The 200,788-nt window shown below is 61.1% G+C and carries 204 protein-coding genes, 5 tRNA genes, 1 rRNA gene and 1 pseudogene (2 of these 211 running past the window's edge); 96 read left to right on the top strand and 115 right to left on the bottom strand.

The window, feature by feature from the left end:
• The 5 genes from RPE78_RS10800 to RPE78_RS10780 form a co-directional block, all read right to left on the bottom strand.
• A 16S ribosomal RNA gene (locus RPE78_RS10800) occupies positions 1 to 21 on the bottom strand; it reaches 1,447 nt to the left of the window's first position.
• A 680-nt stretch (positions 22 to 701) separates the two neighbouring features.
• A complete protein-coding gene (gene pssA / locus RPE78_RS10795) occupies positions 702 to 1,424 on the bottom strand; it encodes a CDP-diacylglycerol--serine O-phosphatidyltransferase (protein ID WP_339106980.1) in 723 nt (240 codons plus the stop codon).
• Positions 1,425 to 1,434: 10 nt separating this feature from the next.
• The gene (locus RPE78_RS10790; protein ID WP_406720542.1) at positions 1,435 to 2,133 is read right to left on the bottom strand and encodes a phosphatidylserine decarboxylase; all 699 of its coding nucleotides are present in this window, start codon (positions 2,131 to 2,133) and stop codon (positions 1,435 to 1,437) included.
• Positions 2,134 to 2,342: 209 nt separating this feature from the next.
• Positions 2,343 to 3,278, bottom strand: coding sequence for a methyltransferase domain-containing protein (locus tag RPE78_RS10785; RefSeq protein WP_406720541.1), 936 nt, complete (start codon positions 3,276 to 3,278; stop codon positions 2,343 to 2,345).
• Positions 3,279 to 3,392: 114 nt separating this feature from the next.
• The gene (locus RPE78_RS10780) at positions 3,393 to 3,623 is read right to left on the bottom strand and encodes a sulfurtransferase TusA family protein (RefSeq protein WP_406720540.1); all 231 of its coding nucleotides are present in this window, start codon (positions 3,621 to 3,623) and stop codon (positions 3,393 to 3,395) included.
• Between the two features lie 133 nt (positions 3,624 to 3,756).
• On the opposite strand from RPE78_RS10780, the gene RPE78_RS10775 reads away from it, so the two are divergent.
• From RPE78_RS10775 to RPE78_RS10760, 4 genes are all read left to right on the top strand, one after another.
• Positions 3,757 to 4,515, top strand: coding sequence for a cytochrome c biogenesis protein CcdA (locus RPE78_RS10775; RefSeq protein ID WP_339106976.1), 759 nt, complete (start codon positions 3,757 to 3,759; stop codon positions 4,513 to 4,515).
• A gap of 230 nt (positions 4,516 to 4,745) precedes the next feature.
• Positions 4,746 to 5,207, top strand: a complete 462-nt coding sequence (rplM, locus tag RPE78_RS10770) for a 50S ribosomal protein L13 (RefSeq protein ID WP_339106975.1) — start codon at positions 4,746 to 4,748, stop codon at positions 5,205 to 5,207.
• 2 nt (positions 5,208 to 5,209) lie between these two features.
• Positions 5,210 to 5,704 (top strand): 30S ribosomal protein S9, encoded by a 495-nt coding sequence (gene rpsI / locus RPE78_RS10765; protein WP_339106974.1) that lies wholly within the window; start codon positions 5,210 to 5,212, stop codon positions 5,702 to 5,704.
• A 567-nt stretch (positions 5,705 to 6,271) separates the two neighbouring features.
• Positions 6,272 to 9,004, top strand: a complete 2,733-nt coding sequence (locus RPE78_RS10760) for an Rne/Rng family ribonuclease (RefSeq protein WP_406720539.1) — start codon at positions 6,272 to 6,274, stop codon at positions 9,002 to 9,004.
• 149 nt (positions 9,005 to 9,153) lie between these two features.
• Here the strand turns inward: RPE78_RS10760 and RPE78_RS10755 are convergent, their stop codons facing one another.
• The 6 genes from RPE78_RS10755 to purC all read right to left on the bottom strand — a co-directional run bounded on the left by RPE78_RS10755 (position 9,154) and on the right by purC (position 14,713).
• Positions 9,154 to 9,540, bottom strand: coding sequence for a hypothetical protein (locus RPE78_RS10755; RefSeq protein ID WP_406720538.1), 387 nt, complete (start codon positions 9,538 to 9,540; stop codon positions 9,154 to 9,156).
• A 131-nt stretch (positions 9,541 to 9,671) separates the two neighbouring features.
• Positions 9,672 to 11,000, bottom strand: coding sequence for a sigma-54 dependent transcriptional regulator (locus RPE78_RS10750; RefSeq protein WP_339106971.1), 1,329 nt, complete (start codon positions 10,998 to 11,000; stop codon positions 9,672 to 9,674).
• A 23-nt stretch (positions 11,001 to 11,023) separates the two neighbouring features.
• Positions 11,024 to 12,691 (bottom strand): ATP-binding protein, encoded by a 1,668-nt coding sequence (locus RPE78_RS10745; protein ID WP_339109493.1) that lies wholly within the window; start codon positions 12,689 to 12,691, stop codon positions 11,024 to 11,026.
• Positions 12,692 to 12,851: 160 nt separating this feature from the next.
• A complete protein-coding gene (purQ, locus tag RPE78_RS10740; RefSeq protein WP_339106970.1) occupies positions 12,852 to 13,520 on the bottom strand; it encodes a phosphoribosylformylglycinamidine synthase subunit PurQ in 669 nt (222 codons plus the stop codon).
• A gap of 73 nt (positions 13,521 to 13,593) precedes the next feature.
• Entirely contained in the window at positions 13,594 to 13,833 is a 240-nt protein-coding gene (gene purS, locus RPE78_RS10735; protein ID WP_339106969.1) for a phosphoribosylformylglycinamidine synthase subunit PurS, read from the bottom strand.
• Between the two features lie 118 nt (positions 13,834 to 13,951).
• The gene (purC, locus tag RPE78_RS10730) at positions 13,952 to 14,713 is read right to left on the bottom strand and encodes a phosphoribosylaminoimidazolesuccinocarboxamide synthase (protein ID WP_339106968.1); all 762 of its coding nucleotides are present in this window, start codon (positions 14,711 to 14,713) and stop codon (positions 13,952 to 13,954) included.
• 269 nt (positions 14,714 to 14,982) lie between these two features.
• Here purC and RPE78_RS10725 point away from each other — a divergent pair, with 269 nt between their 5' ends.
• The 3 genes from RPE78_RS10725 (at position 14,983) to RPE78_RS10715 (ending at position 18,590) form a co-directional block, all read left to right on the top strand.
• Positions 14,983 to 17,112, top strand: a complete 2,130-nt coding sequence (locus tag RPE78_RS10725) for a phosphatidylglycerol lysyltransferase domain-containing protein (RefSeq protein WP_406720537.1) — start codon at positions 14,983 to 14,985, stop codon at positions 17,110 to 17,112.
• 95 nt (positions 17,113 to 17,207) lie between these two features.
• Positions 17,208 to 18,164, top strand: a complete 957-nt coding sequence (bmt, locus tag RPE78_RS10720; RefSeq protein ID WP_406720536.1) for a betaine--homocysteine S-methyltransferase — start codon at positions 17,208 to 17,210, stop codon at positions 18,162 to 18,164.
• Between the two features lie 267 nt (positions 18,165 to 18,431).
• On the top strand, positions 18,432 to 18,590 hold the full coding sequence (locus RPE78_RS10715; protein ID WP_339106965.1) for a hypothetical protein: 159 nt from the start codon (positions 18,432 to 18,434) through the stop codon (positions 18,588 to 18,590).
• Positions 18,591 to 18,609: 19 nt separating this feature from the next.
• On the opposite strand, the gene RPE78_RS10710 is transcribed toward RPE78_RS10715, so the two are convergent.
• The 4 genes from RPE78_RS10710 to tatA all read right to left on the bottom strand — a co-directional run bounded on the left by RPE78_RS10710 (position 18,610) and on the right by tatA (position 21,307).
• Positions 18,610 to 19,407, bottom strand: a complete 798-nt coding sequence (locus RPE78_RS10710) for an ATP-binding protein (RefSeq protein ID WP_339109492.1) — start codon at positions 19,405 to 19,407, stop codon at positions 18,610 to 18,612.
• A 295-nt stretch (positions 19,408 to 19,702) separates the two neighbouring features.
• The gene (gene tatC, locus RPE78_RS10705) at positions 19,703 to 20,566 is read right to left on the bottom strand and encodes a twin-arginine translocase subunit TatC (protein WP_339106964.1); all 864 of its coding nucleotides are present in this window, start codon (positions 20,564 to 20,566) and stop codon (positions 19,703 to 19,705) included.
• Entirely contained in the window at positions 20,563 to 21,051 is a 489-nt protein-coding gene (gene tatB, locus RPE78_RS10700; protein WP_406720535.1) for a Sec-independent protein translocase protein TatB, read from the bottom strand. Before tatB ends, tatC begins: the two co-directional genes overlap by 4 nt.
• Before the next feature lie 28 nt (positions 21,052 to 21,079).
• The gene (tatA, locus tag RPE78_RS10695; RefSeq protein WP_339106962.1) at positions 21,080 to 21,307 is read right to left on the bottom strand and encodes a twin-arginine translocase TatA/TatE family subunit; all 228 of its coding nucleotides are present in this window, start codon (positions 21,305 to 21,307) and stop codon (positions 21,080 to 21,082) included.
• A 239-nt stretch (positions 21,308 to 21,546) separates the two neighbouring features.
• Here tatA and RPE78_RS10690 point away from each other — a divergent pair, with 239 nt between their 5' ends.
• From RPE78_RS10690 to RPE78_RS10665, 6 genes are all read left to right on the top strand, one after another.
• A complete protein-coding gene (locus RPE78_RS10690; protein WP_339106961.1) occupies positions 21,547 to 22,185 on the top strand; it encodes a MarC family protein in 639 nt (212 codons plus the stop codon).
• A 91-nt stretch (positions 22,186 to 22,276) separates the two neighbouring features.
• Positions 22,277 to 22,855 carry a TIGR02281 family clan AA aspartic protease gene (locus tag RPE78_RS10685; RefSeq protein WP_406720534.1) on the top strand — a complete coding sequence of 193 codons (579 nt, stop codon included), beginning with the start codon at positions 22,277 to 22,279 and terminating at the stop codon, positions 22,853 to 22,855.
• Between the two features lie 126 nt (positions 22,856 to 22,981).
• Entirely contained in the window at positions 22,982 to 23,320 is a 339-nt protein-coding gene (locus RPE78_RS10680) for a metalloregulator ArsR/SmtB family transcription factor (RefSeq protein WP_339106959.1), read from the top strand.
• 111 nt (positions 23,321 to 23,431) lie between these two features.
• Positions 23,432 to 24,721, top strand: a complete 1,290-nt coding sequence (gene serS / locus RPE78_RS10675; protein WP_406720533.1) for a serine--tRNA ligase — start codon at positions 23,432 to 23,434, stop codon at positions 24,719 to 24,721.
• Positions 24,722 to 24,843: 122 nt separating this feature from the next.
• Positions 24,844 to 25,038 carry a hypothetical protein gene (locus RPE78_RS10670; protein WP_406720532.1) on the top strand — a complete coding sequence of 65 codons (195 nt, stop codon included), beginning with the start codon at positions 24,844 to 24,846 and terminating at the stop codon, positions 25,036 to 25,038.
• 64 nt (positions 25,039 to 25,102) lie between these two features.
• Complete coding sequence (locus RPE78_RS10665; RefSeq protein WP_406720531.1) at positions 25,103 to 25,837, top strand: hypothetical protein; 735 nt, start codon at positions 25,103 to 25,105, stop codon at positions 25,835 to 25,837.
• 56 nt (positions 25,838 to 25,893) lie between these two features.
• Here RPE78_RS10665 and der read toward each other — a convergent pair whose 3' ends face one another.
• The 5 genes from der to RPE78_RS10640 all read right to left on the bottom strand — a co-directional run bounded on the left by der (position 25,894) and on the right by RPE78_RS10640 (position 32,716).
• The gene (der, locus tag RPE78_RS10660) at positions 25,894 to 27,417 is read right to left on the bottom strand and encodes a ribosome biogenesis GTPase Der (RefSeq protein ID WP_406720530.1); all 1,524 of its coding nucleotides are present in this window, start codon (positions 27,415 to 27,417) and stop codon (positions 25,894 to 25,896) included.
• Between the two features lie 135 nt (positions 27,418 to 27,552).
• Entirely contained in the window at positions 27,553 to 28,863 is a 1,311-nt protein-coding gene (locus RPE78_RS10655) for a PQQ-binding-like beta-propeller repeat protein (protein ID WP_406720529.1), read from the bottom strand.
• A gap of 62 nt (positions 28,864 to 28,925) precedes the next feature.
• Complete coding sequence (locus RPE78_RS10650; RefSeq protein WP_339106953.1) at positions 28,926 to 29,570, bottom strand: tetratricopeptide repeat protein; 645 nt, start codon at positions 29,568 to 29,570, stop codon at positions 28,926 to 28,928.
• 129 nt (positions 29,571 to 29,699) lie between these two features.
• Positions 29,700 to 31,541 (bottom strand): ABCB family ABC transporter ATP-binding protein/permease, encoded by a 1,842-nt coding sequence (locus tag RPE78_RS10645; protein ID WP_406720528.1) that lies wholly within the window; start codon positions 31,539 to 31,541, stop codon positions 29,700 to 29,702.
• A 68-nt stretch (positions 31,542 to 31,609) separates the two neighbouring features.
• Entirely contained in the window at positions 31,610 to 32,716 is a 1,107-nt protein-coding gene (locus tag RPE78_RS10640) for a LysM peptidoglycan-binding domain-containing protein (RefSeq protein WP_406720527.1), read from the bottom strand.
• Positions 32,717 to 32,859: 143 nt separating this feature from the next.
• Here RPE78_RS10640 and RPE78_RS10635 point away from each other — a divergent pair, with 143 nt between their 5' ends.
• Positions 32,860 to 33,420 (top strand): TIGR00730 family Rossman fold protein, encoded by a 561-nt coding sequence (locus tag RPE78_RS10635; protein ID WP_339106950.1) that lies wholly within the window; start codon positions 32,860 to 32,862, stop codon positions 33,418 to 33,420.
• Between the two features lie 16 nt (positions 33,421 to 33,436).
• Here RPE78_RS10635 and rarD read toward each other — a convergent pair whose 3' ends face one another.
• From rarD to RPE78_RS10620, 3 genes are all read right to left on the bottom strand, one after another.
• Positions 33,437 to 34,339: an EamA family transporter RarD gene (gene rarD / locus RPE78_RS10630; protein WP_406720526.1), complete on the bottom strand. Its 903-nt coding sequence runs from the start codon at positions 34,337 to 34,339 to the stop codon at positions 33,437 to 33,439.
• A 243-nt stretch (positions 34,340 to 34,582) separates the two neighbouring features.
• Entirely contained in the window at positions 34,583 to 35,050 is a 468-nt protein-coding gene (locus RPE78_RS10625) for a host attachment family protein (RefSeq protein ID WP_339106948.1), read from the bottom strand.
• 139 nt (positions 35,051 to 35,189) lie between these two features.
• Positions 35,190 to 35,789 carry a superoxide dismutase gene (locus RPE78_RS10620; RefSeq protein WP_339106947.1) on the bottom strand — a complete coding sequence of 200 codons (600 nt, stop codon included), beginning with the start codon at positions 35,787 to 35,789 and terminating at the stop codon, positions 35,190 to 35,192.
• Between the two features lie 262 nt (positions 35,790 to 36,051).
• Between RPE78_RS10620 and RPE78_RS10615 the strand changes: the two genes are divergently transcribed.
• Complete coding sequence (locus tag RPE78_RS10615) at positions 36,052 to 36,609, top strand: NADPH-dependent FMN reductase (RefSeq protein WP_406720525.1); 558 nt, start codon at positions 36,052 to 36,054, stop codon at positions 36,607 to 36,609.
• Positions 36,610 to 36,678: 69 nt separating this feature from the next.
• On the opposite strand, the gene RPE78_RS10610 is transcribed toward RPE78_RS10615, so the two are convergent.
• The 6 genes from RPE78_RS10610 to RPE78_RS10585 form a co-directional block, all read right to left on the bottom strand.
• Entirely contained in the window at positions 36,679 to 37,164 is a 486-nt protein-coding gene (locus RPE78_RS10610; protein WP_339106945.1) for a cytochrome b/b6 domain-containing protein, read from the bottom strand.
• 155 nt (positions 37,165 to 37,319) lie between these two features.
• Positions 37,320 to 37,880, bottom strand: a complete 561-nt coding sequence (locus tag RPE78_RS10605) for a sarcosine oxidase subunit gamma (protein ID WP_406720524.1) — start codon at positions 37,878 to 37,880, stop codon at positions 37,320 to 37,322.
• Complete coding sequence (locus RPE78_RS10600; RefSeq protein WP_406720523.1) at positions 37,873 to 40,824, bottom strand: sarcosine oxidase subunit alpha family protein; 2,952 nt, start codon at positions 40,822 to 40,824, stop codon at positions 37,873 to 37,875. The genes RPE78_RS10605 and RPE78_RS10600 overlap by 8 nt, the downstream gene beginning before the upstream one ends.
• Complete coding sequence (locus tag RPE78_RS10595) at positions 40,821 to 41,147, bottom strand: sarcosine oxidase subunit delta (RefSeq protein WP_339106942.1); 327 nt, start codon at positions 41,145 to 41,147, stop codon at positions 40,821 to 40,823. The genes RPE78_RS10600 and RPE78_RS10595 overlap by 4 nt, the downstream gene beginning before the upstream one ends.
• A 45-nt stretch (positions 41,148 to 41,192) precedes the next feature.
• Entirely contained in the window at positions 41,193 to 41,354 is a 162-nt protein-coding gene (locus tag RPE78_RS10590; RefSeq protein WP_339106941.1) for a DUF1071 domain-containing protein, read from the bottom strand.
• Positions 41,355 to 41,478: 124 nt separating this feature from the next.
• Positions 41,479 to 42,726: a sarcosine oxidase subunit beta family protein gene (locus RPE78_RS10585; protein WP_339109441.1), complete on the bottom strand. Its 1,248-nt coding sequence runs from the start codon at positions 42,724 to 42,726 to the stop codon at positions 41,479 to 41,481.
• Between the two features lie 272 nt (positions 42,727 to 42,998).
• Here RPE78_RS10585 and ccmI point away from each other — a divergent pair, with 272 nt between their 5' ends.
• From ccmI to RPE78_RS10570, 3 genes are read left to right on the top strand one after another with little or no spacing between them, the layout of a single operon-like run.
• Complete coding sequence (ccmI, locus tag RPE78_RS10580) at positions 42,999 to 44,525, top strand: c-type cytochrome biogenesis protein CcmI (protein ID WP_406720522.1); 1,527 nt, start codon at positions 42,999 to 43,001, stop codon at positions 44,523 to 44,525.
• Entirely contained in the window at positions 44,522 to 44,998 is a 477-nt protein-coding gene (gene ruvX, locus RPE78_RS10575) for a Holliday junction resolvase RuvX (RefSeq protein WP_339109439.1), read from the top strand. Before ccmI ends, ruvX begins: the two co-directional genes overlap by 4 nt.
• The gene (locus tag RPE78_RS10570; RefSeq protein ID WP_339109438.1) at positions 44,998 to 45,195 is read left to right on the top strand and encodes a DUF1289 domain-containing protein; all 198 of its coding nucleotides are present in this window, start codon (positions 44,998 to 45,000) and stop codon (positions 45,193 to 45,195) included. The genes ruvX and RPE78_RS10570 overlap by 1 nt, the downstream gene beginning before the upstream one ends.
• Positions 45,196 to 45,216: 21 nt before the next feature.
• On the opposite strand, the gene RPE78_RS10565 is transcribed toward RPE78_RS10570, so the two are convergent.
• Positions 45,217 to 46,308 (bottom strand): ABC transporter ATP-binding protein, encoded by a 1,092-nt coding sequence (locus RPE78_RS10565; protein WP_406720521.1) that lies wholly within the window; start codon positions 46,306 to 46,308, stop codon positions 45,217 to 45,219.
• A gap of 124 nt (positions 46,309 to 46,432) precedes the next feature.
• Positions 46,433 to 47,215 (bottom strand): SDR family oxidoreductase, encoded by a 783-nt coding sequence (locus RPE78_RS10560; RefSeq protein WP_339109436.1) that lies wholly within the window; start codon positions 47,213 to 47,215, stop codon positions 46,433 to 46,435.
• Between the two features lie 148 nt (positions 47,216 to 47,363).
• On the opposite strand from RPE78_RS10560, the gene RPE78_RS10555 reads away from it, so the two are divergent.
• Positions 47,364 to 48,356 (top strand): Hint domain-containing protein, encoded by a 993-nt coding sequence (locus RPE78_RS10555; protein WP_339109435.1) that lies wholly within the window; start codon positions 47,364 to 47,366, stop codon positions 48,354 to 48,356.
• 9 nt (positions 48,357 to 48,365) lie between these two features.
• Here RPE78_RS10555 and RPE78_RS10550 read toward each other — a convergent pair whose 3' ends face one another.
• Entirely contained in the window at positions 48,366 to 48,677 is a 312-nt protein-coding gene (locus tag RPE78_RS10550) for a Rho termination factor (RefSeq protein ID WP_406720520.1), read from the bottom strand.
• Positions 48,678 to 48,730: 53 nt separating this feature from the next.
• A complete protein-coding gene (locus tag RPE78_RS10545) occupies positions 48,731 to 49,333 on the bottom strand; it encodes a hypothetical protein (protein WP_406720519.1) in 603 nt (200 codons plus the stop codon).
• Positions 49,334 to 49,482: 149 nt separating this feature from the next.
• Here RPE78_RS10545 and RPE78_RS10540 point away from each other — a divergent pair, with 149 nt between their 5' ends.
• The 3 genes from RPE78_RS10540 (at position 49,483) to RPE78_RS10530 (ending at position 52,221) form a co-directional block, all read left to right on the top strand.
• The gene (locus RPE78_RS10540; RefSeq protein WP_339109432.1) at positions 49,483 to 51,078 is read left to right on the top strand and encodes a peptide chain release factor 3; all 1,596 of its coding nucleotides are present in this window, start codon (positions 49,483 to 49,485) and stop codon (positions 51,076 to 51,078) included.
• Positions 51,075 to 51,557, top strand: a complete 483-nt coding sequence (locus RPE78_RS10535) for a DUF6869 domain-containing protein (RefSeq protein ID WP_339109431.1) — start codon at positions 51,075 to 51,077, stop codon at positions 51,555 to 51,557. The genes RPE78_RS10540 and RPE78_RS10535 overlap by 4 nt, the downstream gene beginning before the upstream one ends.
• Positions 51,558 to 51,693: 136 nt before the next feature.
• Entirely contained in the window at positions 51,694 to 52,221 is a 528-nt protein-coding gene (locus RPE78_RS10530; protein WP_339109430.1) for a VPLPA-CTERM sorting domain-containing protein, read from the top strand.
• 96 nt (positions 52,222 to 52,317) lie between these two features.
• On the opposite strand, the gene RPE78_RS10525 is transcribed toward RPE78_RS10530, so the two are convergent.
• From RPE78_RS10525 to RPE78_RS10515, 3 genes are all read right to left on the bottom strand, one after another.
• The gene (locus RPE78_RS10525; RefSeq protein WP_406720518.1) at positions 52,318 to 52,740 is read right to left on the bottom strand and encodes an OsmC family protein; all 423 of its coding nucleotides are present in this window, start codon (positions 52,738 to 52,740) and stop codon (positions 52,318 to 52,320) included.
• Between the two features lie 75 nt (positions 52,741 to 52,815).
• Positions 52,816 to 54,093, bottom strand: a complete 1,278-nt coding sequence (locus tag RPE78_RS10520) for a glycerate kinase (protein WP_406720517.1) — start codon at positions 54,091 to 54,093, stop codon at positions 52,816 to 52,818.
• A gap of 51 nt (positions 54,094 to 54,144) precedes the next feature.
• Positions 54,145 to 55,737, bottom strand: coding sequence for a bifunctional metallophosphatase/5'-nucleotidase (locus RPE78_RS10515; RefSeq protein ID WP_406720516.1), 1,593 nt, complete (start codon positions 55,735 to 55,737; stop codon positions 54,145 to 54,147).
• Between the two features lie 148 nt (positions 55,738 to 55,885).
• On the opposite strand from RPE78_RS10515, the gene RPE78_RS10510 reads away from it, so the two are divergent.
• From RPE78_RS10510 to RPE78_RS10485, 6 genes are all read left to right on the top strand, one after another.
• Positions 55,886 to 56,221 carry a DUF952 domain-containing protein gene (locus tag RPE78_RS10510; protein WP_339109426.1) on the top strand — a complete coding sequence of 112 codons (336 nt, stop codon included), beginning with the start codon at positions 55,886 to 55,888 and terminating at the stop codon, positions 56,219 to 56,221.
• Complete coding sequence (locus RPE78_RS10505) at positions 56,221 to 57,279, top strand: quinone-dependent dihydroorotate dehydrogenase (protein WP_339109425.1); 1,059 nt, start codon at positions 56,221 to 56,223, stop codon at positions 57,277 to 57,279. The genes RPE78_RS10510 and RPE78_RS10505 overlap by 1 nt, the downstream gene beginning before the upstream one ends.
• Positions 57,270 to 57,605, top strand: a complete 336-nt coding sequence (gene arsC / locus RPE78_RS10500) for an arsenate reductase (glutaredoxin) (protein ID WP_406720515.1) — start codon at positions 57,270 to 57,272, stop codon at positions 57,603 to 57,605. Before RPE78_RS10505 ends, arsC begins: the two co-directional genes overlap by 10 nt.
• Before the next feature lie 140 nt (positions 57,606 to 57,745).
• Positions 57,746 to 58,783 carry a YeiH family protein gene (locus tag RPE78_RS10495; RefSeq protein ID WP_406720514.1) on the top strand — a complete coding sequence of 346 codons (1,038 nt, stop codon included), beginning with the start codon at positions 57,746 to 57,748 and terminating at the stop codon, positions 58,781 to 58,783.
• A gap of 21 nt (positions 58,784 to 58,804) precedes the next feature.
• The gene (locus RPE78_RS10490) at positions 58,805 to 59,674 is read left to right on the top strand and encodes a LysR substrate-binding domain-containing protein (RefSeq protein ID WP_406720513.1); all 870 of its coding nucleotides are present in this window, start codon (positions 58,805 to 58,807) and stop codon (positions 59,672 to 59,674) included.
• 127 nt (positions 59,675 to 59,801) lie between these two features.
• Positions 59,802 to 61,412: a glucan biosynthesis protein D gene (locus RPE78_RS10485; RefSeq protein ID WP_339109421.1), complete on the top strand. Its 1,611-nt coding sequence runs from the start codon at positions 59,802 to 59,804 to the stop codon at positions 61,410 to 61,412.
• 111 nt (positions 61,413 to 61,523) lie between these two features.
• Here the strand turns inward: RPE78_RS10485 and RPE78_RS10480 are convergent, their stop codons facing one another.
• The 3 genes from RPE78_RS10480 to RPE78_RS10470 form a co-directional block, all read right to left on the bottom strand.
• Positions 61,524 to 61,961: a GyrI-like domain-containing protein gene (locus RPE78_RS10480; RefSeq protein ID WP_339109420.1), complete on the bottom strand. Its 438-nt coding sequence runs from the start codon at positions 61,959 to 61,961 to the stop codon at positions 61,524 to 61,526.
• A gap of 71 nt (positions 61,962 to 62,032) precedes the next feature.
• The gene (locus RPE78_RS10475; protein WP_406720512.1) at positions 62,033 to 62,422 is read right to left on the bottom strand and encodes a VOC family protein; all 390 of its coding nucleotides are present in this window, start codon (positions 62,420 to 62,422) and stop codon (positions 62,033 to 62,035) included.
• Positions 62,419 to 63,396 carry a DUF808 domain-containing protein gene (locus RPE78_RS10470; protein ID WP_406720511.1) on the bottom strand — a complete coding sequence of 326 codons (978 nt, stop codon included), beginning with the start codon at positions 63,394 to 63,396 and terminating at the stop codon, positions 62,419 to 62,421. Before RPE78_RS10470 ends, RPE78_RS10475 begins: the two co-directional genes overlap by 4 nt.
• 228 nt (positions 63,397 to 63,624) lie before the next feature.
• Here RPE78_RS10470 and cobS point away from each other — a divergent pair, with 228 nt between their 5' ends.
• Together cobS and RPE78_RS10460 are read left to right on the top strand one after the other, a co-directional pair.
• On the top strand, positions 63,625 to 64,596 hold the full coding sequence (gene cobS / locus RPE78_RS10465) for a cobaltochelatase subunit CobS (RefSeq protein ID WP_406720510.1): 972 nt from the start codon (positions 63,625 to 63,627) through the stop codon (positions 64,594 to 64,596).
• Between the two features lie 91 nt (positions 64,597 to 64,687).
• Positions 64,688 to 64,975, top strand: coding sequence for a hypothetical protein (locus RPE78_RS10460; protein WP_406720509.1), 288 nt, complete (start codon positions 64,688 to 64,690; stop codon positions 64,973 to 64,975).
• 147 nt (positions 64,976 to 65,122) lie between these two features.
• Here the strand turns inward: RPE78_RS10460 and RPE78_RS10455 are convergent, their stop codons facing one another.
• Complete coding sequence (locus tag RPE78_RS10455) at positions 65,123 to 65,701, bottom strand: NADPH-dependent FMN reductase (protein WP_406720508.1); 579 nt, start codon at positions 65,699 to 65,701, stop codon at positions 65,123 to 65,125.
• Between the two features lie 204 nt (positions 65,702 to 65,905).
• Between RPE78_RS10455 and cobT the strand changes: the two genes are divergently transcribed.
• Both cobT and RPE78_RS10445 read left to right on the top strand, forming a co-directional pair.
• Positions 65,906 to 67,780 carry a cobaltochelatase subunit CobT gene (gene cobT, locus RPE78_RS10450; RefSeq protein ID WP_339109414.1) on the top strand — a complete coding sequence of 625 codons (1,875 nt, stop codon included), beginning with the start codon at positions 65,906 to 65,908 and terminating at the stop codon, positions 67,778 to 67,780.
• Positions 67,780 to 69,579: an aminopeptidase P family protein gene (locus tag RPE78_RS10445; RefSeq protein WP_406720507.1), complete on the top strand. Its 1,800-nt coding sequence runs from the start codon at positions 67,780 to 67,782 to the stop codon at positions 69,577 to 69,579. Before cobT ends, RPE78_RS10445 begins: the two co-directional genes overlap by 1 nt.
• Before the next feature lie 137 nt (positions 69,580 to 69,716).
• Here the strand turns inward: RPE78_RS10445 and RPE78_RS10440 are convergent.
• Positions 69,717 to 69,803: transfer RNA gene (locus tag RPE78_RS10440), tRNA-Leu, on the bottom strand.
• A 176-nt stretch (positions 69,804 to 69,979) separates the two neighbouring features.
• Here RPE78_RS10440 and lipB point away from each other — a divergent pair.
• The 3 genes from lipB (at position 69,980) to RPE78_RS10425 (ending at position 72,850) form a co-directional block, all read left to right on the top strand.
• Positions 69,980 to 70,648, top strand: a complete 669-nt coding sequence (gene lipB / locus RPE78_RS10435) for a lipoyl(octanoyl) transferase LipB (protein WP_339109412.1) — start codon at positions 69,980 to 69,982, stop codon at positions 70,646 to 70,648.
• A 118-nt stretch (positions 70,649 to 70,766) separates the two neighbouring features.
• Positions 70,767 to 71,177, top strand: coding sequence for a cytochrome C (locus RPE78_RS10430; protein ID WP_339109411.1), 411 nt, complete (start codon positions 70,767 to 70,769; stop codon positions 71,175 to 71,177).
• Between the two features lie 122 nt (positions 71,178 to 71,299).
• Positions 71,300 to 72,850: a cbb3-type cytochrome c oxidase subunit I gene (locus tag RPE78_RS10425; RefSeq protein WP_406720506.1), complete on the top strand. Its 1,551-nt coding sequence runs from the start codon at positions 71,300 to 71,302 to the stop codon at positions 72,848 to 72,850.
• Here RPE78_RS10425 and RPE78_RS10420 read toward each other — a convergent pair.
• From RPE78_RS10420 to RPE78_RS10410, 3 genes are all read right to left on the bottom strand, one after another.
• Positions 72,847 to 73,260 carry a hypothetical protein gene (locus RPE78_RS10420; protein WP_406720505.1) on the bottom strand — a complete coding sequence of 138 codons (414 nt, stop codon included), beginning with the start codon at positions 73,258 to 73,260 and terminating at the stop codon, positions 72,847 to 72,849. The two genes, RPE78_RS10425 and RPE78_RS10420, sit on opposite strands and share 4 nt — an antisense overlap.
• Before the next feature lie 117 nt (positions 73,261 to 73,377).
• Entirely contained in the window at positions 73,378 to 73,557 is a 180-nt protein-coding gene (locus RPE78_RS10415; protein WP_339109408.1) for a DUF3008 family protein, read from the bottom strand.
• A 160-nt stretch (positions 73,558 to 73,717) separates the two neighbouring features.
• The gene (locus tag RPE78_RS10410; protein WP_339109407.1) at positions 73,718 to 74,179 is read right to left on the bottom strand and encodes a GatB/YqeY domain-containing protein; all 462 of its coding nucleotides are present in this window, start codon (positions 74,177 to 74,179) and stop codon (positions 73,718 to 73,720) included.
• 167 nt (positions 74,180 to 74,346) lie between these two features.
• Between RPE78_RS10410 and carA the strand changes: the two genes are divergently transcribed.
• Both carA and RPE78_RS10400 read left to right on the top strand, forming a co-directional pair.
• A complete protein-coding gene (gene carA, locus RPE78_RS10405; RefSeq protein WP_339109406.1) occupies positions 74,347 to 75,498 on the top strand; it encodes a glutamine-hydrolyzing carbamoyl-phosphate synthase small subunit in 1,152 nt (383 codons plus the stop codon).
• A 130-nt stretch (positions 75,499 to 75,628) separates the two neighbouring features.
• Positions 75,629 to 77,623, top strand: coding sequence for a glycosyltransferase family 2 protein (locus RPE78_RS10400; RefSeq protein WP_406720504.1), 1,995 nt, complete (start codon positions 75,629 to 75,631; stop codon positions 77,621 to 77,623).
• Here RPE78_RS10400 and RPE78_RS10395 read toward each other — a convergent pair whose 3' ends face one another.
• Positions 77,624 to 78,262: a GntR family transcriptional regulator gene (locus tag RPE78_RS10395; protein WP_339109404.1), complete on the bottom strand. Its 639-nt coding sequence runs from the start codon at positions 78,260 to 78,262 to the stop codon at positions 77,624 to 77,626. It abuts the gene before it with no gap.
• A gap of 123 nt (positions 78,263 to 78,385) precedes the next feature.
• On the opposite strand from RPE78_RS10395, the gene RPE78_RS10390 reads away from it, so the two are divergent.
• The gene (locus RPE78_RS10390) at positions 78,386 to 79,057 is read left to right on the top strand and encodes a pyrimidine 5'-nucleotidase (protein ID WP_406720503.1); all 672 of its coding nucleotides are present in this window, start codon (positions 78,386 to 78,388) and stop codon (positions 79,055 to 79,057) included.
• A gap of 63 nt (positions 79,058 to 79,120) precedes the next feature.
• Positions 79,121 to 80,326 (top strand): UbiH/UbiF family hydroxylase, encoded by a 1,206-nt coding sequence (locus tag RPE78_RS10385; protein ID WP_406720502.1) that lies wholly within the window; start codon positions 79,121 to 79,123, stop codon positions 80,324 to 80,326.
• On the opposite strand, the gene ureG is transcribed toward RPE78_RS10385, so the two are convergent.
• From ureG to RPE78_RS10370, 3 genes are read right to left on the bottom strand one after another with little or no spacing between them, the layout of a single operon-like run.
• Complete coding sequence (ureG, locus tag RPE78_RS10380) at positions 80,327 to 80,950, bottom strand: urease accessory protein UreG (protein WP_406720501.1); 624 nt, start codon at positions 80,948 to 80,950, stop codon at positions 80,327 to 80,329.
• A 31-nt stretch (positions 80,951 to 80,981) separates the two neighbouring features.
• The gene (locus RPE78_RS10375) at positions 80,982 to 81,617 is read right to left on the bottom strand and encodes an urease accessory protein UreF (RefSeq protein WP_406721650.1); all 636 of its coding nucleotides are present in this window, start codon (positions 81,615 to 81,617) and stop codon (positions 80,982 to 80,984) included.
• Positions 81,618 to 81,621: 4 nt separating this feature from the next.
• On the bottom strand, positions 81,622 to 82,185 hold the full coding sequence (locus RPE78_RS10370; protein ID WP_406720500.1) for an urease accessory protein UreE: 564 nt from the start codon (positions 82,183 to 82,185) through the stop codon (positions 81,622 to 81,624).
• Between the two features lie 76 nt (positions 82,186 to 82,261).
• Here RPE78_RS10370 and RPE78_RS10365 point away from each other — a divergent pair, with 76 nt between their 5' ends.
• Complete coding sequence (locus RPE78_RS10365; RefSeq protein WP_339109400.1) at positions 82,262 to 82,612, top strand: hypothetical protein; 351 nt, start codon at positions 82,262 to 82,264, stop codon at positions 82,610 to 82,612.
• A 19-nt stretch (positions 82,613 to 82,631) separates the two neighbouring features.
• Here the strand turns inward: RPE78_RS10365 and ureC are convergent, their stop codons facing one another.
• From ureC to RPE78_RS10320, 9 genes are all read right to left on the bottom strand, one after another.
• Complete coding sequence (gene ureC, locus RPE78_RS10360; protein ID WP_406720499.1) at positions 82,632 to 84,338, bottom strand: urease subunit alpha; 1,707 nt, start codon at positions 84,336 to 84,338, stop codon at positions 82,632 to 82,634.
• Between the two features lie 12 nt (positions 84,339 to 84,350).
• Positions 84,351 to 84,713, bottom strand: coding sequence for a lysozyme inhibitor LprI family protein (locus tag RPE78_RS10355; protein WP_406720498.1), 363 nt, complete (start codon positions 84,711 to 84,713; stop codon positions 84,351 to 84,353).
• Positions 84,710 to 85,021 (bottom strand): antifreeze protein, encoded by a 312-nt coding sequence (locus RPE78_RS10350; protein ID WP_406720497.1) that lies wholly within the window; start codon positions 85,019 to 85,021, stop codon positions 84,710 to 84,712. Before RPE78_RS10350 ends, RPE78_RS10355 begins: the two co-directional genes overlap by 4 nt.
• Positions 85,022 to 85,038: 17 nt before the next feature.
• On the bottom strand, positions 85,039 to 85,344 hold the full coding sequence (locus RPE78_RS10345) for an urease subunit beta (protein WP_406720496.1): 306 nt from the start codon (positions 85,342 to 85,344) through the stop codon (positions 85,039 to 85,041).
• A gap of 4 nt (positions 85,345 to 85,348) precedes the next feature.
• Positions 85,349 to 85,909 carry a HupE/UreJ family protein gene (locus RPE78_RS10340; RefSeq protein ID WP_406720495.1) on the bottom strand — a complete coding sequence of 187 codons (561 nt, stop codon included), beginning with the start codon at positions 85,907 to 85,909 and terminating at the stop codon, positions 85,349 to 85,351.
• A 32-nt stretch (positions 85,910 to 85,941) separates the two neighbouring features.
• A complete protein-coding gene (locus tag RPE78_RS10335; RefSeq protein WP_339109394.1) occupies positions 85,942 to 86,244 on the bottom strand; it encodes an urease subunit gamma in 303 nt (100 codons plus the stop codon).
• Positions 86,245 to 86,258: 14 nt separating this feature from the next.
• On the bottom strand, positions 86,259 to 87,062 hold the full coding sequence (locus RPE78_RS10330) for an urease accessory protein UreD (RefSeq protein WP_406720494.1): 804 nt from the start codon (positions 87,060 to 87,062) through the stop codon (positions 86,259 to 86,261).
• Positions 87,063 to 87,194: 132 nt separating this feature from the next.
• On the bottom strand, positions 87,195 to 87,653 hold the full coding sequence (locus tag RPE78_RS10325) for an Lrp/AsnC family transcriptional regulator (RefSeq protein WP_339109393.1): 459 nt from the start codon (positions 87,651 to 87,653) through the stop codon (positions 87,195 to 87,197).
• A complete protein-coding gene (locus RPE78_RS10320) occupies positions 87,650 to 88,108 on the bottom strand; it encodes an Lrp/AsnC family transcriptional regulator (protein ID WP_339109392.1) in 459 nt (152 codons plus the stop codon). Before RPE78_RS10320 ends, RPE78_RS10325 begins: the two co-directional genes overlap by 4 nt.
• Before the next feature lie 127 nt (positions 88,109 to 88,235).
• Between RPE78_RS10320 and ilvC the strand changes: the two genes are divergently transcribed.
• From ilvC to RPE78_RS10305, 3 genes are all read left to right on the top strand, one after another.
• Positions 88,236 to 89,258 (top strand): ketol-acid reductoisomerase, encoded by a 1,023-nt coding sequence (gene ilvC / locus RPE78_RS10315; protein WP_339109391.1) that lies wholly within the window; start codon positions 88,236 to 88,238, stop codon positions 89,256 to 89,258.
• Between the two features lie 313 nt (positions 89,259 to 89,571).
• On the top strand, positions 89,572 to 92,481 hold the full coding sequence (gene ileS / locus RPE78_RS10310; RefSeq protein WP_406720493.1) for an isoleucine--tRNA ligase: 2,910 nt from the start codon (positions 89,572 to 89,574) through the stop codon (positions 92,479 to 92,481).
• Between the two features lie 194 nt (positions 92,482 to 92,675).
• Complete coding sequence (locus RPE78_RS10305) at positions 92,676 to 93,194, top strand: hypothetical protein (protein WP_406720492.1); 519 nt, start codon at positions 92,676 to 92,678, stop codon at positions 93,192 to 93,194.
• 71 nt (positions 93,195 to 93,265) lie between these two features.
• On the opposite strand, the gene RPE78_RS10300 is transcribed toward RPE78_RS10305, so the two are convergent.
• Complete coding sequence (locus tag RPE78_RS10300) at positions 93,266 to 94,714, bottom strand: TrkH family potassium uptake protein (RefSeq protein ID WP_339109388.1); 1,449 nt, start codon at positions 94,712 to 94,714, stop codon at positions 93,266 to 93,268.
• Positions 94,715 to 94,942: 228 nt separating this feature from the next.
• On the opposite strand from RPE78_RS10300, the gene RPE78_RS10295 reads away from it, so the two are divergent.
• Positions 94,943 to 98,377: a pyruvate carboxylase gene (locus RPE78_RS10295; protein WP_406720491.1), complete on the top strand. Its 3,435-nt coding sequence runs from the start codon at positions 94,943 to 94,945 to the stop codon at positions 98,375 to 98,377.
• 52 nt (positions 98,378 to 98,429) lie between these two features.
• Here the strand turns inward: RPE78_RS10295 and RPE78_RS10290 are convergent, their stop codons facing one another.
• Positions 98,430 to 98,627, bottom strand: coding sequence for a CsbD family protein (locus tag RPE78_RS10290; protein ID WP_339109386.1), 198 nt, complete (start codon positions 98,625 to 98,627; stop codon positions 98,430 to 98,432).
• Positions 98,628 to 99,084: 457 nt separating this feature from the next.
• On the opposite strand from RPE78_RS10290, the gene RPE78_RS10285 reads away from it, so the two are divergent.
• The 18 genes from RPE78_RS10285 to RPE78_RS10200 all read left to right on the top strand — a co-directional run bounded on the left by RPE78_RS10285 (position 99,085) and on the right by RPE78_RS10200 (position 111,049).
• Positions 99,085 to 99,159: transfer RNA gene (locus tag RPE78_RS10285), tRNA-Gly, on the top strand.
• 42 nt (positions 99,160 to 99,201) lie between these two features.
• Positions 99,202 to 99,276 (top strand) — tRNA-Gly (locus RPE78_RS10280).
• A gap of 19 nt (positions 99,277 to 99,295) precedes the next feature.
• A tRNA-Gly gene (locus RPE78_RS10275) sits at positions 99,296 to 99,370 on the top strand.
• 144 nt (positions 99,371 to 99,514) lie between these two features.
• Positions 99,515 to 100,012, top strand: coding sequence for an HPP family protein (locus RPE78_RS10270; protein ID WP_339109384.1), 498 nt, complete (start codon positions 99,515 to 99,517; stop codon positions 100,010 to 100,012).
• A 3-nt stretch (positions 100,013 to 100,015) separates the two neighbouring features.
• Positions 100,016 to 100,546 (top strand): TetR/AcrR family transcriptional regulator, encoded by a 531-nt coding sequence (locus tag RPE78_RS10265; RefSeq protein ID WP_406720490.1) that lies wholly within the window; start codon positions 100,016 to 100,018, stop codon positions 100,544 to 100,546.
• 72 nt (positions 100,547 to 100,618) lie between these two features.
• A complete protein-coding gene (gene hisB / locus RPE78_RS10260) occupies positions 100,619 to 101,206 on the top strand; it encodes an imidazoleglycerol-phosphate dehydratase HisB (protein WP_339109382.1) in 588 nt (195 codons plus the stop codon).
• Entirely contained in the window at positions 101,206 to 101,844 is a 639-nt protein-coding gene (gene hisH, locus RPE78_RS10255) for an imidazole glycerol phosphate synthase subunit HisH (protein WP_406720489.1), read from the top strand. The genes hisB and hisH overlap by 1 nt, the downstream gene beginning before the upstream one ends.
• A 15-nt stretch (positions 101,845 to 101,859) precedes the next feature.
• Positions 101,860 to 102,579, top strand: coding sequence for a 1-(5-phosphoribosyl)-5-[(5-phosphoribosylamino)methylideneamino]imidazole-4-carboxamide isomerase (gene hisA / locus RPE78_RS10250; protein WP_406720488.1), 720 nt, complete (start codon positions 101,860 to 101,862; stop codon positions 102,577 to 102,579).
• Positions 102,580 to 102,673: 94 nt separating this feature from the next.
• Positions 102,674 to 103,435, top strand: coding sequence for an imidazole glycerol phosphate synthase subunit HisF (gene hisF, locus RPE78_RS10245; protein WP_339109379.1), 762 nt, complete (start codon positions 102,674 to 102,676; stop codon positions 103,433 to 103,435).
• Positions 103,432 to 103,746, top strand: a complete 315-nt coding sequence (locus RPE78_RS10240; RefSeq protein ID WP_406720487.1) for a phosphoribosyl-ATP diphosphatase — start codon at positions 103,432 to 103,434, stop codon at positions 103,744 to 103,746. The genes hisF and RPE78_RS10240 overlap by 4 nt, the downstream gene beginning before the upstream one ends.
• 57 nt (positions 103,747 to 103,803) lie before the next feature.
• The gene (locus RPE78_RS10235; protein WP_406720486.1) at positions 103,804 to 104,274 is read left to right on the top strand and encodes a TerB family tellurite resistance protein; all 471 of its coding nucleotides are present in this window, start codon (positions 103,804 to 103,806) and stop codon (positions 104,272 to 104,274) included.
• Positions 104,275 to 104,393: 119 nt separating this feature from the next.
• Positions 104,394 to 105,188 carry an amino acid ABC transporter ATP-binding protein gene (locus tag RPE78_RS10230; RefSeq protein ID WP_339109376.1) on the top strand — a complete coding sequence of 265 codons (795 nt, stop codon included), beginning with the start codon at positions 104,394 to 104,396 and terminating at the stop codon, positions 105,186 to 105,188.
• Between the two features lie 49 nt (positions 105,189 to 105,237).
• Positions 105,238 to 105,957, top strand: a complete 720-nt coding sequence (locus tag RPE78_RS10225; RefSeq protein ID WP_339109375.1) for a transporter substrate-binding domain-containing protein — start codon at positions 105,238 to 105,240, stop codon at positions 105,955 to 105,957.
• Between the two features lie 39 nt (positions 105,958 to 105,996).
• Positions 105,997 to 106,878 carry an ABC transporter permease subunit gene (locus RPE78_RS10220; RefSeq protein ID WP_339109374.1) on the top strand — a complete coding sequence of 294 codons (882 nt, stop codon included), beginning with the start codon at positions 105,997 to 105,999 and terminating at the stop codon, positions 106,876 to 106,878.
• Positions 106,875 to 107,705 (top strand): ABC transporter permease subunit, encoded by an 831-nt coding sequence (locus RPE78_RS10215; RefSeq protein WP_339109373.1) that lies wholly within the window; start codon positions 106,875 to 106,877, stop codon positions 107,703 to 107,705. The genes RPE78_RS10220 and RPE78_RS10215 overlap by 4 nt, the downstream gene beginning before the upstream one ends.
• A 310-nt stretch (positions 107,706 to 108,015) precedes the next feature.
• The gene (gene dctP, locus RPE78_RS10210; RefSeq protein WP_339109372.1) at positions 108,016 to 109,014 is read left to right on the top strand and encodes a TRAP transporter substrate-binding protein DctP; all 999 of its coding nucleotides are present in this window, start codon (positions 108,016 to 108,018) and stop codon (positions 109,012 to 109,014) included.
• Between the two features lie 71 nt (positions 109,015 to 109,085).
• Positions 109,086 to 109,748, top strand: a complete 663-nt coding sequence (locus RPE78_RS10205; protein ID WP_339109371.1) for a TRAP transporter small permease — start codon at positions 109,086 to 109,088, stop codon at positions 109,746 to 109,748.
• A complete protein-coding gene (locus tag RPE78_RS10200; RefSeq protein WP_339109370.1) occupies positions 109,745 to 111,049 on the top strand; it encodes a TRAP transporter large permease in 1,305 nt (434 codons plus the stop codon). The genes RPE78_RS10205 and RPE78_RS10200 overlap by 4 nt, the downstream gene beginning before the upstream one ends.
• Before the next feature lie 71 nt (positions 111,050 to 111,120).
• On the opposite strand, the gene RPE78_RS10195 is transcribed toward RPE78_RS10200, so the two are convergent.
• The 3 genes from RPE78_RS10195 to rlmB form a co-directional block, all read right to left on the bottom strand.
• Positions 111,121 to 111,699 carry a cupin domain-containing protein gene (locus RPE78_RS10195; protein ID WP_339109369.1) on the bottom strand — a complete coding sequence of 193 codons (579 nt, stop codon included), beginning with the start codon at positions 111,697 to 111,699 and terminating at the stop codon, positions 111,121 to 111,123.
• A gap of 151 nt (positions 111,700 to 111,850) precedes the next feature.
• Positions 111,851 to 112,276 (bottom strand): CoA-binding protein, encoded by a 426-nt coding sequence (locus tag RPE78_RS10190; RefSeq protein ID WP_339109368.1) that lies wholly within the window; start codon positions 112,274 to 112,276, stop codon positions 111,851 to 111,853.
• Positions 112,277 to 112,492: 216 nt separating this feature from the next.
• Positions 112,493 to 113,290, bottom strand: a complete 798-nt coding sequence (rlmB, locus tag RPE78_RS10185) for a 23S rRNA (guanosine(2251)-2'-O)-methyltransferase RlmB (RefSeq protein ID WP_339109367.1) — start codon at positions 113,288 to 113,290, stop codon at positions 112,493 to 112,495.
• A gap of 138 nt (positions 113,291 to 113,428) precedes the next feature.
• On the opposite strand from rlmB, the gene RPE78_RS10180 reads away from it, so the two are divergent.
• The 4 genes from RPE78_RS10180 (at position 113,429) to RPE78_RS10165 (ending at position 119,982) form a co-directional block, all read left to right on the top strand.
• Positions 113,429 to 113,512, top strand: a tRNA-Tyr gene (locus RPE78_RS10180).
• A 131-nt stretch (positions 113,513 to 113,643) separates the two neighbouring features.
• Entirely contained in the window at positions 113,644 to 114,636 is a 993-nt protein-coding gene (locus RPE78_RS10175) for a hypothetical protein (protein ID WP_339109366.1), read from the top strand.
• A gap of 190 nt (positions 114,637 to 114,826) precedes the next feature.
• Positions 114,827 to 117,913: a hypothetical protein gene (locus RPE78_RS10170; RefSeq protein ID WP_406720485.1), complete on the top strand. Its 3,087-nt coding sequence runs from the start codon at positions 114,827 to 114,829 to the stop codon at positions 117,911 to 117,913.
• A 167-nt stretch (positions 117,914 to 118,080) separates the two neighbouring features.
• Positions 118,081 to 119,982: a cation:proton antiporter gene (locus tag RPE78_RS10165; protein WP_339109364.1), complete on the top strand. Its 1,902-nt coding sequence runs from the start codon at positions 118,081 to 118,083 to the stop codon at positions 119,980 to 119,982.
• Positions 119,983 to 120,207: 225 nt separating this feature from the next.
• Here RPE78_RS10165 and RPE78_RS10160 read toward each other — a convergent pair whose 3' ends face one another.
• The 5 genes from RPE78_RS10160 to RPE78_RS10140 form a co-directional block, all read right to left on the bottom strand.
• Entirely contained in the window at positions 120,208 to 120,720 is a 513-nt protein-coding gene (locus tag RPE78_RS10160; RefSeq protein WP_339109363.1) for a CarD family transcriptional regulator, read from the bottom strand.
• Between the two features lie 327 nt (positions 120,721 to 121,047).
• Positions 121,048 to 121,389: a ferredoxin FdxA gene (gene fdxA, locus RPE78_RS10155; RefSeq protein WP_339109362.1), complete on the bottom strand. Its 342-nt coding sequence runs from the start codon at positions 121,387 to 121,389 to the stop codon at positions 121,048 to 121,050.
• Between the two features lie 108 nt (positions 121,390 to 121,497).
• Positions 121,498 to 121,809 (bottom strand): RNA-binding S4 domain-containing protein, encoded by a 312-nt coding sequence (locus tag RPE78_RS10150; RefSeq protein WP_339109361.1) that lies wholly within the window; start codon positions 121,807 to 121,809, stop codon positions 121,498 to 121,500.
• A gap of 5 nt (positions 121,810 to 121,814) precedes the next feature.
• On the bottom strand, positions 121,815 to 124,583 hold the full coding sequence (locus tag RPE78_RS10145; protein ID WP_406720484.1) for a helicase-related protein: 2,769 nt from the start codon (positions 124,581 to 124,583) through the stop codon (positions 121,815 to 121,817).
• Between the two features lie 24 nt (positions 124,584 to 124,607).
• Complete coding sequence (locus tag RPE78_RS10140; protein ID WP_406720483.1) at positions 124,608 to 125,135, bottom strand: tetratricopeptide repeat protein; 528 nt, start codon at positions 125,133 to 125,135, stop codon at positions 124,608 to 124,610.
• Positions 125,136 to 125,268: 133 nt separating this feature from the next.
• On the opposite strand from RPE78_RS10140, the gene RPE78_RS10135 reads away from it, so the two are divergent.
• The gene (locus RPE78_RS10135; protein ID WP_406720482.1) at positions 125,269 to 125,565 is read left to right on the top strand and encodes an SCP2 sterol-binding domain-containing protein; all 297 of its coding nucleotides are present in this window, start codon (positions 125,269 to 125,271) and stop codon (positions 125,563 to 125,565) included.
• Positions 125,562 to 126,500 carry an alpha/beta fold hydrolase gene (locus RPE78_RS10130; protein ID WP_406720481.1) on the top strand — a complete coding sequence of 313 codons (939 nt, stop codon included), beginning with the start codon at positions 125,562 to 125,564 and terminating at the stop codon, positions 126,498 to 126,500. Before RPE78_RS10135 ends, RPE78_RS10130 begins: the two co-directional genes overlap by 4 nt.
• Positions 126,501 to 126,503: 3 nt before the next feature.
• On the opposite strand, the gene RPE78_RS10125 is transcribed toward RPE78_RS10130, so the two are convergent.
• From RPE78_RS10125 to RPE78_RS10110, 4 genes are all read right to left on the bottom strand, one after another.
• Positions 126,504 to 127,229 (bottom strand): proteasome-type protease, encoded by a 726-nt coding sequence (locus tag RPE78_RS10125; protein ID WP_339109356.1) that lies wholly within the window; start codon positions 127,227 to 127,229, stop codon positions 126,504 to 126,506.
• A gap of 43 nt (positions 127,230 to 127,272) precedes the next feature.
• The gene (locus RPE78_RS10120; RefSeq protein ID WP_406720480.1) at positions 127,273 to 128,085 is read right to left on the bottom strand and encodes a transglutaminase domain-containing protein; all 813 of its coding nucleotides are present in this window, start codon (positions 128,083 to 128,085) and stop codon (positions 127,273 to 127,275) included.
• On the bottom strand, positions 128,082 to 129,038 hold the full coding sequence (locus RPE78_RS10115; RefSeq protein ID WP_339109354.1) for an alpha-E domain-containing protein: 957 nt from the start codon (positions 129,036 to 129,038) through the stop codon (positions 128,082 to 128,084). The genes RPE78_RS10120 and RPE78_RS10115 overlap by 4 nt, the downstream gene beginning before the upstream one ends.
• A gap of 67 nt (positions 129,039 to 129,105) precedes the next feature.
• Positions 129,106 to 130,518: a circularly permuted type 2 ATP-grasp protein gene (locus tag RPE78_RS10110; RefSeq protein ID WP_339109353.1), complete on the bottom strand. Its 1,413-nt coding sequence runs from the start codon at positions 130,516 to 130,518 to the stop codon at positions 129,106 to 129,108.
• Between the two features lie 409 nt (positions 130,519 to 130,927).
• On the opposite strand from RPE78_RS10110, the gene RPE78_RS10105 reads away from it, so the two are divergent.
• Positions 130,928 to 132,751, top strand: coding sequence for a M3 family oligoendopeptidase (locus RPE78_RS10105; RefSeq protein ID WP_406720479.1), 1,824 nt, complete (start codon positions 130,928 to 130,930; stop codon positions 132,749 to 132,751).
• A gap of 62 nt (positions 132,752 to 132,813) precedes the next feature.
• Here RPE78_RS10105 and pgeF read toward each other — a convergent pair whose 3' ends face one another.
• The 3 genes from pgeF to lgt all read right to left on the bottom strand — a co-directional run bounded on the left by pgeF (position 132,814) and on the right by lgt (position 135,641).
• Complete coding sequence (gene pgeF, locus RPE78_RS10100) at positions 132,814 to 133,587, bottom strand: peptidoglycan editing factor PgeF (RefSeq protein ID WP_339109352.1); 774 nt, start codon at positions 133,585 to 133,587, stop codon at positions 132,814 to 132,816.
• Positions 133,588 to 133,659: 72 nt separating this feature from the next.
• Positions 133,660 to 134,685 (bottom strand): class I SAM-dependent methyltransferase, encoded by a 1,026-nt coding sequence (locus RPE78_RS10095; protein WP_406721649.1) that lies wholly within the window; start codon positions 134,683 to 134,685, stop codon positions 133,660 to 133,662.
• A gap of 50 nt (positions 134,686 to 134,735) precedes the next feature.
• On the bottom strand, positions 134,736 to 135,641 hold the full coding sequence (lgt, locus tag RPE78_RS10090) for a prolipoprotein diacylglyceryl transferase (RefSeq protein ID WP_406720478.1): 906 nt from the start codon (positions 135,639 to 135,641) through the stop codon (positions 134,736 to 134,738).
• A gap of 237 nt (positions 135,642 to 135,878) precedes the next feature.
• On the opposite strand from lgt, the gene RPE78_RS10085 reads away from it, so the two are divergent.
• Positions 135,879 to 136,121 (top strand): accessory factor UbiK family protein, encoded by a 243-nt coding sequence (locus tag RPE78_RS10085; protein WP_339109350.1) that lies wholly within the window; start codon positions 135,879 to 135,881, stop codon positions 136,119 to 136,121.
• 75 nt (positions 136,122 to 136,196) lie between these two features.
• Here the strand turns inward: RPE78_RS10085 and RPE78_RS10080 are convergent, their stop codons facing one another.
• Together RPE78_RS10080 and RPE78_RS10075 are read right to left on the bottom strand one after the other, a co-directional pair.
• Positions 136,197 to 136,640, bottom strand: a complete 444-nt coding sequence (locus RPE78_RS10080; RefSeq protein ID WP_406720477.1) for an NUDIX hydrolase — start codon at positions 136,638 to 136,640, stop codon at positions 136,197 to 136,199.
• Positions 136,637 to 136,945 carry a DUF6476 family protein gene (locus RPE78_RS10075; protein WP_339109348.1) on the bottom strand — a complete coding sequence of 103 codons (309 nt, stop codon included), beginning with the start codon at positions 136,943 to 136,945 and terminating at the stop codon, positions 136,637 to 136,639. Before RPE78_RS10075 ends, RPE78_RS10080 begins: the two co-directional genes overlap by 4 nt.
• Here RPE78_RS10075 and RPE78_RS10070 point away from each other — a divergent pair.
• On the top strand, positions 136,944 to 137,975 hold the full coding sequence (locus RPE78_RS10070; RefSeq protein ID WP_406720476.1) for an RluA family pseudouridine synthase: 1,032 nt from the start codon (positions 136,944 to 136,946) through the stop codon (positions 137,973 to 137,975). The two genes, RPE78_RS10075 and RPE78_RS10070, sit on opposite strands and share 2 nt — an antisense overlap.
• A 201-nt stretch (positions 137,976 to 138,176) precedes the next feature.
• On the top strand, positions 138,177 to 139,073 hold the full coding sequence (rpoH, locus tag RPE78_RS10065; protein WP_339109346.1) for an RNA polymerase sigma factor RpoH: 897 nt from the start codon (positions 138,177 to 138,179) through the stop codon (positions 139,071 to 139,073).
• Positions 139,074 to 139,136: 63 nt separating this feature from the next.
• Here rpoH and RPE78_RS10060 read toward each other — a convergent pair whose 3' ends face one another.
• Positions 139,137 to 139,829 (bottom strand): metal-dependent hydrolase, encoded by a 693-nt coding sequence (locus RPE78_RS10060; protein ID WP_339109345.1) that lies wholly within the window; start codon positions 139,827 to 139,829, stop codon positions 139,137 to 139,139.
• Between the two features lie 146 nt (positions 139,830 to 139,975).
• Here RPE78_RS10060 and gatC point away from each other — a divergent pair, with 146 nt between their 5' ends.
• From gatC to RPE78_RS10040, 4 genes are read left to right on the top strand one after another with little or no spacing between them, the layout of a single operon-like run.
• The gene (gatC, locus tag RPE78_RS10055; RefSeq protein WP_406720475.1) at positions 139,976 to 140,263 is read left to right on the top strand and encodes an Asp-tRNA(Asn)/Glu-tRNA(Gln) amidotransferase subunit GatC; all 288 of its coding nucleotides are present in this window, start codon (positions 139,976 to 139,978) and stop codon (positions 140,261 to 140,263) included.
• Positions 140,260 to 141,738: an Asp-tRNA(Asn)/Glu-tRNA(Gln) amidotransferase subunit GatA gene (gene gatA / locus RPE78_RS10050; protein ID WP_339109343.1), complete on the top strand. Its 1,479-nt coding sequence runs from the start codon at positions 140,260 to 140,262 to the stop codon at positions 141,736 to 141,738. The genes gatC and gatA overlap by 4 nt, the downstream gene beginning before the upstream one ends.
• A 12-nt stretch (positions 141,739 to 141,750) precedes the next feature.
• Positions 141,751 to 142,455, top strand: coding sequence for a hypothetical protein (locus tag RPE78_RS10045; RefSeq protein WP_339109342.1), 705 nt, complete (start codon positions 141,751 to 141,753; stop codon positions 142,453 to 142,455).
• On the top strand, positions 142,455 to 143,144 hold the full coding sequence (locus tag RPE78_RS10040; protein WP_406720474.1) for an N-acetylmuramoyl-L-alanine amidase: 690 nt from the start codon (positions 142,455 to 142,457) through the stop codon (positions 143,142 to 143,144). The genes RPE78_RS10045 and RPE78_RS10040 overlap by 1 nt, the downstream gene beginning before the upstream one ends.
• A gap of 25 nt (positions 143,145 to 143,169) precedes the next feature.
• Here the strand turns inward: RPE78_RS10040 and scpA are convergent, their stop codons facing one another.
• Complete coding sequence (gene scpA, locus RPE78_RS10035) at positions 143,170 to 145,314, bottom strand: methylmalonyl-CoA mutase (protein WP_406720473.1); 2,145 nt, start codon at positions 145,312 to 145,314, stop codon at positions 143,170 to 143,172.
• Entirely contained in the window at positions 145,271 to 146,176 is a 906-nt protein-coding gene (locus tag RPE78_RS10030) for a hypothetical protein (protein WP_339109339.1), read from the bottom strand. Before RPE78_RS10030 ends, scpA begins: the two co-directional genes overlap by 44 nt.
• Positions 146,177 to 146,294: 118 nt before the next feature.
• Here RPE78_RS10030 and RPE78_RS10025 point away from each other — a divergent pair, with 118 nt between their 5' ends.
• Positions 146,295 to 146,873 (top strand): DUF4174 domain-containing protein, encoded by a 579-nt coding sequence (locus tag RPE78_RS10025; RefSeq protein WP_406720472.1) that lies wholly within the window; start codon positions 146,295 to 146,297, stop codon positions 146,871 to 146,873.
• Positions 146,874 to 146,894: 21 nt separating this feature from the next.
• On the opposite strand, the gene RPE78_RS10020 is transcribed toward RPE78_RS10025, so the two are convergent.
• From RPE78_RS10020 to RPE78_RS09990, 7 genes are all read right to left on the bottom strand, one after another.
• Positions 146,895 to 148,898: an acetyl/propionyl/methylcrotonyl-CoA carboxylase subunit alpha gene (locus RPE78_RS10020; RefSeq protein WP_339109337.1), complete on the bottom strand. Its 2,004-nt coding sequence runs from the start codon at positions 148,896 to 148,898 to the stop codon at positions 146,895 to 146,897.
• Positions 148,899 to 149,082: 184 nt separating this feature from the next.
• Positions 149,083 to 149,316, bottom strand: coding sequence for a hypothetical protein (locus RPE78_RS10015; RefSeq protein WP_339109336.1), 234 nt, complete (start codon positions 149,314 to 149,316; stop codon positions 149,083 to 149,085).
• A 379-nt stretch (positions 149,317 to 149,695) separates the two neighbouring features.
• Complete coding sequence (locus RPE78_RS10010) at positions 149,696 to 150,088, bottom strand: hypothetical protein (RefSeq protein WP_339109335.1); 393 nt, start codon at positions 150,086 to 150,088, stop codon at positions 149,696 to 149,698.
• A 219-nt stretch (positions 150,089 to 150,307) separates the two neighbouring features.
• Positions 150,308 to 150,436, bottom strand: coding sequence for a hypothetical protein (locus tag RPE78_RS10005; RefSeq protein WP_339109334.1), 129 nt, complete (start codon positions 150,434 to 150,436; stop codon positions 150,308 to 150,310).
• A gap of 196 nt (positions 150,437 to 150,632) precedes the next feature.
• The gene (locus RPE78_RS10000) at positions 150,633 to 151,055 is read right to left on the bottom strand and encodes a DUF6497 family protein (RefSeq protein ID WP_406720471.1); all 423 of its coding nucleotides are present in this window, start codon (positions 151,053 to 151,055) and stop codon (positions 150,633 to 150,635) included.
• A 6-nt stretch (positions 151,056 to 151,061) separates the two neighbouring features.
• Positions 151,062 to 152,594, bottom strand: coding sequence for an acyl-CoA carboxylase subunit beta (locus RPE78_RS09995; protein ID WP_339109332.1), 1,533 nt, complete (start codon positions 152,592 to 152,594; stop codon positions 151,062 to 151,064).
• Positions 152,595 to 152,844: 250 nt separating this feature from the next.
• Positions 152,845 to 153,441 carry a hypothetical protein gene (locus tag RPE78_RS09990; protein WP_339109331.1) on the bottom strand — a complete coding sequence of 199 codons (597 nt, stop codon included), beginning with the start codon at positions 153,439 to 153,441 and terminating at the stop codon, positions 152,845 to 152,847.
• Between the two features lie 108 nt (positions 153,442 to 153,549).
• Here RPE78_RS09990 and RPE78_RS09985 point away from each other — a divergent pair, with 108 nt between their 5' ends.
• A complete protein-coding gene (locus RPE78_RS09985) occupies positions 153,550 to 154,944 on the top strand; it encodes a short-chain fatty acyl-CoA regulator family protein (RefSeq protein ID WP_339109330.1) in 1,395 nt (464 codons plus the stop codon).
• A gap of 90 nt (positions 154,945 to 155,034) precedes the next feature.
• On the opposite strand, the gene RPE78_RS09980 is transcribed toward RPE78_RS09985, so the two are convergent.
• The 5 genes from RPE78_RS09980 to betI form a co-directional block, all read right to left on the bottom strand.
• Positions 155,035 to 155,286 (bottom strand): YdcH family protein, encoded by a 252-nt coding sequence (locus RPE78_RS09980; RefSeq protein ID WP_406720470.1) that lies wholly within the window; start codon positions 155,284 to 155,286, stop codon positions 155,035 to 155,037.
• Positions 155,287 to 155,367: 81 nt separating this feature from the next.
• Positions 155,368 to 156,036, bottom strand: coding sequence for a thermonuclease family protein (locus RPE78_RS09975; RefSeq protein WP_406720469.1), 669 nt, complete (start codon positions 156,034 to 156,036; stop codon positions 155,368 to 155,370).
• Between the two features lie 50 nt (positions 156,037 to 156,086).
• Positions 156,087 to 157,748 (bottom strand): choline dehydrogenase, encoded by a 1,662-nt coding sequence (gene betA / locus RPE78_RS09970; protein ID WP_406720468.1) that lies wholly within the window; start codon positions 157,746 to 157,748, stop codon positions 156,087 to 156,089.
• An 86-nt stretch (positions 157,749 to 157,834) separates the two neighbouring features.
• Positions 157,835 to 159,280 (bottom strand): betaine-aldehyde dehydrogenase, encoded by a 1,446-nt coding sequence (gene betB, locus RPE78_RS09965; protein ID WP_406720467.1) that lies wholly within the window; start codon positions 159,278 to 159,280, stop codon positions 157,835 to 157,837.
• Positions 159,277 to 159,858 carry a transcriptional regulator BetI gene (betI, locus tag RPE78_RS09960; protein ID WP_339109325.1) on the bottom strand — a complete coding sequence of 194 codons (582 nt, stop codon included), beginning with the start codon at positions 159,856 to 159,858 and terminating at the stop codon, positions 159,277 to 159,279. The genes betB and betI overlap by 4 nt, the downstream gene beginning before the upstream one ends.
• 102 nt (positions 159,859 to 159,960) lie before the next feature.
• On the opposite strand from betI, the gene choX reads away from it, so the two are divergent.
• The 3 genes from choX (at position 159,961) to choV (ending at position 162,893) form a co-directional block, all read left to right on the top strand.
• Positions 159,961 to 160,890, top strand: coding sequence for a choline ABC transporter substrate-binding protein (gene choX / locus RPE78_RS09955; RefSeq protein ID WP_406720466.1), 930 nt, complete (start codon positions 159,961 to 159,963; stop codon positions 160,888 to 160,890).
• A gap of 85 nt (positions 160,891 to 160,975) precedes the next feature.
• On the top strand, positions 160,976 to 161,839 hold the full coding sequence (gene choW, locus RPE78_RS09950) for a choline ABC transporter permease subunit (RefSeq protein ID WP_406720465.1): 864 nt from the start codon (positions 160,976 to 160,978) through the stop codon (positions 161,837 to 161,839).
• 1 nt (position 161,840) lies between these two features.
• Complete coding sequence (gene choV, locus RPE78_RS09945; protein ID WP_406720464.1) at positions 161,841 to 162,893, top strand: choline ABC transporter ATP-binding protein; 1,053 nt, start codon at positions 161,841 to 161,843, stop codon at positions 162,891 to 162,893.
• Positions 162,894 to 162,959: 66 nt separating this feature from the next.
• Here the strand turns inward: choV and RPE78_RS09940 are convergent, their stop codons facing one another.
• Complete coding sequence (locus RPE78_RS09940) at positions 162,960 to 163,910, bottom strand: DMT family transporter (RefSeq protein WP_406720463.1); 951 nt, start codon at positions 163,908 to 163,910, stop codon at positions 162,960 to 162,962.
• Between the two features lie 51 nt (positions 163,911 to 163,961).
• Entirely contained in the window at positions 163,962 to 164,567 is a 606-nt protein-coding gene (locus RPE78_RS09935) for a LysE/ArgO family amino acid transporter (protein ID WP_406720462.1), read from the bottom strand.
• An 84-nt stretch (positions 164,568 to 164,651) separates the two neighbouring features.
• On the opposite strand from RPE78_RS09935, the gene RPE78_RS09930 reads away from it, so the two are divergent.
• Positions 164,652 to 165,527, top strand: coding sequence for a LysR family transcriptional regulator ArgP (locus RPE78_RS09930; RefSeq protein WP_406720461.1), 876 nt, complete (start codon positions 164,652 to 164,654; stop codon positions 165,525 to 165,527).
• Positions 165,528 to 165,569: 42 nt separating this feature from the next.
• Positions 165,570 to 166,691 (top strand): alpha-D-ribose 1-methylphosphonate 5-triphosphate diphosphatase, encoded by a 1,122-nt coding sequence (locus RPE78_RS09925; protein ID WP_406720460.1) that lies wholly within the window; start codon positions 165,570 to 165,572, stop codon positions 166,689 to 166,691.
• 30 nt (positions 166,692 to 166,721) lie between these two features.
• Here RPE78_RS09925 and RPE78_RS09920 read toward each other — a convergent pair whose 3' ends face one another.
• Complete coding sequence (locus RPE78_RS09920; protein ID WP_406720459.1) at positions 166,722 to 167,642, bottom strand: manganese-dependent inorganic pyrophosphatase; 921 nt, start codon at positions 167,640 to 167,642, stop codon at positions 166,722 to 166,724.
• 101 nt (positions 167,643 to 167,743) lie between these two features.
• Complete coding sequence (locus RPE78_RS09915) at positions 167,744 to 168,751, bottom strand: TraB/GumN family protein (RefSeq protein ID WP_406720458.1); 1,008 nt, start codon at positions 168,749 to 168,751, stop codon at positions 167,744 to 167,746.
• A 233-nt stretch (positions 168,752 to 168,984) separates the two neighbouring features.
• Here RPE78_RS09915 and groES point away from each other — a divergent pair, with 233 nt between their 5' ends.
• The 3 genes from groES to RPE78_RS09900 all read left to right on the top strand — a co-directional run bounded on the left by groES (position 168,985) and on the right by RPE78_RS09900 (position 172,513).
• Entirely contained in the window at positions 168,985 to 169,272 is a 288-nt protein-coding gene (gene groES, locus RPE78_RS09910) for a co-chaperone GroES (RefSeq protein ID WP_339109315.1), read from the top strand.
• Positions 169,273 to 169,330: 58 nt separating this feature from the next.
• The gene (gene groL / locus RPE78_RS09905) at positions 169,331 to 170,980 is read left to right on the top strand and encodes a chaperonin GroEL (protein ID WP_339109314.1); all 1,650 of its coding nucleotides are present in this window, start codon (positions 169,331 to 169,333) and stop codon (positions 170,978 to 170,980) included.
• Positions 170,981 to 171,280: 300 nt separating this feature from the next.
• Entirely contained in the window at positions 171,281 to 172,513 is a 1,233-nt protein-coding gene (locus RPE78_RS09900; RefSeq protein ID WP_406720457.1) for an EAL domain-containing protein, read from the top strand.
• A gap of 10 nt (positions 172,514 to 172,523) precedes the next feature.
• Here RPE78_RS09900 and RPE78_RS09895 read toward each other — a convergent pair whose 3' ends face one another.
• From RPE78_RS09895 to RPE78_RS09865, 7 genes are all read right to left on the bottom strand, one after another.
• A complete protein-coding gene (locus tag RPE78_RS09895) occupies positions 172,524 to 172,874 on the bottom strand; it encodes an H-type lectin domain-containing protein (protein ID WP_406720456.1) in 351 nt (116 codons plus the stop codon).
• 96 nt (positions 172,875 to 172,970) lie between these two features.
• Positions 172,971 to 173,369 (bottom strand): F0F1 ATP synthase subunit epsilon, encoded by a 399-nt coding sequence (locus RPE78_RS09890; protein ID WP_339109311.1) that lies wholly within the window; start codon positions 173,367 to 173,369, stop codon positions 172,971 to 172,973.
• Positions 173,370 to 173,380: 11 nt separating this feature from the next.
• Positions 173,381 to 174,799, bottom strand: coding sequence for a F0F1 ATP synthase subunit beta (gene atpD / locus RPE78_RS09885; protein ID WP_339109310.1), 1,419 nt, complete (start codon positions 174,797 to 174,799; stop codon positions 173,381 to 173,383).
• Positions 174,800 to 174,821: 22 nt separating this feature from the next.
• Complete coding sequence (locus tag RPE78_RS09880; protein WP_406720455.1) at positions 174,822 to 175,700, bottom strand: F0F1 ATP synthase subunit gamma; 879 nt, start codon at positions 175,698 to 175,700, stop codon at positions 174,822 to 174,824.
• Between the two features lie 21 nt (positions 175,701 to 175,721).
• Entirely contained in the window at positions 175,722 to 177,251 is a 1,530-nt protein-coding gene (gene atpA, locus RPE78_RS09875) for a F0F1 ATP synthase subunit alpha (protein ID WP_339109308.1), read from the bottom strand.
• On the bottom strand, positions 177,251 to 177,811 hold the full coding sequence (locus RPE78_RS09870) for a F0F1 ATP synthase subunit delta (RefSeq protein ID WP_339109307.1): 561 nt from the start codon (positions 177,809 to 177,811) through the stop codon (positions 177,251 to 177,253). Before RPE78_RS09870 ends, atpA begins: the two co-directional genes overlap by 1 nt.
• Before the next feature lie 311 nt (positions 177,812 to 178,122).
• Positions 178,123 to 178,938 (bottom strand): hypothetical protein, encoded by an 816-nt coding sequence (locus RPE78_RS09865; protein WP_339109306.1) that lies wholly within the window; start codon positions 178,936 to 178,938, stop codon positions 178,123 to 178,125.
• Positions 178,939 to 179,000: 62 nt separating this feature from the next.
• Here RPE78_RS09865 and gloB point away from each other — a divergent pair, with 62 nt between their 5' ends.
• Positions 179,001 to 179,771 (top strand): hydroxyacylglutathione hydrolase, encoded by a 771-nt coding sequence (gene gloB / locus RPE78_RS09860; protein WP_339109305.1) that lies wholly within the window; start codon positions 179,001 to 179,003, stop codon positions 179,769 to 179,771.
• Here gloB and RPE78_RS09855 read toward each other — a convergent pair.
• Positions 179,768 to 181,072 (bottom strand): chloride channel protein, encoded by a 1,305-nt coding sequence (locus RPE78_RS09855; protein WP_406720454.1) that lies wholly within the window; start codon positions 181,070 to 181,072, stop codon positions 179,768 to 179,770. The genes gloB and RPE78_RS09855 overlap by 4 nt on opposite strands.
• Before the next feature lie 38 nt (positions 181,073 to 181,110).
• On the opposite strand from RPE78_RS09855, the gene RPE78_RS09850 reads away from it, so the two are divergent.
• From RPE78_RS09850 to RPE78_RS09840, 3 genes are all read left to right on the top strand, one after another.
• Complete coding sequence (locus RPE78_RS09850; RefSeq protein ID WP_406720453.1) at positions 181,111 to 181,506, top strand: hypothetical protein; 396 nt, start codon at positions 181,111 to 181,113, stop codon at positions 181,504 to 181,506.
• 126 nt (positions 181,507 to 181,632) lie between these two features.
• Positions 181,633 to 183,966, top strand: coding sequence for an ATP-dependent Clp protease ATP-binding subunit ClpA (gene clpA / locus RPE78_RS09845; protein WP_339109302.1), 2,334 nt, complete (start codon positions 181,633 to 181,635; stop codon positions 183,964 to 183,966).
• A 92-nt stretch (positions 183,967 to 184,058) separates the two neighbouring features.
• Positions 184,059 to 184,907 carry a M23 family metallopeptidase gene (locus RPE78_RS09840; RefSeq protein ID WP_406720452.1) on the top strand — a complete coding sequence of 283 codons (849 nt, stop codon included), beginning with the start codon at positions 184,059 to 184,061 and terminating at the stop codon, positions 184,905 to 184,907.
• On the opposite strand, the gene RPE78_RS09835 is transcribed toward RPE78_RS09840, so the two are convergent.
• The 3 genes from RPE78_RS09835 to RPE78_RS09825 form a co-directional block, all read right to left on the bottom strand.
• Complete coding sequence (locus RPE78_RS09835; RefSeq protein ID WP_406720451.1) at positions 184,904 to 186,286, bottom strand: peptidoglycan -binding protein; 1,383 nt, start codon at positions 186,284 to 186,286, stop codon at positions 184,904 to 184,906. The two genes, RPE78_RS09840 and RPE78_RS09835, sit on opposite strands and share 4 nt — an antisense overlap.
• 1 nt (position 186,287) lies before the next feature.
• Complete coding sequence (locus RPE78_RS09830) at positions 186,288 to 187,460, bottom strand: biopolymer transporter ExbB (protein WP_339109299.1); 1,173 nt, start codon at positions 187,458 to 187,460, stop codon at positions 186,288 to 186,290.
• Between the two features lie 62 nt (positions 187,461 to 187,522).
• A complete protein-coding gene (locus RPE78_RS09825) occupies positions 187,523 to 188,068 on the bottom strand; it encodes a gamma-glutamylcyclotransferase (protein ID WP_339109298.1) in 546 nt (181 codons plus the stop codon).
• 63 nt (positions 188,069 to 188,131) lie between these two features.
• On the opposite strand from RPE78_RS09825, the gene RPE78_RS09820 reads away from it, so the two are divergent.
• Positions 188,132 to 189,193 (top strand): DUF2125 domain-containing protein, encoded by a 1,062-nt coding sequence (locus RPE78_RS09820; RefSeq protein WP_339109297.1) that lies wholly within the window; start codon positions 188,132 to 188,134, stop codon positions 189,191 to 189,193.
• 45 nt (positions 189,194 to 189,238) lie between these two features.
• Here RPE78_RS09820 and RPE78_RS09815 read toward each other — a convergent pair whose 3' ends face one another.
• On the bottom strand, positions 189,239 to 190,159 hold the full coding sequence (locus tag RPE78_RS09815) for a prephenate/arogenate dehydrogenase family protein (RefSeq protein ID WP_406720450.1): 921 nt from the start codon (positions 190,157 to 190,159) through the stop codon (positions 189,239 to 189,241).
• Entirely contained in the window at positions 190,156 to 191,259 is a 1,104-nt protein-coding gene (gene hisC, locus RPE78_RS09810) for a histidinol-phosphate transaminase (protein WP_339109295.1), read from the bottom strand. Before hisC ends, RPE78_RS09815 begins: the two co-directional genes overlap by 4 nt.
• Before the next feature lie 235 nt (positions 191,260 to 191,494).
• Here hisC and RPE78_RS09805 point away from each other — a divergent pair, with 235 nt between their 5' ends.
• A complete protein-coding gene (locus tag RPE78_RS09805; protein ID WP_406720449.1) occupies positions 191,495 to 191,896 on the top strand; it encodes a hypothetical protein in 402 nt (133 codons plus the stop codon).
• Between the two features lie 146 nt (positions 191,897 to 192,042).
• On the opposite strand, the gene rpsD is transcribed toward RPE78_RS09805, so the two are convergent.
• Both rpsD and RPE78_RS09795 read right to left on the bottom strand, forming a co-directional pair.
• Positions 192,043 to 192,663 (bottom strand): 30S ribosomal protein S4, encoded by a 621-nt coding sequence (gene rpsD, locus RPE78_RS09800; RefSeq protein ID WP_339109293.1) that lies wholly within the window; start codon positions 192,661 to 192,663, stop codon positions 192,043 to 192,045.
• Between the two features lie 178 nt (positions 192,664 to 192,841).
• A complete protein-coding gene (locus RPE78_RS09795; protein ID WP_406720448.1) occupies positions 192,842 to 193,792 on the bottom strand; it encodes a lipid A-modifier LpxR family protein in 951 nt (316 codons plus the stop codon).
• Positions 193,793 to 194,294: 502 nt separating this feature from the next.
• Between RPE78_RS09795 and ilvD the strand changes: the two genes are divergently transcribed.
• Positions 194,295 to 196,136 (top strand): dihydroxy-acid dehydratase, encoded by a 1,842-nt coding sequence (gene ilvD / locus RPE78_RS09790; RefSeq protein WP_406720447.1) that lies wholly within the window; start codon positions 194,295 to 194,297, stop codon positions 196,134 to 196,136.
• A 101-nt stretch (positions 196,137 to 196,237) separates the two neighbouring features.
• On the opposite strand, the gene RPE78_RS09785 is transcribed toward ilvD, so the two are convergent.
• The 4 genes from RPE78_RS09785 to RPE78_RS09770 form a co-directional block, all read right to left on the bottom strand.
• The gene (locus RPE78_RS09785; protein ID WP_339109290.1) at positions 196,238 to 197,623 is read right to left on the bottom strand and encodes a nucleobase:cation symporter-2 family protein; all 1,386 of its coding nucleotides are present in this window, start codon (positions 197,621 to 197,623) and stop codon (positions 196,238 to 196,240) included.
• A 167-nt stretch (positions 197,624 to 197,790) separates the two neighbouring features.
• Positions 197,791 to 198,195, bottom strand: a complete 405-nt coding sequence (locus tag RPE78_RS09780) for a DUF6691 family protein (protein ID WP_406720446.1) — start codon at positions 198,193 to 198,195, stop codon at positions 197,791 to 197,793.
• Complete coding sequence (locus tag RPE78_RS09775; RefSeq protein ID WP_339109288.1) at positions 198,195 to 198,623, bottom strand: YeeE/YedE thiosulfate transporter family protein; 429 nt, start codon at positions 198,621 to 198,623, stop codon at positions 198,195 to 198,197. The genes RPE78_RS09780 and RPE78_RS09775 overlap by 1 nt, the downstream gene beginning before the upstream one ends.
• A gap of 139 nt (positions 198,624 to 198,762) precedes the next feature.
• The gene (locus RPE78_RS09770) at positions 198,763 to 198,906 is read right to left on the bottom strand and encodes an integrase core domain-containing protein (protein ID WP_406721648.1); all 144 of its coding nucleotides are present in this window, start codon (positions 198,904 to 198,906) and stop codon (positions 198,763 to 198,765) included.
• A gap of 117 nt (positions 198,907 to 199,023) precedes the next feature.
• Between RPE78_RS09770 and RPE78_RS09765 the strand changes: the two genes are divergently transcribed.
• The 3 genes and pseudogenes from RPE78_RS09765 to RPE78_RS09755 all read left to right on the top strand — a co-directional run.
• Complete coding sequence (locus RPE78_RS09765) at positions 199,024 to 199,341, top strand: DUF1153 domain-containing protein (RefSeq protein ID WP_330628101.1); 318 nt, start codon at positions 199,024 to 199,026, stop codon at positions 199,339 to 199,341.
• A complete protein-coding gene (locus RPE78_RS09760) occupies positions 199,338 to 200,159 on the top strand; it encodes an IS3 family transposase (RefSeq protein WP_330628037.1) in 822 nt (273 codons plus the stop codon). Before RPE78_RS09765 ends, RPE78_RS09760 begins: the two co-directional genes overlap by 4 nt.
• Before the next feature lie 18 nt (positions 200,160 to 200,177).
• Positions 200,178 to 200,420 (top strand): annotated as a pseudogene (locus tag RPE78_RS09755) (DDE-type integrase/transposase/recombinase); the annotation flags it as partial.
• A gap of 26 nt (positions 200,421 to 200,446) precedes the next feature.
• Here the strand turns inward: RPE78_RS09755 and RPE78_RS09750 are convergent.
• Positions 200,447 to 200,788 carry the 3' portion of an IS3 family transposase gene (locus RPE78_RS09750; protein WP_330628037.1) on the bottom strand. 480 nt of this gene lie beyond the right edge of the window, so the window shows 342 of its 822 coding nt (coding positions 481-822); the start codon falls outside the window, past its right edge — the gene reads right to left on this strand; it ends in the stop codon at positions 200,447 to 200,449.

The raw sequence follows: 200,788 nt of genomic DNA, 5'->3' as shown, positions 1-200,788 counted from the left end.
CAGGATCAAACTCTCAAGTTGAAAGCGATTTACATCGCTAACCTTGACGCATGAACCTTCGCACATCGTCTATCCAATTGGATAAACGCTTTCTGCTTACCGTTCTCACTTGCGTGAAACCGACAAACAGTGAAGCTGACACTCACATCATCGGGCCGAAACCCTAGTGAGCCGATATGCAAACGATCATTTAGTCGATCATCGACCAAACCGCCCGCATATCTCTTCAGTAAAACCATCAATGTCAAAGAGCCGAAGACAAAAATTACCAGCAGCACCCAATCCTCAGGTGCTAACCGCCAACCTAATCTTCCGAATTTCTATCGCTTCAACCGCTTCAAACCGTCTCTTTCGATCCCGTCCGCCGCGGCTTCCGCGCCCCGCTGCGTCGTCTGCCGCTGCGGTGAAGCGGTATTTACGGAGAACACCCACAACCCGCAACCCCTTTTTTCACAAAAACATGCCAAAAACCAAAAAAATCAGCCAACCAACTGAAATTAAAGCATATATTTCGAACAGTTTTATGCCCGTTTTTTAGTCCGACATCGCCAGCCCTACCATTTTCCGAAGAACAGGCCTGAAATCCGCCGAATCCTGGCCGAGTCAGGCGTGCTCCCTTCCCTTTCTGCCCCTCCAAAACACGACAGGCCCGCCAATATATGGCGGGCCTGTCTTTTGCATGGGGCACGGAGAGGGCGGTTCTAGAACAGACGTCCCTTTTCGCGGAAGATCGGCGGCACCAGAAGCGCGACATAAATACAGCCGCAAATGACCATCAGCAGCCAGAAGCGTGTGAAAATCATCCCCATCATCACAACCATCGCCATGAAGAGGAAGATCGTCAGCCCTTTAGGGATGCGCATCGCCTTCGGGGAAATCGTCTTGATCCGCGAGATCATCAACAAGCCGACGATGCCGACCCAGATTGCCACCATAATCGGTGCCTGACGCGCATCCGCGATACCGGAAAGCGTAATAAAGACCGGCATAAGGCAGAGCCCCGCCCCCGCCGGCGCAGGTACGCCGGTGAAATGGCGCATGGAATCCGGCTCCGAGCGCATGACATTGAACCGTGCAAGGCGCAGACACCCTGCCCCCGCGAAGGCCAGCACGAAGACCCAGCCCAGCGAATTGGTCTCGCCCAGAGCGAATTGATAGACCAGCAGCGCAGGCGCCACGCCAAAGCACAGGAAATCGGACAGGCTGTCGAGCTCGGCCCCGAATTCGGACGTGGCGCGCAGCCGGCGTGCCAGCAGACCATCCATTCCGTCGATTACGGCCGAAAGCACGATCAGGATCACGGCCGTCTCGAACTTGCCCGTCATGGTAAACCGGATCGAGGTCAGCCCGAGGCACATCCCCGAAATCGTCACCAGATTGGGGATGAGCTGCAGGAAGGGCAACCTGTCTTCACGTTCGGCCATCAGTCTCTCCTTAACGCTGGCCGCCCAGACGCGGCTCTTTTGCGGATGCCAGATCAGCTAGCACGGTTTCGCCCGCAATCATCGTCTGACCGATCACAACCTGCGGCGAGACACCTTCGGGCAGGTAGATATCGAGGCGCGACCCGAACCGGATCAGGCCGAAGCGCTCGCCGGTCAGCAACGCCTGCCCTTCCTTGACTTCACACAGGATACGGCGTGCCACGAGACCCGCGATCTGCACCACACCGTAGGACCGACCGTCGGGCATCTGCACCGCAAGGCCGTTGCGCTCGTTCTCCGAACTCGCCTTGTCGAGCGAGGCATTCAGGAACTTGCCCGGGTGATAGGCGATACGGGTAATCTTGCCCTCGTGCGGCAAGCGGTTCACATGGCAGTTGAAGACGCTCATGAAGACGGAAATCCGCGTGAGCGGCAGATCACCAAGCCCCAGCTCGACCGGCGGCACAGCCGGTTCCAGCAGAGAAACGATCCCGTCGGCGGGCGATACCATCAGCCCGTCGCGCACCGGCGTCACACGCTCGGGGTCGCGGAAGAAATAGTAGCACCAGACCGTCAGCCCGACACCGATCCAGCCCAGAGGCTCGCAGATCAGGAAAAGGACCACAGTCACAGCCGCGAAGATCGCAACGAATTTGCGCCCCTCGCGGTGCATCGGCTTGATAAAGGTAGAAAGCATGGAGACGGACATGAGGGCCCTTTCTTGTGTTTTTCCGACAGCTAGGAAAATCCGGGCGAATTTGCAAACCGTATCATGCAACCTATCACACGGGGGCCGGATCGCCCAGTCTCCGATCCGGCGAACGAGCAGGGCGCATGGACGGCCAAGAACAGCTCCACCGCGTCGTTGCACGCCCTACACCGCTTTCGGTCGCGGCGACGGGGCATCCAGAGACACAGTTACAGACATAGGGCGCGCATATCCGTTTCCTGCTGCGGAGATGTATCGGCACGACGCTGCGCCTGCACGATCAGGCCTTCGATAGGTGCCCCCCGATCCATCCGCAACCAGTCCGTGGTGATCGCCGCCTCGAAACCTGCCAGATCCAGCAACTCCGCCAGATGATGGCGCGAATGTGCGTAGCGGCGCGACGGGCGCAGAATATAGGCCTCGGGGCCGTCATGCAGCTCAACCGTAAAGGCAAACCGCCCGCCCGGACGAATCGCGGCCGACACCCAGCCGATAATCTGTTCCAGCGCCCCGATATAGGCAAAGACATCGGCGGCGGTGATCAGGTCCCAGCGGCTCTCTTCGGGCATAAGGGCGGAAAGGTCGCGCTTTTCGAGCGCGTGGTAACAGGCCTTGGCCCCGGCCTCGCGCAGCATTTCGGAGGAAATATCCCAGCCTTCGAGCCAGCCGCTTTTCGCAGCCAGTTCACGCCCCATCAGCCCTGTGCCACATCCCAGATCCAGCACCCGCTCGTACTGGCATTGCAGGTCGCGGGCCAAAAGGGCGGGCGCGCGATAGTCGAGCTTGCTCAGCAGCGACTCCTCGAAGCCGGAGGCATATTGATCGAACAATGCCTCGACAAAGGCTGTCGGCATGGCATCGGAAAGCGAACGCGGATGCAGCAGATCCAGCCTGAGGCTTGCCCCAAGACGGTCTTCCGGATCCAGCTCCAGCACCCTCTCGAAAGCGGCCTCGGCCAGATCAAGGCCCGCATCGGCGCGGATTTCCCCCAGACGGAACCAGCCTGCAGCCCAGCGGGGCGCCCGTTCCAGCGCCTGCTGGTAAAGCTCTGCGGCGGCGGCCGGATCGGACGGCAGGTAGGATTCGGCATAATCTGCGCGGCGATCTGCCAGAAGATCGCCCGACGTCATTACAAGCGGTATCATGTCGGAAAAATCGCTCTATAGACGGAGTCACGGCTCCGCAATCGCGCTTTATGCCAGCCAAGATATAAGTCAATATGGTTCGGCAAACCACAGATCATATCCGCGCGAGAGCGGTTATTTGCGCCGCACCAGATAGGCCAGAACCCCGTCGCGCTCTTCCGCCGAGATCATCTCGTGACCGGTCTGTGCGCAGAAATGCGGCACATCGACCCAAGAGGCACGGTCGGTCGCCTCCAACAGCGCCACCGCCCCCGAAGGCAACCCTTCAAGCACCTTGCGCAAGCGCAGAACCGGCAAGGGGCACAACAAGCCCTTGGCATCTATCCATGTGGTATCGTCTTTCATGGGCGGCACAATGCGCAAGCTTGGCCCCCTTGTCCACTCGGAAGAGAACAGGCGAGGACAAAACATCATCCGCGCCGCATACCGCGCGAAAACGGGAAGTGACCCGCGCCGATTTCTATAGTATGGCCAAACCATGTTAGATGCACAGCTTGTCCTCGATGCCGCCTTCCTCCCTGCCCTGCTGATTGCGGTGCTCGCCGGAATATTGTCTTTCCTCAGCCCCTGCGTATTGCCAATCGTCCCCCCCTATCTGGCCTTCATGGGCGGGGTCTCGGTGTCGGACATGCAGGGTGGCACCTCGAAAGCACGTGGCAAAGTGGTGCTGGCGGCGGTCTTCTTCGTGCTCGGGCTGTCTACTGTGTTCTTGCTGATGGGGATTTCCGCCTCGGCGCTCGGACGCGCGCTTGGCCCCTATCAGGACTGGCTCACAAAAGCGGCTGCGGTGATCATCATGATCTTCGGCGCCCATTTCATCGGTATCTTCCGGATCGGCTTCATGGACCGCGAGGCGCGCTTCAATACCGGCGATACCGGCGGATCGGCTTTGGGGGCCTATGTGCTGGGGCTGGCCTTCGCCTTCGGCTGGACCCCCTGCCTCGGCCCGATCCTCGGAGCCATCCTCAGCGTTGCCGCCTCGGGCAATGATATCGGCCGCGGCGTCGGACTTCTGGCAGCCTATGCCATAGGCCTTGGCATTCCCTTCCTGCTGGTGGCCGCCTTTTTCCCGAGCCTGCAAGGCGTCATGCGCTGGATGAAGCGCCACATGGGCCGGATCGAAAAAATCTCGGGCCTGTTGCTATGGACGGTCGGGCTGATGATGCTGACCGGACAGTTCACCGATTTCAGCTACTGGCTTCTGGACACTTTCCCCGGCCTCGCGGCGATCGGCTGAAAGAACAAGGCGCGCCCCCCCCCGCGCCTTTTTTGATGGCCCGGCCCTTTTCTGCGCCACGGATTCTGCCCAAGACCACCAAAAGCCTTGGAATTTATGGGGTATTTAAATACCTAAATTGCAAGTCATTGTAATGTATGTATTTTATCAAGATAAAGAGGCTTGATTTTGATTTGAAGATCGTAGAAAAGCCCCCAATCTGAATTCACAACCCGTCAAGGGACGATCTTATGAACACCTATACCGCAAAACCGGCGGAGATCGAAAAGAAGTGGATCCTGATCGACGCTGAAGGCGTCGTTCTGGGCCGCCTTGCTTCGATCGTCGCAATGCGTCTGCGTGGCAAGCACAAAGCCACCTTCACGCCGCACATGGACATGGGCGACAATGTCATCATCATCAACGCCGACAAGGTGCAGATGACTGGCAAGAAGCGCGATGACAAAACCTACTACTGGCACACGAACCACCCGGGCGGGATCAAATCGCGCACCGCGCGTCAGATCCTCGAGGGCAACCACCCCGAGCGCGTCGTGATCAAAGCCGTAGAGCGTATGATCTCGCGTAACCGTCTGGGCCGCGCCCAGATGTCGAACCTGCGCGTCTATGCCGGTGCCGAGCACCCGCATGAAGCACAGTCGCCCGAAGTTCTCGACGTCAAGTCGCTGAACAAAAAGAACACCCGGAGCTAATCATGGCTGAAGAACTCAAATCCCTCGACGATCTGAAGTCGGCCGTATCGGGCGTTGAAGCTGCTGGCGAAACCACCGTTTCGATCAACCGCGAGCCCGTCCGTGACGCACAAGGCCGCTCCTACGCGACCGGCAAGCGTAAAGACGCAGTTGCCCGCGTGTGGGTCAAGCCGGGCACCGGCAAGATCACCGTGAACGGCAAAGAGATGAAGGCTTACTTCGCTCGCCCCGTTCTGCAGCTGATCGTGAACCAGCCCTTCGGTGTTGCTGGCGTTGAAGGCGAATTCGACGTTTACGCGACCGTTGTTGGCGGTGGTCTGTCGGGCCAAGCAGGTGCCGTGAAGCACGGTATCTCGAAAGCTCTGCAAGTCTACGAACCGGCACTGCGTCCGGCTCTGAAAGCTGCCGGCTTCCTGACCCGCGACTCGCGTGTTGTTGAACGTAAGAAATTCGGTAAGCGCAAAGCACGCCGTTCGTTCCAGTTCTCGAAGCGCTAATCTTCGCGAATATCCAATTCCGGAAAGGGCCTGCCATCGTGCGGGCCCTTTTCTATTGCGACACTCCCACCGCGAGAAACTGCCCGATTTATCGCCTTTAGCGGCATTGCCGATACTTTCTCACAACCGGGTAAGCCCTTGTTAACCATTCGTTGACGAAAAACAGATTGTGTTTTCCACAAGGCACCGTCTATTGTTGTTTTTATGTTGGTGTTCTGTCACGTCACGTGATCCCACCCACGGATTTCGCTGAATTCCGGCCGGTAAGGTCCGCGCGTCACTCGCGCGACCCCGTCCAGGATCAACCGATTGGCCGCAAGGCCGCACGCCACGCCGGGCAACCCCCTCAGGGAAGAACGGCATCAGTTTGGGCGCGGACCACAAGTCCTACCCCGCCTTTAGGATGAAACGCGATGACGCGACCGGATGGACCAAGGAAGATGTCGGGCAGGCTCTACGCCGCCGCCTTCCCTCTGGCGACGTGCGCTCTCGCCACAGAAACAGACCACAAAGCACAGTCGCCTGGCCTTGCCACGGCGCGCCGTTCTTTGCGGGAAAGCAGGATAAATGGCAAAGAAAATGCTCATCGATGCCACACACGCGGAAGAAACCCGCGTGGTGGTTGTGGACGGGAATAAAGTCGAAGAGTTCGATTTTGAGACGATAAACAAGCGCCAGCTTGCCGGAAATATCTATCTGGCAAAAGTGACGCGGGTCGAGCCTTCGCTACAGGCCGCCTTTGTGGATTACGGTGGAAACCGTCACGGGTTCTTGGCTTTCGCCGAGATCCACCCTGATTATTACCAGATCCCCACGGCAGATCGCGAAGCGCTTCTGGCAGAAGAGCGCGCCCTTGCGCAATCCGACGAGGACGAAGAAGAAAAACCGGCGCGCACGCGTCGTCGTCGCCGTTCGTCGCGCAGCGATGCTGCGGAAACGCAGCCTGCACAGGCCGAGGCGACCGCAGCAGACGAGACCCTGCGTTCGGAAGATATTCCCGGCATGGGCGTGGCCGATCCGTCAGAGGACAACCTCCATATCGAGGATCACGACACCCCCCAATCCGACGACGCCCCCCATGATGCGGCCGACGAGCAGGAAGACGACCACGGCTCGGAAAGCGATCATGACGATGACGACATCGAATCCGTCGCCGAAGAGGATGTGAGCGAAGAGATCCGCCGCCCGCGCAAGCCCCGCGCGCGCCGCTTCAAGATCCAAGAGGTCATCAAGGTCCGCCAGATCATGCTGGTGCAGGTGGTGAAGGAAGAGCGCGGCAACAAGGGGGCGGCACTGACCACCTATCTGTCGCTTGCTGGCCGCTACTGCGTGCTGATGCCCAATACCGCCCGCGGTGGTGGCATCTCGCGCAAGATCACCAATGCCGCCGACCGTAAGAAGCTGAAGGATATCGCCTCGGAACTCTCCGTTCCGCAGGGCGCGGGTCTGATCATCCGCACGGCAGGCTCGCAACGCACCAAGACCGAGATCCGCCGCGATTACGAATATCTTATCCGTATGTGGCAGCAGATCCGCGAACTCACGATGAAGTCGGTCGCCCCCGCCCCGATCTATGAGGAAGGCGATCTGATCAAGCGCTCGATCCGCGACCTTTACTCGAAGGATATCGACGAGGTGCTGGTTGAAGGCGAGCGCGGCTATCGTGCGGCCAAAGACTTCATGCGGATGATCATGCCGTCCCATGCAAAGAACGTGCAGCATTATGCCGAGGCGCTGCCGCTTTTCGCGCGCTATCAGGTCGAGGGCTATCTGGCCTCGATGTTCAACCCCGTGGTGCAGCTGAAATCCGGAGGCTATCTGGTGATCGGCGTGACCGAGGCACTGGTGGCAATCGACGTGAACTCGGGCCGTGCGACCAAAGAGGGCTCCATCGAGGAGACCGCGCTGAAAACCAACCTCGAGGCCGCCGACGAGGTGGCCCGTCAGGTACGCCTGCGCGACCTTGCTGGCCTCATCGTCATCGACTTCATCGATATGGACGAGCGCAAGAACAACACCGCCGTTGAGAAACGGATGAAGGACAAGCTCAAGACCGACCGCGCCCGCATTCAGGTCGGCCGCATCTCGGGCTTCGGTCTGATGGAAATGTCGCGCCAGCGTCTGCGTCCGGGGATGATCGAATCCACTACGCAGCCCTGCCCGCATTGCCACGGCACCGGCCTCATCCGCTCGGATGACAGCATGGCGCTGCAGGTCCTGCGTGCGATCGAGGAAGAAGCCACCCGCAAGCGCGCCCGCGAGGTTCTGGTGCGCGTGCCTGTTGCCGTGGCCAACTTCCTGATCAACCAGAAGCGCGAACATATCGCCCTGATCGAGTCGCGCTACGGGCTTTCTGTCCGTATCGAGGCCGATCCGACGCTGGTCTCGCCCGATTACGTGATCGAGAAATTCAAAACCGCAACCCGTGTGGTGCCCGAAGCGGTGTCCAATGTGGTTCATGCCAGTGCAGAGTTCATGAGCGAGCTTGAAGAGCTGGATGCGGCCTTGGATGCGGAGATCGTCGAGGAAGACGAAGACGAGGCGCCCGAGGCTGCCACGGAAACGTCGACCGATGAAGGCCCGAAGAAGAAGAAGCGCCGCCGTCGTCGCCGTCGGAAATCGGGTGCGGATCAGCTCAATGATGAGGCTGAGACCGAATCTGACGAAGAGGACAGCGCCCCTGCGGCTGAGGCAGAGCCGGACGTCGCCGCAGAAGACGCCGAAGGCGAGGCCACGGCACCGGAAGTTGCAGAAGAGGCCCCCAAGCCCAAACGCAGCCGGTCGCGGTCGCGCCGCAAGCCCAAAGCCGAGGCTGAGGCTGAGGCTGAGGCTGAGGCTGAGACCAACGCCGAAGCGGGTGACAATGCGGCAGACACCACTGCCGAAGCCGAAACTGCGCCCGAGACCACCGCGGAAGCAGAAGATGCGCCCAAGCCCAAGCGCAGCCGGTCCCGCGCGCGTCGTTCGAAAAAGGACGAGACGCTCGCTGTCGAGGCTGAGGTTGAGGCTGTTGCAGCTCCGGCTTCCGGGACTGTTGCAGACACGGCCCCCGCCGCGGAGGCGGTAGCCTCTGTTCCGGAAGCCGATGCAGGTCTGGCAGAAATCGCCTCCCCTGCGGCACCGGTTGCCGAAGCCCCCGCCGCAGAGGCACCGGTTGCAGAGGCAGCGGTTGGCGAGGTCATCACGGCACAGGCACCGGTCGCAGAACGCGCGAAGGAAAGCACAGCCGAACCCGAAGCCGCGCAGGCGGAAGCGGATAACGCGCCCAAACGCCGGGGCTGGTGGAACGTCGGCAACTAAGCCCCCAAAGACTGCCAAAGGGCCTGAAGCATCCCTGCTTCAGGCCCTTTTTCTATGGCAGCCAAGTGCGCCATGCCGGCCAGCAACGGTCCAGAATGCGGGGCTGCGACAGCCCCCTCGGCGGCATTGCAGACCGCCATCGCAAAAACCTATTTGACGGTCCCGAGCCCGCGATCCTCTGCCGCCCCATCAAGCATATGCGTCATCTCTTCCACGCGCTCGAACCGTCCTTCGGGATCGCGCGTTGCAAACAGATAGACCTCCTGCACCACCTGATGCCCGTCGCGCTTGGTGGCGGAGACGATATGGCGGTCGGCATAGTTCAGGCCATCACTCACCTCGTCCAGAACCTCGATTTCCGCCGAGGCGACAAGCTCGCGAAGCTTCTGGACATGGAGACGGAATCCCTCCCGGTCGTCCCAGACCCCATTGGTGCGCTGGCGATAGTTCGGGCTGAAATGACGGTCCAGAACTGCGTCAAGCGGCAGGTCCTGACGGTTCAGAAGATCGTCCAAAGCCGTTTTGATATCTGTCATTTTTCCTCGCACGATAAACCCCTTCAGAGATTTGCGGGCTAACCGCCCCCCCGTCAAGATGGGGAGGCGGAGGCGGAAAAACAATGCGGCAGGGCACGGCACAGATTGGCCGCCCCGCCAAAGGCCTGCGCTCAGAGATAATCCTGACGGGCCAGACCGTATTTGGCCATTTTCTCGTTCAGGGTCCGGCGCGGCAGACAGAGTTCTTCCATCACGCTGGCAATCGAGCCTTTATGGCGGCGCATGGTATTATCGATCAGCATCTTCTCGAAATTCTCGACATATTCCTTGAGCGGCTTGCCCTCGGTGGTGATCGCCGGAATAGTGCTGTCATTGTCATCCGTCATCAACAGCGAGGCAATCGAACCCGAGCCGCGACGCGCCTGCAAAACGGCCCGCTCGGCAACATTGATCAACTGGCGCACATTGCCCGGCCAAGGGGCCTGCAGCAGCTGTGCGGCCTCTTGCGCGGTCAGCTCGGGGGTGTCACAGCCATATTCATCCGCAAACTGCTCGGCCATCCGCGCGAAGATCGTCAGCACATCCTCGCCACGGTTGCGCAGGGGCGGCAGGGTGATTTTCAGGGCCGCCAGCCGGAAATAGAGGTCGGGGCGCAGCACATCTTCCAGCGTCGTTCCCTCACCATGCTGGTTGCAGATCGCCACGATCCGCGTCTCCGCAGGCACGCCCTGCTCGGAGATGAAGGTCAGCAGACGGGCCTGCAAGGATTGCGAGAGCGCCTCGATATCCTCAAGGCAGAGCGTGCCGCCCCGCGCTTTCTCCACCAGCGGCAGACCGCTTTCGACAGGCCCGAACAGCTTGGTCGCCAGATCCTCCTCGGAATAGGCCGCGCAAGAAACGGTCACCATCGCCTTGCCCGCCCGCGAGCCCGTCGCATGCAGAGCATGGGCCACCAGCGTCTTGCCGGTGCCGGTCTCGCCATCGATCAGCACATGGCCATCGGCCTGACTGAGGTCGAGAATATCCTCGCGCAACCGCTCCATCGGTTCGGACGTGCCGATCAACTTGCCCATCATCTGTTCGCCATTGGCCAGATCCTTGCGGATCGCACGGTTTTCCAATGTCTGACGGCGGGCTTGGGTCGCGCGTTTGGCCAGTTCGTTCATCCGGTCGGGATCGAAGGGCTTTTCAAGGAAATCCATCGCCCCCAGACGCATCGCTTCCACCGCCATCGGCACATCGCCATGACCGGTGATCATGATAACCGGCAAGCCACTATCAATGCCCATCAGCCGTTTGAGAAATTCCATCCCGTCCATGCCGGGCATGCGGATGTCGGAAATCACGACACCGGGCCAATCGGCACCGATCTCTTTCAGCGCCGCCTCGGCACAATCGTAAGTTTCCGTGTCAAAGCCCGACAGGGCAAGCCATTGGCTGACGGATTGACGCATGTCTTCTTCATCATCGACAATTGCAATCTTCATCATTCGCGACATTTCGTTCTCCGTGGCGCGTTACGTCAAGCACGCTCTTCATCTGTTTTTGTTTCGTCCGACAGCAAGGGCAGACGCAGTTCGAACACCGCCCCGCCTGCTTCGGCATTTCGGGCCGTCAACCGGCCCCCGAGGTCACTGGCGATCGAGGAAGAAATCGCCAAACCCAATCCGGTTCCCTCTCCGGGCTTTTTTGTTGTCCAGAAGGGTTCGAATAGTTTTTCAAGATCCGCGATGCCCGGCCCGTTATCACGCACCGAAAGCACCGCCTGCGCCCCGTCCGAGAGCAGGATGTCGATCTGCGGCTCGGTCGTGGCTTTGGTGGCATCAAGCGCATTGCGCAAAAGGTTGATAATCACCTGTTCCAGCCGGATGCGATCGGCCATCACCATGACCGGATTACGCGGCAGGCTCCGCACGATCTGCACCGTGCGCGATTTCAACTGCGGCTCCATCATCGACAGCGCCGAAGACACCGCATCGCGCAGGTCCACAGGCTCGAAGGCGGTGCCCCCCTTACGCGCATAGGATTTCAGCTGGCGGGTGATCGCGCCCATCCGGTCGATCAGATCGTCGATCCGCTGGAAGCTCGTCAGGGCCTCGTCGCCGCGCTTGCGTTGCAGCAACAGACGCGCACCAGCCAGATAGGTCTTCATCGCGGCCAGAGGCTGGTTCAATTCATGGCTGACCGAGGCCGACATCTCGCCCAAAGCCGCCAGTTTCGAACTTTGCGCCAGCGTCTGCTCGGCCACGGCCAGCTCTTTCTGCGCCTTCTCGCGCTCGGCAATCTCACGGGTCAGGCGGGTGTTCAATGCGCGCAGCTCTTTTGATTCCTGCCGCAATGCCACCGATTGCATCCGCGCCCTGCGCGACAGCCAGTAGAAGGCCAGCGCAAGAAAAATCGCAAAGCCCATAATCTCCAGTGCCAAGACGGCATTCACCCGCTCGCGCACGGAATCATAGGAGGTGAAGGCGGTCATCTTCCAGCCACGGAAAGGAATGCGGGTTTCGGTCTGCATCACACCGGCACCGCCGAGATAGGCGTCGGGCGGCTCGTTGGCCAGATCGGCCGTCGCCTGAAGGGCGCGCTGGATCGCGGTCGGGGCATCCCGTGCAGCCAGCGCCTCGGCCATTGTCAGCCCGCGCCAGCGCGGCTCGGTGGTCAGGATGATCTTGCCTTCGCTATTGGTCACCGCCACGGCATCGGAAATCCCCGCCCAGGCCCGTTCGAATTTCGCCAGATCGGCCTCGACCACGATCACCCCCAAGGGGGTGCCGCCACTGCTGAGCAGCCGTGAATAGTTGAACTCTGTGCCCGGCCCTTCCATCGCATCGGTGGTGAAGACCGTATCGCGCGACCGCTGGGCCTCCACGAAAAACGGCGCGGAGGCATAGCTGGTGCCGATCAGGTTGCGATTGGTCGCCGCGACCACGCGGCCCGACAGGTCCAGCAAACGGATCGACGCTGCGGACACATCATCGCGGGCCGAAATAAGCGCGGCCGATGTCTCGGAGAAATCACCGCTGGACAGAGATCGCGTCAGGGCCGGATCGCGGGCCAGCAGGAGCGGCACGATCGACATCCGCTGCAATTCCGAAATCAGGTTGCCCGTGTACAGCGCCAGACGCAATTCCGTGCGCACACGGGTGGTTTCGGTAAATCGCTGGGTCAGCCACGCATTGGTAAACCACATCGCGCCAGCGGCAAGGCACAGGATGCCAAAAACCGCCAGACGCACAAGAATGCGCCCGCGTCGGGTCCGATCGCGGGGCACAGTCTTTGTCTCGATGGTTAAGGTATGCGACATGCGCCAAATCTAGGCGAAGGCCTCAGGCGCAACAAGTCTCAAAGCTTCAGGCCGAGACAAGCCCGTCCAGCAAGGAGCGGAAAAGCGCCGCCCCGTCCGTACCGCCATGATTTGCATCCACCGCGCGCTCGGGGTGGGGCATCATGCCCAGAACCCGACGGTTTTCCGACAGGACACCGGCGATATCATCCACCGAACCATTGGGGTTGTCGCCATAGCGGAAGGCCACACGGTCCTCGCCCTGCAGCGCCTTCAACCCTTCGGCATCAATCTGGTAATTGCCATCGTGGTGGGCAATCGGGATCAGGATCTCCTGGCCTTTGGAATAGCCTGCGGTGAACACGCTGTCTTGGGTGGCAACGGTCAGCGGCACCGGCTTCGAGATATATTTCAGCCCGCCATTGCGCATCAGCGCCCCCGGCAGAAGGCGCATCTCGGTCAGCACCTGAAAGCCGTTGCAGACCCCGATCACGTAACCGCCCTTATGCGCGAATTCGACCAGCGCGCGCCCGATGGGCGACTGGGCCGCAATCGCGCCACAGCGCAGGTAATCGCCATAGGAGAAGCCGCCGGGCACGCCCACGACATCCACCCCTGCCGGCAATTCGGTTTCTTTGTGCCAAACACGAACAACCTCGGCTCCGGCTTTCTCGAAACCGACGATCAGATCGCGGTCACAATTCGATCCGGGAAAGGTGATGACGGCTGCCTTCATGGCGACGCTCCTGTCTTACAGCTGCGCTAGAGTTGCAAAGGGGGGACGCGCTGCGCCCTCCCCGACTGTCTTCTCAGACGATTTCGACCGTGTATTTCTCGATCACGGTATTGGCCAGAAGCTTCTCGCACATGGACTGCACTTCGGCTTCTGCGGCAGCCTTGTCGGCGGCCTTCAGGTCAAGCTCGATCACTTTGCCTTGGCGCACGCCTTCCACGCCGGCAAAACCAAGCGCACCAAGCGCGTGGCGAACGGCCTCACCCTGCGGGTCCAGAACCCCATCCTTCAGCATCACGTGAACGCGGGCTTTCATCGGTGTCATCCTCTGCAAGTCTTAGGGCAGCGTGCTGCCTTTGGTCATCGGAGACCGGCATGCCGGTCCCCATTCAGTCTGTGTCGGTCCCACCAATCAGATGCAGACCGCGGTGTGGTCAATTAATCAGCGTGGGCTTGGAGCCATTGCCCTGCTCGGGCAGCACGCCCAGACGACGGGCGACTTCGCTATAGGCATCGGTCAGGCTGCCCAGATCGCGGCGGAACACATCCTTATCAAGATGCGCGCCGGTTTTGACATCCCACAGGCGGCAGCTGTCGGGGCTGATCTCGTCGGCCACGATCAGACGCATGAAATCGCCTTCCCAGATACGACCGATCTCGATCTTGAAGTCGATCAGCTTGATGCCGACCCCAAAGAAGATGCCCGACAGGAAGTCATTCACCCGCAGCGCCAGCGCCACGATATCGTCGAGATCCTGCTGATTGGCCCAGCCGAACGCCACGATATATTCCTCCGGCACCAGCGGGTCGCCAAGCGCGTCGTTCTTGTAGCTATATTCCACGATCGGGCGCGGCAGCGGCGTGCCTTCTTCCAGACCCAGACGCTTGGCAATCGAACCGGCGGCAAAATTGCGCACGATCACTTCCAGCGGCACAACCTCGACCTGACGGATCAGTTGCTCGCGCATATTGAGGCGGCGGATGAAGTGGTTCGGGATGCCGACATTGGTCAGACCGTTCATGAAGAACTCCGACAGGCGGTTGTTCAGAACCCCTTTCCCGTCGATCACGTCCTTCTTCTGAGCGTTAAAGGCCGTCGCATCATCCTTGAAATACTGGACCAGTGTTCCCGGTTCCGGGCCTTCGAACAGGATCTTCGCTTTGCCTTCGTAAATCTTTTTGCGCCGGGGTGCCATGTGCTCTCCACTCGGATAATGACCCGGACGCGCCCCATGCGCGCCAATCGGACATGCGGGCAAACCTATGCCCTTTCTCGCCCCTATAGGCCAAGCCCTCTTTCGCCGCAAGCCTGCAACGCAAACCAAAGGTTCCGCACTTGGCATTTCCGGCGCTTTGTGACGCGCGACGCGCAAAAACAGCACAACCCGTAGCAGTGTGTTATGAACGTTAAGCTCGTGTAAGGGCCTTCGCCCTAGTCTCGCTCTCGCGAAACGGAGGACGAGTGATGCGTCATTACGGAAAAATTGCCGGACAACAGGCATCAGAAGCAAAAGCATGGCTGGACAGGACCGTTCTGGATGCCCGAAGCCATGACATCGCGCTGCCCGCCCCTGATCTCTCCGATCCGTCCTATGCCGAACGCCATCCGGAGGCGATGATCATGGCCGAAACCGCACGTCTTCTAGAGGCGGATGGCCCCGCCGAGGCACTGGCTGATCCGGCAGAGATTCCGGCCAAGACGCAGTCTCTGGCATGGGGCAAAGCGGTGCGGCGGCAACTGGCCGCGATTGTGATGCTGGCGGCTTTTGCATGGGTTCTGCGCGACCGTGTAACCGGGCTCGATTATACGGCGATTCTCTCCTCGCTCACGCAGGTCTCCGCCTTGCAATGGATGGGCGCGATGCTTGCGACATGTCTCTCCTTTGCGGCACTGGCCAATTATGACGCGCTGATCCACAAGATCATGGAGACCGGCCAGCACGACCAGCAGGCCAGACGCGCGGGCTGGGTATCGATCGCGATCTCGCAGACCGTGGGCTTCGGTCTGATTTCCGGCGCACTTGTGCGCTGGCGGATGCTGCCCGGCTTCTCGATGATCGAAGCCTCTAAGATGACGGCCATGGTCGCTGCGACCTTTCTGGCAGGCTGGGCGGTCGTCACGGCGATCGTGGTCATCATCACGCCCGTGCAGCTGCCGGGCCTGCCCGTTTTTGCCCTACAGGGTTTTGCCCTTCTGGGGCTGTTTCTGGGTGGCGGTGTGGCCGCACTTGCGCTGTGGAACCCTGTCGTCAAGATCGGAAAATGGCAGCCGCGCCTGCCCAGCCTGCCGATCATGGGGCGGATTCTGTGGCTGACCGTCCTCGACACCGCTTTTGCCGCGCTTGCGCTCTGGGTTTTGTTGCCCGCTGAAACCGTGCACCCGCTGGTGGCGCTATATCCGGCCTTTCTGCTGGCATTGGGTGCGGGCTTCATTTCCGGCACGCCGGGCGGGGTCGGGCCGTTCGAGGTGACGCTTCTGATGCTGCTGCCCGGAGCCGAGCAGGCCCCGCTTCTGGCCGCGATCGTGGCGTGGCGCGTTGTGTATTACGGTGCGCCCGCGGCCTTGGCCCTCGGCATGCTGGCACTTGGCGCGCCGGTAAGGCACCTGCCGCCGCGCGGGCGCCTGGTGCCTGCCGCCCGTGAATTCACCCCCCGCATCGCCGCTCTGGCAGCGCAAAGCCCCCATGCCGAATTCGGCATTCTCCGTCAGGGCGAACATTTCGTTCTGCTGGGCGAGAACATGCGCTCGGGCTGGATGATCGGCCAGACACAGCAGGCCTTGGTGGGGCTGCGCGATCCGGTCGGGGCGCACTCCCTGCCGGAAATGTTGCGCAGCCTCAGGATCGAGGCCCGCGATCAGGGACGATTGGCCTGCCTTTACAAGATCAATGCGCGCACGGCACTAGAGGCCCGCAGGGCGGGCTGGGCGGTGACGCCTGTCGCGCAGGAATGCTGGCTGCGTCCGGACCGGTTTTCCCTTGATGGTCCCGCCCTATCGGGCCTGAGGCGCAAGTTGCGCAAAGCCCAAAAAGCGGGGGTGGAATGCCTTCACTGCCTTGACGAGATGCCGCTCGCGCAGATGACGGAGGTTGCGGCAGAATGGGCCCTCGCCCGCGGCGGCGAAAGGGGGTTTTCCATGGGGCGCTTTGACACCGGATATGTCAGCGGCCATGAGGTCATTCTGGCCTGGCATGCAGGGCGATTGGTGGGGTTTGCCAGTTTCCATAGCAACATCCACGAATGGGCTCTGGACCTGATGCGCACGACCGATGACGCGCCGGATGGCACCATGCACCAACTGATCGTCACAGCGATAGAGGCGGCACGGGCGGAAAACTGCCCGCGCCTGTCTCTCGCCGCGCTCCCTCCCCGCCCGGATCAGATCGAAGGACCTGCGGCGATGATCTGGCGGCGCGCGGAAAAAGGACGGGGAGCCGTCGGGTTGCGCCAGTTCAAAATGGGGTTTGCCCCCCAGTTGAGCACACTTTATATTGCCGCCCCCTCGCGATCGGCCCTTGCCCTTGCGGCGGCCGATATCGCGCGGATCATCCGCAAGCCACCGCCCCTGCCGCAGACATCTATCCACAGGGAGTGAATTGAACTCGGCGCCCTTGCGTGGCAAGTGGAGCACGCAGCGCGGGTCCCTAATGGCCTCCGGCTGCCCTGCGCATCTGACCGACGAGTGGTACCATGACCAAGCGATTACAGCAGCTCCTTGCAGAGAACGATACTCTGCTCGCGGATGCGGCAACCGGCACGACCCTGTTCAATATGGGGCTGCCCGCCGGCCATCCCGCCGAGCTATGGTCTGTGGAACATCCGGAGCATGTCACGGCCCTTCATCAGGAGGCGCTGGAAAATGGCGCGCAGATCCTGTGCACCAACAGCTATGGCGGCAATCGCTGCCAGCTTGAACGTTTCGGACGTGGCGCACAGGCCCCGCTGCTGGCCACCGCAGCGGCCCGACTGGCGCGCAAGATTGCCGATCAGGCCCCCGACCCTGTGATCGTGGCAGGGTCCGTCGGACCGACGGGCGAGATTTTTGCCCCGATGGGGACGATGACCCGCCAACGCGCCGTCGAGATCTATACGGAGCAGGCGCGCGCCTTGCGCGAAGGTGGGGTCGATCTGCTGTGGTTTGAAACGCTTTCCTCCCTTGAGGAGGTCCATGTTGCTGAAATCGTCGCACGCGACTGCGCGATGGAATGGTGCATCAGCATGAATTTCGACACTGCCGGACGCAGCATGATGGGGGTCAGCCCCACCGAGTTCACCCGCAAGCTGGACAAGCTGGCATATAAACCCGTGGCCGCCGGAGCGAATTGCGGCATGGGGGCATCGGATCTTTTGCGCAGCATTCTGGAAATGGCCGCCAGCGGAACGGATATCCCGCTGATTGCGAAGTCGAATGCCGGCGTCCCCCATTTCCATCATGGAGAGCTGCACTATACCGGCACGCCAGAGTTAATGGCCGAATATGCCTTGATGGCGCGGGATTGCGGCGCACGGATCATCGGCGGTTGCTGCGGCACTCAGGGCGCACATCTGGCAGCCATGCGCGACGCCCTTGCCCGCACGCCGAAATCCTCACGTCCAACGCTGGATCAGATCGCGCAGGCTCTGGGCCGGTTTTCGAACGGCGCATAACGGCGCCGCGATCTGCGGGCCTGAGGCTGACCGCTTCCGGCAGAGGCCCGCAGCATACGGCTCCCCAAGCCCCCCAGAACCCAAACTCACCGTCAGGCCGATTCTGTCACACTTTTGAAACGCCGCCGGACTGCACAAGCACTAGGCGTTTCACGGGCCAAATCACCGCATATTGCAATTTTGTGATATTTTTAGAGCTTATCATGGCGCGACCCATCTTTTCCTTAACCTTTTGCCGTCCCATATTGGAAAGGTAAGGAGAAACCGATGCCGTTACCAACCTTCCTCTTGCTCATCCTGGCCGTGCTTGTCGCAGCCGGAGCAACCTTGTGGTTCGCCATTTCGGCAGGGATCCCCGCCCCCGCCGTCGCATTGGTTTTGCTGGGCTGCGTCGGAGTGGCGCGGCTGATGGAGCGGATCGAGTAATCCGCTCCTACCCCTTTGATCACAAAGCAACGCCCTGACGACCTGCGAGATCGGTCACGAACTGCCATGCTACGCGCCCCGAACGTGACCCGCGTGTGGCCTGCCACTCGATTGCCTCCGCCCAAAGCGCCTCATCCGAAATCGTAAGACCGTAACGGTCGCAATAGGCGCGGATCATCTTGAGATAATCGTCCTGCGAACAGGGATGGAAGCCCAGCCACAGACCGAACCGGTCGGACAGGGACACTTTCTCTTCCACCGCCTCGCCCGGATTGATCGCGGTAGAGCGCTCGTTCTCGATCATATCGCGCGGCATCAGATGGCGGCGGTTCGAGGTTGCGTAAAGAATGACATTTGACGGGCGCCCTTCGATCCCGCCATCCAGAATGGCCTTCAGAGATTTGTAATGCCGGTCATCGTGATCGAAGGACAGATCATCACAAAACAGGATGAAGCGGATTTCGGGAGCCGCGCGCAGATGCGCCAGCAGACGCCCGACAGATGGCAGATCGTCGCGCGACAGCTCCACCAGTTTAAGCGGCAAGCCCTGTTTGACGGCCTGCGCATGGGCCGCCTTCACCAGGGACGACTTGCCCATACCGCGCGAACCCCAAAGCAGGGCGTTATTGGCCGCCGCCCCGCGCGCGAATTGCAACGTGTTCGTCAGCAGGATATCGCGGGACCGGTCGATGCCCTGCAGCAGATCGAAATCCACCCCATTGACCTCGGCCACCGGATCCAGCCGGTCAGGAGACGTGCGCCACGCGAAAGCGGTCGCGGCGGCAAAGTCGGGGGCAGGCATCGGCGCAGGCGACATGCGTTCAAGCGCCTCCGCGATGCGGGTCAGGGCGTCTTGCCCGCCTTGGGGGGGCACGCTTGACAGATAGTCCAGAATGCGCCCCTCCTCGGCATCTTGCAGCGGGCGCTGGCCATCAAGAAACTGGACCAGAATATCCTCGCGCAGCCCCGTCGCCGTGCCCAGATCCTGATTGGTCAGGTTACGGCGCGCCAATTCGTATTTCAGGTCATTGCGGTGCATGGGATCGTCCTTCGAAAATGAACCCCGGACATGGCAAGCATCTCCGGGGCGATAAATCTGTCAGTGTTAAAGTTCAGGAGGATTTGTTCTCGGGGTCCTCGTCGTCCTCGTCATCCTCTTCGACCCATGTCCCCTCCGCCCGCATCCGCGCTTCGCGGTTACGCTCGATCCGGCGCACAAGGAAGATCGACACCTCGTAAAGACCGTAGACGACCGTGAACAGGATCACCTGCGAGATGACATCAGGCGGGGTCGCGATAGCTGCCACGATCAGGATGGCCACAACCGCATATTTGCGCACGCTGCCCAGACCAGCCGCAGAGACCAGCCCCGCCTTGCCCATCAGCGACAGCAACACCGGCAACTGGAAACAGATCCCGAAGGCCATCACGAATTTCACGGTCAGCGACAGGTATTCCTGCACCGAGCCCTGAAAACCGATAGCGGCCATATCATTGGCCGCGGCCCCGTCGGGAGTAAATCCGCCCTGCTGGAAGCCGAGAAAGAAATTGAACGCAAGCGGCAGGATCACGTAATAGGCAAAAGCCGCGCCGGCAAAGAACATGATCGGCGAGGCGATCAGGAACGGCAGAAACGCGTTTTTCTCCGAGCGATAGAGCCCCGGTGCCACGAAACGCCACATCTGGTAGGCGATAATCGGGAAAGACAAGGCAAACCCGCCCATGAACGAGATCGTCACCGCGACGAAGAAGCCTTCCTGCAGCTTGATCAGATAGAGCCCGCAATGCTGGCCGCGGTCCGCCAGAGCATGGCAGATCGGATGGGTCAGGAAGTTGAAGATCGGGTTCCAGACGGCATAGCAGGCTACCATCGCCACAATGAAAGCGGCCAGCGAATACAGGATACGCGTGCGCAATTCGGCAAGGTGTTCGATCAGCGGCGCTGCGCTGTCTTCAATATCGTTCTCGGCGCTCATGGCGTCTCTTTTCTTTCCGCGCCCCGATCCTGCGCCGCAACCGGCGCATCGGTGGCCGGTACCTCGGCAGGGTGGCTCGGCGCTGCGATCTCGGGCTCGTCCGCAAGCTCGGACGGGTCGATTTGCGCCGCCAGATTGGGATCAGGCTCGGCCACGGGGGCCGTGGCCTGCTCTGCCGCTTGCGGGCTGGTGGCCGCTTTGGGCAGGCCGGGCTGCCATTTCTCGAACTTCTCGGTCGCGCGTTCCAGCGCATCCAAGCCCAGAGCCTTCTTGGACGTCAGCCCTTTCAGCTCTTTGGAGGTTTCGGCAAGACCGGCCTGATCTGCCGCATCCTCCATCGCCCGCGAGAACTCGCGGGCCATCGCCTTGGCCTTCCCTGTCAGACGCCCGAGGGTCCGGAACATGACAGGAAGATCCTTCGGCCCGACGACGATCAAGGCGACCACGCCGATAACCAGAAGTTCGCTCCAACCGATATCAAACATTCAGGGCCTCCAGCCGCTGTCTCGCAGCTCAGACCTTGTCTTTCTTGTCCTCGGGGGTCACATCACGCGCCTCGGTGCGTGAGGGGTCGTTGCTGGCATCCTCGATCTCGTTCGAGCTGTCCTTCACCCCTTTTTTGAAGGCCGTAATGCCCTTGCCGACTTCGCCCATCAAAGACGAGATCTTGCCGCGTCCAAACAGGACAAGAACCACAACAGCGATCAGAAGAAGGCCCGGAAGGCCGATATTGTTCAGCATAGTCTACTCCACACGCAGGGCCAGCCACCACAGGTCGGGGACAGGCCAATCGGACACCACGTTTATGGCCTCCGGTTCCTCAATCAAAGCCCCAATCGTTCCCGTTGACGTGAATTTTAAGCAACATGTGGAAATTCGCACGATTTATAAGCAGTGCCCGTGACATATCTTTGCCGCCATGCTACCGGCAAGGCAGTCTTCATGCCATAATTCTGGCATCCATCTTTTCCGGGGGTCTTATGGCTGTCGCCGACTATCTTACCGCTTTTGTCACGCTGTTTGTGGTTATTGACCCTATCGGCCTTGCACCGGTCTTTATGGCCCTTACCAGCGGCGTGCCCACCCAGAAGCGGCGCGGGATCGGTTTTCGCGCCGTGGCCATCGGGGCCGTGCTGCTGACGCTGTTCGGGCTGTTCGGGCAGAATATCCTTGACGGGATCGGCATCTCGATGCCCGCCTTCCGCATTGCGGGTGGGGTACTGCTGTTCCTGACCGCGCTCGACATGCTCTTCGAGCGGCGCACCAAGCGGCGGCAGGATCAGGGTGAGGAACATGCGCAAGACCCCGATCACGACGATCCGTCGGTCTTCCCGCTGGCAACCCCGCTGATTGCCGGACCGGGGGCGATGGCCTCGATGATCCTGCTGACAGGGCAAGGCGATGGCACAGCGCTGCATACGATCGCCATTCTGGGCGTCATGCTGGCGGTGCTGCTGTGCGTGATGGCCTCTTTCGCCATTGCCGCCCCTGTCGAGCGCCTGCTGGGGCGCACCGGCGTGATGGTGGTGACACGGCTGCTGGGGATGCTGCTGGCCGCGCTTGCGATCCAGTTCATGCTGGACGGGCTGCACAAAGCTGGCCTCAGCGGCATTCTCTAAGCGATTACAGGCACAAGCCCCCGAGCAAAAGACCGGCGCCAGACAGAAGAAGGCACTGGCATTTCCGCCCTGTGCCCGCCATATATATCCGATGACCGGAGATGATATTGGCCAGCTTGTCTATCTTGTTCTGCTGCTGACAGTGGTTGGCGGCTATGTCATGTTCGATTTCAGGCGCAATCTCTCGCGCAGGCTGCAGCAGCTTGCGATCTGGGCGCTGATCTTTCTGGGCGTCCTCGCCGCTGTCGGGCTGTGGGCCGACATCCGCAGCACCGTCCTGCCCAGCCAGAAAGTCATCGCCGAAAACCGCATCGAGGTCCCCAAAGCGCCGGACGGGCATTTCTACCTGACCGCGAAGGTCAATGGCAAACCGATCCGCTTTATCGTCGATACCGGCGCCACGACCATCGCCCTCAGCCGCGAGGATGCCCGAAAGGCGGGCATCAACACCAGCGATATGGCCTTTATCGGGCGGGCGAGCACGGCCAATGGCATGATTCGCACCGCCCCCGTCCGGCTTGCCACAATGGATCTGGGCCCGATCCACGACACCAACGTCCCCGCAAGTGTCAACGCCGCCGAGATGGACGGCTCGCTGCTGGGGATGACCTATCTCAGCAAATTCGCCCGTATCGAACTGAGTGCGGACAAACTTATTCTTGAGCGCTGAACTAAGGATTTGCGATCAAACGAATTTGACGTTAATTTGCATCGTATTATCTAATTAAAAAGTTTCTGGTAACGAACGCGGTATGCGATTGCGTTTATAATACCTATGAAAGAAGGATCGCGCCTTATGGTCTCGGTTTTAGATACAGAAAAAGTAGAGAATGGCGCCAAACTGTCCCCCGAGGAAATGACCGGAAGGGCACAAGAGGCAGCGGGGCTGCTGAAAGCCCTGTCCCATGAGGGACGGCTGATGATCCTGTGCCACCTGACCGAGGGCGAACGCTCGGTGAGCGATCTGGAAAACCTGCTGGGCGCGCGTCAGGCTGCGGTAAGCCAGCAACTGGCGCGGCTGCGTCAGGATGGCCTTGTCGAAACCCGTCGCGACGGGAAAACCATCTTTTATTCGATCCGTGACGAACGTGTGAAGCGCCTTCTGACCACGATGTACGAGCTCTTCTGCGCCTGAAGTTGCGCCCTACGCGCCACGTTTGTGCAATTCGCTGTTTTGCCGACCTTTCCCCGAGACTCAAATCGGGATAAAGCCAGAGGCGCAATCACAGCGAGTTAGAGGACCGTCATGCACGACATTCGCGCGATCCGTGAAAATCCCGAAACCTTCGATGCTGCTCTGGCACGCCGCGGGCTGGAGCCGATGTCGGCGCAGATCCTCTCGATCGACGAGGCCCGCCGCAAGGCCATCCAGACCGCCGAGGAAGCCAAGGCCGAACAGAATGCCGCCTCCAAGCAGGTCGGCGCGGCCAAGGCCGCAGGCAATGACGCCGAATTCGAGCGTCTGCGCGCGCTGGTTGCGGACAAGAAAGCCGAAGTGGCGGCCATGCAGACCGAGGCTGGCGCCAAGGATGCGGAGCTGCGCGATCTGCTGATGACCATTCCCAATATCGTGCTCGACGAGGTGCCGCAGGGCGCGGACGAGGACGACAATGTGGAAATCCGCAAATGGGGCGACGTTCCGAGCTATGGCTTTGCGCCGAAAGAACATTACGAGCTGTCCGGCGTGGGCGCGAATATGGATTTCGAAGTGGCGGCCAAGCTGTCCGGCTCGCGCTTTGTGGCGCTGCGTGGCGGTGTGGCCCGTGTCCACCGTGCATTGGCGCAATACATGCTGGATCTGCATGTCGATACGCATGGGCTGGTCGAGAATATCACGCCCGTTCTGGTGCGTGACGAAGCGATGCTGGGCACCGGCCAGCTGCCGAAATTCTCGGAAGACAGCTATCAGACGACCAATGGCTGGTGGCTGATCCCCACCGCCGAGGTGACGCTTACCAATTTCGCCAGCGGCGAAGTCTGGGACGAAGCCACCCTGCCCCGCCGCTATGTCGCCCATACCAACTGCTTCCGTTCGGAGGCAGGCTCTGCGGGTAAGGACACCTCGGGCATGCTGCGCCAGCACCAGTTCGAGAAGGTCGAGATGGTCACCATCTGCCATCCCGAAAAAGCCATCGAAGAGCATGAGCGCATGGTGACCTGCGCCGAAGCCGTGCTGGAAGGTCTGGGCCTGCCCTATCGCCGGATCATCCTATGCACCGGCGATATCGGCTTTGGCGCGCAGAAAACCTATGATCTCGAAGTCTGGCTACCGGGGCAGAACACCTATCGCGAGATCTCTTCCGTCTCCACCTGTGGCCAGTTTCAGGCCCGCCGCATGAACGGGCGCTTCAAGCCCGCCGATGGTGGCAAGCCCGAATTCCTTGCCACGCTGAACGGTTCGGGTCTGGCCGTGGGGCGCTGCCTGATCGCCGTTCTGGAAAACGGCCAGCAGGAAGATGGCTCGGTGGTTCTGCCCGAGGCTCTGCACCCCTATCTGGGCGGCAAGACCAAACTGGTAGAGGGCGCCCTCGTCTGAGGCATTCCGCCAAGGCTGCCTTTTAAGGATGGCCGCTATAGGACGCTCCTATGACCTGTGTCATGGGAGCGTTTTTCATTATATATTAAGGTTACGCCACCCGATGGAACGGAGAACCGATCATGACCCGTCTTCTGCAAGATCCGGAACACCTCGCCCGCGAGATCTGTGACATGGATGACGTCTCGATTGCGGCCTATGTCTCGCAGCTCTGCTACGAGCGCAAGCTGACCAAGATCGTGCATACCCTCAACGAGGCCGAAAGCGCGCCCTCCGGCACAGCCAAGGCGGCGCTGGATCATCTGGGATTTATTTGACCCCGAAGGGAACTTTCGGAACTCTGGCCCGTTCCTGCTGGAAACAACTGCAGGACAGTCCGCAATGTTCCGCCAAACCTTCCGCATGAAAGCCATTCTGCTTTTCGTCGCGACACTGGCTTTCGTTCTCTCGCCGCTCTGGTCTCCCTCGTTCAAAGGGTATGATCCCAGCATGTTCCCCAACCCCGTGGACAAACCTGCCGTGCAACCGGCGGGATGGGCATTCTCGATATGGTCGCTGATCTATCTGTGGCTGGTGATCCACGCGGCGTGGGGGCTGTTCAAACGCGCCGAGGTCTCCGGCTGGGACCAACCGCGCTGGCCGCTTTTTCTGTCGCTGGCCCTTGGCGCAAGCTGGCTTGTGGTTGCCACATCGCAGCCTTGGCTTGCCACGCTGCAAATCTGGATCATGTGGGCAGCCGCTGTCTGGGCAATGGCGCGCGCGCCTCGCACGCTTGAGCCCGCGCTGCTGTCCTGGCCGATCTCGCTTTACGCAGGCTGGCTGACCGCTGCCTCTGCCGTAGGGACGGGCGTGGTGCTGATCGGCTATAATATCGGCTCCGAAACGGTGGTCACCCTTCTGATGCTGTCACTGGTGGCGGCGATCAGCCTGACACTGATTTTATGGCTGCGCCCGCCACGTGGTTATGCCCTTGGCGTGATCTGGGCCTTGATCGGGGTGATCGCGGCAAACTGGGGCCATGACGTTATCATGCTGCCAGCCTGCATCTACGCGCTGGCCCTGCTCGTCCTGACCTTCTGGCAGCCGCGCAGCCCGCGACATGGCTATTCCCATTAACCGCCCTATCGGCGAGAGGTCAAAAAGAAACCCCGGCACACAGGCCGGGGTTTTTGTTAGTCGTCTTTGCTTTTGTCTTTCGTCTTGCGACGTTCGGCAGCGGCGGATTTGAACGCGGCCTGTTTCTTGGCATCCACGTGTTTTTTAAGACGCGAAGGGATGGATTTCTTCTTGTCCTTATAGGGGTTGGCCTTGCCCTGATCGCGGAAATAGATCCGGATCGGCGTGCCCCCCATATCAAAGCTCTCACGCAGCCCGTTCACCAGATAGCGGCCATAGGCTTCGGGGATCTTGTCGGTATGGGTGGCCTTCACCACAAATCCTGGCGGGCGCGTCTTGGCCTGCGTCATATAGCGCAGCTTGATCCGGCGGCCACCGGGGGCGGGCGGCGGGTGCGCCTCGGTCATGGCCGAGAGCCAGTTGTTCAGTTTCGCGGTGGGCACACGGCGGTTCCAGACCTCATGCGCCTTCAGGATCGCGGCATGAAGGCGGTCAAGCCCCTTGCCGGTTTTCGCCGAAACGGTCACCAGCGGCGCGCCTTTGAGCTGCGGCAACAGGCGCTCGAAGGCCTCGCGCAGTTCCAGAAGCTTCGCGGGCTTATCGTCTTCGAGGTCCCATTTATTGGCCGCCACAACAACGGCACGGCCCTCGGTTTCCGCGAAATCGGCAATCCGTAGATCCTGCGTTTCAAACGGGATATTCACATCCAAGAGAACCACCACGACCTCGGCAAAGCGCACGGCGCGCAGACCATCGGCCACGGAAAGCTTTTCCAGCTTTTCGTTCACGCGGGCCTTCTTGCGCATACCGGCAGTGTCCCAGATGCGCATGGGCGTGCCCATATAGTCGGTTTTCACCGAGATCGCATCGCGGGTGATGCCTGCCTCGGGGCCGGTCAGCAGGCGGTCCTCATTGAGGATCTTGTTGATCAGCGTCGACTTCCCCGCATTCGGACGACCGATCACGGCAAGCTGCAGCGGTTTGGCCGCCGAGGGAGGGATATAGGCGGGGATGTCATCTTCCGACAGCTCATCCTCGATCACCACATCGGTCTCGGGGAGTGCGGCCACATTCTTGGCGGCGAAGTCATCGGCCAGCGGGCGCAGCACATGGTAGAGGTCATCCATGCCCTCGCCATGCTCTGCCGAAATCCGCAGCGGCTCGCCCAGACCGAGGCTCCAGGCCTCCAGGGCGCCTGCCTCACCGGCATTGCCTTCGGCCTTATTGGCGGCCAGAATCACATTGGCATTCTTGCGGCGCAGGATATCGGCGAAGATCTCGTCGGCAGGGGTCACACCGACACGGGCATCCACCACGAAGAGACAGATATCGGCCTCTTCCACCGCGCGCTCGGTCAGGCGGCGCATACGGCCCTGAAGGCTGTCATCCTCGGCCAGCTCCAGACCGGCGCTATCGATCACGATAAAGCGCAGATCGCCAAGGCGCGCGTCGCCCTCGCGCAGGTCGCGGGTCACACCGGGCGTGTCATCGACAAGCGCCAGACGCTTGCCGACCAGACGGTTGAACAGGGTCGACTTGCCGACATTAGGGCGACCAACGATCGCGAGGGTAAAGCTCATAAGGCCCTCCTTGGGCGGCGCAGCCCCGTACGGGATGCGCGGATTCGAACGCGTCTCCTACACGGGACGCGGGCGCGGGTCAAACACTGTTAAAAGAAAACCGGGCAAAAGCCCGGCTTCCTTCGATCAAACCCCTCAGCGATAGGCCAGAAGCTTGCCATCGCGCGAAACGACATAAAGCGTGCCGCCTGCCACCACAGGGGCCGAAGCCGCACCGCCGGGCAGATCGACCGCCGCCAGAAGCTTGCCCGAGGCCGGATCGAACACCCGCAGACGGTTGTCGGACGAGGCGACAAACAGCTTGTTGCCGGCCAGAACCGGCCCGTAATGCGCATAGATCGCCTGTTGTTTCTTCGGCTTTTCCTTGACGTAATAGGGCATATCCACGGCATAGATCTCGGCACCGGTGGCGGCATCAAGACGGGTCAGCTTGGCTTCATCCGAAATCAGGAAGACCGAACCGCCCGCCACGACCAGCGGCGAGGTCGCCCCTGTTTTGGCCACCCATTTCTGCTTGCCCGATGCCAGATCGAAGGCGGCAGACCGGCCTGCCGAGGTGCCTGCATAGACGACATCGCCCACGATGACGGGATCGCCCGTCAGATCAACGATGCTCCCGAAGGCACGGCCCAGACGGCGGCCCGGAACGCGGGCCTGCCACATGTCGAAACCGCCTTTAGGCAGCGTGGCCATCAGATCCCCCGAGGGGAAGGGGAAGACAGCCGTATTGCCCCCCACCGCAGGGGCCGAGACCCCCGTCATGGCCGAGGGCGAGGCCCCGCCCTGCATCTGCCATTCCACTTTGCCATCTGCCGGACGGATCGCCCATGCCGAACCGTCACGCGCAACGACATAGACCAGACCATCCGCCACGGTCGGCGCGCCACCGATCGAGACGCCGAAATCCTGACGCCAGCGCACATTGCCGGACGCTGTATCCACCGCCACCAGCTCGCCATAGCCCGTGGTCACAAACAGCGTATTGCCCGAAGCGGCCAGACCACCGCCCGACGCCGAGCCGGGGGTTTCATTGGCCGGCACCAGATTGGCGCGCCACAATGTCTGCCCCGAGGTCGAGGTGGCGGTGACATCGGTATGGCTGTCGAGCGTAAAGATCCGCCCTCCCGACACGACCGGATCCGAGGTAATGCGGTATTTGCGGGCATCCCCCTGCCCGATCCCTGCCTGCCAGACCAGCGTCGTTCCCTGCCCGATGGCCGCATTCGGCGCGTGGTGGGTCGGGCCGCCGGCACGTTGGGGCCAGTCGGCATTGGCGGTCACAGCGGGCAGGCTGAGCGCCGTCGAGGTGACAGGAGCCACCTCGGTTGCGGTATCGGAGAGCACATCGCGCGGATCAAGCCGATCGCCCTGAAGGACAACTTCCTTTTCGCAGGCGGAAACCGCCAGCATCATGCCAAGGGCCGCCATTTTGTGAACAAGCTTCACCGCGCTACTCCTGCCGTCAATGTTACTTCGGAAATACGCGGGCAGCCTGCCCGCGCAAGGGCTCAGCCCTGTTTCATCTCGCCACCAAGGGCCACAATAAGCTGCGTCAGGCGTTGCTGCACCCCCGAGGTCAGATCAGCCTCCTGCAGCATGGATTGCGCCTGGCTGATGGCCTCATCTGTTTTGCCATCTGCCACCAGCACCAGAATCTGCTGTTCCTGTGCCAGTTCGGAATAGGGCGCTCCGGGCTTGGCCAGATCGGCCAGCATGGCATCGCGTTCGGACGCGGGCATCTGCGCCCCTTGCGCAAGGATCAGTTTCAGACGCGCCAGATCGTGCAAGCTGGGCGGCAGGGCCTGATTATCGGCGGCGGCCTGAAAATGGGTCACGGCCTGATCGGTCTTGCCGTCCTCCAATGCGGTGGCCCCTGCCACCAGATCCAGCACACCGGCCCGCGCCCCTTCGGCCGGAACATCTTTCAGCGCCGCCAGCGGATCTTCGGCTTTCATCGCCGCCATCACCCCGTCGCCAAAGCTTTGCGCCGCAGCATCACGCTGCTGGGTCTGGTATTCGTTCCATGCCGCCCCGCCCACAATGGCAAGCACCGCCAGAACGCCCACCCATCCCCAGCGTTTGAACACGCGGTAAAGACGGTCGCGACGCACCTCTTCGGTGACTTCGTCGATGAAACTGTCGGTCTCGCTCACGGGCCGCACTCCTTCGTCTTGCCAGCGGGTCGCAGAAGAATCCCGCCTGTCGGGCGAAGCTTGCCCGACCTGTTCCGGCCTTTCTTATACGCAAGCCTCCCCATCCGGCAAGGGCAGGCGGGCACAGGGCTAGCTTTGAGCCCCGTCTTCACGTTCAATTTCTGCCGATTGGCGCGCCCACATACGGGCATAGCGCCCGCCCTTGGCCAAAAGCGCCTCGTGGCGCCCCCGTTCGACGATCTCGCCCGCCTCCATCACGACAATCTGATCCGCATCGACAATGGTCGAGAGGCGGTGCGCGATGGTGATCACCGTGCGCCCCTGCCCCGCCTCGGCCAGCGAGGCCTGAATATCGCGCTCGGTCTGGGTATCCAGCGCCGAGGTCGCCTCGTCCAGCAGCAGGATTGGCGGGTTTTTCAGAATGGTGCGGGCAATCCCCACGCGCTGCTTCTCGCCGCCCGAAAGCTTCAGCCCGCGCTCGCCCACCTGCGTGTCATAGCCCTCGGGAAGGCTTTCGATGAAGTCGTGGATACGGGCGGCTTTCGCGGCGGCGATCACCTCGTCGCGCGTGGCCTGCGGGCGGGCATAGGCGATATTATAGCCCACACTGTCGTTAAACAGCACCGTATCCTGCGGCACGACACCGATCGCCGCATGCAGCGAGGATTGCGTCACATCGCGCAGATCCTGTCCGTCAATCTCGACCCCGCCCCCCGTCACATCATAAAAACGGAACATCAACCGGCCGATGGTCGATTTCCCCGACCCCGAGGGCCCGACCAAAGCCACCGTCTGGCCCGGCGCCACATCAAGGCTGATGCCCTTCAGGATCGGGCGTTCGGGCATATAGTGGAACCGCACATCGCGGAAGGTCACATGCCCGCCCGTCACCTGCAAGGGCGTCGCATCGGGTTTATCCTGCACCTCGGGGCGCTGCTCCAGCAGGTCATGCATCTCGCCCATATCGGTCAGACCCTGCCGAATATTGCGATAGACCGAGCCAAGGAAATTCAGCGGCGTGGTGATCTGGATCATATAGGCCTGTACCATGACAAAATCGCCCACGCTCAGCGCCCCGCGCATGGTCTCCATTGCCGCCATCACCATCACCGCACACAGTCCGGACGAGATGATCAGCGCCTGCCCTGCATTCAGAAAGGCCAGCGAGCGATCGGTGCGGATCGCGGCCTTCGCATAATCCGCCATAGAGGCATCGTATCGCGACATCTCCCACGCATCGGCATTGAAATATTTGACCGTCTCGTAATTGAGCAGACTGTCGATCGCCTTCTGGTTGGCCTCCTGATCGGCCTTATTCATCCGCTGGCGCACCCGCACCCGCCATTCGGTCACTTTCAGCGTGAAGACCACATAGGCCATGATCGTCACCAGCAGCACCAGCGCATAGCGCCAGTCGAAAGCGACGGCGAAAATCACCAGCACGAAGAGCATCTCGATGACCATCGGCAGAATGTTGAACAGCAGGAATGACAGGAAGACCTCGCTGGCCTTCACCCCCCGTTCGATAATCCGCGTGATCGCGCCGGTCTTGCGCCCGATGTGGTATCGCAGCGACAACATATGCATATGCCGGAAAGTCTTGAGCGCGATATCCTTGGTCGCGCGCATCTGCACCGGCGCGAAAATCGCATTGCGCAATTCGCTCACGCCCGAAGACAGAAACCGTGCCACCCCATAGGCCACGGTCAGCGCGACCGCCCCGAGCGGCAGCAGAAGCGCCGGATCGCGGGCATCACCCGACAGCGTATCGACGGCGAGCTTGTAAAGATAGGGCGTCAGCAGGGTGATGACCTTGGCCGTCACCAGCAGCAGCATCGCCCACACCACCCTGCGCCGGACCCAAGCGGCCTCGGCAGGCCACAGATAGGGCAGGATAAAGCGGATCAGCGTCCAGCCGCGCTTGCGGTCGGCCTTGGCGTCATCGGAGGGCAAAGAGGTATCGGGCGGCATATCTGGCATCTTTCGGCTGGGCTGCCCGCCGCAACCTAATCAAACAGGACGTCTCTGCCAACCCGCGGTTATTGCGGCAGATTGAAGACCTGTCCGGGATAGATCAGATCGGGATTGCGGATCTGGTCGCGATTGGCCTCGAATACGCGGACATAGAGAAACCCGTCGCCATAGGCCGCATGCGCAATGGCCCAAAGCGTATTGCCCGGCTGCACGGTCAGGATCTTGGCCTCTGTCGCAGCGCCATTGCTTTCGGCCACCGCATCGGCAAGGACCTGCGGCGTCTCGCGCAGGAAGGGCGTTTCGGCCCGCGACACCACCTGACCATCCGCCGCCACCGCATCGACCCGCAGCTGGTAGGTGCCCGGCGCGATCTCGGGTAGATCAAGCTGCCACCCCGTCTCGTTGCGGCGCGCAGGCGCGGATAGGGCCACCTGACGGTTGTCCAGATAGACCACCAGCCGAGCGCCATCGGCCAAGCCCCGTCCGGCAATCACCACATCGCCTTTCGCGTCATAGGAAAGGGTGTCTATCGCCAGACGGTCCAGCGCCGGCCCGAGCACACGCGCGCCCTGCGCATCGGTGATGATCGGACGCGGGGCGGCGGCGGGCGGGGTATCGGGCGCGGGGACCGCATCCGCCACCGCTTCCGAGGCGACCGGCACCGCCAGAAGCGGCGCGATCTGCAATGTCTCGGGGCTTTCGACAGCCGCCTGCCCCGCCCACGCCACCCGCAAACGGACAGATTGCGGCACATCCGACGGCGTGACCTCGAACTGTGTGGCGAAACTGCCGGCGGCATCGGCCACCACTTCGGCCATAACGGCGCCATCCACCAGCACCGTCACATGCGCGTCGGGCGCGGCACGACCGGCCAGCGTCACGGCCCCGTCAGGCGTGACATGCAGATTGTCGAAGCGCCCGCGGTCGGGATCGACCTCTGGCGCGGGCGCTTGTGCGACAGAAAGACCGGCCCCGGCCCGCCCGGTGGCCGTTACAGCACTAGGGGCCGTCGCATCAGGGACCGTCGCAGACACGGGCGGCGCGGCATCCGGTGCCGTGTCTGGCGCGGGCGACGGATCGGGCAGATGGCGCATCCACCAAAGCCCCGCCCCCCCGACAAGGGCTGCCATTACGACCCCGAGGATCAGGTGTTTTCGTGATACCGTGCTCATTGCGTGCGAACTCCTTGGGACCCGCACCCCGCGCTCTTCCCTTGCGGGAGCCTAGCGGCGGGCGTATGACCATACAACAAGTTTATGCAAGGCAGGCCCCTGCAAACCCGCTGATATTCCGAGCAAAAAAGAAAGAGATTCCCATGACCCAGCCCCGCCCCTCCGTCTGCGTCTTCTGCGGTTCCCGTCTTGGTGCGCAACCAAGCTACGAACAGGCCGCGACCGAGACGGGCCGGATGCTGGCGCATCGTGGCTGGCGGCTGGTTTATGGCGCAGGCGATGTGGGGCTGATGGGGGCGGTTGCCCGCGCCACACAACAGGCACAGGGAGAGACCTTCGGCGTTATCCCCGAACACCTGTTCTCGCGCGAGGTCGGCAAGCGTGACCTGACCAGCTATATCGTCACCGAAACCATGCATGAGCGCAAAAAGGTGATGTTCATGAATTCGGATGCCATCGTCTTGCTACCGGGCGGGGCCGGTTCGCTTGACGAGATTTTCGAAGTTCTCACATGGCGTCAGATCGGCCTGCACAAAAAACCGATTTTCATCCTGAATACCGATGGATACTGGGAGCCTCTGCGCCGCCTGATCGAGCAGGTGATCATCGAGGGCTTTGCCGATCCCAGCCTTGGCACTTTCCTGACATGGGCCGACACGGTGCCCGCGCTTGAAGCCGCACTGGACGCCGCCTTCACCGCCTGACCCCCTGCCTGCCAAATCACGCGGAGGGCTGGGCCTTCCGCGCAGCGCCCCGAAACCCCGACAGCGAATAAAGCGCCAAGGCCAGCCAGATCACCGGCAGGACCATCATCTGCACCGGTTGCAAGGGGTCGGCCAGCAGCAGCACCGCCACGGTCAGCTGTAGCGTCGGGTTGAGATATTGTATCAACCCCAGCGTCGCCAGACGCAGGCGTTGGGCCGCGTAGGAAAACAGCATCAGCGGCACCGCTGTCAGGCAGGCCGAGAGCACCAGAAACAGCGTCTCTGTCGTATCGCGCCCGAAATGTCCGGCATGGGCAGGGCCGAACCAGCCCAGTTCCAGCCCGATCAGATACACCGCCGATATCGGAGCCAGCACCAGAACCTCGACAGTCACCGTGACCAGCGGTTCGGTTTTCAGCTGTTTCTTGATCAACCCGTACATCCCGAACGTCACTGCCAGAATCAGCGGAATAACCGGCGCATGGCCCTGTGCGATGCCCATATAGATCACCGCCACAGCGACCAGCCCAATGGCCACCACCTGCAGGCTGCCCAGCTTTTCACGCAGGACGACCACCCCCAGCATGACCGAAAGCAGCGGCGAGATATAATAGCCGAAGCTCGCCTCCACCGGATGCCCGTTATGGATCGCCCAGACATAGGTGAACCAGTTCGCCGTTACGCAAAGCGACGCCAGAGTGATGATGCCAAGCGACTTCGGCCGCAGCGCCACACGCAGCGCCGGCAGCTTGCCCTTTAGTGCCAGAATGATCATGAACAGCACCGCCGACCAGAGCGTCCTGTGGGCAAGCACCTCGATCACCGGCACACGGCGCAAGACCGCAAAGAACAGCCCCGACAATCCCCAGATCGTGCAGCAACTGATGATTGCAACAACACCCTTGCCTGCTTCGGTCATATCATTCCCGCCCTGTCAGATCACCTGACCCAAAGCGGCCAGACAGGCGGTGTGCGCCTCGACCGGCAGAAAAGCAAGCCTCTGCCGATGCCAGTGCCCCCTGCCCCAATGCACAATGCCGCCCCCGAAGGTGCGGCATCGGCAGAGACGTCCCCGCAGAGCGACAAAACGTCGGAGATAGCGGCCCGAGGTGCCGAGGCACGCGCCTTATCCGCCACCGCGCCTTGGCACCAAACGCAAAGCCTAGGCGGCCAGATCGGCGCAGAGCCAGCGTTCGATCTGGTCGCGCGGCGCATTGGTATAGGTTTTCGGAATTTCCGCCACCAGCTTATCGGTGACCTCCTTATGCAGCGCAGGCCGAAGCACCCCCAGCACCTTCGGGCTGGCCGCGATCACGAGACGCTTATAGGCGCCCCTATGGGCCAGCTTATAAAGCTGTTCGGCCAGATCCTCGGCGAAACGGTCCTTGGCCAGCTGGTGCCAGTCGGTCTCGTCAAAGGCCGATTTCTGCCCCGGCCCGTTATCGGCCATCCGGCCCGGACGGTCGGTGCCCTGCGCGCGGTCGGGCGGGTTCTCCTGCATGGCGACATGGCGCACTGTCAGATTGGGGTCTTTCGCATCGGTGATATTTTCCAGAAATAGCGCCTTCTCGCCATCCGCGATCACCACCCATGTGCCGGTATCCAGTTTCTTGGTATCGAGCTTGGCCATAGCTGCCTCCTTCTTTCCGTGAACAGTGGAAAGAAAACGCCCGCCCCGCAGGCCCGTTCCGACACGGGCGTTCACAGCCCGGTGGGGTAAACAAAAAAGGCGCCCCTCGGGGCGCCTTTCGTCAGGGATCGTGCTCGGGTCACAGACGCGAGGCGACATTTTCCCAGTTGACCAGCTTGTCGAGGAAGTTCGACAGGTAGGCCGGACGCTTGTTGCGGAAATCGATGTAGTAGGAGTGTTCCCACACGTCGCAGCCCAGCAGAGCGGTCTGACCAAAGCACAGCGGGTTCACGCCGTTTTCGGTTTTGGTCACCTTCAGCGCGCCATCGGTGTCTTTCACCAGCCACGCCCAGCCCGAACCGAACTGGCCCGCGCCTGCTGCGGCGAAATCTTCCTTGAACTTATCGACCGAACCGAAGGACTCGGTGATCGCTTTTTCCAGCTCGGTCGGCATGGTTTTGCCCGCCGGACCCATCATTTCCCAGAACTGGGTGTGGTTCCAGTGCTGCGAGGCATTGTTGAAGATGCCGTTTTGCGCCACTGCCGAAGCATTATAGGTGCCTTTGATGATCTCTTCGACCGATTTGCCTTCCCATTCGGTGCCAGCAATCAGCTTGTTGCCGGTGGTGACATAGGCGTTGTGGTGAAGGTCGTGGTGATATTCCAGCGTTTCCTTCGACATGCCCAGATCGGCAAGTGCGTCATGTGCATAGGGAAGATCGGGAAGTTCGAAAGCCATGGGTAAACCCCTTCTTGACGGATAGTGAATGTCTTCGCGCTCAATAGAAGCCCGCTAACGGCCGAGGTCAAGGGGCTGTTCTGTGCCCGCAACAGAAAATATGGCATTTCCCTCAACTATTTCAGCACCTTGCCCCAAGACCCACAGCCCCTGACAAAGCTGGTGCAGGGCTGCACAGGTTCTGTCCTTATTTGAGGCATTGCGACAGCCGCCCGCCGGATCTACCTTTCCGTCAAACGGGTGGTTGACCCGTGAATTGGAGATGAAAATGTCTAAGAAAATTGCCATTCTTGTGGGATCGCTGCGCAAAGGGTCCTTCAACCGTATGATCGCACAGACGCTTGTAGACGAAGCCCCCGAGGGCTACGAATTCGCCTTTGTCGAACTGGGCGATCTGCCGCTTTACAACCCCGATCTCGACGAGGGCGACGTTCCCAGCCAGTGGACCCGCCTGCGCGCCGATATCAAATCCGCCGATGCCGTGATGTTTGTCACCCCCGAATATAACCGCTCGGTGCCCGCCTCGATCAAGAACGCGCTCGATATCGGGTCGCGCCCCTATGGCCAGAGTGTCTGGGCCGGCAAACCGGCGCTTGTCGTTTCGGGCTCGATGGGCGGCATTGCGGGCTTTGGGGCCAACCACCATCTGCGCCAGTCGCTTGTCTTCCTTGATATGCCGGTAGTGCAGCAACCCGAGGCCTATATCGGGGCCATCCACACCCTGTTCGACGAAAACGGCAAGATGTCCAATGAGGGCACCCGCGAATTCATGGGCAAGATCATGGCAGCCTTCGACGCATGGATCAAAAAGCTGGCCTAAGCGCCGGTTCGAGATCATAGCAGACAGGAAAAGGGCACCCGTTCGGGTGCCCTTTGGCTATCGGGCGATCTAACGCTCCGGTTTCATCATCCGCACAAGCAGGCCGTCTTTCAGCACATATTGGTGGAAAATGCCCATTGCGGCATGAATTCCCGCAAGGATCAGCAAGGCATTGGCCAGCAGCGCATGGATATCCCCCGCCGCATCAAGGCCCAAAAACCACACAGCCATTCCCAGCAAGGGCACGACAAACAACAGAAGATAGAGCAGGCGATGCCCCCAAAGCCCCGCCATCTTGAAAAGCCCCTCGCCCGGCACATCGGGTGCCCCGCGGGTCTTGCGCAAAACAGCGCGCAGCAGGGTCAGTACCAGCACCGCCACCCCGACCCAGACATGGATCTGCGGGTTCAGCGGCAGCGGGCCGGTTGTGCCCTCAAGATGCTGATGGGCCGCCTTCCCCATGCCTTCGCTATAGAAATAGTTGAACACGACCAGAATGGCGACAGACCAGTGCAATAAAATCTGTAATGACGAATATCCCGATTTCTCTGACATAGACGTTCTATCCTTAGGTTGAAGTGCGGGTAAAACCCGATTGAAAATGCTCTATTCCCGTTCGCTTACACCTACCTGACAACATGATAGCCCAAAGACACAAAAACGCGCCGAAAATTTTCCGACGCGCTTTCGTATCTTACAGGCGGGGCAGATTAGAACAGCTCGCCCCCCGGCCGGGCGCTGACCTCCAGCAAGCCCATCACATAGGTCGCATAAGAGCGGAAGCAAACCAGCGACAGCTGCTCGTCACCCGACCACCAGACCGCCGCCGCCGTCTGGGCGGTGCGGGTGCGGCGGACCTCGTCGCGGGCCATCGTGCCGAAATCGATGGGCGAGATCTTCATCACCACCTCGGCGGCACGCGCCCCCGTCACGGTGAAGATCGAACGCGCCTCGGACACATTCGCCACAAGGAAATGCTCGCCCTTCAACGAGGTCTCCATCGCATGGGCCACCGAGACAGCATCGGCATAGGGCACAAGGATCAACAGCTCGTCGGGGCTCATCCATAGCACCGATTTCGCGCCCTTGGTCACTACTTTGCGCGGTTCGGGCAGCGATAGCCCCAGCCACTCAAGCGCATCGGCCAGTGCTTTCGACCCGAAATCGGCGCGCAGGGTGATCATCCCCTGCAGGCCGCCTTCCGCCACGGTGCAGAAACCGGACACCGTCTTGCCATTCAGCGCACTTACAGCGGTCATTGCCTCAGACATCCTGCTTTGCTCCTTCTTTGTCGAAGAACACCGGATCAACGATCCGACATTTCACGAGACCGGTTTCATTCTGGAACTCGATCTCTTCGCCCATCCGGTCCGGCCCGCGATGGACAAGCGCCATCGCAATGCCCTTCTTGAGCGTCGGGGAATAATAGGTCGAGGTCACGCGGCCTTGGGTATTGCGCTGGCCCATATCGTTATTGCCGGGCGCGGGCGCATAGACGCCATCGGGCAGAACCGAGCCATCCAGCGTTTCCAGACCGACCAGACGCCAGCGGTCGGGGCTGACCATGGCCTTGCGCGAATGGGCGCGCTTGCCAAGGAAGTCTTCCTTCTTCTTGGAGATCGCCCAATGCAGACCCAGATCCTGCGGGATGACGGTGCCATCGGTCTCGTCGCCGATCATGATAAAGCCCTTCTCGGCCCGCATCACATGCAGCGCCTCGGTGCCATAGGGCATCACGCCGAATTCCTGACCCGCTTCATAGAGCTTTTCCCAAAGCGCCAGACCCATATTGGCCGGGGCCGCGATCTCGTAGGACAACTCGCCCGAGAAGGAGATCCGGAAGATGCGCACCGGAATACCGGCCAGCTCGCCCTCTTTCCATTCCATGAAGGGCAGAGTCTCCTTGGACACATCCATGCCGCCGAGTTTCTCCAGAAGCTTGCGCGCTTTGGGGCCAACCACGGCGATCTGGGCGTAATTCTCGGTGACATTGGCGGTATAGACCTTCCAGTCCCACCACTCGCATTGCAGCCAGTCTTCCATCCAGTCGTGGATATGCGCGACACCGCCCGAGGTGGTATGCACAAGGAAGGTATCCTCCGACAGACGTGCAACCACACCGTCATCCATCAGGAAGCCGTTTTCATTGCACATCAGGCCATAGCGGCATTTGCCGACCTTCAGCGTGGACATCATATTGGTATAGAGCATGTCGAGGAATTTCCCCGCATCCGGCCCTTTGACCAAGATCTTGCCCAGCGTCGAGGCATCCAGCATCCCCACATTCTCGCGGGTGTTCAGGATCTCGCGGTTGACCGACTGGCGGTGCGTCTCGCCCGCTTTGGCATAGGTATAGGGGCGGCGCCACTGGCCGACGGGTTCCCAATGGGCGCCCATCTTCTCGTGCCAGCCCTGAATGGGCGTGCGGCGCAGCGGCTGGAACAGATCGCCACGTGCCTCACCCGTGACCACACCGAAGGAGATCGGCGTATAGGGCGGGCGGAAGGTAGTGGTGCCGGTCGCGGGGATCGCCTGACCCAGCGCATCCGACAACACGGCGAGGCCGTTGATATTGGAGAGTTTCCCCTGATCGGTGGCCATGCCGAGCGTGGTATAGCGCTTGGTATGTTCGACCGACTCGTAGCCCTCGCGCGCGGCCAGCTGCACGTCCGAGACCTTCACATCGTTCTGGAAATCGAGGAAGGATTTGAAGCGCAGCGCATCCGGCGCCCCTGCGGGCATCTGCCAGACGGCCATCATCGGGTCTTCGGGTTCGCATTGCATATCGACGCCCGCCTCGGTGCCGATATCGGCCAGCGACAGCTTGCCATTGGCCGCCCCCACCGGAACACAGAGTGCTGCACCATCATGCGACAGCGGCGGCGCATCAAGGTTCGGCACGAACATCGCATTCGCCTCGTCCCAGTTCAGCTTGCCACCGACATGCGACCACAGGTGCACGACCGGAGACCAGCCGCCCGACATGGCGACACAGTCACAGGCGATGGTCTCGACCACCCCGCCCTCGCCGTTCTGGGCGCAGATCTCGACGCCCGTCACGGATTTCGACCCCAGCACCTTGGTGATGCCACGGCCTTCCAGCACGCGCACGCCGCGCGCCTTCATCTCGGCGGCCAGCGCACCAGTGGCGGCGGGGCGGGCGTCGATGATCGCGGGCACCGTCAGGCCCGCATCCAGCAGCACTTTGGCGGTGCGATACGCATCGTCGTTATTGGTAACGATCACGGTGCGGTCGCCGGGGCTGACGGCCCAGTTCACCACATAGTCGCGCACAGCCGAGGCCAGCATCACGCCCGGCACATCGTTGCAGGCGAAAGACAGCGGACGCTCAATCGCGCCGGTCGCCGTAACTACCGTCCCCACACGCATGCGCCACAGACGGTGGCGCGGTTTGCCCGAACCGGGTTCGCTGTCACCTGCAGTGTCATAGCCCAGCACATAGCCGTGGTTATAGAGACCTGAGATCATGAAGCGGGTGCGCAGGGTGACGTTTTCCATCGCCTCCAGCTTGGCGATCGAGGCATCGACCCAAGCCTGCGGCTCCATGCCCTCGATCAGCCCGCCATCCACAGGCGCACGACCACCCCAAGCGGCGGTTTGCTCGACCAGCCAGACGCGCTTGCCCTCGCCCGCCGCTTTCAGCGCGGCTGCGATACCGGCCACGCCACCGCCTGCAACCAGCACGTCGCAATAGGCGTATATCTGTTCGTAACGGTCGACATCGGCCTCTTTCGGCGCATCGCCCAGACCCGCGGCGCGGCGGATGATGGGTTCATAAAGATGCTTCCATGCGGCTTTCGGCCCCATGAAGGTCTTATAGTAGAAACCCGCAGGGAAGAACTTATAGAGCTTGTCGTTGATGATCCCGACGTCATTCTCAAGGCTCGGCCAGTGGTTCTGGGTCTTCACCTCGGCCTGATCGAACAGAAGGGTCGTGGTGGTGCGCTGGTCGGGTTCGAACCGCGCATTGCGGCCAAGGCCCACAAGCGCGTTGGGCTCTTCCGCGCCCGAGCCAACAAGGCCGCGCGGGCGGTGATATTTGAACGACCGACCCAGCAGCGTCTGGCCATTGCCAAGGATTGCCGAGGCCAGCGTATCGCCCGCAAAGCCGCGCATGGGTTTGCCGTTGAAGGTGAAGGTCAGGGATTTCGCGCGGTCGATCAGGCGACCGCCTTTGGACAGACGGGTGCTCATTTGCTGTAACCTTCGAAGTCGGGGCGTTTGGCGCGGATGGCATCGATCACATCTTGCGGCGGCTCTTTGGTCTGGGCCGAATAGGTGGCGAAGACCTCCAAGGTCACAGTGCAGCGCGCGGCCAGAAACCACTTGCCGCAGCCTGCGGAATGGCGCCAGCGCTCGAAATGCACGCCCTTGGGGTTTTTACGCGTGAAGAGGTAAGTCTCGAACTCGGCATCGCTAGAGCCCGGCCCGAAGCGGGTCAGATGCGCCTCGCCGCCATAATGCAGTTCGGTTTCTTCGGCTTTGATGCCACAGCAGGGGCATTGAAGGATCAGCATAGGCGCGCTCCCTGAAGACGGGGGCGCGCTTGGGGGCTGCGCCCGTTAGTTGTTATTGTCACCCGGCAGATCGATCTGGATCTCGGGCTCATCCTTTTGCGGGACATCGCCGCCCGACCAGATATACCAGCCAAGACCCGCGACGATGACGATGAGCGCCCCGATGAGGAAGCTCTTGGTGTTGCCGCTACCGTTACCTTCGGACATGTGTCGTATTCCTTCTGAAGCATGTTCAGAGGCGTAACAGAGCCGTGAGCGGAAAGGTTCCGCCCGAATATGTGTTTTTCTGCCGTGGCGGGCAGATGCCCCGCCCTGACCGAAACCGCGCCCATCAGTGTGCCACCCCTGCGGCCACGGATTCATCGACGAAGCGGCCTTCGGTGAAACGGTCAAGGCCGAAGCCCTTGGCCAACGGCCCCGGCTCGCCCTTGGCGATCAGCTCGGCCATCGCCCAGCCAGACCCCGGAATGGCCTTGAAGCCACCGGTGCCCCAGCCGCAGTTGACGAAGATATTCTTGACCGGCGTTTTCGACAGGATCGGTGAGTGGTCGCCCGTGATATCCACAATCCCGCCCCATTGGCGCAGCATCTTCAGACGCGAGATGATCGGATAGGTCTCGACGAGCGAACGCACGGTTTCCTCGATCGTGTACCACGACCCGCGCTGGGAATAGTTGTTGGGGTGGTCGATACCGCCGCCCAGCACCAGCTCGCCCTTATCGGACTGGCTGATATAGCAGTGCACGAGGTTCGCCATCACGACCACATCGATACAGGGCTTGACGGGTTCGGACACCCAAGCCTGAAGCGCCACAGATTCCAGCGGCAGACGGAAGCCCGCCATATTGGCGACGGTGCCCGCATGCCCTGCGGTGACAATCGACAGCTTCTCGCAATCAATCGCGCCCTTGGTGGTGTCGATGCCACGCACCTCACCGTTCTCGGTGCGGATGCCGGTGACTTCGCATTTCTGGATGATGTCCATGCCCATATTGGAACATGCGCGGGCCAGACCCCATGCCACCGCATCGTGGCGCGCGGTGCCACCGCGTTCCTGGTACAGCGCGCCCAGAACCGGATAGCGCGGCCCGTCGATATTGAGAATCGGCACAAGGCTTTTGACCTCTTCGCGGCCGATCCATTTGGTCTCGATGCCCTGTAGCTGGTTGGCATAGACGGTGCGCTTGTAGCCGCGCATCTCATGCTCGGATTGCGCCAGCATCAGAAGGCCGCGCGGCGAGAACATGATGTTGTAGTTCAGGTCCTGGCTCAGACCCTCGTAAAGCTGGAGCGCCTTGTCGAAAATACCCGCCGAAGGGTCCTGCAGGTAGTTTGAACGGATGATCGTGGTGTTCCGGCCCGTGTTGCCGCCGCCAAGCCAGCCTTTCTCGATGATCGCGACATCCTTGATGCCATGAACCTTGCCCAAGTAATAGGCGGTCGCCAGACCATGCCCGCCCGCGCCGATCACGATGACCTTGTATTTGCGCTTGGGCTCTGGGCTGCGCCAGGCTTTTTCCCATCCGGCGTGATAACGCATCGCCTCGCGCGCAACGGCAAAGATGGAATATTTCCGCATGCCCCGGCTCTCCTGTCCTGAAATCGTTCAACACGGGTCACCGCCCGCCTTCCCCTTTTTGATGGACCCGCAGGCCCGAGGAAAGCCTCCCAGTCGCGGCATTTTTCGTCTAAATGCGACACGCGTTTAAAATGACGCGTTTTCAGGGGGCATCTGTGCCATTCGCCGCGCGACTAGGACGTTATTGGGGGTCACTTTCGTGCCAAATTCAGGATAAAGCTTCCGTAGAGCACCGGTTTTGCCTAAGGGAAGACGGGCAAGGGGAAGTATAGATGCTGTTCTGGATTCTAATCGCCGTCATTTTGGTGCTTGTCGCGCTGATCTTTCTGCTCCCGCTGTGGCGTCAGCGCGACGAAGCGGATGAAAGCGACACCACCGAGCGCCATGATATGCAGGTCTATCGGGACCAGTTGGCCGAGGTCGACCGCGATCTGGCCCGCGGCATCCTTTCTCCTGACGAGGCCGAACGGGCACGGATCGAAATCTCGCGCAAGCTGCTAGAGGCCGACCGTGCCGCACGGGCCGCATCAGCCCCGCCCCGCGCGCCCAAAGCAGCGCGACTGGCGATCAGCGTGGTGATTCTGGCCTGCCTTGGCGGCGCGGCGGGGCTGTATCTGGATCTGGGCGCGGATGGCTATGCGGACCAGCCGATCAATGCGCGGCTGGCCTTGGCGGATCAAAGCTATCTGGGCCGCCCGCATCAGGATCAGGCAGAGGCCGATTTCGCCAAAAAATACCGCAAGCCTCAGGTCGATGCGCAATTTTCCGCATTGATGGACAGGCTCCGCGATGCCGTGGCAGCCCGTCCCAATGATCCGGCAGGGCTGCGGCTTCTGGCGCGCAACGAAATCAATGTCGGCAATCTGCATGCCGGAGTGGCGGCACAGGAAAAACTGATTGCCGTTCTGGGGGACAAGGCGACCGCAGAGGATGCGGCCAGTCTGGGCGAATACCGGGTGATCGCGGCTGGCGGTCTGGTCACGCCCGAAGCCGAAGCCGCCTTTGGCAAGGCCGTAACGCTTGACAAATCCAACGGGCGCGCACGCTATTACATCGGCCTGATGATGGCCCAGAATGGCCGTCCCGACCGGACCTTCCGCATCTGGGATGCCCTTTTGCGCGACAGCACACGGCAGGATGACTGGGTGCAGCCGGTGCTGGACAATATGCCGACCGTTGCATGGCTTGCAGGCCAGCCCGATTACCAACCTCCGGAACTGGGCACGCTCGGTCCGAGCCTTGCGGACCTGATCGCAGCCGAGAAGCTGCCACAGGACCAGCGCGCCAGCGCCCTGTCCGACAAGGTGAACGCCCTGCAGACCCAACTGGCCAATCGCGGCGGCAGCGCGGAAGACTGGGCCACGCTTCTGGCTGGCCTGCGGCTTCTGGACCAGTCCGAACAGGTGACGGCCATCCTCTCGGAGGCGCGCGGCGTCTTTGCCAAGGCCCCCGAGGCCCTGACCCTGCTGGATCAGGCCGCCGAGGGCAAATGGCCCTTTGATGTGGCGGCTGCGGGCCAGAAGGGCCCCAGCGCGGAAGACGTCAGGAATGCACAGGATATGACGCCGGAAGACCGGCAGAAGATGATTCAGGGCATGGTCGACGGGCTGGTGGAACGGCTTGAGACCGAAGGCGGAGACGCGTCCGAATGGGACCGTGGCCTGCGGGCCCTGATGACCCTGAACCAGACCGACCGCGCGGCAGATCTTTACGCCAAGGCGCAGACCGCGCTGGCCGATGATCCCGCCGCACTTGCCCATATCACCGCCACCGCAAAACAGATCGGGCTTGCGCAATGATTTTTGAAGACATCACCGAATTTGCCGCCGCCCTGCCTCGTATGGGCTCGATCCTCGGGCTGGATCTGGGCACCAAAACCATCGGGGTGGCGGGGTCGGATATGCTGCGCTCGGTGGCCAGCCCGATCCTGACCATCAAGCGCACCAAATTCACCGCCGATGCCGAGGCTCTTTTCCGGATTGTGGCCGAACGCGAGACCTGCGCGATCATCCTCGGCCTGCCGATGAACATGGATGGTTCGGAGGGACCGCGCGCCCAATCGACCCGCGCCTTTGCCCGCAATATCGCGCGGATGCAGGACCTCCCCATCGGCTTCTGGGACGAACGCCTGTCCACCGTCGCTGCAGAACGCGCCATGCTGGAGGCCGACCTGTCGCGCGCCAAACGCGCCGAGCGGATCGACAATGTGGCCGCGAGCTTCATTCTGCAGGGGGCGCTGGACCGTCTGGCCAATCTGACCCGCAGCACCTGATGGCCCGCATCAAAAGCCCCTGCCGCAATATCTGTACCTTCGATCCGGCCAGCCAGACCTGCCTCGACTGTCTGCGCTCACTCGACGAGATCGCGCGCTGGGGAACGATGTCGCATATGGAACGGCAGAAGATCCTCAAGGACCTGCCACGGCGGCGCAAGGCCGCGCCCCCCACCCCCGACGCCGCCAAGGCATAGACGCCTGCGGGCAACCGGACGTCAGGTGACCGGAAACACGAAGCAACGGTCGCGCCGGATCATCAGCCACATCGGCGTGCCCGCTTTCGGCAGGAACACATTGGGCACCGTCGCCTTCAATACCGAACCGTCATATTCCATCCGGAATTCCACAAGGCTCTCGCGTCCCATGAAGCGGGCGCGTTCGACAAGGGCGCGTGCGGCGGTGCCATCTTGCGGCGTCGGCAAAGGCCCCTGCCCTGCACGGTCGAAATCGATTTTCAGATGCTGCGGGCGGATCACGATATCCACCTCGGAGCCATCCGCGCGTCCCGGCGCCAGAAATTCCCCGAAGGGCGTGCGGGTCAGCGCGCCTTCGACACGTGCACGGATCACATTGATATCCGAGAAGAAACTGGCCGCCGCGCGATCCACAGGCGCGTTATACAGATTATAGGGCGCGCCCCCCTGAACAATACGCCCACCGCGCATCAGCAGGATCTCGTCGGCCATCCGCATGGCCTCTTGGGGTTCGTGTGTCACCAGCAGAACGGCGGTACCTTCCTCTTTCAGAAGCGCCAGCGTCTCGTCGCGGATATCGTCACGCAGACGCTCATCCAGCCCCGAAAAAGGCTCGTCCATCAACAGGATACGCGGGCGCGGCGCCAATGCGCGGGCCAGAGCCACGCGCTGCTGTTCGCCGCCCGACAACTGGTGGGGAAAATCGTCGATATGATGGGCCAGATGCACACGGTCCAGCAATTCCTCGACCCGCTGGCGCTTGACCCGTGACGGCCCCGAAAGACCGAAGGCGACATTCTCTGCCACAGAAAGATGCGGAAAAAGCGCGAAATCCTGAAACATGAGGCCAATCGCGCGGCGCTCTGGCGGCACGCGGAACACGGTGTCGCAGATCAGGGTGCCATCCACCAGAATCCGGCCACGATCCTGCATCTCGACGCCCGCGATCATCCGCAATGTCGTGGACTTCCCGCAGCCAGACGGGCCAAGCAGACAGGTCACCTGCCCCGCGCGGATACTGAAGGACACATCCTCCACCGCCATACGCCCCTCGAAGCTGCGAAACAGCCCCTGAACTTCTAGGCGCGGCGGGATCTGGGCGGTGGGGCTCATGGCGGTCCTGTTCTCGGCGGGGCGGATGGAAAACGACTGCGCCGTCCTTAGAGAAAAACAGGCGTTTTGCCAATCATCACCTGCGGCGAAAAGGGCGCAATACGCGCCCCTTCCGTCTTGGGGATTACACCGAGATATTCGCGGCCCCGCCATCCAGCATGATATTCTGCCCGACGATGAACCCCGCATGCTGCGAACACAGGAAGGCGCACATGGCCCCGAATTCGGTCGTTGTGCCATAGCGGCCCGCCGGAATGGTCTTGGCACGGCGGGCTTTGGCTTCCTCCATGCTGATGCCTTCCGCCTTGACCACATTGCTGTCCAAAGACACGGCGCGATCTGTCGCATGGATGCCGGGCAGCATGTTGTTGATGGTCACACCGCTGCCTGCAACCTGCCGCGATGTGCCCGCCACAAAGCCCGTCAGCCCCGAACGGGCCGAGTTCGACAGGCCAAGCTGGGCAATCGGCGCACGGACGGATTGCGAGGTGATATTGACGACACGCCCCCAGCCGCGTTCCATCATCGCGGGCAGCACCGCCTGCATCATCGCAATCGGCGCCAGCATATTGGCATCAAGCGCCTTGATGAAATCATCGCGATTCCAGTCAGACCACAGCCCCGGAGGCGGCCCGCCCGCATTATTGACAAGAATGTCGATCCCCTCGCCTGCCGCCGCCATCACCTTGGCGCGGCCTTCCTCGGTGGTGATATCTGCGGCCACCGGCGTGACGCTGACACCGTAGGTCTTGGCGATCTCCTGTGCGGCCGCGTCCAGAACATCCGCCGAGCGCGCATTGAGGATCAGATCGACCCCTGCCTCGGCCAGTGCCTCGGCGCAGCCACGCCCCAGACCTTTAGATCCGGCACAAACAATGGCCCGTTTTCCGCGAATACCCAAATCCATGCGACCCTCCTAAATTTCAATCATCCCAACAGCTATCACTCTGCTCTTGGGTCGCAAGCCTAAGATTGACACAGTCATGCCTTTCTTAAGCCATCGTCAGGAAATATAGGTTAATACCAGATATTCACGCCACGATAGTCCTGTCCTCATGAGCCTAGCAACCTTGCAAACCACGCAGACTGTCCATGTTTTCGATGCCAACCTGTTCTGGGTCACCGCCGGTGCCAATCAGGGCGACGGGTTGGATCTGGCCGCCTTCTGCGTGCCCGGCGATGTCTATCAACTCGATCGCGACGCCCGCCCGCTGCGGCTGATGTTCGAGGTCGACGGGGACAGTCAGCGCATCGCGGAAGGGTCGGATATCGGGCAGAGCGGCCAACCGATCGAGGTGGTCTCGCGCCATGTGCTGATGGCCCCCGAAGGCGATAGCGTGGATATGCTGTTGCTGCGCAATAGTGCGGATGACACGCTGTTTGTGCTGCCGATGTCCCCGATCGCCGCGCGGGTCGATTATACCTTGCTCGAAGCGCATGAAGACCCCGGATCGGCACGACTGACCGACCTGATCTGCGTGGCCTTTACCACCGGCACCATGATCACCATTGCAGGCGGTGCGCAGCGTCCTATCGAAACCCTGCAACCGGGCGACCGTATCCTGACCCGCGATAACGGCCCGCAGCCGCTGCGCCTGATCACGAAATCCACCATGCGCGCCTTCGGCAGCTTCGCGCCGGTGGTGATTTCCAGTGGCACATTGGGCAATGAGGGCGACCTTGTGGTCAGCCCGCATCACCGGCTGTTCCTGTATCGGCGCGGCCCCGCCCGCATCGGCCATACGGCAGAGTTGCTGGTGCAGGCCAAGCATCTGGTTGATGACGAACATGTCTGGCGCCGCGAGGGCGGATATGTCGATTATTACGCGCTGATTTTCGACCGTCACGAAATCATCTATGCCGAGGGCATCCCCATCGAAAGCCTGATGGTGACGGAGGCAAGCCTGTCGCAAATGCCCGAACAGCTGACCGCCGAAATCCGTGCCCGCATGCCGGATCTGGCACATAAGCCGCATTTCGGCACCGAGGCAGGCCGCGAGATGCTGGAGCGTATCGGGCGCGACACGCTGTTCAGCAAGCGCCGCTGAGAGACGGGATCAATGGCGCCGGAGCGCCTTGATCAGCTGTGGCTTTGTCATGCCGGACCGCCCGTCGATCCCAATCTCCTGCGCATGACGATAGAGCGCGTGCTTGGTCCATTCCTCGTAACGGGGGGCCTTGCCGCCCTTTTCGGAGGGATGCAGATGGGGATTGGCATGGGCATTGGAAATGCGCGCCGCCTTCTCCTTCGACATCCCCTTGCTACGCAGGGTGTCGTAAAGGTCCGCGTCTTTCAAAGCGGGATTGTTCTGGCTGGCGGTTTTCCCGGGGGTCCGCCGATGCGGGGTTCGGTGACCAGACTGGGCCATGATGATGTCCTCCATTTGCGGCAAAACATCATGACCCGCCCTCCGGTTCCGTCTTAGCGTTCGCCGATCACCGCCAGATAGTAATCGCTCTGCACCCCGTTTTCGGTTGCGGTCATCGTGTCGGGCGAGGCCGCCAGACCGATGCCATCGTAATCATCCCCGACAAAGGTCCCCGTCGCCTGACCGTCCACCACCACGGTCTTGCCACCTCCCGTCACATTGCCCGAGACATCCGCGTCAATCTGCGCCGTTCCGGCCAGATCCGTGATGGTGCCGTTGGTGATATCCAGACGACCGCTGGCAGAAGACAGCTTGGTGGCACCATCCGCCGCCTCGGCATATCCGAACTGCTCCACATGTCCGCTCAGACTGTCATCACCGAAATCCGCCGTCAGCGTCGCTTTGCCGATGAACCCGTTTTCTTCCGCGTCATTCACCAGAACACCATAGCCGTTATAGGTCGCGCGGCCCGAGCTCGGCAGATTGTCGTAATCGGTCAGACCTTCGGTCTGCTCGAGCGCATCGAGGCGCTCAGCGGCCGCCGCTGCATTCAGCGCCATTGCCTGAGTGCCCGACGCGCCGGATCCGCCACCGCTGCCGCCACCGCAGCCGGCCACAAGGCCAATCACACAAATCAATGCAAAACCATTCTTCACAGCAGAATCTCCAATAACGATCACGGGCACGTTACCGAAAATATGCAAGAGGTCAAAGACCTTTCGAACTCTGCGCTGCGAGGCGTTCCGGCAGGAAGGGACACGCTTCATAATTGCCATGTCGCACGGGCCATTGTATGAGGCGATCCATGAGCAACCGTCCCGAACTCCCGCCTGAAATCGCCCGCCGCCGGACCTTCGCGATCATTTCGCACCCCGACGCTGGCAAGACCACACTCACCGAAAAGTTCCTGCTTTTCGGCGGCGCCATCCAGATGGCCGGACAGGTCCGCGCCAAGGGCGAGGCACGCCGGACGCGCTCGGACTTCATGCAGATGGAAAAAGACCGCGGGATCTCGGTCTCGGCATCGGCAATGTCCTTCGATTACAAGACCTTCCGCTATAATCTGGTCGATACGCCCGGCCACTCGGATTTCTCGGAAGACACCTACCGGACGCTGACGGCGGTGGATGCGGCGATCATGGTGATCGACGGGGCGAAGGGGGTGGAAAGCCAGACCCAGAAGCTCTTCGAGGTCTGCCGGTTGCGCGACCTGCCCATTCTGACCTTCTGTAACAAGATGGACCGCGAATCCCGCGATGTCTTCGAGATCATCGACGAGATTCAGGAAAACCTTGCCATCGACGTCTCACCGGCTTCGTGGCCCATTGGCATCGGGCGCGATTTCCTTGGCGCCTATGACATGCTCAACGACCGGTTGGAACTGATGGACCGTGCCGACCGCAACAAGGTGGCGGAATCGATCAAGCTGGAGGGGCTCGATGACCCCAAACTTGAAGAGCATATTCCCGAAGACCTGCTGGCCAAGCTGCGCGAAGAGGTCGAGATGGCCCGCGAGCTTCTGCCCGCCTTCGACCGTCAGTCCTTCCTCGAGGGCCATATGACACCCATCTGGTTCGGCTCGGCGATCAACAGCTTTGGGGTGAAGGAGCTGATGGACGGGATCGGCAATTACGGCCCCGAGCCGCAGCCCGCCAATGCCGCCGAACGCCAGATCGCGCCCGACGAAAAGAAAGTGCAGGGCTTTGTTTTCAAGGTGCAGGCCAATATGGACCCCAAGCACCGCGACCGCGTGGCCTTCGTGCGCCTGATTTCGGGCCATTTCGAACGCGGTATGAAGCTGATGCATGTGCGCTCGAAAAAGCCGATGGCGATCTCCAGCCCCGTGCTGTTCCTTGCCGCCGACCGGGAACTGGCGGACGAGGCATGGGGCGGCGATATCATCGGTATCCCGAACCACGGCCAGTTGCGCATTGGGGATGCGCTGACCGAAGGCGAGATGCTGCATATCACCGGCATCCCGTCCTTCGCGCCGGAACTGCTGCAGGCGGTCCGCGCCACCGACCCGATGAAGGGCAAGCACCTTGAAAAGGCGCTGATGCAATTCGCCGAGGAAGGGGCTGCGAAAGTCTTCAAGCCGATGATCGGCTCGGGCTTTATCGTGGGCGTTGTGGGCGCGCTGCAATTCGAGGTTCTGGCCAGCCGAATCGAACTGGAATACGGCATTCCGGTGCGATTCGAGCCGTCGCAATTCACTTCGGCCCGCTGGGTTCTGGGCAATGGCGACGCGAAAGAAAAGCTGATCAATGCCAACAAGCAACATATGGCGACCGATAATGACGGCGATCCCGTCTTCCTGACGCGCTTGCAATGGGACATCGACCGCGTGGTGCGCGACTATCCCGAGGTTACACTCTCGGCCACCAAGGAACTGATGCAGTGACCGGCCCGACCGTCCTGCCGCCGGACCTTCTGAGCCGGTTTCAGGACGATCCGGACTGCCCCGCAGGCCCCGTGACACTCGACGATCTGGCGGCGCACTGGCTGCGCGCGCCGCTGGATGGCCCCGTGACATGGGCGCAGGCCTGCGCCTATGTCATCACCGAAGTGCCTGATTGGGCATGGGAATTCATCACCTGCGCTTTGCCTCGCCTGTCCAGCCCGATGGAGGCGGTTCTCTTGGCCGCCGGCCCCGTGGAAGATCTCGTCAACAGCTCCGGTCTGATCATGATCGACCGGATCGAGGCCTTGGCCGAGAGCTCTGCACGGTTCCGATTCGTGCTGACCGGCATCGAATTCCCCCAGACCACCGACCCCGCATTGACCCCTGTTTACGAGCGGATCGCGCAGGCACGCGCAACGGCCATGCGGCGCGGCATTACAACCGGCGGCCCCCTTCCCCCATCAGACAACTCTGCTTAAAGTAAGCATAGTTATCAAAAAAATTTACAATTAGGGCTTGTAAAGTTAACTCTTTTCACGTCATGTTGACCAAGGGTAACCGCTCGCGGCCACTCCCTTCTGACATTTCGACTCCCCTTTTTGACGGAACCCACAAATGTTTAATATCAAAAACAAAATCGCGGCAGCGGCAGTTATGCTCACCGTCGCTGCAGGTTCGGCTTCTGCGACCACGCTCACCGTGGACGGGGGCTGGACGAGCTTCGAATTCGGCGAGACCGGCTCGAGCTTTAGTGATAGCTACGACTTCACCCTGAGCAGCTCTTCCTGGCTGCTGGTGACTGACGCTTACCAACCTGGGGATGTGTTCACGGTCACCCTGAACAATCTCTTCTCCATGATCACCAGCTCTGTCGATACCGAAGGTGCGTGGGAAGGCGATTACGACACCGCATGGCTGTCGGAAGACTTCTCCTCGCTGGGCGTCCTGCTGAACGCAGGCAGCTATTCGGTGACCGGCCTGGCATCGCTCTCGCCCTACGGGACCGGTGCGGGTGCTATCGGCCTGTTCAGCCAGCTTCCGGCAGATTTCGATGTTCCGGCAGTTCCGCTTCCGGCAACCGGCCTGCTGCTGGCCGGCGCCTTCGCGGGTGCCGCAGCCCTGCGCCGTCGCAAAAAAGCCTGATAGGCCAATCGGAAACGCCCGCCAGTATCCGGCGGGCGTTTTCATTTTCTCAAGGGCTCTCTCAAGCCCTCTTGCCCTGCGAAGAGCACGTGCAGCTTAGTTGACCGTCAGATCCAACGAGATCTCGCAATCCAGAAGTTTCGAGATCGGACAATTCGCCTTTGCCGTTTCCGCCGCCTTGCGGATCGTCTCGGCCTCGCCGGATGCCGTCACCGTGCAACTGAGCGCGGAAGAGGTCACGCTAAAGCCGTCCCCGTCTTTCTCCATCGAGATTTTTGCCGTCGTATCAATGACCGCATCGGTAATACCGGCCCCCGTCAACTGCCCCGACAAAGCCATCGAGAAACAGGCCGCATGGGCCGCGCCGATCAGCTCTTCGGGATTGGTGCCGGGCTTGTCTTCGAAGCGGGTATTGAAGCCATAGGGCTGGCCATCAAGCGCCTTCGACTGGGTCGAGACGGTGCCCTTCCCCTCTTTGATGCTGCCGTCCCAATGGGCAGAGCCGCGTTTGACGATCATAGCTTTCTCCTTGCGTTATCCGGTATCGGTTTCCCGACCAACGCGGCGCTGCGCAAGCTGTTCCGAATTTTCCAACTAAAGGATCAGGATGGCGCGGAAATCATTGACATTGGTCAATGTCGGACCGGGCACCACCTGCTGCCCCAAACGCGCGAAGAAACCGTGACTGTCATGCTGCTCCAGCGCCTCGGAGGCGGACAGACCCAGACGATGCGCCAGCCCCACAGTTTCCGGCCCGATCCATGCGCCTGCAACCTCGTCCGAGCCATCCACCCCATCCGTATCGCAAGCCAGCGCCCAGATGCGCGGTGCCCCCGCGAGGGTCTGGCAGGCGGCCAGCACATATTCCGCATTCGGCCCTCCTTTCGCCTCCGCCGCCGCCCCACGCTGCGTCACGGTGCATTCGCCCCCCGATAGCAGCAACAAAGGGCGCGAGCGCGCCTCTTTGGCCGCGATCTCCAAGGCAAGGCGCGCATGCGCAGCCGCCAGCTCACGAGCCTCTCCTTCCAGCGCCTCGCCCAGAATGCGTACCTCCATCCCCTGCTGGCGTGCCAGATCGGCAGCGGCCTCTAGCGATTGTGCAGGGGCGGCAATCACCTCGGTCCGCGCCCGCGACAGACGGGGATCTTGCGGCGGCACGATCCCCGTCGTCCCGTGCAGGACCGCAAGCACCGAGGCCGGAAGCTCCAGCCCGAATTGCTGCGCAATGGACAGCGCCTCTTCGGCACGGGTGGCATCGCCCACGGTCGGGCCAGAGGCGATAAAGGCCGGATCATCGCCGGGCACATCCGAAATCAGCAAAGCCCGAAGCTGCGCCGGATAGGCCGCCGCCGCCAGTTGCCCGCCCTTGACCGCGCTCAGATGTTTGCGCAGCACATTCATCCGGTCAATGCTCGCCCCCGATGCCAGCAACATGGCATTGACCGCCTGTTTCTCGGCCAAGGTGATGTCTCCTGCAGGCGCACACAAAAGCGCCGAGCCACCACCGGAGATCAGCGCGATCACCGTGTCCTGCGCCCCCAGCCCCGCAAGCAGCTCCAGCATCCGGCGCGTGGCCGTGACCCCCGCCTGATCGGGTACGGGATGGGCGGCCTCGACGATCTCGATCCCTTTGGTCGGGCGCCCGTAGCCGTAGCGGGTGATCACCAGCCCCTCACACGGCCCCCAGACCGATTCTACCGCCTCCGCCATACGGGCAGAGGCTTTTCCCGCCCCGACAACCACCACCCGCCCCTCGGGCTTCGGACCCAAGGCGCGCGGAATACAGATCATCGGATCGGCAGCCGCCACCGCCGTTTTGAAAAGGCGGACCAAAAAGGCGGCAGGATCGGGCAGAATAGGCTCTCGGGACAAGGGGGACCTCCGGTCTGGACTGGGGGCCGCAGACAGCCCCCAAGCAAGCACTTATTTCACAACAGTTATACGGCTATCGGTGTAAGGCGTAACAGGTGTTCGCGCGGTCATATACTCGGCCAGCACATCCGCCAGATCGGGCCCGTAATCATAGGCATTCTCGGCACCGGTCTGGAACATGGCATAGCCGTCGCCGCCCGCCCGCAGATAGTTGTTGGTGACCACACCATAGCGCGCCTGCGGATCAAGCGGGACCCATGCCCCGTTCTGCGAGACCATCACATCGGAAATCCGCGCACCAACTGCTGCGCCGGGGGTCACCCGATAGGTCAGCCCCGCAACCTGCGCAAACCGGCCCGCCCCCTCTTCCATCTGGCTGGCCCCGTTTTCCAGTGCCGCCAGAATCACCGCCCCCTGTGTCTCGAAGGTCGAGAGCGTATTCTGGAACGGCAGGACCGTCAGCACATCGCCCATCGTCACATCCCCTGCAGGCAACGAGGCCCGCAGCCCGCCCCCGTTGGTCAGGGCAATATCGACGCCCTGATCCCTGACTCGCGCCAGCATGGCATCGGCCAGCAGGTCGCCCATCGGACACTCCTCGAAACGACAGATCTCGCGCGCGCCATCGATCGCTCCGTGCGCCTGCGCCACCACCTTGTTACGGATCTCGTCAAGGGGTTTGGCAAGCTCGGCAATACGGGCTTTGGCCGCCCCGTCTTCGGGCACCGAAGCATCCAGCAAAATCGGCTGCCCCTTGGCGGACAGCACAGTGCCCGCATCGTCAAAGGTCACCTCCAGATCACCCAGATATTTGCTATAGGCGAAGGCCTGCACGATCGCGGTCTTGCCGATCATCGTGGGATACGGCCCCTTGGCCCCCGCCATATTGCCCAATAGCGTATGGCTATGCCCCCCCACGATCACATCCACATCCGGCACGGCTTGCGCGATCTTCCGGTCGACCTCATAGCCCGAATGCGACAGCACGATGATCTTGTTGACGCCGCTGGCCTGCAATTTGGCCAGTTCGGCCTTCACGACCGGCACCGGATCAAGGAAGGTGATCGTCGGACCGGGGCTCGACAGTTCGGCATTGTCTTGCGGCGTCAGGCCGATAATGCCGATTTTCTCCCCTCCGACCTCCAGCACCGTCGAGCGCCTGACCACCCCCGACAGATCCGGCGACCGCGTTAGGTCGGCATTGGCCATCAGCACCGGAAAATCGAGCCTGTCGATAAAGGCGCGCAATGTCTCGGGCCCGTCATCGAATTCGTGATTGCCCACCGTCATCGCCTGATACCCCAACAGGGTCATGAACTCAGCCGCCGCCCGCCCTTTGTAATAGGTGTAAAACAGCGAGCCCTGAAACTGGTCACCGGCATCCAGCAGGATCGAATGCGCCGCCTTGGCGCGGGCCTGCCGGACCGCCGTGACCAGCCGCGCCGAGCCACCAAAACACTGCCCCTCGGCATCCTCCTCGGCAGAGCAGGTCGCGTCATATTTGTTGATCGGTTCGAAGCGCGCATGGAAATCATTGGTATGCAGCACATTCAGCGTAAACTCGGCACGCGCCATATCCGCCGCAAAAAGCCCCGCCACCAGCGCAAGCCCTGCCAAGGGGGCGTTTGAAATTCGGGTTGTCATGAAATTCCTCCGCTCAGATGCGTCCCAGTGATCCAGAATTTGACCAGTCTGTCAAAACTCTGTGTGACAGCCCCTGCCCGCAAGACGGATTCTTTCGGTTTTTCCGAAAGAGATTGATTATTTCCGCGTCATTGGGCATGTGAACGCCATGCTGATTTACAAGATCTTTCGCCCCGCCGAATGGCAGGCGCTTCAGGCGCAGGGCACCACATCGGGCGCGCCGGTCGATCTGGCCGACGGGTTTATCCATTTTTCCACGGCAGAGCAGATGCGCGAAACCGCGGCAAAGCACTTCGCCGGTGCCGGTGATCTGGTGCTGGCCAGCGTTGACGCCGATGCGTTGGGTGCGGCGCTCAGATGGGAGGTCTCGCGCGGCGGGGCGCTCTTCCCGCATCTCTACCGCGCGCTGGCCCTGCACGAGGTCCACGCCACCCATCCGCTTCCCCAAGGCCCCGAGGGCCATATCTTTCCGGAGACCCTGTGATGCCCCTGATCGAGTCCCTTGGCCTGCGCGCCCTGCATTACTTCAATCCGGAACGCGCGCATGGTCTGTCGATCCGCGCTCTGGCTGCTGGTCTGGTGCCGATGAAAGGCGTCTGGACAAGCCCGCGCATCGCCACCGAAATCGCCGGTCTTGCCCTGCCCAATCCGGTCGGACTGGCGGCAGGGTTCGACAAGAATGCCGAAGCGGTCGCCCCGCTGATGCGGGCGGGGTTCGGCTTTCTGGAAGTCGGGGCCGCCACGCCGCGCGCCCAGCCCGGAAACCCCAAACCGCGCCTGTTCCGCCTGACCGAGGACCGTGCCGTCATCAACCGCTTCGGCTTCAATAACGAAGGCATGGAACCCATCGCCCACCGCCTTGCGGGACGGCCTGCCGGCATTCCGGTGGGGCTTAATCTGGGGGCCAATAAGGACAGCGTGGATCGCGCGGCGGATTTTGCCAAGGTGCTGGCCCATGCCGGACCGTGGCTTGATTTTGCCACCGTCAATGTCTCGTCGCCCAATACGGAAAAGCTGCGCGACCTACAGGGCCCCGAGGCCTTGGGCGCGCTTCTGGCGGATGTGATCCGCACCCGTAACACATTGGCCCGCCCGATCCCGATCTTCCTCAAGATCGCGCCCGATCTGACCGATGACGAAATTATCGACATCGCGCAGGTGGCCCGCCACAGCGGTATCGACGCGATCATCGCCACCAACACAACCCTGTCGCGCGACGGGCTGCACAGTGCCCATGCCGCGGAAAAAGGCGGCATGTCCGGCGCGCCGCTTTTCGAGAAATCGACGCGGGTTCTGGCCAAACTCTCCCGCGCGACCGAAGGCCAGCTGCCATTGATCGGCGTGGGCGGCATTTCCTCCGGTGCGCAGGCCTATCAGAAGATTCTCGCAGGGGCCTCGGCGGTGCAGCTCTATTCGGCGCTCGTCTATCACGGGTTGTCGCTGGCCGACCGCATCGCCCATGAACTGGACGCGCTTCTTGCGGAAAACGGCTATGCCCATATTTCCGATGCCGTTGGCAAAGGGCGCGATCAATGGCTTTGATCTTGTGGCACAATCCGCGCTGCTCGAAATCACGTGAAACATTGGCCCTGTTACAGGCGCGGGGGATCACCCCCGAGCTGCGGCTCTATCTGAACGACCCGCCCAGTCGGGCGGAACTAGAGGCGCTTGTGGACAAGCTCGACCAGCCCGCCCGCGCCCTGATCCGCTGGAAAGAGGCCAAGGACAGCCTCGATGCAACAGCCAGCGCCGAGGAAATCCTCGACCATCTGGCCCGGACTCCGAAGCTGATCGAGCGACCGATCCTGATCCATGACACCGCCGCCCGTATCGGGCGCCCGCCCGAACGGGTGCTGGAGATCCTCTGACGCACCGGTTGCCCTGACAGCCCTTTCGGACCTGCGGGCACCCATTGTTCGACCCGATCGAATGAAACGTCCAATACGTTCAGTTGGACTTACAAAGGCCCTGCCGCCATCTTCGGGACACCGGATCAAAAAGGTGTCCCATGATAGCTCCCGCCCCCCGAACGCATATTCCCGCCCTTCTGCGCCGCCGCGTTTTGACCCTTCGCACGGCGCTCCCCGGCCTTGCGCTTTGTGCCGCCCTTGCGGCACTGGCCTTTGCCGCCCATCACCTTGCGGGGATTTCGGCGCTCTCGCCGCTTATTCTGGCCATCCTGCTGGGCATGGCGTTGAATACCATGCACCCTCTGCCGCCCTGTTTCGCCCCGGGGATCGCCTTCAGCCTGCGCTATGTCCTGCGGGGCGGCATCGTACTTTTGGGCCTGCAACTGACATTCGGGCAGGTGCTCTCGGTCGGAGTGAGCGGTCTGGCCCTCATCCTCGTGACCCTGCTGGCCACCTTCGCCTTCACCCGCTGGCTGGGGCGGCGCATGGGGCTTCCGGCGGGGCTGACCGATCTGATCGCGGCAGGCAGCTCCATCTGCGGGGCCTCCGCCGTGATCGCCGCCAATACCGTGACGCGCGCCCGTGACGAGGATGTCGCCTATGCGATTGCCTGTGTGACGATCTTCGGCTCGGCCTCGATGGCGCTGATGCCGCTGGCGGCACCGCTGCTGTCGCTGGGGCCAAAAGCCTATGGCCTCTGGACGGGGGCCTCTATCCACGAAGTCGCGCAGGTGGTGGCTGCCGCGTTCCAGCAAGGAGATCAGGCGGGACATTTCGGCACCATCGCCAAACTCACCCGCGTGATGATGCTGGCCCCGATGGTGCTGCTTCTGGGCCTGTCCTCCCGCAACCGCCCGAAAAAGGGCGAAAGCCTTGGCCGTGCGCCCCTGCCGTGGTTTGTCTTCGGCTTCATCGCGATGGTCGGGCTTGCATCGACAGGGCTGGTGCCCGCCCCTATGCGCGATACCAGCACGACCCTGACCCAGATCCTGCTGACCGTGGCTCTGGCGGCTATGGGCCTGTCCACCGACCTGCGCAAGCTTGTCGCGGCGGGCCTCCGCCCCGCTATTCTAGGGGCGGCGGCTTGGGTCTTCATCTCCGGCCTCAGCCTGCTATTGGTATGTCTGACGCAGTAACTCCGCGCAAAGGCGGCCCTGATGACCCTAGACCAGCTTCGTATCTTTCTGGCGGTGGCCGAGCGCGAACATGTCACCCGTGCCGCCGAAGCCCTGCATCTGACGCCCAGTGCGACAAGCGCCGCGATCTCGGCGCTCGAACAGCGCCACGGTGTCCGGCTGTTCGACCGGATCGGACGCCGGATCGTCCTGAGCGATGCGGGGCGCAGCTTCCGCACCGAGGCGCGCAAGCTGCTGGCGCAGGCCGAGCAGGCGGAACGGATGCTGGAAGATCTCGCCGGTCTGACCCGCGGACATTTGCGCATCGCGGCCAGTCAGACTGTCGCCAATTACTGGCTACCCCCTGTTCTGGCGCGCTACCGGCAAAGCTATCCCGGCATCGAGTTGCAGCTGCGGATCGGCAATTCCGAAGAGGCCGCGCAAAAGGTGCATGAGCTGGAGGCCGATCTGGCGGTGATCGAGGACCGCTGCCATGATGACCTTCTGGAGGTCCACCCGCTGGCCAGCGACCATATGAAACTGGTGCGCGCGGCCGGAGTGGCCAGCCTGCCATTCGATCCAGCGACACAAAGCTGGGTGCTGCGCGAACCGGGGTCGGGAACCCGCGCGATCTTCGACCACTGGCTTGCCGCACAGGGACTGGCCGCAGGCGACCTGCCCCCTGTGCTGGAACTGCCCTCCAACGAAGCCGTGCGCGCGGCGGTCGAGGCCGGTGCTGGGGCTAGCATCCTTTCCGAACTGGTGGTCGCCCATTCGCTTGAAAGCGGACGGCTGAGCGTGCTGGAGGCGACCCTGCCGCAGCGCCCCTTCTCGCTGCTGCGCCACCGCGAACGTCCCTTTACCCGTGCCGAAGCCGCCTTTCTGGCGCTTGCCAAAGCCGCAGGGGGCTAAAAATCCGCTTACTCGACATAAAAACTCGAGTTTTTCAGCATCTTCCTGCCCATTCACGGGATCTTCTGTTGCGCTTTGCCACAATCCCCGCACTTATCTGGAATTAGCACGATATCCGGAGCATTTGATGACAGATTCTCACCCCTCCCGCCGTCAGGTCCTTGCCTCCGCCCTCGGAACCGGCGCCTTCTTCCTGCTGCCGCAAATGGCGCGCGCCCAAGCCGACGAGATCGCGCATGGCATGCCTTTGGGCCAAGCGGAGCCGTTCTCGTTCGACATGCTGCGCGACATGGCCCGCACGCTGGCCAACGGCCCCTATAATGCGATGAAAGTCGCCGATCCCGAGATCATCCAGCAGATCGATTACGACGCCCACGGCGCGATCAAATTCCGCAAGGATCACGCGCTTTGGGGCAATGGCGACGACTACCCCGTGCATTTCTTCTTTCCGGGCCGGTATTTCCCCGATCCGGTGCATATCTACGCCGTGAATGGCGGGATGGCGCGCGAGGTGCCGTTCTCGAAAAACTATTTCGATATTCCCGCCGACAGCCCCGCCCAGAACCTGCATGGGACCGAAGGCTTTGCAGGGTTTTCGGTGCAGGACCGCAAACATAATGCCGACTGGATGGCCTTTCTGGGGGCGTCTTACTGGCGGACTGCGGGCTATTCGGGCCAGTTCGGGCTGTCGGTGCGCGGGCTGGCGCTGGATACGGCTGTGGCCGAAGGGCCGGAGGAATTTCCGCGCTTCACCCGCTTCTGGCTGGAAGAACCCGAAGATGGCAGCTTTGTCACCTATGCGCTTTTGGAAAGCCCGCGCGCGACCGGTGCCTATAAGATCGTTTCGCGTCTGGGCGGCGGCGTGGTGCAGGATGTCTCGGCAGATATCTTCCTGCGCGGCGATGTGAACCGGCTTGGCATCGCGCCGCTGACCTCGATGTACTGGTTTGGCAAGCATGACCGGCAGGTATCCCCCGACTGGCGCCCCGAGGTCCATGACAGCGACGGGCTGGAGATCCATACCGGCACCGGCGAAAAGATCTGGCGTCCGCTGAACAATCCGCCACGGGTGATGGCGAACAGCTTCCACTCGCCCAATGTCAAAGGCTTCGGCCTTGCGCAGCGCGAGCGTGACTTCAAACAATATCAAGATGATGGCGTTTTCTATGAAAAACGCGCCACCGCCTGGATCGAGCCGAAAGAGGGCTGGGGCGAAGGGGCCGTGACCCTGATCGAGATCCCCACCGATGACGAAACGATGGACAATATCGTGGCCTTCTGGACTCCCTCCGACCCGTCCGCGACAGGCTCGGAATTCAGCGTGAACTATCGGCTGAGCTGGGTGAAGGATGTGCCGGTGCCGCGCCAGAAAGCGCAGTTTACCGCGATCCGTATCGGCACGGGCGGCATTCCGGGGCAGGACCGTCCGGCCAACACCGTGAAGATCGTTTGCGATCTCGACAGCACCGGCCTTCAGGGGCTGAGCCGTGCGGACGGGCTGGAGCCGGTTGTTACCGCCTCGGTGGGCACGACCTCTCTTACAAGCGCCTTCCCCGTTGTCGGGGCCGATTACTGGCGCGCGATCTTCGATCTGGATTTTTCGGCCGTGGCCACGGACAATAACGATCCGATCGATATCCGCATGTATCTGGACCATAAAGGCGATGCGATGAGCGAAACGCTGATCTTGCAGCTTTTCCCCTCGCAGCTGCGCGAGCTACTGGCCAGCCACGGCTAAGCACCGGACACCAAGGGAGGCCATTGGCCTCCCTTTTTTCGCTTTCCCATGCGCCAAAGCTGCCCGCTGGTTCTTTCCCTTGCGGGCTTGCCTCAGAGCCGAGCGCAGAGCCTAGGCGCTTAGGCCAAGATAGACGGTTATCTTCGTCGGGTCCTGCGTATCATAGAGATCGAAATCCGCCTGAAACGCGCGCGGGATGTCCTTTTGCCAGATGGATTGCCATTGCGCGATCAGGCTTTGGGGCTGCGGCCCTTGGGTGGGCAGAACCTCATATTTCTGCGCAGGCACCTGCGCGCTATGAAAGCCCTCGGGAATGGCTGTGCCCTGCGGCACGCGGTAGCCGAGGGTCACCCGATAGGGGTCGAGAAACCCTCCGCTATAGTCATGATAGACGCTGTAAAGCTCGGCAGAGGCCGCCTCTCCCAAAGCGCCCCTGACATCTTGTGACTGAAACCGCGCCCAAAGCGCGCCAATCTTCACGGGGTCTGTGTTCTGGACAATCTCCGAAAGGCCGATGACCTCGAAGGCCTCTGATGTCTGGATGGTCATATATTCCTCATTGAAATTCTTGGGCGAAATACCGCAAGGAACACATGACCGGTCAGGATTGGCAAGGAGAATTACGTCTCGTAAAGCTCTAGCGGCAGGCCATCGGGGTCTTGGAAAAAGGTGAAACGGGCGTTGGTCAGCGCATCCACGCGGATCGGCTCGACCTCCACCCCATGATGCGCAAGCCTTGCGCACCACGCATCGATATCGCCCACCGCAAAGGCCAGATGCCGCAGCCCCTGCGCCTCAGGACGGGTCGGGCGCTTGGGGGCATTCGGGAAGGTGAAGAGTTCGATCTGCACCCCCCCCGCCATCTCCAGATCCAGTTTCCAGCTGTCGCGCGCCGCGCGATAGGTTTCCGCGATCACCTTCAGCCCGAGCACCTCTGTGTAAAAGTGCTTGGAGCTTTGGTAATCCGAAGCGATGATCGCCACATGATGCGGGCGCAGCGCCTGTGTCATGCCGCCTCTTTCTTGGCAAACATCCCGAGGACCGGCGAGATCACGAATGTCACGACAGGAATCAGCACGAAGCCGAACAGTACCCCGAAGATTCCGTCACAGAAGGCGGTAACCGCCCAGCCAAGCGCGGGCTTCCACGCCTCGCCCACCTTCGCCGCGACCGCTTCGGACTGATGGTGGATCCAGTCATAGGGCGCCCCGAAGCCGAGTTCGGCCAGACCATGCAGGATGATATTGCCCCCCACCCAGATCATCGCAGCGGTGCCCACGATCATCAGGATCTTCATGAAAAGCGGCATGAAATGCACGATCGCGCGGCCAAAGGCGCGTGTGGCCGCAAGCCTGGCATTTTCCGCCAGCCACAGCCCCACATCATCGGCTTTCACGATAATCGCGACACCCCCATAGACCACCGCCGTGATCCCGATACCGACAATCGCCAGCGTCAGGGCCTCGATCCATAGCGCATCCCCTTCCGGCAAGGCGGAAAGCGCGATGGTCATGATCTCTGCCGAGAGGATGAAATCGGTTTTTACCGCACCTCTGACCTTTTTCTCCTCAAGCAGGGCCGCGTTCTCTTTGGCCTTGGGGGCCGCGTCTTCTGCCGGATGGGCGGCGGCGGGGTGCAGCACATGCCACACTTTCTCGGCCCCTTCGAAACACAGATAGGCCCCGCCCAGCATCAGAAGCGGCGTAATGGCCCAAGGCGCGAAGCTGGACAGCAGCAGCGCCAATGGCAGCAGGAAGACCAGCTTGTTGCGGATCGACCCCAGCGCGATCTTGCCCACAATGGGCAATTCACGGGCAGCGGCAAAACCATGCACATATTTGGGCGTGACCGCCGCATCATCAATCACCGCCCCCGCCGCTTTGGCCCCGGCCTTGGCTGCCTGCCCTGCCACATCATCGACCGAAGCCGCCGCGATCTTGGCGATTCCCGCCACATCATCCAAAAGCGCCAGAAGGCCGCTCATACCAATCTCCGTTCACAATTTTCGCATGTTTGCGCACGCGCGTGCGGGATATGCGTCCTGCAGGCTACTTGCTCCGTCTTGCAGGCGCAACGCACCATCCCCCGATTGCGGTTCCCCAAATGGCCGCTTGCCCTTGCAGCGCCCCGCGATATGCTCCACAACTCGGTCAGACACGCCCTGCGTCCGATTTCGATGACGGCTGCGGCGACCAAGAGAAAGGTGCCCGAAATGCTCGATATGAATGCAAAACCCACCGAAGAGATCGATGTCCGCGAGTTCTTCGGCATTGACAGTGATATGAAGGTCAAGGGATTTGCCGAGCGCACCGAACGCGTGCCGGAAATCGACCCGACCTATAAGTTCGACCGCGACACCACGCTGGCGATTCTGGCGGGGTTTGCCTATAACCGCCGGGTGATGATCCAGGGCTATCACGGCACCGGCAAATCCACCCATATCGAACAGATCGCCGCGCGCCTGAACTGGCCCTGTGTGCGGGTGAACCTCGACAGCCATGTCAGCCGGATCGACCTGATCGGGAAGGACGCGATCAAGCTGGTGGATGGCAAGCAGGTCACCGTCTTCCATGAAGGCATCCTGCCGTGGTCGCTGCGCAACCCCACCGCGATCATCTTCGACGAATATGACGCAGGCCGCGCCGATGTGATGTTCGTGATCCAGCGTGTGCTGGAAGCCGAGGGCAAGCTGACCCTTCTGGACCAGAACGAGGTGATCACCCCGAACCCCTATTTCCGCCTGTTTGCGACCGCGAACACCGTGGGTCTGGGCGATACCACCGGCCTCTATCACGGCACCCAGCAGATCAACCAGGGCCAGATGGACCGCTGGTCGCTGGTGGCCACGCTGAACTATCTCAGCCATGATGCCGAAGCCGCCATCGTGCTGGCGAAGAACCCCAACTACAATAACGAGGCAGGTCGCAAGGTCATCAGCCAGATGGTGCATGTGGCCGACCTGACGCGTACGGCCTTCATGAACGGCGATCTGTCCACCGTCATGAGCCCGCGGACCGTCATCGCATGGGCGCAGAATGCACGCATCTTCAACGATGTGGGCTATGCCTTCCGCCTGACCTTCCTCAACAAATGTGACGAGCTTGAACGTCAGACCGTGGCCGAGTTCTACCAGCGCCTGTTTGACGAGGAACTGCCCGAAAGCGCGGCCTCCATCGCGATGTGATCACGCGATCCAGTCGAATAAAGTGAAGGCCGGGACGCATTCCCGGCCTTTTCTTTACGATTTGGAAAGCAAAAACGGCGAGGCTGTGCCTATGATGCTAAGCCCCTCTCGCCTTGCCCTTCTTTTCTGCACAACCGGCCTTCTGATGGCCTGCGAGCCAAACTATTCGGCGCGCGATGCCTTGCTGGAATGCCGCACGCTCTATGCCGAGGCAGACCGGTTGACGGATGCCAATCTGGCCTCCGAAGCCCTGATGGGCTATCGCGGGCCGCATGTACCCTCAATGACGGCCATATTGGTGCCGCAAAAGGCGCAGAAGCCACGCAAGGTCGAGGATTGCGATGACATCCTCATCCTTGACCGGCGCCTGCCGGAGTAAGGCCGCCGACCGAAGTAGGGCCGCCGACCGAAGTAGGGCCGCCCCCATAAAAACGGGCCCCCGAAAAACCGGAGGCCCCTTCCGGCCTACACAATAAAAGCGACAGACCTGCCGCCGCAAATTATGGCTCTGGAAAGCGCGCGAAGCTTACGCCTTGAGCGCGGGCTTTGTCAGATTGCCCCAGAACTCCATATCGCCCAGCAGCTCGTCCAGCGTGGGATCGATATGTTCGGGGAAGGCTTTCGGGTCGCGCTCGGTCATATTGGCAAAGAAATCCGCGCCCGCGATATGCACCGCCCCGCGCACCGGCACCATGCCGAAATTGATGGCGATCACCCGCAGATGCTCGGCGGCGCGCATCGCCCCCGAGGGACCATAGCCCACAATCCCCAGCGGTTTGCGACGCCAGCCGGTATAAGCGTAATCGAACGCATTTTTCAGCACACCGGGGATCGAGTGGTTATATTCCGGCGTCACCACGATAAACCCGTCATAGCTTTTCAGCAGATCATTCCATTTGCCCTTGGCCCCTTCGGAGGGTTCGGCATAGGCGGGCGCCATCGCCTCTTCGAAATGCGGCAGGACATGATCGCGCAGATCGATCACATCGAATTTGAAAGCCGAACGGCTGGCGGTTTTGTCCATGAACCATTCCGTCACCACATCGGCAAAGCGGCCTTCGCGCGTGGTGCCGACGATAACGCCAATTTTAAGCGGTTCTGTCATGGGGGTCTCCTTCGCTTCTGCACAGGGCAACCGGTCTGCTGCCCGTTTGGCCTCAAGGTACAGTGCAGAAATGTGGCGACAACCCCCAGTTTGGTGCAAAGCTGCACGAAGCGTCTGCACAGCCCGCCTTGGCCCGTCTGGCGGGACAGCCGAACACGCGGATCCCCTCTTGCGAAGGCACGGGCGTGGTGCTTTATCTTGGGCATGAGCAAGCCCATCGATAACCCCGCCGATCCGTTTAAAAAAGCCCTCGCCGAGGCGACCAAAACTATGGCCGACCGGCCGGAGTTGACGGTCAGCTATACGGTCGATCCGTCCGGCTCGACAGGCGATACGATGCGCCTGCCGCAGGTCTCGCGGCGGATGACGCGCGACGAGGTTCTGCTGGCGCGCGGCACCGCCGACCAGCTGGCGCTGCGTCTGCGCCACCATGATGCGGGCACCCACGGGCGGTATCGTCCCGCAGGCGATATGGCCGCCGCGCTTTATGAAGAAATGGAATATGCCCGTTGCGAGGCTCTGGGCGCGCGCGACATGCCGGGCACGCTGTCGAATATCGATGTGAAGATCGCCCACGAGGCCGCACGCAAGGGCTATGCCCAGATCCGCAATCAGGCCGAGGCCCCCCTGCCGGTGGCGGCGGGCTATATGATCCGCGAAATGGCCACGGGCCGCAAACTGCCCGAAGGGGCAGAGCATGTGCTCGACCTGTGGCGCCCGTTCATGGAACAGCAGGGCATCAATCTCGAGCGTCTGCAGGATGTGCTCTCCGACCAGACGGCATTCGCCAAATTCTCGCGGCAGTTGATCTCCGATCTGGGCTATGGCGACCAGCTGGGCGATGACCCCGATGACGAGATGGGCGATGACGGGGAGGATGCCGAAGAGGCCGCCCCCGAGAATGATCGCGGCGAGATGGAAGAGCAGGAGCAACAGGAGCAGGAAGAGGCCGATGCCTCTCCCGAGCGCGCGCAGGAACAGACGCAGGACCAGCAGCAGGCCGCCACCTCGACCGAGGAACTGGCTGACCCTGCCGATGGCGACGAGGTCGAGATGCCCGACCCCGAGGCCGCGATGGAGCCGCCTCCGCCGCCTGCCGCCTCGGATGCCGACCCCAATTACACCGTCTTCCGCACGGAATTCGACGAAGAGATCATGGCGGAAGAGCTGGCCGAGGTGGCTGAACTCGAACGTCTGCGCGCCTATCTTGACCAGCAGCTTGAACCGCTGAAGGGCGCCGTGTCGCGGCTGGCCAACAAACTTCAGCGCCGGCTGCAGGCGCAGCAGAACCGGTCGTGGGAATTCGACCGCGAGGAAGGCATGCTGGATGCGGGCCGCTTGGCGCGGGTTGTGGCCAACCCCACCACGCCCCTGTCCTTCAAAATCGAACATGACACCGAATTCCGCGATACGGTGGTGACGCTGCTTCTGGACAACTCGGGGTCGATGCGTGGGCGTCCGATCTCGATTGCGGCGATCTGTGCCGATGTTCTGGCGCGCACGCTGGAGCGCTGCAATGTGAAGGTCGAGATTCTGGGCTTTACCACCCGTGCGTGGAAGGGCGGCCAAAGCCGTGAGGAATGGCTCAATGCGGGGCGTCCGCAGCAACCGGGCCGTCTGAACGACCTGCGCCATATCATCTACAAACGCGCCGATACGCCGTGGCGGCGCGCGCGGCCCAATCTGGGTCTGATGATGAAAGAGGGCCTGCTGAAGGAAAACATCGACGGCGAGGCGCTGGAATGGGCACACCGCCGGATCACCAAACGCTCGGAAGCGCGCAAGATCCTGATGGTGATTTCCGATGGCGCGCCTGTGGATGATTCCACTTTGTCGGTGAACCCCGCGAATTTCCTCGACAAGCACCTGCATGATGTGATCGCCATGATCGAGAAACGCCGTGCGGTGGAATTGCTGGCCATCGGCATCGGCCATGATGTGACCAAATATTACAACCGCGCTGTGAAGATCTCGGATGCCGAGGAACTGGCGGGCGCCATGACCGAACAACTGGCGGGCCTCTTTGATGCCGACCCGCGCAAACGCGCCCGTGTGCTGGGCATGCGGAGAGCCGGCTGATGTTTCAGGATTTCTCGGTCAAGACGAACCCCGAAACCGGCGCGCCCCGTCTGGCCGCCCTGCGCGAGGTTCTGGCCAAGCGCGGGCTGGCGGGCTTTATCGTGCCGCGCGCCGATATCCATCAGGGCGAATATGTGGCTGACCGCGATGCGCGGCTGGGCTGGCTGACGGGGTTTACCGGCTCGGCGGGCTTTTGCGTGGTGCTGCCGGAAGTGGCGGGGGTGTTCATCGACGGGCGCTACCGCGTGCAGGTGCGCTCCGAGGTGGATCTGGCAGCCTATACGCCGGTCAACTGGCCGCAGACGCAGGCGGGCCCCTGGATTGCCGAGAATCTGCCCGATGGGCAGATCGGTTTTGACCCTTGGCTGCACACCCATAGCGAGATCGAGGCGATCCGAGCCGCGCTGGCCAAGACCGCTGTCACACTGGTGCCCTGCGACAACCCGATCGACGAGATCTGGACGGACCGCCCTGCCCCGCCGCTTGCGCCCGCCCGTCTGCATCCGCCGGAACTTGCCGGCGAGGCTTCGGCGTCGAAACGCGCCCGACTGGCCTCCGCTCTGCACGGAGATAGTGCCGCCGTGCTGACCCAGCCGGATTCCATCTGCTGGCTGCTGAATATCCGTGGCGATGACATTGCCCGCAACCCGCTGGTACAAAGCCTCGCCATTCTTCATGCCGATGGCTCGGTCGATCTGTTCGCCGAGGGCGCGAAGTTTTCACCCGATCTTCTAGAGGCCTTGGGGTCGGATGTGAACCTGTGCCCGCCCGAGAGTTTTGGCGCAGGGCTTTGCGCGCTTTCGGGTTCGGTTCTGGTGGATCCGGCAAGTGCGCCCTATGCGGTGGGTCCGATCCTGTCGGAGGCAGGCGCCACGCCGCATTATGCGACCGACCCCTGTGTGCTGCCCAAGGCGCGCAAGAATGCCGCCGAAGTGGAGGGCATGAAAGAGGCTCATCACCGCGATGCCTGCGCGATGGCCGAGTTTCTGGCCTGGCTGGATGCCGAGGCCCCGAAGGGCGAGCTGACCGAGATTTCGGTGGTGACCGCGCTTGAGGGCTTTCGCCGCGCGACCAATGCGCTGACCGAGATCAGCTTTGACACGATCTGCGGCGCGGGCCCTGACGGGGCGATTGTCCATTACCGCGTCACCGAAAAGACCGACCGTCCCATAAATGCGGGCGAATTGCTTTTGGTGGATTCGGGCGGGCAATATGTGGATGGCACTACCGACATCACCCGCACCGTCGCGATTGGCCCCGTGCCCGAAGAGGCCCGCGCGCCCTATACCCGAGTGCTACAGGGGATGATCGCGCTGTCGATGGCGCAATGGCCCAAGGGCGTGGCTGGCAGCCATCTGGACGCGCTGGCGCGGATGCCGCTATGGCGGGCCGGTCAGGATTACGACCACGGCACGGGGCATGGCGTGGGGGCGGCGCTTTGTGTCCATGAGGGGCCGGTGCGGATTTCGCGCGCCTCGACCCTGCCGATTGAAGAGGGCATGATCCTGTCGAACGAGCCGGGCTACTACCGTGACGGCGCCTTCGGTATCCGTATCGAGAATCTGGTGCTTGCTGTTGCGGCAGACAAAGGCCCCGAGGCCGATTCCCAGCGCGAGATGCTGCATTTCGAGACGCTGACATGGGTGCCCATCGACACCCGTCCGGTGCTGGTTGAACTGCTCAGCCAAGCCGAACGCGACTGGCTAAACCATTACCACGCGACCTGTCTGGCCGAGATCGGGCCGCATGTCTCTGCCCCCACGGCTGAGTGGATGGAACAGGCTTGCGCGCCAATCTAGCCTGACACAGCGCGGCCCAAGGGCCGCGTTTTTCATGCCGCATGGGGTTGGAAACTCTGGAAACTCGAAAGCCCGAAAAACTCCAAGACCCCAAAAGCAAAAAGCCCCGCTAGGGGCTTTGCTCTCCATCCGGAGAATGGTGCGGTCGAGAAGACTCGAACTTCCACGGGAGTTACCCCACAGCGACCTCAACGCTGCGCGTCTACCAATTCCGCCACGACCGCACTGTCTCTGGCTTGGTGAGGGCTATCTAGCGGCTGTCTGCGAGCTTGAAAAGAGGAAAAATGCGTTTGCCGGATTTTTTCTTTGATCCCTGCGCGATGGGCCTTTTGCGCAAGGCGTTCTGCCCTTGCATCCAAGGCCCGAAAGCGCGACATCAGGGGAAATATCGGAGGATGCCATGGTCGAATGGATTCACGCAGATCAGCCCGTTCCCTATGAAGAGGCCCTTGCCTTCATGGAAGCGCGGGTCGCCGCGATTCATGCCGGTGAGGCAGAGGAAGCGATCTGGCTTCTCGAGCACCCGCCCCTTTATACGGCAGGCACATCCGCGCAGCGGAAAGATCTGGTGGACCCCGACCGCTTTCCGGTTTTCGAGGCAGGACGTGGCGGGCAATATACCTATCACGGGCCGGGCCAACGCATCGCCTATGTCATGCTGGACCTTAACAAACGCGGGCGCGACGTGCGCGGCTTTGTCAAGAAGCTGGAAGACTGGGTGATCTCGGCGCTGGCGGATTTCAACGTCAAGGGCGAGATTCGCGAAGGCCGGGTCGGCGTCTGGGTCGAGCGCCCCGACCGCCCGCGCGGCATCGACGGCGCGCTGGCCGAGGACAAGATCGCCGCCATCGGGGTCAAGCTGCGCAAATGGGTCAGCTTTCACGGCATCTCGATCAATGTCGAACCCGATCTGGAGCATTTTACCGGAATCGTGCCCTGCGGGATCAAGGATCACGGGGTGACCAGCCTTGTCGATCTGGGGCTGCCGGTGGAAATGGGCGATCTGGACGCCGCGCTCATGGCCCATTTCAACGAGATTTTCGACGAAAGTCCTGTGGAGCAGGACTAAAATCCCGTAACAGCCTTTTTACAGGCATGATACAGTCGCCCCAAGCGCATTTGGGCCTGCGGGAGGCAGGTCCGGATCGGTTCGGGAAAGAACCACCTGTTCGAACGAGGAAATAGCGATGAAGATTAGCCTGTTTGCCACACTCACCGCAGTCACCCTTGCCGCCCCTGCTTTCGCGCAGGATGCCGCCAAAGGCGAAAAAGAGTTCCGTGCCTGCAAAGCCTGCCACGCCATCGTGGCCCCCGACGGCACAGCCATCGTCAAGGGGGGCAAGGTCGGCCCCAACCTCTATGGCGTGATCGGACGTCAGGTGGGCAGCCTTGAAGGGTTCAAATACAAGGATTCGATCAAGGCCGTCGGCGCGACCGGCGCTGTCTGGACCAAGGAAGAGCTCGAAGCCTATATCACCGACCCCAATGCTTGGCTCGAAGAGAAAACCGGCGACAAGGCCGCGCGTTCGGGCATGACCTTCAAAGCCAAGAAAGGTCAGGGCGATATTGCCGCCTATCTGGAATCCGTGGCCAAATAAGCCCGCCACAGAGATGTCAGCCGATGAACATGCCCGCCAGCCTTTGGCGGGCATTTCCTTTGGCAGGGATTGATTGTATGCGGGGCGCGATCCGGCCCCGCACGGCCCAGAGGAGAGACGCCATGCCCCGACCCGATGCCAGCAGCCTGCCCGCGACAGATGGCCAGAAGGGCACGCAGACCGGCGGATCAAGCGACCACAAGACGATCGGTCTGCTCTATCTGGTGACTGCGGCTCTTGTCGGGCTGATTTCGGTGGTGGTGACCGTTTATATGCGGCTCGAGCTAATGGAACCGGGCGTGCAATATCTGTGCGCCGAGGGCGCGCGGCTCTGGCCGACGCAGGCCCCCTGTTCCGCCAATAGCGCGCTTTGGGATGTGCTGACCGCCTCGCATGGGGTGCTGATGATGTTCTTTGTCGCCATCCCGGGCCTTTTTGCCGGTTTCGGCTCCTATCTCTTGCCGCTGCATCTGCGCGCACCCGAACTGGCGTTCCCGCGCCTGAACCGCAGCGCCTACCAGCTATATGTTCTGGCCTGCATCATGGGCATCGGCGCGCTGTTTTCGGCCCATACCGTGCCGGTGGCCATTGCGGCGCTGTTCGTGATGGGGATCTCGACGATCCTGACCGCGATCAACATGATTACCAGCTTTCTCAATATGCGCGGCCCCGGCGTGACGCTGCATGACGCATCGCCTTTTGCATGGTCGATCCTTGTGACAGCCGCCCTCGTGCTGTGCACGCTGCCCGTGCTGGCCGGAGCAATAACCATGATGCTCGACCCGAGCTACCGGCATGCGATCCACGAGGATGACCCCGAATTCTACCGGCAGATCCTGTGGTTCTTCAGCCATCCCGAGATCTACATCATCATTCTACCGGGCTTCGGGATTATCTCGCAGATCATCTCCACCTTCTCGGGGCGCCCGCTTTACGCCCAGAAAGTCACGATTTATGCGATGCTGGCCATCGGCCTGCTCGGTTTTGCCACATGGGCGCATTACATGTTCACCCGTGGGCTGATGGCAGGCGAGGATAGCGGCTTCACACTGGCCGCCACCATTGTCGGCCTGCCAACACTGGTCATCCTGTTTTCATGGATCATGACACTGGCGCAGGCGCGCCCGCCTTGGCGGACCCCGCTTCTCTGGGCGCTTGGCTTCATCTTCCTCTTTGTCATGGGCGGGCTGAGCGGGCTGCTGATCAGCGGCGCTCCGGTCGATATCAACCATGCGGGCACCTATTTCGTGGTCGCGCATTCGCATTATGTCATGAGCCTCGGGGCGATTTTCGCCCTTTTCGGCGGCCTCTATTTCTGGATCGGAAAAATGTCGGGCCGCAACTATCCGGAATGGGCCGGACAACTGCATTTCTGGCTGATGTTTCTGGGAACGAACCTGACATTCTTCCCGCAGCAAATCCTGGGCCAAGAGGGCATGCCCCGCCGCATTCTGGATTATCCGGACCAGTTCGCCCTGCTCAACCAGCTCTCGTCGATCGGGGCGTTCCTTTCGTTCTTTTCCTTCTTGCTGTTCCTGGGCATCATCCTGTGGACGGTTCTGGCAGGGCGGCGCGTCCCTGCTGCCATGCAGGAGGGCGTGCAGGAGGGCATGACCGCTGAATGGACGCTCCCCTCTCCGCCGCCGCCGCATAACTTCGAACGGCCGGTTTAAGAGCTGCTCCGGTTCGGCCCGACCGGCAGACATCTATATTGGCGTTCCACTTCCAATGCCGCCGAACGTGCCCAGCGGTCTGATGTGCCGTTCACGGTTGCCTCCAATGTCGCCGCATCCGATACGCCAGAATCCAGAACCGAAACCAGTGTTTTGGCGAATGTCGGCCCGTAAGAAGCCATCTTGTGCTCATAGGCCAGATGCGCCTTCTGCCCGCGCGATCTTGTATCGGCCTCGGTTGCGCCTCGCGCACAGGCATAGGTGAACGCACCGCCCGATTGGCTGGCAAAAGACAGGAACTCGCGCTCCGGCATTGCCTGTTTGACCTGCCCGAGCGACGTGTTACAGCCCGAAACGATCAGCCCTGCCAGACAGAGAATTCCGGTTTTCAGATGTCCAAAGCCGGTCATAGCACCCCATATCTCGTAATGAACAAAGACATGGATGTGGGCAGCGCGCGCGCCGAAGGCAAATCACGGCTTCGAAAGTCACCTTTCGCTTTGTGGATTTCCGCCCATTACGACGCTCTAGATATCGGACATCCCCCGCACCGAGACGGATTGCGCCATCTCTTCCAGCTCGCCCAATGTCAGTTGGTCATACATATCGCGTGAAATACCGCGCAGGTCATGAACCTGACGCTGACCACGCCGTGCCGCCAAGGCAGCCGATGCCGCTCGCGCATGCGAAACAGAGAGCTTTTCCATTCTTCACCCCTTTCGGATTCCGATTAAAGAATGCCAATGAAAGGATTAAAGATGCGTTCCCGCTCAACCGCAAGGATAGGCCATTTCTTGCCGGACACAGGTCGCCAGCGCATAAAAAATGGCGGCCAGGCCGCCATCTTTCGCTATGCCCTGTCACGTCTCAGATCGAAAGGCGATCTTTGACACGCGGACCGACAGAGGCGAAATCCATCTGGCCGGTATATTTTTCTTTCAGAACCGCCATCACACGGCCCATGTCGCGGATCGACTGCGCATCAATCGCGGCAATCGCGGCATCGATCGCCGCCTTGACCTCGTCATCGGTCAACTGGCGCGGCAGGAACGTTTCCAATATCTTGATCTCGGACAGTTCCTGCTCGGCCAGTTCCAACCGCCCGCCCTCTTCATAGGCCCGCGCGCTTTCATGGCGTTGCTTCACCATCTTGCCGAGAATCTGCATGACATCGCTGTCGTTGATCTCATGTTCTTCATTGCTGCCCCGCATCGCAATTTCACGATCCTTGATGGCCGCATTCACCAGACGGAGCGTCGAAAGCCGCCCCTGATCCTTCTCGCGCATGGCCTCTTTCAAGGCTGCGTTGATTTTTGCGCGCATATCCACGGTGAAACCCCTCGTTAATGGAAGAGCATAGGATACTCCGTCTCCGGCCAAGGCACAACATCACTAAACCTCTGTATTTGTTGGAAATAATGTTTTCAATATCGGGCCTTGACCATTGCCGCCTACCCTCGTAGGTTCCGGCAGATTTTGCCCCGGGGAGTCGCGCCATGCCTGCAAGCCACCAGTCATCCGAAAAACCCACCGCGCTGATCGCGCTGGCGGACGGACAATTGTTCTACGGGAAAGGCTTCGGTGCCACCGGCGAGACCGTCGCGGAACTGGTGTTCAACACCGCCATGACCGGTTATCAAGAAATCATGACCGACCCTTCTTACGCCGGTCAGGTCGTTACCTTTACTTTCCCGCATGTCGGCAATGTGGGGGTGAACCCCGAAGATGACGAAACCCAAGATCCGGTTGCTGCCGGTATGGTCGTCAAATGGGACCCCACCGAGCCGTCAAGCTGGCGCGCCACCTCGAACCTTGTCGAATGGCTCGAAAAGCGCAACCGCATCGGCGTGGGCGGCATCGATACCCGCCGCCTGACCCGTGCGATTCGCCAGCTCGGCGCCCCGAATGTGGCGATTGCCCATAACCCGAACGGTGAATTCGACATTGAAGCGCTGATCAAAAAGGCCCGCGAGTGGTCCGGTCTGGTCGGTCTGGATCTGGCCAAGGATGTGACTTGTGCACAATCCTATCGCTGGAACGAAATGCGTTGGGCATGGCCCGACGGCTACAAGCCGCGCAGCGAAGAAGGCAAGAAAGTGGTTGCCATCGATTTCGGCGCCAAGCGCAATATCCTGCGCTGCCTCGCCTCGGCCGGGGCCGATGTAACGGTGCTTCCGGCGACGGCGACGGCAGAAGACGTTCTGGCGCTCAACCCCGATGGTGTCTTCCTGTCGAACGGACCGGGCGACCCTGCTGCGACCGGCAAATATGCCGTGCCGATGATTCAGGAAATCCTGAAAAAGGATCTGCCGGTATTCGGAATTTGCCTTGGTCACCAGATGCTTGCACTTGCTTTGGGTGCCAAGACCATCAAGATGAACCACGGCCATCACGGCGCGAACCACCCCGTGAAAGACCTGACCACCAACAAGGTCGAGATCACCTCGATGAACCACGGTTTCGCTGTGGACAGCCAGACGCTGCCTGCCGGCGTGAAGGAAACCCATGTGTCGCTGTTCGACGGGTCGAATTGCGGGATTGCAATGGAAGACCGTCCGGTCTTCTCCGTGCAATACCACCCCGAAGCCAGCCCGGGTCCGATGGACAGCTACTATCTGTTCGACCGCTTCATCGCCGCGATGAAATAATTCCCACAGAGTTATCCACAGCTTCTGGGGCGCCTTCTGGAAACAGAAAGCGCCCTTTTTATTTGTAGTTAACGATTGATTCAACTTTTGGGCGAAATCTTGTCACCAGTTTTAGCCTGGGGGCGAAATTATGGAGACGACCTTGCACGGCCAGAAGGCCGTCACTTCGGACAACCTGTCCGATCTCAGACTGTTGCGACCGGCCCAGAAGCGCCGCGTACCGCCGCCAAGGCGGGCACGGGTGGGCCGCGCGCCGCTGGGGCAGATCCTTGTCGATCTGGGCTATCTCAGCCCGGGCGACCTGCTGAAAGCCGTCTCGCTACGGGGGCGCGAGGATGCACGGCTTGGCGATATCCTGATCGCGCATGGCTGGATCACGGAGACCCAGCTGATGCACGCGCTTGCCCAGCAATGGGGCGCCAGCCCGATTGATCTGACGCGCGACTCACCAGATCCGCGCCTGATTGACGCGCTCGGGGCGGAATTCTGCTGCACCAAAGTCATCGCTCCGATACGGCGCGTCGGCGGGGTGACGCTTTTGGCCTGCGCCCATCCCGACCTCTTTGCCAGCATCCAGAAAGATCTGCCCAAGGAATACGGCCCCTATCGCATGGCCATCGCGACCGAACGCGCCATTACCGACAGTCTTCTGGCCCGCCGCAAGACACAGATGATTCGTCGGGCGGAATCCCGCGTTGCCTCCGTGATGAGCTGCCGCGAACGCGATGAACGCCGTGCGGCAACCTGGCTGTTCGGCGTGTTGTTTGCGGGCGCATTGGGGCTGACATTGATGCCTCTGGCTGTCTTCGCGCTGCTCTCGGGCTGGGCCATCCTGACCTTGGTTCTGACTTCCGCCCTGAAGCTCTGGGCAGGCATCACGCAGGCACGGAGCGCGCGCTACATGCCCCAGACCACGCCTGCTCCTGCCGCCCGCCTCCCGGTGATTTCCATCATGGTCCCGATGTTCCGCGAGCCCGATATTGCCGCGCGACTGGTGGCGCGCATGTCGCGGCTGCATTATCCGCGCGAGCTGCTCGATATGCTGCTTGTCGTCGAGGAAGACGATCATGTGACCCGCGATGCACTGGCCAAGGCCGATCTGCCGCGCTGGATGCGGGTTCTGCCCGTGCCCGACGGGCCCATCCGCACAAAACCCCGCGCGCTCAATTATGCGCTGAATTTCTGCCGTGGTAGCATTATCGGTGTCTATGATGCCGAAGATGCGCCCCATCCCGACCAGCTGCACATGATTGCGCGCCGCTTTGCCAAAGCGCCGCCGGAAGTCGTCTGCCTGCAGGGCATTCTCGATTATTACAACCCGCGCACGAACTGGCTGTCACGCTGTTTTACCATCGAATATGCGACATGGTTCCGCATGGTCCTGCCCGGTATTGCCAAGCTTGGCTTTGTGGTCCCCTTGGGCGGCACAACCCTGTTTTTCCGGCGCAAGGTGCTGGAAGAGCTTGGCTGCTGGGATGCGCATAACGTGACCGAGGATGCCGATCTCGGGGTGCGTCTGGCCCGCAAGGGATATCGCACCGAACTGGTGCCGACCGTCACGCAGGAAGAAGCGAATTGCCGCATGGTGCCGTGGGTCAAACAACGTTCGCGCTGGCTGAAGGGCTATGCGATCACCTGGGCCGTCCATATGCGCTCGCCCCGCAAGCTGATGGAAGATCTCGGGCCACGCAGGTTCTGGGCGTTTCAGGTGATGTTCTTCGGCTCGCTTTCGCAATACGTGCTGGCCCCGCTGCTATGGAGCTTCTGGCTGATGGTCTTCGGCTTGCCCCATCCCGTCCAGAGCCTGCTTTCGGACACCCAGATCACCCTGCTTGTGGCCGTTTTCGTCACCGCAGAGCTTCTCAATATCTGTCTTGCGGCGTGGGCGGTCCGCGGCGAAAGCCACCGGTTTCTGATCCCTTGGGTGCCCAGCATGCATCTGTATTTTCCGCTGGGAGCGATTGCAGGATGGAAAGCGATCTATGAACTGGTCCAGAAGCCTTTCTACTGGGACAAGACCACGCATGGAATCTTCGACCTGCATATCACCCTGCCCGCCAGCCAGACGGAACAGGTGCCGATTGCCGCCCCGCCACGGCCCCAACGGGCGCCCTGGATCAGTTGATCACTGCGGCTGCCCGCCATGAGCACGCGCATCGCTTTTGAGGCGGGTCACGAAGGCCTCCGAGATATGTGCGCGCAACGCGGCCCCTGCCTCGTCCTCGTCACCTGCCGCAATCGCATCGACAATCCGCTGGTGTTCGGCAAGCGCGATCTCGCCACGGCCCTCCGCCGCAAGCGAGGTCGTCGCCAGCAGCGCCATCGACCGATGCACAAGATCCAGCTGTTGCACCAGATAGCGGTTATGCGAGGCCAGATGGATCTGCCGGTGGAACCGCTTATTGGCGCGGCTGAGCGCGATCGGATCTCCGAGTTTCTGATGGTCTTCCTCGATCATCGCCTGCATCACGCGCACTTCCTCGGGGGCCGCATGCCGCGCCGCCAGCCGTGCCGCCAGCGCCTCGAGTTCGGCACGCACGGTATAGAGTTCCGCCAACTGGTTATGGTCGAGCGACGCGACAATCAGCGAGCGTCCGTCACGCGCCAGCATGGATTGCGTCTCGAGGCGTTGCAGCGCCTCACGCACCGGCGTGCGCGACACCCCCAGCCTCTCGGCCAGTTCGGATTCAACAAGACGGTCACCGGGTTTATAGGTTCCGGCATCAATCGCTTCGAGGATCAGCGTATAGGCGTCTTTTTGCATGGTCCCTCTCGCCTGTCAGGCTCGCATTTTGCATCGGACGACCCTAGGAGCCAGCGCCGGATATGACAAGCGGAAGAAGTGCGACATTTACACCATTCCCCCGAACGCGCTATGGACCATAGTATGAGTACCCCGAACCGCCCCCCGCTTTCCGGCTTCGACCATGTGTCGGACTGGGTCTTCGACCTTGATAATACGCTCTATCCGCCCGAGGTGGCGCTGTTTTCACAGATCGAGGTGAAGATGGCAGATTACGTGATGCGCGAGCTGAAGGTGGATGCGACCCGCGCCCATCATCTGCGCAGCCACTACTGGAAGCTCTATGGCACGACTTTGGCGGGGCTGATGCATGAACATCAGATCGACCCGCTGCCCTTCCTGCATGAGGTGCATGATATCTCTTTCGACGCGCTCACGCCCGACCCCATGCTGGCGCAGGGGATCCGTGCGCTGCCGGGGTGCAAGATCGTCTACACCAATGGCTCGGCTCCCTATGCCGAACAGGTGCTGGCGGCGCGGGGGCTGTCGGGGCTGTTTGACGGGATCTACGGCATCGAACATGCCGATTTCCACCCCAAGCCCCGTGCCGAAGCCTTTGACATGGTCTTCCGCAAGGCAGGCATCCGCCCGCAGGAAGGTGCGATGTTCGAAGATGATGCCCGCAATCTGGAGGTGCCGCATAGATTGGGGATGCAGACCGTGCATGTCGCGCCTCTGGCGCTTGAGGCAGATCATATCGGCCATCATACCAATGACCTAAGCGGCTTTCTGGCGCAGCTGATCAAGGCCGGATGATCTGGCCTTCGCCGCCAGCCGCGCTATGATAGGGTCAAGACACAGCAAGGAAAGACCGCCGCCATGAGCAAAGATCCGATCCAGACCGATATCCTGATTTCGGGCGGTGGCGTGGCGGGGCTGACGGCAGCGGCAGCCTTCGGCACGGCCGGTTTCAAGGTGATCTGCGTGGACCCGATGCCCCCCGTCACCGATGCGCAGGCCGAAGGGGCCGATATGCGCACCACGGCCTTCCTGCAGCCCTCGGTGAAGATCCTTGAGGCGGCGGGGTTGTGGCAGCGGCTGGCGCCTTTTGCGGCGGCGCTGCAGATCATGCGGATCGTCGATGCGGGCGGCGAAAAGCCCGTGGCGCGGCTGACCCGTGATTTTGACGCCTCCGACATTTCGGATCAACCCTTCGGCTGGAACCTCCCCAACTGGCTGTTGCGGCGCGAGATGGTTGCCCGTCTGGCCGAGCTGCCCAATGTCGATTTCCGCGCGGGCGTGGCCACCACGGGGCTGGTGACGCGGCGGGCCGAGGCGCGGGTGACGCTGTCGGATGGCGCGCTTGTTCAGGCCAAGCTGGTGATCGGCGCCGACGGGCGCGACAGTTTCATCCGTCAGGCGGCGGGCATCGGTGCCAAGCTGCATCACTACGGCCAGAAGGCGCTGGCCTTTGCTGTCACCCATCCGGTCCCGCATGAGAATGTCTCGACCGAGGTCCACCGCACGGGCGGGCCTTTCACCCTCGTCCCCCTGCCCGACCGCGATGGGGCGCATTGTTCCGCTATCGTCTGGATGGAGCGCGGCGCCGAAGCCGACCGTCTTGCCGCGCTGGACAAGGAGGCCTTTGAAGCCGCCATGCTGGAACGCTCGACCGGTATCCTCGGGCCGCTGACGCTGGCCACCCGCCGCGCGGTCTGGCCGATGCGGGTACAGCATGCACAGGCTTTGAACGGCGAGCGGGTCGCGCTGATTGCCGAAGCCGCCCATGTGATCCCGCCGATTGGCGCGCAGGGGCTGAACATGAGCCTTGCCGATATCGGCTGCCTGCTGGAGCTTTCGCGCAAACATGCCGAGGATCTGGGCTCGGCGCAGATGCTGACCGCCTATCACCGCGCCCGCTGGCCCGAGGTCCGTGCGCGGATTGCGGGGATCGATATGCTCAACCGTGTCTCGATGATCGCCCCGCGCCCGCTGCGCGATCTGCGGGCAGGCGCTTTGGGGGCGATCTACGGGCTGAAACCCGTGCGCCAGCTGATGATGCGCGCGGGTTTGGGGATGAAGTGATCAAGCAGGCTCCCGTAGGGCCAGCCCGCCTTCTTCCTCAAGGAAAGCCACGATCTCGGGCACGCCTTTGCCCGCTTTCAGCTGCGCCAGCACATAGGGCCGCGCGCCGCGCGCCTTGGCCGTATCGCTTTGCAGAAGGTCGGTATCCACCCCGACATAGGGCGCAAGATCGGTCTTATTGACCACCAGCATATCCGAGCGCGTCACCCCCGGCCCCCGCTTGCGCGGAATATCCTGCCCTGCTGCCGTGTCGATGACATAGATCGTCAGATCGGCCAGCTCGGGGCTGAAGGTTGCCGCCAGATTATCGCCGCCCGATTCGATCAGCACCAGATCAAGGTCGGGGAAGGCCTTGTTCAGATCGGCAATCGCTGCCAGATTGATCGAGGCATCCTCGCGGATTGCGGTATGCGGGCAACCGCCGGTCTCGACGCCTCGGATACGGTCGGCAGGCAGCACCTGCGCCCGCATCAGGGCCTCGGCATCCTCGCGGGTGTAGATGTCATTGGTCACCACCGCCATCGAGCACCGCCCTGCCAAGGCGCGGCACAGCTGTTCGGTCAGGGTCGTCTTCCCCACGCCAACCGGGCCGCCGATACCGACGCGCAAAGGTCCGTTTGCCATTTCTGTCTCCTTCTTGCGGGGCCGCTTGCCCCTATGTCTTGAAGATGCGCACATCCAGAGTTTCATGCAGCATCGATCCCAGATCGGCGCGAAAGGCCGCGCCTGCGAGGTCCTCCAAACCCGCGTGGCTGGCTTTCGCGGCGATCTGCGCAATATCGGGGTGCAGCCCCGCCAGCACCCTTTGCCCCTGCGCCTGCCCCAAAGGCACAAAGCGCACCGCACAGGACACAAGGTTTGACGCAAAGCTATGCAGAAACAGGGCGATAATCTCTTCGCGCGGCAGATCCATGCCCCGCGCGGCTTGCGCCACCGCTACCGGCAGCGCGACCTCGGCGGGCTCATCCGTGCCATTCATCTGCGCCTGCGCTTTGGCGAAGGCCGTGCCCTGCTCGAGCGTTTCGCGCAGGCGCTCGGCACTGGCGGAAAGCGCACGGGCATGGGCATCCAGATCCTCCAGCGCATGGCCCTGCAACCCGAGGCCTAGAAGAACCGCATCATTCCACCCTGCCCCGTGATGCAGGATATCGCGCAGCCATTGCGACAGCCCCGCCTCATCCGAGACCTCGCCCATAGCTATCGCCTGCTCCAACCCGTGGCTATAGGCGAAGGCTCCGGTCGGGAAGGCCGGAGACATCCATTGCACCAAAGACAGAAGTGCCGATGTCATCGCCTTACCCGTGCGAATGGTGGTGATGGTGATGATGCCCATGATCATGGCTGTGCCCGTGGTCATGCCCGTGGTCATGCCCGTGGTCATGATCGTGGTGGGCATGGGTGTGATCTGGCCCGTGGTCATGGCCCATCGTGCGGCCCATGCCATAGGCGCCGCTTTCGGGGGCGAAGGGCGCATCCGCATGGCTGACGGTTGCGCCAAGTTGCTTGAGCATCGCCTCAAGCACATGGTCCTGACGGATCACCAGCCTGTCGGCCTCGATCTGGCAAGGCATATGGCGGTTGCCGATATGCCATGCCAGCCGCGCCAGATCTCCGGTGATCACCAACACAGGCTCTTCGGCACAGGTGACCTCGACCCGACGCCCATCGGACAGCACAAACGCCTCGCCGCCGCGCAGATTGGTGACCTCGGGCAGATCCACAAGGAAGCTTTCCCCCGACAGCATGGTCAACCGTTTGCGCCGCAGAAAGCGCCCTTCGTAATCCAGCGCGACCGCGCCATCGGCGGAATGCCACTGTCCAGCGGATTCAACTGCAGATGATACGATTTTTTCGCTCATAATGGCCTCATTGTTAGATATGTCTTTAACATTCTTGCGGAATATTCGCCCCGAGGATGCATAGGAGAAGAGGCATATGTCAGGTCTTACCCCCGCCGATGAACTTGCGCAGATCCGTTCGGAGATCATGCGGCTGCGCCAGCGAGAGGCAGAGTTGCGCGAAGCATGGCTGACCGAAGCCGAGATGCCGCGCATCGGCCAATGGCATAAAGTCGAGCTTGTCACCAGCCGCGAGCGAATTTTCGACCCGCGTCTTCTGCCCGACGACATCCGTAAGAACCCGTCCTATTCGCGCGAAAAGATCACCCGCACCATCCGCCTGCGCCGCAAGACACAGGCCGACGTGCTGGCGCATCTGCCCGAGATTGCCAAGATCGATGGCCCGCCGCCGCGCAAAACGCTGTTCCGCCGGATCAGAGCCAGTTGAGGGCCTGCGCCACATCCTCTCAGAACAGGAAGTAGCGCTGCGCAAGCGGTAGCTCGGCGGCGGGTTCGCAGGTCAATAGCTCGCCATTGGCGCGTACCTCATAGGTTTCGGGATGCACCTCGATCTTGGGGCGCGCGGCGTTATGGATCATATCCGCCTTGCCGATGCCGCGCGTGCCTTTCACCGCCAGCACCTGTTTCTGCAGGCCCAGTCTGGCCGCGACCCCATCGGCCTCGGCCGCCTGAGAGACAAAGGTCACAGCCGAGGCCCCCAGCGCCCTGCCATAGGCGCCGAACATATTGCGGGTATAGAAGGGCTGCGCGGGGATCGAGCCATTCGGGTCGCCCATCTGCGCCGAGATGATCATCCCCCCCATCAGCACCATCTCGGGCTTAGCGCCAAAGAAGGCAGGGTTCCAGAGCACCAGATCGGCGCGCTTACCCACCTCGACCGAGCCGATATGCTGCGAGATCCCGTGGCAGATCGCGGGATTGATCGTGTATTTCGCGATGAAGCGTTTGACGCGGGCATTGTCGTTATCGCCGGTTTCCTCGGCCAGACGGCCACGCTGTTTCTTCATCTTGTCGGCGGTCTGCCAGCAGCGGATGATGACCTCGCCCACGCGGCCCATCGCCTGACTGTCAGAACTGATGATCGACATCGCGCCCATGTCATGCAGGATATCTTCGGCGGCGATGGTCTCCTTGCGGATGCGGCTTTCGGCGAAGGCCACATCCTCGGGCACCTTGCTATCAAGGTGGTGGCAGACCATCAGCATATCGAGATGCTCTTCCACCGTATTGCCGGTATAGGGGCGCGTCGGGTTGGTGGAGGACGGGATCACGTTTTCCTCGCCCACCACGCGCAGAATGTCGGGGGCGTGTCCACCGCCCGCGCCCTCGGTATGGAAGGCGTGGATCGTGCGGCCATTGATCGCGGCCAGAGTATTCTCGACAAAGCCCGATTCATTGAGCGTATCGGTATGGATCATCACCTGCACATCCATGTCATCGGCCACCGACAGGCAGCAATCGATGGCAGCGGGCGTGGTGCCCCAGTCCTCATGCAGCTTCATAGCGCAGGCACCGGCATTGACCATCTCGACCAGCGCTTCGGGGCGCGAGGCATTGCCCTTACCCGAAAGCGCGAGGTTCATCGGGAAGGCGTCAAAAGACTGCAGCATCCGCGAGATATGCCACGGACCGGGCGTGCAGGTGGTGGCCAGCGTCCCATGCGCGGGGCCGGTGCCGCCGCCCAGCATGGTGGTGATGCCCGAGGCCAGCGCATCCTCGATCTGCTGCGGGCAGATGAAATGGATATGCGCATCCATCCCGCCTGCGGTCAGGATCTTGCCCTCGCCCGCGATCACCTCGGTACCCGGCCCGATGATGATATCCACATTCGGCTGGGTGTCGGGGTTGCCCGCCTTGCCAATCGCATGGATCCGCCCGTCGCGCAAAGCCACATCGGCCTTATAGATGCCCGAATGATCGACGATCAGCGCATTGGTGATGACGGTATCGACCGCCCCGCCTGCACGGGTGATCTGGCTTTGGCCCATACCATCGCGGATCACCTTACCACCACCGAATTTGACCTCTTCGCCATAGGTGGTCAGGTCGCGTTCGACCTCGATGATCAGATCGGTATCGGCCAGACGCAGACGGTCGCCGGTGGTCGGGCCGAACATATCGGCATAGGTGGCGCGGGAAATCTTGGCGGGCATCTAAGCCTCCACTCACTGGTTTTCGTAGAGGCGGCGCAGATCCTCGCTGCGCCGCTGTGTTAGCTCGGTCTTGCACATAGCCACGACCATGGGCTCTAGGGAGCCACCCTCGAATTCGAGCCCCTGCGCCTTGCAGGCGGCATCACGATAGGCAATCCAGGCCCGCTGCGCCTGCAAGAGCGCATCGGCCTGAGCTGCGCCCCGCGCCTTGGCACGGTCGCGGGTCGCAGCATATTCCGCATTCAGAGCGGCATCGGCTTGCGCGAAATCAAGCGCCGCGCAGCCCGTCATATCGGCCTGCGTCTGCGGGTCCGCGCAGTCTTGCGCCCAGAGGGGTGCGCCCCACAAAAGCGCCACAACAACAGCCGCCCTCATTTGCGCCCCGGAACAGAAGGGCCGCGTTTGCCCAGCCGCTTGACATTGGCGCGAGTGCGCCGCGCCACAGGCCGCAAGGCCGCCCGAGCAACCGTTTCCGGCGGCTTGCCCGAGACTGCCGCCTGCGAGGCTTTGGTCCAGCTTTCCACAGCGGCCTTCTGTTTTTCCGCGACGATCCGCGTCATCTCGGACGGCGCCATCGACCAGAAACCGGCCATTCCGGCGACACGCATGGCAATCACCATCTGCGCCTCGCCCATCATACGGGCATATTCAAACCATAAACGATAGGCCGTCACTGGCGACATGATATGCTCCCTCGGGGTTACAGCTTCCCCATGACCTGCTGGTTGAAGCCCCAGACCTCGCGGGTGCCGCGATAGGGCACAAGCGTGACCTCGCGCGACTGGCCCGGCTCGAAGCGCACGGCGGTGCCTGCGGCGATATCCAGACGATAGCCCCGCGCGGCCTCGCGGTCGAACTGCAGACCGGGGTTGGTCTCGGCAAAATGGTAGTGGCTCCCGACCTGAATGGGCCGGTCTCCGGTATTGGCAACCAGAAGGGTGATCGGGGTCAGCCCTTCGTTCAGCGTGATCTCGCCTGCAGCGGGGAGGATTTCACCAGGGATCATGCGCTTACCCCGCGAACGCCAGAGCAAGCCCCGCCGCCGCCGTGGCAACGCCCAAGCCGCGCAAAGCGAAACGATGGATCACGCGGCCAAAGACCATGCCCGCGACATGGAGACCGGCAGTCGCCAGCGTGAAGCCCGCAAAATAGGCCACCATCCCATGCGCCGGACCTTCCGCCCCATGCGCCCAGCCATGCGCCATGCCGAAAAGCGCCACCATCGGCACCAGAGCCGCCACCGGCAGGCGTGCCGACAGCGCCACCACCGCGCCCAGCACGATGATCGAGGCAAGGATCAGCGGCTCGACCGAGAAGAACGGCACGCCATGTGCGCCCATCGCCGCACCGACCAGCATCGCGCCCACAAAGCCCGCAGGCACCGCCCAAAGCGCGCGGCCACCCAGTTGCACGGCCATCAGGCCAATGGCGACCATCGCCAGAATATGGTCCGCGCCAGACAGCGGATGCGCCATACCGGCCATGACAGAGCCTGCCTCATGGCCCGGATGCGCCATAGCAACGCTGGGCAGCAAAGCGGCGGCAGCAATGGTTTTCTTGAGATGTTTCATGGGATGTCCTTGGTATCAGCGAATGGGGGGTATCAACGAATGGGGTGGTGGACGGTCACGAGTTTCGTGCCATCGGGGAAAGTGGCCTCGACCTGAATGGAATGGATCATCTCGGGGATGCCCTCCATACATTGTTCGCGGGTGATCACCTCGGCGCCGGTTTCCATCAGCTCGGCCACCGACCGGCCTGCCCGCGCGCCCTCGACCACGAAATCGGAGATGATCGCAATCGCCTCGGGGTGGTTGAGCTTCACACCGCGCTCCAGCCGCCCGCGCGCCACCATGGCGGCAAGGCTGACCATCAGCTTTTCCTTTTCCCTCGGGGTCAGGTTCATCTTATCCCTCTTCTTCAGATCTGCCAGACACGCGGCGCGGGCCTATTGCCCCGCAAGACCGCCATCGCCCGCAATAATTGTTTCCGAAGCGGCCAGCCGTCCTTGGCGATACACCGCATAATCACCTTACCGTCAAAGCCCGAAGCTGCCGCCTCGACCCCCTCTTCGTCAAGCACATCGCGCAGGCGGCCAAGCGCGTCCTCCGCCCCCTGACAGCACATCACCACGGTAGCAAAGGCACGGGCATCGCCCAAGATCGCGCCCCTCTGCCCCAATGCCGCCGAGCCCATGGCAAAGGGTTCGATCATCACGGGCCGCCCCGCGCGGCGGATCTCGCGGCGGTCGCGCAGCGCGAGCGTTTCCACCGTCTCACCCATCGCCTGCCGTCCCAGCACCACGGCCTCCAGCATCAGACAGCCCGCATCAGGAGCCAGTTCGATCACCGTGTGACGGTCGATATTGGACCGATCAAACAGGATCGTCTCCTGCGGCAGCCAATCCAGCCAAGCGCCCGCGCCCACCTGATGGCTTACCCGCACAAGCGCTGCGCCCTGATCGGCGCGATAGGCGCGCTCGGCGGCCTGCGTGGTCGCCACGACCCGCCCGCCCTCGATCTCCAGCGCATAGGACAGCGTATCGCCCGAGGTCAGCCCGCCCGAGGTATTCAGAAACACCACCTCCGGCACATCACCCACCCGCGGCAGTTGCGCCTTGGCCGAGCCACGCTGACGCAACCCTTTCAGCCGCCCCGCATGAAAGCGCACGGCAGCCTCGCCATGACTGCGCTGCATCTGCGGCAGGCCCTTCTGGTCAAACATACGCTCTCCTCTTTCCGCATAGATCCCCGCAAATATCGCGAAGGTCCATGCTGCCCCGAAGCCAAGGGCCTGATTTCACCTAGCATTACCAAGGATAGCCCAAAAAGTAACCAAAAGGCGTATATTTGACCATTACCCAAGCGGCCCAAGCCGCCGCTCTTCCGACAGCATCACATTCGCCTCCACATGCCCCACCGCCGGCAAGGTCATGATCCGGCGACGCAGGACGCGCTCGAAATCGGGGATGTCGCGGGCCGTCACCTGAAGGCGGTAGTCGAACTGCCCAAGGACGTGCTGGATCACCTGCACCTCGGGGATCGCCCCTGCCGCGCGCTCGAAATCCTCAAGGCTGACGCGGCCACGGGTCGCCAGCTTGATCCCCAGAAAGACCGTCACCCCAAAGCCCACCGCCGCGCGGTCGATCACCACCCGCGTCCCCGCCAGCACGCCCGCCTCCTGCAACCGCTTCACCCGCCGCCACGCCGAGGGCTGCGACATCCCCAGCCGCCGCCCCAAAGCACCGGCATTCAGCGTGCCATCCTCGGCCAAGGCCCGCAGGATCTGGCGGTCCGTATCATCCAGCGCGATCATAGCGGCAGCTCCGTGCTGTCCTTCACCTTGGAAATCAGCATCAGGGCGTCTGTCTCTTGGATATGCGGTAATGACAGGATCTGGCTGCGATAGATCTGCTGGTAATGCGCCATATCGCGGGCAATCACATTCAACCGCACATCGGTCTGGCCCAGAAAGGTCTGGATCTCGATCACCTCGGGCACCTGCCGCGCCGCCTCCAGAAACTGGTCGAAGGACCGCGGGTTGGTCTTGTCCAGCGTGAAGCGTAAAGACACCTCCACCTCCCAGCCCAAAGCGCGCCAGTTGATAATCGCCTGCCGCCCCTGCAGCACCCCTTCGGCCTGCATCTTCTCGATCCGGCGCCAGCAGGTGGCCGTGGTCAGCCCCGCCCGCTCGGCCAGATCGGCATTGCTTTGCGAGGGATCGGCCATCAGATGGCGCAAAATCCTCCGGTCCACATCATCAATTTGCATGACTATTACACCATATGCATTATTTCCGAATTGGAATTTCATTATTACACATAATTCATACAAAACGTCATGGGAATTCCGACCACAGCCTGTAAACTGCGCACCAAACGCAAGTGGAGGAAAGAACATGCGTGTATTCTATGATCGCGACTGCGATGTGAACCTGATCAAGGACCTCAAGGTTGCCATCCTCGGCTATGGCAGCCAAGGCCATGCCCACGCGCTGAACCTGCGCGATTCGGGCGCGAAAAACCTTGCCATCGCGCTGCGCGAAGGGTCGCCCTCGGCCAAGAAAGCCGAAGCCGAAGGCCTGAAAGTCATGGGCATCGCCGAAGCCGCCGCTTGGGCAGATGTCATCATGTTCGCCATGCCCGACGAGCTGCAGGCCGAAACCTACAAGAAATACGTCCATGACAACCTGCGCGAAGGTGCGGCAATCGCATTCGCACACGGCCTGAACGTGCATTTCGGCCTGATCGAGCCGAAAGCCGGCGTCGACGTCATCATGATGGCCCCCAAAGGCCCGGGCCACACCGTGCGTGGCGAATATGTCAAAGGCGGCGGCGTGCCCTGCCTCTTCGCCGTTGAAACCGACGCATCGGGCCGCGCGCAGGACATCGCGCTCTCCTATTGCTCGGCCATCGGTGGCGGCCGCTCGGGCATCATCGAGACCAACTTCCGTCAGGAATGCGAAACCGACCTCTTCGGCGAACAGGCCGTTCTGTGCGGTGGCGTGGTCGAACTGATCCGTTGCGGCTTCGAAACCCTCGTCGAAGCGGGCTACGAGCCGGAAATGGCCTATTTCGAGTGCCTGCACGAAATGAAACTGATCGTGGACCTGATCTATGAAGGCGGCATCGCCACCATGGATTACTCGATCTCGAACACCGCAGAATACGGCCAATACGTGTCCGGCCCGCGCGTTCTTCCCTACGAGGAAACCAAAGCCCGCATGAAAGCCGTCCTGTCGGACATCCAGACCGGCAAATTCGTCCGCGACTTCATGCTGGAAAACTCCGTCGGCCAACCGACGCTCAAAGCCTCGCGCCGTGCCAATGACGAGCACGAGATCGAGCGCGTCGGCGCGAAACTGCGCGAAATGATGCCCTGGATCGGCAAAGGCAAACTGGTCGACAAATCGCGCAACTAAGCGCCCGACCAGATCCAAGGAAAGGCACCCTTCGGGGTGCCTTTTTCATAACCGCCTCCAGCTGCCCCAAATATCCCGGGGTGAATTGGGGCAAAGCCCCAAGAGGGGCAGCGCCCCTGCCTGCCATCTCCTGCAAGCAAGCGCTTGCCCAGACCTGCCTCCCCGCCTATAAGGCCCTCATGACATTGCGTGACCACATCCTGCGAATTACCGGCCCGGCGCTCTGACGCGTCAGGGTAGCCGGGTGATGTGTACCGAATGACGGGCAGGCAAGCCGCCGCCCGACCGATCCCCTTCCAAGGATGTTCCCCCTATGTGTGCCGACACAACCGACAAATCCGTCGATTACCACGATACCGTCTTCCTGCCCGAAACCGACTTTCCGATGCGCGCAGGGCTGCCCATGCGCGAGCCCGAATGGCTCGACCGCTGGGCGAAAATCGGCATCTATGACCGCCTGCGCGACAAGGCCAAAGCGGGCAGCCGCACACCTTTCACGCTGCATGACGGCCCTCCCTATGCCAATGGCCACCTGCATATCGGTCACGCGCTGAACAAGGTCATCAAGGATATCATCACCCGCTCGCATCAGATGATGGGCCATGACGCCCGTTATGTGCCGGGCTGGGATTGCCACGGCCTGCCGATCGAATGGAAGATCGAAGAACAATACCGCAAGGCGGGCAAGGACAAGGACGAGGTGCCTGTCATCGACTTCCGTCAGGAATGCCGCAAATTCGCCGAAGGCTGGGTCAACATCCAGCGCGAGGAATTCAAGCGCCTCGGCGTCTATGGCAACTGGGACGACCCCTACCTGACCATGAACTTCCACGCCGAGCGCGTCATCGCGGAAGAATTCATGACCTTCCTGATGAATGGCACGCTCTATCAGGGCTCGAAACCCGTGATGTGGTCGCCGGTTGAAAAAACCGCTCTGGCCGAGGCCGAGGTCGAATATCACGACCACACCAGCCATATGATCTGGGTCCGCTTCAAGCCCAAGGCCGATGTGCTGGAAGGTGCTTCGGTCGTGATCTGGACCACCACGCCTTGGACCATCCCGCAAAACCGCGCGGTGGCCTATGGTCCGTCGATGTCCTACGGGCTTTACCGCGTGGATATCCCCGCCGACAAATCGACCGCTGAGGCGGGCGAGTTGATCGTGCTGGCCGACAAGCTGGCCGATGACGTAATGAATTCCGCCAAGGTCGAGGGCTATTCGCGCATCCGCGATGTGGCGACGTCGGAATTTGAAGGCGTTGTTCTGAACCACCCCTATGCGGGTGTCGAAGGTGCCAATGGCGAATGGGATTACGATGTCCCCATGCTGCCGGGCGATCATGTGACCGATGATGCCGGTACGGGCTTTGTCCATACCGCGCCCTCGCACGGCGATGACGACTATCAGCTGGGCCTGAAATTCGGCCTCAAGATGACCTATAATATCGAGGCCGATGGCTCCTATCGCGCCGATCTGCCGCTCTTTGCAGGCATGAAGATCGTGGCCGATGATGGCAAGGACGGCCCCGCCAATGTGGAAAACATCAAGCAACTGGCCTATGCCGGTGCGCTTCTGGCCAAAGGCAAGCTGAAGCACAGCTATCCGCATAGCTGGCGTTCCAAAGCGCCGCTGATCTATCGCAATACGCCGCAATGGTTTGCCGCGATCGATGTGAAGATGGACGATGGCATGGGCACCTATGGCGATACCATCCGCGAGCGCGCGCTGAAATCCATCGAAGAGCTGGTGGCCTTCACCCCCGAGCGCGGCAAGAACCGCCTGCATTCGATGATCGAGACGCGCCCTGACTGGGTTCTGTCGCGCCAGCGCGCATGGGGCGTGCCGCTGACCTGCTTCACCAAGGTCGGGGCGAAACCCGATGCCGAGGATTTCCTGCTGCGCAATGCCGAAGTGAATGCCCGCATCACCGCAGCCTTCGAGGAAAAAGGCGCGGATGTCTGGTATGAGGAGGGCTTCAAGGCCCGCGTTCTGGACGGCATCGTGAACCCCGATGACTATAATCAGGTCTTCGACGTGCTCGACGTGTGGTTCGATAGCGGGTCCACCCATGCTTTCGTGCTGCGTGACCGCGCGGACGGCACTAAGGATGGCATCGCCGATGTCTATCTGGAAGGCACCGACCAGCACCGTGGCTGGTTCCATTCCTCGCTCCTGCAAGCCTCGGCCACCAAGGGCCGTGCGCCTTACCGCAATGTGGTGACCCACGGCTTCACGCTGGATGAGAAGGGCATGAAAATGTCCAAATCCATCGGCAATACCGTGGCCCCGCAAGAGGTGATCTCGGAATATGGCGCGGACATTTTGCGTCTGTGGGTGGCGCAATCGGACTACACCGCAGACCAGCGGATCGGCCCGAAGATCCTGAAAGGCGTGGCCGATAGCTACCGCCGCTTGCGTAATACCCTGCGCTATATGCTGGGCGCGCTGAAGGATTTCGACGAGAGCGAGCGTCTGGATGTCGCGCAGATGCCCGAACTCGAGCGATTCATCCTGCACCGTCTGGCGGAGCTGGACGCGGAAATCCAGGCCGATTACCGCGCCTTCAACTTCCAGTCCGTGTTCCAGAAGCTCTTCACCTTCTGCACGATCGAGCTCTCGGCCTTCCATTTCGATATCCGCAAGGATGCGCTTTACTGTGATCCGGCAGATAGCATCCGCCGCCGCGCAGCGCGCACGGTGATGGATATCCTGTTCCACCGCTTGACCACATGGCTCGCGCCGATCCTGCCCTTCACGATGGAAGACGTCTGGCTGTCGCGCTTTGATGGTGCCGAGGCCTCGGTCCACTTGGAGGACTTCCCCGAAACGCCCAATGCTTGGCGTGACGAGGCTCTGGCCAAGAAGTGGGAAGCGATCCGCCGTGCCCGCCGCGCGGTAACGGCGGCTCTGGAAGTGCAGCGCCGCGACAAGGTGATCGGCGCCTCGCTGGAAGCCGCACCGGTGGTTCATGTGGAAGATGCCGATCTGCTGGAGGTGCTGAAAACGGTGCCCTTCGAGGATCTCTGCATCACCTCCGCCCTGACGCTGACCGCCGATCCGGCCCCAGCCGAAGCCTTCCGCCTGCCCGATGTGACGGGCGTGGCTGTGGTCTTCGAGATGGCCGATGGCGAGAAATGCGAGCGCTGCTGGCGCATCCTGCCGGATGTCGGCACGCATAAGCACCCCCACACCTGTCAACGCTGCAACGATGCGCTTGGCTGACGACAGTGGGCGCCCCTCGGGGCGCCCGATTTCTCTAACACCATTTCATACAGTTTTTTGCACGGCGCCACCCGATAAGCCGACGTCATGGCCGGCCTTTCAATGCCCGTTTTCGACCTCGACACCTCATTCGATGGTTTGTTGGCCACGATCCGCGCTCACATATTATACCCCCTACCGAAGGACTACCGCCGGTGCTCAGGATAACGTTTCTACTCGCAAGCCTGTTCTTTGCTCAATCTGCCGCTGCAGGAGGAACAAGCTGCAAAGACTATCTAGGCGACAGCCCTGACTGCAAGCGGGTGCATATTGCGAAACGCCATCAGTTGGTTGACAGGGTTATCGAGAAAGACGGTGTTACGAGCCGATTAATGATCGAGTCTTTTGCCCTCGTGCCGAATTTCGATGATGGTCTGGATCCAGCAACGAAAGCCTATCTGATCTTGCGCCACGAAATGGATGGGCAAGAAACTGCGGCACTCGTCAAAGAAGTCGGTAATTTCGTGAGTTTTTACAGCGCAACACGGGTGGCCGCCGGGATATATGACTTCAAAGGAGAGATTTTCCGGTGGGAAAGAGGCTGCATGGACGAAATCGTCTATCGTGTCGATGCCGCAAAAGCGATTATTCTGGCACGCAAAGGGCAACTCGACAGCGCCGCACTTTCATCCGAAATCAGCATACGTCAGAGATTCAACGACCTATGCTTCTGAGCATCCGCCATTTTTGAGCGCGGGAGGCGCGATCGGCAGAACGGTTATCGTTCAGGGCGCTCAGGCCCCGCTCAGCCCCGCCAGAACCGCGGCAGAAACAGCACAAGCACCGAAAGTAGCTCGAGCCGCCCAAGGAACATCCCGAAGGACATCAGCCATTTCGCGGTTTCGGGGAAGTTGACGATCGACCCATTGGCCGAGACCTCCGGCCCCCAGCAGGGGCCGACATTGGCAATGGCAGTCCATGCCGCCGTGATCGCGGTGCGGGTTTCCAGCCCCGTCAGCGCCAAGGCCACGATCAGCAGGCCGAAGCTGAGAATGAAAAACGAGAAAAACGCCATGACCGAGTTCACCACATCTTCGGCCACCGGATGCCCGTCATAGCGGATCAGCGTCACGCGGTGCGGGCTGTAGAGGCGGCGGACCTGCGCCTTGATCGACTCGATCAGGATCAGGTAGCGGAACACCTTGACCGAACAGCCCGTCGAGGCCGTGCAGCCCCCGATCAGCCCCACTACGATCAGGATCACGAAGGCCATATGCCCCCAAGCCGTAACATCCACCGAGGAATATCCGGTGCCGGTAAAGGTGGAAACCACGTTGAAGATGGTCTCGCGCAGGGTCGGCCAGAACGGATCCTCGCTCCGCATCATACGATAGAAGACGATGGCAACGATCGCATAAAGATGCCAGCGCAGGAAAGCGCGCACCTGCGGATCGCGCCAGAGCGGCAGGGCATCCCCCTGCACAAGCTGGACGAAGCGGATAAAGGGCATGGCCGCCAGCAGCATGAAGACCGAGGCCACATATTCCGGGGCCCCCAGATAGGCGCCGAAGCTTTTGTCCTCGCTGGAAAAACCGCCGGTGGAGATGGTGGTCAGCGCATGCAGGATCGCGTCATAGAGGTTCATCCCCGACATCATGAAAGCCGCACAGCACAGGATCGAAAGCCCGAGATAGATACGGATCAGGGCGCGCGAGATCTCGCGGGCACGGGGCAGCACCTTTCCAAGCGTATCGAACCCTTCGGACCGGAAAAACTGCATCCCGCCCACTTTCATCACCGGCAGGAAGATCATGGCAACGATGATGATCCCCAGCCCCCCCAGCCATTGCAGGATGGCCCGCCAGAGATTGGCCGAATGCGGCAAGGCATCAAGCTTGGGGATCACGGTGGTGCCGGTGGTTGTCATGCCCGACATCGCCTCGAAATAGGCATCGGTGAACGACAGATGCGGCGCCCCGATGATAAAGGGCAGCGCCCCCATCGCAGGCAGGGCCAGCCAGACGCCGCTGGTCAGCACGAAACTCTGGCGCAGGGTCAGCACCGCGCCCAGACTGTCATGCGCCGCCATTGCCAGAAGTCCGCCGCTTGCCACGCAGATAAACGCGCTTTCGGCAAAGGCATACCAGTTGGGGTCCCCGCGATACAGGTCCAGTGCCGCCGGAATCAGCATGAAAATGCCCAGCGCGGTTATCAGAAGACCAATGATATAGCCCACCGGGCGGAAATCCGTCATGGGCCCTGCTTTGCCCGAAGCGGGGCATCTGTCAATAGCCTGCCGGATCGGTGTGCCGCGGCAGGTCGCGAACGCTGCAAAAATCGACGTCGCGGGGCCGTTCGGGCAAAATGCGAAGTTTTGGTAAAAAAAACTTTCCGGTTTTGCATATTTTCAAAGCATGAAGACTTGCGCTGCACTGCGGCATCGCTAGGCTTCGGCCTGGACGAGTAGGAGGAGAATGGCTCGATGTTCGAAAAGATCCTTGTTGCCAACCGAGGCGAGATTGCCATCCGCGTGATGCGCGCCGCCAATGAACTGGGTAAGAAGACCGTTGCGGTCTATGCCGAAGAAGACAAGCTGGGCCTGCACCGGTTCAAGGCCGACGAAGCCTATCAGATCGGCAAGGGGCTCAGCCCCGTCGGCGCCTATCTGGCGATTGACGAGATCATCCGCGTGGCCAAGCTCTCGGGTGCGGATGCGATCCATCCCGGTTACGGTCTGCTGTCGGAGAACCCCGATTTCGTGGAAGCCTGTGCCAAGAACGGCATCACCTTCATCGGCCCCAAGGCCGAAACGATGCGGGCTTTGGGCGACAAGGCCTCGGCGCGGCGTGTGGCGATCAAGGCCGATGTGCCGGTGATCCCCGCGACCGAAGTGCTGGGCGATGATTTCGACGCGATCAAGGCAGAGGCCGCCGAGATCGGCTATCCGCTGATGCTGAAGGCCTCTTGGGGTGGTGGCGGGCGCGGCATGCGTCCGATCAACGGCCCCGAGGAGCTGGTGGAGAAGGTCCGCGAAGGCCGCCGCGAGGCCGAGGCCGCCTTTGGTAATGGCGAGGGCTATCTGGAGAAGATGATCCTGCGTGCCCGCCACGTCGAGGTGCAGCTTCTGGGCGATACGCATGGCCATCTCTATCATCTTTACGAACGCGACTGCACCGTGCAGCGCCGCAACCAGAAAGTCGTCGAGCGCGCCCCTGCCCCCTATCTTTCGCCAGAGCAGCGCGAAGAGGTCTGTGCACTGGCGCTGAAAATCGGTCAGGCTGTGGGCTATCAGAACGCAGGCACCGTTGAATTCCTGATGGATATGGACACCGAGAAGTTCTACTTCATCGAGGTCAATCCGCGCGTGCAGGTGGAACATACCGTCACCGAAGAGGTGACCGGCATCGACATCGTGCAAAGCCAGATCCGCATCGCGGAAGGCGCCACTCTGGCCGAAGCGACGGGCGTCGCCAGTCAGGCGGATGTGCACCTTCTGGGCCATGCGATGCAATGCCGCGTGACCACCGAAGATCCGCAGAACAACTTCATCCCCGATTATGGCCGCATTCAGGCCTATCGCTCGGCCACGGGTAATGGCATCCGTCTGGATGGCGGCACCGCCTATGCGGGCGGCGTGATCACCCGCTATTATGACAGCCTTCTGGTCAAGGTCACCGCCCGTGCGCCGACGCCGGAACAGGCGATCTCGCGCATGGACCGTGCGCTGCGCGAATTCCGCGTGCGCGGGGTGTCGACCAATATCGATTTCGTCATCAACCTGCTCAAGCATCCGACCTTCCTGGATATGAGCTATACGACGAAATTCATCGATACCACGCCGGATCTATTCGACTTCAAGACCCGCGCGGACCGCGGCACGAAGATCCTGAACTACATCGCCGATATCACCGTGAACGGGCATCCGGAAACGACAGGTCGTGCCAAGCCTGCGGCCGATGCCAAACCGCCTGTCCTGCCCGATCTCGGCGGCACGGTGAAACCCGGCACGCGCAACCTGCTGGAAGAAAAAGGCCCGCAGGCCGTAGCTGACTGGATGAAGGCACAGACGAAGCTGCTGCTGACCGACACCACCATGCGCGACGGCCACCAATCGCTGCTGGCGACGCGGATGCGGTCGATCGATATGATCAAGGCCGCACCGGTCTATGCGGCCAATCTGGGCGATCTCTTCTCGGTCGAGTGCTGGGGCGGTGCGACCTTCGATGTGGCTTACCGCTTCTTGCAGGAATGCCCGTGGCAGCGCTTGCGCGACATTCGCGCGGCGATGCCCAATGTGATGACGCAGATGCTGCTGCGCGCCTCGAATGGTGTGGGCTATACCAACTACCCCGATAATGTGGTGCAGTTCTTCGTGAAACAGGCCGCGACCTCGGGCGTGGATGTGTTCCGCGTCTTCGATAGCCTCAACTGGGTCGAGAATATGCGCGTCGCGATGGATGCGGTGATCGAGGCGAATAAGGTCTGCGAAGGTACGATCTGCTATACCGGCGATCTTCTGGATCCGGCGCGGTCAAAATACGACCTGAAATACTATGTCGGCATGGCGAAAGAGCTTGAGGCCGCAGGCGCCCATATTCTGGGGCTGAAGGATATGGCGGGGCTTCTGAAACCCACTCAGGCCGGAATGCTAGTGCGCGCCTTGAAGGAAGAGGTCGGCCTGCCGATCCATTTCCACACGCATGACACCTCGGGCGTGGCGGGGGCGACCATTCTGGCAGCCGCCGAAGCCGGTGTGGATGCGGTCGATGCGGCGATGGATGCGTTTTCGGGCGGCACCTCGCAACCCTGCCTTGGCTCGATCGTCGAGGCTCTGCGCCATACCCCGCGCGACACGGGGCTGGATATCGGAACCATCCGCCGCATGTCGAACTATTGGGAGGCCGTGCGCGGCCAGTATGCGGCCTTTGAATCGGGCATGCAGGCCCCTGCATCGGAGGTCTATCTGCATGAGATGCCCGGCGGGCAGTTCACCAACCTCAAGGCTCAGGCCCGCTCGCTTGGGCTGGAAGAGCGCTGGCACGAGGTCGCTCAGGCCTATGCCGATGCCAACCAGATCTTCGGTGATATCGTGAAGGTGACCCCTTCGTCCAAGGTTGTGGGCGATATGGCGCTGATGATGGTGGCACAGGGGCTGACCAAGACCGATGTGCTCGACCCCAAACGCGAGATGTCCTTCCCCGATTCGGTGGTGGATATGCTGCGCGGCAATCTGGGCCAACCGCCCGGAGGCTGGCCGGAAGCAATCTCGAAGAAGGTGCTGAAAGACGAGCGCCCCTCGACCGAACGTCCCGGCCTGCACCTGCCTGCCGTTGATCTGGAAGAGACCCGTGCGAAACTTTCGGCGGAACTGGACGGGGCCGAGATCGATAACGAGGATCTCGCCGCCTATCTCATGTATCCGAAGGTCTTCACCGATTATGCCCGCCGCCACGAGACCTATGGTCCGGTGCGTGCGCTGCCCACGCCGGTGTTTTTCTACGGGATGGAACCTGCCGACGAGATTGCGGTGGAAATCGACCCCGGCAAGACGATGGAAATCCGCTACCAGACGGCCAGCGAGACCGACGAGAAGGGCGATGTGAAGGTCTTCTTCGAACTCAACGGCCAGCCGCGCGCCGTGCGCGTGCCCAATCGCAGCGTCAAGGCCGCAACGAAAGCGGCCCCCAAAGCGGATGCGGGCAACCCCAACCATATCGGTGCGCCGATGCCGGGGGTCGTGGCCTCGATCGCGGTCTCTGTCGGACAGACGGTCAGCCAAGGCGACCTGCTTCTGACCATCGAAGCGATGAAAATGGAGACGGGCCTCTCGGCGGATCGCGACGCGGTGGTGAAAGCGATCCACGTCACCCCCGGCGCGCAGATCGATGCGAAAGATCTTCTGATCGAGCTGGAATAACAAAAAAGGCGCCCACCAGATCCGGTGGGCGCCTTTTTCAGAAGCGGAAGGCTCAGAGCTTATCGAAGAAGCGGTTGACCTCGTGCTTGGCCTCGTCTTTCGTCTTGCCATATTTCTGCTGGATCAGGCCTTCCAGCTTTTCGCGATTGCCATTGGCTTCGGCGATTTCGTCATCGGTCAGCTTGCCCCATTGCGCCTTGACCGAGCCGGTGAGTTCTTTCCATTTGCCTTCGATCATATCGGTATTCATCGCATTTCCTCCATGCAAAGCGCGTCAAGCGCGGTTCATGGTGCTAACCCGCAAGTTGCGCTTGGGTTCCGTCGCCGGTTTCACACCGGCTTTCCCAGATCCACTATTTTCCGAAACTCATCGGCAGGAATGACTCTGACCGCCCGCTGAACGGCCCCGCCGGGCACCATGCTTCACCATCTTAACCTAAGCGCCTGTAATATAATGTATTATCTTCAATCCGATCATCATACACAGAATTCGGTTTATACAACAAAATCAAATTGGCCATTATCGGCTGCTCCCTTTCTTCAGACATAAGGCGAAACCAGCCAACCAATCCTACGTGTCGTTTGCGTGCTCTGCGCAGCTTACAGTGCTCGGCTACGGAGTGAATGGGAAAGATTTTTTGCAATTCCGGATTTTTCCCCTTGCAGGTCCGCGCGCCATCCCTTAAATCGCCCCTCACCGAAACGGTGCGGGCGTAGCTCAGGGGTAGAGCATAACCTTGCCAAGGTTAGGGTCGGGCGTTCGAATCGCCTCGCCCGCTCCAATTCGGTAAAACCCAGCCTCGAAAGAGGTTTTGTCGTGAAGTGCGGGCGTAGCTCAGGGGTAGAGCATAACCTTGCCAAGGTTAGGGTCGGGCGTTCGAATCGCCTCGCCCGCTCCACGACAACACATAGCTCGGTGCGGGCGTAGCTCAGGGGTAGAGCATAACCTTGCCAAGGTTAGGGTCGGGCGTTCGAATCGCCTCGCCCGCTCCAATCAAAAGGCCTCCCTCGCGGGAGGCTTTTTGTTTTTCCCCATATCGCCATTTTCATCCCAGATCCGGAATTGCACTTTGACACTGCCGACACCGCGATGTAATGATCGTTTCACATAATGGAATGATCATTACAGGACGCCCCATGCCCGTTTTTCACCGCTATCTGCCACAGCCCACATTCAAAGCCATAGCCCTCTCCGGCCTCGGCGGCTTTGCGGCCATTGCTGCACTAGCTCTGGGCAGCAATGAAACCAGCCTTTTGCTGCTGATGGCCCCGTTCGGGGCAAGCTGCGTGCTACTTTTCGCCGCGCCATCGGCCCCGCTCTCGCAGCCGATGAACGTGATCGGTGGCCATCTCGTCGCCAGCCTGACCGGCCTGTGCCTGCGGCTGGCGCTGCCCGAAAGCTGGTGGGCGCTGGCGCTTGCAGTCGGGCTGGCCATCGCGCTTATGGTCGCCTTGCGGGTCACCCACCCGCCAGCAGGGGCCGACCCGCTGATCGTCTTTGCCACCGATCCGGGCTTCATGTTCCTGCTCACGCCAGTGTTGCTGGGGGCGGTCAGCCTTGTGGGGATTGCGATCGTCTTCCACAAACTGCAGGGCGTCGCCTACCCCACCCCCCTCCCGCAACGGAAGAGCTGAGCGATGCCCGACAAGCCAGACCTCATCCGCCAGCTTGCCGAACTGTTCCGGACCTATGGCTACGAGGGGGCCAGCATCGGCATCATTGTAGACAAGACCGGCGCGGGGCGCAGCTCGCTGTACCATTTCTTCCCTGGCGGCAAAGCGGATATGGCCCGTGCGGTTCTGGCCGATATCGACCAGTGGTTCGAGGCACATATCTTTACCCCGCTGCGGCATGACCCGCCGGAGACTGCGATTGCGCATATGTTCCATGCGGTGACGCGCTATTTCCATGACGGCCAGAGGATCTGCCTTGTGGGGGCTTTCGCGCTGGACCAGACCCGCGACCAGTTCGCCGCCCAAGTGCGGGGCTACTTCCGCGACTGGCAGGCGGCCCTTGCGCAATGTCTGGAACGCGGCGGCCTCTCTCCCGAAACAGCGCAGGCGCGCGCCATACAGATGCTGGCGGCGATACAGGGCGGCATCGTTCTGGCCCGCGCCACGGGCGACAATGCCGCATTTACCGCCGCAATCGCGCCTTTTACGCCGTGATCGGCGGCGCTCCCCTTGGCAAGGCCTGATCCCCCGCCCTATAAGGCCCTCAAGACAACAAGGGATAGGCCCATGCGCAAGGCGACCATCACCCGCAAGACCCATGAGACCGCGATCGAGGTCACCCTCGATCTGGACGGCACCGGTGTCTATGACAACCAGACCGGCGTTGGCTTCTTTGACCATATGCTGGACCAGCTCTCGCGGCACTCGCTGATCGATATGACGATCCGCGCAGAGGGCGATTACCATATCGACGATCACCACACGGTCGAGGATGTGGGCATTGCGCTGGGTCAGGCGCTGACACAGGCTTTGGGCAACAAGAAGGGCATCAACCGCTACGGCCATTTCGCGCTGGCGATGGATGATACGCAGGTGCGTGCGGCGCTGGATCTTTCGGCGCGGCCCTATCTGGTATGGAACCTGCCCTTCCCGACCGACAAGATCGGCATGTTCGACACCGAGCTGGTGCGCGAGTTCTTCCAAGGCTTCTCGACGCATGGCGGGATCACCCTGCATGTCGATCTGGTGCATGGGATCAACAGCCACCATATTGCCGAGGCCGCCTTCAAAGCGGTAGCCCGCGCCCTGCGTATGGCGGTCGAGACCGACCCGCGCATGGCGACTTCGCTGCCCTCGACCAAAGGGGCGCTGTGATGACCCTGACAGCACTTGTCGATTACGACAGCGGCAACCTGCATTCGGCGCAGAAAGCCTTCGAGCGGATGGCCCGCGAGACCAATGCCGGCACGATCGTGGTGACCTCGGACCCTGATGTGGTGGCCAAGGCCGACCGTATCGTGCTGCCGGGCGATGGGGCGTTTCCGTCCTGCCGTGCGGCGCTGGAGAATTTTACGGGGCTATACGAGGCAATCTCTGAGGGGGTCAGCACTGGCAAGCCCTTCATGGGGATCTGCATCGGCATGCAGATGCTGGCAACCCGCGGGCTGGAATTCACCGAGACCCAAGGCTTTGGCTGGATACCAGGTGAGGTGGTGAGGATCACCCCTGCGGATAGCGCGCTGAAGGTGCCGCATATGGGCTGGAACGATCTGGTGATCGACCATGCGCATCCGGTCTTCGAAGGCGTCAAGACGGGCGATCACGCCTATTTCGTCCATAGCTACCATTTCCGCGTGGCGGATCCGGCGCATCGGCTGGCCCATGTGGATTACGCAGGCGATGTGACCGCCATTGTGGGGCGCGACAATATCATCGGCACCCAGTTCCACCCCGAGAAATCTCAGGCCACTGGCCTGCGCATTATCGCCAATTTCCTCGGCTGGAAGCCGTAAGTACCGGAGACGATCATGATCCTTTATCCCGCCATCGACCTTAAAGACGGCCAATGCGTGCGCCTTCTGCATGGTGACATGGACAAGGCCACCGTCTTTGGTGATGACCCTGCCGCTCAGGCTGCGAAATTCGAGGCCGCTGGCTGCGAGTGGGTGCATCTGGTGGACCTCAACGGGGCCTTTGCGGGCGAGCCGGTGAATGCTGCTGCCGTCGAGGCCATTCTGGCGCGTATCAAAGTGCCTGCCCAGCTGGGCGGTGGTATCCGCGATATGGCCACGATCGAGCGCTGGCTGGATAAGGGGCTGAGCCGTGTGATCCTTGGCACTGTCGCGGTGGAGAACCCAGACCTCGTACGCGAGGCGGCGAAGGCGTTTCCGGGCAAGGTGGCCGTGGGGATTGATGCGCGCAATGGCCGCGTGGCCACCAAGGGCTGGGCGGAAGAGACCGATGTGATAGTCACCGATCTGGCGAAATCTTTCGAGGATGCTGGCGTGGCGGCGATCATCTACACCGATATCATGCGTGATGGTGCGATGGGTGGCCCGAATATCGAGGCGACCGAGGCTTTGGCGCGAGCGGTGTCGATTCCGGTGATTGCTTCGGGTGGGGTATCGTCTTTGCCCGATCTGGTGGCGTTGCGCGATACCGGCGTGATTGCCGGGGCGATCTCGGGGCGGGCGATTTATGATGGTGCGCTGGATCTGGGCGCGGCGCTGACCGCGCTGAAGGGCTAAGGGGCTCTGCCCCCTCTTGGGCCTTTCGGCCCAATTCACCCCCGGGATATTTCAGGCAGCTGGAAACCCGGGGAGCGCGAAAGGAGCGCGAGATATGCTGAAGACGCGGATTATTCCCTGTTTGGACGTGGCGGATGGCCGTGTCGTGAAGGGTGTCAATTTCGTCAATCTGGTGGATGCGGGCGACCCTGTGGAGGCGGCCAAGGCCTATGATGCGGCGGGCGCGGATGAGCTGTGTTTTCTGGACATCCATGCGACCCATGAAAACCGTGGCACCATGTATGATCTGGTGCGCCGCACCGCCGAGCAGTGCTTTATGCCTTTGACCGTTGGGGGCGGTGTGCGCAGCCATGAGGATGTGCGCAAACTGCTTCTGGCGGGGGCGGATAAGGTGTCTTTCAATTCGGCGGCGGTGAATGACCCCGATGTGATTGCGGCTTCGGCCGATCGTTTCGGCAGCCAATGCATCGTCTGCGCGATTGATGCCAAAACCGTCGAGCCCGGGCGTTGGGAGATTTTCACTCATGGCGGGCGTAAATCGACCGGGATTGATGCGGTGGAATTTGCGCGCACTGTGGCGGCGAAGGGCGCGGGGGAGATCCTGCTGACCTCGATGGATCGCGACGGGACACGGGCCGGTTTCAACCTGCCCCTAACGAAGGCGATTTCCGATGCGGTGGATGTGCCGGTGATTGCCTCGGGCGGTGTGGGGAACTTGGACCATCTGGTGGAAGGTGTGACCAAGGGGGGGGCGAGCGCGGTTCTGGCCGCGTCGATCTTCCATTTTGGCGATTATACGATTGGCGAGGCCAAAGAGCATATGGCGCGCGCCGGAATTCCGATGAGGCTGTCATGAATACACTAGAGAAACTTTACGAGACGGTTGCCTCGCGCAAAGGGGCGGACCCTGAAACGTCGTGGACGGCCAAGCTGTTTGCGAAAGGCCCCGAGAAATGCGCCGAGAAATTCGGGGAAGAGGCCGTTGAGGCGATCATCGAGGCGGTGAAAGGCGACCGCGAGCGTCTGACCTCGGAGGCGGCGGATGTGCTTTACCACCTGATGGTGATGCTGGCCGCACGGGATGTCACGCTTGATCAGGTGATGGCCGAGCTGGAACGCCGTGAGGGCATCTCGGGGATTGCCGAAAAAGCCGCACGCCCGAAGTAACACCCGCCAAACGGCGCTGTGATTTGCCCGCGTAGGGAACCGGATTAAGATTGTTACATGTTCAAATCTCTTCTTGCGGCCCTGTCCGCGCCTGACCCTGATCCGCTGAATACCGAAGATTGCGAGCTTGCTCTGGCCGCACTTCTGGTGCGTCTTGCGCGGGCCGATGAAACCTATAGCGAGGCCGAACGCGAGCGTATCCATCGCGTTCTGATCGGGCGCGGCCTTGATGCAAAGGCCGCCCTCGAATTGCGCCACGCGGCCGAAGACCTGGAAGCACAGGCCCCCGATACCGTGCGCTTTACCCGTGCCTTGAAAGACAAGGTGCCCTATGGCGACCGCTCGGCCATTCTGGAGGCATTGTGGGAAGTGGCGCTGGCCGATGGCGCGCGCGATGCCGATGAGGATGCACTGATCCGGCTGACCTCGAAGCTGCTGGGCATCACCGATGTGGATTCCGCCCTTGCCCGCCAGAGGGTCGAGAAACGCCATGACACCGGCTCTGCACCGCAGCGACCTATTGCTTAAAAAATAGGCACGAAATCAACTTAGCCGTAAAATTCAACTAAATACCGTATCCGGGATTGCCTCTTATATGCTCTTTGCTGCAATTTGGTGCAAAGAAGCCGACTTAGAGAAGGTTCCCCGTGACAGTTGACCCCCGCTCAGCCCCGACGGATGCTGTTATTGAAATCCGTAATCTTTATAAGAGCTACGGGCAGCTTGAGGTGCTTCGCGGCGTTTCGATCGAGGCGAAGCGCGGCGAGGTCGTCTCGCTGATCGGCTCGTCCGGTTCCGGAAAATCCACCCTTTTACGCTGCTGCAACCTGCTGGAAGACAGTCAGGGCGGCGAGATCCTGTTCAAGGGCGAAAAGGTTCAGTGGCGCGGCGCGGGAATGAGCCGCCGTCCGGCAGATCGCAAGCAGGTCACGCGGCTGCGCACCAATCTGTCCATGGTGTTCCAGCAATTCAATCTATGGTCGCATATGACCATTCTGCAAAATGTCATGGAAGCGCCGGTGACCGTGCTGGGACGTGACCCGAAAGAGGTCGAGCCGCTGGCGCGCAACTATCTGGCGAAGGTGGGGATCGGGGACAAATGCGATGCTTGGCCTGCCCAGCTTTCGGGAGGCCAGCAACAGCGGGCGGCCATCGCGCGCGCGCTGTGTATGCAGCCCGAAGCCCTGCTTCTGGACGAGCCGACCTCGGCGCTTGATCCCGAATTGCAGCAGGAGGTGGTCAAGGTCATCAAGGATCTTGCCAAAGAGCACCGCACGATGATCCTCGTGACCCATGACATGCGATTGGCGCGGGATGTCTCGGACCATGTCGTGTTTCTGCATCAGGGGAAACTTCTGGAAGAAGGTCCGCCCGAAGAGGTCTTCGGTGCGCCGAAATCCGAGCGCCTGCAGCAATTCCTGTCAGCCACCGCACCGGCCTGACACACCGTTCTTCATCCATAAAGACCACAAAAACCTACAGGGGAATCCGATGAAAAAACTTCTTTTGGCCGCGAGTGCCCTGACGCTTTGTGCCAGCGCGGCGCTGGCGCAGGATGTCGTGCGTATGGGGACCGAGGGCGCCTACCCTCCCTATAACTACATCGACGATAACGGTCAGGTCGCGGGTTTTGAACGCGAGCTGGGCGACGAGCTTTGCGCCCGTGCCGAACTGACCTGCGAATGGGTCACCAATGATTGGGATTCGATCATCCCGAACCTTCTGTCGGGCAATTACGACACGATCATGGCGGGCATGAATATCACCGAAGAACGTGCCAAGACGATCGACTTCACCGAAAACTACACCCCGCCTGCGGCCTCGAAATATCTGGCCCTTGACGAGACGACCGATCTGAAAGGTGCGATGGTGGCGGCACAGGTCAACACCTTGCAATCGGAATATGTGGCCTCGGCGGGCCAGACCCTGATGGAATTCGCCACGTTGGACGATTCGGTTGCGGCCGTGCGCAATGGCGAGGCAGATGCGGTCTTTGCCGATTATGACGCGCTGAAACCCTTCGCCGAGCAGGGCGATCTGCATTGGGTCGGCAAGGATGTGCAACTGGGCGATGGCGTCGGCATGGGCTTGCGCAAATCGGATACCGCACTGAAAGCCAAATTCAATACCGCCATCGAGTCGATGAAGAAAGACGGCACCCTGAACGAACTCATCGTCAAGTATTTTGGCGACGACGCACAAACCTATTAAGGACATGCGGGCGGGCTTGTCCCGCCCCTTATTCCCCAGATGTTCGAAAGCTGCACAGACCCTTCAGCCCTCTCCGGCCTCGGCTGGCTCTTATGCTATCTGACCACCGGCAAGCACCTGCTTTTCTATGCCTCCTTCGGCACGGTTCTGGCGCTTTTGGTGATCACTGCCCCTATCGCTCTGGCTTTCGGCTTCGGCGGGGCCTTGGCGGCGCGTTCGCGGCTGTGGCCCTTGCGGGTTTTCGGCAAAGCTTATACCGCGATGGTTCGCGGCATTCCCGACATCATCTTTTTCCTATTCGTCCCGATCGCTTTGGATCAGGGGCTGGAATATCTACGCCACATCACGCTCTGCCCCGACTGGACAGAGCCGGTGCGCCAGAACATGAACTTCCTCGTCTGCCCCGCTGCAAAACTTCCGCCCAATTCCGCCCCCCAGATCGTCCATGAAATCTACGGGTTCATTCTGGCAGTTGTGGCATTTTCGGTGGTTTTCGGTGCTTTTGCGGCCAATGTGCTGTTCGGAGCGATGAATGCCGTGCCGCGCGCGCAGCTTGAAACCGCCGAAGCCTACGGGCTGACACAGCGCCAGATCACCCGACGCATCCTGATCCCGCAGATGTGGGTCTATGCCATGCCGGGGCTGTCGAATTTGTGGATGATCCTGATCAAGGCCACGCCGCTGCTGTTCCTGCTGGGCGTCGAGGATATCGTCTACTGGGCCCGCGAGCTGGGGGCCACGAAATCCGGCATCTATGATTTCCCGCATCCCGACTGGCGGATCTGGTACTTCCTTGCCCTGCTGGTGTTCTATCTGCTGATGACCAAAGTCTCGGAATGGGTCTTCGACCGGATCAATACGCGGCTCTCGCGCGGGCAGGCCACTCTGGCCGGAGAAAAGATGCGAAAGGCTTCGATATGAGCGATAGCTGCTTCCAGATCATCCATGATTACGGTCTGCGCTCGATCGGGCTTGGCGAAAGAATGCTGCCGCGCACCGATTTAACACTCTGCCACGAATTCACCCTGATCGGCTCGGGGATGCTGTGGAATATCTATTTTGGTGTGCTGGCTCTGGCTCTGGGCTTTCTGTTCGCCACCGCGCTGGCCGTTGGCAAGACCGCCGAACAGGCATGGATCCGCAAACCGGCAGACTGGTTTGTCTTCCTGTTCCGTGGTTCGCCGCTGTTCATCCAGTTCTTTCTGGCCTACGAACTGCTGACCTCGCTGCCCAAAAGCGGCATCGACGTGCTGGGGATCACCATCGAGACCTCGTGGATCACCCGTGCTTGGGCCGGAGCGACCTTGGTGCTGTTTCTCAACACCTCGGCCTATGCCGCCGAGATCTTCTATGGTGCGCTGCGCTCCATTCCCAAGGGAGATCTGGAAGCTGCGGATGCCTATGGGTTCTCGGGGTGGAAGAAATTCCGCAAGATCACATGGCCGACCATGCTGCGGCTGGCGTGGCCGTCCTATACGAACGAAGCTATCTTCCTGTTCCACTCGACGGCGCTGGTCTTCTTTTCCGGCTTCCCCGCCTTCCGGCAACAGGGCGATGCGCTTTATTATGCCAGCTATCTGGCCGACAAGACGTTCAACCCCTTTGTCGCCTACCCGATTGCCGCGTTCTATTTTATCTGCCTGACGCTGACCGTGATCACGATTTTCGGGCTCATCAATCGCCGCCTGAACCGCCATATGCCGGGCGCAGTCGCGAAATTGAAGATTCGGCCCATACTTTTGCGCTAAGGCTCGGAAAAAACCACAATATATAAAACACTGCCGAACATTGCCCTTCGCGATGTTCGGCAGTTTGCAAAACAAGCCTGCTTAGGGAAAAAACTTAACCTATATTTGCTTAAATTCGCGCCAGTCACCGCCGCGTGATGATTAATATATATGCATCTTTGTAATAAAATTTGTGGCCTCGGCAGAAGTTTGCACGAATATTTCCCCGATACAGTGGATCGTTGTTTAATATATTTGTGTAACAAGACCGTGCATGTTAGCCAAAACCGGTTATCGGTCCTTTGGACCTACAACAGGGGAAAAAATTAACATGTCGATCAAGACTCTTCTTCGCGCAACCAGCGCAGCCGCTTTCTGTGCGCTTGCCAGCTTCGCGCCCGCCCACGCAAAAGACACGTTCATTCTGGCGCATGCCATGAACACCGAACACGTGTTCCACTCGCTCTCCGAGGAATTCATTGCCGACTTGGGCGATGACATCAATGTCGACTATCATCCCGCCGGTGATCTGGGCGACTGGACCTCGCTGTTCGAGCAAACCATGCAAGGCGTCGTGCCGATGAGCCTGACCTGGGGCGCATCCGAGTTCGATCAGCGCCTCGATCTCAGCTGGCTCGGCTATGTTGTGGACAACTGGGACGACGCGAAGCGCGTCTATGGCCCCGGCTCGGATATGCTTTCGGTCTATAACGACATCCTGCACGATATGGGCCTGCATGCCATCGGCCTGATCCCGACCGATTTCGGGTCTGTGGTCATCCGTAAGGGCGTCAAGGCGCGTCCGGTCAACTTCCCTGCCGATGCGGCAGGCGTGAAGATCCGCGTCCCCGGTGTCGCAATCGCAGTGGACCGCTTCTCCAATCTCGGGTTCTCGGCCGTGCCGATCCCGCTGGCCGAAGTCTACACCGCATTGCAGCTGGGCACCGTTGATGCCCGCGCCTTCTCGACCGCTGTCGAGACCTACAACATGCGCGACGTTCTGGATGCCAACATCCTGACCAACGACTATTTCGAAACCGCCTTCTGGCTGGTGAACGAAGACTGGTGGGATGGCCTGCCCGAAGACGAGCGTAACGAAATTCAGGCGGCTGCCGATAAGGTCATCGACCATGCATGGGTCGAAGCCAAAGCGAAAAGCGACGAATATATCCAGAAATCGGCAGATGCCGGTGTCGAGATTGTTCACCTGAACGACGAACAGATGGCCGCTGCCAAGAAGATCGTTTACGATACCGAATGGCCGGAAATGGAAAAAGTGGTTGGCCCCGAGATCATGGGCAAACTGCGTAAAGCTGCGGGCATCGAGTAATCTCTGCCTGTGTCGTCCCGGCGTTGTCTGACAACGCCGGGTTTCTTTTTCCTGATCCTCCGAAGGCTTTCATGACCCGTTCATCCAAGCAGCATCCGCGCGAACCGGTCGGCGCGGATTCCTATATCTATGTCGCTGAAATCGACCCGACCGAGATCCCCGATCAACTGACAGCCATTCCCGAATGGCAGCCCACAGGCTTCTACAAAGCCGTCCTGTCGGCAGAGAAAGTTCTGGCGGGGATTATCTTTACCGCCTTATTCGTGTTCGGCCTCGCTCTGGCCGGGCTGATGTTCGCGCAGGTTCTTCTGCGCTATGTCTTCCATTCGCCCTTCGTCGGCATTGAAGAGATCGCCCTTCTTTTCGGGGTGTGGACCTATTTTCTGGGCATGGCCTATGTGACCCGCAACGGCGAGCATATCCACGGCGGCATCCTGACGCTGGTGGTCAAGAACCCGCGCGCCATCCAGCTTGTGCGCATCGTGATGACGGTGCTTTCGCTGATCGCTGCGGCGGTTTTCGCCTATTACGCCATCCGCTATGCCATGTTCGAAATCGACAAGAACCGCATGAGCTCCTACATGCGCTGGCCGCGCTGGCTGTGGTCGTCGTCACTGATTTTCGGTTTCGGCGGCATGGTTCTCTATCTGGCCCTGCAATTCGTTAACCAGATCTGCGTCTTCCGCAATCCTGTCCTGTTGGCGGCGAGCCAGTCGAAAGGGTCCGAGCAATGACCATCTTCTTCCTCTCTATGGCGCTTGTCGTCATCCTGCTGCTGGCGGAAATGCCGATTGCGCTGGCCTTCGGGACGGGCGCGCTGATCTTCGGGCTGGCAAGCGGCTCGGATGTATCCTTCCTGCTGCCTTACGCCTATCAGACCACCTCCAGCTTCGCCCTTCTGGCGCTGCCGCTCTTTGTTCTGGCGGGGACGCTGATGGCCGAAGGCGGAATCTCCGAACGCCTTCTGAACTTCGTGAACTCGCTTGTCGGGCGCGTCAAAGGCGGCCTCGGGGCCGTGACCGTGATCACCTGCGCCTTGTTTGGCGCGATCTCGGGGTCGTCTTCGGCAGCCATTGCCGCGATCGGCCAGATCATGATCCCGCGCATGGTGCGCGAAGGCTACCCCGCAGGACATGCGACAGCCCTTGTGGCATGTTCTTCGGTGCTGGCGCTGATGATCCCGCCCTCGATCCCGATGATCGTTTTCGCGATCACCGGCGGCCTGTCGGTCGGGGCAGCCTTCCTGTCGACGCTCGTGCCCGGCCTGCTTCTGGCACTGATCTATGTCGTGCTGAACTTCGTCTTCTTGCGGAATGTCGACACGATCAAGGTCGAAGAAAAGCTCGACTTCCAGCAATCGGTGCAGAATATCGGCCGTTCGGGCCTCAAGGCGTTCTGGGCCTTGCTGATGCCGGTTCTGATCCTTGGCGTGATCTATTCGGGGATCGCCACGCCGACCGAAGCTGCCGCCATCGCGCTGGTCTACGCCATTCCGGTGGGCTTCTTCATCTATAAGGGGCTGACGGTGCGCAGCTTCGCCACCTCCTTCGTGCGCTCGGCCATCACCACCGGATCCATCATCTCGGTGCTGTTCTTCCTGTTCATGATGAGCCGCGCGATGATCTTGCAGCAGATCCCGAAAGAAGTGGCCGAGGCCATGCTGTCGCTGTCGGACAACAAGATCGTCATCTTGCTGCTGATCAACGTCGTGCTGCTGTTCATCGGGATGATCGTGGATGACATCTCGGGCTCGGTTCTGGCCGCAATCATCTTCCTGCCGGTCATCAACCATCTGGGCGTGCACCCGATCCACTTTGCCGCCATCGTCGGCACCAATCTGGGTCTGGGCAACGTCTCGCCGCCCTGTGCGCCGATGCTCTATATGGCGGGGGGGGTCTCGAAACTGACGCTTGATAAATATATCAAACCGACGATGAAATTCCTGATCTTCGGGCACCTGCCGATGACCATGATCGTCACCTTCTGCCCCGATCTGTCGCTTTGGCTGCCGCGCCTGTTGATGGGCATCCAGTAAAACTGTCGCCGGATCCGACAAATGAAAACGCCCGAGGAATTCCTCGGGCGTTTTTTCATGCAGCAGACAGATCAGAAGGTTGGCGGCGTACAGGCGCTGATCACCACACAACGTTCCGAGCCGATATTGCGGAAACGATGCGGCTTGGTGCTGGCAAATTTATACCCGTCCCCGACCTGCAGCACCTCGACCTCGCCATCGACTTCCAAAAGCAGCTCTCCCTCGACCACGAACCCCGCTTCCTCGCCCTCATGCGTATAGGGCTCGCCCGTATCGGCGCCGGGCTCATAGGTCTCGTAAAGCATCAGCAGGGAGCTGCCCTGACTATAGCCCAATCGCCGCAGCGTGGCCGCACTGGACAGCGGGTTGATCCCCGCCCCGTCCACCTGCTCGGGGGTGATTTTTTCCAACTCGTTGTGGCGGAACACGAACTTGTCCACCACCGCCGCATCGCTCTCGAAGAATTCCGACAATGTCAGATCCAGCGCCTCAAGAATTTTCTTGAGGGACGAGATCGACGGACTGGTCTTATTGCCCTCGATCAACGAGATCATCCCATTGGTAATGCCCGACTTTGTCGCCATTTCCCGCTGTGACATCTTGCGCGCCTTACGAACCGCGCGCAATCTCGCACCCACATCAAATTCCATCGCCTGTCCCGTTTGTCTTTTCACTTCCGGCACATTTTCATAGCAGTGCTTTTGAATTTTGACGAGAAAATCGCGCAATTTCACGCATTTGCAGTGATTTTATTCGGTCAGTGCAAAAATATTAAGCAGCCACTGCAAGATCTATTGGTTTTTACAGGCCAAGTCGCGGCATTTCGATCTTCGGACAGCGATCAGCCACCACGGTTTTGCCCGCCTGTCGCGCCAGAGCTTCGGCCTCCTCGTTGCCGACACCGATCTGCATCCAGACCACCTGCAGATGCGGCAGATGGGCCAAGGCGTCGCGGGTGATGTCCGGCATGGCCTCCGACCGGCGGAAGATATCCACCATATCCACCTCGATCTCCGGCGGGATCGCGGCAAGATCGGCATATACGGTTTCACCCAAGGCCGTCTGCCCCGCAAGGCCGGGATTAACGGGGATCACCCGATAGCCTTTGGCCTGTAGAAAACGGGCCACCATATGCGACGGCCTGTCGGGATGCGCGGAATAGCCGACCAGGGCGATGGTCTTGGTGGTTGCGAATATCTCGCGCAGCTTGGCATCAGAAACCATCATATCCTCCGGTAACGCCCTGCCCCAGAAAAAAGCGCCCAGACCATAAGGCCGGGCGCGAGTGCGGAACGAGGGACAGTGTTCGAAGCGCAGTGGTTCCGATACTGCGCCTCCTGTCATTCAAGTTAGAAAGCATCCGGGCAATTAAAAGGCCACAATCTTGAAATCGCGCGCATGTGAACGACGGAAGCGCATTTTTCCTCGAATGTGGCGCTTGGGTCACGCTTTGGTGGTGCCGCGATTCTGGGCCGCATAAAGCGCCACGGCGGCCGCGTTCGACACGTTGAGCGACCCGAAATCTGCAGCAAACGGGATTTTCACCAGATGATCGCACAGCTCGCGCGTGCGCTCGCGCAGCCCCGGCCCTTCGGCGCCCATCACCAGAGCAATCGGCAGATCGGGCGATTTTGCCAGACCTTCGGCCAAAGTCATCTCGGCCTCGCCCGCCAGACCATAGACAACATAGCCGATCTTCTGCAGCTCTTCGATGGCATCGCCCAGATTCTTCACCCGCAGATAGGGCTGGCGCTCCAGCGCCCCCGAGGCGGTTTTCGCCAGAGCCCCTGTCTCGGGGGCCGAATGGCGATGCGGTGCCACCACGGCACGCGCCCCGAATACCTCGGCAGAGCGCAAGATCGCCCCCACATTATGCGGGTCGGTGACACGGTCCAGCAGGACCACCACCGGCGATGCCTGCCCCGGCTCGCACAAATCCGTCACCTTACCCCAATCAAGCGGCTTCACTTCCAAAGCCGCCCCCTGATGGACCGAATCCTCGGCAATGGGCACATCTTTCGCAAAGCGGCGCACATCGACGATTTCCGGCTCCATACCGGATTGCGCGATCGCCTCGGCCAGTTTGTCAGCCGCATTCTTCGACAGGACAAGGCGCAGACGGGTGCGATCAGGGTTTACAAGCGCATCCCGCACCGCATGCAGGCCGAACAACCAGACGGTTTCGGCTGCCGCTGCGCGTTTGGAGCGTTCTTTATCGATAACCCAAGCCGGCTTTTTCATCGGATTCCCCTTATATACTTGATCTTCTTCCTGCGCATTTGCGCGACGATTGGCAAGCCCGAGAAAGAGTTGCAAGAAAAATGAAAAAAGGCGCTTGACGCTCCCGATCACTGTCCGTAAAAGCCCCCTCACAGCGTCGGGTGACGTGCTGCAAGGTGCGGCAGCGGACTGTAACTCCGCCGGGGAGACCCATGCCTGGTTCGATTCCAGGGTCACCCACCACTACCCTCTAAGGGTTTGGTGAGACGCTGTAAGCTCCTGAAAATCCGCGAAATATTCGAAAGACATTCTGGCATTATCCGTGCTAGTCTGACTCGTATTATAAATATTCCATAATTCCGGAGCGCCTTTGCATGTCGATGCCAAAGACCCAGAAAGACTTCATCGTATTCTGCGTCGCGCAGCAGGGGCGGCTGGAACATGAGGCCGTGATTTTCGTGCGCTCGTTCCGGGCCTGCAATCCCGATTTCAAGGGGCGGCTCATCGTGGCCGAGCCGACAGGCGCGCGCTGGTCGCAGCCAACGGCCATCTCTGCCGAAACCCGCGCCCTGCTGGAGGCCGAAGGCGCCGAGATCATCAGCTTCGAGAACCGGCATTTCGGCGAGAGCTACCCCTATGGCAACAAGATCGAGGCCCTGCTGGCACTCCCCCCAGAGCCCTTCCTTTTTTTCGACACCGATACCGTCTTTACGGGGCCGCTCAGCGATCTGGCGATCGATTTCGACTATCCCACAGCTTCCATGCGCCGCGAAGGCACATGGCCCGAGCCTCCGCTGTACGGGCCGGGCTATCATGACATCTGGAAGTGCCTCTATGACCGCTTCGAGATCCCCTTCGAGCCGACACTCGACCTCGGACAGCCGGAAGAATACTGGGAGCGGTTCCTCTATTTCAATGCGGGCTGGTTTCTGGGGGCGGATGCGCAGGAATTCGGCACGCGCTTTCTGCGCTATGCCCTGTCGATCCGCGACAATACCCCTGACGAGCTGGCCTGCCAGTCGCTTGACCCGTGGCTGGACCAGATTGCCCTGCCGCTTGTGATCGCCTCCTTGGGAGGTGGCCGCCCCGGACCGGAACTGGCGGGCCTCGACAGCCTGACATCCTGCCATTACCGCACGCTGCCTCTGCTCTATGCCCGCGAAAGCGATGCCGCGATCGCGATGGTCGAAGAGGTCTGCACACCGAACAAGGTGAAAAAAATCCTGAAAGCCTATGAGCCGATCAAGAAGCTCGTGCTGCAAGGCAAGGGCAAGAAGATCCGCGCGCTCTTCGACCAGAACGACCTGCCCCGCCGCGAAAAAGTGATCCGTAACGCGATCAAGCGCGAGGGCCTGTGGCTGCGCTAAATCCTAGCGGGAAAAGTGCCGCGCGCCCTGCCAGATTTGGCTGCTCCAACCGGCAGCGCCTCGCCGATATGGCGATCAATTTCTTCGTTGTCAGTGGTTCGCCGCTTTTCTTGAAGGCCGTTCTCGGCTACCAGTAACAAAACACCAAAACGGTGCTTACAGGCACCGATGAGACGCACCGAGCTAGACCATGAAACCTCAATTCGCCCTGAATTTCTCGGCAGAGAATGTCAGTCTCCTTGAACGCCATCAATATGGCTGGTCAGAGCATGGTCAGGTATCGATTGGTGACGCCGAAACGCTGGAAAGCGAGATGTCGAAGCTGCGCGCCAAAGCGGTCCAGCTGGGCGGCCAGGGCTTCACCACCAAGCTTGCGATTCCCGCGACGCAGATCCTCTATACGGCGGTGCATGCGCCCGGCCCCACCATTGCCGAGCGCCGCCGCCAGATCGAAGCCGCGCTGATCGACATGACGCCTTATCCGGTCAGCGATCTGGTATTTGACTGGTCCGGCCCCGGAAAGACCGTGCATGTGGCCGTGATCGCCCGCGACACGCTGCGCGAGGCGGAGGATTTTGCCGAAACCCACGGGATGCGCCCCGTGTCTTTCGTAGCGATCCCCAAGGGCGAGGAATTTGTTGGCGAGCCGTGGTTCGGCATGACAACATTCGCGCCGGACTATCTGGCACAGGGCGAACATGTGCAGCCCGATACCGATGCGATGGTGATCTGCACCCCCGAAGACGGGGCGGCCGCCTTTGCCGCCGCAGCCGCGCGCGCGGCGCAGAATGACCAGCTTATGGCCGAACAAGCGGCCCGCGAAGCCGAAGAAGCAGCCTATACCTCTGCGGATATTCCCCCCGCACAAGACCCTGCGCCGCAACCGCCAGAGCCGGAACAGCCAGAGCCGGAGCTGCCCACGCCAGATCTGCCAGAGCCGGACCTGCCCGCGCCCGAGCTTCCTCCGGCAGAGGACCTGCCCGCACCGGACTATCCGCCACAGGAGCTGCCACAGCCCGCGCCACCACAGCCCGAGCTGCCGGTTCCTCCAGCCGAACCGGAGAGCCCTGCCCCATCCGAATTCACCACGCCCGCCGCGCCGCAATGGCAAGACGCCCCCGAAGACAGCCCTCCTCCACCGTCGCTGGCAGAGGAACTGGCCGAATATGGTCAGGAGCCGGCAGACGAGCCTTGGCAGGACCGTCAGTGGGACGATCGCGATTTCGGCACCGAATCCGGCCCCTATGCCGAGGACGAGGACGGTTTCGCGCAGACGCCCTCGATGTCCGCACCCGCCGCACCGCAAAACCAGTGGCATAATAACGGCTCGGACCGCATCTCGATTCCGGAAAGCGACCTTGACCGCCTGCGGGCGGAATTCGGTGTGGATCGTCCGGAAGAACTGCCGGGCAGCGAAGCCCCACTTTCCGCGCATATGTCCGAAGGCACGGCGGCAGGTGCAGGCCCGACCCGCAAGCTCTCAGGGGCGCGCCGTGATATGCCGGTCTCGGGACAGGCCGCCGGACCCGCCCTTTATGCCGAACGCGAAACGGCAGAGCCCCGCCATAGTGCAGCCGATCTTGTGGCGCAGTCAGAGCATCGCGACAGCCGCGCCGCAGGGCGCAAGGACAAACCGGCCCGCAAAGAGGGCGCGCTGCGCAAGCCCGTGGCCGATCCGGCGTTCGACACGCCCGCAGTGTCGCGCCGACCTCTGGCCGAGGATTCCCCGCCCCTCTCGGGGGCACGCGACGGGCGCGACAGGATCTCGATCACCGCGCGAGTCGGCACCACGCCCCCCTCCGCCGAGGACGAAACCGACGCGCCGACGCGCGATCTGGGTGACACCATCGGCGGCAAGCCCCGCTATCTGGGCCTTATCCTGACGGGTGCGTTGATCCTTGTTCTGGCCATTATCGCCATGCTGATGGGCGGAGAAGACACGACCGACCCCGCGCAGACCGATGTCAGCGCCACCGAACAGCAGGCGCTATCACCGACGGCGCTTGCGGAGGCCGGCTCGGAACAAACCTCCACAGCCGAGAGCACGCCCGCGCAAGGCGTTCCGGCGGTACAGCCCCAAACGTCCCCGACCGGCACGGGGCAAGAGGCTGCCGCTCAGGCCTTGACGGGGCATGTCGACACCCTCAGCACACCGCCCAAACGCGATCCCGAGCCAACAGCCCCCGCTGCGCCGCCGCCCTATAACCAGCTTGCCCGCGTGCAGGCAGATGGCACGGTCACGCCGACCCCCGAAGGGGTCCTGATGCCCGGAAAATTCATGCTGGTGGCAGGCAAGCCGGACCGCCTGCCGCGCGCCCGTCCGGAGGATGTCAAATTCGCCTATAGCGAGGCGACCGGCAAACCGATGCCCTATCAGGCACCGGCTCTCAAAGGCAAAACACCGAAAGCCCGTCCCGCTGCGGTCGAGAAAGCCGCGCAAGCGGCGCAGGACAAACCGGCTTCCGCTGCTGCGCCCGAAGCCACCGCGGCGCCGGTTGCGGACACCAAGACCGCCCCCCCGACCCCCACGACCCCCGATGCGAAACCGCTTGCCAAGCCCGAGCAGGTAAAGGAGCAGACAAAGGCCGAGGCATCGCAAGACGCCAAAGCTGCCGAAGAGGCCCCTGTCGAACAGGCGCGCGCAGTGGTCAATGATCCGCGCTTGTCCAGCGCCTCGCCGCTCAGGGCGCGCCCTGCGGCTGTGGCCGATGCCGCCAAGGCCGAGGCCGACCGTCGCGCCGCCGAAGAAAAAGCCGCGCAGGACGCGCAAGCTGCGATGGCATCGGCCACCGATCAGGCGGTCACCGTCTCGCGCCGACCGATGGGACGCCCGCAGAATTTCTCGAGTGCGGTGCAATCCGCTTTGGCCGCCGCTATGGCCAACCGGCCTGCCGAAGCCGCCCCTGCCCCGAAAGCGCCCGCAGCCCCCAAGGCCGCCCCCAAACCCGCCCCCGTGCAGACCGCGCGCTCGGCCCCGACTGCGCCTGAAGCGGATGACGAGCCCGAGGCGAAAGCCGCGCCCAACATGCCCACGGCCGCCTCTGTCGCCAAAGCGGCAACGGATGATAATGCGATTCGTCTCAATCAGGTGAACCTGATCGGCGTCTATGGCAGCCAGAGCAACCGCCGTGCCCTGTTGCGGATGCCCAACGGGCGGTTTGTGAAAGTGCAGATCGGGGATCGCTTCGATGGCGGTCAGGTCACAGCCATTAATGACAAGTCGCTGACCTACCAGAAAGGCTCGAAAGCGTACCGGATCAACCTGATCGACGGCTGATCCTTGCCCATCGCTTGGGCGTGAGCAGGTATTGCGACGCATTACACGGAAAATCCAGTTTTTCCGGACCGCTATCTGGACTAGCCTTGCGAAAACCCTGCGGGACTTGCGCGCCGCACGGTGACGGGCGGTGCGTGGCACCCTGAATTGAAAGACGTGATCGGACTATGGAAGCTTTTCTGCTTCAGGCAACGCTCTATTTGCTGGCAATGATCATCGCCGTGCCGCTGGCCACCCGTGCCAAGCTTGGATCGGTGCTTGGCTATCTGATCGCGGGGCTGATGATCGGCCCCGTTCTCGGGCTCACCGGCTCGGAAATGGATGACCTGCAGCACTTCGCCGAATTCGGTGTGGTGATGATGCTGTTCCTGATCGGACTGGAACTGGAACCGCGCGCTCTTTGGGCCATGCGGGACAAGCTGGTCGGCCTTGGCGGTTTGCAGGTGGTGATCACGCTTGTCGTGGTCACGCTGTTCGCGATGATCTTGGGACAGCCGCTCTCGATTGCGCTCGCGCTGGGGATGATTTTCTCGCTCAGTTCGACGGCGATCGTCTTGCAAACCCTGAACGAGCGCAAGCTGATGCAGACGCAGGGCGGACGATCGACATTTGCGGTGCTGTTGACGCAGGATATCGCGGTCATCCCGATGCTGGCCATCCTGCCCCTGCTGGCACAACCGGGTGCACGGGCGCTTGCCAAGGCCGAGGCGCAAGCCCATAACCCCGTCTCCACCTTCATCGCCACCCTGCCCGGCTGGGGTGTGACGCTGTTGACGCTGGCTGCCGTGGGTTTTGTCGTGCTGGCGGGGCATTATCTTGTCCGCCCGATTTTCCGCTTTGTGCAAAGCACCCGCCTGCCGGAAATGAACACGGCCACTGCGCTTCTGATCGTGGTCGGCATCGCGACGCTGATGAATATGGTGGGGCTTTCCCCCGCTTTGGGGACCTTCCTTGCGGGGGTGGTTCTGGCCGATAGCGAATTCCGCCACGAGCTGGAAGCCTCGATCGAGCCGTTCAAGGGCTTGCTGATGGGGCTGTTCTTCATCACCGTCGGGGCCGGAATCAACTTTGCCGTCTTCCTCAGCGCCCCGCTACAGATTACCGGCATGGTGGTCGGCATTGTCGCCATCAAGATCGCAGTGCTTTACGGGCTGGCCCACCTGTTCAAAATGCAGGGGCGCGACCACTCGCTTTTCACGCTGGGTCTGGCGCAAGCGGGGGAATTCGGCTTTGTGCTGGTGTCCTTCGCTGTCGGACAGCGGATTTTCCCCACGGCGCTGGCCGAAAAAGTGCTGCTGGTCATCGCGCTGTCGATGCTGATCACGCCGCTACTGTTCATCCTGCAGGGTGTCCTTGCCTCGCGCCAGCGCGAAGAGACCCCGAAGCCCGACGAGATCGACGAGCAGCAGCCCATCATCATTGCGGGGATCGGGCGGTTTGGTCAGGTGGTGAACCAGCTTGTCACCATGTCGGGCTTCCGGACCACCATGCTGGATAATGACCTGAAGATGATCCAGCTGATGCGTGCTTTCGGCTACAAAGGCTATTTCGGCGACCCGACCCGCCCCGAGCTTCTGGCCGCTGCAGGGATCATGAAAGCGCAGGTGCTGGTGGCCGCCCTTGATGACAAGGATGCCGTGACCCGTCTGGTGACCTATGCGCGCAAGCTGCGGCCAGATCTGCATATCGTCGCCCGTGCCCGCGACCGTGTCCATGTCTACGAACTTTACAAGGCCGGTGCCAATGACATCGTCCGCGAGATGTATGACAGCTCGCTGCGGGTGGGCCGCTACGTGCTGGAAAATGTGGGACTGTCCGAATATGAGGCGGCCGAGCTGGAACGGATCTTCTTCAAGATGGATCGCGCGATGGTCCGCGAGCTGGCCGAGGTCTGGAAACCCGGTGTGCCGATCGAGCAGAACCTTGAATATATCGCGCGCACCAAAGAGCTGAATGCGGGTCTGCAGGCCGCGATCGCGCAGCGCTTTGCCATGCGGGGCGATACCGCCCCCCCGCCGCAGGTCGATACCGACCGTCCGGCAAGTGTCGGCGAACTGGATCAATCATAGCGCGGCCCGCATATCGGCTGGGCCTGTTCGCCGCGCCTCTTAGGCACGCGCCTTGCACAAAGCGGGAGACATGCGGCCATGAGGTTTTGCCCGAGGATGCGTCATCGCATGGGGCCGCCAAAACAGCCGGAGCCCGAAAACCGGCCTACCCCAAAAGCAAAAGCGGGCCCAAAAGCAAAAGCGGGCCCCGAAGGACCCGCCCTGTTCTCATGACTGGTCGCCCGATCAGGCCGCAGCGCGGCTGTCGAGCACCTCGTCGACTTTCTTCGCGGCGCCGGCCTCGTCGGTGCCCGAAACGGCTGCGATTTCGCGGGTCAGGCGCTCGAGAGCCGCTTCGTAAAGCTGACGCTCGGAATAGGATTGCTCGCGCTGGTCATCGGCACGGTGCAGGTCGCGCACGACTTCGGCGATGGACAGCAGATCACCCGAGTTGATCTTCTGTTCGTATTCCTGCGCCCGACGCGACCACATGGCACGTTTCACCTTGGCCTTGCCCTTGAGAGTGTTGAGCGCACGCGCCACCTCATCTGCAGACGCCAGACCGCGCAGACCTGCTTCGGTCGCTTTTGCGGTGGGAACGCGAAGGGTCATCTTGTCTTTTTCGAAGGAGATGACAAAAAGTTCAAGCTTCAGGCCGGCAATCTCTTGTTCCTCAATCGACATGATCTTGCCGACACCATGAGCGGGATACACAACGTAATCGTCAGGGCGGAATTCCGATTTTTTGGTCTTGGTCATTCAGTCGCTTCCTTGCAGCCAATCCGTTTGGCCCTTACAAACAGAGCAAAAGACACCCTCGGCTGCCGAAGCGCCGTTGAGGTGCCGTAGGTCTGTGAGATCACTGATACGGTGAGCAGTCCGTAGCAGGTAGGTCCGGATCTATTGTGCCAAGACCATACCATAAAATTGGGCCTCAGGAAAGCACGGCGTCACAGCCGCACAGCTCAAGATTAACAAAACCTTTAGTTAACCGGCACTCTGCAACAGCCCCGCCAACAGAAAAATGCCAAAGACGCGACAAGGCATCTTTGGCATTTTCAGAAATTCCTGAACAACTCTAAAGAGTTATTGATCGCCCTCACCCGGCGCTTCGCTGAAATATTTCTCCAGCTTGCCGGTTTCACCGTCATATTTCTCGTGATCGGGCATCGGATCTTTTTTCTGCGTCAGAACCGGCCAGAGTTCCGAATACTTACGGTTCATCTCGACCCAGTCTTCCATCCCCGGTTCCGTATCGGGGCGAATCGCATCTGCGGGGCATTCAGGCTCGCAAACGCCGCAGTCGATGCATTCGTCGGGGTGGATCACCAGCGTGTTCTCGCCCTCGTAGAAACAATCCACCGGGCACACCTCGACGCAATCCGTGTATTTGCAGTTGATGCAGTTGTCGGTAACGACATAGGTCATGGCACGAATCCGGTCATAATTGGATGTTGAGGCTTCGTAGCCTCAAGACGCCCGTGATGCAAGACAGCCGCGCAGCATAAGACGGGCCTTGCGCAAAAGCGACACGGATCAGACGGGCTGTTCTACATCATCGGGGTCGGGCGAAACGCCTGTTTCGTCAAGGTCGCGATACAAAAGACGCGCCTCCGGTGCCGGTCCGCGCCGCTCGCCGCAGGCAAGCACTTCCAGCACCTTCACCCCGCCCTGCATGGAAAGGGTCAGAATATCGCCCGGGCCGATGGACCGCCCGGGCTTGGTGATTTTCTGGCCATTGATCCGCAGCTTTCCACCCGACACAAGACTGACGGCAAGCGTGCGGGTTTTTACAAACCGTGCCTGCCACAGCCATTTGTCGATGCGGATCTGCGGACCCCCGGCCATCGGACCTATTTCTTGTCCTTGAGCTGGGCGAGGATCGCGAAGGGGCTATCGGGATCCATGGGCTTTTCTTTCTTCGGCGGACGCGCCTCGAATTTCTGGCCCCCCTTGGGGCCGCCTTTGCCCTTATTGCCCGGCTTGCCACCGCGACGTTGTTCGCCCTCGTTGCGGCGATTGCCCTCGGGACGGCGCTTGCCACCCTGATTGCCACGGCCCTGACCTTCGCCCGCCTCGCGACGCGGACCACGGTTGCGCGCACGCGGCACCCATTTGAAGGTGTAGAAGACCTCCATCTCGGGGCCTTCGGCCGCGGCTGCCTCGGCCTCTTCGGCCACAACGCTCTGCTCTTCGGGGATCGGGTTCGAGGCTTCGCCTTCAGCCTTCGGCGCGGGGGCCGCGACGGGCTTGGCTTTCTCGCGCTCGCCCTTCTCGGCCTCATAGCCCAGACCCTGCATCAGATCGGCGAATTGCTCGAGCGTCATGCCGGTGATCGACAGCATATCGGGGTTGGCTTCAAAGCCCCCACGGCTGTCCTGGCTGCGCAGCAGATCGGCCAGACGTTCCAGCATGTCGATGCGGATCGCGCGGCTGCCTGCGGGGCGATAGCCCGCGCGGATATAGGCGGTGCGGTCGACCGTTTCGACGTTCGGGATGGTCACCAGACCCGGAGGCGGGCTTTCGGGGAAGTCATCGAGACCGTCGTAAAGCGAGGCCAGAACCAGACGCAGACGGGTCGGCGCGGGCTTCAGCAGCTGGGTCTGGAAGATGGTATATTGGCCGAAGCGCACACCATGCTTGCGCAGCAGGCCGCGCGATTCCTGATCCAGATCCTTGACCTCATTGGCCACGTCTTCGCGCGGGACGATGCCCATGCCTTCCACCAGACGGAAGGCAAAACCGCGTGCCAGCCCCGTCACGCCCTCATCGCGCGACATCGCCAGAAGCGGCTCGAAGAGCGCTGCAACCTTACGGTCGATGAAATGCTGCAGACGGCGGGTGACCTTCTCGGTCACATCCGCGCCCGCCTCGTCATCGACGAAAGCCTGCACGGAGGGTTTGAGCGGATCATCGCCCTTCACCAGCTTGCCGACAGCCGTCGTGCCCCACATCAGACCACCCTGTTCGGTGAAATCCATCTCTGTGTCGGGAGCATTATAGAACCGATCCGCCCGCAGGCTGAATTCGGGCTTGAGCGCCTCATAGGCCGCACGGGCCAGCATTTTCGCCTCGTCGGGGCTGGACGTACCGTCCTGCTGGAAGCGGAATCCATCCAGACGGCCAGCGAATTCGCCTTCAACCGTCACTTCACCCTTGTCGTTCACCTCGGCCACGAGGGTCTCCTTCTGCTTGAGCCGCCGCAACAACACACTCGTGCGCCGGTCCACAAATCGTTGGGTCAGTGCGCTATGCAACGCATCTGACAATCTGTCTTCTACAGCGCGAGTCTCCTCACGCCAATGCATTTCGTCTTCTACCCAGCCTTTGCGCTGAGCGACATAGGTCCATGTGCGGATAAACGCCAATCGGCGCGAAATGGCATCAATATCGCCATGCACCCGATCAATTCTCTCGACCTGACGCGCCAGCCAATCGCCGGGCACACCTTTTCCGGTCTGCAAGAACTCGAAAATCCGCGCCAGCAGGGTCGCATGTTCCATTTCAGAAATCGAGCGGAAATCCGGAATGCGGCACACATCCCACAACAGCCGCACATCTTTTGGGCTGGAGAGGCGGTCGATCACCTCGGGCATCGCGGTCAGAGCCTTCAGCGCACGCAGATCATCGGCCTCGCGCCCCCGCGTCAGACGTTCATGCTGGGGCTGCATCTCGAGCGAGGCGATCAGCCGCTCGGTCGTGCCGAACTCCAGCTTGGAGTTACGCCATTGCAAACGGTCCAGCGGCGCGAAACGGTGGTTTTCCACCGCCTCGACAACGCCCTCCTCGAAAGGCCGCGCCTCGCCGGTCACGCCAAAGGTGCCATCGGTCTTATAGCGCCCTGCCCGCCCTGCGATCTGGCCGATCTCATAGGGAAACAGCGACCGCATCCGGCGGCCGTCGAATTTCACGGTCGAGGAAAAGGCCACATGGTCGATATCAAGGTTCAACCCCATGCCAATCGCATCGGTCGCCACCAGATAATCCACATCGCCATTCTGATACATGGCGACCTGCGCGTTGCGGGTACGCGGGCTGAGCGCCCCCATCACCACGGCACAGCCCCCCTTCTGACGGCGCAGAAGTTCGGCAATGGCATAGACGTTATCCACCGAAAACCCGACGATGGCCGAGCGCGGCGGCATCCGCGAGGTCTTTTTTGAGCCCGAATAGCTCAGGCTGGAAAACCTTTCGCGGCGGGTGAATTGCACCCGATCCACCAGCGCGGCAATCGCGCCCTTCATGGTCTCGGAGCCCAGAAGCAGCGTCTCGTGCAGGCCACGCGCATTCAGCAGACGGTCGGTGAAGACATGGCCGCGCTCGGGGTCGCCACAAAGCTGGATCTCGTCCAGGGCCAGAAAATCCACGCCCATATTGTCAGGCATAGCCTCGGTGGTGCAGACCCAATATTGCGTGCGCTCGGGGACGATGCGTTCCTCGCCCGTCACCAAAGCCACCACGGAAGGCCCGCGCATCGCCACGATCCGGTCATAGACCTCGCGCGCCAGAAGACGCAGCGGCAGGCCGATCATGCCCGTCCGATGCCCCAGCATCCGTTCGATGGCGTAATGCGTTTTGCCGGTATTGGTCGGCCCAAGGACCGCTGTCACTCGTCCAGACATGGTTCCTTTCGTGCCCGTGGCAGGCTAGAGCGCCTTGCCACCAAGCTCCTTTTCAAGCCGGTCAATCGCGTCTTTCACATCCTCCTGATGCGGATTCAAGCCGAAAGACGCCTGATAGGCTTTCAGCGCGCGCTTATTGTCTCCGGTTTCCTCGAGGATCGTTCCGATGCCTGCCAACGCCACCCAATGGCGCGGCTCCAGACGCAGGGTCTGCGCCAGATCCGCAATCGCGGGGCCATAAAGCCCTGCCGAATAATAGGCCTGCGCCCGCGCATTCCACCCCGCCGCAAAGTCGGGATCATGATCGACAAGCGCCGTCAGATGCTCGATGGCGGCCTCGCTATCGCCTGCATCCAGCGCATCCTCCCCACGCTTGAGCAAAAGATCCATCGCTGCAGACCCCGAACGCGACCATGCCCTTTCGATATCCGATTGCGCCCGCGCCCATGCCGCATTGTCGGGATCGGCCAGCTCGCTGAAGGCACTATCCACCCCCGAATCGGCATGCGTGGCCGCAGACTCCGCCCATGCCTTTGGTAAACACAGGCTCATACACAGACAAACGGCACATAGCCGCCGAAAAGAAACGAAAAATTTGTCTGTCCATTGGATCGTGCTCATGGTGAAAGAGTACCTGAAACGAGTTCGAAATCGAGCCCCCTGATATCACTTTTCGGAGCACCCCATGAGCAAAGTTATCGCCGCCGCCGTCGAAGCCCTCGAAAAACGCCTGCCCGAAGGGTTTCCGCAGGTCGCGAAATTCGTGATCCATGACGAAGGCGCCATCATCGCGGACCCGCAAGGCGTGCGCGCAGACGACGCCGAAACCCCCGCCGATGTCACGCTCAGTGCCTCGCGCGAGACCTTCGAGGGCATGCTGGGGGGCACCGTCAATCCGATGAGCGCCTATATGACCGGCAAGCTGAAACTGGACGGCCCGATGGGGCTGGCCATGCAGTTGGGGCAGGCGCTGGCCAAATGACCCCCGCCCCCTTTTATGCCGACATGGCGCGCGGACCCGATGGCGGTCAGGCGTTCTGGCTGCGCACGGCAGACGGGGTGCGCATCCGCATGGGTATCTGGCCCGCACCGCCCAGCGCCCGTGGCACCGTATTCCTTCTGCCGGGCCGCACCGAATATATCGAGAAATATGGCCCTGCCGCCGCCGATTTTGCCGCCCGCGGCTTTGCCACGCTGGCGATAGACTGGCGTGGGCAGGGGCTGGCCGACCGTGCGTTGGAAGACCGGATGAAAGGGCATGTCAGCCATTTCGACGCCTTCCAGAGCGACCTTGACGAAGTGATCGAGAACGCAGCCCTGCTCGGCTTGCCGCGCCCCTGGTTTGTGGTCGGCCATTCGATGGGCGGTGCCATCGCGCTGCGCCGGATCATGGATGGCAGCCCTTTTGCGGCCTGTGCCTTTTCCGCCCCGATGTTCGGCCTCAAACTGCCCCCGCCCCTGCATCTGATCCGCAAACCGCTTGCCAAGCTGATCCGGCAGATGCGCCTTACCGGCCTTTTCCCGCCCGGCATGGGGCCGGAATGCTATGTGCTCAAGACCCGTTTCGAGGATAACCTGCTGACCAAAGACCGCGAAATGTGGGCGTTTCTTGTCGATCACGTCACCCGCGTACCCAAGCTGGCTCTTGGCGGGCCGACATTGGGCTGGGCCGCCGAGAGCGTGCTGGAATGCGACCGTCTGGCGATGCGCCCTGCCCCCGATATGCATTGCTACTGCTCGGTGGGCACCGACGAGCGCATCATCGATGTCGCGGCGGTCGATTACCGCATGCGCGGCTGGCGCCGCGGCGTTCTGGACTGGATCGACGGGGCAGAGCACGAGGTCATGATGGACAGCGCCGCACGACGCAAACAGTTTTTTGACGGGTGCGTCGCCGCTTTCGAAAAGGCGCTCTGACCCTCAGATCTGGATCTCGGAGAACCCGTCGCGCAGCACATCCGACCATGCCTGCGACATCGCCATGAATTGCGGGTCCTGCGCCTCGATCCGCGTGGTCTCGCCCAGACATAGCGCACCTTTGCGGATAACGGCCAGATCCAGCGGCATCCCCACAGACAGATTGGACCGCAGGGTGGAATCCATCGACAGCAGCACGGCCTTTTTGGCATCGTCAAGCGAGGTCGACATGCGCACGACGCGGTCAAGGATCGGCTTGCCATATTTATGCTCGCCGATCTGCAGGAAGGGCGTGTCTTCGGTGGCCTCGATGAAATTGCCCTCGGGATAGACAAGGAACATCCGCATCGCACCATCCTGACGCTGCCCCGCCACAATCATCGAGGCCGAGGTCGAGACTTGCGACATCTCCATTTTGGCATTGATCGAACTGCGCACCCGCGCCAGCGTCGCACCGATGATCTCGGCCACTTTCAGCATCGTGGGAGCCAGCATGATCGACTGGTCCGCCGTCGCTTCGGGATCATCGATCGCCTCGCGCAACTGCGCGATGGTGGTCTGCGTGACCGACAGCGACCCCGCCGTCATCACGGTGATCACCCGCTCCCCCGGACGTTCGAAGGTGAACATCTTCTTGTAGGTCGAGATATTATCCAGTCCGGCATTGGTCCGCGTATCGGACAATAGCACCATTCCGGCATCCAGCAGCAGTCCGACACAATAGGTCATGATGATCCCCGGGCGATTCGTCAGCACTCATTACAGCGCCGATTTATTGCTGCACGCTTTCCAGAGCAACGGAAACATTCATGCGCTCTTCGCCAAGCCCCTGTGCAATGCCGCGAATGGGCGCGGCATCCTGCGCATCAAGGCCCGACCCGATACGGATATAGCGCGCATCGGGACAGCACCGGTTTGCCGGATCGAACCCTACCCAACCGTAATTGCGCACATGAAGCTCGGCCCAGGCGTGGCTGGCTTCCTCGCGCGCGGTGTCTCCCTCGCCAAAAAGATAGCCGGTGACATAGCGGGCGGGAATCCCCATCGAACGTGCCATAGTGATCAGCACATGGGCCTGATCCTGACAGACGCCCTTCTTATGGGCCAGCGCCTCGGCTGCGGTGGTGCGGGTCTCGGTTGCTCCGGCCTGATATTCCACCTCCTCGGCGGTCAGCACACAGAGCCGATGCGCCTGCTCCAACGGATCTTCCTCCCCTTTCACACCGCGCAGGGCGAGGCTCGACAAGGTGCCATCATCATGGGTCAGCGTGGTCTCGCGCAGATAGGCCAGAGGGTTGATCGTTTCGCGATGGCCGCGCAGGATACCGGCGGTATCATTCGTTTCGACCCGCCCGCGCACCGAAATGCGCAGCTGTTCCATCGGCCCGCGCACCGACCAGCCCTCGATGCGGTCGCCCGCGCCGTCGCGGAACGCACCGCCCAATATGCCGCCCTGCACCGAGACATCCCAGTCAATCACCCGCTGCCCGTCATGGCGCGAGGCAAAAAGCCTGAGCGATTGCACAGAGCTGCGCATCGGCGCGTCATAGTCGTATACCGTCACATGTTCGACCGTCAGTATCATCGCGCCTCGCCCGAAAGATAGGTTTCGAACACGGTCGAGGTCAGGCCCGAGACCTCCCCGATGAACCGCGTCAGAAATTCATGCAGCCCCTCGTCGAACACCTCCTCGACGGTGGCCTTCTGCAACTCGCCCAGAAGCGCGCGCGCCCGCATCTGCGGCAGGCCGGATTTGCGGTAATCGCGGGCAAGGCATTCCAGATGATAGGTGACTTTCTCGGTCGCCGTGATCAACGACCGCGGGCTTTGCGGATTGAGAATCAGGAAATGCGCGATTTTACGGGCCGAAAGCTCGCCCCCATAGGCAAAGTGGAAGGCCCGATGCGATTGCAGCGTGCGCAGCAGCGTATGCCACTGATAGCTGTCCAGCTCGGACCCCACGAAATCCAGCGAGGGCAGCAGCACATAATATTTCACATCCAGCAGCCGCGCCGTATTATCGGCCCGTTCCAGCGCGAAGCCGATATTGAGGAAATGATAGCCGTCATTATGCAAAAGCGTGGAATCGATGGCGCCACGCACCATCGTCGCCTGCCGCGAGACCCATTCGGTCAGATCGGTCAGCTCCAGTTCGGAACGCGGACGGCGTTCAAGCTGGCGCAGCTCCTGAAAGGCCATGTTCAGCACATCCCAGAGCTGGCCGGAGATCGCGGTTCTGACGATACGCGCGTTTTCCCGCGCCCGCTCGATGCAGGAAATCACCGAAGACGGGTTGTCGCGGTCAAAGAACAGATAGCTTTCGATATTGCGCTGCACGGGGTCGCCATATTTGGCATCGAAGCCCTTGGCCGTGCCCGACGCCTGCAACAGGCTCTCCCACTCGCTGCGATAGCCATCGCCATGCGCCTGCGGAATCATGGTGATGCGCGCGCCGACCTCAAGCAGCCGCGCCATAGTCTCGGCGCGTTCGATATAGCGCGCGATCCAGAACAGGTTTTCAGCGGTACGACTTAGCATGCCACCTCTCCTCTCGAAACGGGTGGCATTTCCAGTATAGCTGTCTCTCGGCATGGCCTTTCCCCCCTCATTCCGCCAGAACCCAAGTATCTTTAACGCCCCCGCCCTGCGAGGAATTCACCACCAAGGATCCTTCGGTCAACGCAACCCGCGTCAGACCGCCGGGCACAAGTTCGATTTTCTCGCCCACCAGACAATAGGGCCGCAGATCCACATGGCGCGGGGCCACCCCCTCGTTGACGAAGGTCGGCGTGGTCGACAGCGCCAGCGTCGGCTGGGCGATGTAATTATCGGGATCATCCTCGATCTTGCGGCGGAAGGCCTCGATCTGCTCTTTGGTCGATTTGGGGCCGACCAGCATGCCATAGCCCCCCGAGCCATGCACTTCCTTCACCACCAGCTCCGGCAGGTTCGCCAGCACATATTTCAGATCATCGGGCTTGGCGCATTGCCAAGTAGGCACGTTCTGCAAGATCGGCTCTTCGCCCAGATAGAAGCGGATCATCTCGGGGACGAAAGTGTAGACGGCCTTGTCATCGGCCACACCCGCACCGGGCGCAGAACAGATACTGACCCCGCCCGAGCGGTAGCAATCCATCAGCCCCGGCACGCCCAGCATGGAATCGGGGCGGAAACACAGCGGGTCGAGGAAGGCGTCATCGATCCGGCGGTAGATCACATCGACCTTCTTCGGGCCTTCCGTCGTGCGCATCCAGACAAAGCCGCCCTCGCAGAAGAGATCCGGCCCCTCCACCAGCTCGACCCCCATCAGATCGGCGAGGAAGCTATGTTCATAATAGGCCGAGTTGAAATGGCCCGGCGTCAGGATCGCAATCGTCGGGTCCTTGTCGCATTTGGCAGGCGCGACCGAGGCCAGCGTCCGGCGTAGCGCCTCGGCATAGCCATCCACCGGCTCGATCCGGTTTTCATGGAACAGCTTGGGGAACATCCGCATCATGATCTCGCGGTTCTCCAGCATATAGCTGACACCCGAGGGCGTGCGGCAGTTATCCTCCAGCACGAAGAAATCCTCCGGCCCCGTGCGCACCAGATCGATGCCCACGATATGGCTGTAGATGCCCATCGCAGGCACAAACCCCATTACAGCCCGCTCGAACGCCTCGTTCTGGTAGACCAGCTTTGCAGGGATCTTGCCGGCCTGCACGATCTCCGCCTTGGTATAGACATCCTTGAGGAAGGCATTCAGCGCCCGCGCCCGCTGCTTGATCCCCGCTTCCAGCTTGCGCCATTCCTTCTGGGTGAACACGCGGGGGAACATGTCAAAGGGGATCAGCCTGTCAGGGTCACCCCCTTCGCCATAAACGGCAAAGGTAATGCCGATACGACGGAACAGCTGCTCGGCCTCTGCCTGTTTCATCTGGCGCAATTCGGCGGGCATGGCATTGGTCCAGCCCTCCAGCCGCGCATAGGGCTCCCGCACCCGGCCACCATCATACATCTCGTTGAAATGCTGGGTCATTGTGCCTCGACTCCTTCGCCACTTAAGGAAAGCCTAGGCAAGGCATTTCGCGAACGGAAGCTGACCCGCGCCCTGCATGGTATCGAACCCGCAAAAAACGTATGAAATTTAGTCGCAGGATTATTTTTTAGGCAAACTATCCCTGCAAATGGGCGCATCCTTTGCTGAACCCGCATCTTCTTCTCCCCGAGCCCGCCCGATGACCGGACGCTTTTTTTGATCATTATGGTGATAATAATTTGTCCGGTTTTGCCGAATGGCAAGAATTCCCTGACAAAAATCGCTCGGGCTTGGCAAATTGGTCAAACCCCGCAAAAAACCGGCAGGGCGCGGCCCTGCAAAACCGCCGCCCCCTTCCCCTCGCCCGCCATGCATCCTATCTCTTGGGAGATACGGCAAAGAGGATATGATGACGCTTCATCTCAAAACCCCCGTCATGGATGCAAACGCAACCGCAGGCACCGGCAAGTTCGGCGCCCTGCCCGAATGGGACCTGAGCGACCTCTATCCGGCGCCCGACAGCCCCGAATATGCCGCCGATATGGCCAAGGTCGAAAAGGATTGTGCAAGCTTTGCCGCCGATTACGAGGGCAAGCTGGCCTCGCTTACGGGCGCGGAAATGGCCGAATGCATCCGCCGCTACGAGGAAATCGAGACCACTGCGGGCCGCATCATGTCCTACGTCGGTCTGCGCTATTACCAGAACACCGTCGACCCCGAGCGCGCCAAGATGATGTCGGACGCGCAGGACAAGATCACCGCTTTCACGACGCCTCTGGTCTTCTTCAGCCTCGAATTCAACCGCATCGAGGATGACACCTATAAGGCGCAATTTGCGGATGCGGCGGCTGCCCGCTACAAGCCGGTCTTTGACCGTATGCGCTCAATGAAGCCCTATCAGCTATCGGATGAGCTTGAAAAATTCCTGCATGACCAGTCTGTTGTGGGCTCGGCTGCCTGGAACCGCCTGTTTGACGAAACCACCGCCGCGCTGGAGTTCACCGTCAATGGCGAGGTGCTGAACCTCGAATCCACCACCACCCTTCTGGCCGATCACGACCGCGCCACCCGCGAGGCCGCCGCCCGCGAATTGGCCCGCGTCTTCGGCGCCAATATCAAGCTCTTTGCCCGTGTGCATAACACGCTGGCCAAAGAGAAAGAGATCGAGGACCGCTGGCGCAAGATGCCCTCGGCGCAGGCCGCGCGCCACCTATCGAACCATGTCGAGCCTGAGGTCGTCGAGGCGCTGCGCAATGCGGTTGTGGCGGCCTATCCGAAGCTTTCGCACCGCTATTACAAGCTGAAAGCCAAATGGATGGGCCTTGAAACGCTTCAGGTCTGGGACCGCAATGCGCCCCTGCCCATCGAAGCGCCGCGTGATGTGCAATGGTCCGAAGCGCGGGCGATTGTCGATGAGGCCTATGCCTCTTTCGACCCCCGCATGGCCGAGATCGCCAAGCCCTTCTTCGACCGCGGCTGGATCGATGCGGGCGTGAAGCCGGGCAAGGCTCCGGGCGCCTTTGCGCATCCGACGGTGACCACGGTCCACCCCTATGTGATGCTGAATTACCTTGGCAAACCGCGTGATGTGATGACGCTGGCGCATGAGCTGGGCCACGGCGTGCACCAATGTCTGGCCGCAGGTCAGGGCGAGATGCTGGCCTCGACCCCGCTGACCTTGGCCGAGACGGCGTCGGTCTTCGGCGAGATGCTGACCTTCCGCAAGATGCTGGAAAAGGCCAAAACGCCTGCCGAGCGCAAGGTGCTTCTGGCGGGCAAGGTCGAGGATATGATCAACACGGTCGTGCGCCAGATCGCCTTCTATGACTTCGAGTGCAAGCTACATGCAGCCCGCCGCGAGGGCGAGCTGACGCCGGATCAGATCAACGCGCTGTGGATGTCGGTGCAGGGCGAATCCCTTGGTCCGGCGTTTGAATTCATGGACGGCTACGAGACCTTCTGGACCTATATCCCGCATTTCGTCCATTCGCCCTTCTACGTCTATGCCTATGCCTTCGGTGACGGGCTGGTGAATGCGCTTTACGCCACCTATGAGGGCGGGCTTGAGGGCTTCCAGGAGAAGTATTTCGACATGCTCAAAGCGGGCGGCTCGAAACACCACAAAGAGCTTCTGGCCCCCTTCGGCCTCGACGCCTCGGACCCCGCCTTCTGGGACAAGGGCCTGTCGATGATCGCGGGCTTCATCGACGAACTCGAAGCGATGGAAGACTGAGCCTGACACAAAAGCCGCCCTTCGGGGCGGCTTTATCACTTCCGAAGCAGCGAGCGGGCGTCTCACAACCGGATGGTTGAGATGAGCCGCCCGTAATCGGCCTCTTTGGCATGGGTGGTGCGGCGGTAGGAATAGAAGAATTCCGGCTCGGCATAGGTGCAGCGGCCAATCCATTCGGCCTGCCCCACCCCTGCCGCGCGCAAGCGGTGCAGCCCGAAAGACGGCAGATCGAACATCGGGCGGCCATTGGGGCCACCGGCAAAAAAACGGCTATAGGCAGGATCTTCCATCAGGAAGGTCTCCATGAAATCCTCGCCCACCTCATAGGCTGCCTGAGAGATGCACGGCCCGATCACCGCACGGATATTGGCCCGCGCCGCGCCCAGACCTTCCATCGCGTCCAAAGTGGCCTCCAGCACGCCGTTCAACGCGCCCTTCCAGCCTGCATGGGCCGCGCCGATCACCCCTGCCTCGGGGTCGGCAAACAGCACCGGCTGGCAATCCGCGGTCAGGACCGACAGCACCAAGCCGGGCGTTCTGGTCACAAGCGCATCGGCTTCGGGCGCAGGGGCCGCAGCGTCCTCGACCACCGCTGCCACCGCCGAATGGACCTGACGCATCCCCGCAAGACGGGCGGGGGTCGCCTCCATCGCCTCGGCCACGCGGGCACGGTTGACCTCGACCGCCGAGGACAGATCGCTCGACGCCCCGCCGCAGTTCAAGCCCTGAAAGATCCCCGAAGACGCGCCGCCCTTTCGCGTGAAGAAACCGTGCCGGATCGGGCGCAACATCGGGGAAGTCAGGAGTTCAAGCGTGGTGGCCATCGTATCTGTCATCTTCTTCAGCTTCTATTGGATCGGAAACCGGCCCATACTCGGCAGAGGGGCCAACACGTAAAGAGCACAGGGTCACCCCGACGGAGAAAGCCCCGGCGGCAATGGGGCGCCCTCGGGATAAAGCGCGAGGGCTTTGAATAGCTGACCCATTTCTTCGGGATGGGTCAAGCGGCGATGTGCGGCAATATGCGCCTCAAGCGCCGCGCCGCTCAACTTTTTGGCGAGCGCCTGCGCCCGCGCGGTGATGCCCAGCCGCTCCAGAAACAGCCCTTGCGGCGTCATCGCGCTCGCAGCCACGCCTGCGGCATGCGCAGCGCAGGCAAGCGCCTCGAAATCCACATGGGCCGTCAGATCCGCCTCGCCGGGCGTGGCAAAAGGATCAACAGGCACATGCGCGCGCAGCGCCTGAAATGTATCGCCAAGGCTGCGCCAGTCCCCGTAATCGACAAAGAGCGCCATCCCGCCCCGCACCAGACGCTGCGCGACCGCCTCGACGACCGTGGCCGCGTGCGGGCAGATCTCGACGACATCTCCGGGGTTGGTTGCGGCAAAGCGCGGCTCGAGCCTCGCAAGCCGAGTGGCCGGCGAACGCCCTGCCCTGAGCTGGCCACCCTCGGCCCCCACCTGCGTTTCCGCCCAGCCGGTCTCGGTACGGGTGAACTGCCGGATGGGCAGCGCATCGATAAATTCATTGGCCACAAAAAACAGCGGTCTGTCCTGTGGAAGGGCGTCCACAGCATCGGCCCATGTCACCTCGTAACCTGCAAGGGTTTCAGCCTGTATTCCGCGCAGCGTGGCCGAGGCCTCCACCAGATGGATCCGCGCGGCATCGGCCATGTTCGGCACACGGGCCACGACCCGCAGGATATCGGCCATTAAAGTGCCACGGCCCGGACCGGCTTCGGCAAGCAGGAAAGGTGCAGGGCAGCCCTGATCCATCCATGACTGGGCAAGACACAGCCCCACCATCTCGCCGAAAAGCTGGCTGATTTCGGGGGCGGTGATAAAATCTCCCGTCTGCCCGAACGGGTCGCGGGTGGCATAATATCCGGCCTCGGGGTCCAGCAGACAAAGCGCCATATAGCGGTCCAGCCGCATCGGGCCTTCGCTGCGGATTGCCGCAAGCAGACGGGAGGTCAGATCGCCGGTCACGCCGCCGTCCCGACCTTGGGCCGACGCAGGGCGCGCAGCACAAGCACGATACCGATGGCGATCATCGGCAGCGACAGAAGCTGGCCCATCGACAGGCCATATTGGCCGAATTGCACCACATAGCCCATCGGGTCGGTCGGCGTGACAAATTGCGGATCGGCCTGACGGAAGAGTTCGACAAAGGCGCGCGAACAGCCATAACCGATCAGGAAGATCCCGCATGCGCCCCCCGGACGGCGCAAAAGCCCGCGCGAGACAAGTATCCACAGCAGGATGCCCAGCACGATCCCTTCCAGCCCGCCCTCATAGAGTTGCGACGGATGACGGGCGCACATACCGTCCACCTGTCCCGCAAGACCGAGGCAGGTCTGCGCCGCCTCGCCCGGAAAGATCACGCCCCAAGGCATATCGGTCGGATGGCCCCAAAGCTCGGGCTTGATGAAATTGGCAATGCGCCCCAGCAACAGCCCGATCGGCGCCACAAGCGCTGCGGCATCCCCGATGGACCAGACCGCAAGCCCATGCCGGCGGCAATACAGCCAGACCGCCACCACGACCCCCAGAAAACCACCATGAAAGGCCATACCGCCCTTCCAGACCATGAAGATCTCGAGCGGATGCGCGAGATACCAGCCGAAGTCGTAAAACAGCACAAAGCCCAGCCGACCGCCCAGAATGACGCCGACAATCACCCATGTCAGCAGATCCTCGACCTGCTTGGCAGGCATGGGTGCCTGCCCGCCCCAAAGGCGCGGGGCTTTCATCAGCGCCACAATGATCTGCCAGCCCGCCAGAAGCCCTGCGATATAGGCCAAGGCATACCAGCGGATCGGCAGGTTCAGCCCCGGGATCACAAAGGCATTCGGATCGATTTGCGGAAAATCAATCGCCAGTGGCAGCATCGGCTGTCTCCTTCGAAGGGCCGTCTCTGATCGGGCCGGAAAATCGTCTTTTATCGGGGCGGAGAAAGCCCGTCCGAAGGAAAGAAGTCAAGGCAGGAGACTGGTCCGAGCCGAGCGGACACGGGCTTGTCAGCACAGGGCACGCATCATCGGCTGTCGCTCGGGCCTTGTCAGCGCAGGGCGAAGGCCTCATATAGACGTTAACTGCAAGCCAAAGCCCGAGGATCGGAAGCCGATATGACCGCGCCCAACAAACTCTTTGACGAAATGTCCAAGCTGATGACCAATGCGATGGGTGTGGCGCAAGGTGCCCGCACCGAAGCCGAGACCGCGATGAAATCGTGGATGGATCGCTGGCTGGCCGAGCGGGACTTTGTGACCCGCGAGGAGTTCGACGCCGTGAAAGCGATGGCCGCCAAAGCGCGCGAAGAGAACGAGGCACTGAAGGCGCGTCTGGAGGCGCTGGAAAGCAAGGCCTGAGCGGGCTTTCGTTTTTGCGTGTGTGGAAGGGGGCTGTCTGCCCCCTTCTTCCATTCGGGCAGGCCCGTATGGAATTCATCCCCCGAGGATATTTTGGGCAGCTGGAAAGCAGGCGCGGGCCTTGATCAGCAGGTCTTTGACGCCCGCGCTCATGGGAAGGCGGCCCGCTTCGATGTCCTCAAAGGGGATCATGCGCGCGTCAGACGCGTCATCTGCGGCCTGTGGTTGCGGGGCATCGGCATGGCAGGCAATGGCCACAAGGTAGTAATGCCAGAGCGTACCGCCCGCCGCATCCCTGGTCAGGAAGTCGCCAGAGTCGATGGTTGCGCCTGCGGTGGCCCGAACGCCGGTTTCCTCGGCCAGTTCGCGCAGGGCGGCTTGGGCCACGGTCTCGCCCCATTCGACCTTGCCGCCCGGAAAGCCCCAAAGCCCCGCATCCGGCGGATTCTTGCGTTTGACGAGAAGCGCATGGGTATCGGTCAGGCAGACGGCCAGCACGCCGAGACGGGGTTGCGTCATGGCGCAAGCTTCGTGCGGGCGGTCAGGCGGCCATCGGGCGAAAACAGCAGCACCTGATTGTCGGTGGTGACGATGATGATCCGGTCGGCTTGTTGGGTGAGCGACAGTGCTTGCAGCCCGTCGGGCAGGGAAATCGCCTCTGGCAGGGTCAGCTTATTGCCGCTTGGCTGATTGAAGCGGATGACAAGCAGTGTCACGATGGTTAGAAGGCCCGCAATCATGGTGACGGCCAGAGCGGTCACCAGCCATTTGAGAAAGCGCAGCTCTGGCACGGGCGCGTCGGGATCGGAGATCGGATCGGACATGGAACAGCGTATCCTTCGCATCGAAATCGGGGAAGAGCCCCCTGCCGACCGCCTTGATAAGGCCTTGAGCGCGCTTGTGCCAGACGAAGAAAACCTGTCGCGGTCGCGGCTGGCGAAGCTGATTGCCGATGGGGCGGTCAGCCGCGAGGGCGTGGCCGTGACCGAGCAGAAGACCAAGGTGGCGGCGGGCGAGGTCTATGAAATCCTCGTGGAAGCCTCGCGCGAGGTAGAGACGGTGGCGCAGCAGATCGCGCTGGACATCCTGTGGGAAGATGACGACCTGATCGTGATCAACAAGCCTGCGGGTATGGTGGTGCACCCCGCCCCCGGCACACCCGACGGGACTTTGGTCAATGCGCTGCTGCATCACTTCGGCGGCAATCTGTCGGGCATCGGCGGCGAGAAGCGCCCGGGCATCGTGCACCGGATCGACAAGGAGACCTCGGGGCTGCTGGTCGTGGCGAAATCGGATGCGGCACATCACGGGCTGGCCAAGCAGTTCGAGAAACACACGGTGCATCGTCACTATATGGCGGTGTGTCATGGGGTGCCTTCGGCGGCCGATCCGCGTCTGCGCGGCACCAAGGGGGTGAATTTCGAACAGGGCGGCGTGCTGAAGATCACCTCGCAGCTGGCGCGCCATAAGACCGACCGCCAGAAACAGGCGGTGTGCTTTGACGGCGGGCGTCATGCGGTAACGCGGGCGCGCACCGTGGAAGACCTGCAAGGAGTGGCGGCGCTGATCGACTGCTGGCTGGAAACGGGACGCACCCATCAGATCCGCGTGCATATGGCCCATGCCGGTCACGGGCTGATCGGCGATCCGGTCTATGGCGGGCGGCGCAAGCTGCCGAAATCGCTGGGCGAGGCGGCCATCGAGGCAGCGGCGCATTTCCCGCGTCAGGCGCTTCATGCGGCGACTTTGGGCTTTGTGCATCCGGTGACGGGCGAAGAACTGGAATTTTCCTCGCCCCTGCCTGCGGATATGGAAGAGCTGCTGGCGGCCTTGCGCGGAAATGTTTCAATCTGAACTGATTGGTTCACTTAACTGTCAACCGATGCGTCTTTTGCTTGCAAGCAGGAGACGCATGCTCTTTTCTGTGTCCAAGCCAAAGGGTCAATCTCGGACCTCTCGCCGCCCTTATGCGTTAAGGGGTTTGAAACGACATCTTGTAATGAAAGGCCCGTCTTCCCATATCGGGCCGCCACACACCAAAAGAAAGGGGTTCACATGTCGAGTTACACCAACCTTCCAGCCCCAAGTCCCGAACAGGGGCTGAACCGCTATCTTCAGGAAATCCGCAAGTTCCCGCTGCTGGAGCCGGAAGAGGAATATATGCTGGCCAAACGCTGGGTGGACCATCAGGACGCGAAATCCGCGCATAAGATGGTGACATCGCACCTGCGTCTGGCCGCCAAGATCGCCATGGGCTATCGCGGCTATGGTCTGCCGCAGGCCGAGGTGATCTCTGAGGCGAATGTCGGGCTGATGCAGGCCGTGAAACGCTTTGATCCGGAGAAAGGCTTCCGCCTTGCGACCTATGCGATGTGGTGGATCCGTGCGGCCATTCAGGAATATATCCTGCGGTCATGGTCGCTGGTGAAGCTGGGCACGACCTCGGCGCAGAAGAAGCTGTTTTTCAACCTGCGCAAGGCGAAATCGCGGATTGGTGCCTATGAGGATGGCGATATGCGGCCCGAGAATGTGGCCCAGATCGCGCATGACCTGAATGTGACCGAGGATGAGGTCATCTCGATGAACCGGCGTCTGTCGGGGTCGGATGCGTCCCTGAATGCGCAGGTGGGCGCGTCCGAGGACGGGGCCGCGCAATGGCAGGACTGGCTGGAGGACGAGGATGCCGATCAGGCCGAGGCCTATGCGGAATCCGACGAGCTGAATATGCGCCGCGAGATGCTGCTGGCCGCGATGGACACGCTCAATGATCGCGAGAAAGACATTCTGATGGAGCGCCGCCTGCGCGATGACCCCGTCACGCTTGAGGATCTTTCGTCGAAATATGACGTCTCGCGCGAACGTATCCGCCAGATCGAGGTGCGCGCTTTCGAGAAGCTGCAAAAGCGCATGCGCGAACTGGCGGCCGAAAAAGGGATAGAGGTGCCGGCCTGATCCGGCCCCACCCGTCAAAAACCGCGGCAGGGGAAACCCGCCGCGGTTTTTTGTTGCGCCTTTTTAAAGGGTCAGAGGTTTCAGCACCTCCGGCTCGATCACATCCACACCCGGCAGACCTTTGACCATCTCTTCCGCCGATTGCTCCAGCAGAGGGAAGGTCTTGTAGTGGCAGGGGATCACCGTCTTGAAGTCGAAATACTTCTTGGCCGCCCAAGTGGCCGCTTTCATATCCATCGTGAAATGGCCACCGGCACAGAGAATGCCGATATCGGGGGCGTGATATTCGCCCATCCACGCCATATCGGCCATAATATCGGTATCGCCCGAGAAATAGATGCAATGGCCTTCGCCCTTGATCATATAGCCCGATTCGGTGCCGGTATAGACAGGGCCGTTCGGGCCATCATAGCTTGAGGAATGGGTGGCATTGACCATCGTCACCTTGGCACCCGCCAGATCGACCGTGCCGCCCTTGTTGAAGCCCAGCGTCTCGATCCCCTCGGCCTCGGCCCAGAAGCCTGCGATATCGGCGATGCAGACCACCGGAATGCCCAGCTCGCGCGCGATCGCCACCGTATCGGCGGAATGATCGCCATGACCGTGGCTGAGAAGGATATGCGTCGCCCCCGAGATCGCCTCGGCACGGTGGCCCTCGGGGAAGACCGGATTGCCCGACAGCCACGGGTCGATCAGCAGCACCGCGTCTTCGATTTCAAGCCGGAAACCGGAATGGCCAAGCCAGGTGAGTTTCATGAATAACGCTCCCGTCATTTTATAAAATCCGAAATTCCCTTCTGACTGTAGGTGTCTTGCCCGAAAAGGGAAGTCCCATGCCCGCTTCACCTTGAAAGCACGGGGGCTTGCAGCTAAACCCGAACCCAAATCCAGCGGAGAAACATATGTCCATCGACATCGACACCGCCCGCAAGGTGGCGCATCTGGCCCGCATCAAAGTGGCCGAAGACAATCTGCCCGAGCTGGCCTCGGATCTTTCCAATATGCTCAACCTCATGGAGCAGCTGACCGAAGTTGACGTCAAGGGCGTAGAGCCTATGACCTCGGTCAGCCCGCAGCGCCTCAAGCGCCGCGTCGACGAGGTGACCGATGGCAATTATCAGGACAAGATCCTCAAGAACGCCCCCGATGCCCGCGAGGGCTTCTTTGCCGTGCCGAAGGTGGTGGAATGACCCTAAATACGCTGAAAATCTCCGAAGCCCGTGACGCGCTGCGCAAGGGCGAGACGACGTCTGTCGAGCTGACCGAAAGCTGCCTGAAGGCGATTGAGGGCGCGGATGCGCTCAACGCTTGGTGCGCCAAGACCCCCGAGATGGCGCTGGACATGGCGAAAGCGGCGGATGCCCGTATCAAGGCAGGCGATGCACCCGCCATGTGCGGCATCCCGCTGGGGATCAAGGATCTTTTCGCCGTGAAGGGCGTGCCCACGCAGGCAGGGTCGAACATCCTCAAGGGCTTCAAACCCGAATATGAATCCACCGTCACCCAGAACCTCTGGGATGCGGGCGCGGTCATGCTGGGCAAGCTCTCGATGGATGAATTCGCGATGGGTTCGTCGAATGAAACCGCCTGCTACGGCCCCGCGATCAACCCGTGGAAGGTCGATGACAAAGCCCGCACGCCGGGCGGGTCTTCGGGCGGTTCGGCGGCGGCTGTTGCAGCCGACCTCTGTCTGGCAGCGACCGGCACCGATACGGGTGGCTCGATCCGTCAGCCTGCGGCCTTCACCGGCATCACCGGCATTAAGCCGACCTATGGTCGCTGCTCGCGCTGGGGTGTGGTGGCCTATGCCTCCTCGCTCGATCAGGCTGGCCCGATGACCAAGGACGTGCGCGATGCGGCGATCATGCTGCAGGCGATGTGCTCGCATGACCCGAAGGATTCGACCTCGACCGAGATCGCGGTTCCGGATTTCGAAGCGGCGCTGACCGGCGATATCCGTGGCAAGAAAATCGGCATCCCGAAGGAATACCGCCTCGACGGCATGCCCGAAGAGATCGCGGCCCTTTGGGACAACGGCATGGCGATGATGCGCGATGCGGGCGCCGAGATCGTGGATATCTCGCTGCCCCATACCAAATACGCCCTGCCCGCCTATTACGTGATCGCGCCTGCCGAGGCGTCGTCCAACCTCGCCCGCTATGACGGGGTGCGCTACGGCCACCGCGCGACTTTGGGCAAGGGCGATGGCATCGACGACATGTATGCGAAAACCCGCGCCGAGGGCTTCGGCCCCGAGGTGCAGCGCCGCATCATGATCGGCACCTATGTGCTGTCGGCGGGCTTCTATGACGCCTATTACAACCGCGCCCGTAAGGTCCGCGCCCTGATCAAACGCGACTTCGAGCAGGCATTTGCCGCTGGCATCGACGCCATTCTGGCCCCCGCGACGCCCTCTTCGGCCTTCGCCCTTGGCGAGATGAAGGATGCCGATCCGGTCAAGATGTATCTCAATGACGTGTTCACGGTCACCCTGAACCTTGCGGGCCTGCCCGGTGTCGCGGTACCCGTTGGCCTTGACAAACAAGGGCTTCCGCTGGGGCTGCAATTGATCGGGCGCCCGTGGGAAGAAGGCGAACTGCTGAACCACGCCCTTGTGCTTGAACGTGCGGCAGGCTTCAATGCCAAGCCGAACCAATGGTGGTAATGGAGTAAACACATGCGCGCGCCAGTTCTCGGACTTTCCCTGACCCTTTCGGTGCTGGCGCTGGCCGCCTGCCAACCCAGCGTGCCGAATTCGGCCGCTGGCGTCGGTGCGCCCGCAATCGCGGGCAACGAAAGCTATCGCGATTACATGGCGCAGCGCGAGGCGCAACTTCAGGGCGGCACAGCCGCCACCACCACCCCCGTAACCGGCGGGCAGCCGATGTCGGCGATGGGCGATGCGGCGGCCCCCGCCAGCAACGATCCCAATGCGCAGCTCGGGGCCGATACGCTTGCGGCGCTGAATGCGACAGCGGCGCAATCCAGCCCGCAGGAAGTCACCGATTACGCACCGGCCTCCTCGCCCTATTCCAGCACGGCCACAGCGGCAGAGCGGGCCGAGGACACGTTCCAGACGCCAGCACCGGCCCAGAAGACCTCGGGCGACACCTATAGTGCGGGCTCTGGTGCCAGCGGCCCCAATCTGGCCGCCTATGCGCTTTCGGTCAGCAACCAGCCGGGGCAAGCGACCTATCCGCGTGGCGGGATCAAATTCACCTCGACCACCAAAGCCTGTGCGAAATATGTCTCGCCCGATCAGGCCCAGATCGCCTTTCTGGCCAATGGCGGCCCCGAGAAAGATCCGGGCAATCTTGACCCCGATGGCGACGGTTTCGCCTGTGGTTGGGACCCCCGCCCCTTCCAGAACGCCCGCAACTGATGGCGGCGGCTTTCCCCTCGCCCAATCACGGGGAACGGCGCAATGGGGCAGAGCCTGACCATGTGGTTCTGCATTTCACCGCGATGCAGGACATGGCCTCGGCCCGCGACCGCCTGTGCGATCCGGCAGCCGAGGTTTCGGCGCATTGGCTGATCGGCAATGACGGCACGGCGGTGCAACTGGTCGATGAGGCGCGCCGCGCATGGCATGCCGGTGTCGGGCAGTGGGGCGCATGTAGCGACCTGAATTCACATTCCATCGGGATCGAGCTTGATAACCCGGGCGACAGGCCGTTTTCCAACCGGCAGATGGAGACGCTGGAAACGCTATTGCGGCGGATCCTCGACGATTGGCGGATCGCCCCGCAGAATGTGATCGCCCATTCCGACATGGCCCCGGCGCGTAAGTTCGACCCCGGTCCGCGCTTCGACTGGGCGCGGCTTGCACGTCAGGGACTGGCTGTCCTGCCGCAGGCCCCGCTGCTACCACGGGCACCGGACAAGGCGCAGTTTCTGATCCTCGCGCAGCTTTTCGGCTATACCTCGCCGGATCACGAGCATGTTCTGTCGGCCTTCCGGCTGCGGTTCCGCCCCTTGCACACAGGCCCACTTGACCCGACCGACATGGCGCTGATCGCGGCACTTGCCCGTGATTACGGGCAAGACGGCGACCAATGGCGGGCATGTTAAGGGCCGCAGAAGCGGCCCTTTTTCGTTAGTCGCGCTGCGCTTCGAGGATCTGCAGGATCTCTTTCGCGGCCGTCGGGATATTGGTGCCCGGACCAAAAATAGCCTTCACACCGGCCTTTTTCAGGAAGTCATAATCCTGATGCGGGATCACGCCGCCGCAGATCACGATGATATCCTCTGCCCCTTTGGCTTTCAGCGCCTCGATCAACTGCGGCGCAAGGGTCTTGTGCCCTGCCGCCTGCGACGAGATGCCCACCACATGGACGTCGTTATCCACCGCATCCTGCGCCGCCTCGTCCGGCGTCTGGAACAGCGGCCCCACATCGACATCGAAACCGATATCGGCAAAGGCGGTCGCGATCACCTTGGCACCACGGTCATGGCCGTCCTGCCCCATCTTGACCACCAGCATACGCGGGCGACGGCCTTCCGCTTCGGCAAAGGCCTCGACATCGCGCTGGATCTGGGCAAAGCCCTCATCCCCCTCATAGGCCGAGCCATAGACCCCTGCCAAAGTCTTCACCTCGGCGCGGTGACGCCCGAATTCCTTCTCCATCGCCATCGAGATCTCCCCTACCGAGGCCCGCGCGCGCGCCGCTTCAACGGCAGCTTCCAGCAGGTTTCCGCCCTCTTTCGCGCGGCGGCCCAATTCGGCCAGCGCAGCCTGACAGGCATCCTCATCACGCTCGGCCCGCATTTTCTCAAGCCGTGCGATTTGCGACAGGCGCACCTTGACGTTGTCGATATCGAGAATGTCGATCGGCTCTTCCTCGGAGAGGCGGTATTTATTGACCCCGACAATCACGTCTTCCCCACGGTCGATCAGCGCCTGACGACGGGCGGCGGTTTCCTCGATCCGCAGCTTGGGCATGCCGGAGGCCACGGCCTTGGTCATGCCGCCCATTTCCTCGACCTCTTCGATCAGCTTCCACGCTTCCTCGATCAGGTTCGCAGTCAGGCTTTCGACATAATAGCTGCCCGCCAGCGGGTCGACGACATTGGTGATGCCGGTTTCTTCCTGCAAGATCAGCTGGGTATTACGTGCAATCCGTGCCGAGAAATCGGTGGGCAGGGCAATCGCCTCGTCCAGCGCGTTGGTGTGCAGCGACTGCGTGCCACCCAAAGCCGCCGCCATCGCCTCATAGGCGGTGCGGATGACGTTGTTATAGGGGTCTTGCTCCTGCAAGGACACGCCCGAGGTCTGGCAATGGGTGCGCAGCATGCTGGACTTGGGGTTCTTCGGCTCGAACTCCGCCATGATCCGCGACCAGAGCGTGCGGGCGGCGCGTAGTTTGGCGGCTTCCATGAAGAAATTCATGCCGATGGCGAAGAAGAACGACAGACGTCCCGCGAATTTATCCACATCCATACCGGCGGCAATCGCGGTGCGCACATATTCACGCCCGTCCGCCAGAGTATAGGCCAACTCCTGCACGAGGTTCGCCCCCGCCTCTTGCATGTGATAGCCGGAAATCGAGATCGAGTTGAATTTCGGCATCTCATTGGCGGTATATTCGATGATATCCGCGATGATCCGCATCGAGGGTTCGGGCGGATAGATATAGGTGTTCCGCACCATGAATTCTTTAAGAATATCGTTCTGGATGGTGCCCGACAGCACGGCGCGGTCATGGCCCTGCTCTTCCCCCACCACGATGAAATTCGCCAGAATCGGGATCACCGCGCCATTCATGGTCATCGAGACGGAGACCTTATCCAGCGGGATGCCGTCAAAGAGGATCTTCATATCCTCGACCGAATCGATGGCCACGCCCGCCTTACCGACATCGCCCACAACGCGGGGGTGGTCGCTGTCATAGCCACGGTGGGTCGCAAGATCGAAGGCCACCGAAATCCCCTGCTGACCCGCAGCCAGAGCGCGACGGTAAAACGCGTTCGATTCCTCGGCCGTCGAGAAGCCCGCATATTGGCGGATCGTCCACGGACGGCCCGCATACATGGTCGCCTTCGGACCACGGGTATAGGGCGCGATCCCCGGCATGGAGCCAAGATGGTCCAGCCCTGCCGTGTCTTCCGCCGTGTAAAGCGGCTTGACCTTGATCCCTTCCAATGTCTCCCAGGTCAGGCTGTCTAACGGCTTGCCACGCAGTTCTTTTGTGGCAAGCTCAGCCCATGCCGCTTGCTTGTCGGCCTCGGTGTTGCTGGTCATCGACCCATCCTTCCTCCGTGAGAGGGATGGCCGAATATCCTCCCGGCGCAGCCCCTCCCGTTTCCATGATTGCCAGATCCCGGTGCCCTTGGCGCAGCCGTTCCAGCTCGTTTTGATAGCGCGCAGTCATCTGACCACGTTGAGCAACGCTAAAAGGCATATAACCGCGACCAAGCTGCCCCTGCACGGCAGCGGCGGCGTTGAAACGCGCAACCGGCACCGTCTGGCCCGGATACAGCGCCGCGCGCGGTGCCAGACGCCGCAGCAGAACCTCGTGCCGACCGGCCATAGCCTCGTGGGTCCAGACATGCGGACGCTTCCCGAAGGCCTGTTCGACGGCCTCGATCACACAAGGCCAGCCACGACCGCTTTGCGCCAGCATCCGCAACCGCTGCGGGTTGACCATTTCGCCGCCCCGCGCCCGCTCAACCGCCAGCATTGATGCCCACCACGCGTCATAGCGCCGGATCCCCATCGCCACGCCCGTCAGATGCGGCCCCAGTACCATTGCGACCCGTTCCAACCTGCCCCGCGCGTCAGGGTAGAGAATTCCGTGCTGAAGACAATGTGGAATAGAACCGATCAGATTTTCTTCGCTGATAATCAGGGTGTGGAAGCCCTGATCTTCCAACAGATCGATTTCCATCCGGATACGTGTCGCAGAGCGTCGTGCCGAAAGGATATCCTGCGCCGAAACCAGATCGGCGCGTTTGATCAGCCCCGCAAACAACCCCGCACGCGTGCGCTCCGGCCCCCAGAAAGCGATGCCCTGACGCGACAATATCTCGGAATTTGCCAGCATCCAGTTCTGAAACGATGTCGTGGCGGTGCGGTGCACCCCCAAATGTAGTATAACGTCCAAGAGAAAGCTCTTTCCGGAAAGCGCGTCTGGCATGATGCCATGACTCCACGCGAGGACCTGCCTCAGCGTCGAATATGCGCCGCGATCTCTGGAAAACTGCTTAACAGGAGGAATTGAATTGTATTTTACCCAAAACTCGGGGAGCGCAGGGGCGCGCGAACAAACTGTTCCATCAAAAGCAACAGTCCTCTCCCCCATCGGAGCCGCATTTTTATTTGCGATATCGGTCGGTTGCTGGGCCTCGGCAGGGCATACACAACCGCAGGGCGACCCCCCTGTTCCAGCGACTGAACCCGCCGAAGGCTTCGCGCCTTTGCCCGCAGATACAGCGAATTTGAATGATTTCGTCTGGAAAAAACGCCCGATCGTGGTTTTTGCCGAAAGCCCGGCCGATCCGTCCTTCGCGGACCAGATGGCCGCACTGGAAGAACGCTGGCCCGAGCTGGCCGCCCGCGACGTGGTGGTGATCACCGATACCGATCCGGCCATGCCAAGCGCCATCCGCCGCAAACTGCGCCCATCGGGATTTTCGCTGGTGATCATTGCCAAGGACGGCACGGTGGCGCTGCGCAAACCGCTGCCCTGGAGCGGGCGTGAAATCATCCGCTCGATCGACAAGATGCCGCTGCGCCGCGAGGAACTCCGTCGCGGCGCAACCGTGCAGGGCAAAGCGCCCCGCACATTTGCCAAGTTATGATCGGCGCGGCCCGTCATGGGGTCATTCGAACTCCATGATGATGTCGTCCACCTTCAGCGACGCCCCGGCCTCGGCATTGATGGATTTCACAACGCCGCGACGCTCTGCCCGCAGGATGTTCTCCATCTTCATCGCCTCGACAGTGGCCAGCGCCTGCCCTTCCTGCACCTCGTCGCCTTCGGCCACGTTGATTTTCACCACCAGACCCGGCATCGGGCAGAGCAGGAATTTCGAGGTATCCGGCGGCAGCTTCTCGGGCATCAGCAGATGCAGCTCGTGTTGGCGCGGTGTTTGCACCAGCACTTTCAGATCCGCACCACGCAGGCGGATGCGATAGCCCATCGAGATCTTGCCGACCTTCAGCACCAGCGGCGCACCATCGATCAGCAGTTCCGCAAGCTGGTCGCCCGGCGTCCAGTCCGAGCTGACGCGATGCATCGTGCCATCGGAGAAGCTGACATCCGCGCCCGCCTTATCCGCCGAGATTTTCACCGGATAGGTCGTGCCCTGCAGGCTCACAACCCAGTCATCGCCCACCAGTCGCTCGTGATTGCCCAGCGTGCCGGAAATGCGCGTGCGCCGGATTTCGGCCACGCGCTCCATTGCCGCTACAGCCGCTGCCACACGCTTGAGCATCTCCGGCCCGAGCTCCACACCGTGGAACCCTTCGGGATATTCCTCGGCGATGAAAGCCGTTGTGATATTGCCCGAGGTAAAGCGCGCATGATCCATCACAGCCGCACAGAACGGCAGGTTATGGCCAATACCCTCGACCTCGAAACGGTCAAGCGCCACGCGCATTTCCTCGATGGCCGCGTCGCGGGTCTCTCCCCATGTGCAGAGCTTGGCGATCATCGGGTCATAGAACATGGAGATCTCGCCGCCCTCATAGACGCCGGTATCGTTGCGCACCACACCGCCGGAGGCGGTCGGGCCTTCGACCGGCGGACGATAGCGGGTCAGACGACCGATCGAGGGCAGGAAGTTGCGATAGGGGTCTTCGGCATAAAGACGGCTTTCCATCGCCCAGCCGTTGATCTTCACGTCGTCCTGGGTGATCGACAGCGGCTCGCCATTGGCGATACGGATCATCTGCTCGACCAGATCGATACCGGTGATCATCTCGGTCACGGGATGCTCCACCTGAAGGCGGGTGTTCATCTCGAGGAAGTAGAAGTTCTTGTTGCCATCGACAATAAACTCTACCGTGCCAGCGCTGGTATAGCCCACCGCCTTGGCCAGAGCGACCGCCTGATCGCCCATCGCCTTACGGGTGGCCGCATCAAGGAAGGGCGAGGGGGCCTCTTCGATCACCTTCTGGTTCCGGCGCTGGATCGAGCATTCACGCTCGTTCAGCCAAACGCCATTGCCATGGGCGTCACACAGAACCTGAATTTCGATATGGCGCGGCTGCGTCACGAATTTCTCGATGAAGATCCGGTCATCCCCGAAGGAATTGGCCGCCTCGTTTTTCGACGACTGGAAACCCTCGCGCGCCTCGGTAGCATTCCATGCAATCCGCATGCCTTTGCCGCCGCCGCCCGCAGAGGCCTTGATCATCACCGGATAGCCGATCTCTTCCGAGATCTTGACCGCCTCATCCGCATCCTCGATCAGCCCCATATAGCCGGGCACGGTGTTCACACCGGCCTCTTGGGCGATCTTTTTCGAGGTGATCTTGTCGCCCATCGCCTCGATGGCTTTCACGGGCGGTCCGATAAAGGCCACACCTGCCGCCTCCAGCGCCTCGGCAAATTTCGCGTTTTCCGACAGGAACCCATAGCCCGGATGCACCGCTTCGGCACCGGTTTTGGCAATCGCCTCCATGATCTTGTCGATCACGATATAGGATTGGTTGGCAGGCGGCGGCCCGATATGCACCGTCTCATCGGCCATCTGCACATGCAGCGCCTGCGCATCGGCATCGGAATAGACGGCCACCGTCTGGATACCCATCTCGCGTGCGGTCTTCATGACGCGGCACGCGATTTCCCCACGGTTGGCAATCAGGATCTTCTTGAACATCGGCTTTCCTCCACTTCCGGTGGAAGCAAGCCCGCGGGCCAGAAGGCTCTAGCCGCGGCTTGCCCTCCCCCCCAATATGTTCATGTTAACGTCCGGAAAAGAAAACGCCACCAAGGCAGAGCGCCCCGATGACGTTTCAATCGGCATACCTTCGGGCAGGCAAAAAGCGCCTGCCTTGCAGATCTTAGTAGCTACGCGAGCAGACACCTGCATCGTCGCACAGCGCGCCTGCGCCTGCGCCAATCGCAGCACCTGCAAGAACGTTGTTGTCGGTTGCGTCGGCAACCAGCGCGCCTGCGCCCGCGCCAACCAATGCGCGACCGCCATCGGTGCTGAGGAAGTTACCATTGCCAGAGTTCTGGCAGCCAGCAAGGGCCGTCGCACCGAGAATCGCGATAAGAAGTGCGGATTTACGCATGAGATTTCTACTCCGTGAGTATTAGTGTTCCTTTGTGAACCTAATACAGCCAGCGGGGAAGAAAAGCGGATTCTTGCACAAGAACGCACGTAACGCATTGCCTCGGCAAGCGTTTGCCGATCCTGCCCGTCCGCAACTGCGGAAGGCGTGAACATGGCGGGGATAATATCCCCGGAAAGATCCGGCCCGGTAAAGGCACTGCGCATAGCGACAGCCCGGAGCCGGCAAGTTCCAACAGGGAGTTCCCTCGCGGGAGAGATGCCGGAGCACCCGAAGGCGGGCCGACAGAAATCAACCTGCGCGCGAAACGCGCGGCTTGCAACCCCATTCACGGGGAAAACAGCAAAGCCTTGCCGATTTCTGTCAAGCCGCATCCGCATCAGTCCCAGTCGTCCTCGTCTTCTTGGTCCCAATCGAACGCGTCGGGATCGGCAAATACCTCGGGGAACGACGCCTCGGCACGGCGACGGTCGATTTTCAGAAGGGCGTCGTAGGATTCGGGATCGAACGGGTCTTCGGCGGCAACCACCTCACGCCCGAACAGCCAGCTCAGGCGGCCGGCGTCCAGATTGCCCCGCTCAAAGGGCTCTTCGCCGAAATGGGTCCACAAAGCGGCCAGAAAGCCTTCATCCGCGCGGCGATCACCGGCGGCACGGTCCTTGAACCGTTCGCGGCGGATGATCTTGGTCGCGCCTTTCTTATTGGCGCGGCGGATGGTGAATTGGAAATCGGTGCTGGGCAAACGCCCGGGAAAACCGCGGTGTTTTAGCATGTGGCGCCTTTCTTCTCCGGAGCAATCCTCTCCGGTTTCGTGTTCGCAGCAGGGCAAGAGCGGGCTCGTGCCATGCTATGGGTCAGTGCCGGACGCAAATGCGCGGGCCTGTTCCTCATAAACACTATTGAAGGCGCTGTCCGTCCCCGTTTTCCGGCAAATGCCGAAAGCACCGGAAAAGGGGGGCAGGCAGGGGAAGGCCCCTGCCCGCCTGCAAGGTCAGAGCTTGCTGTGGTAGACCGGCTCCGTGGTGACGGGCTCTTGCATAACGGGCTGCGGCTCCGGCTTGGGGGCACAGGCTGCCATGAAACCGACAAGACCGAGAGCGAGAATGAGTTTGGTCGACATGTTCTTCTCCTTTTCACGCCGAGGGAACGCATCCGCAACGGAGTGACGATGGCTGGGAAGGAGGCCGTGATATCAGACAGATAATCCTGTGCGATCAGCAACCCCGAGCCGAAGCGGCCCGCGCAAAGCGTAGCAGATTCTATGCGCTTGCCCAGAGGCATCACAATCGCATCATCACTTTCCCGCCGATCAAGCATCAGAACATTTCTTCCACACAGTGAGGAGGCGAAATCGCATAGCCCGCGAAGAGCTGCGTTGCCTCGGGATCGCTATCACCAAAGGCAACAGGACGATCAGAAAGGGAGATGACGATCTGTTGGGGCTGGGGCCCGACAGACGACAGATGCGGCAGCGCAAACTGTTCGCAAAGCGCCTGCATATCCGTCAGAGCGACATCTGGATCTTCCCGCGCCAGATCCGGCGCGAGAAAGAAATGGCGAAGGGTCAGACCATCGGGGCCGCTGGCATCGGTCTGGCTTTGCAGCCATTCCACATGCGCCCCCGAAGGCACGGCGACAACCACGCCACGCGTGACCCCGCCATCGGCCAGCGCGACAGGCCCGACACACAGCATCCCAAGACATACTGCAACAAGCCCGCCGCACCGGAACCGCATCATGCCCTCTTACAACGGAATATTGTCGTGTTTCTTCATGGGCATGCTGCGTTTTTTGGAACGTAGCGACGCGAAGGCACGGGCCACACGGCGGCGAGTAGACCGCGGCTGGATAACCTCGTCGATGAAGCCTTTCTCGGCGGCAACGAACGGGTTGGCGAAACGGTCTTCGTAGTTCTTGACGCGATCGGCAATCTTCTCGGGCTCGCCCAGTTCCGAACGGTAAAGGATCTCGACCGCCCCTTTCGCTCCCATAACGGCGATCTCTGCCGTCGGCCAGGCGTAGTTGAAATCGCCCTTGAGGTGTTTCGAGCTCATCACGTCATAAGCCCCGCCATAGGCCTTACGGGTGATCACCGTCACTTTCGGCACGGTCGCTTCCCCATAAGCGAAGAGCAGCTTCGCGCCATGTTTGATCACGCCGTTATATTCCTGCGAGGTGCCCGGCAGGAAGCCCGGAACATCGACAAAGGTCAGGATCGGAATTTCGAAACAGTCACAGAAACGCACGAAACGCGCCGCCTTGCGCGAACTGTCGATGTCCAGACAGCCCGCCAGCACCATCGGCTGGTTCGCCACCACGCCCACGGTCTGACCTTCCAGACGGATGAAGCCGGTAATGATATTGCCCGCGTAATCCTTCTGGATCTCGTAGAAATCCCCCTCATCCGCGACCTTCAGGATCAGTTCCTTCATGTCATAGGGCATATTGGGGTTGGCAGGGATCAATGTGTCAAGGCTGTCTTCCACCCGCGCCACATCATCGAAGAAGGGCCGCACGGGCGCTTTCTCGCGGTTCGACAGCGGCAGGAAATCAACCAGACGGCGGACTTCGTAAAGCGCCTCGACATCATTCTCGAACGCCCCATCGGCCACCGAGGATTTCTTGGTATGGGTCAGCGCGCCGCCCAGCTCTTCGGCGGTCACCACCTCGTTGGTCACCGTCTTCACCACATCGGGGCCGGTCACGAACATATAAGAGCTGTCCTTCACCATGAAGATGAAGTCGGTCATGGCGGGGCTATAGACCGCGCCACCCGCACAGGGGCCCATGATCACGGAAATCTGCGGGATCACACCCGAGGCCTCGATATTGCGCTGGAACACATCGGCATAGCCCGCAAGCGAGGCGACCCCTTCCTGAATCCGCGCCCCGCCCGAGTCATTGAGCCCGATCACCGGCGCGCCATTCTGCATCGCCATATCCATGATCTTGCAGATCTTCTCGGCATGGGTTTCCGACAGCGAGCCGCCAAAAACGGTAAAGTCCTGGCTGAAAACATAGACCATACGGCCATTGATCGTGCCCCAGCCGGTGACAACGCCATCGCCATAAGGCTTGTCCGACTGCATGTCGAAATCCACACAGCGGTGGGTTTTGAACATGTCGAATTCTTCGAAGGACCCTTCGTCGAGCAAGAGTTCGATCCGCTCCCGCGCGGTCAGCTTGCCCTTTTTGTGCTGTGCTGCAATCCGCCGCTCTCCTCCGCCCATACGGGCCTGTGCGCGACGATCTTCAAGCTCTTGCAGGATATCTCTCATGTGGCTCCCCTCATCCTCGTGGTCACCTTATGCAGCCCCATCACGAGTTGGAAGCAAAAATCAGAAAATTTGCAAAATCTTGGCAAAAGGCATGTTGCGAATTGCAAATAATCTCATTTGACACTTTAAAACAACAAAAATCCTTGCAAACCACAGCCCCCTTGCCCGCGAAAACGCGCAGATGGTCCGTCGCCAGATCGGGCAAGACAATCCGCCCACGACCAAAGGCTTAGCTCTGACGTCACGTCTCTTACTGCAAAGTTTCAATCCAGCGGCGAGTCGCCCCTTGGGGCACCGGCGAAATCTGGTTGCCGCGCTTGAAGGCCTCGCGCTCAAGCGGGATCGCATAGGTCTTCAGCACCAGCGTCTGGGTCAGATAGGCGCGGGTAAACGCCTCCCGCCCGCCCAGACGTTCATATTGGCCCACATGCACCAGCTCATGGGCCAGAACCCAAGGCGCTTCCTTGCGCAGGGCAATCCCGTAGCCAAAGGTAATCGCGAAGGCCCCCTGCGGATGATAGACCTTGGCAAAGGCTTTATCCTCGGGCGGGCGGAACGCCTGCGGCCATGCCAGAACGCGCACCTTTTCAGGATGCGCCACACCGGCACGGCGGGCAAAGCCCATTTCAACGGGGGTCAGCGGGCGCCCCGCAGCCAGAATATGCGCCTCGATCGGGTCCAGTTCACGCATCGCCACCGGCAACAACTGCGCCACCTCGGCCTGCACCTGCGCCGGAGGGTGCGCCACCGCAGCCAGATCCCCTTCGGTCAGCGCAGCCGGTGCACATCCTGCAAGCCCGAACAGCGCAGCAAAACCAAGTGTCTGCAACAAAACCACAATACGCATAAGGCCTCCGACAAAGCTTCTCTCAAATAAGGTCAAAAATGCCGCAAAGGCAATTGACCAAATACAGTTTGCATATGTATCAGCGGGGTTTGCAAAGGAGAGTAGATCATGGCGACTCCAAAACTCTATGCGGGTATCAAGCTGCGGGAGACGCGCACAAGGCTCGGCCTGACGCAAAAGCTCTTTGCCGACCGGCTTGGCGTGTCGCTGCCCTATCTCAACCAGATGGAAAACAACCATCGCCCCGTGTCGGCGCAGGTGGTGCTGGCACTGGCCACGGAATTCGGACTGGATGTGACCGAGCTTTCGGCAGGCGATGCCGAACGGCTGGTCTCAGACATGCGCGAGGCGCTGGCCGATCCGATTTTCTCCGATGCCGCCACGCCGCTGGCCGATATCCGGCTGGCAGCCTCCAATGCCCCTGCCCTTGCGCGCTCCTTCCTCGAACTGCACAGCGCCTATCGCCGGACCCATGAACGGCTGGCCTCGCTGAATGCCGCGCTTGGTCATGATGCCAACACCACCGTGCAGAGCCCTTGGGAAGAGGTGCGCGATTTCTTCCATTACTGTGACAATTACATTGATGCGGTAGACCGCGCAGCCGAACATTTCGCCTGCCCCGATGGACCGCGCGTGGATGCCATTCCACGGGCGATTTCGGCGCTGGAGGCGCGCGGGATCACCGTGCAATTTGCCGATATCACCAGCGTGCGCGAGAAAGACGGGCGGGTGATCACCATCGCCACCCATGCGAAGAAATCCACGCAGGCTTTCCAGCTGATGCATCAGGTCGCGCTGATTACCCAGAACGAACTGCTCGAGGCAACGCTGGATCTGGCCCGCTTCCAGTCCAGCACCGCCCGCGCCATCGCCAAGATCGGTCTGGCCAACTATTTCGCGGGGGCCGCCGTGATGCCCTACAAGCAGTTTCTGGATGCGGCACAGGATAACCGCCATGATCTGGAGATACTGGCAGAGCTATTCGGCGCCTCGATCGAGCAGGTCGCCCACCGGCTGTCAACGCTGCAACGCCCCGGCGCCAAGGGTCTGCCCTTCTTCTTCATGCGGATCGATCAGGCGGGCACCATCACCAAACGCCATTCGGCCACGCGGCTGCAATTCGCCCGCTTCGGCGGCTCCTGCCCGCTATGGATCGCGCATCAGGCCTTTGAAACCCCCACCCGCTTCCTGCGCCAGCTGGCCGAGACCCCCGACGGGGCGCGCTATCTTTGCGTGGCCAAGGATGTTTCGAAACAGGGGGGCAGCTTCCATGCGCCGGTGCGCCGTTATGCGCTCTGTCTGGGCTGCGAGGTCAGCCATGCCAAGGATCTTGTCTATGCCGATGATATGGAGCTGGGCAACCCCCGCGCCTACGAGCCCATCGGCATCTCCTGCCGCATCTGCGAGCGCCGCAACTGCCATCAGAGATCGGTGCCGCCGCTGGAGCGCAAACTGACCGTCGACCTCGACCGTCGCGGCCTGCTGCCCTATGACATCGCCTGACCGGCCATGCGAAAGCCTCCGGCAGGACGCCGGAGGCCAACAAACCTCGCACTGACTAAAAACCGAACCCCTGATACGGTCCAAGAAACCTCAGGCGGCATTGACCTCTTCGGCCAGCGCCCGCGCGATCTGGTCTTTCAACTGGGCCCGTTTCTTACGCAGATCCACCTCGGCCAGAGCCTCCATCGGCTGCAACCCTTCCATCGCGCGCAGGACCTGCTCGTTGACCTCTTCATAATCGTCCATGAGACGCGCGGCATGGGGGTCGCTTGCCTTCAGCTCCCGCAGCTGCACCCGATAGGCAGGAAACTCGACATTCAGGGTATGAAGATGTTCAGACATGTGCGACCTCCGTTCTGTTGGTATCTGCCCCGATACTAACAGCCCCGAGCATGCACCGCTTTGATAAGGATCAAAGCGGACCTATTTCGCCCGCACCCATCCGGCGGAACGCGCCTCTGCCTCCGTGCAGAACCAGCGCTCCCCCTTTGCGGTATCGATCTTGGTCGCGGCATAGGACGCCATGCCCGGCACATGGTACAAATGGCCGTTTTTCGAGATATTTCCCTTGATCTTACAACGGCCTTGCGGGTCGTTCACATGGGCACGGTAATGCGCGGGTGTTTCCACCTGCCCCACCCAGATCCCGCGCTTGGCAATCATCGCGGATTTTTCCTGACTGACATAGGCCGTGGAATATTGCCGATAGGCAAGCGCATAGCCCTGCGCCACCATCTGCGCCCCCAGATCCACACCATGCGCCTCGCATCGGGCAATCAGGCGGCCATAGCGGTCGGCCTGCGTTCCGGTGCAGGCCACCCGCCCTGTGGCCAGCTTGCGCATCTGTGCCGTCGCGTCCTGCCCACACGGCCAGCTTTGGCCGTTGTCACGCAGACAGGTCTGCTTGCTTTCAGGCGCGTCGATTCCATAAATCCGGATCTTGCGGCCTGCGACGTCCAGCGTGTCGCCATCGACCACCCGTGCCTTGCCATACAGGGTCTCGGCATGCGCGGGCGCAGTCACCCCCAGCACAAGACACGCCAAAATCAGAACAGACCATAAACGAAACATGCCCCACATATCGCGGGGCATGGCTGATTTGTCCAGAGATATGGTGGTTACCGCCGCTCATTACCGGCGAATTAACGCTGAGACGTTTCCCAGTCAGGGTGGAACCACGGCGCGACATTCTCGGCAGGCAGACGGCGGCCAAGGATATGATCGGCAATCTTCTCGCCCACCATGATCGACGGCCCGTTGAGGTTGCCATTGGTCACCCGCGGGAAGATCGAGCTATCGGCCACGCGCAGCCCCTCGACCCCGATCACGCGGCCATCGGGGTCAACCACCGCATGGATGTCATCGGCACGCCCCATCCGCGCGGTGCCACAGGGATGATAGGCGCTTTCCGCATGTTCGCGCACGAAATCATCCAGCGCCGCATCCGAGGTCACATCCGAACCGGGCTGGATCTCGCGCGCCACATGACGCGCCATCGAGGGCTGCTCGAAGATCTCGCGCGTCAGACGCAGGGTCTTGCGCCAATCCACCCAGTCCTGATCCTCGGTCATATAGTTGAACAGGATCTTCGGCTTGTCCTTGGCATCGCCCGAGCGCAGCGAGATCCGCCCGCGCGAGGCTGCCCGCATTGGACCCACATGAACCTGGAACCCATGCCCCTCGGCCGAGGCCTTGCCATCATAGCGCACGGCCAGCGGCAGGAAATGGTACTGGATATCGGGATAACGCACGCCCTTATCCGAGCGGATAAACCCGCAGGCCTCGAATTGGTTCGACGCGCCCAGACCGGTCTTGGTGAACAACCACTGCGCCCCAACCCAAGCCTTCCCCCAAAGGTTCCAGTATTTATACAGGGTGATCGGCTCTTTCGCGGCATATTGGAAATAGACCTCAAGGTGGTCTTGCAGGTTGCCACCCACTCCGGGCCGATCCGCCAGAACCTCGATCCCATGCGCGCGCAGATGATCGGCAGGCCCCACGCCCGACAACATCAGGATCTTCGGCGTATTGATGGAACTTGCCGCCACGATCACCTCGGCCCGCGCCACAATCACCTGCTTCTGCCCCGCCTTCTCCACCTCGACGCCAATCGCGCGCTTGCCCTCAAAGACAACCCGCAGCGCCAAAGCCTTCACCACGGCCAGACGGTCCCCGAAGGCCTTCTGACCGGGGCGCAGATAGGCATTGGCCACAGACCAGCGACGGCCCTTGTAAATGGTGGCCTCCATCGGGCCAAAGCCCTCCTGACGCTCGCCATTGTAATCGGCGGTATAGCCATAGCCCGCCTCTTGGCCAGCCTGCACAAAAGCGTCAAACAGCGGGTTCTTGCGCGGGCCACGGCTGACATGCAAGGGCCCCGACTGGCCGCGCCAATCGGCATCCGCACCATCCTGCGCCCCGTGCCACGTCTCCTGCCGTTTGAAATAGGGCAGCACATCGGCATAGTTCCAGCCTTCCGCGCCCTGCTCGGCCCAATGCTCGTAATCACCCGCATGGCCGCGCACATAGACCATCCCGTTGATCGAAGACGACCCCCCGATCACCTTGCCCCGCGGCGTCGCCAAAACACGTCCGCCCAGCCCCGGCTCGGGCTCCGACTGGAAACCCCAATCGTAAATCCCCATATTCATCGGATAGGATAGCGCCCCGGGCATCTGGATGAAGGGACCGGCATCCGACCCCCCATGCTCGATAATCACCACGCGCTTACCGGCCTCGGCCAGACGGTAGGCCAGCGCCGTACCACCCGATCCGGCGCCAATCACAACATAATCAGCTTCCACGCCCATTTTCCATTTGCTCCAAATATCCTCGGGGGGTGAAGGCGCCCTGGCGCCTGAGGGGGCAGACAGCCCCCCTTGCCCGTGTGTCACCAAGGGCTGTCGACAGGGTTCAACCCGACATAGACACCTTTGACCTGCGTATAGGCCTCGATCGCGTGACGCGAATTCTCGCGCCCGAAGCCCGAGGCCTTCACCGGACCGAAGGGCATCTCCACCGGCGTCAGGTTATAGGCGTTGATCCAGGTGGTACCCGCCTCAAGCCCCGCCACCACACGATGGGCCCGCGCCAGATCACGGGTAAACACACCCGCCGCCAGACCGAATTGCGTGTCATTGGCGCGCGCCAAAACCTCTTCCTCGGTCTCGAACTCCAGCACCGACATCACGGGGCCAAAGATCTCCTCGCGGGCGATGGTCATATCGTCCTTCACATCGGCAAAGACGGTCGGCTCGACGAATTGCCCGTCCAGAGCCTTCCCGCCACAGACCAGACGCGCACCCTCGGCCTTGGCCTTCTCCAGATAGCCCGCCACCTGATCATATTGGCGCTTGGTGATCAGCGGTCCGAAATCGGTCGCCATATCCATCGGGTCGCCCATACGGATCTTGGCCGTACGCTCGGCCAGCTCTGCCAGAAACTGCTCCTTGATCGACTTATGCACAAAGACGCGGGTCCCGTTCGAACAGATCTGTCCCGAGGAATAGAAATTCCCCAGCATCGCCGCCCCAACGGCATCCTTGATCGAGGCATCCTCGAAAACGATCAGCGGCGATTTCCCGCCAAGCTCCATCGTCACATGCTTCATATGCGGAGCAGCCGCCTCATAGACCTTGGCCCCCGTCGGCACCGACCCAGTCAGCGACACTTTGGCAATCCGCGGATCGGTGGCAAGCTGCGCGCCCACCGCGCCATAGCCCTGCACGACGTTATAGACGCCCGCGGGCACACCGGCCTCGATGAAGATCTCGGCCAGCTTCAGCGCACCAAGCGGCGTCACCTCGGAGGGTTTGAACACCATCGCATTACCGGTCGACAGCGCGGGCGCGGCCTTCCAGCAGGCGATCTGGCTGGGGTAGTTCCACGCACCAATGCCGCCGCAAACGCCCAGAGGCTCACGCAGCGTATAGGCGAAATCCCCGCCCAAAGGCATGGTCTCGCCGGTCAGCGTCGCCGCCAGACCCGCGAAATACTCCAGCGAATCCGCCCCCGACGGCCAATCCGCTACCAGCGTTTCCTGCAAGGGCTTGCCGGTATCCAGCGTCTCAAGCGCTGCCAGCTCGTCATTGCGTTCGCGGATGATCGCCACGGCACGATTGAGGATGCGCCCACGCTCGGCCGGAGCCAGTGCCGCCCATTCCTTCTGCGCCCGCACCGCCGAGGAAATCGCCTTTTCCATCACCGCAGGCGTGGCCGCATGCAATTTCGCGATTGTCTCGCCGGTATAGGCATAGGTGACCTCGATCACCTCGCCTGCGGTATCCTCGATATAGTCGCCATCAACAAAATGGCTTGCTTTGGGTTGTGCCTTCACCGGTGGCCCTCCAACTCTCTATCCAGATATTCCATGATGATGCCGACCGCCCGCTTGGGGTCGGCAGGGCCATCAACCAGAGCGGCGCGGATATAGACGCCATCGATCAGCGCCCCCAGCCCCTCGGCCACAGCCAGCGCATGCGCCCCCACCAAGGGACGGAGCGCAAAAAGAAGATTCGACCGCAGCCGCCGCTGGTAAATCGACAACAGCCGCCGCGCATTCGCGTTTTTCTGAGCCAGAACGTAGAAATTCAGCCATGCCGAGATCGTCGCCTGCTGGAAACTGGCCTCGGCGAAGTTCCCACGCACGATGGCGCGCAGTCGCTCTTCGGGATCGGTCTTGCCGCGCAGCGCCCCGCGCACCTCCTGCCCGTAGGTCGCCAGAATATGCTGCATCGCCGCCAGAAAGATCTGGTCTTTTGACCCGAAGTAGTGATGCGCCAAGGCCGAGGACATGCCCGCCCGCTTGGCGATCTGCGCCACCGTCACCTCGAGCGAACGGGCCTCGCCGACACAGGCGATGGTCGCGTCGATTAACGCTGCTTTTCTAATCGGTTCGGCGCCAACTCTGGGCATTTGCTTTATTCCTGACTCAGAAATGACTTGCATTCCTTGGCTACAAGATAGTTTATTGACTCGTCAATCAAGAAAAAACATGGCAAAATTCTGGAGTACTGTATGACCTATCGTTCCTTTCTTCTCGCGGCTGCTGCCTCGATGACCCTTGCGGTTTCGGCACAGGCGAAAGGATGCAACGACGTGGTATTTTCCGATGTTGGCTGGACCGACATCACCGCGACAACCGCTGTAACGACGAAACTTCTCGAAATACTGGGCTACAAGACCGAAACGCGTGTTCTATCCGTGCCCGTCACCTATTCTGCCCTTGCAAGTGGCGATGTTGATGTTTTCTTGGGCAACTGGATGCCCACGATGCAGGCCGATATCGCCCCCTATATCAAGGCTGGCACTGTGGACACGGTCCGCACGAATCTGACCGGTGCCAAATATACCCTGGCCACCAACGCCGCCGGAGCCGCCCTCGGAATCAAGGATTTCGCGGACATCGCCAAACATGCCAAAGAGCTGCGCCACCAGATCTATGGTATCGAGCCGGGCAATGACGGAAACAGGCTTATTGAAGACATGATTGACGCAAACGCGTTCAATCTTGCCGATTTTGACGTAGTCGAAAGCTCGGAACAAGGGATGCTGGCACAGGTTGGCCGCGCGGTCGACCGCGAGAAACCGATTGTCTTTCTGGGCTGGGCACCACATCCGATGAACACCAATTACGACCTGACCTACCTCTCCGGAGGGGATGACTGGTTTGGTCCGGATTTTGGCGGGGCCGAAGTGCGCACCAACACGACCGCAGGCTATGTCGATGCCTGCCCCAATGTTGGCAAGCTGCTGGAAAATCTCGAATTCTCGCTTGAGGCTGAAAACGAATTGATGGGGGCGATCCTGGATGATGGTCAAGACCCCGACAAGGCTGCCCAAGCTTGGCTGAAGGCGCATATTGCGGCCGTCTCTCCTTGGCTCGAAGGGGTAACCACCCGCGACGGCCAGAACGCATATGCGGCCTTTCAGGCGGCAATGAAGTGATAACAGAGAGCGGTAGAACCTCTGCCGCTCCGCCTCGCTCCGGATACCGGAGCGGGAACACAGGGAATGACGGAGTAAACGCATTATGGAATGGTTCCACAGGATCATAGCCTATTTTGTCGATGACGACGGAAAGATCCGCATAGGCGATGGTGCCGAGGCAACGGTCGACTGGCTGAAGACCCATGCCGCCGGTTTCTTCGACTGGCTGTCGATGGTTATGGAAACCCTGATTGACGCGGTATTGTGGCTGCTGCAGACCCCGCCACCGCTGGTATTGATCCTAATTTTTGTCGCCCTGACATGGGGCCTCCAGCGCAGCTGGAAGAAATGCCTGATTGTGGCGCTGGGGATGCTGTTCATCCTCAATCAGGATTATTGGGAAGACACCACCGAGACGCTGTCGCTTATTCTTGTAAGCTGTATCGTCTGTATGGGGATCGGGGTGCCGCTGGGGATTCTGGCCGCGCGCAAACGCTGGATCTATTCCGGTATGGAGCCGGTGCTGGACCTGATGCAGACGCTGCCGACCTTTGTCTATCTGATCCCCGCCGTGATCTTCTTCGGCCTCGGCATGGTTCCGGGCCTGATTGCCACGGTGATCTTCGCATTGCCCGCCTCGATCCGGCTGACCTATCTGGGGATCTCCTCGACCCCCACCGCGCTGACCGAAGCCGCCGAGGCTTTTGGGGCGACCTCTTTCCAGAAGCTGTGGAAGGTCGAGCTGCCCGCTGCCTTCCCGCAGATCATGGTTGGCCTGAACCAGACCATCATGCTGTCGCTGTCGATGGTGGTGATCGCGACCCTCGTGGGCGCAGGGGGCCTTGGCACGCCGGTGATGAACGGGCTCAACCGGATGAAACCCGATCTGGGCTTTGAATCGGGCTTTGTCATTGTGGCGCTGGCGACCGTGCTGCGCCTGATGCTCGAAGTGCGCAAGGAGAATTAAGATGGCCAAAACCGCAATCGAATTCGCCAATGTCTCCATCGTCTTCGGCGACGAGCCCCTTTCGGCCCTGCCCCATATGGATGCGGGCAAGACCCGTGCCGAGGTCAAGGAGGCCACCGGTCAGGTGCTGGGCGTTCATAACTGCTCGCTCAAGGTGGCCGAGGGCGAAATCCTTGTGCTGATGGGGCTTTCGGGCTCGGGCAAATCGACGCTCTTGCGCGCGGTCAACGCGCTCAACCCCGTCTGCCGTGGCTCGGTGCTGGTGAACACGCCCAAGGGTCGTGTCGATGTCAGCCATGCCAAAGGGGCAGAGCTGCTGAATGTGCGCCGCCACCAGATCGCGATGGTCTTCCAGCAATTCGGCCTGTTGCCGTGGCGCTCGGTGCGCGAGAATGTGGGGCTTGGTCTGGAACTGGGGGGCATGTCCAAAGCCGCACGCCGCGCCAAGGTCGAAGAGCAGCTTGAACTGGTAGGCCTTGCGCAATGGGCCGATGTGCGCGTGGGCGAGCTGTCGGGCGGCATGCAGCAGCGCGTGGGTCTGGCCCGCGCCTTTGCCACCGACGCGCCGATCCTGCTGATGGACGAGCCCTTCTCGGCGCTGGACCCGCTGATCCGCGCCAAGCTGCAGGACGAACTGCTAGAGCTGCAGGCCAAGCTGAAGCGCACGATCATCTTCGTCAGCCACGATCTGGACGAGGCCTTCAAGCTGGGCAACCGCATCGCGCTGATGGAAGGCGGACGGATCGTTCAGGTGGGCACTGCCCGCGAGATCATCGCCAATCCGATCGACGAATATGTGCAGGACTTTGTCGCGCATATGAACCCGATGGGCGTGCTGACCGCTGAAGATCTGGCCGAAGATCCCGCCGACGCGCCTCCTGCAAACGGGGCGGCAGGCGTTGCCGCAGCGCCGGTCCTGAATGCCCATACGCCGGTCAAGGAGGTCATGCATCTTTTGCGCACCCATCCGATGGTGGCGCTTGAGGATGGCCGCAAGATTACCCGTGAAGGTGTGATCGGCAAGCTGATCGACCCGCAGGGCTCGGCTGCCTGACCTGCCAGCCCTGCCAGAGGCCCCCAAAAACAGCTCCCGAAACGCGCGCCCTTGCGGCGCGCGTTGTCATATCTGCTTGGTGGCCCCGCTCAGGGGGGTGACACGGCGGCGCAATCGGGCCTCGCGCCAAGCCATATAGCTGACCGAAAGCACGATGATCCCGCCGCCCAAAAGGACATAGGGATCAATCGCCTCGCCAAAAACAAACCAGCCCGCAAGCGCCGCCCAGACAAGCTGTAGGAACACGACAGGCTGCGTCGCACTGACAGGTGCCGCCGCAAAGGCCCGCGTCATCGCATAATGGGCCGAGGTCGCCAGCACGGCAACCAGCCCCAGAAGCCCCACCTGCGTTCCTGATACCGGCTGCCATTGCGCCATCGCCAGCGGCGCCAGACAAAGCGCGACCACCAGCGTCAGCATCCCCACAATCTCGGTGGGCGCCGCCAGCCCCGTCAGCCGCTTGGCCAGAAGATAGGAGCCGCCAAACATCACCGCCGCCGCCAGTTGCGACCAGTGGCCGGGGGTGATCTCGCGCAGGCCCGGACGCAGGATGATCAGCGCCCCCAGAAGCGCCACGACAATCGCCATGATCCGCCGCCATGCCAGCCCCTCGCCCAGCAAAAGCGCCCCACCCAAAGTGACCACAATGGGATTGAGATAGCCGATGGCCGTCACATCCGCGATCGGAATGCGCGCCATCGCATAGAACCACAGCACCACCCCCGCCGCATTGAACGCCCCTCTCAGCCCGAAGAGCGCCCAGATTTTCGGGGCATAGCCACGCCGACCGATTCGCACCAGCACCGGTGCCATGAACAAGATCCCCCAGGCGTAGCGGATGAACGATGCCTGTGCCGCAGGCAGGCCGGTTCCGAGATGGTGCACGATGACATTGACCAGTGCAAAGCACAGCGTCATTGCCAGCATCCACAGGATGGCACGCAAGGGCGCATGGCCCGATGCCGGCGCAAAGGCGGGGCCACAGGCTTGGCGGGCGGAGGGAGACGTCTTTTCCATGACCGGATCATTGGCAGGCCCCGTGCGGAAGGCAAGCACTCAGATGTATGCTTACATTTCCATCAGGGCCAAACGCCCTGCTACAGATAGCAGTAGACAGCCCACGCCGAAATCCAGAACCTGCCACGCGCGGGGATTGGCAAAAAGCGGTGCAATCAGCCGCGCCCCATAGGCCAGCGCGAAGAAAAACGTGAAAGAGGCCGCCCCCGCCCCCAGCCCGAATTCCAGCCCCTGCGCCGGAAACTGCGCCGAAACCGCCCCCAACAACAGCACCGTATCAATCCAGACATGCGGATTGGCCCATGTCAGCACGACCATTACGGCCAGCACTTTGCGCAAAGGCTCGGAGGTCGCGGTCGCGGGGTCCAGATGCGCCCCGCCCTGCCATGCCGCCCGAAAGGCGCGCAAAGCGTAATAGGTCAGAAACACCACCCCCAGCCAGCGCAGCACATCCCCGAGCCATGACACAGAGCCCGTCAGCGCGCCAAAGCCCGACACCCCCAGCGCAATCAGCACCGCATCCGAGACCGCACAGAAAAGCGCGACCGCAAAGACATGCTCGCGCCGCAATCCTTGGCGCAGAACATAGGCATTCTGCGCGCCAATCGCCACAATCAGACCAAGCCCGATCCGGAACCCTGCAAAAGCTGCTTCCATCTGCCTTCCTTTCGTTTTGCGCCCTATCGCATGGGGCGGGTTTCAGTCATACTGAAATGAACTAACCCAGATTAAGGCAGGCTAATGCTGGACTATCCCGCGCTACAGGCTCTGGCCGCTGTGATCGAGAGTGGAAGCTTTGAGGCAGCCGCCCATGCGCTGCGGGTCACGCCCTCGGCCGTGTCCCAGCGGATCAAGACGCTGGAGGACCGTATGGGCGCGGTTCTGGTGGTGCGCGGCCAGCCCTGTTCGGGCACCGCGCAGGGGATGCGGCTGGCGCAGCATCTGGCACAGGTGCAACTGTTGGAACATAGCCTGACGGAGCAAGGCGAGGCGCGGCTGCGGGTGGCGATCAATGCTGACAGTCTGGCGACTTGGGCGCTTCCGGCGCTGGCGGGGCTTGAGGCGCTGTTCGATCTGGTGATCGAGGATGAGACCCAATCCGAAGGCTGGCTGAAACGCGGCGAGGTTATGGGCGCGGTCACCACCAATGCCCACGCCGTGGCGGGCTGTGACATCGTGGCTTTGGGCCGGATGCGCTACATCCCCTGCGCGACGCCCGATTTTATCGCGCGCCATTTCCCGCACGGCGTCACGGCGCAGGCGCTGACCGAGGCGCCCGCGCTGGTGTTTTCCGCCAAAGACGGGCTGCAGGCCGCTTGGGCGCGGCAGCACTATGGGGTGACCCGCCCGCTGAAGCGCCATCAGATTGGCGCGACCCATGACTTCCTGCGCGCGGGGCTGTTGGGGATGGGCTGGGCACTGCACCCCCATATGCTGGCGCGGGACCATCTGGCCTCTGGCGGGCTGGTCGCGCTGGATGAAACTCAGGCCGAGGTGCCGCTTTACTGGCAATTCCTGCGCAACCTCAAAGAGCCGCTGGCGCCCTTGTCGCGCGCCTTGCAGCAGGCGGCCAAAGCGCAGATGGTTTCGCTGGCCTCAGGCGCCCACCCGCGTTAGGGAACGCCCATGAAGACGGCGCCCAAGCAAAAGGAGAACGCCATGAGCTGGCAGATCACAGGCGGGCAGATCCTGCATGATACCCTGAGCGAAGGCGCGCTGACGCTGGCCTCGGGCGTGATTGGCACGGGCACGGCGCGTCACCAGCTGGATGCGCGGGGCTTCTGGATCCTGCCGGGGATCGTGGATCTGCATGGCGATGCGTTTGAACGTCACTTGGCGCCGCGCCGTGGGATGGTCTCGGATCTGGGGGCCAATCTGGGCTTTGTCGAGGGCGAACTGGCGGCCTGTGGCATCACCACCGCTTGGCTGGCGCAATTCTGGTCATGGGAGGGCGGCATGCGCGGCCCCGAGTTTGCCACGCGGCTGGCCCATGCGCTGAAGGCGACCGATCTGCGGCTGGATATGCGGATGCAGCTGCGGCTGGAAACCCATATGATCGATGATCTCAAGGCGGTGGTGGATCTAGCCAAAGAGACGGGGCTGGATTATCTGCTGTTCAACGATCACCTGCCGCATAAGGCCTTGGAGTCTGGCAAGAAACCGCCTCGGCTGAACGGATCGGCGCTGAAGGCGGGGCGCTCGCCCGAGGCCCATCACGCGATGATGCACGCGCTGAAGGCCCGTGATGCAGAGGTCGAGGGTTTTGTGCGTGCGGTGATGCAGGCCCTGCCCGATCTGCGGTTCGGCTCGCATGATGATGACGCGGGGCTGCGGGACGTTTGGGCCGCGCGTGGCGTGCGAATTGCGGAATTTCCGGTCTCGCGCGAGGCGGCCGTGGCGGCCCGCGCACAGGGACATGCGGTGATCATGGGCGCGCCCAATGTCCTGCGAGGGGGGTCGCATAATCGCGGCTCGGTCTCGGCAGGCGATCTGGTGGCGGAAGGTCTGGTGGATGCGCTGGCCTCGGATTACCACTACCCGGCGATGATCGGCGCGGTCTTTGCGCTGGTGGATCGCGGGATCTGCGATCTGGCGCAGGCGTGGCGGCTGGTATCAGAAGGGCCTGCACAGGTCATGGGGCTGACGGATCGCGGCATCCTTGAGGCAGGCAAACGCGGGGATCTGGTGATCCTCTGCCCCGAGCGGCGTCGCGTCATGGGCTGTTTCGCCGCCGGTCGTCCGGTGTTTCTATCGGGCGCGCTGGCCGAGCGGCTGGGGTAAGAGGGGCGGGGAAAGCCCCCGCCCTACCCTTCAGGCTTTCAGATTCGGGATGATCTGTTTCTTGCGCGACATGATGCCGGGCAGAACGACCGTATCGCCCGAAACCGAGCAGTCGAAAGAGGCTTCGGCGATCTGCTTCACGGTGTCATTGGGCACCAAAAGCGTGGCCTCTTCGTTCAGAATGTCGATGATGAACAGCAGCACCTCATCGGCGCCATCTTCCTTGGCCACGGCGGGCATTGCGCCCATCAGCGCATCCTTACGGTCCAGAAGAAGTTGCGGCGCGGTGGTTTCCAGAACCGAGACGCGCAGCCCCGTCGTACCCACGGTATATTCCTTGGAGTCCATGCGCAGAAGTTCGGCATCAGAGAAGGCCGAGACATCGGATTTCGCTTCGAACATCTTGGTCGCCAGATCATTGATCTCGATGCCCAGATCCGCGGCCAGTTTCTCGCAGACGGCTTTGTCGTGATCGGTGGTGGTGGGCGAGCGGAATTCCAGCGTATCAGACAGGATACAGGCCAGCATCGCGCCTTTGATCCCCGCAGGTGCCTTGGCCAGATCCTCGCCGATCAGGTCATGCATGATGGTCGCGGTGCAGGCCAGCGGGCGGATGGTGATATCGATCGGGCCTTTGGTTTCCAGACCGCCGACCAGCTTGTGGTGGTCGATGATCGCGGTGATATCGGCAGCATTGATGCCCTCGGGCAGCTCGGCGGGGTTATTGGTGTCAACGATGACAACCTTCTCGCCAGCCTCAACGCCCGAAATGATCTCGGGCTTGTCCAGACCGAAATGCTCCAGCACGAAGGCCGCTTCGGTATTGGGTTCGCCCAAGAGGCAGGGCTTGGCGTCGATGCCTTTGATCTCGTTGAGATACCACGCCCAGATGATGGGCGAACCGGTCGAGTCGGTGTCGGGAGATTTATGGCCAAAAACCTTGGTGGTCATCGGATTCCTCGGATTTGAATGACTTTGGGCAATGTCTTAGACGCTGGATTAACACTTGTCACCTAGCAGCGATGGCTTATGGCACCTATCGGCAGGCGGCGCTAGAAGCCCAGCTTCCGCATTTGCGGCGAAACCTTCCAGCCATCGCGCTCCAGAAGTGCCAGCACCCCGTCCTCGCCCACCATATGCAGCGCACCGGCAGCAACCATGATCGGGCCTTTCGCAGCCGCCTCTTCGATCTCGGGCACCCATGACCGATTGCGCCCGGCAATCAAAAGCGAATGGGTCAGCGCCAGTTGCCGCTCGACCTCTGCCGGTGGATCACCGCGCTCCAAGGCCTGCTGGCGTTCGAATTCCCAGATCAGCTGCACTTCGCCGCGCGCGTAAAGATCGGCCATCGTGGCCATCGTGGCATCACCATCCTCGGTGGCCGCCAAAGTCGATTGCAACATGGCAATGGCGTCTTCTTGCGACAGCCCGTCCATCACCCGAAACAGCGTATCATAAGGCTCAAGCGCCACAATCGGCACGTGCTGTCTGGTCGCTTCGGCGATCAGCCGCTTGTCCACCCCGCCTTGGCCCGCCTGCAATGCCTCGATCATACAGCGTGGCATCGCCAGTGTGATCATGACGAATGCCGGTTGCATCTTGGCCAGAAGTGGCCCCGGAATGCCGCGGTCTTTCCCCGCCTTGCGCAGGGCCTGCCAATCGGCTTCCGGCAGGATGTCGGGCAGGGTCTTGTCTGTCATGAACATCAGATCGGTCCGCTCGGCCATAGCCTTCTGCAAGGCCGCCTCTTCGTCAGGCCCCGCCTCGACATAAAGCGCCTTCACCCGACCGAATTCGGCCTGCACCTCCTGCAACAAGGCGATGTGACGCGAATCCGGCACGTGATTGGTGCCGATCAGCAAAATGGACTGCCGCCCCTTGGTGGCGCGCCACACAAGCCCCTGACCATGCGTCACGGCATGCGCCCGTTCCAGCATCGTGGCACGGACTTCGCGGGGCAGCGCGTCAAAAAGATTTGCGCCAGAACAGGCCGCATGTGCCGCGACCGGCCCGAAGAGACTGCCCAGAAGCATGGCCGAGCGCAGGATTTTACGTAGCATCTTCAAACTCTTCCCCAGTTGCGACACCAGTGTATCGCAGCGCGCGGCCAATACCAGCCCGAAGATCGGCCATCCGGCCAGACAAGAGCCAACGCTCGGTTTTAAAGATTGACGCAAAAAATTCCGCGACGGGGTGTTGACATGTTCGGGGGGCAATGCCTAACTCCGGCATCGTTAGCACTCACCAACAGCGAGTGCTAAAAGCAACAACACAGATTTTGGGAGTGACCCAGATGGCATTCAAACCGCTTCATGACCGTGTTCTGGTCAAGCGCGTCGAGAGCGAAGAAAAGACCAAAGGCGGCCTGATCATCCCCGACAGCGCAAAAGAGAAGCCGGCAGAAGGCGAAATCGTTTCCGTGGGCGAAGGCGCACGTAAGGATTCGGGCGAGCTGATCGCACCCTCCGTCAAAGCAGGCGATCGCGTCCTGTTCGGCAAATGGTCGGGCACCGAGATCACGCTGGAAGGCGTTGAGTACCTGATCATGAAAGAATCCGACATCATGGGCATCATCGCGTAAGTCCAAGGACTTACCTGAACCCTGATTTCAAGAAATTCCAGTCAAGGAGCCAAAGAATATGGCAGCCAAGGACGTAAAATTCGGCACCGACGCACGCAATCGCATGCTCAAGGGTGTCAACATCCTCGCAGACGCAGTCAAAGTGACGCTGGGCCCGAAAGGCCGTAACGTCGTTCTCGACAAATCCTTCGGCGCACCGCGCATCACCAAAGACGGTGTTTCGGTCGCAAAAGAGATCGAACTCGAAGACAAGTTCGAGAACATGGGCGCGCAAATGGTCAAAGAAGTGGCCTCGCGCACCAATGACGAAGCAGGCGATGGCACCACCACCGCGACCGTTCTCGCACAAGCCATCGTTCGCGAAGGCATGAAAGCTGTCGCAGCGGGCATGAACCCGATGGACCTCAAGCGCGGGATCGACCAAGCGACCTCCAAGGTTGTCGAAGCGATCAAAGCCGCGTCGCGTCCGGTTGCGGATTCCGACGAGGTTGCACAGGTTGGCACCATCTCGGCCAATAACGAAGCCACCATCGGCCGCTTCATTGCAGACGCAATGCAGAAAGTCGGCAATGACGGCGTGATCACCGTCGAAGAAAACAAAGGTATGGAGACCGAGGTCGAAGTCGTCGAAGGTATGCAATTCGACCGCGGCTACCTGTCCCCCTACTTCGCGACCAATGGCGACAAAATGGTTGCCGAGCTGGAAGACTGCCTCATCCTGCTTCACGAGAAAAAACTCTCGTCGCTGCAGCCGATGGTCCCGCTGCTGGAGCAAGTCATCCAGTCGCAAAAACCGCTTCTCATCATCGCAGAAGACGTCGAAGGCGAAGCACTGGCGACCCTCGTGGTCAACAAGCTGCGCGGCGGCCTGAAAATTGCGGCTGTCAAAGCTCCTGGCTTCGGTGATCGCCGTAAGGCCATGCTGCAGGACATCGCGATCCTGACCGGCGGTCAGGTGATCTCGGAAGATCTGGGCATGAAGCTGGAAAGCGTCGGCATGGACATGCTGGGCACCGCGAAAAAAGTCACGATCACCAAAGACAACACCACCATCGTGGACGGTGCTGGCGACAAGGCGGAGATCGAGGCACGCGTTGGCCAGATCCGCACGCAAATCGAGGAAACCACCTCGGATTACGACCGCGAGAAGCTGCAAGAGCGTGTTGCGAAACTCGCAGGCGGTGTGGCAGTGATCCGCGTTGGCGGCCTGACCGAAGTCGAAGTGAAAGAGCGCAAAGACCGCGTTGATGACGCACTGAACGCAACCCGCGCCGCTGTCCAAGAGGGCATCGTTGTGGGGGGTGGTGTTGCTCTGATCCAAGGCGCGAAATCGCTTGAAGGCGTGACCGGCGCGAATGCCGATGTCGATGCGGGTATCGCAATCGTCCGTCGCGCACTGGAAGCTCCGCTGCGTCAGATCGCTGAAAACGCAGGTGTTGACGGCGCGGTTGTCGCTGGCAAGATCCGTGAATCGAGCGACCTCAAGTTCGGCTTCAACGCGCAGACCGAAGAATATGGCGACATGTTCTCCTTCGGCGTTATCGATCCGGCAAAGGTCACCCGCACCGCGCTGGAAGACGCAGCCTCGATCGCAGGCCTGCTGATCACCACCGAAGCAATGGTTGCCGACAAGCCCGCAAAAGAAGGCGCAGGCGCGCCGGATATGGGCGGCATGGGCGGCATGGGTGGCATGGGCGGCATGATGTAATCATCCGCTTTCCATCCTTGGAAACGAAAAGGGTGCCTTCGGGCACCCTTTTTGCATTCATGCGATGCGGCGGGCCGCTTTTCCCCGAGGACGGGCGGCGCGCGCGCAACGAAGGGGCGAACAGATGCGGAACATTTCGCCCGAAACAGGCCTTTGTGCAACGTCTTCACAAATTCAGATAATTCGAAACGAAAATTCACAATCAGCGGTTGCTCGCCCATCATTCCTCTATTACGAATCGGTTAATAGGGAATTGTTTACCTTATAGAGTAACTGGTGGGCTCCGATGCAGGGTCTGATATGAATGCTGATTTCACCTCGGTATTGAACCGATCGAAACATCAAACGATCCGCGAAGCCGTCGTGGACACGCTCAAAGAATCGTTGAGCGCGTTACGCGACTATCTTGGCATGGAAACCATCTTCGTGTCGGAAATTGAAGACGGGCGCCTGTGGTTTTTGACCGTTGATGAGGCCACCCCGTTTCTGAAGCCGCTGATCCCCGGTAATGGCCTGCCCCTCAACGACACGCTTTGCTATTGGGTCTGCAACGACATCCTGCCGCATATCATCCAGTCCCGCGATCCGATCATGGAGACCGTGCGCCATCTCCGCGACGACGAGAACTTCGATATCGGGATACATGTCTCTTTTCCGATCCACATCCACCCGGGTCTGCCCTTCGGCACCATCTGCTGTTTCTCCAGAAAGGAACGCCCGCCGCTGACCGATGTAGAGCTGAGAATGTTCCGCACGATGGCCGAAATGATTTCCGCCAATCTGCGCTTGCATGCGAAGATCTCCGGACTTGACGAGCCGCTCTGCGAGGATCTGGCGCAAACCCTCCGCAAGCCTGCAATCAGCCCTGTCTTCCAGCCCATCAAGCGGTTCGAGGACGGGCATATCATCGGCTATGAGGGGCTGTCGCGTTTTCAGGAAATGCCGCAGCACAGCCCGCAAGACATGTTCGCTTTGGCGCAGAATTACGGCATGGGACCAAAGCTGGAGCTGAACGCCGCAAACTGCATCCTTGACGAGGCCGAGCGTCTGAACCTCACCAGCCTGATCAGCATCAACCATTCGCCGGACAGCCTTCTGGCCCCGTCACTGCAAAGCCGCTTCGAAGCCTATCTGGAAGGAAATGCCCAGCGTGCACTTGCTGTAGAGATTTCGGAACAAGCGGTCATTCAGGATTTCGCACGGCTTGGACGGCGGTTGGATGCCTTACGGGCGCTCGGCGTCAAGATCGCGCTTGATGATGTCGGACAAGGCAATGCAGGGCTGGCCCATATCCTTGCGCTGAAACCCGATCTGATCAAGCTCGATCGTGTGATCGTCGCCGAGCTGGCCAATCGAAAGGAAAACCGTGCGATGGTCAGTGCGCTATTGCAGTTTTCGAAAGAGACCGGTTGCGAGCTGATTGCGGAAGGGATCGAGACCGAAGACGAGAAAGCGATCCTGATGGATCTTGGTGTGAAATACGGTCAGGGCTTCTATCTGGGACGGCCGGCCCCGCTGCCCCGCCAGCATTAAGCACGACGCCTCAATAAACATCCCAGTCGTCATCATGACGCACAGGACCGATGGCAAGCCAGTCGGCGCGCACCCGTGCCACCTTGCTATCCCCCCATGTCCGGAACACGATCACAAAGCCTTCGGTGGTGATCATATCCGCTGAGATATCCATACGCGGATTATGCTGCTGATCGATATCCCACATCGAAAGCGTGACCTGAACTTTGGGAGGCATCGCATAGGCCTCGTCAAAACTCACCACGCGGCGCAATTCGCGCGGGCCGGTGCCCGTCCACATTTTGCCGCCATCCTGATAGTCCGAAAAAAGCACCAAGGTCCCTTGGCCGATGCCAACCTGTTGTGCGTCAATTTTCAGCATCAAGCCGCTCCATCCGTCTTTCAACCCGACCATATACCGATAAAGTAAAAAAAAGCCCCACAAATTTGTGGGGCTCTTTCTGTGATGTGTCCGGAATTAACCGAGCATATGTGCCCCGAGGGCTTCCATGTCGGCAAGCATCTTCGCGGTCATCTCGGCAACCGAAGGAGTTGCCTCCGCATGTGCCTTGCGCGCTTCGTCAACGAGTTGCGCGGCAATCTCTGCCGTGAACTCTGCCGCAGGAAGGGCACGCTCGGCCAGAACGGCAATACCGTCTTGCGAGATCTCGGCAAAGCCGCCAGTGACGGCATAGCTTTCTTCCCCCGCTTCAGACACGATCGTCAGCTTGCCGGGGCGCAGCGAGGTAATGACGGGCGCGTGGCCCGGCATGACCGTCATGTCGCCTTCGGCCCCCGGAACGAGAACCTGCGTGGCTTGAACGGAAGCGAGCTTCCGTTCGGGGGCCACGAGATCGGCTTGCATCGTATTGGCCATGAGCCGCCTCCTTACGCGTTCGCCGCGAGTTTCTCGGCTTTGGCTTTCACTTCCTCGATGCCGCCAACCATGTAGAAGGCTGCTTCCGGCAGGTGGTCATATTCGCCAGCGACAACGGCCTTGAAGGACGAAATCGTGTCTTCCAGCGGAACCTGAACACCGTCCGAGCCGGTGAAGACTTTTGCCACGTCGAACGGCTGCGAGAGGAAGCGCTGGATCTTACGTGCGCGTTGCACGGTGATCTTATCTTCTTCCGACAGTTCGTCCATACCGAGGATCGCGATGATATCTTGCAGCGATTTGTAGCGCTGCAGGATGTTTTGCACGTCGCGCGCCACTTTATAGTGCTCTTCGCCGAGGATCTGCGGATCCATCATACGCGAGGAGCTGTCGAGCGGGTCAACGGCGGGGTAGATCCCCAGTTCCGAGATCGCACGCGACAGAACGGTGGTTGCGTCGAGGTGGGCGAAGGTGGTTGCCGGCGCGGGGTCGGTCAAGTCGTCCGCAGGAACGTAGACGGCCTGGATCGAGGTGATCGAGCCCTTCTTCGTCGAGGTGATGCGTTCCTGCATCGCGCCCATATCGGTGGCCAGCGTTGGCTGGTAGCCTACGGCCGAAGGGATACGACCCAGAAGGGCCGACACTTCCGAACCGGCTTGGGTGAAGCGGAAGATGTTGTCCACGAAGAACAGAACGTCCGAACCCGAGCTGTCGCGGAATTGCTCTGCGATGGTCAGACCGGTCAGGGCGATGCGCGAACGTGCCCCCGGAGGCTCGTTCATCTGGCCGTAGACCAGTGCCACTTTCGATTCCGACAGGTTATCGGGAACGATAACGCCGGATTCGATCATTTCGTGATAGAGGTCGTTCCCTTCACGGGTCCGCTCGCCAACACCTGCAAACACCGAGAAGCCCGAGTGCACTTTTGCGATGTTGTTGATCAGTTCCATGATCAGAACGGTTTTACCCACGCCTGCACCACCGAACAGACCGATCTTACCACCCTTTGCGTAGGGCGCGAGAAGGTCGATCACCTTGATGCCGGTCACAAGAACGGCGCTCTCGGTCGATTGCTCGGAGAATTCCGGAGCGGGCTGGTGGATCGCGCGGACTTCGTCTTTCGCGACTTCGCCTTTTTCATCAACCGGCTCGCCGATGACGTTCAGGATACGGCCGAGGGTCGGCGCGCCAACCGGCACCGAGATCGGTGCGCCGGTATCGGTCACGCCCGCGCCGCGGACCAGACCTTCGGTCGAGTCCATCGCGATGGTGCGAACGGTGCCCTGACCGAGGTGCTGTGCAACCTCCAGAACGAGGCGGTTGCCGTTGTTGGTGGTCTCGAGCGCATTGAGGATTTCGGGCAGGCCGTCTTCGAACTGAACGTCCACGACGGCGCCGATGACCTGCGTCACTTTGCCATGCTTTGCCATTGGTGTGTTTTCTCCGGTTCGGTCAGAGCGCCTCAGCGCCCGAAATAATTTCCGTAAGCTCGGTGGTGATTGCGGCCTGGCGGGAACGGTTGAATTCCACGGTCAGGTCGTCGATCATATCGCCGGCGTTGCGCGTTGCGTTGTCCATTGCGGACATCCGTGCGCCTTGCTCCGATGCAGCATTTTCCAGAAGCGCCGTGAAGATCTGCGTTGCCACACCACGCGGCAGCAGGTCATGCAGGATCGCTTCTTCGCTGGGCTCGTAGTCATAGACTGCCGAAGCGCCAATTGCATCTTCCGGTGCGTCGAAGGTTGCGGGGATGATCTGATGCGCCGTCGGGATCTGGGCGATCACCGACTGGAAGCGCGAATAGAAGATCGTCGCAACATCGAACTCGCCTGCGTCAAAGCGGGCAAGCACGTTCTTCGCAATGGATTGCGCGTCGACATAACGCAGGTTCTTCACCCCCGACAGATCGACGTGATCGATGAACAGGTCACCAAGCTCGCGGCGCATCGAATCGCGGCCTTTCTTGCCGACGGTGATGATTTTCACCGTCTTGCCTTCGGCCTTGAGCTTATGCGCTGCTTGCTTTGCCTTCTTGGCGATATTGACGTTGAAGCCGCCACACAGGCCGCGTTCCGCCGTCATCACCACCAGAAGATGCACCTGCTGCGAACCCGTCCCGGCCAGAAGCCGGGGCGCGCTATCAGAGCCGCCCACCGAGGCGGCCAGCGATGACATCACAGCGTTCATACGCTCGGCGAAGGGCCGTGCGCTTTCGGCTGCTTCCTGGGCGCGGCGCAATTTTGCTGCCGCGACCATTTGCATCGCCTTCGTGATCTTACGAGTGTTCTTGACACTCGCGATCCGGTTTTTGAGGTCCTTAAGGCTGGGCATATCCCTATCCTTCCGGGCCGCTTACGCGAACGTCTTTGCGTATGCTTCGATGGCTGCTTTCAGCTTGTCAGCTGCTTCGCCCTTGATCTTGGGATCTTCGTTGGTGATCCAGTCAAGCACGTCTTTCTTGGACGAACGCAGGAAGGTCACCAGACCGGCTTCCCAGCGGGTCACATCCTTCACGTCGACCTTGTCGAGGAACCCGTGGGTCCCTGCGAAGATCACAGCAACGATCTCGGCATTGGTCAGCGGCGAATATTGCGGCTGTTTCATCAGCTCGGTCAGACGCGCACCACGGTTCAGAAGCTTCTGGGTCGCAGCGTCGAGGTCGGAACCGAACTGGGCGAAGGCGGCCATCTCGCGGTATTGCGCGAGCTCCAGCTTCACGGCACCAGCCACCGATTTCATCGAGTTGGTCTGAGCGGACGACCCCACACGCGACACCGACAGACCGGTGTTCACAGCAGGGCGGATGCCTTGGTAGAACAGGTCGGTTTCAAGGAAGATCTGACCGTCGGTGATCGAGATCACGTTGGTCGGGATATAGGCCCCCACGTCACCCGCTTGGGTTTCGATCACCGGCAGAGCGGTCAGCGAACCAAGACCGAACTCTTCGTTCATCTTGGCCGAACGCTCCAGCAGGCGCGAGTGAAGATAGAACACGTCGCCCGGGAATGCTTCACGCCCCGGCGGACGACGCAGCAGCAGCGACATCTGACGGTAGGCCACAGCCTGCTTGGTGAGGTCATCATAGATGATCAGCGCGTGCTTGCCGTTGTCGCGGTAGTATTCGGCCATTGCGGTTGCCGCATAGGGAGCCAGATACTGCATCGGCGCGGGGTCCGAAGCGGTTGCCGCGATTACGGTGGTGTAAGCCATCGCGCCCGCTTCTTCGAGCTTTTTCACCAGCTGGGCAACGGTCGAACGCTTCTGACCGATAGCCACATAGAAGCAGTGCAGCGCGTTTGCCGGATCTGCGTCATTGTAGACTTTCTGGTTCAGGATGGTGTCGAGCGCGATTGCGGTCTTGCCGGTCTGACGGTCACCGATGATAAGTTCACGCTGGCCACGGCCGATCGGGATCATCGCGTCGACCGACTTGATGCCGGTTGCCATCGGCTCGTGAACCGATTTACGCGGGATGATGCCCGGCGCTTTGACATCGGCCACACGGCGCTCGGTCGCCTCGATCGGGCCTTTGCCGTCCAGCGGGTTGCCGAGGGCGTCCACAACGCGACCCAAAAGCGCGTCACCTGCAGGCACGTCAACGATGGCGTTGGTGCGCTTGACGGTGTCACCTTCCTTGATGTCACGGTCGGAGCCGAAGATAACGATACCGACATTGTCGGTTTCGAGGTTGAGCGCCATGCCACGGATGCCGCCCGGGAATTCGACCATCTCACCGGCTTGGACGTTGTCCAGACCATAAACGCGGGCAATGCCGTCGCCTACGGAAAGAACACGGCCGACTTCGGCGACCTGGGCATCCTGCCCGAAATTCTTGATCTGCTCCTTGAGGATCGCAGAGATCTCAGATGCCTGGATACCCATTATCCAACCTCTTTCATGCTATTCTGGAGGGAAGCGAGCTGCGAGCGGATCGAGGTATCGACCATGCGCGAGCCCAGCTTGACGATCATGCCACCGATGAGGGTCTCATCGACTGCAATGTTCAGCTTAACGGTTTTACCCGTCTTTGCCGCAAGGGCGTCGGCCAGTTTGGCTTGCTGCTCTTGGGACAGTTCGGTTGCAGAGGTCACATCTGCGGTGACCTCGCCTTTTGCTTCCGCGATCATCGCGCTCAGAGCGCGCAGCAATGCGGGCAGAATGAACAGGCGGCGCTTTTGTGCCATAAGACCCAGCGTGTGGATCATCGTCGCGCTCAGCCCCATCGACTTACCGATGGCCTCGATCGCGGCGTCCTGCTGGTCACGCGTATAGATCGGGCTGTTGATCAGGTCTTGCAGATCGGCGCTCTCAGCAAGCGCGGCCTCCAAGGCATCGACCTCAGCCTTCAGCGTATCAAGCTGACCGGAGTCTTTGGAAATCTCAAAAACCGCCGTTGCATAACGGTCGGCAATGCCTGCGGAAATTGAAGCTGGTTCGGACACGGCCACCCTTCCGATGTTAATCCTCCACCCGTAGCCCCCCGCCCCTAAACGGACCGGAAGGCAACAACCGGAGATCTCCTCAGGGCGCGCCCACGCTCGCCCTCGTTTCGGTAGCAGGATGTAACAGAGCCGCCCCCCACCCGCAACCTTCTTGCGCACTAAGCCGTGAACATAGCCGACAGATTTCGCCTGTTTTTTTGGCTGAGGGCGCTACCATTAACAAGTTCGGCCAAGTCAAGACGCCTATTCGTCATATTTTAATACCAAATACACAAATAGCGGGCCGAATCTGCGTCAATTTGCCCCAGCCCCTAGTGATCCGTCAGACGATGATGTGTAACATTGCCGCCGCGCCCGTGGTTGATCCGCCATGACGGCTCTGTCGCGGGCTTGGCTGCGCCTTCCAGAATGGAGAGCGGCCGCCGCACCCTTGCGCCCAAGCCCGGCTTGCGTGGCTGGGTGACCTGTTTGGACACCTCCAGCATCACGACCCCCGCCGCGAGCAGGCCGGAAATCTTCTGCCCGACCCCTTCCCACATCTGCGCCGAACGCAGCCAGAATCGCCGGTGCGATGGCGGGATATAAAGCGCCGCAGTGTGGCGTTCAGGGACAAACCCGTTGCGCCGCGCCAGATTATCAAGTTGCGACAGGGTATAGGGTTTTCCGAACCCGAACGGCGTTGTCTCGCGCGGGGCCCAAAGCCCCGCACGATTGGGCACAATCAGCAGCGCCCGCCCTCCGGGCCCCATGACACGCCAGCATTCCTCCAACAGGTCATTGGCATTGTCGGACTGCTCGATGGCATGCATGACCACCAGACGGTCCACCAGACCGGTCTCCAACGGCCATTGCAGTTCTTCGGTCAGCACCGAGACATTCGGCTCGCCTGCGGGCCACGGCATCACCCCCTGCGGCGCAGGCATCAGCGAAATCACCCGCCGCGCATTCTCCAGATAGGGACGCAGAAGCGGAGCGGTAAAGCCGAAGCCCGCAACCGTGCGCCCGGTAGCCCCTGCCCCGTCGGCAGGCCAGATCGCCAGCACCTGATCGCGCAGCGCCCGTTGTGCCACCCGTCCCAACTGGGTCCGGTAATAGAAATTTCGCAGATCAAGCACATCTACATGCATTGCAGCTTTTGTCCTATTCGGCTTAGCCTGCCCTAAACATAGTGAAGGTTCTCGAAAACGCCATGACCATCGAACTGTCGATCATCCCCTGCCGTAGCGACAATTACGCCTATATCGTCAAAGACGCGCCAACCGGTGCCGTGACGCTGGTCGATGCGCCCGAGGCCGCGCCGATCCTCGAAGCTCTCAAGGTTGCGGGGGTAAAACTGGATGGAATCCTGTTGACCCACCACCATGAGGATCACATCGCGGGCGTGGCTGAAATTCGCGCCCGTACCGGTGCCAAGGTCATCGGAGCGGCCGCCGATGCCCATCGCCTGCCGCCGCTGGATGTGGCGCTTGAACCGGGCAACCAGATCCAGATCGGATCGGACGCGGTGCAGGTGCTGGATGTGCCGGGCCATACCGTCGGGCATCTGGCCTATTATTTTCCGCAATCCGGCATGGTATTTACCGGAGACAGCCTGATGAGCTGGGGCTGCGGACGCCTGTTCGAAGGCTCGCCCGAGCAGATGCTGGCCAGCCTGCGCCGCCTCGCGGCCCTGCCCGATGGCATCATCGTCTGTTCGGGGCATGAATATACCGAAGCCAATGGACGCTTCGCCCTGCATCTCGAACCCGACAACCCCGCGCTGAAGTCCCGCATGCGCGAGACCCTGACCCGCCGCAATCGGGGCGAGCCAAGCGTGCCCTCGACCCTTGCGCTGGAAAAAGCCACCAACCCGTTCCTGCGCGCCGATGATCCGGATCTGAAGGCCGCCCTCGGACTTCCGTCAACGGCCTCCGCGCTTGATGTCTTTACCAAGGCGCGGCAGGCCAAAGACCAGTTCTAAGCTTTTGCGGCGCCTTCGGGGGCCGCATCGGTATCGGTCTCGCGCGCGGCCTGCGCCTTGGCGCGCCGCAGACGCAACGCATCCGCAATGAAAAACCGTGCCAAGGTACCATAAAGCGGTTCGGGCGACACAAAGCGCGCGGTCCCGTAGCCGATCATCGACGCAGCCATGACCGGCACGATATTGCTATGGCTGCCCGTCATTTCGACGATAATCACGAAAGCCGTCATCGGGGATTGCACAACCCCCGCAAAATACCCTGCCATCCCGAGGATCGATGCAAGTCCGACATTTGTCCCCATAATCAAGGCAATAGAAGACCCAAGCCCGGCGCCGACCGCGAGAGACGGTGCAAAAAGACCGCCCGGAATCCCCGAAACGGTGGCCGCGACGGTGGCAATCAGCTTGGCAAAGAAGAACGTCAGCGGCAGGGCTTCGCCCTCGATCGAGGCCCGCGCCTCGCCATAGCCAGTCCCGAAGGTCGAGCCCGCATAAACATAGCCGATCACCGCCGTGATAATCCCGCAGATCAACGCCTGCAGAAGCGAGCGGCGAAAGGCGTTGCCATTGGCTTTCCAGCGACGGATACGCCGCGTGATATTGATCACCAGACGCGAGAAGAGCGCGCCGAACAGCCCGCCGGTCACGCCACAAACGAGCACCAGACCGAGATCGCGCGGCAATTCGCCAATCGAGTCAGAAATCCCGAAATAGGTATAGTTTCCCAGCAGACTGAGGGAGGCGATACCGGCGATGATCACCGCCGACAACACCACACCATTCGTACGCGACTGGTAGCTGCGGCTCATCTCTTCGATCGCAAACACGATGCCCGCCAGCGGCGTGTTGAACGCAGCCGCGATCCCGGCGGCCGACCCCGCCAGAATCAGACCGCGTGAATGGGCCATCCCGCCCAGACTGGCCGATTGCAACATGATGGCCGAACCGATCTGCACCGTTGGCCCCTCACGGCCGATGGACCCGCCCGAGAAGAGCCCCAGAATGGTCAATAGAATCTTCCCGAACACCATCTTCAACGACAAGAGCTTCGCGCGCTCTCCCGGTTCGGTAAGGGTCTGGGCGGCGATCGCCTGCGGAATACCCGACCCGGACGTGCCCGGAAAAAGGGTCAGGGCCAGATAGGCACATAACAGAAACCCAAGCGGGGTGATGATCAGGGGCAACCAGTTCCGGCCGGCATCGACCGTAAGCCCGCGAAACAGCTCTTGGGCGTAATCGGCAGCGGTCGCAAAACCCACCGAAATCACACCAATCGCGATAGCCCCGAGCCAGAAAATCAAGCGCGATTTCCACAATCTGCGCGAGGACACCATAGCCCGTGACCGCCGCAACATTGCATTTCGAGAAATTTTATATCTGCGCATATTTTAAACCTTTGGGCTCCCCCGCCTCCCTAGTGCCGCAGCCTCTCCGGTTTCAAGTCTCAATCTCTTCGAAAAGCCGGTACGAATTGTCGCAATCAAGCTTATTTTTAGCTGACTTCCGGAAAAACGAGAAACTCCGCCGGTTTTGCCGTTCCGTCAGAAAATCCGAATCTCGCAACCGCGCGGCCCTGATCTTGCATCTGCCTATTTTTTTAGCACAACTTGTCGTAATTTTGTCGCAAATTTTCAACAGCGGATTGAAATCGCTGGCGCAAAAGGCCAGTTTGCAAGGCAAGCCACGTGAAAGATCTTTCTGGTTACCTTCTGTTTACTTTTCCAGCGGAGCCTGAAACTTAACTGGAATTTGCACCAAAGGTCTTGAACAGCGCGAATTTCCACCGAAGTTTAATACTATGAGGCCAGGTTGGTGATCGGGTCGCTTTGATACCGCCGCCAACATAGGAAAGGAGCACCACATGCCTTCGTTCTCGACCACTTTGGAACAAGCAATTCATGGTGCGCTGGCACTGGCCAACGCGCGCCGGCACGAACTGGCGACGCTTGAGCACCTGCTGCTGGCGCTGATCGACGAGCCCGACGCAAATCGCGTCATGCGGGCCTGCTCGGTCGATCTGGATGAACTTCGTCAAACCCTAACCGACTTCATCGATGATGACCTCTCGACCCTGATTACCGAGGTTGAAGGCTCCGAAGCGGTGCCCACGGCTGCTTTCCAGCGCGTGATCCAACGCGCGGCCATTCATGTGCAATCTTCGGGTCGCTCCGAAGTGACGGGGGCCAATGTGCTGGTCGCGATCTTCGCAGAGCGGGAATCCAATGCGGCCTTCTTCCTGCAAGAGCAGGAAATGACCCGCTATGATGCGGTGAACTTTATCGCGCATGGTGTCGCGAAAGATCCGGAATTCGGCGAAAACCGGTCTGTCACCGGTGCCGAGGAGGAAGAGACCAACAAGGCCGACACCACCAACCATCAGTCCGAGCGCGAGGGCAAGGAGTCGGCGCTGGCCAAATATTGCGTCGATCTCAACAAGAAATCCAAGAAAGGCGATATCGACCCGCTGATCGGGCGCCATGAAGAGGTGGAACGCTGCGTGCAGGTGCTATGCCGCCGTCGCAAGAACAACCCGCTTCTGGTGGGCGATCCGGGCGTGGGGAAAACCGCAATCGCGGAAGGTCTTGCGCTGAAAATCACCCGTGGCGAGACGCCCGAGATCCTGAAAGGCTCGACGATCTATTCGCTCGACATGGGCGCGCTTCTGGCGGGCACCCGTTACCGTGGTGACTTCGAGGAACGTCTGAAAGCGGTTGTGAAAGAGCTTGAAGACCATCCCGATGCGATCCTGTTTATCGACGAGATCCACACCGTCATCGGTGCGGGGGCCACTTCGGGCGGCGCGATGGATGCCTCGAACCTGCTGAAACCGGCGCTGGCTGGCGGAAAGCTGCGCTGCATGGGGTCGACCACCTATAAGGAATTCCGTCAACATTTCGAGAAAGACCGCGCCCTGTCGCGGCGCTTCCAGAAGATCGATGTGAACGAGCCCTCGACCGCAGATGCCGTGAAAATCCTCATGGGTCTCAAGCCCTATTTCGAGGAGCATCACGACATCCGCTTCACCAATGATGCGATCAAGACTGCGGTAGAGCTGTCGGCGCGCTATATCCACGACCGTAAGCTGCCCGATAAGGCAATCGATGTGATCGACGAGGCAGGTGCCGCCCAGCATCTGCTACCCGACAGCAAGCGTCGCAAGACGATCACACCGAAAGAAATCGAGAATGTCGTGGCCAAAATTGCCCGCATCCCCCCGAAAAACGTCTCGAAAGACGATGCCGAGGTGCTGCGCGACCTGGAGAAAACGCTGAAACGCGTGGTCTTCGGTCAGGACAAGGCCATCGAAGTGCTGGCCGCCTCGATCAAGCTGGCCCGTGCCGGTCTGCGCGAGCCCGAGAAGCCCATCGGCAACTACCTCTTTGCCGGTCCGACCGGTGTGGGTAAGACCGAAGTGGCCAAACAGCTTGCCAGCTCGCTCGGCGTCGAGATGCTGCGGTTCGACATGTCGGAATATATGGAGAAACATGCGGTCTCGCGCCTGATCGGCGCCCCTCCGGGCTATGTCGGCTTTGATCAGGGTGGCCTTTTGACCGATGGCGTCGACCAGCATCCGCATTGCGTGTTGCTGCTGGACGAGATCGAGAAAGCGCATCCCGATGTCTACAACATCCTGCTGCAGGTGATGGATAACGGCAAACTGACCGACCATAACGGTCGTCAGGTCGATTTCCGCAACGTGATCCTGATCATGACCTCGAATGCGGGTGCTTCGGATATGGCAAAAGCCGCAATCGGTTTCGGTCGGGATCGCCGCGAGGGCGAAGACACGGCCGCGATCGAACGGACCTTCACGCCGGAGTTCCGCAACCGTCTGGATGCGGTGGTCAGCTTCGCCCCGCTACCGCGCGAGACCATTATCCAAGTGGTCGATAAATTCGTGCTGCAGCTTGAAGCCCAGCTGATTGATCGCAACGTGCATATCGAGCTCACACCGGAAGCTGCAAACTGGCTCGCCGAGAAAGGTTATGACGAGCGGATGGGGGCCCGTCCCTTGGGCCGCGTGATCCAAGAGCATATCAAGAAGCCGCTGGCCGAAGAGCTGCTATTCGGCAAGCTGACCAAAGGCGGTCTGGCCAAGGTCTCGGTGAAGGACGACGAAATCGTTATCGAGGTCGAAGAGCCTGGCAAACCGCGCATCACCGGCTCGAAACCACCGCTGCTGACAGCCGATTGATGCGGCCTTTTCTTCTTCTACTTGTTTCGGCCCTGCCTTGCGGGGCCGAAACTTTATCCGAGCCGCGATTTGCCTTTCCGGTCGACTGCACCTTGGGAAAAACCTGCTATATCCAGAACTATGTCGATCACGATCCCGGCCCCGGGGTCACCGATAGCGCCTGCGGGAATCTGACATATGATGGCCATGACGGCACCGATATCGCAGTCCCTACCCGCGCAGATATGCGCAAGACTATCGCAGTCTACGCGGCGCTTGATGGAACAGTGCGCGCCACCCGTGATGGAGAACCCGATTCCGCCTTTGCTGACGGTGCCTCGGTCAAAGATAGAGAATGCGGCAACGGGGTTATCATTGATCATGCCTCAGGCTGGCAAACCCAATATTGCCATCTGAAAAACGGCTCTATTCTGGTCCAGCCGGGGCAGAAAGTGACCACCGGCACCACATTGGGAGAAATCGGACAATCCGGGCTGGCGGCCTTTCCTCATGTGCATTTCGAAATCCGGCATAACGGGCAATCGCTTGACCCGTTCACCGCAGGCGACAGCGCCTGCACCCTTGCCGCCGATCACGCCCAGCTTTGGAAGACGCCCATCGCCTATGACGGGGGCGGCGTGCTTCTGGCAGGGCTCACCAGTGAAATCCCCGATTATGATGCCATCAAACAGGGCCGTTTGCCCGCATTGCCGCAAGAGGGCGCAGGCCGTCTGATCCTGTGGATTTACGGCTTTGGCGGACAGCCCGAAGCTGATCTACATGCAACCCTTTCTGGGGGCGGCCAGAACCTGAGCCAGAACATCGCCTTTGAAAAGCCGCAGGCGCTTTATCTACGCTACATCGGGCGCAATGTAAAAACCGGCCTGAAACCGGGCACCTATACTTTTAGCGTCACGGACACCACGGGGCATATCACCGCCGGAGAGGTGACCCTGCCCTAGCGTTCGGTCAGCTTCAATTCGATCCGGCGGTTGGCGGCACGCGCCTCTGGACTATCGCCTTTGGCAACCGGACGATATTGCCCGAAACCTGTCGCCGCCAGACGGTTGGGCGGGAATTTCAGACTGTCGATCATATAGCGCACGACAGAAAGCGCGCGCGCCTGACTGAGCTCCCAGTTGTCGCGATATTGCCCCGTCCCCGAAAGCGGCACGTCATCGGTATGGCCATCAACACGAATGATCCAGTCAAGCTGCGGCGGGATCTCGGCAGATAACTCGTCCAGCAAGCGGGTCACCTGCGCGATTTGCGCCTTACCCTCATCGGACAGGGTGGCAGACCCCTGCGGGAACAGCACTTCAGAGGAGAAGACGAAGCGGTCGCCGACCACTTTTACCCCCTCGCGCCCTTGCAGAATTTTCGACAGGCGGCCGAAAAACTCCGAACGGTAGCTTGCCAGATCCTGCGCCTCGGCTTCCGCCTTCTTGCGCGCCGCTTCTTCCAGAGAGGCACGGCGTTTCTGCTCGGCGGCAAGCTGCGCAAGCGCCGAGTTGAGTTGAGTGCCAAGCGATTCGATCTGGCTTTTGGAAGCCGCGGATCGCGTCTGGCTATCATCCAGAACGGCCTGTAATTGCCCCAGCTGGCCACGTAGGGCCGCAATCTGCTGGTTCAGCAATTCGACCTTGCGGGCCGCGTCTTGCGAGATATCTTTCTGCTCGGCCAGCGCCTTTTCGGCCACCGCCTGCAACGCCGCCTGCCGTTCGGCCTCGGTCAGTTGAGTGTCCAGCCTGCCCTGCAGATCATCGCGCGCGGCCTGCGCGGCTGCCAGTTTGGTCAGCGTGTCTTCGGCCTGACGGCGGGCCTCCTCCAGTGCGAGGGTCATCGTGGAAATCTCTTCCCCCGACACCTGCAGCTTGGTGCGAAGGTCATCAATCGTCGCTTGCGAGACGCGCAGCTTCTGGTCAGACGCCTGCATCTGCGCCTTTTGCGCTGCCAGAAGATGCGCCACCTGTGCTTCAAAAGCGGTGATTTTCGTATCTGCTGCGGCCAAATCGGACTGGCGATCCCGAAGCTGGCCCGTGAGATTGGCGATCAGGGTCGCCTGCCGCTGCGCCTCGGTTTCGGCATCGGTCAGCTTGGTTTCCAGCGACCCCACCTTCTGACGCGACAGCGACAGCGCCTGCGCCAGCCCGTCCACCGTGTCATTCAACGAGGCCAGTTCATTTTCCTGCGTATTCACCTGCTGGCGCAGCACCGATTGCACCACCATGAAGATCGACAGCACAAAGATGACCACCAACAGAAGCGCGGTCATCGCATCCACGAAACCGGGCCAGATATTGGTGGAAAACCGCTGCCGTCCGCGCCGCGCCAGTGCCATCTCAGCTCTCCCGCGGGCGGGCGAGAATGGCGCGCGTCATCGCGGCGAAATCATTGCGCAGCTCGGCCATGCTTTCCTGACGGCCCGCCGACATCTCTTCGAGGATACGCGCCATCTGCCCATCCATCGACCGCAGGCGCATCCGCATCTCGGCATCATTTTCCGCCGAGAGATCAGAGGCATAATAGGCCGCCATCGTCTCGAGCGCCATTACCAGCCGCTCTTGGCCGTCGGCCATGCGCTGAAGGCTTTCGGCCTGCGCACTGCGCGCGGCGATCTCGCTATCAAGGCGGTCGGACAGCCCCTCCATCACATGCGCAAGCTGACCCAGACGCACATCCACCTGACGGCGCGAGCCCTCGCTCTCGGCAAAGAGCCCGTTCAGCTGGTTCATCTGCTCGGCCATATGGTCAAGGATCTCGATCACCGCCGATTCCTCGCCATCACCGCCGGCAAAGCTGAGCCGGCTGATCGAGCTGATCCATTCCTCAAGCTCGCGGTAGAACCGGTTCTGGCCATGCGTCACGAACAGTTCCAGCAATCCGACGATCAGCGACCCCGCAAGCCCCAGAAGCGAGGAGGAAAACGCCGTGCCCATCCCCCCCAGCTGTCCCTCAAGGCCGGTCATCAGGTTGTCAAAGACGCTTAGCCCCGATTGCCCCTCTTGGGGTGCCAGCGCGCGGATGGTGTCAACCACCGCAGGCACCGTTGTGGCCAGCCCGTAGAAGGTGCCCAGAAGCCCCAGAAAGATCAGCAACCCCGTGATATAACGGGTAATATCGCGGCCTTCATCAATCCGCTCGGCCACCGATTCCAGAATCGAGCGCCCCGCAGAGGTGGCAATATCGGCGCGTTGGCGCGTCCCCAGAAGGGCCGCCAGCGGTGCCAGCATCACGGGCGCCCGCACATCGGGCCGGCCCGGACGGTCCGCCGCAAAGCTTTCCAGCCAGCTAACCGCCTTGATCAACTGCACCACCTGCCAGAAACAGGCCAGCACCCCCAGCACGAAAGTCACCACAATCACGCCGTTCAGCCAAGGGTTGGACAGAAAAATCGGGAAAATCCGCGCATAGGCGAAAACTGCACCGGTGGCGACCAGCCCCAGCACCACCAGCATCATAAAGATCTGCCGCACGGGCTGGGAGAATTGCGGTTCAAGCTTCAGCTTCGACATGGATGGCCTAGATTATCTGTTTCCGGCTCGACCCTAATCGTCACAGGCGGTTTCTCCAAGGGCTATCCGCGCGCCTCCTCGGCAAGATGGCGCACCCGTGCCGCGAGCCAGTCCAGATCGGGATCCGCGATACCCAGCCTGCCCAGATGCTGGGCAGTATTATAGAGATATTCGCAATTCGGCCCCATCTTGCCGCAGGAGCGGGCGATAATCTGCGCCTGATCCTCTAGCGGGTGGTGACAATACTGGGTGTTCGCCGGATCGATGACATAGGTCACCGCCTCGACCACGCGCCCGTCCGCCAGCGCCACCGGAAGGAGACGTTCCTCATAAGCATCCGAGACCAGCTCGCGGGCGCGCAGATAGGACAGCACCTGCGCCTCTTCCCCCGCTTTGGCCCGCAGTGCCACCCCCGCGCAAACCGCGTTTTCCTGCGCGTCGAGCGCCAGCACCAAGCCCGGGTTCCGCATAGTGCCGCGATAGTGAATGGACGTCATGCAGAAAGAGCGATGCCACCCTTTCAAACGACCAAGTGCCTGTTCTTCCGGTACAAATCCCGGATTCCAGATCAGCGAACCATAGCCGAAAACCCATAACGTCTTGTTCATGTCTCTGGTCCTTTTCTCTTGTGCCGAATAGATAAGATATCAAGAGGCGTGAAGAGGTATATAATGCGAAAATTAGTGGGTCTCATCATCATATTGGGTGTCATTTTCGGCACTTATTGGGTGCTGATGTCACGCGCGATCGAAAGCCGTGCGAAAACGTTGATCGCCAGCGCCGAAGCCGGTGGCTGGGGGTCGGCACAGGCAGTGGCTGTCAGTGGCTTTCCCACGAAATTCACTGCCAATTTCGAATCTCCCGAGCTGACCCAGCCCGATGGCGGCTTTAACTGGGCTGCCGAATATGCCCAGCTCAATGCCGGTGTGTTCAGCCCGACCTCGATCACCATGACCCTGCCCGAAGAAGCCGATCTGGGTTGGGCGGGGCATCAGTTCACGCTGTCAAACATCTCTAACCAGCTTCATGTCGATCTGGGGCTGAGCAGTTCGCTACCGCTGAACGCGGCCAAGCTTGTGCTCGACCAGCCCGAGATCAGCGGTGAAAAGATCGATTTTGGCGCGAACCAGATCAGCGTAACGCTGAACGAAGCCAAAAGCGGTGCGGCCTCGATCGTGGACCCGTCAGATGCGCAATCCACACTGACCCCTGCCCATGCCTATCAGGTCACAGCCAATATGGACGAGGTGCAGATCCCGCTGGATGCGCTGCGCAAGCTTCTGCCCGACGGCGCGGCAACCGACACGCCGCTGGCGGATAAAATCGACCAGATCCATCTGAATGCCGCCATCGGCACGGCCACACCGCTGGACAATAGCAGCCTTGCCCGCATGCCCGCGCTGCAAACGCTGCGGATCGATAATTTCACGCTGGATTGGGACGCCAAGCTGGTCAGCGCGCAAGGGGCCCTGACCATCACCGAAACCGGCCAGCCCGAAGGCGAGATCCTGCTGAGCACGCCGGATTGGGAAGCTTGGCTGGAGGTGGCTGTCGATGCGGGGCTGATCGCGCGGAACCGCGTGGATATGGTCAAGCTTCTGGCGGGGCAGATGGTCGACAAATCCGGCCTGCTGACATTGCCGCTGACCTTCCGCGCTGGCCAGATGAAGCTCGGGCCGCTGCCGCTGGGCAAAGCTCCGGTGATCCAGATCCCTGAATCGGCGGAAGGGTAAACACAAAAAACGGGCCCCGCGCGGGGCCCGTTACGCTTGCGGCTTCTACTCGCCCGCCTGCTTGGACACCCGCCCGAAATCGGGGGCATCGGTATCCTGCCCCGCATCAATGATCCCGCGCCGGATCGCACGGGTGCGGGTGAAATAGTCGTGCAGCATCTCGCCGTCGCCAGTGCGGATCGCACGTTGCAGCACGAACAACTCCTCGGCAAAGCGCCCCAGAATATCCAGCGTGGCCTCTTTGTTGGTCAGGAAGACATCGCGCCACATCGTCGGGTCCGACGCTGCGATACGGGTGAAATCCCGAAAACCCGAGGCGGAGTATTTGATGATCTCCTGATGGCTGACGCGGCGCACATGATCGGCCACGCCCACCATCGTATAGGCAATCAGATGCGGGCAATGCGAGGTCACCGCCAGAGTGATATCGTGATGGGGCGCATCCATCGTGTCGACATTCGCCTCCAGCCCCTCGAGATAGGCGCGCAGCTTGGCCAGTGCCTGCGGGTCGGTCGTCTCGGAGGGGGTCAGCAACCACCAGCGGTTGACAAACAGCGTGGCAAAGCCCGAGCGCGGCCCCGATTGCTCGGTCCCTGCCAGCGGGTGGCCGGGGATGAAATGCACGCCCTGTGGCACATGGGGCGCGACAGCCTCCACCACGGCCTGTTTCACCGAGCCCGTATCGCTGAGAATGGCCCCCTGTTTGAGATGCGGCGCGATCTCGGCGGCGACCGCCCCCATCACGCCCACTGGCACGCAAAGCATGACCAGATCGGCATCACGCACGACATCGGACAGGCTGTCACAGACAGTATCGACCAGCCCGATCTCGGCGGCGATACGACGCACTTCGGGGTCGCGGTCATAGCCCGCCACCTCGCCCGCAAGCCCTTTCCATTTTGTCGCATGAGCAAGGGACGAGGCAATCAGCCCCATCCCGATCAGCGCCACTTTCCCGAAGATCATGCCAGATCACCGGCCATGAACTGCGCTTTGAACTGACCGATCAAATGGGCCACACGACGGCAGGACGGCTCGTCCCCCACGGTAATACGCAGGCAATGCGGCAGGTTATAGCCCGCCACACGGCGCACGATAATGCCCTCGGATTTAAGATACTCGTCACAGGCTTCCGCCTCGGCGGTCGAGGTAAAGCGCGCCAGAATGAAATTGGCGGTGGAGGTATCGGAGGGCACACCCTTCTCGGCCAGCGCCTCGGCCAGCCAAGCCCGCAGGCGGGTGTTGTCATTGCGACAGCGTTCCAGCCAGTCCTGATCACGCACGGCAGCCTCGGCAGTCTCAAGCTGCGCGGTGGACATATTGAACGGCCCGCGCACGCGGTTGAGCACATCGATGATGGCTTTGGGACCATAGCCCCAGCCCACGCGCAACCCGCCCAGGCCGTAAATCTTGGAGAAGGTGCGCGTCATCACGACATTCTCCAGACGGGTGGCGATATCGGCGCCGCCATCATAACCCTCGACATATTCCGAATAGGCGGCGTCGATCACCAAGATCGCCTGCGGCGGCAGACCACGGGCCAGACGTTCCAGCTCGGCGGGCGCGATCATCGTGCCGGTCGGGTTATTGGGGTTGGCGATGAACACCAGCTTGGTGTTCTCGTTGCAGGCGGCCAGAATCGCATCCACATCGGTGGTGCGGTCGCGCTCTTTGACCTCGACCGGCGTGCCACCGGCCGCCATCGTCGAGATGCGATACATCAGGAAGCCGTGCTCGGTGAAGACCACCTCGGACCCCGCGCCCACATAGGCCTGACAGAGCATGTGGATGATCTCGTCCGAACCGACACCGATAATGATCTTATCGGCATCCAGTTTATAGACATCACCGATGGCCCCGCGCAGGCCCGCATGATCGGTCGAAGGGTAGCGATGCATCGAATGCGCACAGCGCGCAAAGGCTTCTTTCGCCTTGTCGGACGGCCCGAACGGGTTCTCGTTCGAGCTGAGCTTCACCGCATCCGTGCGGCCTGCCACTTTGGACGCGCCGCCTTCATAAAGCGCGATATCCATAATTCCGGGTTGCGGTTGAATTTGGTCATTCATGATGCATCTACCCTCATCTTGCGCCGCCTCTTTATCTGCGAGGCGGGAGTTTTTCCAGCAATCTTTGGTCGCTGCAAAGATTTGCCGCAGAGGGCGTGGGAGATGCCCCACATATTTAGAAAAAACTTACGTAAATTTTAAAATCTTACCCGTTTATGGACCGCTCTCCGGACAGATTTACGCCTCATTTAGATTTCACAACTTAAGCGTTACATAGTCCAAAGGAATGTTCTCAATGTCCCAAATACCTGCATATGCGGCCCCTCCTCTGGCATTTGCCACGACCTTCCTATGTGCCTTGGGATTACCTGCCACTGTCCGCGCGGACAGCCTGCAGGATGTGTTCATGTCCCTACCGAAGGCCAAGCGCATTGCCGTCAAACAGACATTGTCGCGCTATCAGCTTTTCGTCGGTCGCGTCGATGAAAACTGGAGCCCTGGAACCGAGCGCGCCTTGCGACGCGGGGCCGAAGAGGTGGCGAAACGCTCGCAACTGATGTACCGCCCGCGCCTTGTTTCCCAACGCGAAGCGCAGGTCTATATCGCCAAACTCGAATCCGGCGAATTCGGGGATTACTTCCAGAAGGAATCCGACGCCCAGCTCTGGTCTTTCCTGAACGTCTTCAAGGGCGGATGAGCCGGCAGAATGACAGAATGTCATGCCCCTTCACAGCGTTACACGACAAGACTGACCAAAACGTAAAAAGCCGCAGCACCAAGCTGCGGCTTTTTGTATTTTGCGGAGTTCGGCAAAGAACCGGTGGGGCCCGAAGGCCCGCCACCTTAGTTCTTTGCGTAGAATTCGACGACCAGATTCGGTTCCATGACGACCGGATAGGGCACGTCGGACAGGGTCGGGGTACGGGTGAAGGTCACGGTCAGCTTCGAACCGTCGACTTCCAGATAGTCCGGAATATCGCGCTCTGCCGAGGCTTGTGCTTCGATGACCAGCGCCATTTGCTTGGACTTCTCACGCACTTGGATCACGTCACCCTCTTTCACGCGGTAGGAGGGGATGTTCACGCGCTTGCCGTTCACCAGAACGTGGCCGTGGTTGACGAACTGGCGTGCTGCGAAGACGGTCGGGACCAGCTTGGCGCGGTACACAACGGCGTCGAGGCGGCGCTCGAGCAGACCGATCAGGTTTTCACCGGTATCGCCCTTGACGCGCTCTGCTTCACCGTAGATGCGGCGGAATTGCTTTTCGGTCAGGTCGCCGTAGTAGCCTTTCAGCTTCTGCTTGGCGCGCAGCTGGATACCGAAGTCCGACAGTTTTGCCTTGCGGCGCTGACCGTGCTGACCCGGGCCATATTCGCGACGGTTGACCGGGGACTTTGCGCGGCCCCAGATGTTTTCGCCCATGCGGCGGTCGATTTTGTACTTGGCAGACGTGCGTTTGGTCACGGCTGATCTCCTTCATCAAAGTTTCGAAGGGCGTTGTCCTCCTCCGGCCTTGCGACCGGCGACAGGTTTTCTCTTGCGAGATCCACCAACACCAAAGAAAAACCGGCAGCCTGCGCCACCGATCCGCGCGCTTATACAGGGACCATCCCTGCTGTCAACGCCTAAGACCGCAGGCCGCTCAGAAACGGATATCCACGCGCAGATCTCCCACCACCTGCCCCTCTGGCTGGGTGGTGAATTCCTTCGACAGCCATGTTGCCCCATAGCTGATATGCCCCCAACCCCATCCGTGGCTGATAAAGGCCCGCAAACGATAGCGCGTCTCCTCCGCCGCAATAGTCTCGCCGGGAAACAGGTCGCTATGGCCGACATGGCTCACATCCGCCCCGAGGCCGAAACGCGTGGCCCGCGCATATGTGTCGCCCAGCCCCAGATAGAGCCGCCCCAGCACATCATCGCGCAACCACAGCTCTCCATGCCCCGCATTGAAAACCAGATCGGCGCCTGCGGTCAGAAGATCCTCGTCGCCGCTTTTGCCCGCAACAAAGGGAATCAGTTGCGTCCGCTCGGACAGCTCCACCGGATAGCGCAATTCGGCCACCACCATCGGCCAGACCTTATTACCAAGCTGCTGGTCCTGCGCGGCCTGCGGATCGGGCTGGTCCAGAATGTCATGCAGCGCATCCTGCACCTTGCCCGGCAAACGGTCCGGCCCGATCCCCACCACACCAAAGCCCACCATAGCCTGCCAGCCCGCCTGCTCGAAATAGCTGCGCGCGCTCAGTTCCGTGCGGCTGACATAACGGCGGTCATCGGCGGCCGGATGCTCGAGCGACTGGGGCGCGATGACCGACCCGCCCAACCGGAATTCCCAAAGCGAGAAAGGCGCCACAGGTGCCCGCCCCGTCCAGTCCGCCCCCGCAAGAACGGACAGGCTCAGACCGCCGGTCTGCCAGCGGTCATGACCGTCACCGATCAGGTCATTATAATGGAACCGCGACCAGCCCAGATAATGGATCCCCTGCGCGGGCAGCGTCTCGACCACAGCGGCGGTCTCCGCCCGAAGCGGTGCCGCAGCCCCCAGCATCAGCGCCAATGCCCCGATCACCCCATAGCTCTGCCTGTGCATCCTACGCTCCCTCAGCGGTCTTTCTGCGACCCTGCCACAGCCGCAATGCGCCGCAAACGCCTTGTGCACCGCCAGCCGCTCATCCCTGCGCGGCGTTGCAAGCAGATCACGCGCGCGCTGCGGCAAGTGGCCCCAAGACCACAATCACGCGCAAACGCCTTGCTCCCATCCGCAGTTGGTGATTGATGGATCCTGTTCCGACAGCCAAAGGCGAATCCACCACCGGCCTAATCCCCGCGTGATGCCGGATACCCGATGGCGAGTAACGGACACTCAGCCCCGCCGCTGCCACGGGGGGCCTTTGGGTGCCACCCTTAGCTGCTCGCGGGGGTGGCACCTCTCCTCGCGAAACTTTCTTTCGCGGAGTCCCTGCAGAACGAGGCATTACAAAAGCGGATGGCTGTTTTGCCTGTTCTTCCGTTGCCGGTTGCGCTAAAGCTGCGCTCCGAAAGCAGGGGCGCATGCGCCCTCGAAGCCATTGCCCAAAGAAAGGGAGCAGCCAATGCCCTATTATCGTTCCCGCAGATCGACCCATGGCCGCAATATGGCGGGCGCGCGCGGATTGTGGCGCGCAACCGGCATGACCGATAGCGACTTCGGCAAGCCGATCATTGCGGTCGTCAACTCCTTCACGCAATTCGTCCCCGGCCACGTCCACCTGAAGGATCTGGGTCAGATGGTGGCCCGCGAGATCGAGAAAGCCGGTGGCGTGGCAAAGGAATTCAACACCATTGCGGTCGATGACGGGATCGCGATGGGCCATGACGGCATGCTCTATTCGCTCCCCTCGCGCGAGATCATCGCGGATTCGGTGGAATATATGGTCAATGCCCATTGCGCCGATGCGATGGTCTGTATCTCCAACTGCGACAAGATCACCCCCGGTATGCTGATGGCCGCAATGCGCCTGAACATCCCCGTGGTCTTCGTCTCGGGCGGTCCGATGGAAGCGGGCAAGGTCACCATCAATGACCTCGAAAAGGCCGTCGACCTTGTCGATGCGATGGTCGTGGCGGCGGATGACAAATATACCGATGAACAGGTTGACGAGTTCGAAAAGAACGCCTGCCCCACCTGTGGCTCCTGCTCGGGCATGTTCACCGCCAACTCGATGAACTGTCTGGCCGAGGCGCTGGGTCTGGCGCTGCCGGGCAATGGCTCGATGCTGGCCACCCATGCCGACCGTAAGGAGCTGTTCCTTGAGGCCGGTCGCAAAATCGTTGAGATCACCAAGGCGCATTACGAGGACGAGAAGCCCGGCTTGCTGCCGCGCGACATCGCGACCTTCGAGGCGTTCGAAAATGCCATGTCGCTCGATATCGCGATGGGCGGCTCTACCAATACCGTGCTGCACCTGCTGGCGATCGCACATGAGGGCAAGGTCGATTTCACGATGGATGATATCGACCGTCTCTCGCGCAAGGTGCCGGTGCTGTGCAAGGTCGCGCCCGCCAAGGCCGACGTGCATATGGAAGACGTGCACCGCGCAGGCGGCATCATGGGCATTCTGGGCGAAATGAACCGCGCGGGTCTGATCCATGCCGATTGCCGCACCGTGCATTCGGAAAGCATGGCAGAGGCGCTGGCCAAATGGGATATCGTCACCTCGAATTCCGATACGGTCGACGCGTTCTACCGTGCCGCCCCGGGCGGCGTCCGCACGACCCAGGCCTTCAGCCAGTCGAACCGCTATAAGGAGCTCGACCGGGATCGCGAAAACGGCGTGATCCGCTCGGGCGAGCATGCCTTCTCCAAGGATGGCGGCCTCGCCGTGCTCTTCGGCAATATCGCCCTGAATGGCTGTATCGTGAAAACCGCAGGGGTGGATGATTCCATCCTGAAATTCTCCGGTCCGGCCCGTGTGTTCGAAAGCCAGGACGACTCGGTCTCGGCCATCCTCACCGGCAAGGTCAAAGAGGGCGAAGTGGTGATCATCCGCTTCGAGGGGCCGCGTGGCGGACCGGGCATGCAGGAAATGCTCTACCCCACCTCCTACCTCAAATCCAAAGGTCTGGGCGCGAAATGTGCGCTGCTGACCGACGGGCGCTTCTCGGGGGGCACTTCGGGCCTGTCCATCGGCCACGTCTCGCCGGAAGCCGAAGAAGGCGGCACGATCGGTCTGGTACAGGATGGCGACCTGATCGAGATCGACATTCCCAACCGCACCATCAACCTCGCCGTGGCCGAAAGCGAACTGGCTGCCCGCCGCGAGGCAATGGGGCCGCTGCCGTGGAAACCCAAAGCGCCGCGCAAACGGGCGGTCTCCACCGCGCTCAAAGCCTATGCAATGCTCGCCTCCTCGGCGGCCAAAGGCGGCGTGCGTATTCTTCCGGAAGACCAGTAACCACAGGCGCCCGCAGGAGGATCGGCCAAAAGGCCGATCCGACATATCGCGCAAAACCCGCCCCTCGGGCGGGTTTTTCCGTTTAGCAGAACGGCCGCATCCTATTCGGCGGGGCTATGCAGTTCTGCATGGTCGCCCTCCCCCGCCGGCTGGTCTACCCTGTGCTCGGGCAGGATCAGGGACAGCAGGATGGCGCTCAACCCCGACAGGGTGATCGGCGTGGCCACAACCTGTTTCAACAAGACCGGAAGATGCTGCGTCGCCTCCGGCACCAATGTCACCCCGAGCCCCAACCCAAAGCTGACGGCCATGATATAGACCTGACGCTGATCCATCGGCTGGCTCGCCAGAATACGGATACCCGCCACCGCAATCGTGCCAAACAGCACAAGCGTCGCCCCGCCAAGAACCGGCTTCGGGATCAGCGTGAACACCGCCCCCAGAATGGGAAAGAACCCGAGGATCACCAGAATAGCGGCGGCATAAAGCCCGACATACCGCGAGGCCACGCCCGTCATCTGGATCACCCCGTTATTCTGGCTGAAGGTCGTATTGGGGAACGTATTGAAAATCGCCGCCAAACCGGAATTCACCCCATCGCCCAGCACCCCGCCCTTGATGCGTTTCAGATACAGCGGCCCCGCGACAGGTTGCCCCGAAATCACCGAACTTGCCGTCAGATCGCCCGAGGTTTCGATCGCCGTCACCAGATAGAGAAAGGCCACCGGAACGAACAAACCGAAATCGAAATCCAGCCCGTAGCGGAACGGAATCGGCAGGGCAAAAACCGGTGCTTTCGCCAAAGGCGCCAAGCTGACCATTCCCAGCCCCGCTGCAACAAGCGTCCCCACGACGAGCCCGATCATGATCGCGCCAATCCGCAACATCGGCTTGCCAGTGAAGGTGCAGATCAAGACCACCGCCGTCACAATCGCCCCCAACAGAAGGTTGACCGGCTGCCCCAGATCCTCGCCCGCCATCGCCCCGCCCGCAAAGTCGGTAAAACCAACCTTCACGAGGCTCAGCCCGATAATGGTGATGACGATGCCGGTGACCGTGGGGTTAATAATCCGCTTCAGCCGATCCATGAATTGCGACAGCACGATTTCGACCAGACAGCCGACAAGGCACAGGCCGAAAATCATCGCCAGAATATCCTCGGGCGTGCCACCACGGGCCTTCACACTCATCCCTGCAGCAAGGATCGCCCCGAGAAAGGCAAAAGACGTGCCCTGCAGGCTCAGAAGCCCCGATCCGACCGGCCCGATCCGTCGGCATTGGATAAAGGTCGCGACCCCCGAGACGAAAATCGCCATCGAGATCAGGTAGGGCACCTGCTCCCCCAACCCCAAAACGCCACCAATCACCAAAGTCGGCGAGACGATCCCGACAATCGCCGCAAGGATGTGCTGGAAGGCGGCCAGAGCTGCGCGCGCCGGCGGAGGACGGTCCTCGAGCTTGTAGATCAGGGAGACATGGTCGGCCATCTTGCGCTCCTTTCGAGGGATAGTTTCCCCGATTGGGCGCCGCAGACCGGTCAAAGGGAAGCAAAGCCGCCACAACCCTTACGCGCATCGCAAAAAGACCCGAAAACTTGCAAATAAAATAGGCGGACCGCTCGGGCCCGCCCAAAAACAGATCGCCTCGGAAAGGTTCAGGCGAGGCGGCGTTCGATCGCCATGCCGGCAAACATCGCGACCACAAAGACCAGTCCGCCCCAGCCGCCATAGCTGAGCGAGGCCATCGCGGGTCCCGGACAGAAGCCGCCCAGCCCCCAGCCCACACCAAACAACAGCGCCCCCAGCACAAGCTTGCCATCCAGTCTGGTCGAGGGTTTGCCCGGATAGGCCTCGCCCATCGGCGAGGTCTTGCGTTTCGCGGCAACCCGCCATGCCACGACCATCGGCAGAACAGCCCCGCCCAGCACAAATATCAATGTCGGATCCCATGCGCCAAACACATCCAGAAAGCCGCGCACTTTCTGGGTGTCGGTCATGCCCGAGACCATAAGCCCCAATCCGAAGATCACCCCCGACAGCAACGAGACAAGAACACGCATCAGATCACTCCCAGAAGATGACGCGCCACAGCCACGGCAATCATGCCGAAGCCGACATAGACGCAGGTTGCAACAATCGAACGCAGCGAAAACCGCGACATACCGCAGACGCCATGTCCCGAGGTACAACCATTTCCAAGCCTCGCCCCGAACCCGACCAGAAGTCCGGCCACAATCAACACAAGAAAGTTGCCGCTCGCATGTGTCTCCGGCGCACCCCAGACAAGCCCCACAAGCGCAGGCGCTCCAACAAGACCCAAAGCGAAGGCAACCCGTTCTTTGAAGACCTGCCCGCCCGGCTGCATCAATCCGGCAAGGATACCGCTCGCCCCCATAATCCGCGCATTGACCAAGAGCATGACCACGGCGGCACCGCCAATCATCAAGCCCCCCAATAGCCCCCAGATCCAGTCCAATGGCACGCTCATCCCGGCCTCCATGTCGCCAAGCAAAACTTCAAGACGATATGTAGCACAACACATTCCGCTTTCAATATACGAATGTACTTAAAAACACCGCTGAGCTTTCTGAGCTATGCCCCATCCCTTGGACAGGATCTGGCGTAAATTACGCTATTCGTTGTACCTGCTGATCGGGTTGGTTGATATCATTTCTCTGCCAACAGACCATCGCCGGAGGCTGGCCGCCCAGGGCTGAATGCGGGCGCTGATGGTTATAGAAGGTCATCCAATTCCGGATAGCCGCCTTTATCTCCGACCCAACGCACGCTGCTCGCTAGATTTCGTCCACGACCAGTTCGCGGGCGGCCAGCGCTTCCGTGTATCGACCCACTGAAATCCTGCTCATGCTACAATGGAGAACGTAGCCATGAGTAAGACGATGGAAGACAGCATCAAACGGTGGACGGCGAAGCGAAAGACGGCGCTCGTCATCGAGATCATTCAAGGCAAGACCACCGTGTCGGAAGCGAGCCGGTCGTTCGACCTCACACCCTCCGAGATCGAGGGCTGGGTCGATGATGCCAAGCGCGGCATGGAGAACTCGCTGCGGGCCAACCCCCTCGACATCCGCGAGCAATACGAGAAGCAGCTCCGGGACCTTCAGGAGGCCTACGGCGAGGCGATGCTGGAGCTGCGGGCGCGAAAAAAGCTCCAGGCCCTGTTGGATGCGCAGGACGGGAATTGATCCGTCGCATTCAGCAGGGCCTCCTGGCAGAGGGCGTCGTGGTGTCGATCACAAAGCTCTGCGCTTGGTTCGGCATTCCGAGGCGGACGGTCTATTACAAGCCGGTGAAAGCCGCGCCGAAGGTCGATCCCCGCTTCGCCGAGCCGATCAAGAAGATGATCGAGGAGGAACCGTCCTTCGGTTATCGCACGGTCGCCTGGCTCCTGGGCTTCAACAAGAACACGGTGCAGCGGATCTTTCAGATCAAGGGCTGGCAGGTTCGCAAGCGCGCCGTGGGCATGCGCCCCCGTATTCAGGCCGTGCCGTCGGTTGCCGCGGCGCCGAACGAACGTTGGTCAACCGATCTTGCCCGCATCTGGACCGGCAAGGACGGCTGGGCCTCTCTGGCGTTGGTGATCGATTGCCACACCCGCGAGCTGTTGGGCTGGCACCTGTCAAAATCCGGCAAGGCCACGACCGCCAGCGCTGCCTTGGAGCATGCCTTGATCGCCAGGTTCGGCACTCTGGGCAAGGTCGAGGAGGCGTTCCTTCTACGCTCGGACAATGGTTTGGTCTTCACCAGCCACCACTTCACGAAGATTGTCCGCAGCTACGGGCTGAAGCAGGAGTTCATCACGCCACACTGCCCGCAACAGAACGGCATGGTTGAACGCTTCATCCGGACATTGAAGGAGCAATGCGTGCATCGAAATCGTTTCGACAGCATCCAGCACGCGATGCGCGTCATCGGTGACTGGATTGCCTTCTACAACGACCGCCGCCCTCATCAGGCTCTTGCCATGCGCACGCCTGCCGAGGCATTCAGATTAGCGGCTTAACCTGAGCAGATTCAGCTGGGTCGATACATCCGGGTGCTCAACGTGGTCGACGATGTCACCCGTGAATGTCTCGCGGCAATCCTGGATACCTCGATCTCGAGGCGCCGTGTCGCGCGTGAACTCACGGCCCTGATCGAGCGTCGTGGAAAGCCCGGCATGGTTGTCAGCGACAACGGAACCAAACTGACCAGTAGCGCCATTCTGCGATGGTGTTCCGAACACAAGGTCGAATGGCACTACATCGCGCCGGGCAAGCCCATGTATCGACCCAGCTGAATCTGCTCAGGTTAAGCCGCTAATCTGAATGCCTCGGCAGGCGTGCGCATGGCAAGAGCCTGATGAGGGCGGCGGTCGTTGTAGAAGGCAATCCAGTCACCGATGACGCGCATCGCGTGCTGGATGCTGTCGAAACGATTTCGATGCACGCATTGCTCCTTCAATGTCCGGATGAAGCGTTCAACCATGCCGTTCTGTTGCGGGCAGTGTGGCGTGATGAACTCCTGCTTCAGCCCGTAGCTGCGGACAATCTTCGTGAAGTGGTGGCTGGTGAAGACCAAACCATTGTCCGAGCGTAGAAGGAACGCCTCCTCGACCTTGCCCAGAGTGCCGAACCTGGCGATCAAGGCATG

The organism is Thioclava litoralis (assembly GCF_045278885.1).
GTDB classification, from domain to species: Bacteria; Pseudomonadota; Alphaproteobacteria; order Rhodobacterales; family Rhodobacteraceae; genus Thioclava; species Thioclava litoralis.
The sequence above is the reverse complement of the archived record's forward strand: the minus strand, read 5'-3'. Positions and strand labels throughout refer to the sequence as shown.

Coding starts and splice junctions, on each gene's coding strand:
- rlmB (WP_339109367.1), bottom strand. CDS start 113,290: ATGAAAAAGCCGGCTTGGGTTATCGATAAAGAACGCTCCAAACGCGCA.
- serS (WP_406720533.1), top strand. CDS start 23,432: ATGCACGACATTCGCGCGATCCGTGAAAATCCCGAAACCTTCGATGCT.
- bmt (WP_406720536.1), top strand. CDS start 17,208: ATGACCAAGCGATTACAGCAGCTCCTTGCAGAGAACGATACTCTGCTC.
- gatA (WP_339109343.1), top strand. CDS start 140,260: ATGACCCTAAATACGCTGAAAATCTCCGAAGCCCGTGACGCGCTGCGC.
- rpoH (WP_339109346.1), top strand. CDS start 138,177: ATGTCGAGTTACACCAACCTTCCAGCCCCAAGTCCCGAACAGGGGCTG.
- RPE78_RS10475 (WP_406720512.1), bottom strand. CDS start 62,422: ATGACACAGGCGCTGCGCCCGCATCATGTGGCGATCATCGCTTCGGAT.
- ureC (WP_406720499.1), bottom strand. CDS start 84,338: ATGCCCGCCAAGATTTCCCGCGCCACCTATGCCGATATGTTCGGCCCG.
- RPE78_RS10540 (WP_339109432.1), top strand. CDS start 49,483: ATGAGCAACCGTCCCGAACTCCCGCCTGAAATCGCCCGCCGCCGGACC.
- RPE78_RS10005 (WP_339109334.1), bottom strand. CDS start 150,436: ATGTCGACCAAACTCATTCTCGCTCTCGGTCTTGTCGGTTTCATGGCA.
- RPE78_RS09880 (WP_406720455.1), bottom strand. CDS start 175,700: ATGCCCAGCCTTAAGGACCTCAAAAACCGGATCGCGAGTGTCAAGAAC.
- rpsI (WP_339106974.1), top strand. CDS start 5,210: ATGGCTGAAGAACTCAAATCCCTCGACGATCTGAAGTCGGCCGTATCG.
- RPE78_RS09990 (WP_339109331.1), bottom strand. CDS start 153,441: ATGCGTATTGTGGTTTTGTTGCAGACACTTGGTTTTGCTGCGCTGTTC.
- RPE78_RS10490 (WP_406720513.1), top strand. CDS start 58,805: ATGACCCTAGACCAGCTTCGTATCTTTCTGGCGGTGGCCGAGCGCGAA.
- RPE78_RS10485 (WP_339109421.1), top strand. CDS start 59,802: ATGACAGATTCTCACCCCTCCCGCCGTCAGGTCCTTGCCTCCGCCCTC.
- cobS (WP_406720510.1), top strand. CDS start 63,625: ATGCTCGATATGAATGCAAAACCCACCGAAGAGATCGATGTCCGCGAG.
- RPE78_RS09775 (WP_339109288.1), bottom strand. CDS start 198,623: ATGAGCGTGCCATTGGACTGGATCTGGGGGCTATTGGGGGGCTTGATG.
- gloB (WP_339109305.1), top strand. CDS start 179,001: ATGACCATCGAACTGTCGATCATCCCCTGCCGTAGCGACAATTACGCC.
- RPE78_RS10190 (WP_339109368.1), bottom strand. CDS start 112,276: ATGATGGTTTCTGATGCCAAGCTGCGCGAGATATTCGCAACCACCAAG.
- arsC (WP_406720515.1), top strand. CDS start 57,270: ATGGCTTTGATCTTGTGGCACAATCCGCGCTGCTCGAAATCACGTGAA.
- RPE78_RS10350 (WP_406720497.1), bottom strand. CDS start 85,021: ATGTCGCCAGTGACGGCCTATCGTTTATGGTTTGAATATGCCCGTATG.
- RPE78_RS10205 (WP_339109371.1), top strand. CDS start 109,086: ATGACCCGTTCATCCAAGCAGCATCCGCGCGAACCGGTCGGCGCGGAT.
- RPE78_RS09795 (WP_406720448.1), bottom strand. CDS start 193,792: ATGCACAGGCAGAGCTATGGGGTGATCGGGGCATTGGCGCTGATGCTG.
- RPE78_RS09830 (WP_339109299.1), bottom strand. CDS start 187,460: ATGTCGAAGCTGAAGCTTGAACCGCAATTCTCCCAGCCCGTGCGGCAG.
- RPE78_RS09865 (WP_339109306.1), bottom strand. CDS start 178,938: ATGCATGTAGATGTGCTTGATCTGCGAAATTTCTATTACCGGACCCAG.
- RPE78_RS10365 (WP_339109400.1), top strand. CDS start 82,262: ATGTCAGGTCTTACCCCCGCCGATGAACTTGCGCAGATCCGTTCGGAG.
- RPE78_RS10470 (WP_406720511.1), bottom strand. CDS start 63,396: ATGAGCGGCCTTCTGGCGCTTTTGGATGATGTGGCGGGAATCGCCAAG.
- RPE78_RS10785 (WP_406720541.1), bottom strand. CDS start 3,278: ATGATACCGCTTGTAATGACGTCGGGCGATCTTCTGGCAGATCGCCGC.
- RPE78_RS10480 (WP_339109420.1), bottom strand. CDS start 61,961: ATGACCATCCAGACATCAGAGGCCTTCGAGGTCATCGGCCTTTCGGAG.
- scpA (WP_406720473.1), bottom strand. CDS start 145,314: ATGACCAGCAACACCGAGGCCGACAAGCAAGCGGCATGGGCTGAGCTT.
- RPE78_RS10775 (WP_339106976.1), top strand. CDS start 3,757: ATGTTAGATGCACAGCTTGTCCTCGATGCCGCCTTCCTCCCTGCCCTG.
- RPE78_RS10640 (WP_406720527.1), bottom strand. CDS start 32,716: ATGAGCACGGTATCACGAAAACACCTGATCCTCGGGGTCGTAATGGCA.
- RPE78_RS10105 (WP_406720479.1), top strand. CDS start 130,928: ATGACGCTTCATCTCAAAACCCCCGTCATGGATGCAAACGCAACCGCA.
- RPE78_RS10130 (WP_406720481.1), top strand. CDS start 125,562: ATGACCCCCGCCCCCTTTTATGCCGACATGGCGCGCGGACCCGATGGC.
- RPE78_RS09995 (WP_339109332.1), bottom strand. CDS start 152,594: ATGAGAGATATCCTGCAAGAGCTTGAAGATCGTCGCGCACAGGCCCGT.
- RPE78_RS10150 (WP_339109361.1), bottom strand. CDS start 121,809: ATGGCCGGGGGTCCGCAGATCCGCATCGACAAATGGCTGTGGCAGGCA.
- RPE78_RS10600 (WP_406720523.1), bottom strand. CDS start 40,824: ATGAGCACCCGTCTGTCCAAAGGCGGTCGCCTGATCGACCGCGCGAAA.
- betI (WP_339109325.1), bottom strand. CDS start 159,858: ATGCCCAGAGTTGGCGCCGAACCGATTAGAAAAGCAGCGTTAATCGAC.
- RPE78_RS09780 (WP_406720446.1), bottom strand. CDS start 198,195: ATGCGTGTTCTTGTCTCGTTGCTGTCGGGGGTGATCTTCGGATTGGGG.
- RPE78_RS10725 (WP_406720537.1), top strand. CDS start 14,983: ATGCGTCATTACGGAAAAATTGCCGGACAACAGGCATCAGAAGCAAAA.
- RPE78_RS10075 (WP_339109348.1), bottom strand. CDS start 136,945: ATGTCCGATCCGATCTCCGATCCCGACGCGCCCGTGCCAGAGCTGCGC.
- RPE78_RS09920 (WP_406720459.1), bottom strand. CDS start 167,642: ATGACCACCAAGGTTTTTGGCCATAAATCTCCCGACACCGACTCGACC.
- RPE78_RS10110 (WP_339109353.1), bottom strand. CDS start 130,518: ATGACCCAGCATTTCAACGAGATGTATGATGGTGGCCGGGTGCGGGAG.
- RPE78_RS10345 (WP_406720496.1), bottom strand. CDS start 85,344: ATGATCCCTGGTGAAATCCTCCCCGCTGCAGGCGAGATCACGCTGAAC.
- RPE78_RS10685 (WP_406720534.1), top strand. CDS start 22,277: ATGACCGGAGATGATATTGGCCAGCTTGTCTATCTTGTTCTGCTGCTG.
- ilvC (WP_339109391.1), top strand. CDS start 88,236: ATGCGTGTATTCTATGATCGCGACTGCGATGTGAACCTGATCAAGGAC.
- RPE78_RS10605 (WP_406720524.1), bottom strand. CDS start 37,880: ATGTCTGAGGCAATGACCGCTGTAAGTGCGCTGAATGGCAAGACGGTG.
- RPE78_RS10295 (WP_406720491.1), top strand. CDS start 94,943: ATGTTCGAAAAGATCCTTGTTGCCAACCGAGGCGAGATTGCCATCCGC.
- RPE78_RS10565 (WP_406720521.1), bottom strand. CDS start 46,308: ATGAGCCCCACCGCCCAGATCCCGCCGCGCCTAGAAGTTCAGGGGCTG.
- RPE78_RS10300 (WP_339109388.1), bottom strand. CDS start 94,714: ATGACGGATTTCCGCCCGGTGGGCTATATCATTGGTCTTCTGATAACC.
- RPE78_RS10550 (WP_406720520.1), bottom strand. CDS start 48,677: ATGGCCCAGTCTGGTCACCGAACCCCGCATCGGCGGACCCCCGGGAAA.
- RPE78_RS10085 (WP_339109350.1), top strand. CDS start 135,879: ATGACCGCGCCCAACAAACTCTTTGACGAAATGTCCAAGCTGATGACC.
- RPE78_RS10140 (WP_406720483.1), bottom strand. CDS start 125,135: ATGAGCCTGTGTTTACCAAAGGCATGGGCGGAGTCTGCGGCCACGCAT.
- RPE78_RS10615 (WP_406720525.1), top strand. CDS start 36,052: ATGAAAATGTCTAAGAAAATTGCCATTCTTGTGGGATCGCTGCGCAAA.
- RPE78_RS09975 (WP_406720469.1), bottom strand. CDS start 156,036: ATGCCCCGCGATATGTGGGGCATGTTTCGTTTATGGTCTGTTCTGATT.
- atpD (WP_339109310.1), bottom strand. CDS start 174,799: ATGGCAAAGCATGGCAAAGTGACGCAGGTCATCGGCGCCGTCGTGGAC.
- RPE78_RS10265 (WP_406720490.1), top strand. CDS start 100,016: ATGCCCGACAAGCCAGACCTCATCCGCCAGCTTGCCGAACTGTTCCGG.
- RPE78_RS10235 (WP_406720486.1), top strand. CDS start 103,804: ATGTTCAAATCTCTTCTTGCGGCCCTGTCCGCGCCTGACCCTGATCCG.
- RPE78_RS10400 (WP_406720504.1), top strand. CDS start 75,629: ATGGAGACGACCTTGCACGGCCAGAAGGCCGTCACTTCGGACAACCTG.
- groL (WP_339109314.1), top strand. CDS start 169,331: ATGGCAGCCAAGGACGTAAAATTCGGCACCGACGCACGCAATCGCATG.
- RPE78_RS10045 (WP_339109342.1), top strand. CDS start 141,751: ATGCGCGCGCCAGTTCTCGGACTTTCCCTGACCCTTTCGGTGCTGGCG.
- RPE78_RS10340 (WP_406720495.1), bottom strand. CDS start 85,909: ATGAAACATCTCAAGAAAACCATTGCTGCCGCCGCTTTGCTGCCCAGC.
- RPE78_RS10170 (WP_406720485.1), top strand. CDS start 114,827: ATGAAACCTCAATTCGCCCTGAATTTCTCGGCAGAGAATGTCAGTCTC.
- RPE78_RS10625 (WP_339106948.1), bottom strand. CDS start 35,050: ATGGCCAAGCTCGATACCAAGAAACTGGATACCGGCACATGGGTGGTG.
- RPE78_RS10570 (WP_339109438.1), top strand. CDS start 44,998: ATGGCCCGCATCAAAAGCCCCTGCCGCAATATCTGTACCTTCGATCCG.
- RPE78_RS10015 (WP_339109336.1), bottom strand. CDS start 149,316: ATGCGTAAATCCGCACTTCTTATCGCGATTCTCGGTGCGACGGCCCTT.
- RPE78_RS09820 (WP_339109297.1), top strand. CDS start 188,132: ATGCGAAAATTAGTGGGTCTCATCATCATATTGGGTGTCATTTTCGGC.
- gatC (WP_406720475.1), top strand. CDS start 139,976: ATGTCCATCGACATCGACACCGCCCGCAAGGTGGCGCATCTGGCCCGC.
- ccmI (WP_406720522.1), top strand. CDS start 42,999: ATGCTGTTCTGGATTCTAATCGCCGTCATTTTGGTGCTTGTCGCGCTG.
- rarD (WP_406720526.1), bottom strand. CDS start 34,339: ATGACCGAAGCAGGCAAGGGTGTTGTTGCAATCATCAGTTGCTGCACG.
- RPE78_RS10495 (WP_406720514.1), top strand. CDS start 57,746: ATGATAGCTCCCGCCCCCCGAACGCATATTCCCGCCCTTCTGCGCCGC.
- RPE78_RS10240 (WP_406720487.1), top strand. CDS start 103,432: ATGAATACACTAGAGAAACTTTACGAGACGGTTGCCTCGCGCAAAGGG.
- purC (WP_339106968.1), bottom strand. CDS start 14,713: ATGGCACCCCGGCGCAAAAAGATTTACGAAGGCAAAGCGAAGATCCTG.
- RPE78_RS10780 (WP_406720540.1), bottom strand. CDS start 3,623: ATGAAAGACGATACCACATGGATAGATGCCAAGGGCTTGTTGTGCCCC.
- purS (WP_339106969.1), bottom strand. CDS start 13,833: ATGAAAGCCCGCGTTCACGTGATGCTGAAGGATGGGGTTCTGGACCCG.
- RPE78_RS10270 (WP_339109384.1), top strand. CDS start 99,515: ATGCCCGTTTTTCACCGCTATCTGCCACAGCCCACATTCAAAGCCATA.
- RPE78_RS10635 (WP_339106950.1), top strand. CDS start 32,860: ATGACCCAGCCCCGCCCCTCCGTCTGCGTCTTCTGCGGTTCCCGTCTT.
- RPE78_RS09785 (WP_339109290.1), bottom strand. CDS start 197,623: ATGGCCGACCATGTCTCCCTGATCTACAAGCTCGAGGACCGTCCTCCG.
- cobT (WP_339109414.1), top strand. CDS start 65,906: ATGAGCAAGCCCATCGATAACCCCGCCGATCCGTTTAAAAAAGCCCTC.
- ruvX (WP_339109439.1), top strand. CDS start 44,522: ATGATTTTTGAAGACATCACCGAATTTGCCGCCGCCCTGCCTCGTATG.
- RPE78_RS10760 (WP_406720539.1), top strand. CDS start 6,272: ATGGCAAAGAAAATGCTCATCGATGCCACACACGCGGAAGAAACCCGC.
- RPE78_RS09985 (WP_339109330.1), top strand. CDS start 153,550: ATGGCGACTCCAAAACTCTATGCGGGTATCAAGCTGCGGGAGACGCGC.
- hisA (WP_406720488.1), top strand. CDS start 101,860: ATGATCCTTTATCCCGCCATCGACCTTAAAGACGGCCAATGCGTGCGC.
- RPE78_RS10645 (WP_406720528.1), bottom strand. CDS start 31,541: ATGCCGCCCGATACCTCTTTGCCCTCCGATGACGCCAAGGCCGACCGC.
- RPE78_RS10370 (WP_406720500.1), bottom strand. CDS start 82,185: ATGAGCGAAAAAATCGTATCATCTGCAGTTGAATCCGCTGGACAGTGG.
- RPE78_RS10590 (WP_339106941.1), bottom strand. CDS start 41,354: ATGTCCGAAGGTAACGGTAGCGGCAACACCAAGAGCTTCCTCATCGGG.
- RPE78_RS10455 (WP_406720508.1), bottom strand. CDS start 65,701: ATGACAGAACCGCTTAAAATTGGCGTTATCGTCGGCACCACGCGCGAA.
- RPE78_RS10715 (WP_339106965.1), top strand. CDS start 18,432: ATGCCGTTACCAACCTTCCTCTTGCTCATCCTGGCCGTGCTTGTCGCA.
- RPE78_RS09940 (WP_406720463.1), bottom strand. CDS start 163,910: ATGGAAAAGACGTCTCCCTCCGCCCGCCAAGCCTGTGGCCCCGCCTTT.
- RPE78_RS10165 (WP_339109364.1), top strand. CDS start 118,081: ATGGAAGCTTTTCTGCTTCAGGCAACGCTCTATTTGCTGGCAATGATC.
- lgt (WP_406720478.1), bottom strand. CDS start 135,641: ATGCTGCCACTGGCGATTGATTTTCCGCAAATCGATCCGAATGCCTTT.
- RPE78_RS09895 (WP_406720456.1), bottom strand. CDS start 172,874: ATGCTGAAAATTGACGCACAACAGGTTGGCATCGGCCAAGGGACCTTG.
- tatC (WP_339106964.1), bottom strand. CDS start 20,566: ATGAGCGCCGAGAACGATATTGAAGACAGCGCAGCGCCGCTGATCGAA.
- RPE78_RS10515 (WP_406720516.1), bottom strand. CDS start 55,737: ATGACAACCCGAATTTCAAACGCCCCCTTGGCAGGGCTTGCGCTGGTG.
- carA (WP_339109406.1), top strand. CDS start 74,347: ATGCCTGCAAGCCACCAGTCATCCGAAAAACCCACCGCGCTGATCGCG.
- RPE78_RS09900 (WP_406720457.1), top strand. CDS start 171,281: ATGAATGCTGATTTCACCTCGGTATTGAACCGATCGAAACATCAAACG.
- RPE78_RS10430 (WP_339109411.1), top strand. CDS start 70,767: ATGAAGATTAGCCTGTTTGCCACACTCACCGCAGTCACCCTTGCCGCC.
- RPE78_RS10095 (WP_406721649.1), bottom strand. CDS start 134,685: ATGCGGCTGGACCGCTATATGGCGCTTTGTCTGCTGGACCCCGAGGCC.
- rplM (WP_339106975.1), top strand. CDS start 4,746: ATGAACACCTATACCGCAAAACCGGCGGAGATCGAAAAGAAGTGGATC.
- ileS (WP_406720493.1), top strand. CDS start 89,572: ATGTGTGCCGACACAACCGACAAATCCGTCGATTACCACGATACCGTC.
- RPE78_RS09915 (WP_406720458.1), bottom strand. CDS start 168,751: ATGCTACGTAAAATCCTGCGCTCGGCCATGCTTCTGGGCAGTCTCTTC.
- hisC (WP_339109295.1), bottom strand. CDS start 191,259: ATGAATGACCAAATTCAACCGCAACCCGGAATTATGGATATCGCGCTT.
- tatB (WP_406720535.1), bottom strand. CDS start 21,051: ATGTTTGATATCGGTTGGAGCGAACTTCTGGTTATCGGCGTGGTCGCC.
- RPE78_RS10555 (WP_339109435.1), top strand. CDS start 47,364: ATGAGCCTAGCAACCTTGCAAACCACGCAGACTGTCCATGTTTTCGAT.
- pssA (WP_339106980.1), bottom strand. CDS start 1,424: ATGGCCGAACGTGAAGACAGGTTGCCCTTCCTGCAGCTCATCCCCAAT.
- RPE78_RS10710 (WP_339109492.1), bottom strand. CDS start 19,407: ATGTCGCCTGCGCCGATGCCTGCCCCCGACTTTGCCGCCGCGACCGCT.
- RPE78_RS10510 (WP_339109426.1), top strand. CDS start 55,886: ATGCTGATTTACAAGATCTTTCGCCCCGCCGAATGGCAGGCGCTTCAG.
- choW (WP_406720465.1), top strand. CDS start 160,976: ATGGAATGGTTCCACAGGATCATAGCCTATTTTGTCGATGACGACGGA.
- clpA (WP_339109302.1), top strand. CDS start 181,633: ATGCCTTCGTTCTCGACCACTTTGGAACAAGCAATTCATGGTGCGCTG.
- RPE78_RS10200 (WP_339109370.1), top strand. CDS start 109,745: ATGACCATCTTCTTCCTCTCTATGGCGCTTGTCGTCATCCTGCTGCTG.
- RPE78_RS10290 (WP_339109386.1), bottom strand. CDS start 98,627: ATGAATACCGATATGATCGAAGGCAAATGGAAAGAACTCACCGGCTCG.
- RPE78_RS09925 (WP_406720460.1), top strand. CDS start 165,570: ATGAGCTGGCAGATCACAGGCGGGCAGATCCTGCATGATACCCTGAGC.
- RPE78_RS09930 (WP_406720461.1), top strand. CDS start 164,652: ATGCTGGACTATCCCGCGCTACAGGCTCTGGCCGCTGTGATCGAGAGT.
- choX (WP_406720466.1), top strand. CDS start 159,961: ATGACCTATCGTTCCTTTCTTCTCGCGGCTGCTGCCTCGATGACCCTT.
- ureG (WP_406720501.1), bottom strand. CDS start 80,950: ATGGCAAACGGACCTTTGCGCGTCGGTATCGGCGGCCCGGTTGGCGTG.
- purQ (WP_339106970.1), bottom strand. CDS start 13,520: ATGAAGGCAGCCGTCATCACCTTTCCCGGATCGAATTGTGACCGCGAT.
- choV (WP_406720464.1), top strand. CDS start 161,841: ATGGCCAAAACCGCAATCGAATTCGCCAATGTCTCCATCGTCTTCGGC.
- RPE78_RS10115 (WP_339109354.1), bottom strand. CDS start 129,038: ATGCTAAGTCGTACCGCTGAAAACCTGTTCTGGATCGCGCGCTATATC.
- RPE78_RS10445 (WP_406720507.1), top strand. CDS start 67,780: ATGTTTCAGGATTTCTCGGTCAAGACGAACCCCGAAACCGGCGCGCCC.
- RPE78_RS10060 (WP_339109345.1), bottom strand. CDS start 139,829: ATGAAACTCACCTGGCTTGGCCATTCCGGTTTCCGGCTTGAAATCGAA.
- RPE78_RS10610 (WP_339106945.1), bottom strand. CDS start 37,164: ATGTCAGAGAAATCGGGATATTCGTCATTACAGATTTTATTGCACTGG.
- RPE78_RS10505 (WP_339109425.1), top strand. CDS start 56,221: ATGCCCCTGATCGAGTCCCTTGGCCTGCGCGCCCTGCATTACTTCAAT.
- RPE78_RS10320 (WP_339109392.1), bottom strand. CDS start 88,108: ATGCAAATTGATGATGTGGACCGGAGGATTTTGCGCCATCTGATGGCC.
- RPE78_RS10670 (WP_406720532.1), top strand. CDS start 24,844: ATGACCCGTCTTCTGCAAGATCCGGAACACCTCGCCCGCGAGATCTGT.
- RPE78_RS10125 (WP_339109356.1), bottom strand. CDS start 127,229: ATGACCTATTGTGTCGGACTGCTGCTGGATGCCGGAATGGTGCTATTG.
- RPE78_RS10175 (WP_339109366.1), top strand. CDS start 113,644: ATGTCGATGCCAAAGACCCAGAAAGACTTCATCGTATTCTGCGTCGCG.
- RPE78_RS10080 (WP_406720477.1), bottom strand. CDS start 136,640: ATGACGCAACCCCGTCTCGGCGTGCTGGCCGTCTGCCTGACCGATACC.
- RPE78_RS10595 (WP_339106942.1), bottom strand. CDS start 41,147: ATGCTGATCCTTCAATGCCCCTGCTGTGGCATCAAAGCCGAAGAAACC.
- RPE78_RS10585 (WP_339109441.1), bottom strand. CDS start 42,726: ATGCGGAAATATTCCATCTTTGCCGTTGCGCGCGAGGCGATGCGTTAT.
- RPE78_RS10620 (WP_339106947.1), bottom strand. CDS start 35,789: ATGGCTTTCGAACTTCCCGATCTTCCCTATGCACATGACGCACTTGCC.
- RPE78_RS10385 (WP_406720502.1), top strand. CDS start 79,121: ATGAGCAAAGATCCGATCCAGACCGATATCCTGATTTCGGGCGGTGGC.
- RPE78_RS10690 (WP_339106961.1), top strand. CDS start 21,547: ATGGCTGTCGCCGACTATCTTACCGCTTTTGTCACGCTGTTTGTGGTT.
- RPE78_RS10195 (WP_339109369.1), bottom strand. CDS start 111,699: ATGGAATTTGATGTGGGTGCGAGATTGCGCGCGGTTCGTAAGGCGCGC.
- RPE78_RS10020 (WP_339109337.1), bottom strand. CDS start 148,898: ATGTTCAAGAAGATCCTGATTGCCAACCGTGGGGAAATCGCGTGCCGC.
- ilvD (WP_406720447.1), top strand. CDS start 194,295: ATGCCCTATTATCGTTCCCGCAGATCGACCCATGGCCGCAATATGGCG.
- RPE78_RS10395 (WP_339109404.1), bottom strand. CDS start 78,262: ATGCAAAAAGACGCCTATACGCTGATCCTCGAAGCGATTGATGCCGGA.
- RPE78_RS09890 (WP_339109311.1), bottom strand. CDS start 173,369: ATGGCCAATACGATGCAAGCCGATCTCGTGGCCCCCGAACGGAAGCTC.
- RPE78_RS10750 (WP_339106971.1), bottom strand. CDS start 11,000: ATGTCGCGAATGATGAAGATTGCAATTGTCGATGATGAAGAAGACATG.
- RPE78_RS10330 (WP_406720494.1), bottom strand. CDS start 87,062: ATGTTTGACCAGAAGGGCCTGCCGCAGATGCAGCGCAGTCATGGCGAG.
- tatA (WP_339106962.1), bottom strand. CDS start 21,307: ATGCTGAACAATATCGGCCTTCCGGGCCTTCTTCTGATCGCTGTTGTG.
- groES (WP_339109315.1), top strand. CDS start 168,985: ATGGCATTCAAACCGCTTCATGACCGTGTTCTGGTCAAGCGCGTCGAG.
- fdxA (WP_339109362.1), bottom strand. CDS start 121,389: ATGACCTATGTCGTTACCGACAACTGCATCAACTGCAAATACACGGAT.
- RPE78_RS10335 (WP_339109394.1), bottom strand. CDS start 86,244: ATGAACCTGACCCCGAGGGAAAAGGAAAAGCTGATGGTCAGCCTTGCC.
- lipB (WP_339109412.1), top strand. CDS start 69,980: ATGGTCGAATGGATTCACGCAGATCAGCCCGTTCCCTATGAAGAGGCC.
- RPE78_RS10010 (WP_339109335.1), bottom strand. CDS start 150,088: ATGCTAAAACACCGCGGTTTTCCCGGGCGTTTGCCCAGCACCGATTTC.
- RPE78_RS10325 (WP_339109393.1), bottom strand. CDS start 87,653: ATGATCGCGCTGGATGATACGGACCGCCAGATCCTGCGGGCCTTGGCC.
- RPE78_RS09765 (WP_330628101.1), top strand. CDS start 199,024: ATGAGTAAGACGATGGAAGACAGCATCAAACGGTGGACGGCGAAGCGA.
- atpA (WP_339109308.1), bottom strand. CDS start 177,251: ATGGGTATCCAGGCATCTGAGATCTCTGCGATCCTCAAGGAGCAGATC.
- RPE78_RS10680 (WP_339106959.1), top strand. CDS start 22,982: ATGGTCTCGGTTTTAGATACAGAAAAAGTAGAGAATGGCGCCAAACTG.
- RPE78_RS10225 (WP_339109375.1), top strand. CDS start 105,238: ATGAAAAAACTTCTTTTGGCCGCGAGTGCCCTGACGCTTTGTGCCAGC.
- RPE78_RS10000 (WP_406720471.1), bottom strand. CDS start 151,055: ATGATGCGGTTCCGGTGCGGCGGGCTTGTTGCAGTATGTCTTGGGATG.
- hisH (WP_406720489.1), top strand. CDS start 101,206: ATGACCCTGACAGCACTTGTCGATTACGACAGCGGCAACCTGCATTCG.
- RPE78_RS10220 (WP_339109374.1), top strand. CDS start 105,997: ATGTTCGAAAGCTGCACAGACCCTTCAGCCCTCTCCGGCCTCGGCTGG.
- hisF (WP_339109379.1), top strand. CDS start 102,674: ATGCTGAAGACGCGGATTATTCCCTGTTTGGACGTGGCGGATGGCCGT.
- RPE78_RS10420 (WP_406720505.1), bottom strand. CDS start 73,260: ATGACCGGCTTTGGACATCTGAAAACCGGAATTCTCTGTCTGGCAGGG.
- RPE78_RS10790 (WP_406720542.1), bottom strand. CDS start 2,133: ATGTCCGTCTCCATGCTTTCTACCTTTATCAAGCCGATGCACCGCGAG.
- RPE78_RS10415 (WP_339109408.1), bottom strand. CDS start 73,557: ATGGAAAAGCTCTCTGTTTCGCATGCGCGAGCGGCATCGGCTGCCTTG.
- RPE78_RS09815 (WP_406720450.1), bottom strand. CDS start 190,159: ATGATCTTCGGGAAAGTGGCGCTGATCGGGATGGGGCTGATTGCCTCG.
- RPE78_RS10460 (WP_406720509.1), top strand. CDS start 64,688: ATGATGCTAAGCCCCTCTCGCCTTGCCCTTCTTTTCTGCACAACCGGC.
- pgeF (WP_339109352.1), bottom strand. CDS start 133,587: ATGACAGATACGATGGCCACCACGCTTGAACTCCTGACTTCCCCGATG.
- RPE78_RS10135 (WP_406720482.1), top strand. CDS start 125,269: ATGAGCAAAGTTATCGCCGCCGCCGTCGAAGCCCTCGAAAAACGCCTG.
- RPE78_RS09980 (WP_406720470.1), bottom strand. CDS start 155,286: ATGTCTGAACATCTTCATACCCTGAATGTCGAGTTTCCTGCCTATCGG.
- RPE78_RS10070 (WP_406720476.1), top strand. CDS start 136,944: ATGGAACAGCGTATCCTTCGCATCGAAATCGGGGAAGAGCCCCCTGCC.
- RPE78_RS10355 (WP_406720498.1), bottom strand. CDS start 84,713: ATGAGGGCGGCTGTTGTTGTGGCGCTTTTGTGGGGCGCACCCCTCTGG.
- RPE78_RS10215 (WP_339109373.1), top strand. CDS start 106,875: ATGAGCGATAGCTGCTTCCAGATCATCCATGATTACGGTCTGCGCTCG.
- RPE78_RS10375 (WP_406721650.1), bottom strand. CDS start 81,617: ATGACATCGGCACTTCTGTCTTTGGTGCAATGGATGTCTCCGGCCTTC.
- RPE78_RS10145 (WP_406720484.1), bottom strand. CDS start 124,583: ATGTCTGGACGAGTGACAGCGGTCCTTGGGCCGACCAATACCGGCAAA.
- RPE78_RS10530 (WP_339109430.1), top strand. CDS start 51,694: ATGTTTAATATCAAAAACAAAATCGCGGCAGCGGCAGTTATGCTCACC.
- RPE78_RS10160 (WP_339109363.1), bottom strand. CDS start 120,720: ATGACCAAGACCAAAAAATCGGAATTCCGCCCTGACGATTACGTTGTG.
- RPE78_RS10755 (WP_406720538.1), bottom strand. CDS start 9,540: ATGACAGATATCAAAACGGCTTTGGACGATCTTCTGAACCGTCAGGAC.
- RPE78_RS10525 (WP_406720518.1), bottom strand. CDS start 52,740: ATGATCGTCAAACGCGGCTCTGCCCATTGGGACGGCAGCATCAAAGAG.
- hisB (WP_339109382.1), top strand. CDS start 100,619: ATGCGCAAGGCGACCATCACCCGCAAGACCCATGAGACCGCGATCGAG.
- RPE78_RS10120 (WP_406720480.1), bottom strand. CDS start 128,085: ATGATACTGACGGTCGAACATGTGACGGTATACGACTATGACGCGCCG.
- RPE78_RS10560 (WP_339109436.1), bottom strand. CDS start 47,215: ATGGATTTGGGTATTCGCGGAAAACGGGCCATTGTTTGTGCCGGATCT.
- RPE78_RS10040 (WP_406720474.1), top strand. CDS start 142,455: ATGGCGGCGGCTTTCCCCTCGCCCAATCACGGGGAACGGCGCAATGGG.
- RPE78_RS09935 (WP_406720462.1), bottom strand. CDS start 164,567: ATGGAAGCAGCTTTTGCAGGGTTCCGGATCGGGCTTGGTCTGATTGTG.
- RPE78_RS09825 (WP_339109298.1), bottom strand. CDS start 188,068: ATGAACAAGACGTTATGGGTTTTCGGCTATGGTTCGCTGATCTGGAAT.
- der (WP_406720530.1), bottom strand. CDS start 27,417: ATGAGCTTTACCCTCGCGATCGTTGGTCGCCCTAATGTCGGCAAGTCG.
- RPE78_RS10745 (WP_339109493.1), bottom strand. CDS start 12,691: ATGTGGTTTACCAATGCGTGGCTGACCCAGCGATTTACCGAAACCACC.
- RPE78_RS10425 (WP_406720506.1), top strand. CDS start 71,300: ATGCCCCGACCCGATGCCAGCAGCCTGCCCGCGACAGATGGCCAGAAG.
- dctP (WP_339109372.1), top strand. CDS start 108,016: ATGTCGATCAAGACTCTTCTTCGCGCAACCAGCGCAGCCGCTTTCTGT.
- RPE78_RS10390 (WP_406720503.1), top strand. CDS start 78,386: ATGAGTACCCCGAACCGCCCCCCGCTTTCCGGCTTCGACCATGTGTCG.
- RPE78_RS09805 (WP_406720449.1), top strand. CDS start 191,495: ATGTCCCAAATACCTGCATATGCGGCCCCTCCTCTGGCATTTGCCACG.
- RPE78_RS09835 (WP_406720451.1), bottom strand. CDS start 186,286: ATGGCACTGGCGCGGCGCGGACGGCAGCGGTTTTCCACCAATATCTGG.
- RPE78_RS10665 (WP_406720531.1), top strand. CDS start 25,103: ATGTTCCGCCAAACCTTCCGCATGAAAGCCATTCTGCTTTTCGTCGCG.